The organism is Pseudomonas urmiensis, from assembly GCF_014268815.2.
Taxonomy (GTDB): Bacteria; Pseudomonadota; Gammaproteobacteria; order Pseudomonadales; family Pseudomonadaceae; genus Aquipseudomonas; species Aquipseudomonas urmiensis.
The window spans coordinates 289,515-518,493 of sequence record NZ_JABWRE020000001.1 but is presented as its reverse complement, the minus strand read 5'-3'; the positions used below and the strand labels follow the sequence as shown (position 1 = coordinate 518,493).

General features: G+C 62.5%; 212 protein-coding genes and 1 pseudogene (2 of these 213 only partly in view). 96 read left to right on the top strand and 117 right to left on the bottom strand.

Going from position 1 to position 228,979, the window contains the following annotated elements:
- The 4 genes from HU737_RS02320 to HU737_RS02305 form a co-directional block, all read left to right on the top strand.
- A protein-coding gene (locus HU737_RS02320; protein ID WP_186555442.1) for an ArsC family reductase crosses the window boundary here: on the top strand, positions 1–160 show its 3' end. 188 nt of this gene lie to the left of the window's left edge; 160 of the gene's 348 nt are visible here — the last part of the coding sequence; the start codon falls outside the window, past its left edge; its stop codon occupies positions 158–160.
- Positions 161–200: 40 nt separating this feature from the next.
- Complete coding sequence (gene dapD, locus HU737_RS02315; protein ID WP_186555443.1) at positions 201–1,235, top strand: 2,3,4,5-tetrahydropyridine-2,6-dicarboxylate N-succinyltransferase; 1,035 nt, start codon at positions 201–203, stop codon at positions 1,233–1,235.
- A gap of 79 nt (positions 1,236–1,314) precedes the next feature.
- On the top strand, positions 1,315–2,520 hold the full coding sequence (locus HU737_RS02310; RefSeq protein WP_186555444.1) for a cysteine desulfurase: 1,206 nt from the start codon (positions 1,315–1,317) through the stop codon (positions 2,518–2,520).
- Positions 2,517–2,927, top strand: a complete 411-nt coding sequence (locus tag HU737_RS02305) for a SufE family protein (protein WP_186555445.1) — start codon at positions 2,517–2,519, stop codon at positions 2,925–2,927. The genes HU737_RS02310 and HU737_RS02305 overlap by 4 nt, the downstream gene beginning before the upstream one ends.
- A gap of 67 nt (positions 2,928–2,994) precedes the next feature.
- Here HU737_RS02305 and HU737_RS02300 read toward each other — a convergent pair whose 3' ends face one another.
- A complete protein-coding gene (locus HU737_RS02300) occupies positions 2,995–3,777 on the bottom strand; it encodes a class I SAM-dependent methyltransferase (protein ID WP_186555446.1) in 783 nt (260 codons plus the stop codon).
- A 94-nt stretch (positions 3,778–3,871) separates the two neighbouring features.
- On the opposite strand from HU737_RS02300, the gene HU737_RS02295 reads away from it, so the two are divergent.
- Positions 3,872–4,492 carry an energy transducer TonB gene (locus HU737_RS02295; protein ID WP_186555447.1) on the top strand — a complete coding sequence of 207 codons (621 nt, stop codon included), beginning with the start codon at positions 3,872–3,874 and terminating at the stop codon, positions 4,490–4,492.
- A 2-nt stretch (positions 4,493–4,494) separates the two neighbouring features.
- Here the strand turns inward: HU737_RS02295 and HU737_RS02290 are convergent, their stop codons facing one another.
- From HU737_RS02290 to ppc, 7 genes are all read right to left on the bottom strand, one after another.
- Complete coding sequence (locus tag HU737_RS02290; RefSeq protein ID WP_186555448.1) at positions 4,495–5,184, bottom strand: extensin-like domain-containing protein; 690 nt, start codon at positions 5,182–5,184, stop codon at positions 4,495–4,497.
- Between the two features lie 6 nt (positions 5,185–5,190).
- A complete protein-coding gene (locus HU737_RS02285) occupies positions 5,191–6,021 on the bottom strand; it encodes an isocitrate lyase/PEP mutase family protein (protein ID WP_186555449.1) in 831 nt (276 codons plus the stop codon).
- Between the two features lie 29 nt (positions 6,022–6,050).
- The gene (locus tag HU737_RS02280) at positions 6,051–6,920 is read right to left on the bottom strand and encodes a DUF72 domain-containing protein (RefSeq protein ID WP_186555450.1); all 870 of its coding nucleotides are present in this window, start codon (positions 6,918–6,920) and stop codon (positions 6,051–6,053) included.
- 3 nt (positions 6,921–6,923) lie between these two features.
- Complete coding sequence (locus HU737_RS02275; RefSeq protein ID WP_186555451.1) at positions 6,924–7,211, bottom strand: hypothetical protein; 288 nt, start codon at positions 7,209–7,211, stop codon at positions 6,924–6,926.
- 130 nt (positions 7,212–7,341) lie between these two features.
- Entirely contained in the window at positions 7,342–8,016 is a 675-nt protein-coding gene (gene tsaB, locus HU737_RS02270; protein WP_186555452.1) for a tRNA (adenosine(37)-N6)-threonylcarbamoyltransferase complex dimerization subunit type 1 TsaB, read from the bottom strand.
- Between the two features lie 88 nt (positions 8,017–8,104).
- Complete coding sequence (adk, locus tag HU737_RS02265) at positions 8,105–8,755, bottom strand: adenylate kinase (protein ID WP_186555453.1); 651 nt, start codon at positions 8,753–8,755, stop codon at positions 8,105–8,107.
- 258 nt (positions 8,756–9,013) lie between these two features.
- Positions 9,014–11,641 carry a phosphoenolpyruvate carboxylase gene (ppc, locus tag HU737_RS02260; protein ID WP_186555454.1) on the bottom strand — a complete coding sequence of 876 codons (2,628 nt, stop codon included), beginning with the start codon at positions 11,639–11,641 and terminating at the stop codon, positions 9,014–9,016.
- A 289-nt stretch (positions 11,642–11,930) separates the two neighbouring features.
- On the opposite strand from ppc, the gene HU737_RS02255 reads away from it, so the two are divergent.
- The 3 genes from HU737_RS02255 to lptF (HU737_RS02245) all read left to right on the top strand — a co-directional run bounded on the left by HU737_RS02255 (position 11,931) and on the right by lptF (HU737_RS02245) (position 13,813).
- Positions 11,931–12,275, top strand: coding sequence for a pilin assembly protein (locus HU737_RS02255; protein WP_186555455.1), 345 nt, complete (start codon positions 11,931–11,933; stop codon positions 12,273–12,275).
- Positions 12,276–12,560: 285 nt separating this feature from the next.
- Positions 12,561–12,974: a DUF4398 domain-containing protein gene (locus HU737_RS02250; protein WP_186555456.1), complete on the top strand. Its 414-nt coding sequence runs from the start codon at positions 12,561–12,563 to the stop codon at positions 12,972–12,974.
- Between the two features lie 50 nt (positions 12,975–13,024).
- The gene (gene lptF, locus HU737_RS02245; protein WP_186555457.1) at positions 13,025–13,813 is read left to right on the top strand and encodes a lipotoxin F family OmpA-related lipoprotein LptF; all 789 of its coding nucleotides are present in this window, start codon (positions 13,025–13,027) and stop codon (positions 13,811–13,813) included.
- Positions 13,814–14,080: 267 nt separating this feature from the next.
- Here lptF (HU737_RS02245) and HU737_RS02240 read toward each other — a convergent pair whose 3' ends face one another.
- The 15 genes from HU737_RS02240 to HU737_RS02170 form a co-directional block, all read right to left on the bottom strand.
- Positions 14,081–14,407, bottom strand: a complete 327-nt coding sequence (locus HU737_RS02240) for a PA3694 family proteiin (protein WP_186555458.1) — start codon at positions 14,405–14,407, stop codon at positions 14,081–14,083.
- The gene (locus HU737_RS02235) at positions 14,404–15,327 is read right to left on the bottom strand and encodes an alpha/beta hydrolase (RefSeq protein WP_186555459.1); all 924 of its coding nucleotides are present in this window, start codon (positions 15,325–15,327) and stop codon (positions 14,404–14,406) included. Before HU737_RS02235 ends, HU737_RS02240 begins: the two co-directional genes overlap by 4 nt.
- The gene (locus tag HU737_RS02230; protein ID WP_186555460.1) at positions 15,299–16,576 is read right to left on the bottom strand and encodes a flavohemoglobin expression-modulating QEGLA motif protein; all 1,278 of its coding nucleotides are present in this window, start codon (positions 16,574–16,576) and stop codon (positions 15,299–15,301) included. The genes HU737_RS02235 and HU737_RS02230 overlap by 29 nt, the downstream gene beginning before the upstream one ends.
- 22 nt (positions 16,577–16,598) lie before the next feature.
- Entirely contained in the window at positions 16,599–17,150 is a 552-nt protein-coding gene (locus HU737_RS02225) for a hypothetical protein (RefSeq protein WP_186555461.1), read from the bottom strand.
- A gap of 29 nt (positions 17,151–17,179) precedes the next feature.
- Positions 17,180–17,896: a TetR/AcrR family transcriptional regulator gene (locus HU737_RS02220; protein ID WP_186555462.1), complete on the bottom strand. Its 717-nt coding sequence runs from the start codon at positions 17,894–17,896 to the stop codon at positions 17,180–17,182.
- 186 nt (positions 17,897–18,082) lie between these two features.
- Positions 18,083–19,585 carry a lysine--tRNA ligase gene (gene lysS / locus HU737_RS02215; protein WP_186555463.1) on the bottom strand — a complete coding sequence of 501 codons (1,503 nt, stop codon included), beginning with the start codon at positions 19,583–19,585 and terminating at the stop codon, positions 18,083–18,085.
- A 91-nt stretch (positions 19,586–19,676) separates the two neighbouring features.
- Positions 19,677–20,772, bottom strand: a protein-coding gene (prfB, locus tag HU737_RS02210) for a peptide chain release factor 2 (RefSeq protein WP_186555464.1) whose coding sequence is annotated in 2 segments (ribosomal slippage) — positions 19,677–20,699 and positions 20,701–20,772 — 1,095 coding nt in all. Because the reading frame shifts where the segments join, the coding sequence is not laid out codon by codon here.
- 147 nt (positions 20,773–20,919) lie between these two features.
- Positions 20,920–21,924, bottom strand: coding sequence for a Wsp signal transduction system regulator diguanylate cyclase WspR (gene wspR / locus HU737_RS02205; protein WP_186555465.1), 1,005 nt, complete (start codon positions 21,922–21,924; stop codon positions 20,920–20,922).
- Positions 21,925–21,975: 51 nt separating this feature from the next.
- The gene (locus tag HU737_RS02200) at positions 21,976–22,989 is read right to left on the bottom strand and encodes a chemotaxis response regulator protein-glutamate methylesterase (protein WP_186555466.1); all 1,014 of its coding nucleotides are present in this window, start codon (positions 22,987–22,989) and stop codon (positions 21,976–21,978) included.
- Positions 22,986–25,274 carry a hybrid sensor histidine kinase/response regulator gene (locus HU737_RS02195; RefSeq protein ID WP_186555467.1) on the bottom strand — a complete coding sequence of 763 codons (2,289 nt, stop codon included), beginning with the start codon at positions 25,272–25,274 and terminating at the stop codon, positions 22,986–22,988. Before HU737_RS02195 ends, HU737_RS02200 begins: the two co-directional genes overlap by 4 nt.
- The gene (locus tag HU737_RS02190) at positions 25,271–25,936 is read right to left on the bottom strand and encodes a chemotaxis protein CheW (protein WP_186555468.1); all 666 of its coding nucleotides are present in this window, start codon (positions 25,934–25,936) and stop codon (positions 25,271–25,273) included. The genes HU737_RS02195 and HU737_RS02190 overlap by 4 nt, the downstream gene beginning before the upstream one ends.
- On the bottom strand, positions 25,933–27,183 hold the full coding sequence (locus HU737_RS02185; protein WP_186555469.1) for a CheR family methyltransferase: 1,251 nt from the start codon (positions 27,181–27,183) through the stop codon (positions 25,933–25,935). The genes HU737_RS02190 and HU737_RS02185 overlap by 4 nt, the downstream gene beginning before the upstream one ends.
- The gene (locus HU737_RS02180) at positions 27,180–27,701 is read right to left on the bottom strand and encodes a chemotaxis protein CheW (protein ID WP_186555470.1); all 522 of its coding nucleotides are present in this window, start codon (positions 27,699–27,701) and stop codon (positions 27,180–27,182) included. Before HU737_RS02180 ends, HU737_RS02185 begins: the two co-directional genes overlap by 4 nt.
- 5 nt (positions 27,702–27,706) lie before the next feature.
- Positions 27,707–29,329: a methyl-accepting chemotaxis protein gene (locus HU737_RS02175; protein WP_186555471.1), complete on the bottom strand. Its 1,623-nt coding sequence runs from the start codon at positions 29,327–29,329 to the stop codon at positions 27,707–27,709.
- A gap of 129 nt (positions 29,330–29,458) precedes the next feature.
- A complete protein-coding gene (locus HU737_RS02170; RefSeq protein ID WP_186555472.1) occupies positions 29,459–30,154 on the bottom strand; it encodes a tellurite resistance TerB family protein in 696 nt (231 codons plus the stop codon).
- Positions 30,155–30,377: 223 nt separating this feature from the next.
- Here HU737_RS02170 and ydcS point away from each other — a divergent pair, with 223 nt between their 5' ends.
- The 5 genes from ydcS (at position 30,378) to HU737_RS02145 (ending at position 35,840) form a co-directional block, all read left to right on the top strand.
- A complete protein-coding gene (gene ydcS / locus HU737_RS02165; protein ID WP_186555473.1) occupies positions 30,378–31,529 on the top strand; it encodes a putative ABC transporter substrate-binding protein YdcS in 1,152 nt (383 codons plus the stop codon).
- A gap of 92 nt (positions 31,530–31,621) precedes the next feature.
- A complete protein-coding gene (locus tag HU737_RS02160) occupies positions 31,622–32,662 on the top strand; it encodes an ABC transporter ATP-binding protein (protein ID WP_186555474.1) in 1,041 nt (346 codons plus the stop codon).
- A gap of 1 nt (position 32,663) precedes the next feature.
- A complete protein-coding gene (locus HU737_RS02155) occupies positions 32,664–33,602 on the top strand; it encodes an ABC transporter permease (RefSeq protein ID WP_186555475.1) in 939 nt (312 codons plus the stop codon).
- Positions 33,592–34,398 carry an ABC transporter permease gene (locus HU737_RS02150; protein WP_186555476.1) on the top strand — a complete coding sequence of 269 codons (807 nt, stop codon included), beginning with the start codon at positions 33,592–33,594 and terminating at the stop codon, positions 34,396–34,398. The genes HU737_RS02155 and HU737_RS02150 overlap by 11 nt, the downstream gene beginning before the upstream one ends.
- A gap of 17 nt (positions 34,399–34,415) precedes the next feature.
- A complete protein-coding gene (locus HU737_RS02145; protein WP_186555477.1) occupies positions 34,416–35,840 on the top strand; it encodes a gamma-aminobutyraldehyde dehydrogenase in 1,425 nt (474 codons plus the stop codon).
- Between the two features lie 105 nt (positions 35,841–35,945).
- Here the strand turns inward: HU737_RS02145 and HU737_RS02140 are convergent, their stop codons facing one another.
- The 3 genes from HU737_RS02140 to HU737_RS02130 all read right to left on the bottom strand — a co-directional run bounded on the left by HU737_RS02140 (position 35,946) and on the right by HU737_RS02130 (position 40,366).
- On the bottom strand, positions 35,946–37,052 hold the full coding sequence (locus tag HU737_RS02140) for an NADH:flavin oxidoreductase/NADH oxidase (RefSeq protein ID WP_186555478.1): 1,107 nt from the start codon (positions 37,050–37,052) through the stop codon (positions 35,946–35,948).
- Between the two features lie 1,031 nt (positions 37,053–38,083).
- Positions 38,084–39,793: a single-stranded-DNA-specific exonuclease RecJ gene (recJ, locus tag HU737_RS02135; protein WP_186556358.1), complete on the bottom strand. Its 1,710-nt coding sequence runs from the start codon at positions 39,791–39,793 to the stop codon at positions 38,084–38,086.
- Between the two features lie 30 nt (positions 39,794–39,823).
- Complete coding sequence (locus HU737_RS02130; RefSeq protein ID WP_186556359.1) at positions 39,824–40,366, bottom strand: YaeQ family protein; 543 nt, start codon at positions 40,364–40,366, stop codon at positions 39,824–39,826.
- A gap of 130 nt (positions 40,367–40,496) precedes the next feature.
- On the opposite strand from HU737_RS02130, the gene HU737_RS02125 reads away from it, so the two are divergent.
- Together HU737_RS02125 and HU737_RS02120 are read left to right on the top strand one after the other, a co-directional pair.
- Positions 40,497–41,696, top strand: coding sequence for a CaiB/BaiF CoA transferase family protein (locus HU737_RS02125; protein ID WP_186556360.1), 1,200 nt, complete (start codon positions 40,497–40,499; stop codon positions 41,694–41,696).
- Positions 41,697–41,718: 22 nt separating this feature from the next.
- Positions 41,719–42,603: a TIGR02285 family protein gene (locus HU737_RS02120; RefSeq protein ID WP_186556361.1), complete on the top strand. Its 885-nt coding sequence runs from the start codon at positions 41,719–41,721 to the stop codon at positions 42,601–42,603.
- 136 nt (positions 42,604–42,739) lie between these two features.
- On the opposite strand, the gene HU737_RS02115 is transcribed toward HU737_RS02120, so the two are convergent.
- The 12 genes from HU737_RS02115 to ffh form a co-directional block, all read right to left on the bottom strand.
- Positions 42,740–43,021 (bottom strand): DUF3509 domain-containing protein, encoded by a 282-nt coding sequence (locus HU737_RS02115; RefSeq protein WP_186556362.1) that lies wholly within the window; start codon positions 43,019–43,021, stop codon positions 42,740–42,742.
- Between the two features lie 79 nt (positions 43,022–43,100).
- Complete coding sequence (locus HU737_RS02110; protein ID WP_186556363.1) at positions 43,101–43,541, bottom strand: response regulator; 441 nt, start codon at positions 43,539–43,541, stop codon at positions 43,101–43,103.
- A 160-nt stretch (positions 43,542–43,701) separates the two neighbouring features.
- Entirely contained in the window at positions 43,702–45,111 is a 1,410-nt protein-coding gene (gene thrC, locus HU737_RS02105; protein WP_186556364.1) for a threonine synthase, read from the bottom strand.
- 55 nt (positions 45,112–45,166) lie between these two features.
- A complete protein-coding gene (locus HU737_RS02100) occupies positions 45,167–46,471 on the bottom strand; it encodes a homoserine dehydrogenase (RefSeq protein WP_186556365.1) in 1,305 nt (434 codons plus the stop codon).
- Positions 46,472–46,553: 82 nt separating this feature from the next.
- The gene (locus HU737_RS02095) at positions 46,554–47,303 is read right to left on the bottom strand and encodes a DsbC family protein (RefSeq protein ID WP_186556366.1); all 750 of its coding nucleotides are present in this window, start codon (positions 47,301–47,303) and stop codon (positions 46,554–46,556) included.
- Positions 47,304–47,457: 154 nt separating this feature from the next.
- The gene (xerD, locus tag HU737_RS02090) at positions 47,458–48,354 is read right to left on the bottom strand and encodes a site-specific tyrosine recombinase XerD (RefSeq protein ID WP_186556367.1); all 897 of its coding nucleotides are present in this window, start codon (positions 48,352–48,354) and stop codon (positions 47,458–47,460) included.
- Positions 48,355–48,553: 199 nt separating this feature from the next.
- Complete coding sequence (locus tag HU737_RS02085; RefSeq protein ID WP_186556368.1) at positions 48,554–48,964, bottom strand: acyl-CoA thioesterase; 411 nt, start codon at positions 48,962–48,964, stop codon at positions 48,554–48,556.
- A 102-nt stretch (positions 48,965–49,066) separates the two neighbouring features.
- Complete coding sequence (gene rplS, locus HU737_RS02080) at positions 49,067–49,417, bottom strand: 50S ribosomal protein L19 (protein WP_011535315.1); 351 nt, start codon at positions 49,415–49,417, stop codon at positions 49,067–49,069.
- Positions 49,418–49,459: 42 nt separating this feature from the next.
- The gene (trmD, locus tag HU737_RS02075; protein ID WP_186556369.1) at positions 49,460–50,212 is read right to left on the bottom strand and encodes a tRNA (guanosine(37)-N1)-methyltransferase TrmD; all 753 of its coding nucleotides are present in this window, start codon (positions 50,210–50,212) and stop codon (positions 49,460–49,462) included.
- Positions 50,213–50,215: 3 nt separating this feature from the next.
- On the bottom strand, positions 50,216–50,752 hold the full coding sequence (rimM, locus tag HU737_RS02070) for a ribosome maturation factor RimM (RefSeq protein WP_186556370.1): 537 nt from the start codon (positions 50,750–50,752) through the stop codon (positions 50,216–50,218).
- 5 nt (positions 50,753–50,757) lie between these two features.
- Positions 50,758–51,009 carry a 30S ribosomal protein S16 gene (rpsP, locus tag HU737_RS02065; RefSeq protein WP_016501232.1) on the bottom strand — a complete coding sequence of 84 codons (252 nt, stop codon included), beginning with the start codon at positions 51,007–51,009 and terminating at the stop codon, positions 50,758–50,760.
- Positions 51,010–51,241: 232 nt separating this feature from the next.
- Positions 51,242–52,618 (bottom strand): signal recognition particle protein, encoded by a 1,377-nt coding sequence (gene ffh, locus HU737_RS02060; RefSeq protein ID WP_186556371.1) that lies wholly within the window; start codon positions 52,616–52,618, stop codon positions 51,242–51,244.
- A 299-nt stretch (positions 52,619–52,917) separates the two neighbouring features.
- On the opposite strand from ffh, the gene HU737_RS02055 reads away from it, so the two are divergent.
- From HU737_RS02055 to HU737_RS02045, 3 genes are all read left to right on the top strand, one after another.
- Positions 52,918–53,727, top strand: coding sequence for a cytochrome C assembly family protein (locus HU737_RS02055; RefSeq protein WP_186556372.1), 810 nt, complete (start codon positions 52,918–52,920; stop codon positions 53,725–53,727).
- A 9-nt stretch (positions 53,728–53,736) separates the two neighbouring features.
- Positions 53,737–54,939 (top strand): transporter associated domain-containing protein, encoded by a 1,203-nt coding sequence (locus tag HU737_RS02050; RefSeq protein ID WP_186556373.1) that lies wholly within the window; start codon positions 53,737–53,739, stop codon positions 54,937–54,939.
- 254 nt (positions 54,940–55,193) lie between these two features.
- On the top strand, positions 55,194–56,498 hold the full coding sequence (locus HU737_RS02045) for an MFS transporter (RefSeq protein WP_186556374.1): 1,305 nt from the start codon (positions 55,194–55,196) through the stop codon (positions 56,496–56,498).
- A gap of 134 nt (positions 56,499–56,632) precedes the next feature.
- On the opposite strand, the gene purT is transcribed toward HU737_RS02045, so the two are convergent.
- The 5 genes from purT to HU737_RS02020 form a co-directional block, all read right to left on the bottom strand.
- The gene (gene purT, locus HU737_RS02040; RefSeq protein WP_186556375.1) at positions 56,633–57,814 is read right to left on the bottom strand and encodes a formate-dependent phosphoribosylglycinamide formyltransferase; all 1,182 of its coding nucleotides are present in this window, start codon (positions 57,812–57,814) and stop codon (positions 56,633–56,635) included.
- A gap of 96 nt (positions 57,815–57,910) precedes the next feature.
- Positions 57,911–58,378: a VUT family protein gene (locus HU737_RS02035; protein WP_186556376.1), complete on the bottom strand. Its 468-nt coding sequence runs from the start codon at positions 58,376–58,378 to the stop codon at positions 57,911–57,913.
- 149 nt (positions 58,379–58,527) lie between these two features.
- Positions 58,528–58,725 (bottom strand): DUF1289 domain-containing protein, encoded by a 198-nt coding sequence (locus tag HU737_RS02030; RefSeq protein ID WP_186556377.1) that lies wholly within the window; start codon positions 58,723–58,725, stop codon positions 58,528–58,530.
- Between the two features lies 1 nt (position 58,726).
- Entirely contained in the window at positions 58,727–59,251 is a 525-nt protein-coding gene (locus HU737_RS02025; protein ID WP_186556378.1) for a gamma carbonic anhydrase family protein, read from the bottom strand.
- 43 nt (positions 59,252–59,294) lie between these two features.
- Positions 59,295–59,894 carry a CoA pyrophosphatase gene (locus tag HU737_RS02020; protein WP_186556379.1) on the bottom strand — a complete coding sequence of 200 codons (600 nt, stop codon included), beginning with the start codon at positions 59,892–59,894 and terminating at the stop codon, positions 59,295–59,297.
- A gap of 134 nt (positions 59,895–60,028) precedes the next feature.
- Between HU737_RS02020 and HU737_RS02015 the strand changes: the two genes are divergently transcribed.
- The 4 genes from HU737_RS02015 to HU737_RS02000 all read left to right on the top strand — a co-directional run bounded on the left by HU737_RS02015 (position 60,029) and on the right by HU737_RS02000 (position 67,780).
- Complete coding sequence (locus HU737_RS02015) at positions 60,029–60,580, top strand: NUDIX hydrolase (protein WP_186556380.1); 552 nt, start codon at positions 60,029–60,031, stop codon at positions 60,578–60,580.
- 23 nt (positions 60,581–60,603) lie between these two features.
- Positions 60,604–61,152 carry a L,D-transpeptidase family protein gene (locus tag HU737_RS02010; RefSeq protein ID WP_186556381.1) on the top strand — a complete coding sequence of 183 codons (549 nt, stop codon included), beginning with the start codon at positions 60,604–60,606 and terminating at the stop codon, positions 61,150–61,152.
- 430 nt (positions 61,153–61,582) lie between these two features.
- Positions 61,583–63,265 (top strand): ShlB/FhaC/HecB family hemolysin secretion/activation protein, encoded by a 1,683-nt coding sequence (locus HU737_RS02005; RefSeq protein ID WP_186556382.1) that lies wholly within the window; start codon positions 61,583–61,585, stop codon positions 63,263–63,265.
- Between the two features lie 36 nt (positions 63,266–63,301).
- A complete protein-coding gene (locus HU737_RS02000) occupies positions 63,302–67,780 on the top strand; it encodes a hemagglutinin repeat-containing protein (protein ID WP_225915571.1) in 4,479 nt (1,492 codons plus the stop codon).
- Positions 67,781–67,841: 61 nt separating this feature from the next.
- On the opposite strand, the gene HU737_RS01995 is transcribed toward HU737_RS02000, so the two are convergent.
- Genes HU737_RS01995 through HU737_RS01940 form a run of 12 tightly spaced genes read right to left on the bottom strand, consistent with a single transcriptional unit; the run spans position 67,842 to position 78,498 of the window.
- The gene (locus HU737_RS01995) at positions 67,842–68,495 is read right to left on the bottom strand and encodes a general secretion pathway protein GspN (protein ID WP_186556384.1); all 654 of its coding nucleotides are present in this window, start codon (positions 68,493–68,495) and stop codon (positions 67,842–67,844) included.
- The gene (gene gspM / locus HU737_RS01990; protein ID WP_186556385.1) at positions 68,492–68,878 is read right to left on the bottom strand and encodes a type II secretion system protein GspM; all 387 of its coding nucleotides are present in this window, start codon (positions 68,876–68,878) and stop codon (positions 68,492–68,494) included. The genes HU737_RS01995 and gspM overlap by 4 nt, the downstream gene beginning before the upstream one ends.
- Entirely contained in the window at positions 68,878–69,972 is a 1,095-nt protein-coding gene (locus HU737_RS01985; protein WP_186556386.1) for a GspL/Epsl periplasmic domain-containing protein, read from the bottom strand. The genes gspM and HU737_RS01985 overlap by 1 nt, the downstream gene beginning before the upstream one ends.
- Positions 69,973–69,983: 11 nt before the next feature.
- The gene (locus HU737_RS01980; protein ID WP_186556387.1) at positions 69,984–70,574 is read right to left on the bottom strand and encodes a type II secretion system protein; all 591 of its coding nucleotides are present in this window, start codon (positions 70,572–70,574) and stop codon (positions 69,984–69,986) included.
- Positions 70,571–70,939 carry a type II secretion system protein GspI gene (locus HU737_RS01975; protein ID WP_186556388.1) on the bottom strand — a complete coding sequence of 123 codons (369 nt, stop codon included), beginning with the start codon at positions 70,937–70,939 and terminating at the stop codon, positions 70,571–70,573. Before HU737_RS01975 ends, HU737_RS01980 begins: the two co-directional genes overlap by 4 nt.
- Positions 70,936–71,373: a type II secretion system minor pseudopilin GspH gene (gene gspH, locus HU737_RS01970; protein WP_186556389.1), complete on the bottom strand. Its 438-nt coding sequence runs from the start codon at positions 71,371–71,373 to the stop codon at positions 70,936–70,938. Before gspH ends, HU737_RS01975 begins: the two co-directional genes overlap by 4 nt.
- Positions 71,374–71,376: 3 nt before the next feature.
- On the bottom strand, positions 71,377–71,811 hold the full coding sequence (gene gspG, locus HU737_RS01965) for a type II secretion system major pseudopilin GspG (RefSeq protein ID WP_186556390.1): 435 nt from the start codon (positions 71,809–71,811) through the stop codon (positions 71,377–71,379).
- Positions 71,812–71,825: 14 nt separating this feature from the next.
- Positions 71,826–73,028 carry a type II secretion system inner membrane protein GspF gene (gene gspF, locus HU737_RS01960; protein ID WP_186556391.1) on the bottom strand — a complete coding sequence of 401 codons (1,203 nt, stop codon included), beginning with the start codon at positions 73,026–73,028 and terminating at the stop codon, positions 71,826–71,828.
- A gap of 3 nt (positions 73,029–73,031) precedes the next feature.
- The gene (locus HU737_RS01955) at positions 73,032–74,480 is read right to left on the bottom strand and encodes a GspE/PulE family protein (protein ID WP_186556392.1); all 1,449 of its coding nucleotides are present in this window, start codon (positions 74,478–74,480) and stop codon (positions 73,032–73,034) included.
- Positions 74,480–76,414: a type II secretion system secretin GspD gene (gene gspD / locus HU737_RS01950; RefSeq protein WP_405130137.1), complete on the bottom strand. Its 1,935-nt coding sequence runs from the start codon at positions 76,412–76,414 to the stop codon at positions 74,480–74,482. The genes HU737_RS01955 and gspD overlap by 1 nt, the downstream gene beginning before the upstream one ends.
- A gap of 21 nt (positions 76,415–76,435) precedes the next feature.
- On the bottom strand, positions 76,436–76,861 hold the full coding sequence (locus tag HU737_RS01945) for a pilus assembly protein PilZ (protein ID WP_186556394.1): 426 nt from the start codon (positions 76,859–76,861) through the stop codon (positions 76,436–76,438).
- Positions 76,858–78,498, bottom strand: a complete 1,641-nt coding sequence (locus HU737_RS01940) for a bifunctional UDP-sugar hydrolase/5'-nucleotidase (RefSeq protein ID WP_186556395.1) — start codon at positions 78,496–78,498, stop codon at positions 76,858–76,860. The genes HU737_RS01945 and HU737_RS01940 overlap by 4 nt, the downstream gene beginning before the upstream one ends.
- A gap of 223 nt (positions 78,499–78,721) precedes the next feature.
- Between HU737_RS01940 and HU737_RS01935 the strand changes: the two genes are divergently transcribed.
- On the top strand, positions 78,722–80,773 hold the full coding sequence (locus HU737_RS01935) for a PhoX family protein (protein WP_186556396.1): 2,052 nt from the start codon (positions 78,722–78,724) through the stop codon (positions 80,771–80,773).
- A gap of 42 nt (positions 80,774–80,815) precedes the next feature.
- On the opposite strand, the gene gspK is transcribed toward HU737_RS01935, so the two are convergent.
- Positions 80,816–81,781 carry a type II secretion system minor pseudopilin GspK gene (gene gspK / locus HU737_RS01930; protein ID WP_186556397.1) on the bottom strand — a complete coding sequence of 322 codons (966 nt, stop codon included), beginning with the start codon at positions 81,779–81,781 and terminating at the stop codon, positions 80,816–80,818.
- 146 nt (positions 81,782–81,927) lie between these two features.
- Here gspK and tatA point away from each other — a divergent pair, with 146 nt between their 5' ends.
- The 4 genes from tatA to HU737_RS01910 all read left to right on the top strand — a co-directional run bounded on the left by tatA (position 81,928) and on the right by HU737_RS01910 (position 84,888).
- Positions 81,928–82,158 (top strand): twin-arginine translocase TatA/TatE family subunit, encoded by a 231-nt coding sequence (gene tatA, locus HU737_RS01925; protein WP_186556398.1) that lies wholly within the window; start codon positions 81,928–81,930, stop codon positions 82,156–82,158.
- A complete protein-coding gene (gene tatB / locus HU737_RS01920; RefSeq protein ID WP_186556399.1) occupies positions 82,158–82,448 on the top strand; it encodes a Sec-independent protein translocase protein TatB in 291 nt (96 codons plus the stop codon). Before tatA ends, tatB begins: the two co-directional genes overlap by 1 nt.
- Complete coding sequence (tatC, locus tag HU737_RS01915; protein ID WP_186556400.1) at positions 82,445–83,188, top strand: twin-arginine translocase subunit TatC; 744 nt, start codon at positions 82,445–82,447, stop codon at positions 83,186–83,188. The genes tatB and tatC overlap by 4 nt, the downstream gene beginning before the upstream one ends.
- A gap of 203 nt (positions 83,189–83,391) precedes the next feature.
- Entirely contained in the window at positions 83,392–84,888 is a 1,497-nt protein-coding gene (locus tag HU737_RS01910) for an HET-C-related protein (RefSeq protein WP_186556401.1), read from the top strand.
- An 80-nt stretch (positions 84,889–84,968) separates the two neighbouring features.
- Here HU737_RS01910 and HU737_RS01905 read toward each other — a convergent pair whose 3' ends face one another.
- Both HU737_RS01905 and purL read right to left on the bottom strand, forming a co-directional pair.
- Positions 84,969–85,280 carry a YqfO family protein gene (locus HU737_RS01905; RefSeq protein ID WP_186556402.1) on the bottom strand — a complete coding sequence of 104 codons (312 nt, stop codon included), beginning with the start codon at positions 85,278–85,280 and terminating at the stop codon, positions 84,969–84,971.
- A gap of 1 nt (position 85,281) precedes the next feature.
- Positions 85,282–89,181 carry a phosphoribosylformylglycinamidine synthase gene (gene purL / locus HU737_RS01900; protein ID WP_186556403.1) on the bottom strand — a complete coding sequence of 1,300 codons (3,900 nt, stop codon included), beginning with the start codon at positions 89,179–89,181 and terminating at the stop codon, positions 85,282–85,284.
- Positions 89,182–89,505: 324 nt separating this feature from the next.
- Between purL and mltF the strand changes: the two genes are divergently transcribed.
- Positions 89,506–90,963 carry a membrane-bound lytic murein transglycosylase MltF gene (gene mltF / locus HU737_RS01895; protein ID WP_186556404.1) on the top strand — a complete coding sequence of 486 codons (1,458 nt, stop codon included), beginning with the start codon at positions 89,506–89,508 and terminating at the stop codon, positions 90,961–90,963.
- A gap of 65 nt (positions 90,964–91,028) precedes the next feature.
- On the opposite strand, the gene tadA is transcribed toward mltF, so the two are convergent.
- The 6 genes from tadA to HU737_RS01865 all read right to left on the bottom strand — a co-directional run bounded on the left by tadA (position 91,029) and on the right by HU737_RS01865 (position 97,670).
- Positions 91,029–91,508 carry a tRNA adenosine(34) deaminase TadA gene (gene tadA / locus HU737_RS01890; RefSeq protein ID WP_186556405.1) on the bottom strand — a complete coding sequence of 160 codons (480 nt, stop codon included), beginning with the start codon at positions 91,506–91,508 and terminating at the stop codon, positions 91,029–91,031.
- A complete protein-coding gene (locus tag HU737_RS01885; protein ID WP_186556406.1) occupies positions 91,508–92,890 on the bottom strand; it encodes a multicopper oxidase family protein in 1,383 nt (460 codons plus the stop codon). Before HU737_RS01885 ends, tadA begins: the two co-directional genes overlap by 1 nt.
- A gap of 204 nt (positions 92,891–93,094) precedes the next feature.
- Positions 93,095–94,672 carry a glutamine-hydrolyzing GMP synthase gene (gene guaA, locus HU737_RS01880; protein ID WP_186556407.1) on the bottom strand — a complete coding sequence of 526 codons (1,578 nt, stop codon included), beginning with the start codon at positions 94,670–94,672 and terminating at the stop codon, positions 93,095–93,097.
- A gap of 78 nt (positions 94,673–94,750) precedes the next feature.
- Positions 94,751–96,220, bottom strand: coding sequence for an IMP dehydrogenase (guaB, locus tag HU737_RS01875; protein WP_186556408.1), 1,470 nt, complete (start codon positions 96,218–96,220; stop codon positions 94,751–94,753).
- Between the two features lie 92 nt (positions 96,221–96,312).
- Positions 96,313–96,864 carry a sugar ABC transporter ATPase gene (locus HU737_RS01870; RefSeq protein ID WP_186556409.1) on the bottom strand — a complete coding sequence of 184 codons (552 nt, stop codon included), beginning with the start codon at positions 96,862–96,864 and terminating at the stop codon, positions 96,313–96,315.
- Between the two features lie 50 nt (positions 96,865–96,914).
- Positions 96,915–97,670: a sulfite exporter TauE/SafE family protein gene (locus HU737_RS01865; RefSeq protein ID WP_186556410.1), complete on the bottom strand. Its 756-nt coding sequence runs from the start codon at positions 97,668–97,670 to the stop codon at positions 96,915–96,917.
- Positions 97,671–97,762: 92 nt separating this feature from the next.
- On the opposite strand from HU737_RS01865, the gene HU737_RS01860 reads away from it, so the two are divergent.
- The 6 genes and pseudogenes from HU737_RS01860 (at position 97,763) to HU737_RS26510 (ending at position 105,243) form a co-directional block, all read left to right on the top strand.
- Positions 97,763–98,641, top strand: a complete 879-nt coding sequence (locus tag HU737_RS01860; protein ID WP_186556411.1) for a LysR family transcriptional regulator — start codon at positions 97,763–97,765, stop codon at positions 98,639–98,641.
- 112 nt (positions 98,642–98,753) lie between these two features.
- Positions 98,754–100,133 carry an exodeoxyribonuclease VII large subunit gene (xseA, locus tag HU737_RS01855; RefSeq protein ID WP_186556412.1) on the top strand — a complete coding sequence of 460 codons (1,380 nt, stop codon included), beginning with the start codon at positions 98,754–98,756 and terminating at the stop codon, positions 100,131–100,133.
- A 3-nt stretch (positions 100,134–100,136) separates the two neighbouring features.
- A complete protein-coding gene (locus tag HU737_RS01850) occupies positions 100,137–100,964 on the top strand; it encodes a M23 family metallopeptidase (RefSeq protein WP_186556413.1) in 828 nt (275 codons plus the stop codon).
- 379 nt (positions 100,965–101,343) lie between these two features.
- Positions 101,344–103,017: a 2-isopropylmalate synthase gene (gene leuA / locus HU737_RS01845; protein ID WP_186556414.1), complete on the top strand. Its 1,674-nt coding sequence runs from the start codon at positions 101,344–101,346 to the stop codon at positions 103,015–103,017.
- 252 nt (positions 103,018–103,269) lie between these two features.
- Positions 103,270–104,382, top strand: a pseudogene (locus HU737_RS26515) (nitrate- and nitrite sensing domain-containing protein); the annotation flags it as partial.
- Positions 104,377–105,243 carry a methyl-accepting chemotaxis protein gene (locus tag HU737_RS26510; protein ID WP_392464176.1) on the top strand — a complete coding sequence of 289 codons (867 nt, stop codon included), beginning with the start codon at positions 104,377–104,379 and terminating at the stop codon, positions 105,241–105,243. The pseudogene HU737_RS26515 and the gene HU737_RS26510, both read left to right, overlap by 6 nt.
- 197 nt (positions 105,244–105,440) lie before the next feature.
- Here the strand turns inward: HU737_RS26510 and HU737_RS01835 are convergent, their stop codons facing one another.
- Genes HU737_RS01835 through zwf form a run of 3 tightly spaced genes read right to left on the bottom strand, consistent with a single transcriptional unit; the run spans position 105,441 to position 108,302 of the window.
- Positions 105,441–106,115 carry a bifunctional 4-hydroxy-2-oxoglutarate aldolase/2-dehydro-3-deoxy-phosphogluconate aldolase gene (locus HU737_RS01835; RefSeq protein ID WP_186556416.1) on the bottom strand — a complete coding sequence of 225 codons (675 nt, stop codon included), beginning with the start codon at positions 106,113–106,115 and terminating at the stop codon, positions 105,441–105,443.
- 17 nt (positions 106,116–106,132) lie between these two features.
- Complete coding sequence (pgl, locus tag HU737_RS01830) at positions 106,133–106,846, bottom strand: 6-phosphogluconolactonase (RefSeq protein WP_186556417.1); 714 nt, start codon at positions 106,844–106,846, stop codon at positions 106,133–106,135.
- Positions 106,833–108,302, bottom strand: a complete 1,470-nt coding sequence (zwf, locus tag HU737_RS01825) for a glucose-6-phosphate dehydrogenase (protein ID WP_186556418.1) — start codon at positions 108,300–108,302, stop codon at positions 106,833–106,835. The genes pgl and zwf overlap by 14 nt, the downstream gene beginning before the upstream one ends.
- 211 nt (positions 108,303–108,513) lie before the next feature.
- Between zwf and hexR the strand changes: the two genes are divergently transcribed.
- Positions 108,514–109,377, top strand: a complete 864-nt coding sequence (gene hexR, locus HU737_RS01820; protein ID WP_186556454.1) for a DNA-binding transcriptional regulator HexR — start codon at positions 108,514–108,516, stop codon at positions 109,375–109,377.
- Here the strand turns inward: hexR and HU737_RS01815 are convergent.
- The 11 genes from HU737_RS01815 to edd all read right to left on the bottom strand — a co-directional run bounded on the left by HU737_RS01815 (position 109,370) and on the right by edd (position 122,691).
- On the bottom strand, positions 109,370–110,224 hold the full coding sequence (locus HU737_RS01815) for a D-hexose-6-phosphate mutarotase (protein WP_186556419.1): 855 nt from the start codon (positions 110,222–110,224) through the stop codon (positions 109,370–109,372). The two genes, hexR and HU737_RS01815, sit on opposite strands and share 8 nt — an antisense overlap.
- Positions 110,225–110,342: 118 nt before the next feature.
- Positions 110,343–111,686, bottom strand: a complete 1,344-nt coding sequence (locus HU737_RS01810) for a carbohydrate porin (RefSeq protein WP_186556420.1) — start codon at positions 111,684–111,686, stop codon at positions 110,343–110,345.
- 39 nt (positions 111,687–111,725) lie between these two features.
- Positions 111,726–112,880: an ABC transporter ATP-binding protein gene (locus HU737_RS01805; RefSeq protein ID WP_186556421.1), complete on the bottom strand. Its 1,155-nt coding sequence runs from the start codon at positions 112,878–112,880 to the stop codon at positions 111,726–111,728.
- Between the two features lie 3 nt (positions 112,881–112,883).
- The gene (locus HU737_RS01800) at positions 112,884–113,729 is read right to left on the bottom strand and encodes a carbohydrate ABC transporter permease (protein WP_186556422.1); all 846 of its coding nucleotides are present in this window, start codon (positions 113,727–113,729) and stop codon (positions 112,884–112,886) included.
- A complete protein-coding gene (locus HU737_RS01795; protein WP_186556423.1) occupies positions 113,722–114,630 on the bottom strand; it encodes a carbohydrate ABC transporter permease in 909 nt (302 codons plus the stop codon). The genes HU737_RS01800 and HU737_RS01795 overlap by 8 nt, the downstream gene beginning before the upstream one ends.
- A 160-nt stretch (positions 114,631–114,790) precedes the next feature.
- Entirely contained in the window at positions 114,791–116,077 is a 1,287-nt protein-coding gene (locus tag HU737_RS01790; RefSeq protein WP_186556424.1) for an ABC transporter substrate-binding protein, read from the bottom strand.
- 108 nt (positions 116,078–116,185) lie between these two features.
- Complete coding sequence (locus tag HU737_RS01785; protein ID WP_186556425.1) at positions 116,186–117,436, bottom strand: D-mannose isomerase; 1,251 nt, start codon at positions 117,434–117,436, stop codon at positions 116,186–116,188.
- A 141-nt stretch (positions 117,437–117,577) separates the two neighbouring features.
- Complete coding sequence (locus HU737_RS01780) at positions 117,578–119,032, bottom strand: ATP-binding protein (protein WP_186556426.1); 1,455 nt, start codon at positions 119,030–119,032, stop codon at positions 117,578–117,580.
- On the bottom strand, positions 119,013–119,738 hold the full coding sequence (locus HU737_RS01775; protein WP_186556427.1) for a response regulator: 726 nt from the start codon (positions 119,736–119,738) through the stop codon (positions 119,013–119,015). Before HU737_RS01775 ends, HU737_RS01780 begins: the two co-directional genes overlap by 20 nt.
- 170 nt (positions 119,739–119,908) lie before the next feature.
- Complete coding sequence (locus HU737_RS01770; protein ID WP_186556428.1) at positions 119,909–120,868, bottom strand: glucokinase; 960 nt, start codon at positions 120,866–120,868, stop codon at positions 119,909–119,911.
- Positions 120,865–122,691, bottom strand: coding sequence for a phosphogluconate dehydratase (edd, locus tag HU737_RS01765; RefSeq protein ID WP_186556429.1), 1,827 nt, complete (start codon positions 122,689–122,691; stop codon positions 120,865–120,867). Before edd ends, HU737_RS01770 begins: the two co-directional genes overlap by 4 nt.
- 281 nt (positions 122,692–122,972) lie before the next feature.
- On the opposite strand from edd, the gene gap reads away from it, so the two are divergent.
- The 7 genes from gap to HU737_RS01730 all read left to right on the top strand — a co-directional run bounded on the left by gap (position 122,973) and on the right by HU737_RS01730 (position 132,037).
- Positions 122,973–123,974, top strand: a complete 1,002-nt coding sequence (gap, locus tag HU737_RS01760) for a type I glyceraldehyde-3-phosphate dehydrogenase (RefSeq protein ID WP_186556430.1) — start codon at positions 122,973–122,975, stop codon at positions 123,972–123,974.
- A gap of 213 nt (positions 123,975–124,187) precedes the next feature.
- A complete protein-coding gene (locus HU737_RS01755; RefSeq protein WP_186556431.1) occupies positions 124,188–124,700 on the top strand; it encodes an RNA polymerase sigma factor in 513 nt (170 codons plus the stop codon).
- Between the two features lie 94 nt (positions 124,701–124,794).
- Positions 124,795–125,757, top strand: coding sequence for a FecR family protein (locus HU737_RS01750; protein ID WP_186556432.1), 963 nt, complete (start codon positions 124,795–124,797; stop codon positions 125,755–125,757).
- 1,033 nt (positions 125,758–126,790) lie between these two features.
- Positions 126,791–129,376 carry a TonB-dependent receptor gene (locus HU737_RS01745; RefSeq protein ID WP_186556433.1) on the top strand — a complete coding sequence of 862 codons (2,586 nt, stop codon included), beginning with the start codon at positions 126,791–126,793 and terminating at the stop codon, positions 129,374–129,376.
- Between the two features lie 180 nt (positions 129,377–129,556).
- On the top strand, positions 129,557–130,165 hold the full coding sequence (locus HU737_RS01740; protein ID WP_186556434.1) for a biliverdin-producing heme oxygenase: 609 nt from the start codon (positions 129,557–129,559) through the stop codon (positions 130,163–130,165).
- Positions 130,166–130,217: 52 nt separating this feature from the next.
- Positions 130,218–130,631 (top strand): YbaN family protein, encoded by a 414-nt coding sequence (locus tag HU737_RS01735; protein ID WP_186556435.1) that lies wholly within the window; start codon positions 130,218–130,220, stop codon positions 130,629–130,631.
- A gap of 56 nt (positions 130,632–130,687) precedes the next feature.
- Entirely contained in the window at positions 130,688–132,037 is a 1,350-nt protein-coding gene (locus HU737_RS01730; RefSeq protein ID WP_186556436.1) for a CoA transferase, read from the top strand.
- A 104-nt stretch (positions 132,038–132,141) separates the two neighbouring features.
- Here the strand turns inward: HU737_RS01730 and arcD (HU737_RS01725) are convergent, their stop codons facing one another.
- Positions 132,142–133,569 carry an arginine-ornithine antiporter gene (arcD, locus tag HU737_RS01725; protein WP_186556437.1) on the bottom strand — a complete coding sequence of 476 codons (1,428 nt, stop codon included), beginning with the start codon at positions 133,567–133,569 and terminating at the stop codon, positions 132,142–132,144.
- Between the two features lie 471 nt (positions 133,570–134,040).
- Here arcD (HU737_RS01725) and arcD (HU737_RS01720) point away from each other — a divergent pair, with 471 nt between their 5' ends.
- The 12 genes from arcD (HU737_RS01720) (at position 134,041) to HU737_RS01665 (ending at position 148,456) form a co-directional block, all read left to right on the top strand.
- Positions 134,041–135,468, top strand: coding sequence for an arginine-ornithine antiporter (arcD, locus tag HU737_RS01720; RefSeq protein WP_186556438.1), 1,428 nt, complete (start codon positions 134,041–134,043; stop codon positions 135,466–135,468).
- Between the two features lie 32 nt (positions 135,469–135,500).
- Positions 135,501–136,757 (top strand): arginine deiminase, encoded by a 1,257-nt coding sequence (arcA, locus tag HU737_RS01715; RefSeq protein ID WP_186556439.1) that lies wholly within the window; start codon positions 135,501–135,503, stop codon positions 136,755–136,757.
- A 69-nt stretch (positions 136,758–136,826) separates the two neighbouring features.
- Positions 136,827–137,837 carry an ornithine carbamoyltransferase gene (locus HU737_RS01710; RefSeq protein WP_186556440.1) on the top strand — a complete coding sequence of 337 codons (1,011 nt, stop codon included), beginning with the start codon at positions 136,827–136,829 and terminating at the stop codon, positions 137,835–137,837.
- 125 nt (positions 137,838–137,962) lie between these two features.
- The gene (arcC, locus tag HU737_RS01705) at positions 137,963–138,892 is read left to right on the top strand and encodes a carbamate kinase (protein ID WP_186556441.1); all 930 of its coding nucleotides are present in this window, start codon (positions 137,963–137,965) and stop codon (positions 138,890–138,892) included.
- 55 nt (positions 138,893–138,947) lie between these two features.
- A complete protein-coding gene (locus HU737_RS01700) occupies positions 138,948–139,322 on the top strand; it encodes a DUF5064 family protein (protein WP_186556442.1) in 375 nt (124 codons plus the stop codon).
- Between the two features lie 151 nt (positions 139,323–139,473).
- A complete protein-coding gene (gene gcsR, locus HU737_RS01695; protein WP_186556443.1) occupies positions 139,474–140,982 on the top strand; it encodes a transcriptional regulator GcsR in 1,509 nt (502 codons plus the stop codon).
- 400 nt (positions 140,983–141,382) lie between these two features.
- Positions 141,383–141,766 carry a glycine cleavage system protein GcvH gene (gene gcvH, locus HU737_RS01690; protein ID WP_186556444.1) on the top strand — a complete coding sequence of 128 codons (384 nt, stop codon included), beginning with the start codon at positions 141,383–141,385 and terminating at the stop codon, positions 141,764–141,766.
- A 9-nt stretch (positions 141,767–141,775) separates the two neighbouring features.
- Positions 141,776–144,631, top strand: a complete 2,856-nt coding sequence (gene gcvP / locus HU737_RS01685; protein WP_186556445.1) for an aminomethyl-transferring glycine dehydrogenase — start codon at positions 141,776–141,778, stop codon at positions 144,629–144,631.
- Positions 144,632–144,789: 158 nt separating this feature from the next.
- A complete protein-coding gene (locus tag HU737_RS01680) occupies positions 144,790–146,166 on the top strand; it encodes an L-serine ammonia-lyase (RefSeq protein ID WP_186556446.1) in 1,377 nt (458 codons plus the stop codon).
- Positions 146,167–146,189: 23 nt separating this feature from the next.
- Positions 146,190–147,314 (top strand): glycine cleavage system aminomethyltransferase GcvT, encoded by a 1,125-nt coding sequence (gcvT, locus tag HU737_RS01675; RefSeq protein WP_186556455.1) that lies wholly within the window; start codon positions 146,190–146,192, stop codon positions 147,312–147,314.
- 347 nt (positions 147,315–147,661) lie between these two features.
- Complete coding sequence (locus HU737_RS01670; RefSeq protein WP_186556447.1) at positions 147,662–147,874, top strand: cold-shock protein; 213 nt, start codon at positions 147,662–147,664, stop codon at positions 147,872–147,874.
- A 93-nt stretch (positions 147,875–147,967) separates the two neighbouring features.
- Positions 147,968–148,456 (top strand): RDD family protein, encoded by a 489-nt coding sequence (locus HU737_RS01665; RefSeq protein WP_186556448.1) that lies wholly within the window; start codon positions 147,968–147,970, stop codon positions 148,454–148,456.
- A gap of 83 nt (positions 148,457–148,539) precedes the next feature.
- On the opposite strand, the gene lptG is transcribed toward HU737_RS01665, so the two are convergent.
- On the bottom strand, positions 148,540–149,601 hold the full coding sequence (gene lptG, locus HU737_RS01660; protein WP_186556449.1) for an LPS export ABC transporter permease LptG: 1,062 nt from the start codon (positions 149,599–149,601) through the stop codon (positions 148,540–148,542).
- On the bottom strand, positions 149,594–150,709 hold the full coding sequence (gene lptF / locus HU737_RS01655; RefSeq protein WP_186556450.1) for an LPS export ABC transporter permease LptF: 1,116 nt from the start codon (positions 150,707–150,709) through the stop codon (positions 149,594–149,596). The genes lptG and lptF (HU737_RS01655) overlap by 8 nt, the downstream gene beginning before the upstream one ends.
- 284 nt (positions 150,710–150,993) lie before the next feature.
- Here lptF (HU737_RS01655) and HU737_RS01650 point away from each other — a divergent pair, with 284 nt between their 5' ends.
- From HU737_RS01650 to rlmF, 5 genes are all read left to right on the top strand, one after another.
- Positions 150,994–152,484 carry a leucyl aminopeptidase gene (locus tag HU737_RS01650; protein ID WP_186556451.1) on the top strand — a complete coding sequence of 497 codons (1,491 nt, stop codon included), beginning with the start codon at positions 150,994–150,996 and terminating at the stop codon, positions 152,482–152,484.
- Between the two features lie 50 nt (positions 152,485–152,534).
- Complete coding sequence (locus tag HU737_RS01645; protein ID WP_186556452.1) at positions 152,535–152,963, top strand: DNA polymerase III subunit chi; 429 nt, start codon at positions 152,535–152,537, stop codon at positions 152,961–152,963.
- 5 nt (positions 152,964–152,968) lie between these two features.
- Positions 152,969–153,340, top strand: a complete 372-nt coding sequence (locus HU737_RS01640; RefSeq protein ID WP_186556453.1) for a DNA polymerase III subunit chi — start codon at positions 152,969–152,971, stop codon at positions 153,338–153,340.
- Positions 153,341–153,778: 438 nt separating this feature from the next.
- The gene (locus HU737_RS01635) at positions 153,779–156,625 is read left to right on the top strand and encodes a valine--tRNA ligase (RefSeq protein ID WP_186553998.1); all 2,847 of its coding nucleotides are present in this window, start codon (positions 153,779–153,781) and stop codon (positions 156,623–156,625) included.
- A 109-nt stretch (positions 156,626–156,734) separates the two neighbouring features.
- Positions 156,735–157,691, top strand: a complete 957-nt coding sequence (rlmF, locus tag HU737_RS01630) for a 23S rRNA (adenine(1618)-N(6))-methyltransferase RlmF (protein ID WP_186553999.1) — start codon at positions 156,735–156,737, stop codon at positions 157,689–157,691.
- A gap of 50 nt (positions 157,692–157,741) precedes the next feature.
- On the opposite strand, the gene HU737_RS01625 is transcribed toward rlmF, so the two are convergent.
- Complete coding sequence (locus HU737_RS01625) at positions 157,742–158,023, bottom strand: HU family DNA-binding protein (protein ID WP_186554000.1); 282 nt, start codon at positions 158,021–158,023, stop codon at positions 157,742–157,744.
- 403 nt (positions 158,024–158,426) lie between these two features.
- Here HU737_RS01625 and yejK point away from each other — a divergent pair, with 403 nt between their 5' ends.
- Positions 158,427–159,434 (top strand): nucleoid-associated protein YejK, encoded by a 1,008-nt coding sequence (gene yejK / locus HU737_RS01620; protein WP_186554001.1) that lies wholly within the window; start codon positions 158,427–158,429, stop codon positions 159,432–159,434.
- On the opposite strand, the gene HU737_RS01615 is transcribed toward yejK, so the two are convergent.
- The 4 genes from HU737_RS01615 to HU737_RS01600 form a co-directional block, all read right to left on the bottom strand.
- Positions 159,415–159,729, bottom strand: coding sequence for a GIY-YIG nuclease family protein (locus tag HU737_RS01615; RefSeq protein WP_405129850.1), 315 nt, complete (start codon positions 159,727–159,729; stop codon positions 159,415–159,417). The two genes, yejK and HU737_RS01615, sit on opposite strands and share 20 nt — an antisense overlap.
- A 41-nt stretch (positions 159,730–159,770) precedes the next feature.
- Complete coding sequence (locus HU737_RS01610; RefSeq protein ID WP_186554002.1) at positions 159,771–160,241, bottom strand: nuclear transport factor 2 family protein; 471 nt, start codon at positions 160,239–160,241, stop codon at positions 159,771–159,773.
- Positions 160,242–160,406: 165 nt separating this feature from the next.
- Entirely contained in the window at positions 160,407–161,687 is a 1,281-nt protein-coding gene (locus tag HU737_RS01605) for a CynX/NimT family MFS transporter (RefSeq protein ID WP_186554003.1), read from the bottom strand.
- Between the two features lie 14 nt (positions 161,688–161,701).
- The gene (locus HU737_RS01600) at positions 161,702–162,352 is read right to left on the bottom strand and encodes a FadR/GntR family transcriptional regulator (protein ID WP_186554004.1); all 651 of its coding nucleotides are present in this window, start codon (positions 162,350–162,352) and stop codon (positions 161,702–161,704) included.
- Positions 162,353–162,495: 143 nt separating this feature from the next.
- Here HU737_RS01600 and HU737_RS01595 point away from each other — a divergent pair, with 143 nt between their 5' ends.
- Positions 162,496–162,645, top strand: coding sequence for a hypothetical protein (locus HU737_RS01595; RefSeq protein ID WP_186554005.1), 150 nt, complete (start codon positions 162,496–162,498; stop codon positions 162,643–162,645).
- Positions 162,646–162,717: 72 nt separating this feature from the next.
- Here HU737_RS01595 and hisC read toward each other — a convergent pair whose 3' ends face one another.
- From hisC to HU737_RS01545, 10 genes are all read right to left on the bottom strand, one after another.
- The gene (hisC, locus tag HU737_RS01590; protein WP_186554006.1) at positions 162,718–163,764 is read right to left on the bottom strand and encodes a histidinol-phosphate transaminase; all 1,047 of its coding nucleotides are present in this window, start codon (positions 163,762–163,764) and stop codon (positions 162,718–162,720) included.
- A gap of 2 nt (positions 163,765–163,766) precedes the next feature.
- Positions 163,767–165,092, bottom strand: a complete 1,326-nt coding sequence (gene hisD / locus HU737_RS01585; RefSeq protein ID WP_186554007.1) for a histidinol dehydrogenase — start codon at positions 165,090–165,092, stop codon at positions 163,767–163,769.
- A gap of 127 nt (positions 165,093–165,219) precedes the next feature.
- The gene (gene hisG, locus HU737_RS01580) at positions 165,220–165,855 is read right to left on the bottom strand and encodes an ATP phosphoribosyltransferase (protein WP_186554008.1); all 636 of its coding nucleotides are present in this window, start codon (positions 165,853–165,855) and stop codon (positions 165,220–165,222) included.
- Positions 165,856–165,947: 92 nt separating this feature from the next.
- The gene (murA, locus tag HU737_RS01575; RefSeq protein ID WP_186554009.1) at positions 165,948–167,213 is read right to left on the bottom strand and encodes a UDP-N-acetylglucosamine 1-carboxyvinyltransferase; all 1,266 of its coding nucleotides are present in this window, start codon (positions 167,211–167,213) and stop codon (positions 165,948–165,950) included.
- Positions 167,214–167,236: 23 nt separating this feature from the next.
- The gene (locus HU737_RS01570) at positions 167,237–167,476 is read right to left on the bottom strand and encodes a BolA family protein (RefSeq protein ID WP_186554010.1); all 240 of its coding nucleotides are present in this window, start codon (positions 167,474–167,476) and stop codon (positions 167,237–167,239) included.
- A gap of 117 nt (positions 167,477–167,593) precedes the next feature.
- On the bottom strand, positions 167,594–167,896 hold the full coding sequence (locus HU737_RS01565) for an STAS domain-containing protein (RefSeq protein ID WP_186554011.1): 303 nt from the start codon (positions 167,894–167,896) through the stop codon (positions 167,594–167,596).
- Positions 167,893–168,546, bottom strand: coding sequence for an MlaC/ttg2D family ABC transporter substrate-binding protein (locus tag HU737_RS01560; RefSeq protein WP_186554012.1), 654 nt, complete (start codon positions 168,544–168,546; stop codon positions 167,893–167,895). Before HU737_RS01560 ends, HU737_RS01565 begins: the two co-directional genes overlap by 4 nt.
- 9 nt (positions 168,547–168,555) lie before the next feature.
- Positions 168,556–169,050, bottom strand: coding sequence for an outer membrane lipid asymmetry maintenance protein MlaD (gene mlaD / locus HU737_RS01555; RefSeq protein WP_186554013.1), 495 nt, complete (start codon positions 169,048–169,050; stop codon positions 168,556–168,558).
- Entirely contained in the window at positions 169,050–169,847 is a 798-nt protein-coding gene (gene mlaE / locus HU737_RS01550) for a lipid asymmetry maintenance ABC transporter permease subunit MlaE (protein ID WP_186554014.1), read from the bottom strand. Before mlaE ends, mlaD begins: the two co-directional genes overlap by 1 nt.
- On the bottom strand, positions 169,847–170,656 hold the full coding sequence (locus HU737_RS01545) for an ATP-binding cassette domain-containing protein (protein ID WP_186554015.1): 810 nt from the start codon (positions 170,654–170,656) through the stop codon (positions 169,847–169,849). Before HU737_RS01545 ends, mlaE begins: the two co-directional genes overlap by 1 nt.
- 244 nt (positions 170,657–170,900) lie before the next feature.
- Here HU737_RS01545 and HU737_RS01540 point away from each other — a divergent pair, with 244 nt between their 5' ends.
- The 10 genes from HU737_RS01540 to HU737_RS01495 all read left to right on the top strand — a co-directional run bounded on the left by HU737_RS01540 (position 170,901) and on the right by HU737_RS01495 (position 177,911).
- The gene (locus HU737_RS01540) at positions 170,901–171,875 is read left to right on the top strand and encodes a KpsF/GutQ family sugar-phosphate isomerase (RefSeq protein WP_186554016.1); all 975 of its coding nucleotides are present in this window, start codon (positions 170,901–170,903) and stop codon (positions 171,873–171,875) included.
- Positions 171,876–172,400 carry a KdsC family phosphatase gene (locus HU737_RS01535; protein WP_186554017.1) on the top strand — a complete coding sequence of 175 codons (525 nt, stop codon included), beginning with the start codon at positions 171,876–171,878 and terminating at the stop codon, positions 172,398–172,400.
- Positions 172,401–172,408: 8 nt separating this feature from the next.
- Entirely contained in the window at positions 172,409–172,981 is a 573-nt protein-coding gene (gene lptC, locus HU737_RS01530; RefSeq protein WP_186554018.1) for an LPS export ABC transporter periplasmic protein LptC, read from the top strand.
- Entirely contained in the window at positions 172,968–173,492 is a 525-nt protein-coding gene (lptA, locus tag HU737_RS01525; RefSeq protein WP_186554019.1) for a lipopolysaccharide transport periplasmic protein LptA, read from the top strand. Before lptC ends, lptA begins: the two co-directional genes overlap by 14 nt.
- A complete protein-coding gene (gene lptB, locus HU737_RS01520; RefSeq protein ID WP_186554020.1) occupies positions 173,493–174,218 on the top strand; it encodes an LPS export ABC transporter ATP-binding protein in 726 nt (241 codons plus the stop codon).
- Positions 174,219–174,403: 185 nt separating this feature from the next.
- On the top strand, positions 174,404–175,897 hold the full coding sequence (locus HU737_RS01515; protein WP_186554021.1) for an RNA polymerase factor sigma-54: 1,494 nt from the start codon (positions 174,404–174,406) through the stop codon (positions 175,895–175,897).
- A 78-nt stretch (positions 175,898–175,975) separates the two neighbouring features.
- The gene (hpf, locus tag HU737_RS01510) at positions 175,976–176,284 is read left to right on the top strand and encodes a ribosome hibernation-promoting factor, HPF/YfiA family (RefSeq protein WP_023629086.1); all 309 of its coding nucleotides are present in this window, start codon (positions 175,976–175,978) and stop codon (positions 176,282–176,284) included.
- 12 nt (positions 176,285–176,296) lie between these two features.
- Positions 176,297–176,761, top strand: a complete 465-nt coding sequence (gene ptsN / locus HU737_RS01505) for a PTS IIA-like nitrogen regulatory protein PtsN (protein WP_186554022.1) — start codon at positions 176,297–176,299, stop codon at positions 176,759–176,761.
- A gap of 2 nt (positions 176,762–176,763) precedes the next feature.
- A complete protein-coding gene (gene rapZ / locus HU737_RS01500) occupies positions 176,764–177,618 on the top strand; it encodes an RNase adapter RapZ (RefSeq protein ID WP_186554023.1) in 855 nt (284 codons plus the stop codon).
- 20 nt (positions 177,619–177,638) lie between these two features.
- Entirely contained in the window at positions 177,639–177,911 is a 273-nt protein-coding gene (locus tag HU737_RS01495) for an HPr family phosphocarrier protein (protein WP_186554024.1), read from the top strand.
- A gap of 45 nt (positions 177,912–177,956) precedes the next feature.
- Here HU737_RS01495 and HU737_RS01490 read toward each other — a convergent pair whose 3' ends face one another.
- The 6 genes from HU737_RS01490 to pmbA all read right to left on the bottom strand — a co-directional run bounded on the left by HU737_RS01490 (position 177,957) and on the right by pmbA (position 183,294).
- Complete coding sequence (locus HU737_RS01490; RefSeq protein WP_186554025.1) at positions 177,957–178,850, bottom strand: ZIP family metal transporter; 894 nt, start codon at positions 178,848–178,850, stop codon at positions 177,957–177,959.
- An 11-nt stretch (positions 178,851–178,861) separates the two neighbouring features.
- Positions 178,862–179,473, bottom strand: coding sequence for a superoxide dismutase (locus tag HU737_RS01485; RefSeq protein WP_186554026.1), 612 nt, complete (start codon positions 179,471–179,473; stop codon positions 178,862–178,864).
- Between the two features lies 1 nt (position 179,474).
- On the bottom strand, positions 179,475–179,936 hold the full coding sequence (locus tag HU737_RS01480; RefSeq protein WP_186554027.1) for a DUF2753 family protein: 462 nt from the start codon (positions 179,934–179,936) through the stop codon (positions 179,475–179,477).
- A 24-nt stretch (positions 179,937–179,960) separates the two neighbouring features.
- Complete coding sequence (locus HU737_RS01475) at positions 179,961–181,337, bottom strand: class II fumarate hydratase (protein WP_186554028.1); 1,377 nt, start codon at positions 181,335–181,337, stop codon at positions 179,961–179,963.
- A complete protein-coding gene (locus HU737_RS01470; protein WP_186554029.1) occupies positions 181,330–181,731 on the bottom strand; it encodes a FagA protein in 402 nt (133 codons plus the stop codon). Before HU737_RS01470 ends, HU737_RS01475 begins: the two co-directional genes overlap by 8 nt.
- Before the next feature lie 216 nt (positions 181,732–181,947).
- On the bottom strand, positions 181,948–183,294 hold the full coding sequence (gene pmbA, locus HU737_RS01465; protein WP_186554030.1) for a metalloprotease PmbA: 1,347 nt from the start codon (positions 183,292–183,294) through the stop codon (positions 181,948–181,950).
- A 108-nt stretch (positions 183,295–183,402) separates the two neighbouring features.
- Here pmbA and yjgA point away from each other — a divergent pair, with 108 nt between their 5' ends.
- Positions 183,403–183,924, top strand: a complete 522-nt coding sequence (yjgA, locus tag HU737_RS01460) for a ribosome biogenesis factor YjgA (RefSeq protein ID WP_186554031.1) — start codon at positions 183,403–183,405, stop codon at positions 183,922–183,924.
- Positions 183,925–183,960: 36 nt separating this feature from the next.
- Here yjgA and tldD read toward each other — a convergent pair whose 3' ends face one another.
- The 8 genes from tldD to mreB all read right to left on the bottom strand — a co-directional run bounded on the left by tldD (position 183,961) and on the right by mreB (position 195,070).
- The gene (tldD, locus tag HU737_RS01455; RefSeq protein ID WP_186554032.1) at positions 183,961–185,400 is read right to left on the bottom strand and encodes a metalloprotease TldD; all 1,440 of its coding nucleotides are present in this window, start codon (positions 185,398–185,400) and stop codon (positions 183,961–183,963) included.
- Positions 185,401–185,402: 2 nt separating this feature from the next.
- The gene (locus tag HU737_RS01450) at positions 185,403–186,254 is read right to left on the bottom strand and encodes a carbon-nitrogen hydrolase family protein (protein ID WP_186554033.1); all 852 of its coding nucleotides are present in this window, start codon (positions 186,252–186,254) and stop codon (positions 185,403–185,405) included.
- Between the two features lie 8 nt (positions 186,255–186,262).
- Positions 186,263–190,084 carry a YhdP family protein gene (locus tag HU737_RS01445; RefSeq protein WP_186554034.1) on the bottom strand — a complete coding sequence of 1,274 codons (3,822 nt, stop codon included), beginning with the start codon at positions 190,082–190,084 and terminating at the stop codon, positions 186,263–186,265.
- A 73-nt stretch (positions 190,085–190,157) separates the two neighbouring features.
- Positions 190,158–191,615 (bottom strand): ribonuclease G, encoded by a 1,458-nt coding sequence (gene rng / locus HU737_RS01440; protein ID WP_186554035.1) that lies wholly within the window; start codon positions 191,613–191,615, stop codon positions 190,158–190,160.
- Positions 191,616–191,681: 66 nt separating this feature from the next.
- The gene (locus HU737_RS01435) at positions 191,682–192,281 is read right to left on the bottom strand and encodes a Maf family protein (RefSeq protein WP_186554036.1); all 600 of its coding nucleotides are present in this window, start codon (positions 192,279–192,281) and stop codon (positions 191,682–191,684) included.
- A 33-nt stretch (positions 192,282–192,314) separates the two neighbouring features.
- On the bottom strand, positions 192,315–192,803 hold the full coding sequence (mreD, locus tag HU737_RS01430; protein ID WP_186554037.1) for a rod shape-determining protein MreD: 489 nt from the start codon (positions 192,801–192,803) through the stop codon (positions 192,315–192,317).
- Positions 192,803–193,855 (bottom strand): rod shape-determining protein MreC, encoded by a 1,053-nt coding sequence (gene mreC / locus HU737_RS01425; RefSeq protein ID WP_186554294.1) that lies wholly within the window; start codon positions 193,853–193,855, stop codon positions 192,803–192,805. Before mreC ends, mreD begins: the two co-directional genes overlap by 1 nt.
- Positions 193,856–194,032: 177 nt before the next feature.
- Entirely contained in the window at positions 194,033–195,070 is a 1,038-nt protein-coding gene (gene mreB, locus HU737_RS01420) for a rod shape-determining protein MreB (protein ID WP_003255163.1), read from the bottom strand.
- Positions 195,071–195,271: 201 nt separating this feature from the next.
- On the opposite strand from mreB, the gene gatC reads away from it, so the two are divergent.
- The 6 genes from gatC to HU737_RS01390 all read left to right on the top strand — a co-directional run bounded on the left by gatC (position 195,272) and on the right by HU737_RS01390 (position 200,440).
- A complete protein-coding gene (gene gatC, locus HU737_RS01415) occupies positions 195,272–195,559 on the top strand; it encodes an Asp-tRNA(Asn)/Glu-tRNA(Gln) amidotransferase subunit GatC (protein ID WP_186554038.1) in 288 nt (95 codons plus the stop codon).
- A gap of 15 nt (positions 195,560–195,574) precedes the next feature.
- Positions 195,575–197,026 (top strand): Asp-tRNA(Asn)/Glu-tRNA(Gln) amidotransferase subunit GatA, encoded by a 1,452-nt coding sequence (gene gatA, locus HU737_RS01410; RefSeq protein ID WP_186554039.1) that lies wholly within the window; start codon positions 195,575–195,577, stop codon positions 197,024–197,026.
- Positions 197,027–197,037: 11 nt separating this feature from the next.
- Positions 197,038–198,483: an Asp-tRNA(Asn)/Glu-tRNA(Gln) amidotransferase subunit GatB gene (gatB, locus tag HU737_RS01405; protein WP_186554040.1), complete on the top strand. Its 1,446-nt coding sequence runs from the start codon at positions 197,038–197,040 to the stop codon at positions 198,481–198,483.
- 95 nt (positions 198,484–198,578) lie between these two features.
- Entirely contained in the window at positions 198,579–198,950 is a 372-nt protein-coding gene (locus HU737_RS01400) for a septal ring lytic transglycosylase RlpA family protein (protein WP_186554041.1), read from the top strand.
- A gap of 61 nt (positions 198,951–199,011) precedes the next feature.
- Positions 199,012–200,055 (top strand): calcium/sodium antiporter, encoded by a 1,044-nt coding sequence (locus tag HU737_RS01395; RefSeq protein ID WP_186554295.1) that lies wholly within the window; start codon positions 199,012–199,014, stop codon positions 200,053–200,055.
- Positions 200,056–200,065: 10 nt separating this feature from the next.
- On the top strand, positions 200,066–200,440 hold the full coding sequence (locus HU737_RS01390; RefSeq protein WP_186554042.1) for a carboxymuconolactone decarboxylase family protein: 375 nt from the start codon (positions 200,066–200,068) through the stop codon (positions 200,438–200,440).
- 110 nt (positions 200,441–200,550) lie between these two features.
- Here the strand turns inward: HU737_RS01390 and HU737_RS01385 are convergent, their stop codons facing one another.
- From HU737_RS01385 to HU737_RS01370, 4 genes are all read right to left on the bottom strand, one after another.
- Positions 200,551–201,915 (bottom strand): amino acid permease, encoded by a 1,365-nt coding sequence (locus HU737_RS01385; RefSeq protein ID WP_186554043.1) that lies wholly within the window; start codon positions 201,913–201,915, stop codon positions 200,551–200,553.
- Between the two features lie 53 nt (positions 201,916–201,968).
- On the bottom strand, positions 201,969–202,910 hold the full coding sequence (locus HU737_RS01380) for an AEC family transporter (protein ID WP_186554044.1): 942 nt from the start codon (positions 202,908–202,910) through the stop codon (positions 201,969–201,971).
- A 175-nt stretch (positions 202,911–203,085) separates the two neighbouring features.
- Positions 203,086–203,646 carry a response regulator transcription factor gene (locus tag HU737_RS01375; RefSeq protein ID WP_186554045.1) on the bottom strand — a complete coding sequence of 187 codons (561 nt, stop codon included), beginning with the start codon at positions 203,644–203,646 and terminating at the stop codon, positions 203,086–203,088.
- Positions 203,643–204,902 carry an ATP-binding protein gene (locus tag HU737_RS01370; RefSeq protein ID WP_186554046.1) on the bottom strand — a complete coding sequence of 420 codons (1,260 nt, stop codon included), beginning with the start codon at positions 204,900–204,902 and terminating at the stop codon, positions 203,643–203,645. Before HU737_RS01370 ends, HU737_RS01375 begins: the two co-directional genes overlap by 4 nt.
- Before the next feature lie 203 nt (positions 204,903–205,105).
- Here HU737_RS01370 and HU737_RS01365 point away from each other — a divergent pair, with 203 nt between their 5' ends.
- The 9 genes from HU737_RS01365 (at position 205,106) to HU737_RS01325 (ending at position 216,939) form a co-directional block, all read left to right on the top strand.
- Positions 205,106–205,822, top strand: a complete 717-nt coding sequence (locus HU737_RS01365) for an SIMPL domain-containing protein (protein ID WP_186554047.1) — start codon at positions 205,106–205,108, stop codon at positions 205,820–205,822.
- Positions 205,823–206,253: 431 nt separating this feature from the next.
- On the top strand, positions 206,254–207,879 hold the full coding sequence (locus HU737_RS01360) for an ABC transporter substrate-binding protein (protein ID WP_186554048.1): 1,626 nt from the start codon (positions 206,254–206,256) through the stop codon (positions 207,877–207,879).
- Between the two features lie 213 nt (positions 207,880–208,092).
- Positions 208,093–209,685, top strand: a complete 1,593-nt coding sequence (locus HU737_RS01355; RefSeq protein ID WP_186554049.1) for an ABC transporter substrate-binding protein — start codon at positions 208,093–208,095, stop codon at positions 209,683–209,685.
- Between the two features lie 225 nt (positions 209,686–209,910).
- Positions 209,911–211,290, top strand: a complete 1,380-nt coding sequence (locus HU737_RS01350) for an OprD family porin (protein WP_186554050.1) — start codon at positions 209,911–209,913, stop codon at positions 211,288–211,290.
- Between the two features lie 71 nt (positions 211,291–211,361).
- Positions 211,362–212,957, top strand: a complete 1,596-nt coding sequence (locus tag HU737_RS01345; RefSeq protein ID WP_186554051.1) for an ABC transporter substrate-binding protein — start codon at positions 211,362–211,364, stop codon at positions 212,955–212,957.
- A gap of 88 nt (positions 212,958–213,045) precedes the next feature.
- A complete protein-coding gene (locus HU737_RS01340; protein ID WP_186554052.1) occupies positions 213,046–214,056 on the top strand; it encodes an ABC transporter permease subunit in 1,011 nt (336 codons plus the stop codon).
- A 9-nt stretch (positions 214,057–214,065) separates the two neighbouring features.
- Positions 214,066–214,992, top strand: coding sequence for an ABC transporter permease subunit (locus HU737_RS01335; RefSeq protein ID WP_186554053.1), 927 nt, complete (start codon positions 214,066–214,068; stop codon positions 214,990–214,992).
- Between the two features lie 10 nt (positions 214,993–215,002).
- Positions 215,003–215,971: an ABC transporter ATP-binding protein gene (locus HU737_RS01330; protein ID WP_186554054.1), complete on the top strand. Its 969-nt coding sequence runs from the start codon at positions 215,003–215,005 to the stop codon at positions 215,969–215,971.
- Complete coding sequence (locus HU737_RS01325) at positions 215,971–216,939, top strand: peptide ABC transporter ATP-binding protein (protein WP_186554055.1); 969 nt, start codon at positions 215,971–215,973, stop codon at positions 216,937–216,939. The genes HU737_RS01330 and HU737_RS01325 overlap by 1 nt, the downstream gene beginning before the upstream one ends.
- 144 nt (positions 216,940–217,083) lie before the next feature.
- On the opposite strand, the gene HU737_RS01320 is transcribed toward HU737_RS01325, so the two are convergent.
- Complete coding sequence (locus HU737_RS01320) at positions 217,084–218,040, bottom strand: hypothetical protein (RefSeq protein ID WP_186554056.1); 957 nt, start codon at positions 218,038–218,040, stop codon at positions 217,084–217,086.
- 293 nt (positions 218,041–218,333) lie between these two features.
- Here HU737_RS01320 and HU737_RS01315 point away from each other — a divergent pair, with 293 nt between their 5' ends.
- The 4 genes from HU737_RS01315 to HU737_RS01300 all read left to right on the top strand — a co-directional run bounded on the left by HU737_RS01315 (position 218,334) and on the right by HU737_RS01300 (position 222,137).
- A complete protein-coding gene (locus HU737_RS01315) occupies positions 218,334–219,143 on the top strand; it encodes an AraC family transcriptional regulator (protein WP_186554296.1) in 810 nt (269 codons plus the stop codon).
- A gap of 63 nt (positions 219,144–219,206) precedes the next feature.
- Entirely contained in the window at positions 219,207–220,613 is a 1,407-nt protein-coding gene (locus tag HU737_RS01310; protein WP_186554057.1) for an NAD(P)/FAD-dependent oxidoreductase, read from the top strand.
- 33 nt (positions 220,614–220,646) lie between these two features.
- Positions 220,647–220,988, top strand: coding sequence for a cupin domain-containing protein (locus HU737_RS01305; RefSeq protein WP_186554058.1), 342 nt, complete (start codon positions 220,647–220,649; stop codon positions 220,986–220,988).
- A gap of 69 nt (positions 220,989–221,057) precedes the next feature.
- Positions 221,058–222,137: a polyamine ABC transporter substrate-binding protein gene (locus HU737_RS01300; RefSeq protein ID WP_186554059.1), complete on the top strand. Its 1,080-nt coding sequence runs from the start codon at positions 221,058–221,060 to the stop codon at positions 222,135–222,137.
- 90 nt (positions 222,138–222,227) lie between these two features.
- On the opposite strand, the gene HU737_RS01295 is transcribed toward HU737_RS01300, so the two are convergent.
- Positions 222,228–223,811, bottom strand: a complete 1,584-nt coding sequence (locus tag HU737_RS01295; protein WP_186554060.1) for a peptide chain release factor 3 — start codon at positions 223,809–223,811, stop codon at positions 222,228–222,230.
- 579 nt (positions 223,812–224,390) lie between these two features.
- Between HU737_RS01295 and HU737_RS01290 the strand changes: the two genes are divergently transcribed.
- The 5 genes from HU737_RS01290 (at position 224,391) to HU737_RS01270 (ending at position 228,205) form a co-directional block, all read left to right on the top strand.
- The gene (locus HU737_RS01290; RefSeq protein ID WP_186554061.1) at positions 224,391–225,104 is read left to right on the top strand and encodes an ABC transporter permease; all 714 of its coding nucleotides are present in this window, start codon (positions 224,391–224,393) and stop codon (positions 225,102–225,104) included.
- A gap of 13 nt (positions 225,105–225,117) precedes the next feature.
- Positions 225,118–226,029 carry a glycine betaine ABC transporter substrate-binding protein gene (locus HU737_RS01285; RefSeq protein WP_186554062.1) on the top strand — a complete coding sequence of 304 codons (912 nt, stop codon included), beginning with the start codon at positions 225,118–225,120 and terminating at the stop codon, positions 226,027–226,029.
- Entirely contained in the window at positions 226,026–226,679 is a 654-nt protein-coding gene (locus HU737_RS01280) for an ABC transporter permease (protein WP_186554063.1), read from the top strand. The genes HU737_RS01285 and HU737_RS01280 overlap by 4 nt, the downstream gene beginning before the upstream one ends.
- Positions 226,676–227,833, top strand: coding sequence for an osmoprotectant ABC transporter ATP-binding protein OsmV (locus HU737_RS01275; RefSeq protein ID WP_186554064.1), 1,158 nt, complete (start codon positions 226,676–226,678; stop codon positions 227,831–227,833). Before HU737_RS01280 ends, HU737_RS01275 begins: the two co-directional genes overlap by 4 nt.
- Before the next feature lie 93 nt (positions 227,834–227,926).
- Positions 227,927–228,205, top strand: coding sequence for a hypothetical protein (locus tag HU737_RS01270; protein WP_186554065.1), 279 nt, complete (start codon positions 227,927–227,929; stop codon positions 228,203–228,205).
- A 72-nt stretch (positions 228,206–228,277) separates the two neighbouring features.
- Here the strand turns inward: HU737_RS01270 and HU737_RS01265 are convergent, their stop codons facing one another.
- Positions 228,278–228,979, bottom strand: the final stretch of a protein-coding gene (locus HU737_RS01265; protein ID WP_186554066.1) for a TonB-dependent siderophore receptor. The gene runs 1,722 nt beyond the window's last position; 702 of the gene's 2,424 nt are visible here — the last part of the coding sequence; its start codon lies off the right edge, out of view — the gene reads right to left on this strand; the stop codon is at positions 228,278–228,280.

The following is a 228,979-nucleotide window of genomic DNA, read 5'->3' as shown; positions in this document are numbered from 1 at the left end:
CCGCAAGCTCGACGATGCCAGCAAAGCCAACCTCGACCAGGCCAAGGCCGTCGAATTGATGCTGGCCCAGCCGTCGATGATCAAGCGCCCGGTGCTTGACCTCGGCGAGCGTACCCTGGTCGGCTTCAAGCCTGACCTGTACGCCGCAGCGCTGGCCTGAGTCCGCTCCGCTTCCACCCTATTTCGCAAGAGGTAATCGCATGTCCACTACTCTGTTCAGCCTGGCCTTCGGTGTCGGCACCCAGAACCGCCAGGGCACCTGGCTGGAAGTCTTCTACGCGCAACCACTGATCAACCCGAGTGCCGAGCTGGTCGCTGCGGTCGCGCCGATCCTCGGCTATGAAGGCGGCAACCAAGCCATCGCCTTCACCAACGCCCAGGCCGGCCAGCTGGCCGATGCGCTCAAGGCCGTCGATGCCACCCAATACGCCCTGCTGACCCGCCTGGCTGAAAGCCACAAGCCGCTGGTCGCGACCCTGCTGGCCGAAGACAGCGCGCTGACTTCGACCCCAGAAGCCTATCTCAAGCTGCACCTGCTCTCGCACCGCCTGGTCAAGCCGCACGGCCTGAGCCTGGCTGGCGTGTTCCCGCTGCTGCCAAACGTTGCCTGGACCAACCAGGGCGCCGTCGACCTGGCCGAGCTTGCCGAACTGCAACTCGAAGCGCGCCTGAAGGGCGAGCTGCTGGAAGTGTTCTCGGTCGACAAGTTCCCGAAAATGACCGACTACGTGGTCCCGGCCGGCGTACGTATCGCCGATACCGCCCGTGTGCGCCTGGGCGCCTACATCGGCGAAGGCACCACCATCATGCACGAAGGCTTCGTCAACTTTAACGCCGGCACCGAAGGCCCAGGCATGATCGAAGGCCGCGTGTCCGCTGGCGTATTCGTCGGCAAGGGCTCGGACCTGGGCGGCGGTTGCTCGACCATGGGCACCCTCTCCGGTGGTGGCAACATCGTGATCAAGGTCGGCGAAGGCTGCCTGATCGGCGCCAACGCGGGTATCGGCATCCCGCTGGGCGATCGCAACACCGTTGAAGCTGGCCTGTACATCACTGCTGGCACCAAGGTGAACCTGCTCGACGAGAACAACCAACTGGTCAAAGTGGTCAAGGCCCGCGACCTGGCCGGCCAGACCGACCTGCTGTTCCGTCGCAACTCGCTGAACGGCGCAGTAGAGTGCAAGACCCACAAGTCGGCCATCGAGCTGAACGAGGCGCTGCACGCGCACAACTGAGAACCTCGCGGGGTTTGAAGTGATAAGATCGGGTCTGGCGTTAGCGCCAGGCCCGTTTTTATTTCCAGGTCCCTCGATCATGTTTCAGCCCTCCCCGTGGCGTGCCGACTTTCCCGCCATCGCCGCTCTAGAACGCCAGCACCAGACCTATCTGGACAGCGCCGCCACCACGCAAAAGCCCCAGGCCCTGCTCGATGCCTTGAGCCATTACTACGGCCATGGCGCGGCCAACGTTCATCGTGCCCAGCACCTGCCCGGTGCGCTGGCCACCCAAGCCTTCGAGACCAGCCGCGACAAGGTCGCCGCCTGGCTCAATGCCGCCGATTCGCGGCAGATCATCTTCACCCATGGCGCCACTTCAGCGCTGAACTTGCTGGCCTATGGCCTGGAACATGGCTTCAACGAGGGCGACGAGATCGCCATCAGCGCCCTGGAGCACCACGCCAACCTGCTGCCGTGGCAGCAACTGGCGCGCCGGCGCAACTTGCGCCTGGTCATCCTGCCGCTGGATGAGCAGGGCCACATCGACCTGAATCAAGCGCTGCAACTGATCGGCCCGCGCACCCGCCTGCTGGCAGTCAGCCAACTGTCCAACGTACTGGGCACCTGGCAAGCACTCCCCGCTCTGCTCGCCCACGCCCGCGCCCAAGGCGCATTGACCGTGGTCGACGGCGCGCAGGGCGTGGTGCATGGCCGCCACGATGTGCAGCAACTCGAATGCGACTTCTACGTGTTCTCCAGCCATAAACTGTACGGACCTGAAGGCGTAGGCGTCCTGTATGGGCGCCCGCAGGCCTTGGAACAGCTGCTTCATTGGCAGTTTGGCGGAGAGATGGTGCAACTGGCCGACTATCACGGCGCCAGTTTTCGCCCGGCGCCGCTGGGCTTCGAGGCGGGAACGCCGCCCATTGCTGGGGTCATTGGCCTGGGTGCGACCCTCGACTACCTGGCCAGCCTCGACCCACACGCCGTACAGGCCCATGAAACCAGCCTGCATCAGCATCTGCTACGCGGCCTGGCCGATCGTGATGGCGTGCGTATCCTCGGCATGCCGCAAAGCGCCCTGGTGAGCTTTGTCGTCGACGGTGTGCACAACGCCGATATCGCTCACCTGCTGACCGAGCAGGGCATTGCCGTACGCGCCGGGCATCATTGCGCGATGCCGCTGCTCAAGGGGTTGGGGCTGGAAGGGGCAATTCGGGTATCGCTAGGCCTGTACAACGACAGTGACGACTTGCAGCGCTTCTTCGACGCGCTGGATCAGGGCCTGGAGTTGTTACGATGAGCCTGTCGAGCGAGGCCAGCCAAGCACTGCAGGCATTCCAGCAGGCTCGGGGGTGGGAACAACGAGCGCGCCTGCTGATGCAATGGGGCGACCGACTGGCGCCGCTGGACGAGCGCGAAAAGACCGAGGACAACCGTGTCCATGGCTGTGAGAGCCTGGTGTGGCTGGTCGCCAACCAGCAAGGCGGACAATGGCAGTTCAAGGCCGCTAGCGATGCACGCTTGCTGAGGGGGCTGCTGGCCTTGCTGCTGGTCCGGGTACAGGGGCTCGATAGCGCCGAGCTGGCGCAGCTTGAGCTGGGGGCCTGGTTCACCGAGCTTGGCCTTGAGCGCCAACTGTCGCCCTCGCGCAGCAATGGCCTGCATGCGGTACTGCAACGCATGGCTCAGTTGGCATCCGCCGCCTGAAGGTGTCTGGGCAACCGCCGACAAGGGCTGCAAGGCAGCCCCAGTGGCGGAATCTGCAAACGCTGCGCTAAGCCTTCAAGGCCTTCTTCGGATAGATGTCATAGCGACTCGATTTGCCCTCAAGGCTATGACTGGGCTTGGGCCCGTCGATAATCGGCGCCTTACGCGGCCGCTTGACCACGACCCGGTGCGAAGCCAACGCCAAGGCTGCCTCGAGCAACGCCGGCGCATCCAGGTCGTCACCGACCAACGGCCGGAACACGCGCATTTCCTTCTTCACCAAAGCACTCTTGTCGCGGTGCGGGAACATCGGATCCAGGTAGATCACCTGTGGCGCCTCGCCCTGCCAGGTGCGCATGCGCTCGATGGCGTTGCCCACCAACAAACGCATCCGCTCAACGATTGGCCCTACCTCGACATCTCCACGGCCGCGCGCCAGGCCATCTTCGAGTAACGCGGCAATCAGCGGCTGGCGCTCGATCAAGGTCATCTGGCAGCCAAGGCTGGCTAGCACGAAAGCATCTTTACCCAGCCCGGCAGTTGCATCCAGCACCTGCGGCCGCACCCCCTGAGCGATACCGACCGCCTTGGCGATCATCTGCCCATTGCCACCCCCGAACAAGCGCCGATGCGCCGCCTGGCCCTCGACGAAGTCGACGCGCACCGGACCCGGTGCCTGCGGCCCCAGCTGCTGGATCTGCAAGCCGTCCACACCCACTTGCACGGCAAACTCCGCCGCCTCGTCAGCCAATGGCAACCCCAACCGCTCAGCCCATACGGCCGCCTGCGCCTGGAACTCGGGCGCCAGCGCCTCGACCCTGATGCCTGTGCCCTGCTCTTGCTCTACCATCCGATCCCGCATCCGAAATAATTAATGAAACGCCGGCCACGGCCGATACACGCAGTATCCGCTATTCTGCCAGAGCACAACACGCGCGACTGCCATGTCAGATACCCTTCCCATCGGCTTGACCTACCTGTCGCCTGTCGGCAACTACGGTCGACAGAATACCCAGGCCCTCGGCGGCGTCAGCCACCTGTGGCAGGATTTCTTCGCCCAGGCGTTGGCCGACCAGCAAGGGCAAGAGACCGACGCCGTCAGCCAAGCGCTGGTGCAGTACGACAACGAAAGCGGAGAACCGATCGGGGGCGCCCGTGCCCTGGCGTTGATCGATGCCCAACGTGCTTGCAGCGTGCAAGACACCGAGGTCAAGCCACCCGAGCCGCTGTTCCTGCCCAAGGCCGAACTTGAAGCCAACCTGCTCGAGCCTGCCCCGGAACCGTTCAGCGCCGCCGAGTTGATCGAGCAACAACGCGATCTCGATCTGAGCAACAGCTGGCTGCGTCCGGTGGTCATGAGCCAGGGCCATGCGCAAGCTGAACCTGGCGCCGCGCCTTCGCCGCGCCCGCTGCACCTGCCGATCGCCGAATTTGAAATGGACCTGCTGGACCCGGCGCCAGAACCGTTCGATGAGCCGACCCTGGCCCAGCAGCAGAATGAGCTGGAGTTCGACATTCACTGGGCACGCCCTGTCGTGCTGAACAACGTCCGCGTCCACGCTTGAGCTCAGCGGCAAATCTGCCAGAGCCCCATGTCGAGATGAAAGTGGTTGTGGTGCGCCGCGTTGTAGTCAGGCCCTAATACCGTACTGAAACTCTCGCAGGCCGCTTGCCGCACCTGCCTGAGAAACTCCGCCTTCTGCCCCCCACCCTGCCAGTGCTGCGCCAACACGATGCGCTGGCCATCCTTGAGCCGAAAGGCGCTGATATCCAAGGCATTGGCCGTGGCATGCTGGCTCAGCCGACCTTGCTTGCGGTTGTAGACGTTGCGACAGGCGAAGCTGCCAAGGTGCTCAACCTGCACCACCGGCTGGCCAAACACCCGCTGCGCCGCCGGTTGCAAGCCATGCGCCTCGAACAGGGCATAGGCCACCGCCAGCGGGCAGGTGGCGAGAAAACTACTGCTCAAGCGCGCCTGACCGGCCTCCACCCGCCACACGTTCTGCAGCGGACATTGCGCCGTCGCTGCGCTGTCGGCCTGGGCTCGGTAGCGCAAGACCGAGGTTTGCAGCGCCTGCTGGCATAAGGCAGGGTCCTTGCGCAGACGCGACAGTTTATAAGGCGTGAGCAGGTTCGGCGGCTGGCGCACATCCAGCGCCGCCCACGGATTCCACTGCGCGGGTGGACGCCAGCCCAGGTACCAGGCCTGGCCCGCTGCGAGCAGCAGCACCAACAGCAGCCAGCCAAGCCAGCGCATCAGGGCTCAGCGTCGGAACAGATCGTTGAGCTGGGCGAACGGCAACGCCTGCTCGGCGTAGCTGAAGGTGCCCTGATCGCGAATCTCCAGCGCCGCCCGCTGCAACGCGCCGAGTGCCGCCCGGGCCAGCGATGAGCCGACGCTGATACGTCGCACCCCCAGGTCTTGCAGTTGGTTGACGCTCAGCGGCACACCCGCCAAACCCATCAATACATTCACAGGTTTCGGAGCCAGCGCCTGGACCACCGCACGCACCTCATCGACACTGCGCAGCCCTGGGGCATACAGCACATCAGCGCCGGCTTCGGCATACGCCTGCAGGCGCAGGATGGTGTCATCCAGGTCCATGCGCCCATGTAGCAGGTTCTCGGCGCGGGCACACAGGGTGAACGCAAATGGCAGGCTACGCGCCGCCTGTACCGCTGCGCGCACGCGCTCCACGGCCAGGCCGAGGTCATAAATGGGCGCTTCGCGGCGACCGCTGGCGTCCTCGATCGAACCGCCGACCAAGCCCACTTCAGCGGCGCGCAAAATAGTCTGGGCGCAATCGTCTGGCAGGTCGCCGAAACCATTCTCCAAATCCGCAGCCACCGGCAAAGGCGTGGCATCGACAATCGAGCGGGCATTGGCCAGGGTTTCGTCCAGGCTCAGCTGAGCCTCGGCATCCGGCCGCCCCAGGCTGAAGGCCAACCCCGCACTGGTCGTGGCCAGCGCCTCGAAGCCCAGGCTGGCCAGCAGCCGGGCGGAGCCAGCATCCCAGGGGTTGGCAATGACAAAGGCGCCATCACGCTCATGCAGCGCCTTGAAGGCCTCCGCTCGCAGGGTTTGCACATCCATGGTTACAGCTCCGGCAGGTTGAGAAGTGGTCAGAGTAGCCCTAGTTGTTCGACCTCAGGGGCACGTGGCAATTCAGCTAAAGGCGCAAGCCCCGGCAAGCGCTCGCTCAGCCGTTGATGAAAACGCTGGGCCAAGGCCGCTGCCAGGCGGTTATCCGAGGTATGCAGGAAAATGTACGGGCTACGCCCCTGTTCGATCCACTCAGCGACCTTGCCCACCCACGGCGTGAGGAAGTGCTCGTTCGCCTCAAGCTGCGGATGGCCAATGAACCGCACCTGTGGGTGCTGACTGAAGGCCGCAGGCCGCGCTGGCACGTTGGGTTTCTTCGACTGGGCATGCAGCACTGCCGGCTCGCGCGAGGTGCAGCTGAACAGGGCCCGCGGATCCAGGCAGATGCGCTCCACCCCACGCCCATGCAGCAGGCGATTCAGCGCCCGCTCCTCATCGCCACGGGCAAAGAACCGCGGATTACGCACCTCGACCGCCACCGGTACGCCAATGTGGTCAAGAAAGTGCGCAAGCTCAGCCAGGCGAGCAGGGCCGAACACCGCTGGCAGTTGCAGCCAATAGGGCGAAACCCGTGGGCCAAGAGGTGCTAGCAGGCGAGTGAAGTCGATCGCCGATGGCAGCTGCTCACGCAGGTCACCGGCATGGCTGACATCCCGAGGAAATTTGGCGGTAAAGCGAAAGTGCGCAGGCATGACCTGAGCCCAGCGCTCTACCGTGGAAGGCGCGGGACGGGCATAAAAGGTGGTATTGCCTTCGACCGCGTTGAATACCTGGCTATACAGGCCTAGAAATTCAGTGGCGCGGGCGTCAGCGGGATACAGGTGATCGCGCCAGGCGTTTTCGCTCCAGGACGGACAACCGAGAAAGTAAGGCAGAGGCGATGGATTCATCCATCAAATGTACAGATCCAGCCCCAGCACTTCCATATCCCAATCGGTGAAGCCGGCAGTGGCCAGGTAGCTGGCCAGAGCGGTCGCGGTGCGTCGATCGCGCGCGCGCGGGAAGATCAGATCCTGCTGACGGGCCGGCAGCCCCGCGCCACCACGGCGGGTCCTGGCCTCCTGCGGGACTTCGCTGTCCTCGATCAGCTCGGCATCTTCGACAGACTCATCACGCACCTGCGCCTTGCGCGGTGCGCGCTTGATCGGGTAGGACTGGGAAGAGAAGCCGTCGATACGCATGGAATGAACACTCAGGATCAATGATGGCAATTTAGCAGCATCAGAGATCCATCGCTAATGCCATTGTGATAACTGGACCACAGTTCCCACGAAAGGTTTAGCGCGAATGTAAATAGCCGACGAACTGCGGTTAACGAGGCGCCTTGGGCGTGGCCACGTTATCGCGCAGATAGACTGGCTGAGCCTGGTCGGCGGCAATCGCCTCACCGCGTGCCCAAGCGTATCCGGCCAAGCTGAGGATATCCAAGGCAGTGGGCAGCAGGCTGGCATCACTGTCGCTCACCTGCGCAGCCAGGCGCGGCGCGTAACCCCAGCCAGTCCCCGCACCGAACCAATCACCGCCTGCCTCTGGCAAGGCCACACGCTCTGGCGGCAAGACGGCTTCGCGACCGAGCAGGCGCATCTCACCTTCGTTGGCCTGGTAGCAGCCCCAGTAGACCTCATCCATCCGCGCATCGATGGCCGCCGCAACGTGCCGCGTGCCACGCTCGCGCAAGGCCCGTTGCGCCAAGGCGGCCAGGTTCGATACCGGCAGCACCGGGCGCTCCAAGGCGAAGGCCAGGCCCTGCACCACACCAATGGCGATGCGCACCCCGGTGAACGCACCTGGGCCACGACCAAAGGCGATGGCATCCAGATCGCTCAGCGCTACGCCCGATTCAGCCAGGATCTGCTTGATCATCGGCAACAGCTTCTGCGCGTGTTGGCGGGGGATCACCTCATGGTGGCTGGTCACCTTGCCGTCATGCAGCAGCGCAACGGAACAGGCTTCGGTGGCGGTATCCAGGGCCAGCAGGGTGGTCATCGAACGGGTTTCCAGGGGCAAAGAGAAAAGAGCGCCAGTATAAACGACAACGGCCCGCAAGCGGGCCGTTGTCATGCATAGGCGTGGATCAGCTCAAGGCTGCCAGGACCTTGGCGGTGATCGCCTCAACCGAGCCGACACCTTCGATGTGGCTGTACTTCGGCTTGCCAGCGTTGGCAGCCGAGAGCTTCTGGTAGAAGTCCACCAGCGGCTTGGTCTGGCTGTGGTAGACCGACAGGCGATGGCGCACGGTTTCTTCCTTGTCGTCATCACGCTGGATCAGCTCTTCGCCCGTGACGTCGTCCTTGCCTTCCACTTTCGGCGGGTTGTACTGAATGTGGTAGGTGCGGCCCGAGGCCAGGTGCACGCGGCGACCGGCCATACGGCCAACGATTTCTTCGTCGTCCACGGCAATCTCGACCACAGCGTCGATATCGACACCGGCGGCAACCATGGCTTCAGCCTGAGGGATGGTCCGTGGGAAGCCGTCGAACAGGCAGCCCTTGGCGCAATCAGGCTGGGCGATACGCTCCTTGACCAGACTGATGATCAGGTCGTCGGAGACCAACTGACCGGCGTCCATGACTTTTTTCAGTTCCAGACCCAGTGGGGTGCCGGCCTTGACGGCAGCACGCAGCATGTCACCGGTGGAGATCTGTGGAATGCCGAACTTCTCGGTGATGAACTTTGCCTGAGTACCTTTACCGGCCCCGGGAGCTCCCAGCAGAATTACGCGCATCTTGTGCTCCTCATATTTTTTTATGCAAATCAATGGATTCGGCGTCAGGGCCAATTCCGGAAAATCGGGTATCGACCAGAAAATCGGTCAAAAGGCTGCTCAAGATACACAGCACCCGGCGACCAGACAAGCGTCCCAAAGTTGCAGCAAAGCGCCACTTGCGACCTGCCGCCGCAGGGGTTGCGCCCAGCGCAACCTCCCTCCTCGCCCCAGGCCTGACCCGGCACTGGGCCAGACCCGCGGCTGGCCAGGCGCCGCTTAACCGGTGTTGCGCAGGCCGGCGGCAATGCCCGCCACAGTGACCAGCAAGGCCTGCTCTAACGGGCTGTCCAGAGCGGCTTGGCGGCTGCGCGAGCGCGCCAGCAGCTCGGCCTGGAGCCGATGCAGCGGGTCCAGGTAGGTGTTGCGCAGGCTGATGAATTCCAGCGTCTCAGGGCTGTGCGCCAGTAGCACCGGCTGCCCGGTCAGACTCAGCACCACCTGGCAGGACTGCGACAATAGGTCGCGCAGCTGCGCACCCAAAGGGAGCAAGTCGGGTTGCACTAGACGTTGGTCGTAGGCCTCGGCGATTTGTGCATCGGCCTTGGCCAGGACCATTTCCAGCATGTCGATCCGGGTGCGGAAGAACGGCCACTGCTCACGCATCTGCGCCAACAGTTCGCCCTGGCCACGGGCCAAGGCATTGCTCAGCGCGGTTTCCCAGCCTAGCCAGGCTGGCAGCATCAGCCGGGTTTGCGTCCAGCCGAAGATCCACGGAATGGCCCGCAGGCTTTCAATGCCACCCGCGCGGCGTTTGGCCGGGCGACTGCCCAATGGCAGGCGGCCCAGCTCCTGTTCAGGGGTCGACTGGCGGAAGTACTCGACGAAGTCGGGGTTCTCCCGCACCACGTCGCGGTAGGCCTTGACCCCATCGGCGGCAAGCTGGTCCATCACCTCGCGCCAGGCAGGTTCCGGCGGCGGCGGCGGTAACAGGGTCGCTTCGAGCACGGCCGCTAGATAAAGGTTGAGGTTTTGTTCGGCGATGCCCGGCAGGCCGAACTTGAAGCGAATCATCTCGCCCTGTTCGGTCGTACGGAAACGACCCGCCACCGAGCCCGGGGGTTGCGACAAGATCGCCGCGTGCGCCGGGCCGCCACCACGGCCAACGGTGCCACCGCGGCCATGGAACAACAGCAGCTCGACCTGGTGCTCGCGACAGATGCGCACCAGGTTTTCCTGAGCGCGGTACTGGGCCCAGGCCGCCGCCGTGGTGCCAGCGTCCTTGGCCGAATCGGAGTAACCGATCATCACCTCCTGCGGCCCACGCAGCCCGGCGCGGTAACCCGGCAAACCGAGCAGGCGCTGCATCACCGGCCCCGCGTTATCGAGGTCGGCCAGGGTCTCGAACAACGGCACCACACGCATCGGCCGGGTCAGGCCGGCTTCTTTGAGCAGCAACTGCACCGCCAGTACATCCGACGCCGCGCCCGCCATGGAGATGACGTAAGAGCCGAGTGAGGCGGCAGGCGCCGCGGCGATTTCCCGGCAGGTGTTGAGCACCTCGGCAGTGTCTGCCTGGGGCTTGAAGTGAGCAGGCAACAACGGCCGACGGTTGTTCAGCTCGGCCTGGAGAAACTCGATACGCTGCTCTTCGTTCCAGTCGGCGTAGCGGCCAAGACCTAGGTAGTCGGTGATTTCCGACAGGGCATCACGATGACGGGCAGCATCCTGGCGCACATCCAGGCGCACCAGGAACAGGCCAAACGTCACTGCCCGACGCAGGCAGTCAAGCAGCGGACCATCGGCGATCACGCCCATGCCGCACTCATGCAGCGAGTGGTAGCACAGCTGCAGTGGCTCGATCAGCTCACGTGTATCGACCAGCACCTCGGCACTGGCCGGCTGGCTGCTGGTCAGTGATGCATGCGCCCAGGCGCGCGTTGCACGCAGGCGATCACGCAGTTGCTTGAGCAGGCTGCGATAGGGCTCGGCGCTGTCACCGACCCGCTCGCGCAAAGGGTCGCTGGCTTGCTGCATCGACAACTCTGCGGCCAGGTAATCGATATCGCGCAGGAACAAATCGGCGGCCATCCAGCGCGCCAGCAACAACACTTCGCGGGTCACGCTGGCAGTGACGTTGGGGTTGCCGTCGCGATCGCCGCCCATCCACGAGGCAAAACGAATCGGCGCCGCCTCCAGCGGCAGGCGCAGGCCGGTGGCCTCGAACAGCGCCTTGTCGACCTTGCGCAAGTGGCTGGGGATCGCCTGCCACAGCGAATGCTCGATCACTGCAAAACCCCACTTGGCCTCGTCCACTGGGGTGGGTCGGGTGCGGCGGATTTCTTCGGTGTGCCAGGCTTCGGCGATCAACCGGCGCAGGCGCTCGCGAATCTGCTGGCGCTCGGCAGGGGTCAAGTCGCGGTGATCTTGCGCAGCCAACTGAGCGGCGATGGCATCGTATTTCTGGATCAGGGTCCGCCGGGCAACTTCGGTGGGATGAGCGGTGAGCACCAACTGGATGTCCAGCTTGGCCAGCTGGCGGGCCAGGGCGTCATGGCTGTGTCCCGCTTGCTTGAGGCGCGCCAGCAACTCGGGCAGTACCCGCGCCTCGAAAGGCTCTGGCTGGCCGGCTTCGCGGCGGTGAATCAGCTGATACTGCTCAGCGATGTTGGCCAGGTTGAGGAACTGGTTGAAGGCGCGCGCCACCGGCAGCAGCTCTTCGTCGGCCAAATCATCCAGGGTCGAGCTCAGCTGCTCGGCGCCGCCACGCCGATCAGCCTTGGCGCTGTGGCGAATGTCCTCGATCTTCTGCACAAAGGCATCGCCGTGCTGCTGGCGAATGGTTTCGCCGAGCAACTCCCCCAACAGATGGACATCTTCACGCAAGCGAACATCGATATCGGTCATCAGGCCCTCTCTGTGGCGCGGTTGCTCCGCGCTCCGCTCAGGAAACTGCACGTAGCCAAGAGTGCCCATAGCAACCCGCACAAGGCAAGCCTGCGGCGGGGTTAGCAACTAAAGTGAATGCAGGGCAGTCCACTAACTGCCCCTTTTGAGGCTTCATCATCGTAGGGGGCTGCTGCGCAGCCCATCGCCGGCAGGCCAGCTCCTACACAAACAGCGCAGACCTTGTAGGAGTTGGCTCGCCGGCGATGAGCCGCAGCGGCCCTGAAAACGACGTCCACACGAGGTCACCATGAAAATCCGCGAACTCGCCCAGCACTGGGAACAGAACGCCGCCGGCAGCTTGAGCCCCACCAGCCATGTGTTGCATCTGGACCTTGAGTCCGAAGCACGACTGGCCGCGCTGATCGACATGTACCCCAAACGCACCGCCGAAGAACTGCTCGGCGAACTGGTCGCCTGCGCCCTTGAAGAGCTGGAGGCCAGCTTCCCCTATGTCCAGGGCCGACAGGTGATTGCCACCGATGAAGAGGGCGACCCGCTGTACGAAGACATCGGCCCGACCCCGCGTTTCCTGGCCCTGTCACGGCGTCACTTGCATGACCTCAGCAACACCGCTGAAGAGCCCGGCAACTGACGCTTTGCTTGCGCACCACACGGCTGTGCGCTGCCGTGCGGGCGCAAGCTTGCCCGCCACTCGCGACCAACACCCCCGCCCACCACGCTGACTGATCAGTCAGAAAAATACTTGCCAAGCCTAGGTATTTTTTTCTGAACTATTGGAAAAACGCTCCGGTCCGACCAAATAGCCATCACGCTAAAACCCTGCACACAGTTGGCTGTGTACAGTTCAGCTGAAATGCGCGCACTGTCAGGGAATAGGCGATGGACTGCTACGGACATTGTTATCAGGAGTGATCCAATGGAGCTGACCAACATGAAGACCCGCACTTCGCCAACCTCATCCACTCACTTGCGCGGGCTCAAGCTGGCCGCGCTGGCCCTGGGCAGCAGCCTGGTACTGGCCGGTTGCGCGGGCAAGCCGCCAAGTGAGCAATATGCCGTGACTCAATCGGCGGTGAACTCCGCTGTCAGTGCCGGTGGCACCGAGTTCGCAGCCGTGGAAATGAAGGCGGCGCAGGACAAGTTCAAGCAAGCCGAAATCGCCATGCACGACAAGAAGTACGACGAAGCCAAGCTGCTCGCCGAACAGGCCGAGTGGGACGCGCGTGTCGCCGAGCGCAAGGCGCAAGCGGCCAAGGCCCAGAAGGCCGTGCAGGACTCCCGCCAGGGCGTCCAGGACTTGCGTGAGGAAGGTCTGCGCAGCGCCGAATGAGCCTGCCCAGCATTCCCTGAGCCTTCGTAACTGATCAAAGGATGAACATTATGCGCAACTACGTCATGATCCCCGCCCTGCTGGCCCTGAGCGTTGGCCTTGCCGCCTGCTCGCATGACCCGAACGCCAACCTGGAATCGGCCCGCACCAACTTCTCGGCGCTGCAAAGCGACCCGCAGTCGAGCAAACTGGCCGCCCTGGAAACCAAGGACGCCCAGGACTGGCTGAACAAAGCCGACAAAGCCTACATGGACCGCGAGAACGACAAGAAGGTCGACCAACTGGCCTACCTGACCAACCAACGGGTTGAAGTGGCCAAGCAGACGATTGCCCTGCGTGCAGCCGAAGGCGAGCTGAAAAACGCCTCTGCCCAGCGCGCCCAGGCTCGCCTGGATGCCCGCGATGCACAGATCAAAAAGCTGCAGGACAGCCTCAACGCCAAGCAGACCGACCGCGGCACCCTGGTGACCTTCGGCGACGTGCTGTTCGACTTCAACAAAGCCGAGCTCAAGAGCAGCGCCCTGCCCAACGTGACCAAGCTGGCCCAGTTCCTTCAGGAGAATCCTGAGCGCAAGGTGATCGTCGAGGGCTACACCGACAGCGTCGGTTCGGCCAACTACAACCAGACCCTGTCTGAGCGCCGCGCCGCAGCCGTACGCATGGCCCTGGTACGTGCTGGCGTCGACCCAGCGCGCATCGTTGCCCAGGGGTATGGCAAGGAGTACCCGGTAGCGGAGAACTCCAGCAACTCAGGCCGCGCCCAGAACCGTCGGGTGGAGGTGACCATCTCCAACGACAACCAGCCAGTGGCACCGCGTACCGTGAGCCAAGCGCAGTAACGCTTGGTGCACGAACGAAAACCACGGCGTAAAGCTGTTCACTGATGTTTTGGGGCCGCTTTGCAGCCCTTCGCGGGCAAGCCCGCTCCTACAGGTACGGCGCCGACCGTTAGAGCGGCGCTATCCCTGTGGGAGCGGGCTTGCCCGCGAAGGGCTGCAAAACGGCCCCAAAATCTTCACTGGATAGCTTTAAGCTTTGATGTCGCTTTTTGGGGTGAGCGCTGAGAGTCGAGGCATCCACTTGGACATGCCCAAGCAACTCACCAATCACTGAACCTGCTGCGGCGTCTCTTCGCCCATGCAGCGCACCGCGCGCTTGCGGTTGTCCACCAGCACGCCAGTCAGGCCTTTTTGCTGGGTATCGAACAACACCAGTACACCATCCACGCATTGCGCCACCTGCGGCGCTGCGTCCAACGACACCTTGTAATCCTCGCCGGGCACGGTCTTGAGCATGGTGTAGTCCTGCAACAGCAGGGCATCCTCAGGCTTGGCGAAATGCAGGTAGCCGTAATACCACAGAGCCCCAACCGTCACGATGATGCTGCCGACACCGGTCAGGATCAGCGGGATGGCGTTGCGTTCTTCACTCATTGCTGGTTCTTCTCGTCAGGGTAGTTGGGCACTTCGGCCAAGCGGCGCAGGCCGTTGAAATGGCTGGGGTCGTCCATGAAGCGCAGCATTACCTGGCGCCAGGTCGGGTCGGCGAAGGTCTGCACATGGCCGCCTCGGGTCAGTTGCAGCACCCGCGGTGGTGGAGCGTGCTGATACAGGCGGATGCCGTTGTCCATCGGCACCAGGTTGTCATCGATGCTGTGGAAGAACAGTTTCGGCGGGCTCTGCACGTGCTCGATGGAGCGAATCGCACTGTCACCGTCCGGCACCAGCCAGGACAGCGGCACCTGTAACGGCCAGGTCAGCCACGAGGTGCTCAGGGCGAAGCGGCCGACCGCGCGGTAACTGGCCGGCACTCCATCGAACACCAGGGCACTGAAGCGCTGTTGCTGCTCGGGATGCGCCGCCAGGTAATGAATGGCCATGGCGCCGCCCAGGCTCTGGCCCAGCAGCACCAGCGGCTTGCCGCGCACCTCAGGGGCCTGCTCCAACCAGGCCATGGCCGCCGCGATGTCCTGGTAGACCTCGGGCAGGCTCGGCGTGCCCTGGGACAGTCCATAGCCGCGGTAATCGATCATCAGCACCTGATAACCCTGCTCCGGCAGCCAGTAGCTGCCACCTAAATGCAAGGGCAGGTTGCCGCCATTGCCGTGCAGGTGCAGTACCGTTCCCTTGACCTCGACCCCCGCCTTGGCCGGCAACCACCAGCCATGCAGGCGCACGCCATCGGCGGTGGTCAGGGTCACGTCGCGATAGGCCAACTTGGCCCGCTCCGGGGTGAACGGCTGGCCGGGCTCTGGATAGAACAGCAGGCTGCTGCAACCGCTCAGGGCCAACAGCAACCAGCCAAGGAGCAGGCCGCGCCTGGCCTCAGAGAATGTTCGCGTAGTCGGCTTCAATGCGATCCAGGCTCAGGTGGTTGAGGAAGTTGGAGAAGCACATCCAGGCCGACAGCGCGTTGAGGTCGCGGAACTGCTCAGGCAGGTACTTGGGCGGCTCGACCAGGCCTTCCTCGACCAGTTGGCGCAGGGTGCGCATGTCTTCCAAGGTGGTCTTGCCGCAGAACAGCAACGGAATCTGCTCGAGCTTGCCCTTCTTCACGGCCAACTGAATGTAGTTGTAAACCATGATGAAACCCTTGAGGTAGGACAAGTCCTTGGTGAATGGCAGGCCATTTGGCACCGAGCCGCGAAATACCCGGCTGGCATTGCTGTAGCTCTGGCCGATCTCGAAGCCCTGGCCGCGGAAGAACTCATAGACCTGCATGAAGTCTGCGCCCTCCTCGACCATATGGATGGCGCGGGTGCGGTTGGTCAACTTGCGCAGACGGCTGGGATAAGAGGCAAAGGCAATCACCTCCATGAGGATCGCCAGGCCTTCCTGGGTCACCGTCGACGAGGGCGGACCCTTGGCCAGGAAGGTGCAGATTGGCTGGTTCAAGCCATTGAGCGTGGTGCCGACGTGCACCAGCCCCTCGTGGACCTCCAGCGCGCGCACGTCGCGGCTGTTGAACATGGCATCGGCGCGCACCTTGATGTAGTCGGCGCCGGCCGCAGCGTCAGCGACGATGCCGTCGGACTCGAACACACGAATGGTGCTTTCGGCCTCACCGAAGACCTTGTTCAGGCGGCGCTGGAGAATATCCACCGCCTCCTTGGCAGTCAGGTTCTTCGGCTCGTCTTTCAGATCGCCCCGGCCATCGATGTTGTTCAGGTAGTCCGAGAGCATCAGGCCCAGGTCAGCCAGGGTCGGGTCGCCGGCATGGAAGGCATCGGAAGCGGCGCCATACAGCTCCTGGGAGATCAAGCCGAAGTCTTCGGTGCCGCGCGCTTCGAGCATGCGCACGACCATGCGATACTCCTTGCACATGCGCCGCATGATCTGCCCGACCGGGTTGAACTGGCCGAGCTGACGGGTGATATCCCGTTCGATGTTCTGGAACTCTGCTTTCAGTGCAGCAGAATCGAACGACAGCGGCCGCGACTGGTAATAGGCTCGGTCCACCGCCGGTGGCTCCTTGCCCTTGGTCTTGAGAAAGCCCTGGCGGATGCTGTCATCCCACTTCACGGCATCGAGCACGCGAATTGGGGTTTGCGCGGCGACAATACGGTCGGACAACGCACGGATAGTCTGCTGGTACTCGTCCACACCGAATTCCTTGTATCGGCTATTACTTGCCAGCGCGCTGGAAGCGCGCCACTTCGACGAACAGATCGGAGTTGGCCGGATCGTCCAGGTAGGCCAGGACGCGCTCGGTCGGGCTGTCGATCAGCACGCCGGGGCCATTGTCTTCCGGCACTTCGGTACTACGCCCGGTCAGTTCCTTTTTCTGTACAGCCTGCTGTACCTGATCGACATCGAGGTTGTAGATCACCAGGTCCTTGCCGTCCTGGCTGACCTCGAAACCGCCAATCAGGAAATTGCCCCCCAGCCGCTTGGGAACACCGGCTGAGAGATACCAGCGGTTGCCGTGGCGGGCAACGGTGAAGGCGTACTCCTCAGCCGGCTTGCCTTGTGCGCGCGCCACCGCCTTGTAGGTGTTGCCCCCGGCGCGACTGATCGCCAGCTTCAGCGGCTGTCCCCAGGCATCTTTGCTGCTCCAATTGCCCAGCAGGGCCTTGGGCGCCGCCTGATTAGCGGGGAGTGGATCACCGAAGGTCACCAGACAACCGCCCAGCAGCAGGAATGACAACGTCAACAACACCACACGCCAGGCTTTCATCAGGTTCTCCTTGAAAAGTCGGTCGCTACCTAGGCCGAGGCCAGCACCAGGTGCAAGTACCGGGTAAGGATAGCGAGCATCTGCCCATCGGCTTGCGCATTCGCATCCATGAGCAGGCCCTGATATTCCATCTGCTCGATAATCGCCGTCAACATCTGGGCGTCCTGTTCCGGCTGACGCGAGCCGACCACCTGGAGCATCTGCCGCGCGCCATGCAGAAGAATCTGCTCATGAGCGCGGACCAAGTCAGCCAAACGCGGGCACAACAGCGCCTCTTGGCGAAAAGCCTGCTCGGCCATGAGGAAGTCACGCCGGTTATGCAGTTGGCGACTGACGTAATCGGCGGTCATGCGCGCCACTTCGTCGACCAGCCGCGCGCGTGATTGCGCGCTGCCATCACCCTGCGCCAGCAGCTGGCGCAACACTACTTCGGTGTTGGACCACAGCTTGGCCATGTAGGCGGCGCTGCGCTCGACGTACTGGGCGAAGGTGTCGGTGAGCAGGTCTTCGATGTCCTTGAAGTAATAGGTAGTGGCCGACAGCGGCACCCCAGCCTCGGCTGCCACCGCGCGGTGACGCACGCCGCGCACGCCATCACGCACGACGATGCGCATGGCCGCGTCGAGAATCAACTGGCGGCGCTGCTCGCTGCCCTGGCGGCTAGTCTTGCGCCCTTGGTACTGCACGCTCTCGGCGACAGCGCTGGCCACGCCGGCCGCGCCTTGTTGGGCGTTTGCTGGTGTCACAGTGGGTACCTCTTAAAGTTGAATGTTGTCTGTGCCGTCTCTATCGCGGGGCAAGCCCGCTCCCACGTAATCAACATCAGCAGCGAACTACGTGGGAGCGGGCTTGCCCCGCGATAGAGACGGCACCGGCACGCTAAGACTCAAGGCAAGAAAAAGCCGCCTAATAAGGCGGCTTGTTCAGATCACTCAGGCCTGCGGACGCATGTGCGGGAACAGGATCACATCGCGAATCGACGGTGAGTTGGTCAGCAGCATCACCAAACGGTCGATGCCGATACCTTCACCCGCGGTCGGCGGCATGCCGTACTCCAGCGCACGCACGAAGTCGGCGTCGTAGTGCATGGCTTCGTCGTCACCGGCGTCCTTCTCGGCCACCTGGGCCAGGAAGCGCTCGGCCTGGTCTTCGGCATCGTTGAGCTCGGAGTAGGCATTGGCGATCTCGCGGCCACCGATGAATAGCTCGAAGCGGTCGGTCACGGCTGGGTTTTCGTCGTTGCGACGGGCCAGCGGCGAGACCTCGAACGGGTATTCAGTGATGAAGTGCGGCTGCTCCAGCTTGTGCTCGACCAGCTCTTCGAAAATCATCACCTGCAGCTTGCCCAGGCCTTCGTGGCCAAGCACCTTCGCGCCGGCTTTCTTGGCGATGGCGCGGGCCTTGTCGACGTCCTGGAGGTCGGCGGCGGTGAGCTCTGGGTTGTACTTGAGGATCGAGTCGAACACCGACAGGCGCACGAACGGCTCGCCGAAGTGGAACACCTTGTCGCCGTACGGCACGTCGGTGGTCCCCAGCACCAGCTGCGCCAGCTCGCGGAACAGCTCTTCGGTGAGGTCCATGTTGTCGTTGTAGTCGGCGTAGGCCTGGTAGAACTCGAGCATGGTGAACTCGGGGTTGTGCCGGGTCGAAACGCCTTCGTTACGGAAGTTGCGGTTGATCTCGAAGACCTTCTCGAAGCCACCGACCACCAGGCGCTTGAGGTACAGCTCAGGCGCGATGCGCAGGAACATGGCCATGTCCAGCGCGTTGTGATGGGTCTCGAACGGCTTGGCCGCGGCACCACCAGGGATAGTCTGCAGCATCGGCGTTTCGACTTCGAGGAAGTCGCGCTCGATGAGGAACTTACGGATGTGCGAGATCACCTGCGAACGCACACGGAAGGTGTGGCGGGTTTCTTCGTTGACCATCAGGTCGACGTAGCGCTGGCGATAGCGCTGCTCGGTGTCGGTCAGGCCGTGGTGCTTGTCCGGCAGCGGGCGCAGCGACTTGGTCAGCAGGCGCACGTTGGTCATTTCGACGTACAGGTCGCCCTTGCCGGAACGGGCCAGGGTACCTTCGGCGGCGATGATGTCGCCCAGGTCCCAGGTTTTCACGGCAGCCAGGGTTTCTTCAGGCAGGGTCTTGCGGTTGACGTAGACCTGGATGCGACCGGTCATGTCCTGGATAACCATGAACGAGCCACGGTTGAGCATGATGCGACCGGCGACCTTGACCGGGATCGCTGCAGCTTCCAGCTCTTCCTTGGTCTTGTCGACGTATTGCTTCTGCAGGTCATTGCAGTAGCTGTCGCGGCGGAAGTCGTTGGGGAAGGCCTGACCCTTCGCACGTTCTGCGGCAAGTTTTTCCTTGCGCAGGGCGATCAGGGTGTTTTCTTCCTGTTGCAGGTCTTGCGCTTCGGTCTTCAGATCGCTCATGTCGTCATTCTTTCCATCAGGTATTCATTGCCCTTTTCGGGCAGGGCGCGCGATGCCGGCAGGCGGCCGGGCATCGCGGCGGTGGTGTGGCTTACAGCCCCTGCTTCAGGCTCGCTTCCAGGTACTGGTCGATGTCGCCGTCGAGGACCTTGTTGCAGTCGCTGCGCTCGACGCCGGTACGCAGGTCCTTGATACGCGAGTCATCGAGTACATAGGAGCGGATCTGGTGGCCCCAGCCGATGTCCGACTTGCTGTCTTCCAGCGCCTGCGAGGCGGCATTGCGCTTTTGCATCTCCAGTTCGTACAACTTGGCCCGCAGCATTTTCATGGCGGTGTCCTTGTTGGCGTGCTGGGAACGTTCGTTCTGACAGGCCACCACGGTGTTGGTCGGCACGTGGGTGATACGCACCGCCGAGTCGGTGGTGTTCACGTGCTGACCGCCGGCACCGGAGGAGCGGTAGGTGTCGATACGCAAGTCGGACGGGTTGATCTCGATCTCGACCTTGTCGTCGATCTCAGGCGAGACGAACACCGCCGAGAACGAGGTGTGCCGACGGGCGCCGGAGTCGAACGGGCTCTTGCGCACCAGACGGTGCACGCCGATTTCGGTGCGCAGCCAGCCGAAGGCGTACTCGCCCTTGATATGCACGGTGGCGCCTTTGATGCCGGCGACTTCACCCTCGGAAAGCTCGATGATGGTGGCGTCGAAACCGCGCTTGTCGGCCCAGCGCAGGTACATGCGCAGGAGGATGTTGGCCCAGTCCTGCGCTTCGGTACCGCCGGAGCCAGCCTGGATATCCAGGTAGGCGTTGTTCATGTCCATCTCACCGCTGAACATGCGACGGAACTCAAGCTGGGCCAGGCTTTCTTCCAGGCCTTCCAGCTCGGTCACGACGTCGCTCACGGCGCCTTCGTCATTTTCCTCGACGGCCATGTCGAGCAGGTCCTGGCAGTCGGCCAGGCCGTTGGACATCTTGTCCAGGGTCTCGACCACCTGCGCCAGCATGGCACGCTCGCGGCCCAGGGCCTGGGCGTACTCGGGCTTGTTCCAGACGGCCGGGTCTTCCAGCTCGCGGTTGACTTCGATCAGGCGATCAGCTTTGTGATCGTAGTCAAAGATACCCCCGAATAGACTGGGAACGCTCGGTGAGGTCCTTGATGGTGTTCAGGATCGGTTGGATTTCCATGGGCAGGCTACTCGCGCGAATTCGGTGAAAAGCCGGTGAGTATAAACGAGTCTGTCCCATGGCGGCAGACCCGCCGGGCGGTGGGTTTGGCTTGCGTGCCGGTTTTTTCCAGCCCAGGTTGCACGTGCTGGCCCAATCGTGGGGCAATCAGGCGATGCCGACCTGATTGCGCCCACTGTTCTTGGCCAGATACAAGCCCTTGTCCGCCGCCGAGATCAACTGCCGGCAATGACTGCCAATGCTCGGGGTCAGGGTCGCCAGGCCGATGCTGACAGTCAGGCGCGCGTCAGTTTCAGGGGCGCAATGGGGAATATTCAGGCCATGCACGGTCTGACGCAGCTTCTCGGCGATCAGCCGCGCGCCGCCTGGGGAAGTATTGGGTAGCACCAGGGCGAACTCCTCGCCGCCATAGCGCGCCGGCAGATCGGTCGGTCGCGAGCACGAGCCACGAATAGCCTCGGCCACCTGGCGCAAGGCTTCGTCTCCGGCCAAATGGCCGAAACTGTCGTTGTAGAGTTTGAAGTAGTCGACGTCGATCATCAGCAGGGATATCTGCTGCTGCTCGCGCATCGCCCGGCGCCACTCAAGCTCCAGGTATTCGTCGAAATGGCGGCGATTGGACAGCCCGGTCAGGCCATCGGAGTTCATCAGCCGCTGCAGCATCAAATTGGTGTCGAGCAGTTGTTGCTGGCTGACGCGCAAGGCCCGATAGGCCTCGTCGCGCTGCAACAGGGTCAGGTACGAGCGCGAGTGATAGCGAATCCGCGCCACCAACTCGATGGTATCGGGCAGCTTGACCAGGTAATCGTTAGCGCCGGCGGCGAACGCCGCGCTCTTGACCAGTGGATCTTCCTTGGTCGACAGGACGATGATTGGAATGTCCTGGGTGGCCGGGTTATTACGGTACTCGCGCACCAGGGTCAGGCCATCCAGGCCCGGCATGATCAGGTCCTGGAGAATCACCGTCGGCTTGATGCGCATCGCTTGGGCCACGGCCTGGTGCGGGTCGGCGCAGAAGTGAAAGTCGATGTTCTCTTCATGGGCCAGGCCACGGCGTACCGCTTCACCGATCATGGCCTGATCGTCGACCAGCAGGACCATCGCCGAATTCTCGTTGCTGGTCGTGAAACCTTCGATCGGTAGATCATTCATGCCTATTCACCAGGTCACTGCCGGCCAGGCGGCGTGGTTCAATACATATCGTCATTTCGAAAAAATTTCCATCAGTCGCCCGGCAATCCGCTCCAGAGGACGGATCTCCACCGCAGCGTCGATCGCCGCAGCCGCCTTGGGCATGCCGTACACCGCGCTGCTCTGCTGGTCCTGGGCGATGGTGAGAAAACCTTGCTGGCGCATCATTTTTAGGCCTTGGGCACCGTCGCGGCCCATGCCGGTGAGCAGCACGCCAACGGCATCGCCACTCCAGTAGCGAGCCACGCTTTCAAAGAATACATCGATCGAAGGCCGGTAGATTTCATCCACTGGATCGGCAGTGTAGGCCAACTGGCCGCCCTTCATCAGGCGGATATGGTGATTGGTGCCGGCCAACAGCACCTGCCCAGGCTGTGGCGGCTCGCCTTCGCGAGCCAGGCGCACCACCAGCCCGCAGGCGCTGCTGAGCCATTCGGCCATGCCTGCGGCGAACACCTGATCGACATGCTGGACCAGCACGATCGCCGCGGGGAAGTTCTTCGGCAGGCCCTTGAGCAATATCTCCAGGGCAGCCGGGCCACCCGCCGACGAGCCGATCGCAACCAGCCCCAGCCGTTGGGACGCCTCGCGCAGCGGCGCGGCGACCGGCCGTGGCGTGCTGGCCCGTTGTTGGCCGATCAGCCAGCCAATATTGAGAATCTTGCGTAATAGCGGCGCGGCCGCCTCGCGGGCATCGCCTGCGCCCAAGGCCGGGGTGTCGACCACATCCAGGGCGCCGTGGCCCATGGCTTCGAACACCCGGTGTACGTTCTGCTTGCGATCGACCGTGACGATGACAATGGCACACGGCGTCTCGGCCATGATCCGTCGAGTCGCCTCGACCCCGTCCATCACCGGCATGATCAGGTCCATCAGAATCAGGTCTGGGGTCTGCTCGGCGCAGCGCTGCACGGCTTCTGCGCCATTGGCCGCGACCCAGATCACCTGATGCGCGGGCTCAAAGGCCAATGCCCGGCGCAAGGCCTCTACGGCCATGGGCATGTCGTTGACGATGGCGATCTTCATCCCTGTGCACCTCCGATCAACTCGACCACTGCGTCCAGCAGAGCATCGTCATGGAAACTGGCCTTTGCCAAATAGTAGTCGGCCCCGGCATCCAGTCCACGCCGGCGATCTTCTTCGCGGTCCTTGTAGGACACCACCATGACCGGCAGCGATTGCAGGCGCTGGTCGCGGCGTACCAGGGTCACCAGCTCGATGCCATCCATGCGCGGCATGTCGATGTCGGTGATCAACAGGTCGAAGTCCTCCCCGCGCAGCGCGTTCCAGCCGTCCATGCCATCGACAGCAACGGCCACGTCATAACCGCGATTACCCAGCAGCTTGCGTTGCAGCTCACGCACGGTCAGCGAGTCGTCGACCACCAGCACGCGCTTGCGGGCCGCCCCTTTGAGCGGCTGGCCGCCACGCTCGATACGTTCCAGACGGCCCGTGGTGAGCAGCTTTTCCACCGAGCGCAGCAGATCCTCGACATCGACGATCAGCACCACCGAGCCGTCGTCGAGCAAGGCGCCAGCGGAAATGTCCTGGATCTTGCCCAGGCGCGGGTCGAGCGGCATCACTACCAGCACCCGTTCACCGATCAGCCGCTCCACTGCCACGCCATACAGCTGGTCACGCTCGCGGATCACCACCACGCGGATGCTGCCCTGCTCACCCTGCCCTGCCGGGCGGTTGAGCAACTGACTGGCCGCAACCAGGCCAATATGGCGCTGCTCGTGCCAGAAGTGCTGTCGCCCCTCGATCTGCACAATGGCTTCGCTGGGCACATCCAGGGTACGTTCGATATGCGCCAGCGGGAACGCATAGGCCTCGCCGCCGACCTCGACCACCAGGCTGCGCACAACCGACAGGGTCAGCGGCACTTCGAGGTGGAAACAGCAACCTTGCCCAGCGACCTGGGTCAATTCGATCGAGCCACGCAGCTCGCGAACCATGTGCTGGACAGCGTCCAGGCCGACCCCGCGCCCGGAGACTTCGGTGACCTTGTCGCGCAGGCTGAAGCCGGGCAGGAACAGGAAGGTCAGCAGTTCGGCCTCGCTCATCTGCGCCACCGTTTCAGCCGGCGACAGGGCGCGCTCGACGATACTCTGGCGCAAGCGCTCCAGATCGATGCCTGCGCCGTCGTCGCTGAGTTCAACAATCAACAACCCGGCCTGGTGCGAGGCGCGCAAGCGAATCACCCCGTCGCCCGGCTTGCCGGCCAGCAGGCGCCGTTCTGGCAACTCGATACCGTGGTCGACGGCGTTACGCAGCAGGTGGGTCAGCGGCGCTTCGAGTTTTTCCAGCACGTCGCGGTCGACCTGGGTCTTTTCGCCTTCGATCTGCAACTGCACCTGCTTGCCCAGCGAACGGCCAAGGTCACGAACCATACGGCTCTGTCCGGCCAGCACATCGGCGAAGGGGCGCATGCGGCACGCCAGCGCCGTGTCGTACAGGTTCTGCGCACGCTGGCTGGCCTGCCAGCCGAACTCATCCAGCTCGGCGGCCTGCTGCTGCAAGATCTGCTGGGTCTCGCCCAGCAGGCGCTGGGTTTGTGCCAAGGCGTCGAGCACTTCCGGGCTCTGGCCACTGCCTTCGAGCTCGGCCTTCAAGCCATCGAGGGCGCGCATACCCTGGCCATGCATGCGCTTGAGGCGCTGCAGGCTGGCTAGATAAGGTTTCAGACGCTGGGTTTCCACCAGCGATTTGCTCGACAGGTCGAGCAAGCTGTTCAATCGATCGGCGGTGACCCGCAGTACCCGCTCGCTGCCTTCGCTAGCGCGCTTGCCGGTTCTACGCGCCGTTGCGTCATCGCCTAGCGGTTCAGCGGCGAGCACTGGCTCGATGAGCGGCGGCGGTGCAGCAACCGGCTCGGCAGGCGTAGGCGCAACGGCTGCACTGAGTTGGGCAGGCGCCGCATTTGGATCGAGCAACATCGCCATTTGCACCAGGAAACCCGGCACCGCCGCCTCACCGGCAGGATCGCCGGGCGTGGCGATGTGCAACAGCAGGTCGGTGCCTTTGAGCAGCGCGTCGATGTGCTCCGGGCGCAGGCGCAGACGGCCTTCCTGGGCGGCCACCAGGCAATCTTCCATGACGTGGGCAACGCTGACTCCGGCATCGATCCCCACGATCCGCGCAGCGCCCTTGAGCGAATGGGCAGCGCGCATGCAGGCTTCCAGTTGATCGGCCTGGGTTGGATTGCGCTCCAGCGCCATCAGCCCGGCACTGAGCACCTGAGTCTGGGCCTCGGCCTCCAGGGCGAACAGTTCGAGCAGCGAAGCGTCGCGCATTTGCTCTGGGGTCATGACAGGCTCCGCTTCACGGCAGACAGTAGATGTTGCGCATCCAGCACCCTGACACTGCGCCCGCGCCACTGCAGCACCGCAGCGGTGAAGTGAGCGGCATCCTGGCCGTCGTTGAGGTGCTCGACATCCAGGCGATGGATGCCATCGATCTCGTCCACCGGCACCACCACCGAACCGCCTTCGGCAGCCAGGATCAGCATGCGAGGCATGACTCGGCCACTGCGCTCCTGGGCCGGCAGCACTTCGATGCCCAGCAGATCGGCCAGCGACAGACACGGCACCAGCGCACCGCGCACGTTGGCCACGCCTTGCAAAACACGCGAGCGCTGGTGCGGCAGGGAGTGGACCGGCTGCAGTGGCGCGATTTCCGCCAGGCACGCCGTGGCCAGGGCCAGCCATTCTTCACCCAGGCGGAACAGCAGCAGTGAGCGGCCGAGGTTCTCCACCACTGGCGCGGCGCTATCAACCTGCTCGTCTTGCATCAAGGCATAGCGGTCGAGCAGACGGGTGGCGGCCGAGGCGTAGACCTCGCAGTTGCGGCAATGGATATGCCGCTCCAGCAACGGGCATTGCTTGGTGCCGTGCACGCCAATGCGGTTCCAGCAATCGTCGATCTGCTCGTCGTCCTGTCGGACCAGCGGCATATGGCTGGCAAAACTCATCGTTCAGACTCCCGTCCGACCCGGGCGGCTCGCTCTTGCAGGCGGCGAGCGCCCGCAATATCCCCTTGCGAGGCCAGCAAGGCCGCCAGATGGATCAACGCCTCAGGGTGCTGCGGCTCAAGGTACAAGGCCTTGCGGTAATGGATCAGCGCATCCTGGCTGTTGCCCTCGGTGTCGCTGAGCAAACCCAGCCAGTAATAGACCTGCGCGGTCGGCGCAAATAGCTGCAAGTAGCGCGCACAGTTGGCGCGGGCCTGCTCGCTGTCGCCAGCGTTGGCCTGACGGGCGATGGCCGCCAGTAAATCATCCTTGTCTTGCGCAGGCTGCGCAGCGCTGGGCGCAGCTACCGAACGCAACGGCCGTGGCGCAGGTGCAGGCGCTCGCGGGGCAGCTAACGGCGCCGGCTGCGCGCGGGTAACCGGCAGCGGTTTGCTCACCGCCAGCGCTGCACTTTCCTGCTGGCGAACATAGGCGAACGACTGGGCGATGCCCACGGGCCGCATGCCCAGCCGCGCCAGCAAACTGCCCTCAGCGGGGCCGATAAACAAGACGCCCTGGGCATGAGTCAATTGCTTGAGCACCTCGAACACCCGACGCTGGGTCGGCACATCGAAATAGATCAGCAAGTTGCGGCAAAACACGAAATCGTATTGCCCCTCGCGGCGCTTGAGCTGCGGATCGAGCACATTGCCCACCTGCAAGCGAACCTGCTGACATACCCGCTCATCCAGCTGATGGCCCTCGTCACGCTCAGTGAAGTGCCGTTGGCGAAAAGCCAGGTCACTGCCGCGGAACGAGTTTCGTCCGTAGACAGCCTGCTGCGCCTTGGCCACCGAGATGGGGCTGATATCGAGGCCGTCAATGCCGAACGCCGACGGGCTCATGCCGCTGTCGAGCAGCGCCATGGAAATCGAGTAAGGCTCTTCACCGGTCGAACACGGCAGGCTGAGGATGCGCAGCGGCCTGGCTCCGGCCAGTTCGGCCAGGCGCTTATGGGCCAGGCCGACCAACGCCGCGAACGACTCCGGATAGCGAAAGAACCAGGTTTCCGGAACGATCACCGCCTCGATCAGGGCTTGCTGCTCCTCTGCCGACTGCTGCAAGCGGACCCAGTAATCGTCCAGACCGTTTGCCGCCAAGGCCGCGCAGCGCTGGCGCAAGGCGCGCTCGACCATCGGCGCGCCAACCGACTCGACATCCAGGCCAATGCGCTCTTGCAAGAACCGGAAAAACCGCTGCTCGATCATGCCAGCACCTGCCCTGGCTGCTCAGGAAACAACAGCCGACGCACGTCATCGGACAACAGGTCATCGAGCTGGATGCGCTGTAACAAGCCTTGGGCGTCCTGGCGCACCGGGCCCAGGTAAGGCGCATCGGCGTTGTCCAGGCCATAGGGGCGGAACTCGTCGGGCTGACAACGCAAGGTATCGGTGGCCTGCTCCAGGATCAGGCCAAGGTGCAGGTCAGGGCGACGGGCATCAGCCCGATAATGCACCACTACCAGCCGCGTGCTGGTGCGCAGCGGCGCAGGCGTGGCAAAGCTCAGGGCCGCGAGGTCGATCACCGGGATCAGCGCGCCTCTATGGGTGAGGATGCCCGCGACCCAGGCCGGCGCCTGGGCAATCGGCTTGAGCGCACGACGCGGCAGCACTTCGACCACCTCGCGCACATCGAGGGCAAAGCGTTGGTCCTGTATGCGAAACAACAGGTACAGGGCGCCCTTGGCGCTGGCGGCCTGTTCCTCGCGGGGGTGCAAGTCGTTCATGCTCGTCAGACTTTGAAGCGCGACACACCGCCACGCAGCCCGGCGGCCACCTGGCTCAACTCATCGATGGCAAAGCTGGCCTGGCGCAACGACTCGACGGTCTGCGTGCTGGCATCACTGAGCTGGGCCAGGGCTTGGTTGATCTGCTCGGCCCCCGTCGCCTGGGCCTGCATGCCGTCATTGACCATCAGCACCCGCGGCGCCAAGGCCTGCACCTGGTGAATGATCTGGCTGAGCTGCTCACCGACCTGCTGCACCTCGAACATGCCGCGGCGTACTTCTTCGGAGAACTTGTCCATGCCCATGACCCCGGCCGACACCGACGACTGGATCTCACGCACCATCTGCTCGATGTCATAGGTGGCTACGGCGGTTTGATCGGCCAGGCGGCGCACTTCGGTGGCGACCACGGCGAAACCACGGCCGTACTCACCGGCCTTTTCCGCCTCGATGGCGGCATTGAGCGACAGCAGGTTGGTCTGGTCGGCGACCTTGACGATGGTCACCACCACTTGGTTGATGTTGCTGGCCTTCTCGTTGAGGATTGCCAGTTTTGCATTGACCAGGTCGGCAGCGCCCATTACCTGGTGCATGGTTTCTTCCATCCGCGCCAGGCCTTGCTGGCCGGAGCCAGCCAGGCTCGACGCCTGGTCGGCGGCCGAGGTGACTTCGGTCATGGTGCGTACCAGGTCACGCGAGGTCGCGGCGATTTCCCGGGACGTGGCGCCGATTTCGGTCGTGGTAGCGGCGGTCTCGGTGGCGGTAGCTTGCTGCTGCTTGGAGGTGGCGGCGATTTCAGTGACCGAAGTAGTCACCTGCACCGACGAACGCTGGGCCTGGGACACTAGGTTGGCCAGCGCCTCGGCCATTTCATTGAAGCCGCTCTCGATGGCGCCGAACTCGTCCTTGCGGTCCAGGCTCAGGCGCATGCTCAGGTCGCCGGAACGCAGCTTGTCGAGGGCGTGGACGATACGTTGCATCGGGGCGGTGATGGCGCGCATCAGCAACAAGCCGCAGATCCCGGCGGCAATGATTGCCAGCACCAGCGAAACGATCATGCTGCCCTTGGCGGTGGCCACGGCGCTGACGATTTCGTTGGTGGCAGCGTCGGCCGACTCGCGATTGCGCTCGATCACCCCGTTGAGGTGCTTGCGCCCAGTCACCCACGCTGGCGTCAGGACTTCAGCGATCAGGCGTTCGGCTTCGGCGTAGTTTTTCTGCCGGTAGGTTTCCAGTACCTGGTCGACGGACTTGATGTAGTCCTGCTCCAGGCGCACGAACTCATTGAAGCTGGCCTGGTCATCATCTGTGCGAATGGTCGATTGGTAACTGGCCATGTGTTGCTTGAGGCGGTCATCGAAGCTCTTGAACAGCTCCAGATCCGCCGAGGTCACTTCGCGGTGATCGGAGAGGCCGACCAACTGCTGGCTGGTGACATAGCTGTCGACCCAGGCACTGCGGATCATCGAGCTGTAGTAAACCCCAGGAATGCTGTCGGACCCTACCGCTTCTTCGCTGGTCGAGATCGCCACCAAGCGTGAGTAGGCGGCCACGATCATCAGCAACATAATGGCGATGATCACGGCGAAACTTGCCAGGATCCGTTGGCGCAAGGTCCAGTTCTTCACATTCAGCCCTCAAGAATTCAGTGCGAGCGGGGAAAAATCGCCGAAGTATAGCCCAGGCGGGTTTGCCGTTCGCAGCTCAATTGCAGAGGATTGGGGCTGGCATGCCCGCAACGATGGCCAAATGCCTAGCTATTGACCAGCAGCAAGCCTGACCTGGTTTTCCAGCTCCTGGCGCAAAGCCGGATCCAGGCGCAGCTGACGAGCCAGTTCGTCCAGGTAGGCGCGCTCCATGAAGTTTTCCTGGTCGACCATCATCACGCTGGCCAAGTACATCTCGGCGGCCATTTCCGGGGTTTGCGCAGCGCGCGCCACTTCGGCCGGATCCAGCGGTTTGTTCAGCTCGGCATGCAGCCAGTGTTGCAGCTCACGATCGTTATCGAGGCGGGTGAATTCGCCCTCGATCAGCTCGCGCTCGCGCTCGTCGATATGGCCGTCGGACTTGGCCGCTGCCACCAGTGCACGCAGCACCGCCTGGCTATGTTGCTCGACCTCGGCAGGCGGCAGCCGATCGAGCGTTTGTGGCTCGTGACGTTGGCCGGCGGCCTGGTTGGCCTGCCAGTTGCCATAGGCCTTGTAGGCCAACACGCCAAGCGCGGCCAGGCCACCGTAGGTGAGGACTTTGCCGCCGTATTTGCGCGCGCTCTTGTTGCCCAGCAGCAGGCCCATGGCGCTGCCCGCCAGCGCGCCCCCACCAGCGCCGGACAGCAGACTGCCAAGGCCGCCAGCGCCCAAACCTGGCTTGCTGGAGGTGCCTTTGCCTGCTTGCTTGGCGAGCAGTTCCTGGCCGGACTTGAGCAGTTGATCGAGCAAACCCCGGGTGTTCATTCGCGAGTCTCCACGGTGCGAAAGGTAACGCCCAGAGTAAGGCTTGCCTGGCCGTTCGCCACGGGGGGATTTGCTTCCGGATGTTGCATACCCCGGCAAAAACACAACTAGACTCGACATCGCCGATCCGCTGCGCCGGCGATAACCGCACTACGCTTATAACGATCGCTTCACTGCTTTCTTGATGACTGCCCGCCCCTACATCCGAACAAGAGGGAACACCATGTCAGTGCACAAGACCGCATTGCTCAGCGCCCTGAGCAGCGCCCTGCTGGCCAGCGCCAGCCTGCAGGCGGCCGAGCCGCTCCAGGCTGTAGGTGCCGGTGAAGGACAACTCGATATCATTGCCTGGCCCGGCTACATCGAGCGTGGTGAAAGCGACAAAGCCTACGACTGGGTCACAGGTTTCGAGAAGGACACCGGCTGCAAGGTCAGCGTCAAGACGGCGGCCACCTCCGACGAGATGGTCAGCCTGATGACCAAAGGTGGCTACGACCTGGTCACCGCCTCCGGCGATGCTTCGCTGCGGCTGATCGCCGGCAAACGCGTGCAGCCGATCAATACCGCGCTGATCCCCAACTGGAAGAATCTGGACCCACGCTTGCAGAACGGCAGCTGGTACGTGGTCGACCAGCAGGTCTATGGCACGCCCTACCAGTGGGGGCCGAACGTGCTGCTGTACAACACCAACGTGTTCAAACAGCCACCGACCAGCTGGGCCGTGGTGTTCGAGCCGCAAGCGTTGCCCGATGGCAAGCCGAACAAAGGCCGGGTGCAGGCCTACGATGGGCCGATCTACATTGCCGACGCCGCCCTGTACCTGAAATCGACCCAGCCCGCGCTGGGCATCCAGGACCCCTACGAGCTGAACGAAAGCCAATACCAGGCGGTACTCGATCTGCTGCGCAAGCAACAACCGCTGGTGCACCGCTATTGGCACGATGCAACGGTGCAGATGAGCGACGTGAAGAACGAAGGTGTAGTCGCGTCCAGCTCCTGGGGCTACATGGTCAACAGCCTGAAAGCCGATAACCAGCCGGTGGCCTCGACCATTCCCAAGGAAGGCGCCACTGGTTGGGCCGACACCACCATGCTGCACAGCCAGGCCAAGCACCCCAACTGCGCCTACAAATGGATGGATTGGTCACTGCAACCCAAGGTGCAGGGCGACGTGGCGGCCTGGTTCGGCTCGCTGCCGGCAGTACCGGCTGCCTGTACCGGCAGTGAACTGCTCGGCGCCGAAGGCTGCAAGACCAATGGTTTCGACAACTTCGACAAGATTGCCTTCTGGAAGACCCCGCAGGCTGCCGGCGGCAAATTTGTCCCCTATAGCCGCTGGACCCAGGACTACATCGCGATCATGGGTGGCCGCTAGCGCGCCGCAGCGTTTGCGTTACCAGCGATCCTTGTAGGCGCGGGCTTGCCAGCGCCTACAAGGATCGCGTGCTGATGACGTCAGGAGTCGCCATGCCACTAGCCGTCCAGTTCACCCAGGTCTCGCGAACCTTCGCTGAGGTCAAGGCCGTCGACCAGGTCAGCATCGACATCGAAGACGGCGAGTTTTTCTCCATGCTCGGCCCCTCAGGCTCGGGCAAGACCACTTGCCTACGCCTGATCGCCGGCTTCGAGCAGCCCAGTAGCGGCTCGATCCGCATTCACGGCATCGAAGCCGCGGGCGTGCCGCCCTATCAGCGGGACGTCAACACCGTATTCCAGGACTATGCGCTGTTCCCGCACATGAACGTGCGCGACAACGTCGCTTATGGCCTGAAGGTCAAAGGGGTCGGCAAACAGCAACGCCACGCCCGCGCCGACGAAGCCCTGGCGATGGTGGCCCTGGAGGGCTACGGCCAACGCAAGCCCGCCCAGTTGTCTGGCGGCCAGCGCCAGCGCGTTGCCCTCGCTCGCGCCCTGGTCAATCGCCCGCGGGTACTGCTGCTCGATGAACCGCTAGGCGCTCTGGATCTGAAGCTGCGCGAACAGATGCAGGGCGAGCTGAAGAAGCTACAGCGCCAACTGGGCATTACCTTCATATTCGTCACCCACGACCAGACCGAAGCGCTGTCGATGTCCGATCGGGTCGCGGTGTTCAACCACGGGCGCATCGAACAGGTGGATAGCCCACGCAACCTGTACATGAAGCCGGCGACCACCTTCGTTGCCGAGTTCGTCGGCACCTCCAACGTGCTGCGCGGCGCGCTGGCCGAGCAGCTAAACGGCAGCCCGACGCCCTTCTCCATCCGCCCTGAACACATTCGCCTGGATGAGCTGAGCGCCGCCAGCCATGAGGTGCAGGTCAGCGGACTGCTGCACGATATCCAGTACCAAGGCAGCGCCACTCGCTACGAAGTGCAACTGGACAACGGCCAACTTCTGGCGGTGAGCCAGGCCAATGACCAGTGGCAGCAGCATCCACAGATCTGGCAGACCGGGCAGCGGGTGCAGGTTCGTTGGCCACGGGAGGCGATGACGGCCCTCAAGGAAACCGTCCTCGTCGAGGGCCAGTAGCATGAACCTGGCGCTGGACAAGCAGCATCCACATGCCCTTCGGCGCTTGTCCGATGTGCTGTATCGACGGCCCAACCTGTATCTGGTGCTGCTGTTGATCCCGCCTCTGCTGTGGTTCGGCGCCGTCTACCTGGGCTCACTGCTCAACCTGCTCTGGCAAGGTTTCTACACCTTCGACGACTTCACCATGGCGGTGACGCCGGACCTGACCCTGGCCAACTTCGCCGCGCTGTTCAACCCGGCCAACCTCGATATCATCCTGCGCACCCTGGGCATGGCCGTGGCGGTGTCGCTGACCAGCGCCGTGCTGGCCTTCCCCATCGCCTACTACATGGCGCGCTACACCAGCGGCAAGACCAAGGCGTTTTTCTACATCGCAGTGATGATGCCGATGTGGGCCAGCTACATCGTCAAGACCTATGCCTGGACCCTGTTGCTGGCCAAGGGCGGAGTGGCCCAATGGTTTGTCCAGCAGCTGCATCTGGATGGCCTGCTGCAGCTGGTGCTGAGCGTGCCTGGGGTAGGCGGCAGTACCCTGTCGACGTCACACCTGGGCCGCTTCATGGTGTTCGTGTACATCTGGCTGCCGTTCATGATCCTGCCGATCCAGGCCTCGCTCGAACGCCTGCCGCCATCCTTGCTACAGGCCTCGGCGGATCTGGGCGCCAAGCCGCGACAAACCTTTATCCAAGTGATCCTGCCGCTGTCGGTGCCCGGGATTGCCGCAGGCTCGATCTTTACCTTCTCGCTGACCCTGGGCGACTTCATCGTGCCGCAACTGATCGGCCCGCCAGGCTATTTCATTGGCAGCATGGTCTACGCCCAGCAAGGCGCCATCGGCAACATGCCGATGGCCGCCGCCTTCACCCTGGTGCCGATCGTGCTGATCGCGATCTACCTGGCTCTGGTCAAACGCCTGGGGGCCTTCGATGCACTCTGATAAAGCCTCGCTGAGCCTGCGCCTGGCGGCGTGGGGTGGATTGCTGTTCCTGCATTTTCCGATCCTGATCATCCTGCTCTACGCCTTCAATACCGAAGATTCAGCGTTCAGCTTCCCACCACGCGGCTTCACCTTGAAGTGGTTCGCCGTGGCATTCTCGCGCCCGGATGTGCTCGAGGCGATCAAGCTGTCGGTGCAAGTGGCTTGCCTGGCGACCGTCATCGCCCTGGTGCTCGGCACACTGGCCTCGGCGGCACTGTACAAACGCAACTTCTTTGGCAAAGAAAGCATTTCGCTGCTGCTGATCCTGCCCATCGCCCTGCCCGGGATCATCACCGGTATCGCGCTGCTCTCGGCGTTCAAGAGCCTGGGCATCGAGCCGGGCATCTTCACCATCGTGGTGGGCCACGCGACCTTCTGCGTGGTGATCGTCTACAACAACGTCATCGCCCGCCTGCGGCGCACCTCGCAGAACCTGATCGAAGCGTCGATGGACCTGGGCGCCGACGGCTGGCAGACCTTTCGCTACATCATCCTGCCCAACCTCGGCTCGGCGCTGTTGGCCGGCGGCATGCTGGCGTTTGCCTTGTCATTCGACGAAATCATCGTCACCACCTTCACCGCCGGCCACGAACGCACCCTGCCGATCTGGCTGCTCAACCAACTCAGCCGCCCGCGTGATGTGCCGGTGACCAACGTGGTCGCCATGCTGGTGATGCTGGTGACCATGCTGCCGATCCTCGGCGCCTATTACCTGACCCGCGGCGGCGAAAGCGTTGCGGGCAGCGGCAAATGACCTTGGAGGACTCATCCATGCAAACCCACATGCTGATCAACGGCCGCCTGGTAGCGGGCGAAGGCCCGACCTGGACCGTGCTCGACCCGGCCACCGGCAGCGCACTGGCGCAGATCAACGAGGCCACCGAGGCCCAGGTCGACAGCGCCGTGCGCGCCGCTGACAAAGCCTTCAGCGACTGGTCGCAGACCAGCCCCAGGGACCGCTCCCTGGCGCTGCTGGCCCTGGCCGATAGCATCGAGCAGCATGGCGAGGAGCTTGCCGGTCTTGAATCGCAGAACTGTGGCAAGCCGCTTGCCGCCGCGCTGAATGATGAAATCCCGGCGATCGTCGACGTGTTCCGCTTCTTTGCTGGCGCCGCCCGCTGCCTGGGCGGCTCGGCCGCAGGCGAATACCTGCCCGGGCATACCTCGATGGTGCGCCGCGACCCACTCGGCGTGGTCGCCTCGATCGCGCCGTGGAACTACCCGCTGATGATGCTGGCCTGGAAGATCGCCCCGGCCTTGGCCGCCGGCAACAGCGTGGTGCTCAAACCCTCCGAGCTCACCCCGTTGACCGCCCTGCGCCTTGGCGAGCTGGCCCAGGACATCCTGCCCGCAGGGGTGCTGAACATTCTTTTCGGCCGTGGCCAGACCGTGGGCACACCGCTGGTCACCCACCCCAGGGTGCGGATGGTTTCCCTGACCGGCTCCATTCCCACCGGCGCGCACATCATCAGCGCTACTGCCGATAGCGTAAAACGCATGCACATGGAACTGGGCGGCAAGGCCCCGGTGATCGTCTTCGATGACGCCGACCTGGACGCGGCCATCGAAGGCATTCGCACCTTTGGCTTCTATAACGCCGGGCAAGATTGCACTGCCGCGTGCCGGCTGTATGTGCAGGAGGGCATTTATGAGCGCTTCGTCGAACGACTCGGCCAAGCGGTGGCGAGCATCAAGCCAGGCTTGCAGAAAGACGCCGACACCGAGCTTGGCCCACTGATCAGCGCGTCGCATCGCGACAAAGTGGCCGGCATCGTCCAACGCGCCATTGCCCAGCCGCACATCCGCCTGGTCACCGGCGGCAAATCGCTGCCTGGGGATGGCTTCTTCTTCGAGCCCACGGTGCTGGCCGATGCCCAGCAGGATGACGAGATCGTGCGCCAGGAAGTGTTCGGCCCGGTGGTCTCGGTCACCCGCTTCAGCGATGAGGCCCAGGCGCTGGCGTGGGCCAACGACTCCGAGTACGGCCTGGCGTCCTCAGTCTGGACCCGCGACAGCGGCCGCGCCCACCGTTTTGCGGCGCGCTTGCAGTATGGCTGCACCTGGGTCAACACCCACTTCATGCTCGTCAGCGAAATGCCCCATGGCGGGCAGAAGCATTCTGGGTATGGCAAGGACATGTCGATGTATGGGCTGGAGGACTACACCTGCGTGCGGCATGTGATGTTCAAGCATTGATTCTGTAGGAGCGGGTTTGCCCGCGAATGCGATGGGGAATTCACGATCGCACTCGCGGATAAACCCGTTCCTACAGAGGACGAGTTGAGCTTGATAGCTTCGTTCTCAATCCCTTAGATCCGACTCATGGATCGGATTCGCCCGACTGGTCGCACGCTGATATTGGGCAGGCCAAGTCGCCTTGTTGCCACCCAGATCGTCATCGGCATGCAGCGGCCAGTATGGATCGCGCAACAGCTCACGGGCCAGGAAGATCACGTCCGCCTGGCCGGTGCGCAGGATGTGCTCGGCCTGGGCGGGCTCGGTGATCATGCCGACGGTGCCAGTGGCGATTTCCGACTCTTTGCGCACGCGCTCGGCGAAGCGGGTTTGGTAGCCGGGGCCGGTAGGGATCTCGGCGTTGACTGAGGTACCGCCTGAAGAAACGTCGATCAGGTCTACCCCGATCACTCGCAGTCGGCGCGCCAGCTCCACGGTTTCGTCCGGGTTCCAACCGTCTTCCACCCAATCGGTGGCCGAAACCCGGACGAACAGCGGCAGCTCTTGCGGCCATACCTTGCGTACGGCTTCGGTGACTTGCAGGGTCAGGCGGATGCGGTTTTCAAAGCAACTGCCGTACTCATCACGGCGCTGATTACTCAGCGGTGAGAGGAATTGATGCAGCAGGTAGCCATGGGCGGCGTGGATCTCTACGACCTTGAAGCCCGCAGCCAGGGCGCGCTCGGCCGATTTGACGAAGGCAGCGACGACATCCTGGATCTCGTCCGTGCTCAACTCCCGTGGTGAGGTGTGTTCCGGGTCGAAGGCAATTTTTGACGGGCCAACAGGCTGCCAGCCGCCGTCTTCGAGTTTTACGCTGCCATGTTTGCCGAGCCAGGGTCGGTGGGTGCTGGCCTTGCGGCCGGCGTGGGCCAGCTGGATACCTGGGACCGAACCTTGGGCGGTGATAAAGCGCGTGATCCGCTGTAGGGGCTGGATTTGCACGTCATCCCAGAGGCCGAGGTCTTCAGCGGTGATCCGGCCATCGGCGGTGACCGCTACCGCTTCGGTGATCACCAGGCCGGCGCCGCCTACCGCGCGACTGCCCAAGTGGACCAGGTGCCAGTCGTTGGCCAGGCCGTCAGCGGCGGAATACTGGCACATGGGCGAGACAGCGATGCGGTTGGGCAGCGTTAGCTGGCGCAGGGTGTAAGGCTCAAGCAGCAGGCTCATGAGGGCACCTCCCAAGGACTCCAAATGGTTGACCGGCCCGGACACTCATGCGCGTCCTTGGCCCGATACCGGTTTCTTTGAGCCTAGACTAGATTCACTTGGGGTATGGGGTGGGAGGTTGGATTGTGGGCTTGGGCTTGGGCTTGGGCTTGGGCTTGGGCTTGGGCTTGGGCTTATAGAGGTTTGAGCATATCCATTGGCGAGGGTGGCGCTGAATCACCTTTCCGCCCTTACGGCGGGTCACTTTTGGTCGTGGCCAAAAGTAACCAAAAGCCGTGCGCTCCACCATCAGTCCCGCCCGTGGCGGGATCCCCTCGCTTCGGTGCCTTCCGGGCCCGCGCGGCCTACGATTTGCTGCGCAAATCTACATCTCGCGCCTTCGGCTGCGCCGAAGGGTGCTATCGCACCAGGCCCTACAGACACCTACGCTCGGCCTCCTGAAGTCGCGAAGTTAGTGGCGGCGCCTGGGCTGGCGTTATCTGGCGATAGTGGTAGGTGTGGTGGATAGTTGGACGCCATCGCGGGGCAAGCCCGCTCCCACGAGTCACCGCCAACCAAAAGCGGCGCGGTATCGTGGGAGCGGGCTTGCCCCGCGAAGAGGCCGGAACAAACAACACAAAAGAAAAATTCAGACCTTGGCCTTGGCCTTGGCTTCTGCGAGAGCGTAGCGATTCGCTGCTCTTGATCTTCGTGCGAGCAATTCCAGGCGACGCAGATTCGCGACTTCAGGAGGCTGAGCAGAGGTGCCTGGAGGGCCAGGTGCGTTAGCACCCTTCGGCGCAGCCGAAGGCGCGAGATGTAGATTTGCGCAGCAAATCGTAGGCCGCGCGGGCCCGGAAGGCGCCGGCGCGAAGGGACCCGTAGCGCAGCGGAGGGCCGGATGGTGGAGCGCAGACCTTTTTGGTTACTTTTTGGGGCGTTTGCCAAAAAGTGACCCGCCGTAAGGGCGGAAGGGTGCCTAAATGTCACCATCGCTCATGGATATGCACCCAATCCCACAAACCAACACCGAGCAAATCAGCAATCAGCAATCAGCGAGCCTCAATGTGCGCAATCATCAACTGCACACTCTCATTCCCGCGAAACTCATTCACATCCAGCTTATAAGCCAACTCCACCCAGCGCACGGTAGGATTCGGCCAAACCTCCCGATCAATCCCAAACGCGATCCCATCCAACCTGACCGCCCCACATTCGCTCTTGAGCACCACCTTCAAATGCCGCTCCCCCACCACCCGCTGCTCGACCAACTGAAACACCCCGTGGAACAGAGGCTCAGGAAAGTGCTGCCCCCAAGGCCCGGCATTGCGTAGCGCCCGCGCCAGATCAAGGTGAAACTCCTCGACCGCCAAGGTGCCATCGGACAACAACCGCCCAGTCAGATCATCCTCGCTCAACTGCCGCCGCGTCTCTTGATCGAACGCCTCGGCAAACGCCGGAAAGTTCTCCGCTGGCAGCGACAAACCCGCCGCCATGGCATGCCCGCCAAACTTGCTGATCAATTGCGGATGCCGCGCCGCCACCGCATCCAACGCATCACGAATGTGAAAACCCGGCACCGATCGCGCCGAGCCCTTGAGCATGCCCTCGCCCGCATCGGCGAAGGCAATGGTCGGCCGGTGATAACGCTCTTTCAGACGCGAGGCGAGAATGCCGATCACCCCCTGGTGCCAATCGGCATCGAACAAGCACAAGCCATAGGGCATGGACTCGACCGGCAAATCCTTGAGCTGAGCCAGCGCCTCACGCTGCATGCCCTGCTCGATGGACTTACGATCCTGGTTCAGGCCATCGAGCTGTTCGGCCATATCACGCGCCAACGCCGGGTCTTCGCAGAGCAGGCATTCGATGCCCAGGCTCATGTCATCCAGACGCCCAGCAGCATTCAATCGTGGGCCGAGGATGAAGCCAAGGTCAGTGGAGGTGATGCGCTGATGATCCCGTCGAGCCACCTCAAGAATGGCCTTGAGCCCCGCACGCGCGCGTCCAGCCCGAATGCGCTCCAGGCCTTGATGGACCAGGATGCGGTTGTTGGCATCCAGCGGCACCACGTCAGCCACGCTACCCAAGGCGACTAGATCGAGCAGTTCGCCAATGTTCGGCTGCGGCTGGCTGTCGTAGCGGCCAAGGCTACGCAGGCGCGCGCGTAGGGCCATCAGCACGTAGAAAATCACCCCCACCCCGGCCAGCGCCTTGCTGGGGAAGGCGCAGCCCGGTTGGTTCGGGTTGACGATGGCATCAGCATCCGGCAGTTGCGGACCTGGCAAGTGGTGGTCTGTGACCAGCACCTTGAGCCCGGCTGCCTTGGCTGCGGCCACGCCCTCGACACTGGAAATGCCGTTATCCACGGTCACCAGCAGGTGCGGCTGACGCTGCAGCGCCACCTCGACAATTTCCGGGGTCAGGCCATAGCCATACTCGAAGCGATTGGGTACCAGGTAGTCGACATGCGCTGCGCCCAGCAGACGCAAACCCAGCACGCCGACGGTACTGGCCGTAGCACCGTCGGCGTCGAAGTCGCCGACGATCAGGATGCGCTGACGCTGATCCAGCGCCTCGACCAGCAGATCCACCGCCGCGTCGATGCCCTTGAGCTGAGCAAACGGCAGCAAGCGCGCCAGGCTCTTGTCCAGCTCAGCCTCGGACTGCACGCCACGGGCGGCGTACAGGCGGGTCAGCAAAGGGGGCAGGCTGCCAAGAAACGGCAGGGTCGGCGGCAGGGGGCGAGGTTCGATACGCATGGGGCCTTCAGCAGTCAATTAGGGTTGAAATCAGCCGCGCTCGCCGAGCAGCCACTGCAGCTGCACTTCGTGCTGGCCACGGTCGTCAGTGACGAACACCGTGCCTTCACTGATCATCACGTCCCACTTGATGCTGCGCGGCATGTCCTTGGCCAGGACCTCCAGCACCTCTTGCGGTACCGCAGCGATGTGCAGGTTCTTCAGATTCTTGACCGCGCCAACCACCTTGGTCTCCCAGACCCGCAGGCTGCCATAGGCCAACAGGCTGGTGCGCTCGGTCCGGCGCGAGCACCAGGTCAGGCGGTCAGCGTCAGGCTGGCCGACTTCGATCCAGTGCAGCACGCGGTCGTCGAGGCTCTTTTCCCACAGGGCAGGCTCATCAACGTCCGACAATCCGCGGCCAAACGACAGGTTCTCGTTGTACCAAAGCGCGTAAGCCAACAGACGAACGGCCATGCGCTCCTCGGTTTCCGAAGGGTGACGGGCGATGGTCTGCTTGACGCTTTCGTACACGCCGCGATCGAGGTCGGTCAGGTTCAGTTCGAATTTGTAGGTGGTGGACGGCTGGGCCATGGGCAGCGGGCTTCTTGCAAGAGAAAAGTCGCACAGTCTAACTGATCCAGGCTTGCTTGCGTCGCAGCAGTATCTGCCGCTGGCGACCTATGATAAAACCACCGCTCTGCCCTGTTGCCACGGATGCCCCATGCCCACGCCCAGCAAACCCCTCTCAGGTCTTAAAGTCATCGAGCTTGGCACCCTGATCGCTGGCCCGTTCGCTTCGCGCATCTGCGCCGAGTTCGGCGCCGAGGTGATCAAGGTCGAGTCCCCCGACGGCGGCGACCCGCTGCGCAAGTGGCGCAAGCTTTACGAGGGCACCTCGCTGTGGTGGTTCGTGCAGGCGCGTAACAAGCAGTCGCTGACCCTCAACCTCAAGCATGAGCAAGGACGCGAGATTCTCAAGCGCCTGCTGGCCGAGGCGGACATCCTGATCGAGAACTTCCGCCCGGGGGTACTGGAAAAGCTCGGCTTGGGTTGGGATGTGTTGCATGCGCTCAATCCGCGCTTGGTCATGGTGCGCCTGTCGGGCTTCGGCCAGACCGGGCCGATGAAAGACCAGCCAGGCTTTGGCGCGGTAGGTGAATCGATGGGCGGGCTGCGCTATATCACGGGCTTCGAGGACCGCCCGCCGGTGCGCACCGGGATTTCCATCGGCGACTCGATTGCCGCGTTGTGGGGGGTGATCGGCGCCTTGATGGCCTTGCGTCACCGGGAGGTGAACGGCGGTGAGGGCCAGGTGGTGGATGTCGCCCTGTATGAAGCCATTTTCGCCATGATGGAGAGCATGGTCCCGGAGTTCGACGTGTTCGGCTTCATTCGCGAGCGCACCGGCAACATCATGCCGGGGATCACGCCTTCCTGTATCCACACCAGCGCCGACGGTAAGCATGTGCAGATCGGCGCCAACGGCGATGCCATCTTCAAGCGTTTGATGCAGGCCATCGGCCGCGACGACCTGGCCAATGACCCCAGCCTGGCCAGCAACGATGGCCGCGACCTGCGCCGGGACGAGCTGTATGGGGTGATCGATCGCTGGGTCAATGGCCTGGCGCTGGACCAAGTGATGCAGACCCTCAACGACGCCCAGGTGCCTGCCAGCCGCATTTACTCCGCCGAAGACATGTTCAGCGACCCGCAATTTCTCGCGCGGGAGATGTTCCTGCAAGGTCGACTGCCGGACGGCAAACCCTTCAAGATGCCTGGCATCGTGCCCAAACTCTCCGATACCCCAGGCTCTACTGAATGGGTAGGCCCGGCCCTTGGGGAACACACTGAAGCGCTGCTGACTCGCCTTGGCTACGACGCTGCGGCGATCGCCCGCTTGCGTGAGGCCGGTGCGGTCTGACCCCGCGCCGCTCGCCATGCCCATGCGCGCCAGCCGTCTGCTTCGTACCCTGATCCTGCTCTGCGCTCTGCTGCCTGTGGTCGCTGAGGCCAAGGAGCGCCTGCTCTGGCTGGTGCGCGACTTGCCGCCGTTCACCATCTTCGAAGGCCCGGAGAAGGGCCAGGGGGTGATCGACCGCATGCTGCCTATGTTGATCGAGCAGATGCCCGAATACGACCACAGCATCGTGCGGGTCAATCGCGCCCGCGGCATCCAGATGCTTCAAGAACCCAGCTTTACCTGCGATCCCACGCTGTTATGGACGCCAGAACGGGCGAAATATGCGCTGTTTTCCAAGCCCACACTGGGCGTGTTGAGCAGCGGTGTGGTGGTGCGTAAACGAGACCAGGCCGTGATCGAACCTTTCCTCGATGCACAGCAAGTCGATCTCAAGCAATTGCTGGCAGAAACCCGGCTCAAGCTGGGTATCGTCGCCGAGCGCAGCTACAGCGCACAGGTCGATGACATCCTGCGCCAGTTGCCCGATAGCGCCTTCAGTCGCCATTACGGCAACGACGCCACAGCGAGCTTGTTGCAGATGCAGCAACTAGGGCGTTTGCAATTGGTCCTGGGCTATTGGCCTGAAGTTCGCTATCTGATTCAACAGCAAGGTGGCAGGCTGGATGATTACCTGTTCTATCCGATCCAGGGGGTAAACCCCTATCAGTTCCTGCATGTCGCTTGTTCCAACACACCACTGGGGCGTGAAGCGATTGCTCATATCGACCAACTGCTCCCACCACTGCGCCGCGACACCCTGCCCCAGCTCTATGCCCATTGGCTCGACCCGGAATTGCGTGAGGGTTATTTGCAGCAGGCTCGACAGCTCACCGAGCAAACCCTGCCAAACGCCACGCCGCAGCCCTGATAACGGCAAAAAGAAACCCCGGTCGCTGGGGAAGACGACCGGGGCTAATCGAAAGTCCTCGCGAACTTCCCGTGACAACCTGACGACACCGGAGCAAAGCGCCGCTGGGCTGCCATTACTGTGTCTGACGGATCGCTCAGGCGAAGGTTCCATGAATATGTTGCTGATGCTGCAGCGCTGCAATGACACACGGCTGCAGGCGTCCTTCGGCGATCTGCAGGTCGCGGTGCAAACCATCTACCAGATCGATCAGCAGACTTTGCTCCTGCAGTTGTCGCTGGCTGACCATGCGTTGCAAGGTGACGCTGCCGTGGCTGTCGTGCACGGTCAATTGCCGGTTTGCATTGGCGTCAACTGCGCCAAGTTGGGCCGTGTAGGGAGTCAGGGCATCATTGAGCAGTCTGCAGATTCTTTCCATCCGGCGTACTCGCTTTGTTTTGGGACATATCGGTACTGACCCTCGGACGCTGCGCAAAGTTCGCAGCTACAGGCCTGTTTCACTGAGCATGCGCGTGCAACATGACAGTTTGAAAACCTTCCCTGGCGACAACCGGGGAGCGGCTACACAGGCGTTTTAGCGCCTGCTCAAGCCTAGGCATCGTGATTGGCCAAGGGAGCTCAGCCAGCACCCACAAACCGCGTTGACGGGCTTCGCGTGCAAGATCCGCCCGGCTCGCGCACGGTTCGCCGACAAACAAGATCGCCCTTACCCCGTGCACGCTACACAGATGATTGAGTAAGCGTTTGCCAGCCGTCTCGGACATGGCATGGTCGAGGATCAGCAGGTCGAACAACGGTTCGCTCGCCAAGCAGGCCTTGGCGGCCGGCAGGTCTTCTGCCAGGCGTACATTGAATACCCCCTGGGCATTGCACGCCTGATGCAGGGTCATTTGCTGGGAGGGGCGTTCCTGGTAGATCAGGACGTTGAGCCGATTCATGAAGCGCTCCTGGGCGCCACACGCCCGGATTGAGGTGTCGGCAACTCTAGGAAACACCCTGAATGGGTGAAATAGGAAATTACTTAAAGTCGGGGGTAACAATTCCTCAAAAACAAGAGAGCCCGTCACAGGACGGGCTCTTTACACGCACGCAGATCGCTTACAGCGGCTTACCGCGATTACCGTGCTGGCTGACAAACGCCTGGACGGCCTTCAGGTCATTGGCCAACACCGTGCATCGCTCTTCGCGGCTGAACAGATCGCTCAGGTGTGCCGGCAGCTCCAGCGCCTTGCCTACGCCGGCCTTCTCCACCGCTTCCGGGAACTTGACCGGATGCGCGGTACCCAGCACTACCATCGGCGTGTCCAGGCTACGGCGGCACTCACGAGCGGCCTTGACGCCAATCGCCGTGTGCGGATCGAGCACTTCGCCGGTGCTGGCGAAGACTTCGGCGATGGTCTCGCAGGTTTGCTCGTCGCTGACGGCCAGCGAGTCGAACAACTTGCGCGCTTCAGTCCAACGATCTTCATCGACGCTGAAACCGCCGCCTTGCTTGAAGTTGCCCATCAGCTCGGCAATCGCCGCGCCATTGCGACCGTGCAGATCGAACAACAGGCGCTCGAAGTTGGACGAGACCATGATGTCCATCGACGGCGACAAGGTTGCGTGCAAGGTCTCTTTGACATACTGGTTGCCGCTCATGAAGCGGTGCAGGATGTCGTTGCGGTTGGTCGCCACGACCAGCTGGCTGATCGGCAGGCCCATGTTGCGCGCCAGGTAACCGGCGAAGATGTCGCCGAAGTTGCCGGTTGGAACCGAGAACGCCACCGAACGCGCCGGGCCACCCAGCTGCAAGGCTGCGTGGAAGTAGTAGACGATCTGGGCCATGATCCGCGCCCAGTTGATCGAGTTGACGGCAACCAGACGCGTGCCTTTGAGGAACGACTGGTCGGCGAAGCTGGCCTTGACCATCTCCTGGCAGTCGTCGAAGTTGCCTTCGATGGCGATGTTGTGGATGTTGTCACCGAAGATGGTGGTCATCTGCCGGCGCTGCACTTCCGACACGCGCTGGTGTGGATGCAGGATGAAGATGTCGACGTTGTCGCAACGACGGCAGCCCTCAATGGCCGCAGAACCGGTGTCACCACTGGTGGCGCCGACGATCACCACACGCTCGCCGCGCTTGGCCAATACGTGATCGAGCAGGCGACCGAGCAGTTGCAGGGCGAAGTCCTTGAACGCCAGGGTCGGGCCGTGGAACAGCTCCATGACCCACTCGTTGCTGTTGAGCTGGCGCAGCGGTGCCACAGCGGCGTGGGAGAACGCGCCGTAGGTTTCTTCGAGGATCTTCTTGAAGTCAGCATCGGCGATGCTGCCGGCAACGAACGGGCGCATGACGCGGAAGGCCAGCTCGTGGTACGGCAGGCCAGCCCACGAGGCGATTTCTTCCTGGGTGAAGCGTGGCAGGTTCTCCGGGACATACAGGCCGCCATCGCTGGCAAGGCCTGCGAGCAGGACGTCTTCGAAGTTCAGGGCCGGGGCCTGGCCGCGAGTACTGATATAGCGCATAGGGGCAAACCTTTAATGCTGGGGCCCGGGCCGCTCAGGCGGCCCGTTGGCGAAATTAGTTGAGCTGTTCGACGCGGATACGCACGACCTTGCCGATCACATCCTGCAGCGATTCCAGGGCGAGGATGGCGTCGTTGATGCGTTTTTCGACCACACGGTGAGTGACCAGGATCATCGGCACCAGACCGTCCTGCTCCTCGGCTTCCTTCTGCATGATCGACTCGATGTTGATGCCGCGCTCCGACAGGATGCTCGCCACCTGGGCCAGTACGCCCGGATGATCCTTGGCCTGAATGCGCAGGTAGTAGGCGCTTTCGCAGGCCTCGATCGGCAGAATCGGGTGGGCCGACAACGCGTCCGGCTGGAAGGCCAGGTGCGGTACGCGGTTTTCCGGGTCGGAGGTCATCGCCCGGACCACATCGACCAGGTCGGCGACGACCGACGAGGCCGTCGGCTCCATCCCGGCACCAGCGCCGTAGTACAAGGTGGAACCGGCGGCATCGCCATTGACCATCACCGCGTTCATCACGCCGTTGACGTTGGCAATCAGGCGGTCGCTAGGGATCAGCGTCGGATGCACGCGCAGCTCGATACCAGCGTCGGTGCTGCGCGCCACGCCCAGGTGCTTGATGCGGTAGCCCAGCGCTTCGGCGTAGTTGACATCGGCAGTGGTCAGCTGGGTGATGCCCTCGGTGTAGGCCTTGTCGAACTGCAGCGGGATGCCAAAGGCAATCGAGGCCAGGATGGTCAGCTTATGCGCCGCATCGATGCCTTCGACATCGAAGGTCGGGTCGGCTTCGGCATAACCCAAGGCCTGCGCTTCGGCGAGCACGTCAGGGAAGGTACGGCCCTTGTCGCGCATCTCGGTGAGGATGAAGTTGCCAGTGCCGTTGATGATCCCGGCCAGCCAGTTGATGCGGTTGGCCGAAAGACCTTCGCGGATCGCCTTGATCACCGGGATGCCACCAGCGACAGCCGCTTCGAAGGCGACGATGACGCCCTTCTCGCGGGCCTTGGCAAAGATCTCGTTGCCGTGCACGGCGATCAGCGCCTTGTTGGCAGTCACCACGTGCTTGCCGTTGTCGATGGCCTTCAGGACCAGGTCACGGGCAATGGTGTAGCCACCGATCAGCTCGATGACGATATCAATCTCTGGGTTGCTCGCGACCTCGAACACATCAGCGGTAATGGGGGTACCGGTAATCTGGCAGTTCGGGTTCTGCGAGCGCATGGCAATCTGTGCAACTTCAATACCGCGCCCGGCACGGCGGGCAATCTCCTCGGCGTTGCGCTGAAGTACATTGAAGGTTCCGCCACCGACGGTCCCCAACCCACAGATGCCTACTTTGACCGGTTTCACTGTGAACTCCCCATTGAACGGCCGGCGCTGTGCCGACCGTGAAACATGCCGTCACCCCATGACGACGGCGTACTGAATTGGATTACTTGCTTGGTGCCAAGGCCAGCTTGGCCACTTGCGGAGCGGGTTGATAGCCCGGAATCACCTGGCCGCTTTCCAGGACGATGGCCGGCGTACCGTTGACACCGATCGACTGGCCCAGATGGAACTGCTTGCCGACCGGGTTGGCGCACTTGGCGGCTTTGATTTCCTTGCCATCCACCATCTTGTCCATCGCCGCGCGACGATCGCTGGAGCACCACACTGCCTGCAACTGCTCGTCACCTGGCGAGCCCAGGCCCTGACGTGGGAAGGCGACGTAGCGCACTTCGATACCACGACGGTTGAGCTCCGGCACTTCGGCGTGCAGCTTGTGGCAATACGGGCAGGTGGTGTCGGTGAACACGGTGATGTGCGACTTGGTTTCGCCCTTGGCAGGATAAACCACCATCTCGCCCGCTGGAATGCCGTTGATGAGCTTGGCGATGCCCTGACGTTCAGTTTTTTCAGTCAGGTTGACCGGCTTGCCGTCCTGGATCTGGAACAGGTAGCCCTGCATCACGAACTGGCCGTCAGCGCTAGCGTACAGCACCCGACCGCCCTGCAGCTTGACTTCATACAGGCCATTGAGCGGGCTGCTGGCGACGCTTTCGACCGGCACTTCCAACTCAAGGGTTTGCAAGGTCTTGCGGATCGCCTGCTCGGCACCGGCGTTGGCATCGGTGGCTGCGGCGGCGGCAAAGGTGCTGGCCAGCGCCAAAGCGGCGGCGGCGAAAATCTGGGTCACGCGCATGGGGTACTCCTGAAGACGGACGGGGCCGCAGGACGTCGCCTGCGGGAAAAATCGCGGCAACCGGGCGGCCCTTGGTGCAAACCGCTCAAGCCTACCACATCAAGCTGCGGCTGGATGAGTCCTCACGTGCCGGTCGGCGGAACATGAAAATCATTCATCCACGCGGATGGTGTTGTGCGTGCAGCTGCTGCAGTCGAGCCTTGGCCACATGGGTGTAGATCTGCGTGGTGGAGAGATCGCTGTGGCCGAGCAACATCTGCACTACGCGCAGGTCGGCGCCGTGGTTGAGCAGATGGGTGGCGAAGGCGTGGCGCAAGGTATGCGGCGACAGTGACTTGTCGATGCCAGCGACCTGGGCCTGGTGCTTGATCCGGTGCCAGAACGTCTGGCGGGTCATCTGCTCGCCACGCTGGCTGGGGAACAGGACATCGCTGGGGCGCTCTTTGAGCAACTCGGCGCGGGCCTGGCGCAAGTAGCGCTCCAACCACAGCACCGCCTCCTCGCCCATGGGTACCAGACGCTCCTTGCTGCCCTTGCCCATGACCCGCAATACCCCCTGGCGCAGGTTGACTTGATCGAGGGTCAGGCTGACCAGCTCGGTCACCCGCAGGCCACAGGCGTAGAGCACTTCAAGCATGGCGCGATCACGCTGGCCGATGGCCTCGCTCAGGTCGGGGGCTTGCAGTAAGGCTTCGACGTCAGCTTCCGACAGCGATTTGGGCAACGGCTTACCCAATTGCGGCATGTCGATTTGTAGGGTCGGGTCTACAGCGATCAGCTTTTCCCGCAACAAATAACGAAAGAAGCCACGCAGGCCGGAGATAAACCGTGCAGTTGAGCGAGGTTTATAACCTTGCTCGAGACGCCAGGCCAGGTGATCGAGGATCAGCTCGCGGCCTGCGTCCGGCAGTGCTACGCCGCGCTCCTGCAGCCAGCCGTTGAACAGGGCCAAGTCACTGCGATAGGACACGCGGGTGTTATCGGAGAGGCCTTTTTCCAGCCACAGGGCGTCGAGGAATTGATCGATCAGAGGATGGTCGAGGGCGGGCATGCGCAATCGCTGGATATGAAAGTGCGTTCAGTGTTTCACAGGCGGTGATGTGTTGTCTGTACTGGCCCTATCGCAGGGCAAGCCCGCTGCCACGCTCGCCGAGAAAACACTCCAGCGTGGGAGCGGGCTTGCCCCGCGATGCAGGCGACTCAGGCCGACCAGACTGGCGTAGTAGGGCCAGTACAGACAACAACACTTATCAGGCCTCAGCCAAAACCGGCACTGGCCGCTTGTCTTCATCGATGGCAACAAAGCTGAACACGCCATGAATCGCCCGCTCACGACCATCCAGGTACATGTTCTCGACGAACACATCCACCTGCACCTGCAAGCTGGTATTGCCCACCTTGACCACCGTGCCGACCAACTCAACGATCGAGCCCGCCGGAATCGGGTGCTTGAAGTCGATGCGGTCAGTGGACACGGTCACCAGCGGCAGGCGGCAGAAGCGGGTGGCGGCGATGAACGACACTTCGTCCATCCAGGCCAGCGCGGTACCGCCGAACAAGGTGTTGTGGTGGTTGGTGGTGTTAGGAAACACCGCCTTGGTCACGCGGGTCACCGACAGTTCGGTGCGGCGCTGGATTTCCTGGTCTCGGGTGCTGGTCATGATTACTTCACATCGCAAGGGCAAGGTTTCAGAAAGCAAAAAAGCAGCCCGAAGGCTGCTTTTTTTCTCGCATGGTGGCCGCAGCCACCAGTCAAACTGCACTCAGGACAGTTTTTCTTTGATGCGAGCGGCTTTGCCGGACAGGTCACGCAGGTAGTACAGCTTGGCTTTACGCACGTCACCACGACGTTTCACGGCCAGGCTGTCGATTTGCGGGCTGTAGGTCTGGAAGGTACGCTCAACGCCAACGCCGCTGGAGATCTTGCGCACGGTGAAGGCGCTGTTCAGACCACGGTTGCGCTTGGCGATAACAACGCCTTCGAACGCCTGCAGACGGGAACGATCACCTTCCTTCACTTTAACCTGGACGACAACGGTGTCGCCTGGTGCGAAGGTCGGGATTTCCTTGCTCATCTGCTCTGCTTCGAGCTGCTGGATGATTTTGTTAGTCATGCTGTGCTCCTAAGGTGGAAAACGTGATCCACCATCGATACGTTAACTATCGTTCCGCTCGCGGAGGTATTCCTCGAGCAGCTTCTTCTCTTCTCCAGAAAGTGAGCGACTTTCCAGAAGATCGGCGCGTCGTTCGAAGGTCCTACCAAGGGACTGCTTCATCCGCCAACGCCGGATATGTGCATGGTTGCCACTTAGCAACACGTCGGGTACACGCTGATCCGCATACACCTCAGGTCGGGTGTAGTGCGGGCAATCCAGCAAGCCATCGGTGAAGGAGTCTTCCTCCGCCGAGCCTACATGCCCTAAAGCTCCGGGCAGCAGCCGCGTAACCGCATCGATCAGGACCATGGCCGGCAGCTCGCCACCGGAAAGTACATAGTCGCCAATCGACCACTCTTCATCGACATGAGCCTCAATAAAACGCTCGTCAATGCCTTCATAACGACCGGCGATCAGGATCAGAGATTCCTGTTCGGCCAGGCCTTGAACCGCCTGCTGATCCAGCTTGCGGCCCTGTGGCGAGAGGTAGATCACCTTCGCCGCGGCTCCAGTCGCTTGCCTGGCGCTAGCCAAGGCATCTTCCAGAGGCTTGATCTTCATCACCATGCCCGGACCACCGCCAAACGGCCGATCATCCACTGTATGGTGGCGATCAGTGGTGTAGTCCCGCGGGTTCCAGCAGGTGACTTGCAACAAGCCCTGCTTCACCGCGCGGCTGGTAATGCCGTACTCAGTAATGGCCGAAAACATCTCGGGGAACAACGTGATGACTTCTACGCGAAGGTTACCCATCAGTTAGAAATCCGCGTCCCATTCGACTCGCATCACGCCTGCTTCCAGGTCGACTGCCAGCACGCATTGCGCCGTATAGGGCAACAAACGCTCGCGATCATCCAGGCTGCCTGCGCAAGGCTTGACCACCATTACATCGTTCGCGCCGGTCTCCAACAGGTGATCAATCTTGCCAAACAGCTGTTCGTCTTGATTGATGACTTTCAGACCTTGCAACTGGTACCAGTAGTACTCGTCTTCAGTCAGGTTGGGCAAAAGGCTGCGCGAGATGCAAATCTCGTAACCGCTCAGAAGACGTGCTTCATCACGATCGTCGAGCCCTTTGAGCTTGGCGACCAGCTCCTTTTTATTGGAACGGCCACTGACCAGCTCGACCTGCTTGACCGACCCTTCGCGCCGAAGCGTCCAGTTACGGTAATCCAACAGGTTTTCAATCGGATCGGTAAAGGAATACACCTTCACCTCGCCGCGAACGCCGTGAACCGAAAAAATCTTGCCAACAACGATCAGGTCATCAGCATTTTCTGGCGTCGCGTTCATACTGTTCAGGCAGCAGCCTTGGCAGCTTCCTTCAGCAGCTGAGCAACGCGCTCAGACGGCTGTGCGCCGATGCTCAGCCAGTGAGCAACGCGGTCTTGTTTAACGGACAGACGAACTTCCTGACCACGAGCGATTGGGTTGAAGAAGCCAACCTGTTCGATGTGGGAGCCGTCACGCGGGTTACGCGAGTCGGTTACGGTCAGTTGGTAGAACGGGCGCTTTTTGGAGCCGCCACGGGCAAGACGAATGGTAAGCATTGAACATCGTTCCTGTAGTCGGTGCTGCAAATCATAATGCACAGCGGGCACACGGGTGCCCGAAAGGCCGCACATTCTCAAGGAATATCCGGACTTTTGCAAATGCCTTTTTACGTTGAGAAAAAAGGCCAGCCTGCCGATTCGCGATTTAAGCTGCCTTATATAAGGCAGCGGTGTACCCGCCGAGGCGGGGTTCGGTCGACAGCGGTTAGGCTGGCGACCAGATTCGGGGTTACAGCTTGGGCATGCCGCCACCAGGCATCATGCCACCAAGGCCGCGCATCATCTTGGCCATGCCGCCCTTGGTAGAGAATTTCTTCATCATCTTCTGCATCTGCTTGTGCTGCTTGATCAGCCGGCCGACGTCCTGCACCTGGGTGCCGGAGCCCAGAGCGATACGACGCTTGCGCGAACCGCTGAGCAGGTCCGGGTCGCGGCGCTCGGCCGGGGTCATGGAGTTGATGATCGCCTCCATTTGCTTGAACTGCTTCTCGGCCGCGCCCTGGGCGTTGCCCATCTGCGACAGGTTGACCCCGCCGATGCTCGGCAGCTTGTCCATCAAGCCGCCCAGGCCGCCCATGTTCTTCATTTGCTGCAGCTGGTCGCGGAAGTCTTCGAGGTCGAAGCCCTTGCCCTTCTTGAGCTTCTTGGCCAGCTTGTCGGCCTTGGCCTTGTCGATGTTCTGCTCGGCCTGCTCGATCAGGCTGAGCACGTCACCCATGCCAAGGATGCGCGAGGCGATCCGGTCTGGGTGGAACGGCTCGAGTGCTTCGCTCTTCTCGCCCATACCGATGAACTTGATCGGCTTGCCGGTGATGGCGCGCACCGACAGCGCAGCACCGCCACGGGCGTCACCGTCGACCTTGGTCAGCACCACGCCGGTCAGCGGCAGGGCGTCACCAAAGGCCTTGGCGGTGTTGGCGGCGTCCTGACCGGTCATGGCGTCGACCACGAACAGGGTCTCGATCGGCTTGACCGCAGCGTGCAGGTCCTTGATCTCGTCCATCATGTCGGCGTCGATGTGCAGACGGCCGGCGGTGTCGACGATGACCACGTCGATGAACTTGAGCTTGGCTTCGCGGATCGCCGCCTCAGCAATGGCTACCGGCTTCTGGCTGATATCGGACGGGAAGAAGGTCACGCCGATGTCGTTGGCCAGGGTTTCCAGCTGCTTGATAGCCGCCGGACGGTAGACGTCAGCCGAGACCACCATGACGCTCTTTTTCTTACGCTCTTTAAGGAAGCGCGCCAGCTTGCCGGCAGTGGTGGTCTTACCCGCACCCTGCAGACCGGCCATCAGCACTACCGCAGGCGGGGCCGAGTTCAGCGCGAGGTCTTCGTTGGCCGCGCCCATCAGGCTTTCCAGCTCGGCCTGGACGATCTTCACGAACGCCTGGCCTGGGGTCAGGCTGCGCGACACTTCGGTGCCGACCGCACGCTCTTTGATGCTGTTGACGAAATCCTTGACCACCGGCAGGGCGACGTCGGCTTCCAGCAGCGCCATGCGCACTTCGCGCAACGTGTCCTTGATGTTGTCTTCAGTCAGCTTGGCCTTGCCGGTGACATGGCGCAGCGTCTGTGACAGGCGGTCGGTCAGGTTTTCGAACATGGTGATCCTTTCAGGCTTGGCAAAGCCGAGGTTTGTCAGGCGCCCAGGCGCAAATCGAACACGCGCAAGGCACAGCAAGCCGACGATTATAACCAAGACTGCTCGCGGCGCACACCATGCTCGGATGGATGCACCTGCCGTGTGCAAAATAGGCCTGCGACTTGGACCCTGACGCAGCGAGCTCAGCCGTGAACAGGCCAGCATGATCGATATCAATGCCCCAGCCTGCCCGCAGACTTCCTTGGCAGCGGCGTTCTATGCCAAACTCCCTCTCTTTCAGGGCTTGCCTACCAGGACTTATGCTCTCTTCACCCAGTCTTATCCCCAATCTGATCGCCGCCGGCCTGTACATCGCCGCCGCGCTCTATCACGGCAGTCGCCTGGCCCAAGGCACCCGCGCCGACAAACGGCTGCTCGGCCTGCTCGGTGCCATCGCGGTGATCGCCCAAGGCGGCGCGCTGTTCTTCCAACTGCTCACGCCGCTGGGCCTGAGCCTGGACTTCTTCAGCGCCTCCAGCCTGATTGCCGTGGCCGTCATCGGCCTGACGCTGCTGGCCTGCCTGCGCATACCCGTGGAAAACCTGTTGGTGTTGCTGTTCCCGCTCGGCGCTATAACCGCCCTGCTGGCCCAGTTCGCGCCACCCGGTACGGTGCCTTTGATCAACGAAGAACCGGGGATCCTCGCGCACATCCTGCTGTCGATCCTGGCCTACGGGCTATTCACCATCGCGGTGTTCCAAGCCCTGCTGCTGCTACTGCAAGACCACCAGCTCAAGCACAAGCACCCGTCCGGACTGATCCGCAACTTCCCGCCGCTGCAAACCATGGAAAGCCTGCTGTTTGGTTTCCTCTGGGCCGGCTGGGCGTTGCTATCGCTGTCGCTGATCTCCGGCTGGCTGTTCCTCGACAACTTGTTCGCCCAGCACCTGGTGCACAAGACCCTGCTCGCCTGCGTCGCCTGGATCGTGTTCAGCGTCTTGCTGTGGGGGCGCACCCGCCTGGGCTGGCGTGGACACAAGGCGATTCGCTGGACCCTGGCCGGTTTCTGCCTGTTGATGCTGGCCTACTTCGGCAGCAAGCTGGTACGCGAATTCATCCTGCACATCTGACGGTCACCTATGGATAGCCTGCCGTTTGCCCCGCTGCTTGGTACCTTGGCCCTGGCACTGCTGTGGGCGGCGTTGTTTACCGCGGTCGATGCAGCACGCCAGTTACTCAATGGCCATGCCCGCGGCGCAGAAACCGGCGAACCCAACCTACCCGCCCAGGCACTGGTGTTCGGCGCCAGCCTGGGCAAGCTGCTGGTGCTCGGCCTGGCTTGCCTGATTGGCCAACGCCATAGCGGCGAACATGGCTTCTGGCTCGGCGGCCTGGCCGCCAGCCTGGCGCTGCTGGTACTGGCCGAGTATCTGCCGCGGCGCCTGGCCCGGCGCAACCCCCAGGCCTTCGTCAGCCTCGGTGCCAGCCTGCTCAGACTTCCCCTGGCCCTGCTACAACCCTTTGCCTGCCTGCTCGACGGCACAGCCAAGCTGATCCTGCGCCCGTTCCGCCCACAGCCCACAGCGGTTGCCTTGCATGAGCAGGAACAGCATGAGGACGATGACCAGCAGCACGAGACGCCCCGTCATGGCCTGCTCGATGGCCTGCAAGCGCTGGACAAGATCACCGTCAACGACATCCTGGTGCCGCGCAACGAAGTCGATGGCATCAACCTGGACGACCCCATCGAACAGATCATCGAGCAACTGATCGTCAGCCGGCATACCCGCCTGCCGGTGTACCACAACGACATCAACCAGGTTGAAGCGATCCTCAATACCAAGCTGATCAGTCACCTGCTGCCGCGTGCCGAGCTGACCCTCGAAGCCCTCCACGGCGCCTGCTACGAGCCTTACTTCGTTCCCGAAAGCACCCCACTGCAACTGCAGCTGCTGAATTTCCACAAGCAGCAGCGGCGCCTGGGCGTGGTGGTGGATGAGTATGGCGAAGTGCTGGGCATCGTTACCCTGGAGGACATCCTCGAGGAGATCGTCGGCGAGTTCGAAGACGAGCAGAGCCTGGACAACCCGCACATCCACCCCCAGGCCGATGGCCGTTTCGTCATCGAAGGTACCGCTTCGCTGCGCGAACTCAACCGCAGCCTGGGCTGGCACCTGCCTTGCGATGGCGGGCCGAAGACCCTCAATGGCCTGGTCACCGAAGCGCTGGAGAGCATTCCAGCCAGCGCCGTGTGCCTGAAAATCGGCCGTTATCGCCTGGAAATCCTCGAAACAGAGGACAATTGTGCCAGCAAGGTACTGGTCTGGACCGTGACCCGATAGCTATACTCCGGTCACGCTTACCCAGCCCTGCCGTCCCGCCCGCTACCCGCGCCCGGCGTCACACGGCCAGTCCGCTTCACTGATAGCCCTGCGGTCCTGCTTCAACACCCCGAACAGCCCCGCTCCCCTCCTTATCCCCTGGGCCATCGTCAGTCGAGCGACTCACAACAATACGCTCCGGCGCCCGCGCGCCCGTGCCTGCCTGGGCACAGTGCGGCTTGCCAGCGAGCATCTGACTGTCAGGGATCCACGCAATGACAACCAGCAGCACCTTCGCCGACTCGACCCCGGTCGCGCCGGTCAACTCGCCCGCGCGGGTGGCCACCGCCAGCTTCATCGGCACCGCCATCGAGTTCTACGACTTTTATGTATACGCCACCGCTGCTGCGCTGGTGATCGGCCCGGTATTCTTCCCCTCGGGGTCGGGCACCGCGCAAATGCTCGCCGCCTTCCTCACCTTTGGTATTGCCTTCCTTGCCCGGCCACTGGGCTCGGCGCTGTTCGGCCACTTCGGCGACCGCATCGGGCGCAAGTCGACCCTGGTGGCCTCGTTGCTGCTGATGGGTGTTTCGACCACAGCAATTGGCGTTCTGCCTGGCTACGACAGTATTGGCGTCTGGGCGCCGATCATCCTTTGCCTGCTGCGCTTCGGCCAGGGCCTGGGGCTGGGCGGCGAATGGGGTGGCGCGGCGTTGCTGGCCACGGAAAACGCCCCGCCGGGCAAGCGCGCCTGGTTCGGCATGTTCCCGCAACTGGGCCCGTCGATCGGCTTCCTGGCCGCAAACGGCCTGTTCCTGAGCCTGGCACTGACCCTTAGCGACGAGCAGTTCCGTGAGTGGGGCTGGCGTATTCCGTTCCTGCTCAGCGCCGCGCTGGTGCTGGTCGGCCTGTACGTGCGCCTCAAGCTTGAAGAGAGCCCAGTGTTCGCCAAAGCCGTGGCCCAGCACCAACGGGTCAAGATGCCAGTAGTCGATCTATTCGCCAAGCACTGGCGGCCGACCCTGCTTGGCGCTGCGGCGATGGTGGTGTGCTATGCGCTGTTCTACATCTCCACGGTGTTCTCGCTCAGCTACGGCGTCTCGACCCTGGGCTACAGCCGGGAGACTTTCCTCGGCCTGCTGTGTTTCGCGGTGGTGTTCATGGCCCTGGCCACGCCGCTGTCGGCCTGGCTCAGCGATCGTTACGGGCGCAAGCCGGTGTTGATCGTCGGCGGTCTGCTGGCGGTGGCATCGGGCTTTACCATGGAGCCTCTGCTGACCTCGGGCTCGACCACGGGCGTGGCGCTGTTCCTGGCCATCGAGCTGTTCTTGATGGGGGTGACCTTCGCGCCGATGGGGGCATTGCTGCCCGAGCTGTTCCCGACCCATGTGCGCTATACCGGCGCCTCGGCAGCCTACAACCTGGGCGGTATCGTCGGGGCTTCGGCCGCACCGTTCTTTGCGCAGAAACTGGTGAGCATGGGCGGTTTGAGTTGGGTAGGAGGCTACGTGTCGGCAGCAGCAGTGCTCAGCTTGATTGCTGTGCTGTGCTTGAAAGAGACGCGTAACGCAGAGCTCTAAAGCCAGGCAAACATCGCGGGGCAAGCCCGCTCCCACGCCATATGAGGCAGACAGCACCGCGGTTGGCGACGCTGCTCTGCTCCCACGCAGCCATATGAGGATTGCGTGGGAGCGGGCTTGCCCCGCGATTGACGTTAGAACTCGACTTTGACCGCCTGCGAAGCACGAGTCGCCTTGGCCCGCGCCGCTTCGATCGACTCATCGCGCGCCAGGCACACGCCCATGCGCCGCTGGCCATTGATTTCAGGCTTGCCGAACAGGCGAATGGCGGTATCCGGCTCGCTCAAGGCAGCACCGAGGTTGGCGAAGCTGGTCTGCTGCGACTGGCCTTGCGGCAAAATCACCGCCGAAGCCGATGGGCCGAACTGGCGCACCAGCGGAATCGGCAAGCCGAGAATCGCCCGCGCATGCAGGGCGAACTGCGACAGGTCTTGCGAGATCAGGGTCACCAGGCCGGTGTCATGCGGACGCGGCGAGACTTCGCTGAACCACACCTGATCGCCCTTGACGAACAGCTCCACGCCGAACAGACCCCGCCCGCCCAGGGCATCAGTAACCGCCTTGGCCACCCGCTGCGATTCGGCCAGCGCCTTGGCGCTCATCGCCTGCGGCTGCCACGACTCTTGGTAGTCGCCCTTCTCCTGACGATGGCCAACCGGCTCGAGGAAGGTGGTGCCGCCCACATGGCGCACGGTAAGCAGGGTGATTTCGTATTCGAAATCGATAAAGCCTTCAACGATCACCCGGCCCTTGCCGGCGCGACCGCCTTCTTGCGCGTAGTCCCAGGATTTCTGCAGGTCAGCGTCGCTGCGCAGCAGGCTCTGGCCCTTGCCCGAGGAACTCATCACCGGCTTGACCACGCAGGGGTAGCCGACATCGGCGACAGCCTTGGCGTAGTCCTCGAAGGTGTCGGCGAAGTGGTAGGGCGAGGTCGGCAGATCGAGCTCTTCAGCGGCCAGGCGGCGGATGCCTTCGCGGTTCATGGTCAGCTGGGTAGCGCGGGCGGTAGGCACCACGTTGAAGCCTTCGTTCTCAAGCTCGACCAGGGTGGCGGTGGCGATGGCTTCGATTTCAGGGACGATGTAATGCGGCTTCTCAGCCTCGATCACCGCACGCAGGGCAACGCCGTCAAGCATGTTGATGACGTGGCTGCGATGGGCAACCTGCATGGCTGGGGCATTGGCGTAACGGTCCACGGCGATCACTTCGACGCCCAGGCGCTGCAGTTCGATCACCACTTCTTTACCCAGTTCGCCGCAGCCGCACAGCAGTACTCGGGTCGCGGTGGGCGACAATGGGGTTCCGATACGGGTCATTTCAGGTCCTCGAAGGCGTCCGGGGCTGCGTCAGGCTGTGCGCTGCCCGCTGAAAAAGGACCGATATTCTACATCAGGTTGCGGGCGCACCGCAGGTCAGCCTGCCAAGGCGTTTTTCCGCGCTCGCCAGGTCATTGCCAGCCACACCGCCGTTACCCCAGCAAACTTCGACGCCAGCGCGGTACCAGCGACCGCGGGTGTCAGCGCGCCGATCATGCCGAAGAAAATGAAGGTATCGACAGGAATGCTCAGCGCCGAACTCAGCCACAGGCGATCGCGCAGCGGTCGACGGGTGATGCTAAACACCAGCCAATCGATCAATTCGGAGACGAAGAAGGCGGTAGCGCTGGCCAGGGCGATGGCCGGCTCCGAGGTGATGTAGGACAGCAACAAGGCCGCCAGCATGGCCAGCAGCGCGCCGTGACCATAGCGGGTCTGCACCATGTCGCGCAGGATGAACACCAGCCCGCCCCAGGCAGACCAGATCACGTCCAAGTGCGGGGCGCTGGAAAAGGCGTAGTTGATCAGCACTACGCTGCTGATATAGGCGATCAGATAGAACATGGCTGGCAATCGTCGGACAAGCCGCACAGATTACTTGATTTTCGAGTCAGCGCCAGCCTCTTCGCGGGTAAATCCGCTCCTACAGGCTCAGCGTAAATCCTGTAGAAGCGGGCTTGTCCCGCGAAGAGGCCGTACGGCAACCGGCAAATTCAAAGGCCGAGGATCATCCCCGCCGCCACCGCCCGCTCATGGCACAGCTTGAGCACTTGGCGACGCTCAGCGTTATCCATCCGCCCCCAACGGGTAATCTCCGCCACGCTGCGCTGGCAACCGGTGCAAATGTCCTGCTCATCCAGCGCGCAGATACTGACGCAGGGCGAAGCCACGGGGCGTTCGGCGTCACTCATCTCAATCCTCCTGGGGTGCCAGGTCGCGTGCATAACGTTCGGCGTTATGCACGTAGTGGGCAGCGCTGGCTTCCAGCATACGCTTCTGCGCATCGGTCAGCTCACGCACCACTTTGCCGGGCGAGCCCATCACCAGCGAGCCGTCAGGAATTTCCTTGCCCTCAGGGATCAGCGCATTGGCGCCGATGATGCAGTGCTTGCCAATCTTCGCGCCATTGAGGATCACCGCGTTGATGCCGATCAGGCTGTAGTCGCCCACCGTGCAGCCATGCAGCATGGCGTTGTGACCAATGGTCACGCCCTTGCCAAGGGTCAGCGGCGAACCCATGTCGGTGTGCATCACCGTGCCATCCTGGACATTGCTGTCCTCGCCTATGTCGATCAGCTCGTTGTCACCGCGCAGCACCGCACCGAACCAGACGCTGGCGCGCGCTTGCAGGCGAACCTTGCCGATCAGCGTGGCAGTGGGCGCCGCCCAGCTGCTGGGATGGGTTTCTACCCGCATGTCACCCAAGCGGTATTTCATGGATAGCTCCTCACGGTCTGGCGAGTGGCGGGGTCGACCCCGCTCAGTTCTGGATGAAACGCTCTGGTGGCTTGTGCAAGCTGATGCCGGCATCGAACAGCAGGTTGACCAGCTCGACGATCATGATCGCCGACAACCCCCAGATCTTGTACTCGCCATAGCGATAACTGGGCACGTACCAGCTGCGCCCTTGATAATCGATCCGGTGGGTGTGGTCACGCGGGTCCTGGCGGAAGAATTCCAGCGGAACGGTGAATACTGCCGCGATCTCGGCATCATTGGCGTGGTATTCGACGTAATCGGGGATCAAACCGACGAATGGCGTCACCTTCAGGCCATGCAGGGAAATCAGCGGACTGAGCGGGCCGATCACCTCGACCAGGCCTGGCGGCAAGCCGATTTCTTCCTGCGCCTCGCGCAGGGCGGTGAAGATCAGGTCAGGGTCTTCCGGATCGCGCCGCCCCCCCGGAAAAGCCACTTCCCCACCATGGGTGGAAAGCCCCTGGGCGCGCAGCGTCAGTACCAGTTCGGGCTCTTCGCTGCGGGTGATGGGCAAGAGTACCGCCGCCTCGGGAAAACGGCGATCCGCCTCCAGTGACGCGGGGATATGGTTGCTCATTCGGCGAAGAAGCTCGTCCAGCATTACGCACTCTCGATTCCAAAGCCTGGCCTGCATGATGCACCAAAAGCCCCAAGGCACCCAAGCCCTGCCAGGGGGCGGCTTGCGGCCCATGCCCCAGGCGCGCCAAGATAGGCTGATCTTAAGGGAAGCAAAGCATGAATTTCTGCAGCGCGTGCGGCCAACCGGTCATTCAACGGATACCCGAAGGCGATAGCCGCTTGCGCTACGTCTGCGAGCATTGCCAGACCATCCATTACCAGAACCCGAATATCGTCGCCGGCGTGCTGCCCATATGGGGGAGCAAGGTGCTGTTGTGCCGCCGGGCGATCGAGCCGCGCCGGGGTTTCTGGACCCTACCGGCCGGCTTTATGGAAAACGGCGAGACCACCGACGCTGCCGCTCGTCGCGAAACGGTCGAGGAAGCCTGCGCTCGGGTCGGGGAAATGAGCCTGTATCAGCTGTTCGATCTGCCGCACATCAACCAGGTGCACCTGTTCTTCCGCGCGCAACTGGCGGACCTGGACTTCGCCGTGGGGCAAGAGAGCCTGGAGGTGCGTTTGTTCGAGGAGGAGGAAATCCCTTGGGGGGAGCTGGCTTTTCGGACAGTCACTCGCACACTAGAATGCTACTATCGCGACCGCATCAGGCAGCACTTCCCCATAGGCCATGAATACCTGCCGCCGATGAACGTCTCGTCGTCCACTTAAATCGTTTGCAGGGATACCGTTTCATGCGTTGGTTGCTCGCCCTCTTCTGCCTCAGCGTTGTATCGGTGTCCCAGGCGGCCTTCACCGAGACGATCATTCGCAAACCCCAGGCGCAGGTGCAAACCCAGGCCCCTGCGCAGGAACATCCGCTGATCGACAAGGTACTGGTGATCAAGTCCGAACGTCGCCTACAGCTAATCAGCCGTGGCGAGCCGCTCAAGACCTACCGCATTTCGCTGGGCAAGCAGCCCAAGGGCGCCAAGGAGCGCGAAGGCGACAAGCGCACCCCCGAAGGCTTCTACTGGCTGGACTGGCGCAAGGTCAGCGACCGCTTCAACCTGGCCATGCACATCTCTTACCCGAATATCAGCGATGCCGCCAAGGCGCGCCGTGAAGGTGTAGCTGCCGGCAGCATGATCATGATCCACGGCACGCCGATCAACGAAGACTATCCGGAGTGGTATTTCCATACCCTGGATTGGACCGAGGGCTGCATCGCCATGCGTAACGATGACATGCGCGAAGTGTGGAGCATGGTCAAGGATGGCACCATGATCGAGATTCGTCCTTAAGCTGCGCTGTTCATTCCCACTCGTATCTCCGCTGACAACGCTCTGGTTCAGTTGCTCCCGCAATGGGAGCAGTGGCTAAGCAGCTATTTTGCGGCTGCGCGTATTAAATATGTACTGAAGTCTTCTAACCAGAAATAAATCCTACAAACCAAGTATTAGTCCCCAGCTAGGGGGGCATAACATATGCTTGCTCGAAGCTCGTCCTAGATCGCCAGTATTCATTGGACATAATTGGACAATTAAGCAGACCGTCCACTTAATACGGCGTTAATTTCACTTACCCCCGCTCTCATCTCACCTACTTTCCCACACACCAACATCCGCTAACCCACGTGGCGGATGTCATATAACCACATTCAAACAAATGCCTTGATTCTTAGAATTCACGCAAATGGATTCCTTTTTCTCACATCATTTGCGAGGTTCTTCAATGTCATCCTGGGTGCATTCAATTGCCCGCAGCTTACTTGCCTGCGGCGCGATTACGCTGCTGACGATTGCCCCGACCCAGGCCGACACTGCCAGCCAGCAACTACGCGACCGGCAGCAGGCCCAGCGTCAGCGCGAACAATTGCAACAGCTCGAACGCTGGCAACGCCTGCAACCGATCGCTGCGCACGATGACGATGGGGCTGCCACCGACACCTCGGATAACCACTGCTGGGCGATCAGCGGCGTGCGCCTGGCCGGCAACCACAAGCTTGCGACTCAAGCGCTGCAACCCACAGTACAGGCACTGTCGCAGCCTTGCATGAGCATTGGCGATATCAACCTGTTGCTCAAGGGGCTGACCGAGCGCTATGTAAAAGCCGGCTATCCCACCAGCCGTCCTTACCTGGCTCGACATCCCGAGCATGATGCGCCGCTGGATATCATCGTTATCGAAGGCTTCATCGAATCGATCGAGCTGACCGACGCCGAACTGCCGCTGTCACTGCAAAGTGCGTTTCCCGACCTGCTGGGGCAACCGCTGCATCTGCCAGACCTCGAACAGGGGCTGGACCAGCTCAATCGATTGCGCGCCTACGACCTCGGTATCGACCTGCTCCCTGGGCAAATGCAGGGCGGCACCCGCGTAGTGCTGCAGCCACGTCGGGTCACCTCGCGCTGGCACCTCGCCACCCGCGTTGACAATCGCGGCAGTGCGCTGACTGGCCGCCATCGCCTGAACCTAGGGCTTGGACTGGACAGCCCGCTGGGGCTGAACGACGACCTGCGCCTGTCGTTGCTGTCGACGGTACTCGATGCACCAGGCCAAAGCCGCGGGGTCAACCTGTACTACAGCGTTCCTTATGGCCCTTGGTCGTTCAACCTCAGCGCCAGCCAAATGCGCTATCGCGCGCCCATCCCGCAAAGCCGCCTGAGCAGTAATGGCGACAGCCGCGTGTTCGGCCTTGGCGCCGAACGGATGCTGTGGCGCAACCAGCGCGGCATGCTCAGCGCCAGCTCCCGATTGGATCGCAAGCAACTGGTCAACCGTGCCGGTAGCACCGTCATTGCAGTGCAGAGCCCGACCCTCACCACCTTCGAAGCGGGCCTCAACCTGCTGTGGCTCGATCATGGCCTGTGGAATGCCTATCTAGGCATCAGCCGAGGTCTGGACTGGTTCGGTGCCGACCGGCCCTTCTTTCAAAAACAGGCGCCGCGACCTGACTTCGTCAAGTACCGCGCCAACCTGCTGCACCTGCGTCAGGGGCCTGCGCACTTGCCTTGGCGCTGGCAGAGCGAGCTGGCCCTGCAGTACAGCACTGATGTCCTGCCAGTGGTCGAGCAGTTCCAGCTCAGCGATGACTCGGCCGTACGCGGCTTCCGCCAGCACAATGCCTCCGGCGCCAGCGCCGCTGTCTGGCGCAACACCCTGAGCCAAGCGCTGCCGCTGAACTTGGCCCAGCCATTCCAAGTACGCCCCACTCTCGGCCTGGACCTGGGCTGGTCCCAGTTCGCCCACAGCAGCACCCCGCAACGCCTGGCTGGCGCTGCGGCGGGTCTCGAGCTGAGCCTGCCGCAAAGCCGCCTGCGTCTCGACTACCAGCGCGCCCTGTATGCCAGCGAACGCCCCACCTCCGGGCTTGAGCGAGGCTTCTGGGTAATGGAATGGACCCTGAACATCTGACTTTCCCTCCCACCACCGCAAAAAGTGATCGTGTACATGTGCCCCTCCCCCTACACCTCCTCCTCTGCTTGTCCACCAACCAAGCCGGATACCTTGCGCTGGACGATCTTCCTCGCCCTGCTGGGCTCCGCCAGCGTGCACGCCCAAGGCGGTCTGCAGGCGAAGTTGGACTCTGGCGGTTCGCCAATCATCAACCACCAACATGGGGTGCCCGTGATCAACATCGTCGCGCCTGATGCCAACGGGCTGTCGCACAACAAGTTCATCGACTACAACGTTGGCAAGCAAGGCGTGGTGCTGAACAACGCCTTGCAGGGTGGCGGATCGCAACTGGCTGGCAAGCTGACTGCCAACCCCCAGTTCCAAGGCCAGGCCGCTTCGACCATTCTCAACGAAGTGGTTAGTCGCAACGCTTCGTTGATCGAAGGCACTCAGGAAATTTTTGGTCAACGGGCCAGCTACATTCTCGCTAACCCCAACGGCATTACCCTCAATGGTGGTCGATTCATCAATACAGCAGTTGCTGGCTTCGTGGTTGGCAAGCCGGGATTTCAGAGCGGGCAACTGCAAACATTTGAGACGCTAAACGCCAACGGCAAACTGGAGGTGAAGGGCGATGGTCAGACCAATACCGACGGTGCCTTGCACCTGATCGCACCACGCCTGGACAGCACCGGTCTACTCGCGGCGAAAGGCAATCTCAACATCTCCGTCGGCCGCAACCTCATTGATAAACACAATGGAAAGATCATCAGGCACGAGCCCGGCGACCCATCGAACATTGATGCCAACCTCCTCGGAGCCATGTACGCGGGCCGCATCAATATCCGCAGTACCGCTGAAGGTGCAGGCGTGCGCATGGGGCCGATCAGGGTTGAAGCCGACCACGACATCCTTATTGATTCAGCAGGTGACTTAGAGGTCTTCGGCGACCCGATATCCTCCAGCACGCTTAAAGCCAAACAAGGTGGGTTACGACTCAAAGCCGCTGGAGACCTGACACTACGCGCGGTTGATGGCTCTGCCCAGCGGATCGCTGTTACCGCTGGAAAACAGCTGAAGCTTGATACTGAGACCGGTAAAAAAGAAGACCGTCACAACGACCAGGTGCAAAAGCGCTTTACCACCGTTTACCGACCACGCGGCACCCAGTTGCACAGCAGCGGTGACATCAGCCTGCAATCGCATGGCGATATGGCACTGCAAGCCGCCACCGTTCAAGCGCAGGAGGGTCTGCGCCTGGAGAGTAAAGGCAACATAGATGTCAGCGCAGCTATCGAAGAAACCAATACCAGACGCTACCAACGCGAAAACAGCGACAAATCTTGGCCTGATGCTACTTACACCTCTGACACCCAGCAAAAAGCACATGCCAGTACATTGAGCGCCAACCACTTGGAGATCAAAGCAGCCAACGCCCTGGACATCAAGAGCAGCAACCTGGAAAGTGCAGGCCACCTGCAACTTGAGGCCAGAGATATTAATCTGGCTGGTCAAAGGCTTGAGGACGACGTTCAACGTTGGGCGACCTCTGACCGCCATGTATCCAAAGCCCCAGCCAATAAACACCAGCGACCATGGCGCTATTCCGGTACTAACGTGACGGCGGCAACCCTCGCCGCCCAGGGCGAGCGGATCACTATCCGCGGCAGTGAAGTGACCAGTAAGGGCGATGCACAGCTCCATAGCACCAAGGGCTCACTGACAGTGGCGGCAGGTTCTTCTGGTGAAAGCACAATTACCTCTGACCACAACAGCAAGGTGTTAGGCCTCGCGCTGAGCCATGCCGTCCATCAACGGCCGCAACTCAGTAATATCAAATCCGGCGCTAACTTGGACCTCTCCAGCACTGACGATTTGAAGATTCTGGGGGCGCGTATCGAGGCGGCAGGGCACATGAATGTAAATGCCACTAAAGCCCTAGTAATCGATAGCGCACTTGAACGCAACGACTTTTCAACCCTGAGCGCTCTGCACACATTTGATTTTGGTACCCGCGAAACCCAGCCCGCGCAAGATGGCAAGCCCGGTTCTCACCAATGGGAGTTCTATGGCGGCTATCGCGCACCTGTGACGATTAAAGAAAGTGTTCAATATAAACAGCACGCCAGTGAACTTGCAGCAGCTTCGCTGAGCCTTCGCAGCGACACTCACCTACGGGCCCGGGGTGCCAAACTCAATGCCCGGGCGGGTGATCTCAACCTGCAAGGCAACAAGATTAGCCTGACCGCCGTTGACGATACACTATCGTTTTCCAGTCGTTTAGATGAGCTCGGCGAGGCCGTGGCGCTCAGCGTTGGTGTCGAGCGAGTCGGCTTCGCGCTGGAAGCACTGCAAAGCACCGAAACCTCAAAAAGCGAAAACAGCAAGGTGCAGCGCAGTGAACTGCTAGCTACAGGCAATGTGGCGATTAATAGCGACAATGATCTGCTCAATGAAGCCAGTCGTATCGACGCCGGCAAGCACCTCAAGATTCACGCTGGCAACATCGTGAATCGCGCGGCATCGAACGAACTGAACATTGCGGCAGATAGCAATCATTGGCGGGCCAGCCTCGGTGCCAGCCTGGAATATCACGGCCTGACCAAACCCATCGTAGAGATAGTGGATGGCCAGCCAGCCGACCGCTTCCAGCAAGATTCGATCGTCGATGCGTTCACTCCACCAAGCGTTGGCATTGACGTAACTTTTCGCTACAAAGATCGCCAGGAGAACTGGAGCAAAGAGTACGCACAGGTCAATGAATTGTCCGGCGCATCAGTCGAGGTCAAGGCAGCTGTCATTGATGACCAAGGCACCGCCTGGCACGCACGCAGCGGTCTTCTGGAGATCGACGCGAAGCAGCACAACATGCTGACCGCACAAAATACCAGCGTGCACACCGTGCACAACCTCAGCGCCGACGCCGATGTTCGCGTTGACACCACCACAGGATCGGATGTCGGTGTGCGCCTCGCCGGTAAGGGTGGCTCGCTTGATACGGTAGAAAACACCAGCACCGCAGTGCTGGGCAGTCTTAAAGGTCAAGGCATAAATATCAGGCTCAGTGGTGATGGCGTTTATCAAGGCAGCCAAATCAATGCAGCTACGGGTGGGGTACATATTCTCAGCGGTGGCTCGTTGTCGGTGCTTCAAGCAAGCAGCCTGAGAAGCAAGGAATCAGGCTCGCTCAATGCGAAGGCTCGACTCAAAGTCAGCAGTAAGCCGGGCGAAAAGGGTGCGGAATTCCGCGGTTACTTCGATACGGCTGACAGCTCAAGTTCAAAGTCCGTGGCTAAGGTGGCATCGATCAAGGCAGACGGTGAGGTACTCCTAAGCAGCGCTGGCGATCTACTGCTTGAAGGAACACGGATTGGTAGTGAGGCCGCCAAGGTCGGCGACATCAATTTGCACAGTGGCGGGAACTTGCAGATCAGCTCAGCCCGTAACACGCATAAGGCCCAAAACAACAGGCTAGATGGCGGTCTGGAAGTGTCTGCCAAACAAGGTGACACCAAAGGTGGGGGTATTGGCGGCCACCTGGGATATGGCAATGTCGACGAAGATGACATCGAGGCTGTAGATAGCCATTTACACAGCAACGGCCAGTTGACGCTCTCCAGTCGTGCTAACAACGAGCGAGCCCTACATCTACAGGGTGTGCAGGCATCAGCCGGGCTCATCCAGTTACAGGCATGGAATGGCGGCGCGCTGATTGAATCCTCGGCAAACCAGACAAAGCACAACAACCTCGATATCACCGGAGGTGTAGGCGGTTTAAATCAGCAGGGCAAAACCGCTACCGAAGGCCTATGGCTGCGCGGCAAACTCGACCTGGACCTGCGCGATAACCAGACGTGGAACGCCAGCACATTTACAGCGCGAACCATTGCTTTGAATAGCAAAGGCGATACCCGGCTGCAAGGTACCAGCCTTAAGGCCGATCATATCCAAGGCACTATCGGCGGCGACCTGCAAGTTGAAAGCCGCAAGGATAACGTCGACACCTGGATTGCGGATGTCGATATCAAAGCTAGCCACGAAAAAAATCCGCAGGGCTGGGCCAATACAGTCAATTCGATTGCCGGACCGTGGGGCCAGGAAGCCAAGCAGCAGCTTAAATTCTTGACCAAGCACAAGCCCCAGAATTACTTGGCACCCGACATCTATGTACTGCGTGAGAAGCGTGACAATGTCGCCCATCAAGCAGGGCTTGAAGGTGCTGAGGGGATCGATCTGAAGGTCGGTGGCGCTATCAATCTGGTGGGTGCCCGCTTGGCGTCAGCTCATGGCGATGTCGCGCATAGCGCAGAAAAGGTGACCACTGAGACCTTGACCGGCAATAACTACCGGGTGGACGGGGGCATCAAGTTCTCCACTTCATTAGTCGAGGAGGCACTGGCCCTGGTGAAGCAATCCAATGAAAAAAGTACTGCGGGCAATCCAAGCGGGTTCAATCTGTACGGGCTCGCTCAGGGCAGTTACCTGAACCACGATCAGGAATTGGTATCGAGCATTCAAGGACAAGCCAAGTGACTATTGCCGCCAGTTTCTTCACGGCAATGCACCGCGCCGTCGCTGATAGTCGATAGCCTGACTACCAGCCAACCTTGCGCTGCCCTACCCTCTCGGTTGGTCCCAACCATTGCAGGGCGCGCAAGATTGGCGTCAGGGCAGCATCGTTTTGTAGCTTAAAGTCGACCTTGGCGCGCCGTGCCGACAGGTCGGCATCCAGCTCCAACTGATGCTGTCCTGGCTGATTCAATTGTCCGAACAGATGCCAGCCGCTGCTGCAGTCCATCTGCATTGATCCACGCCCAAGGCCAAGCGACCACGGCTCGACCAGCGCCAGATCCTCGATAGATATTTGCCCATCAGCCCCGCTGCAGCGTGCGCCCGCCCCCCGCATGCGCAACGTACCTTGCCATTGCCCCGCCAATCGGTAACCGGTCGCCACCCTGACCTGGCCAGACAACGCTTGCAGTTCTGCCTGCCAATTCCATGGCCACCCCGACAATCGTGCTTGCCAGCCCTGCCCCTGAAACCCCAGGTGCACTTGCGTTTGCAAGGGCCACGCAGTGATTTCCCAGCGCAATGGCCCCACCGGCCCCCACTGCACCGCCTGGCCGCGCCAGAGGCTGCCGCTGACCCCACTGATCGCCAGCCCTTGAGTGAGCCAACGGGCCGGCAGTTCGGCCAGCAGCGTGACGCTGAAAACCAGTAACAGCCATACAGCCCCATGCCACCTCACGGCTGCACCTGCACAGCGAAACGTAGCCCTTGGTCCCCCTGCTCCAACGCCCATTGCAGTGGCTGAGCGCCCTCCGCCTGCAATGCCAGCAACCACTGCTGCAAGGTTTTTTCATCGCTCACCTGACCGCGCAACTGCCAACCCCCTTCATTGGAGTCGATCTCCAGCAGGCTGATCTGCCGCGCCTGGGCTGACTGGCGCAGGCGCTCAAGCCCCATTGGCGGAGCATCGCGCAGGCTCGCCGCCGACTCGGCCAACGCCTGCCACTGGGCCAGTTCACGCCACTGTGCCAGCCCTTCGCGCACCGCCAGCGACAGCACCAGCATTGCGATCAGCGCCCATGCCAAGGGCATGCGGTAGTGCTGCAACAGCTCACGATTCATCACACCGCTCCCAGATCGAAGACCACGCGCCACTGCGCCGCCTGCCCGGCATCGCTCACCTCGACCTGGGCGCCAGCCTGATTGGCCATGTCCTGCCAGGCAGGTGCAGGGCCCTCGCCGTCCAAGTGCACATGCCAACGCTGTCCATCGAAGCGCACCGCTTGCAAACGCCAACCAGGGTGCTGCTCCAGCCACGCCTGCAATTGCCCTTGCAGCCCATCGAGCTTGCGCAGGCGCAACTGCCGTTCACTCGCAGCGTCCCGCAAGCGTTTGAGCGCCACGCTCGCCTGACGCAACGAGGCCTGCTCGCCCGTTACTGCCAGTACCTGCTGGCGATAGAGCTGGGCCTGGCGCCATTGCTGGCTCAGCCACAAGCCCGCCCAGGCCGTGGCCAGAATCAGGCAAGCCGCCACCAAGCGCAGGTGCCCGCGCGGCAGGCTCAAGCGCGCATGGACGCGGCGCTGTTCGAACAGGCTGGGCAGGCTGTCCAGCGCTACCAATTGCGCCGGCCAACGCCCCTCGATGCAATCGATTCGCAGCGTTGCCCAGGGCACCGCCGGGGGATCGCCGAGCCCCCGCGGCCACGACAGCCAATGCTCGCGACCATCACTGGCAACACCTTTGTATAAATCCTCATGCTCATGCGGCCATCTCCAGCCAGCCCCGGGGGCCGAGGCCGGTAACAGCTGCAGTTGTGCCCAGCAGCGTTCAATCGAAAGCCCCCAGTCGGCGCACTGTTTGCGCCAGCCATCGAGCTGCGCACGCTCCACCAGCGCCAGGCGCAACTGTCCAGGCAGGCGTTCGATACAGGCAAACAGCAGCTGATCGCTGGCTTGCAGCAGCCGGTCTTCCAGCAGCAACGGCCACTCGTCACGCTTGAGCCCCGGGGGGGCTGGCAGTTGGAAATGGCTGCACAGCTGGCCAGGAATGATCAGCGCCACCCGTGCATCGAGATCATTGGGCGGCTCGCCCTGCCCTTCTCGGCTCGGCACGCCGCGCTCAACCAATAGCCAGTCCCACGGCTGCGCGGCAGCACCCGGTCGCAGCAACAGCCACGCCCGGCGAGGGCCACGGCGACGCCACTTAAGTTTCATCCGGCCTCCGTTCATGACAGCCCATGTGGCAATGCAAAGGTGCAGACATAAGGTGCTCCATCACGCTGCAATTGCACGCGCACGCCACGACCGGGGTGCGCGGGTTGATCCGAGGGCCAGGCCAGCCAGCGGCCACCCTGGTGGTAAAGCACCTGCCATGCGCTGACCCGCTCCAACCGCTCGCGGACCACCCAGTGCGGCTCACCTGCGGCGTACAGGTCCGCCGAGGTTTCCAGCAGCAGGCGCTGCTCACGTGGATCAAAGCGCAGGCGCTGGCGTTGCAGGCGCGAGCCGCCCTCGGCTTGCGGCCAGGCCGCGACAGCCACCCACAGCAGCTGGTTGTTCTGCGCCTGCCAGTCGAGCCAGCGCGTGGCCAACGGCAAGCGCTGCTCGTAGACCCGGCGCAGCACCGGGCTATCGAAACGCCGCTCCAGGGCCAGGCAGAACTCCAGCACACCGGCATTGGCGGCGGGTGACGCGAGCCGCTCGCGCACCTTCAGCCAGCCGTTGACCAAGGCCGCAAGCATGATGCCGAGCACTGCGGTCAAGGCCAGCGCAACCATCAGTTCGATCAAGGTCAGGCCTGCTTGCTGACGCTTCATGGGCGCTCCAGAAATACGCTGTACTGGCCTAGCGGCAGGCGCTGATCGCGGTCGGCGAACAGCTGCAGATCACCTCGGCGCAGGTCGCGCACGCCGGTCCTGCGCAATTGCAGTTGCCAATGGCAGGCTTGGCCGCCTTGATTCAGCACACCGCTGTTGTGGTTGGCGGCTGGCCAATACTGCTCGACGGCAAAGCGTGCTTGCAGCTCGCGGGCACAGAGCAGGCCCAGCCGGTGCTGTTGGACGCTGTCCTGTACCGCCAGCCGTTGGCGCAAAACCTGGCTGGCGATCACCGCCAGCACGGCGGCGATCGCCAGGGCCACAGTCACTTCCAACAAGGTAAAGCCACGCTGGCCACGTTTCATGGCGACGAAGCCGTGCGCAGTTGTCCGGCGCGATCCCACTGCCAGCGCTGGCTGCCCTGCGGCCACTGCCACAGCACGGCACCAGGGCGTGCCCAGCCCTCGGGGGTGAAGATCAACTGCGGCGTGCGACTGGCTGGCCAATCGGGGCGCAGGCCCTTGGGCCAGTCGCCCAGGCGCGCTGGCTCCAGCACCCAGCCCTCCTTCTCGCGCCGAACCAACTCCGGGCGCTGGCCATTCCAGCGCAGCCCACGCAGTTGCCCGGCATGCCGAGCCAGCGCGCCCTGCTCGCGAACGTGCCCGGCCAGTCGATCCAGGGCCTGCTCGACGCTGCTGTTGCCACTGTCGAGCCAGGCCACACTCAGGCCCGTCATCAAGCCAGCGATGGCCAGCACCACCAACAGCTCGATCAGGCTGAAGCCACGCTGGCCGCTCACCCTTCACAGCTCCCAGTTGCCCAGGTCGGCATCGAGCTCTTCGCCACCCGGCACGCCGTCGGCGCCCAGCGAGTAGACATCGACCCGACCATGTTCACCGGGCATGCGGTACTGGTATGGCGTACCCCACGGGTCCTCTGGCAGACGGCGAATGTAGCCATCGCTGCGCCAGGCACGCGGCAGCGGCTCCTGGGTAGGTTTGTTCACCAGTGCGGCCAGGCCTTGCTCGCTGCTGGGAAAACGCAGGTTGTCCAGCCGATACATATCCAGCGCCTGCTCCAGGGTGGCAAGGTCGGCCAAGACCTTCTGGCGCATGGCCTTGTCCTGGTTGCCCAGCACACTGGGCGCGACCACGGCGATCAGCAGGCCGATGATGAAGATCACCACCATGATTTCCATCAGGGTGAAACCCCGCTGGCGGGTACGTCGATGTCGCATGTTGGTGCTCCTTGTCATAGTTGCAGGCCTTGGTTCAGTTGCATGATCGGCAGCAGCACGGCCAGCACGATGAACAGCACCACCGCGCCCATCACCAGGATCATCAGCGGCTCGAACAGCGCCATGGCGGTGTCCACCTGGCGGGCGAAACCGCGCTCCTGGTCATCGGCCACCCGTTCGAGCATGTCAGCCAAAGTGCCGCTGGCCTCGCCACTGCCGACCATGTTCACCAGCAGCGGTGGAAATTGTTGGCTGGCATCCAGCGCCCTATGCAGGCTGGTGCCGCCCTGGACCTGCTGGCGCACCTGCTCCATGGCCAGGCGAATGCGTCGGTTACCGACGGTTTCGGTGGCCACCTGCAACGCTTCGAGCAGGGCCAGGCCACTGCTGCAGAGGATCGCCAGACTGCGCGCCAGGCGGGCGCTTTCCAGCACCTGCAACAGGCCGCCAACACGCGGCAGGCGCAGCAGTAGCTCGTCGCGGCGCAGGCACCAGTGCGGTTTGCGCAGCAACCAGCTGCCGAGCAATGCCAGCAAGAGTGCTGCGCACAACAGCCACGGCCCGGCACTGACCAGGCCCTGGCTGATGCCAATCAGCAATGAAGTGACCCAGGGCAAGCTCTGCCCGGAATGGGCGAACTGCTCAGTAAGCTTGGGCACCACGAACGTCATCAGGCCGACCACCACCGCCAGCGACACGCCCATCAACACGCTGGGGTAGATCAAGGCGGTGCGTGCCTTGTGTTGCTGGCGCTGCACTTGCTCTAGGTGATCGGCCAGGCGCGTCAGCACCTGGGCCAAACGCCCCGAGCGCTCGCCCGCTTCGACCAACGCGCAATACAGGCCGGTGAATGGCGCGCCTTGCCGGGCGAGGCTGCGTGCCAGGCCCAAGCCCTCGGCCAGCGCGCCGCGTACCGACACCAACACTGCCTGCAGGGCGGGTTGGCGCAGCTGCCGCTCAAGGGTGGCCAAAGCATCGACCAGGGCAATACCGGCGCCGGTGAGGGTCGCCAATTGGCGAGTCAATTCGCACAACTGCGCGCGATTCAACCGCTGGCGACGCGGTTGCGCCGCGGCGCTGCCCTGGCGCTTGAGCTGCCGGGCGAACAGCCCCTGCTCACGCAACAACTGCCGCGCATGGCGCTCGCTGTCGGCCTGCAGCGTAGCGCTGTGGCTTTTGCCGGCCAAATCGACTGCCTGATAGCGATAGGTCGGCATAGGCTAGCCCTGTACCACACGCAGTACTTCGGCAAGGCTGGTCTGGCCTCGGCGCAGGCAATCGCTGGCCATGCTCACCAGGCTCTGGCGGCGCTCGGCCAGATAGTCCTGCATGGCCAGTTCGCTGGCGCCGTCGTAGAGCAGCGCGACCAGGCCTGGGTCCAGTTCGATGAATTCATAAAGGCCCAATCGCCCGTTGTAGCCACTGCCTTGGCAATCGTCGCAGCCGACCGCATGAAAGGTGCCGCCCAGCGACCCCAACTCTGGCCATAGCCTGCGTTCAGCCGCCTGCAACGGCTGCTCTACCGCGCAATGACACAGCCGCCGCACCAGGCGCTGGGCCAGCACGCCGCGCAGGCACGAGGCAATCAAGAACGGCTCGATACCCATGTCGCGCAAACGCGTCACCGCGCCCACAGCGCTGTTGGTGTGCAGGGTCGACAGCACCAGGTGCCCGGTGAGGCTGGCCTGCACGGCGATCTGCGCGGTTTCCTGATCGCGGATCTCGCCGAGCATGATCACGTCCGGGTCCTGGCGCAGAATCGCCCGCAGGCCGCTGGCGAAGGTCAGGCCGGCACGGGGGTTGATTGCGGTCTGGCCAATGCCGGCGATGGCGTACTCCACCGGGTCTTCAACGGTGAGGATATTGCGGCTGCCATCGTTGAGGCTGTTGAGGCTGGCGTAGAGCGTGGTGGTCTTGCCAGAACCGGTGGGGCCAGTGCTCAGGACAATACCGTTGGGCCTGGCCAGGCAGCTGCGCAAACCCTCCAGCACAGAGTCAGGCATGCCTAGGTTATCCAGCGCCAAGAGGCTGGCCTGCTTGTCCAGCACCCGCATCACCACCCGTTCGCCATGGATCCCGGGCAATGTCGACACCCGCACATCCACTTCCCGGCCGGCGGCGCGCAAGGTGATTCGGCCATCCTGCGGCTGACGCTTCTCGGCGATGTCCAGCCGCGCCATGACCTTGATCCGCGACACCAGCATCGCCGACAGCGCCCGCGGTGGGCGCAGCACTTCGCGCAGGTGACCATCGACACGCAGGCGCACCACCAGGCTCTGCTCGAAGGTCTCGATATGAATGTCGGAAGCGCGCAGGCGCAGGGCCTGGCCGAACAGGCCGTTGATCAGGCGAATCACGGGCGCTTCGTCGTCGCTTTCGAGCAAGTCCTCGATGCGCGGCATTTCGCTCATCAGGCTGTCCAGGTCGACCTGCTCGCCGATGCCTTCGATCAGCGCCGCGGTGCTGGCACTACCCGCTTCGTAAAGTTGGCCCAGCCGGGCATCGAAGGCTGCTGTGTCCAGGTACTCAAGGCTCGCTGGCTGACCATGGACGCGCAGCAGTTCCTGCAACTGATCGCTGTCGGCGTCTGGCCGCAGCCACAGCTGCCAGCCCTCGGCAAGCGGCGCCATCGCCAGGCCAGTCTGGCGCGCCAGACGATAAGGCAGCATCACCAGTCGCCCCCTTCCAGGCGCGCCCGGCTGGCGGGGAACACCTTGAGCAGCGGCGTGCCCTCGGCCAGCTCCGGCAGTTGCAACGGCGTGGTCTGTTGCAGGGTGCGGTATTTGTCCTGGCTCAGCCCGGCCAGGCTCGGCCCATCACGCAGGATGCGCGGGCGAATGAACACCATCAGGTTCTGCTTGGTGTTCTTGCTCGCGTCGGAACGGAACAACCGACCCAGCCCTGGGATGTCGCCCAAAAACGGCACGCGCTGATTGCTGGTGCTGAGTTCGTCGCTGATCAAGCCGCCGAGGATCACCAGGCCGTTGTCCTCGACCATGACCTTGGTCTTGATCTCGCGCTTATTGGTGATGACATCGCTGGCGCTGGTGGTGTCGGCAATCGACGAGACTTCCTGAACGATATCCAGGCGCACGCTGTTGTCGATGTTCACCTGCGGCTTGATGCGCAGCTTGACCCCGACCTCCTTGCGCTCGATGGTCTGGTAGGGGTTGGCGTTGTTCTGGGTGACCGAGCCTGTGACGAAGGGTACTTCCTGGCCGACCAGGATCGACGCCTCGGCGTTGTCCAGGGTCAGCAGGGTCGGCGTCGACAGCAGGTTGAAGCCGCTCTTGCCCTTGAGCGCATTGATCAGCATGGCGAAGTTGAAGCCACCCCCGAAGTGGCCGATGCCTGCAGTGACACCGGTGGTGCTCGACAGCAGGTCGCCCAAGGCTTCGTTGTCGCCGCTGGCGGCAGCCCCAGCGATGCTGGCGATGTTCACGCCATTGCTGCCGAAGTTGACGATACCGGCACCGAACTTCTCGTCGGCGAACAACCATTGCACGCCCAGCTCCTGGGCCTGGCTGTCGGAGACCTCGGCGATGATCGCCTCGACCACCACTTGCGCGCGACGGATGTCGAGCTGCTCGACGATGCTGCGATAGGCCGCCAGTTCGCTGTCCGGGCCAACCATGACCACGGCATTGGTGCCTTCTTCGTATTCCAGGCGAATGCCAGACTCGCTGGCCATCGCCACCGGGCGGTCCTTGCCCTCAGCGTCGCCTTCGGCCGGCACGCTGCCTTCCTGGCTGAGGCCGCGCAGCACCTTGACCACTTCGCTGGCGTTGGCGTGACGTAGGTAGATCACTTGGGTGTTGCTGTTGTGCTGAGTGTCGCTGGGGCGGTCGAGCTGGGCCAGCAAGGCCCTTACCCGCTCGCGGCTGTCGGCGCTGCCACGCACCAGCAACGCATTACTGCGCGGATCAGCCACCACCTGGGCAGTGTCGCCGGCCTGCTGGTTGGCCAGCAAGCGGGTGACCAGCTGGGCGGTGTCGGCGGCGCTGGCATGCTGCAGCTTCATCACCTGCAGCGGCTCGTCACTGACCTGATCGAGCTGGCGCAACAGGCTGTCTATGCGCTCAAGGTTGCTGCGCCAGTCGGTAACCACCAACAGGTTGGCTGCCGGATACGGAGTGATCACGCCCACACGCGGGTCGATCAGCGGCTTGAGGATACCCAGCATCTGTTCGCTGGCGGCATTGCGTACGTTGAACACGCGGGTGGCAACCCCGTCGCTGCCCTCGGCTTTCTTGCCACCGCCCTCGACCGGCACCGGTTCCAGGCGTGCAGCCTGGTCGGGGACGATCTTCACGCTGCCATTGGGCAAGTCGACCGCGGCGTAGCCCTGGGCGCGCAGCTGGGCGAGGAAGATGTCGTAGATGGCCTCGGCGTCATGCCGATCGACGGTACGCACCGTGACCTTGCCCTTGACCCGCGGATCGACGATGAAGGTGGTGCCGGTGATGCGCGAGACGCTGTCGATGAACTCGCCCAGGTCGGTATCGACGAAGTTCACCTCATAGATCGGCGTGCCGCTGTCGTCGAATGTTTCCGGCTCTTCGGCCCAGGCCAATGACAGGCTCAGGCTGAGCACTCCGGCCACGCAGTATCTTGCAAACATCGCTCATCCTTGCCGCTTGAAGCCGGTCACGGCAGGCCGTGGCGGCCAGGGCAGGCGCTCGCGCCGCCCCTGGTTGTTGAAAATCAGGCCATCGGCGTCGATGTCCTGCAGGACGATGCCGGGTGCCAGGCGTTGGCCACGCACCAGGCTGCGGGTCTGTTGGCCATAGCGCAGCACCACCACGGTCGCCGAAAGCGGCTTGGCCTTGAGCCCGCCGAGGTACTGCAGCGGCAGGCGAGTCAGCGGGATCAGGCCGTCGTCGGCAGGCGCCTGCCAATGACCGACCAGCAAGCCGGGCAAGGGCAGCTCAGCGAGCGAAGGCGCGCGGGCAGGCAGCGGCTCACGGCTGAGCTGCAGCACGCATTGGCCAGCCAGCCAACCGGCCAGGGTCAGCAGTGCTACGCCGACTAAACGACTGGGTGTGCTCAAGAGAGCAACTGCCGTGGATGCCAACCCGGATGGCCCTGCACGTAGCGCACCTGCGGCAGTTGCAGCGCTGCCAGTTGCCAATCGCCCGACTGGCGCGCCAGCCAGGCTTCAACCCGCTGCCAGAGTGGCTCACCGGCCTGCGGGTCGAATTGCAAACCAAAGGTGCGGCACAGCCCCTGCACCGGTTCGAGGCCGGCGATGCGTTTGCCTTGCGGGCTATAGCTAACCTGCCAGGCCTGGCTTTGCCAGCGCGGTAAGTCCTGGCTGTTGTCCAGCAGCAGCGGATCGCCGAACAGCTGCTCGGCGGCGTTCTCCAGTACCTGCTCGACCTGCCGGGCAGGCGCCTCGACCACTGGCGCGGGGTAGCCGCCCGTGAGGCTGATCAAGTGTTCACGCGTGATCGAATCACCCGCGGTCAAAGGGTAGTCGTAACGCAGTCCCGGCAGCAGCACCGGCATGCTGCTGTCATCAGCCAGGGCCTGGTGCAGCAAACGGTCCCAGCTGCCGCCACGGGTGTCGCGCCGCCACAGTGCTTGTGGAGCGCGGGCCAAAGGTTGGTCGAGCCAGGCGGCGTGGCCGGCACGTTGTTGGCGCAGCACACTGCGCAGTTGGCTGGCGCGGGCCTGAGCGACTGGCGTCAGGTGATGTTCGAAGGCAGCAAAGTAGCGCGCCTCGAAACGCCACTGGCCGGCCACTTGCTGACAGCGCAGGCGGAACGCGCCGCTGCCACGGCAGCCGGCGAACAGCACTGGAACCCGACGACCGCTCGCTTGGCTCACCTCGACCGGCGCTGGCCACAAGTCCTGGCCGCGCGCACACAGCAGCACGTCGACTTCATTGAGGCGTTCGGCCAACCACAGCCCTGGCCCGGTGCCGACATCGGCCAGCGCCACCACCAGGTCAGCCTCGCGGCGCGCTTGCTGGAAGATTGGCTGCAGCGATTGGTACCACTGTTTGAGCGAAGCTTTCTGATCCTGGGCGTACGGGTCGGTGACACCCACCACGGCAATTCGCGCACCGCCACGTTCGAAAATCCGCAGGGGCTCGATGCCAAGCGACGTGGCCTGATCGCTGGCCAGTCCAGCCCCCAGGGTAATAGAGGAAGACTGGCGATAAAGTCCGGCGCAGCGTTGCGGCCAGAGCACTCGTTCATCGCTGCTGACGCGCACTTCACTGGCAAGCAGTTGGCTGCCTTGCACGCCGCTCTCGCCTTGAGTCAGGTAGGCCAAGCCGCTGCCATTCCAGCCCTGACCGTTTTCCAAGGTCAGGCAATTACTGGCTCCGGCTTCGCTGCGCAATTGCTCAAGCAACGCGGCCAGCACCGCATAGCCACCCAATTGCGCACTGCCTGCCTGACTGGCATCGAGCAAGGGCGCAAGCTCAGGGTAGGCGGCGGTGGCACTGCTGCCAGTCATCCACGGCGCCCGCCCCAGATGGCTCACCGGCCCAAGTCGGGTGGCAGGTACCACGGGCATACCAGGCTGGCGGGCATCGAGAGTGTCGGCGACGTAGAGTAGATCGACCGCCGCACTGCCACCACGCTGGCCAGGGAGCGCAGAGCAGGCGCCGAGCAGCGGTGCCAGCGCACCGACACCCATCCAGCTGATTACTTCGCGTCTGCCCACACTACTAGCCATCAGGCCCGCATCCTTTCCGAGTTCACTTAGGGACCCGGATATTGAGGCGCTCACATGACAGTTTAATGGCAGATATCCGACAGCAATCGCGGAATGTTCTTTCAAGACAGGTTGCTAAGAACTGCTAGTTTTAAGCGGACCTTAATATTTCTGCCAAGGAATCATCACACTTGCGCACTAAAGTCGCGGTTTCTTTCAACTCAGCCACTATAAGGACACCCTGATGAGTCGAGACACCGGCGACAACCTAGACCGCAATCTAAGCGGCAACCTGCCAATGGCCAGCGTCATGGACGCCTACCTGAGCCGTCGCACCGTGATGCGCGGCAGCCTTGGCGCCGCGATCGCGATGATCGCCGGGACCGGCCTGACCGGCTGCTTCGACGGCGGTGGCGGTTCGGATGACGACGATTCGGCTCCAACCACCCCGGAAACGCCGAAACTCAAGCTAGGCTTCAACTCCATCGCAGGCTCGCGTACCGACGCCTGCGTGGTCGCCGCCGGCTACAGCGCCTATGTCCTGGCGCCATGGGGCACGCCGCTGAACAGCAATGGCAACCCGTGGAAATCCGACGGCAGCAACAGCTCGACCGACCAGGCCAACGCCATGGGCATGCACCACGACGGCATGCACTTCTTCCCTATCAACGGCAGCTCCGATGACGGCTTGCTGGCGATCAACTTCGAGTACATCGACGCCCAAGCCTTGCATCCGGCAGGGCCCACCACCGATGGCAGCGGCAAGCGCCCGGTCGAAGAAGCGCGCAAGGAAATCAACGCCCACGGCGCTGGCGTGGTTCGCCTGAGCAAGGTCAACGGCCGCTGGCAGGTGGTCGACAACGACCCGCTCAATCGCCGCTTCACCACCGTTTCGCTGATGGACATCGCCGGCCCCCTGCGCGGCACCGACCACGTCAAGACCAAGTTCTCCCCGGCCGGCACCCAGTGCCGCGGCACCAACAACAACTGCGGCAATGGCTACACGCCGTGGGGCACCTACCTGACTTGCGAGGAGAACTGGCCGGGCATCTTCGTCAACAAAGGCACCCGTCCAGCCGACCAGTCGCGTATCGGCGTGGGTACTTCCAGCGGCCAGTACAAGTGGGAAACCTGCGCAGGTGACCCAAGCGAGGTGGACGACGAGTTCGCCCGCTTCGACGTTACCCCGACCGGCGCCAGCGCCACCGACGACTTCCGCAACGAAGCCAGCACCTACGGCTACATCGTCGAGATCGATCCGTACAACGCCAGCACCCTGGCGGTCAAACGCACCGCCCTGGGTCGCTTCCGCCACGAGGGCTGCTGCCCGGGCCTGCCGGTGGCGGGCAAGCCGCTGGTCTGGTACACCGGTGACGACTCCAACAACGAGTACCTGTACAAGTTCGTCTCCGATGCCGTGTGGGACCCAGCAGACGCCACTCCAGCCGACCGCCTGGCCACCGGCGCCAAGTACATGGACCAAGGCAAGCTGTATGTCGCCCGCTTCAATGCCGACGGCAGCGGTAACTGGCTGCTGCTCGACGTCGCCACCGCTACCACCGCTGGCAGCACCCTCGGTGCGTTGTACGGTGACTTGCCGGGGATCATCTTGCACACCCGTGGCGCCGCCGATGCCGTCGGTGCCACGCCGATGGACCGCCCCGAGTGGACTGCCGTCAACCCACTCAACGGCGACGTCTACCTGACCCTGACCAACAACAGCTCGCGTACCCCGGAAAAAGTCGATGCGGCCAACCCACGTGGGCCGAACCGCCATGGCCACATCATTCGCTGGCACGACAGCGATGATCACGCCAGCTTCAACTGGGACATCTTCGTATTCGGCGCCAACGCCGCCGGCACCGCCGACATCAACCGCTCAGGCCTGACCGAACTGAACCAGTTCGCCAGCCCCGACGGCATGAGCTTCGATAGCCGTGGGGTGTTGTGGTTCGAGACCGACAACGGTGAGTCGACCTTGACCAGCTACACCAACGACCAACTGCTGGCGGTGATTCCGACCGATCTGGTGGATGCTGCCGGCAAGCAGATTCCGGTCAACGCGCAGAACCAGGTGGACCTGCGGCGCTTCTTCGTCGGCCCCAACGGCTGCGAGGTCACCGGGATAGCCTTTGCCCCGGACAACAAGTCGATGTTCGTCAACATCCAGCACCCGGAGAACTGGCCGTTCAACGATGTGGCGACCGACGCCGCGCCGGCCGGAACTACCGTGCGACCACGGGCTTCGACGGTGGTGATTCAGCGTAATGATGGCGGCGAGATCGGCACCGCCTGATGGATTTTCGGGGGCCGCTCTGCGGCCCTCGACTACTTGCTATCACCACGGCAAAGGCTCACGGCTGCGCACTCGCACCTGCTGCGCCGGTACTCGTGCGTGCCACTGCACCACCCCCAACGCCTCCACCTGAAACTGACTGCGCAACTTCAGCCCCTCCTCCTCGAACGACAGCTGCAACAGGTAATGCCCACTGTTGAGCAGCAACCCCTCGCTCAAGCGCTCGAACGTTTCGTCATCCACTGCCCCCAACGCCTGGCGCAACGCCGCCGCATCCACATACCCCGCCGCTGGACGCCCCGTGACGATGCGGCTCAGCAACGAGCGCGAATAACGCCCCTCATACAACGCCTCCAGCAGGGGCAGGTGTTCCAGGCCAAGTGCGTTGGCATTGAGCCGCCAGCCGCTGGTCTGCGCCAGTGCACAGAGCATCGCGTAATGGCCCTGGCGCTGCGCGTCGGGGGCCAGCAATAGATTCAGCTCGCTGCTGTCGACCATCGGCTGGTTAGCCGCCAGGCGCGCGGGTTGCTGACGTAGATACTGGGCACTCTCCGCACCTTGCAGGCGTGCGTCACTGTCAGCATCGATCCAGTCAGCCAGCGCGTGCACCAGGCGCTCGGCGGCCATGTCATCGCCCAGCAGCAGACGCAACTGACGCTCAGCCCGCTCGCCGTCCTCGCCCAACAGCGCATTGACGTTGAAGCAGGTGTGCTGATCACGCACGCGCAGCTGCGCCTTGCCTGCGCCAAAGTCATAGTCCAGCGGCTGGCCGCGCAAGGCTTGCCAGAACAATGGGCTGGCCCGCCAGGCAGGATCGCGCAGCGCCTGTTCGGCATAGGCTAGCCCGGCCTGCTCCATGGCTCGCGCTTGCACCCGCTGCTGTAACAGGCGCACTTCATCCACCTGCCGACGTCCGCTTTCCACCAGCCAGGTCAGACCCGCAGCGATCATCGCCAGCGCGACCATCACCATCAACAACGCAGCACCTTGCTGGTGTTTGCCACCCATCCTCGCCCTCCTTTTTCCAACCGGCAAAGAGGCCAGTCAACACCGCGCTTGTTTCAGGCAGATGGCAATGCCTGACAGTAATCACCGCGTCATCTAGGCAAGGCAGGATTGCTGCTCTTTTGATGACCTTACAGGAGTGTTCTGACATGGGTGGTATCGGAATCTGGCAATTGGTGATCGTGCTGTTGATTGTCTTCCTGCTGTTTGGCACCAAGCGTCTGAAAGGCCTGGGCAGCGATGTTGGCGAGGCGATCCAGGGTTTTCGCAAGTCCATGGGCGGTGACAGTGAAGCCAGCCCAAGCAACCCGCAGGTGCAACAACAAACACCGCTGAACGGCCAGACCGTGCAGCAAACGCAAGCGGATCGTCAGGCCTGATGTTCGAGATCGGCTTTACCGAAATGATTCTGGTCGGGGTCGTCGCCCTGCTGGTGCTCGGCCCCGAGCGCCTGCCGGTGGCGGCGCGCGCCGTTGGCCGTGGGTTAGGCCAAGCACGACGGGCGATGCATGCGCTGCGCACCCAGGTGGAGCGGGAAATCGACCTGCCGGCGCTGGACGCCGCACCGCTGCAGCGGCTGGAACAGGAGATTCGCCAGGGCATCCGCCTGGAGGGAGAACCGGCCAATGACGCCGCAGCGCCAGTACCTGCCAAGGAGAACGTCTCATGAGCATTGCCATGCAACAGCAAGGGCGGATGCCGTTGACCGAACACCTGAGGGATCTGCGCAAGCGCCTGATGCGCTCGTTGTTGGTGATCGCGCTGCTGTTCGGCGCGTTGTTCCCGTTCGCCCAAACCCTCTACACGCTGATCTCCGAACCGTTGCGCCGTTATCTGCCGGAAGGCACCAGCATGATCGCCACCAGCGTCACCTCGCCATTCTTGACCCCGTTCAAGTTGACCGCGATGTGCGCGCTGTTCCTGGCCATGCCGTTGTTGTTGCACCAGGCCTGGGGGTTCATTGCCCCGGGGCTGTACCGCCGCGAACGGCGCATTGCCCTGCCGCTGCTGGTATCGAGCATCGTGCTGTTCTATGGCGGGATGGCCTTTGCGTTCTTCCTGGTGTTTCCGATGATGTTCGGCTTCTTCGCCAGCGTTACCCCCGATGGGGTGGCGATGATGACCGATATCGGCCTGTATCTGGACTTCATCATGGCGCTGTTCCTCGCCTTCGGCCTGGCGTTCGAGATACCGGTGGCGACGTTCATCGTGGTCTGGGCGGGGCTGACCGATGTCGCCACGCTGCGCCGTAGTCGGCCCTATGTGATCGTCGGCTGCTTCGTGGTGGGGATGATTCTGACACCGCCTGATGTGTTTTCTCAGACGATGCTGGCAGTGCCGATGTGGGTGTTGTTCGAGCTGGGGCTTGTGGCGTGCGCACTGGTGCATAGGCCTCGTAGTGATGGTTGAAAGCACTGGGCAAGCCGGTAATCCCTGACAGGATGGGGCTTACCGGCTAGAATTAGCTTGCTTCAAATGCTCCACATAATGATGAAAATCATACCAACACTGTAAGCAGAATCTGACTTCGTTGCAGGGTCGTTATTTCCATATTTATCTACCGCACCTGAGCAACCAATCTGGGCGTCCCAAACATCGGTTGAGGACGTCTTGTGAAAAAGCTTACTGATAATGCCCCCCAGCAACTAAAACCAATGCCTCGGTTTGGAGCAGGCCTTGGCGATTCTGCGGAGAGTCATGGCCACGAGTCCATCGCTCACGTACTGAACCTTTCGGGTTTCAATGCCGTTGAAGTCAAACAAATCTATTTCGGCAACTGGCTGCGCGACCACTCACAGCTAATCGACCCCAAAACTGTTCGCCCGCCGTACGCGCCAAGGAACTTTCCGAAGAAAATCTCCAGAGAAGTGCTTACTCAGTTTGTCGATCTGTTAGCACTAAAAGAATTCAACCTTCTGCAGATGACCGACGAGGGCCGCGCTGCCTACACTGTTACCCCAGAGATACTCGGCGTCTACCGCCCATCAGAACATATCGACAACCCCACCAACTTGAACGAAGACGCAATCGATCCACAGACGATCGATGAGGACTTTGAACCCTTGGTACGGCCCGGTGACAGGCTGACCACCGTCCATTACGCACGCTCCATGACATTGCATATAAAGGAAGCCGAACGCTACATGCGCAGAAAACTGCGCGCGGCTATGCGAGCAGGCAAGACCCCCACAGGCATGCGCTACTTTGGTGAAGCCTTGCACGTGCTTGAAGATTTCTTTGCTCACTCCAACTTCGTAGAGCTCAGCCTGCGCAAGGTCGGCTACACCGATGTATTGGCCTGGACCACCGAGAAACCATGCAAACATCGCTGGCCGGTCGTGACCGGTCTGTTCAGCGGTTCGGACATCATCGCCAGCGTCGCCGAGCCCTTGGCCAAAATGCTGTTTCCAGTACCCGGTCATGTATTCAAACCCACTGTTCCCGGAGAACGAAGTGATGGCGAACAAGCGTTGCTGATTCTTCTCAAAGAAGAACCCGAGGCTAGAGAGGTACTCGTAAAAGCACTCGAAGTGCGAGATGAGCTAGCTAAAAGCTCGACATTCCAGACGGTCGAGTATCTGGACTGGCTAGCCGGCACCCCTCTTCGAATTCTGCGAAATCACACCAACGGCCTTATGCAAACGGTAGTGGAGTGGGCAGGTGATCAAATCGACGACCTGCAAACGTACTGGGGCGACGACCCCAATACTCATTCGCATGTAAGTGCTACCCACTCACAGCTGGCTAAAGATCACGGCACCCACCCCTTCCATGTGATAGCACAATTGCTGGCTCGGCATGCCGTCTTTGAGGTGGGTAAGTCGATGCACAAATACTGGGAGGGGGACGGTGAGCAAGACCCCGTCGAAGTGGCGAGCAGCTATCTACGGCATCCGAAGGATCTCAACTGGCAGGACCCAATCGTGGAACACTGGGCCGACAGAAACCCGGAAAAAATCGAGGAAGGCACCGAACTCAGTCGTCATATCAAGCGCTATGAGGAATACCAAGCAGCCGCTCGGAAACGCTTGGAGGAACTGGAGATACGCGAACCTCTGGATCTGATCGGCGTGGGAGAGAATCTGAGCGGCTCGGGCTTTGGCTTATGACCGCTTTGAATTGAGCAATCAGTGACGCAATAGGTGAGCGTTCGCTCCCCATTGCATCACTGAGTTGATCAGTACCTCTGTCAGATATCCACCAGACGCCAGACCTCATAGGCTGGCGTCTCATACGGATGACTCGTTTTGAGGGCAGCGACGACCTGAGCAATCAGCTCATCCGCCACTACCAGCTCGACCTTCCACTCCTCCACCACTTCGACCTGCCCGGTTTGCCCGAGGTACGGCTGGCTGCCGTCCAACGGGCGAAACTGGCCTTGGCCGAGGGTCTGCCAAGCGCAGTGGTCATAGGCGCCGATGCGTCCACCACCCGCGGCGAACACAGCGGCCTTGACCACTTCGACATGGCTCGCCGGGACGAAGAAGGCGAGCTTGTACACCTTAGTTCACCCACACCCGCGCATTGCGGAACATGCGCATCCAGGCGGCATCTTCCTGCCACTCGTCCGGGCGCCAGGAGTTCTGCACAGCACGGAACACACGCTCCGGGTGAGGCATCATGATGGTCACGCGGCCGTCGCGGCTGGTGAGACCGGTGATACCCCGTGGCGAGCCGTTGGGGTTGGCCGGGTAGCTCTCGGTGACCTTGCCGTGGTTGTCGACGAAGCGCAGCGCCACGCAACCGGACAGGTCAGCTTCAAGCAGTGCTTCCTGGCTGGCGAACTCGGCATGGCCTTCACCGTGGGCAATGGCGATCGGCATGTGCGAACCGGCCATACCCTGGAGGAAGATCGAGTTGGACTTCTGCACCTCGACCATGGCCACTCGCGCCTCGAACTGCTCCGAGCGGTTGCGCACGAAGTGCGGCCAGTACTCGGTGCCCGGGATCAGCTCGTGCAGGTTGGACATCATCTGGCAACCGTTGCACACGCCCAGGGTGAAGCTGTCGGTACGCTCGAAGAACGCTTGGAAGGCATCGCGGGCGCGGCTGTTGAACAGCGCCGACTTGGCCCAGCCTTCACCGGCACCGAGCACGTCGCCGTAGGAGAAGCCACCGCAGGCCACCAGGCCTTTGAAGGTGTCGAGGTCGACCCGACCGGCGAGGATGTCGCTCATGTGCACGTCGATGGCATTGAAGCCCGCGCGGTCGAACGCCGCCGCCATTTCCACCTGGCCGTTGACGCCCTGCTCACGCAGGATCGCCACTTGCGGGCGCACGCCCTTCTTGATGTAAGGCGCAGCGATGTCCTGGTTGACATCGAAGCCGAGCTTGACGCTCAGACCTGGATTGTCTTCTTCGAGCAGGACGTCGAATTCCTGGTCGGCGCAGTCAGCGTTGTCGCGCAGGCGCTGGATCTGGTAGCTGGTTTCTGCCCACTGGCGTTGCAGCAGGCGACGGTCGCCCTTGAACAGCTCTTCCCCGGCCAGCTTGATCAGCACTTCGCCGTTGTTGATCGGCTGGCCGATCACCGCGACGCAGTCTTCACCCAGGCCAGCCGCGCTGAATTGAGCCAGTACGTCTGGGGTGGCGTCCTGACGTACCTGGATCACCGCACCCAGCTCTTCGTTGAAGAGGATGGCCGCGACTTTCTCGCGCTTGCTGGTCAGGGTGTCCAGCTCCAGGTCCAGACCGCAGTGGCCAGCGAAGGCCATTTCCAGCACGGTGGTCAGCAGGCCACCGTCGGAGCGGTCGTGGTAAGCCAGCAGGTGGCCGTCGGCGTTCAGGCCCTGGATCACGGCGAAGAACGCCTTGAGGTCTTCGGCGTCGTCCACGTCCGGTGCCTGGGCGCCAAGCTTGCCGTGGGTCTGGGCGAGAATCGAAGCGCCCATGCGGTTTTTGCCGCGACCCAGGTCGATCAGGATCAGGTCGGTCTCGCCCTTGTCCATGCGCAGTTGCGGGGTCAGGGTCTTGCGGATGTCGACCACTGGCGCGAAGCCGCTGACGATCAGCGACATTGGCGAGGTAACACTCTTCTCGGCGCCCTCTTCGCTCCACTTGGTCTTCATCGACATGGAGTCCTTGCCGACCGGAATGGTCAGGCCCAGCTCCGGGCACAGCTCCATGCCGACAGCCTTGACGGTGTCGTACAGGCGGGCGTCTTCACCGGGGTGACCGGCGGCAGACATCCAGTTGGCCGACAGTTTGATGTCGGACAGCTTTTCGATGCGCGAGGCGGCCAGGTTGGTCAGGGTCTCGCCGATCGCCATACGGCCCGACGCCGGGGCGTCGAGCAGCGCCAGCGGAGTACGCTCGCCCATGGCCATGGCTTCACCGGTGTAGACGTCGAAGCTGGTGGCGGTGACGGCGCAGTCGGCCACCGGCACCTGCCACGGGCCAACCATCTGGTCACGGGCAACCAGGCCGGTGATGGTGCGGTCGCCGATGGTGATCAGGAAGCTCTTGCTGGCGACTGCCGGGTGACGCAGGACGCGCTCGACCGAATCTTTCAGTTCCAGCGCGCTTGGGTCGAAATCATCGCCCAGCTCCGCTTCGCGGGTGACCGAGCGGTGCATGCGTGGCGGCTTGCCCAGCAGCACATCGAGCGGCATATCTACCGGGGTGTTGCCGAAGTGGCTGTCGGTCACGGTCAGGTGCGGCTCTTCGGTCGCCTCGCCGACGACAGCGAACGGGCAACGCTCACGCTCACAGATCGCCTTGAAGCGCTCGAAGTCGCCAGCGCTGACGGCCAGCACATAACGCTCTTGCGATTCGTTGCTCCAGATTTCGTGCGGGGCCATGCCCGGCTCGTCGTTGGGCACGTTGCGCAGCTCGAAGCGGCCACCACGACCACCGTCGTTGACCAGCTCAGGGAAGGCGTTGGAAATACCACCGGCGCCGACGTCATGGATGAAGGCGATCGGGTTGTGCTCACCCAGCTGCCAGCAGCGGTCGATGACCTCTTGGCAGCGGCGTTCCATTTCCGGGTTCTCGCGCTGTACCGAGGCAAAATCCAGGTCAGCCGAACTGGCGCCGGTAGCGACCGACGACGCCGCGCCGCCGCCCAGGCCGATCAGCATGGCCGGGCCGCCGAGCACGATCAGCTTGGCACCGACGGTGATCTCGCCTTTCTGCACGTGGTCTTCACGGATGTTGCCCAGGCCGCCGGCAAGCATGATCGGCTTGTGGTAGCCGCGGACTTCTTCGCCGTGCGGGGTGTTGATCGACTGCTCGAAGGTCCGGAAGTAACCGGTCAGCGCCGGACGGCCGAACTCGTTGTTGAAGGCAGCGCCGCCCAGCGGGCCTTCGACCATGATATCGAGGGCGTTGACGATGCGTTCTGGCTTGCCGTAAGCCTTCTCCCAAGGCTGTTCGAAGCCTGGGATGCGCAGGTTGGACACGGTGAAACCGGTCAGGCCAGCCTTGGGCTTGGCACCGCGACCGGTCGCGCCTTCGTCACGAATTTCGCCACCGGAACCGGTGGAAGCGCCGGAGAACGGCGAGATGGCGGTCGGGTGGTTGTGCGTCTCGACCTTCATCAGGATGTGCACCGGCTCCTGCACCGCGCCGTACTGGCGGGTCTCAGGATTCGGGTAGAAGCGACCGGCCACGGAACCGACGATCACCGAGGCGTTGTCCTTGTATGCGGACAACACGCCTTCGCTGTGCATCTGGTAGGTGTTCTTGATCATGCCGAACAGGCTCTTGTCCTGCGCCTGGCCGTCGATGTCCCAGCTGGCGTTGAAGATCTTGTGCCGGCAGTGCTCGGAGTTGGCCTGGGCGAACATCATCAGCTCGATGTCGTTCGGGTTGCGCTTGAGCCCCTGGAAGGCAGCGACCAGGTAGTCGATCTCGTCTTCGGCCAGGGCCAGGCCCAGGTCGAGGTTGGCTTGCGCCAGGGCGTCACGCCCGCCGGCGAGGATGTCTACCGAGGTCATCGGCTTGGGCTGGGCGTGGCTGAACAGATCGCCCGCCTCTTCCAGACGGCCCAGCACGCGCTGGGTCATGCGGTCGTGCAGCTCGGCGGCGACCACTGCGGCATCGGCGTCAGACAGGTTGCCTGCCACGTAGTAGGCGATCCCACGCTCCAGGCGCTGGATGTTCTGCAGGCCGCAGTTGTGGGCGATGTCGCTGGCCTTGGAAGCCCATGGCGAAATCGTGCCCAGACGCGGTACCACCAGGAACAGGCGGCCACTTGGCTCCTGCACCGGGACGCTCGGACCGTACTTGAGTAGACGGGCCAGCACCTGCTGCTGGTCAGCGGTCAACTCACCGTCGACTTCGGCGAAGTGGGCGAATTCGGCATACAAGCCGGTAACAGCGGGGACTTTCTGGCTCAGTTGCTCGAGTAGCTTACCGTGGCGAAAGGCAGAAAGGGCAGGAGCGCCGCGCAGGATCAACATCGTCGGGACAGCCTCAGGAAGGGGTGTGCTTAGAGGCCGTGCATTCTAGCGTAATTTCACGCGTTTCGGCACCCGCTCTAAGCCAATGCTGCCGGGCGGCCGAACCGGACTTCAGGGTCAGAAAAACCACCTCTTGATTGAACGTGCACGCGGCCCCTGTGGGAGCGGGTTTGGCTGAGAATGGGTCAATGCATTGGCCGCCGCCTTCGCGGGTAAAGCCGCCCCCATGGGGTCCGCGAGCCGAGATAAGGCTGAAACCGCTAGCAGACAAGCCAGCTATTGTCGAGATATGGCGCGGGCTGCCCTTTGCGTATACTGCAACCTATGTTCGCCCACACTGCTTTGCGCCAGCGTTGCGCCAAATGGCTCTTCGCAACCGGACTCTTCCTGATGCTCGGTGCCTGTGTTGAAAAACCCAGCACCCTCGAACGCGTCAAGGAGGACGGCGTGCTGCGCGTGATAACCCGCAACAGCCCGGCCACCTACTTCCAGGACCGCAACGGCGAAACCGGCTTCGAATACGAACTGGTCAAGCGCTTTGCCGATGACCTGGGGGTCAAGCTTGAGATCGAGACTGCCGACAATCTCGACCAGTTGTTCGATCAACTGGGCAAACCCTCAGGCCCAGTGCTGGCTGCCGCTGGCCTGGTCAGCAGCGAAAAACGCAACACCCAGGCGAAGTTCTCCCACCCCTACCTGGAAGTCACCCCACAGGTCATCTACCGCAATGGCCGCTCGCGTCCGACTCAAGCCAAGGGGCTGGTCGGCAAAAAGATCATGGTGCTCAAGGGCAGCAGCCATGCCGAACAGCTGGCGGCGCTGAAAAAGCAGTTCCCTACCCTTGAATATGAAGAGTCCGATGCGGTCGAGGTGGTCGACCTGCTGCGTATGGTCGATGAGGGTCAGATCGACCTGACCCTGGTGGATTCCAACGAGCTGGCGATGAACCAGGTCTATTTCCCCAACGTGCGCGTGGCCTTCGACCTGGGCGACAGCCGCGATCAGCGCTGGGCAGTGGTTGCCGGTGAAGACAACAGCCTGCTCAACGAGGTCAACGAGTTTCTCGACAAGGCCGAGAAGAACGGCACCCTGCAACGCCTGAAAGATCGCTATTACGGCCATGTCGACGTTCTCGGCTATGTCGGCGCCTATACCTTCGCCCAGCATTTGCAGCAACGCCTGCCCAAGTACGAGAAACACTTCAAGGCCTCGGCCAAGGTCGAAGAGGTCGACTGGCGCCTGCTCGCGGCGATTGGCTACCAGGAGTCGATGTGGCAGCCGGAGGTCACCTCCAAGACTGGCGTACGCGGCCTGATGATGCTGACCCAACGCACCGCCCAGGCCATGGGCGTGTCCAACCGCCTGGACCCCAAGCAGAGCATTACCGGTGGCGCCAAGTACTTCATGCTGGTCAAGGAACAGCTCGACGACAGCATCAAGGAGCCGGACCGCACCTGGTTCGCCCTGGCCGCCTACAACGTCGGCAGCGGCCACCTGGAAGATGCGCGCACCCTGGCCAAGCGCGAAAAGCTCAACCCGAACAAGTGGCTGGACGTGAAGAAGATGCTGCCGCGCCTGTCGCAGAAACAGTGGTACAGCAAGACTAAATACGGCTATGCCCGCGGCGGCGAGCCGGTGCACTTCGTGGCCAACATTCGCCGTTACTACGACATCCTGACCTGGGTGACCCAGCCGCAGCTTGAAGGCCAGGTAGCCGAGGGCAGCTTGCATGTGCCTGGGGTCAACAAGGACAAGCCGGCGGAACAGTCGCCGCCGATGTGAGGCGCAGGGGTTGTGTGGCTGCTGCCCTGTGATAGGGCCGGCACACCCCCTATCACCCTAGCGTCTTACACCTTCGCCCGGCGCGCCTTGAAGAACTCGCTCAAGATCTGCCCGCACTCCTCGGCCAGCACCCCACCCTCGAACATCACGCGATGATTGAGAAAGCCCTGGGTAAAGAACTGCCCCTGGCTCTGCACGATCCCCGCCTTGGGCTCCAGCGCGCCATACACCACCCGCATCACCCGCGAATGTACGATCAAGCCCGCGCACATGCTGCACGGTTCCAGGGTCACGTACAGGGTGCTGCCAGGCAGTCGATAGTTGCTGGCCGCCGTGGCCGCCGCGCGAATCGCGACCATCTCGGCATGGGCACTGGGATCGCTATCGATGATCGGCCGATTGAATCCGCTGCCGATGACCTGGCCGTGCTGCACCAGCACTGCGCCCACCGGCACCTCACCCAACGCCGCGCCCTCGGCAGCCAGTTGTAGCGCCAGACGCATGAATTCCTGATCACGGCTGCGATCGATGATCTGCGGGCGCATCAGACCACCGCAATCGCGGCCATCAGGCCGGTTTCCATGTGGTCGATGACGTGGCAGTGGAACATCCAGGTGCCCGGGTTATCGGCCACCAATGCGATCTGCGCGCGTTCGTTCTTGCCCAGCAGGTAAGTGTCGGTGAACCACGGCTCGGTGATCTTGTGACGATTGGAGCCGATCACCTTGAAACTCATGCCATGTAGGTGAATCGGGTGCTGGTACTGGGTCATGTTCTTAAGTTCGAAGATGTAGCTCTTGCCCTTCTGCAGCGTGGCTATTGGCCGCTCGGCGCAGGTCTTGTCGGTAATGTCCCAGGCCTGGCCGTTGATCTGCCACAGGCTCGGCGGCTTGCCGTTCTCGGTGCCGACCGACACCTTGCCAGCCCACTCGAAATTGAAGTTGAGCTTCTCGGCACTTTCCAGGTCCGGCTCGGCAATCGGGTTGGCCGGCAAGGCGGGCGGCCATTCACCCGGCGCCTCGGCACTCGCCACTGAACGCAGGGTGCCCAGGCGTACGAAACCATCACGCAAGGAGATTTCTTCACCCGCCTGAGGAATACGGATGGCCAGGCAGATGCGCATGCCCGGACCCAGCCAATAGTCTTTCTTCAGCGGCCGCGGGGTGATCGGGTTGCCGTCCAGCGCATAGATCATCGCCTCGCAGTTGCCGCGCAGGTTGATCCGGTAGGTCCAGGTGTTATCCAGGTTCAGCAGGCGGACCCGAACCACTTGGCCGGCGGGCAGCTCAGTGACTGACCCGGCCTGGCCATTGATGGTGATCAGCCGCCCCGCTGTGCCGTTGCGCGCCGCCTCACGCGGTACGCTGAAGGGCATCCAGCCGCCCTGCTCGTCAACGTGCCAGGTCTTCAGGCTCAAGGTCCGCTCGTGAACAAATCCGGTAGGCTCGCGCTCCTCGACGATCAACGGCCCGACCAGGCCGCGCCCAAGCTCTTCGGAGCTGGCGACGTGCGGGTGATACCAATAGCTGCCAGCATCCGGCACGCGGAACTTGTAGTCGAAGAACTCGCCCGGTTTGACCGGCAGTTGCGACACATAGGGCACACCGTCCATTTCCAGCGGCAGGCGGATGCCATGCCAGTGAATGGTGGTTTCCACCGGCAGGTGGTTGATGAACCGCACCCGCAGCCAGGTGCCCTGGCGTACCCGCAATTCGGTACCCGGCACCGACGGACCGAACGCCCAGGCCTCACTCTTGAAGCCAGGTACCAGCTCGACCTCGAGCGGCGCGGCGATCAGTTCGTAGTCGTGTCCGGCATTCTCGTCCTCGACCTTGCCCAGCCAATAGCGCGCTGCGCCTCCAGCGCCCAGGCCAACCACGACCAGGCCGGTCAGGCCCTTGAGCATTTGTCGACGGGTAAAGGACATCGGTGCAGGTACCTCTTATGCGCAATCAGTCTGCCAGCAGTGGCCGGCGATGAAGGGCGAATACGATACACCTGCAAGTGAGAAAGATTAAGTGAAGTGTTGTCGCGGCAGGTCAATCGCCGCCATGGATAAAGCACAGGGACGAAACACAGAACAGATCAGCACAAACAACAAGGGCGCCTTGCGGCGCCCTTGTGGCTCAACTCACTCCCACTCGATGGTGGCAGGCGGCTTGCTCGATACGTCATAGGTGACGCGCGAGATGCCTTCGATCTCGTTGATGATGCGGCCGCTGACGGTCTCCAGCAGCTCGTACGGCAGGTGCGCCCAACGAGCAGTCATGAAGTCCACGGTCTCGACCGCACGCAGGGCAACTACCCAGGCGTAGCGACGGCCATCACCCACCACACCCACCGACTTGACCGGCTGGAACACCACGAAGGCCTGGCTGGTCTTGTGGTACCAGTCAGCCTTGCGCAGCTCTTCGATGAAGATGTGGTCGGCGCGACGCAGGATGTCGGCGTACTCTTTCTTCACTTCACCGAGGATACGCACGCCCAGGCCTGGGCCTGGGAACGGGTGGCGGTAGACCATGTCGTACGGCAGGCCCAGCTCCAGGCCGATCTTGCGTACTTCGTCCTTGAACAGTTCGCGCAGCGGCTCGACCAGCTTGAGGTTCATCTCCTCCGGCAGGCCACCGACGTTGTGGTGCGACTTGATCACGTGGGCCTTGCCGCTCTTGGCGCCTGCCGACTCGATCACGTCCGGGTAGATGGTGCCCTGGGCGAGGAACTGGATGTTCTCCAGCTTGCTGGCTTCGGCATCGAAGACGTCGATGAAGGTGCGACCAATGATCTTACGCTTCTTCTCTGGGTCCGCCTCGCCAGCCAGGTTACCCAGGAACTGCGCTTCAGCGTTGGCGCGGATTACCTTGACGCCCATGTTCTCGGCGAACATGGCCATCACCTGCTCGCCTTCGTGCAGGCGCAGCAGGCCATTGTCGACGAATACGCAGGTCAGTTGGTCGCCAATGGCGCGGTGCAGCAGCGCGGCAACCACCGAGGAGTCGACGCCGCCGGACAGGCCGAGCAAGACGTTGGCCGAACCTACCTGCTCACGCACCTGGGCAATGGCGTCTTCAACGATGTTCGAGGCCGTCCACAGCGCTTCACAGCCGCAGATGTCGAGGATGAAGCGCGACAGGATGCGCCCGCCCTGCTTGGTGTGGGTCACTTCGGGGTGGAACTGCACGCCGTAGTAGCCACGCGCATCGTCGAACATGCCGGCGATGGGGCAGCTTGGCGTGCTGGCCAGGACGTGGAAGTTCTCTGGCATCTTGGTGACTTTGTCACCGTGGCTCATCCACACGTCCAGGCCGAATACGCCATCATCGTCGATGTGGTCTTCGATGCCGTCGAGCAGGCGGCTCTTGCCGACTACGTCAACCCGGGCATAGCCGAATTCGCGCAGCTCGGAACCTTCGACCTTGCCGCCCATTTGCTCGGCCATGGTCTGCATGCCGTAGCAGATGCCCAGCACTGGTACGTTGAGGTCGAAGACCGCTTGCGGGGCACGTGGGCTGTTGGCTTCGTGGACCGACTCTGGGCCGCCAGCGAGGATGATGCCGCGCGGGTTGAATGCGCGGATCGCTTCATCGTCCATGTCGAACGGGTGCAGTTCGCAGTAGACACCGATCTCGCGCACGCGGCGGGCGATCAGCTGGGTGTACTGGGAACCGAAATCGAGGATCAGGATGCGGTGAGCGTGAATGTCGAGGGCCATGACTCAATCTCGTCAGTGGAAATCGGAAACGACACGGGGCTGTCGTAACAGCCCCGCTTGCTAGTGATGCTGGAAGCCTCAACCTACGCGGTAGTTGGGCGCTTCCTTGGTGATCTGCACGTCATGCACGTGAGACTCGGCCATGCCGGCTCCGGTGATGCGTACGAACTCAGGCTTGGTGCGCATCTCTTCGATGGTCGCGCTGCCGGTGTAGCCCATGGACGAACGCAGGCCGCCCATCAGCTGGTGGATGATCGCAGCCAGCGCGCCCTTGTACGGCACACGGCCTTCGATGCCTTCCGGCACCAGCTTCTCGGCACCGGCCGAGGAGTCCTGGAAGTAACGGTCCGAGGAGCCCTGCGCCTGCGCCATGGCTCCCAGCGAACCCATGCCACGGTAAGCCTTGTACGAGCGGCCCTGGAACAGCTCGACTTCGCCCGGCGCTTCTTCGGTACCGGCGAACATCGAACCCATCATCACGCACGAGGCGCCAGCGACGATGGCCTTGGACAGGTCACCGGAGAAGCGGATACCGCCGTCGGCGATCAGTGGCACACCCGTGCCTTCCAGCGCGGCAGCGACGTTGGCGATGGCGCTGATTTGCGGCACGCCGACGCCAGCAACGATACGGGTGGTGCAGATCGAGCCTGGGCCGATACCGACCTTGACCGCGTCAGCGCCGGCTTCTGCCAGGGCCTTGGCCGCAGCGCCGGTCGCGATGTTGCCACCGATGACCTGGACTTGCGGGTAGGTCTCCTTGACCCAACGAACGCGATCGATCACACCTTTGGAGTGACCGTGAGCGGTATCCACCACCACCACGTCGACGCCAGCAGCCACCAGGGCGGCTACGCGCTCGCCGGTGTCCTTGCCAGTACCGACGGCAGCGCCGACGCGCAGGCGACCTTGGTCGTCCTTGCTCGCCAGCGGGTAGGCCTTGGCCTTCTCGATGTCCTTGACGGTCATCATGCCCTTGAGGCTGAACTTGTCGTCGACGATCAGCACTTTCTCGAGGCGATGCTTGTGCAGCAGCTCGCGCACTTCGTTCTTGTCGGCGCCTTCGCGGACGGTGACCAGACGCTCTTTAGGCGTCATCACATCACGCACCTTGGCGTCCAGACGGGTCTCGAAGCGCACGTCACGGGAAGTGACGATACCGACCAGGTCGCCGTTCTCCAGCACTGGAACACCGGAGATGTTGTTCAGGCGAGTCAGGTCGAACAGGTCACGCACAGTGGCGTCGGCGTCGATGGTGATCGGGTCCTTGACCACGCCAGCCTCGAACTTCTTGACCTTGCGTACTTCGCCGGCCTGTTGCTCGATGGTCATGTTCTTGTGGATGATGCCGATACCGCCTTCCTGGGCCATGGCGATGGCCAGGCGCGCTTCGGTGACGGTATCCATGGCAGCGGAGACCAGCGGAATGTTCAGTTCGATGCCACGGGTCAAACGGGTCTTGAGACTGACTTCATTAGGCAGTACCTCAGAATAACCAGGTACAAGGAGAATATCGTCGAAGGTCAGGGCTTCTTGGCTGATACGCAGCATCGCGGGGGCTCCCGGGCGGGAAAAATGGAAGCGCGCCATTATACTCATGCATGGCGCGCCGCTCAATGCAAAATAAGGGCCTTCGGTCAGGGTTATGGCAGTTTTACCTGCACAACCGCCACCTTCTGGTCGAGCCAGTCGGCGAAGGCGTCGAGGAAGGCCGGGGTAAATCCGGCCTCGCCCCAGTTGTTGAAGATGAATCCCAGGTTGGAAAAGGCACATGGCTGGAGGAACAGGAAGCCATTGATGTCATCTTCAAAACCGCACAGCGGGCAGGTGAAGTTATCGCTCACCGCCGGCATCCATTCCTCCAGGCTCTCGAACAACGGCTCGCCGACTTCCCGTCGACACTCTGGGCAACCGGCCTCTTCTAGAAAGCCTTCGGCAGGGGTATAGATGCAGCGCTTGAGCATCACTTCCAGGCCATTGACCGGCTGATCGAAGGGCAGCTTTTCTGGGTGCAAGGCGATCTTCCGGGCGCCTGCGGCCAGGGCATAACCCATGCGGTTGCCGGTGCGACCGCAGGTGCTCAGTTGCTCTTCGACGATTTTCTCGCGTACCAGCCAGCGCAGGATCGCTCGGGCGCGGGCTTCATGCACCGGCACAGTGGACAGTTTGGGAACGATGATGCTCTGGGTGTTCATGAACAAGGCGGGCCTGGGGAGTTCGGTAATGCTGCAATTCTACCGCCTGCTCAACCGCTCAGATAGCGACCAATCAACGCCAGGCCGCTGGCCAGCACCAGCCAGGTGACCAGACGTACGAAAGCATCGCGCGATAATTTCAGGGTTAGCCGCCGCCCGAGCCACAGCCCGATGAACATCACCGGCAACAAACAGGCGGCGAGCAACAACAAGCGGCTATCGTCATACACCCCGGCAATCAGGAACAACGACAGGCGTACCACCGTGCTGCAACTGATCAACGCACTCTGCGTCGCCCGCGCCTGCTCCTTGGACTCAAGCCGTGCATTGAGGTAGATCGCATAGAGGAAGCCGCCACTGCCAAACAGCGCCCCGAACAGCCCGCCGACAGTGCCCATGGGCGCCGCCCAAAGGCCGCGCAGACGCGCTGGGCGCACCTTCACCGCCAAGCTGTAGACGGCATAGAGACTGATGAACAGGCCCATCAATAACAGCAGAAAGTCCGACTTGAGCTGCAACAAGAAGATCACGCCCAAGGTGCAACCCAGCGCCATGAACGGCAACAGCCGCAGCAGTTCATCCCGCGCCACCGCCTTGCGTGCCGGCAGCCAGTTGCCGAACGCAGCGACGAAATCCAGCAGCACCAACAACGGGATGATCTTCGCCAGCGGCATGAAGTGAATCAGCACCGGCCCGGCGATCAACGCCGTACCGAAGCCGGCGATGCCAAAGACGATGTAGGCGACGCCGACACCCAGCAGGATCGGCAGCCAGTCGAGGGTAGAGAAAGGCAGTTGGGCAAGCATGTGCAGATTTCCAGTAAGGACAGGCAAAGGTTAGCCAGCCACGAGCCATGCCGACTAATATGGCTTTCTCCATTCACTCATCTCGAAAAAGCATGACTTCCATTCGCCAGCTGCGCTACTTCGTGGAAATCGCCGAGTGCGGCAGCTTTAGCGCTGCCGCCGAACGACTGTTCATCGTCCAGTCGGCATTGAGCCGACAGATCAAGGAGCTGGAGCAGCAGCTCGCTACGCCGTTGTTCGAGCGCACGGCGCGCCTACCCCGGCTGACGGCGGCCGGGCAGGTGTTTCTCGACCGTGCGCGGCAACTGTTGGCCGACCTGGACAAGGCCGAACGCCTGGCCCAGGAAATTGGCCAAGGGCTGCGCGGCAGCCTGCGGCTCAATCATTCCAGTACGGTGCCGTTGACGGGGCGATTGCTGCAGCGCCTGGGCGGATACCTGGAAGACAATCCAAACGTTTCGCTGGAGATTGCCCAGCAGTCCTCTGAAGCGCAGCTGGAGGATATTGCCCAGGGGCGCCTGGAAATCGGCCTGCTGCGGTTACCGGTGCTGCGCCAGCACGAGGGGGTTGAGATTCACCCCTTGTTCAGCGAGCCGCTGCTGCTTGCGGTCGCGGCCAATCACCCATTGGCTGACGCAAGCTGCGTGCAACTTGGGCAATTGCGCGATCAGCGGTTCATTTCCATCCCGCATCGCCAGCGGGGCGGATTGAGCTATCTGTCGGCCTCACTGTGCATGCAGGCGGGATTCTTTCCGCAGGCGGCGCAGGTGGTTTCGCGCAAGACCACCCAACTGCAGTTGATCCAGGCAGGGTTTGGCGTGGCGTTGTTGCCTGAATGCATGCGCGATCTTGCTCCGCCCTCGGTAGCCTTTGTGCCATTGCAGGAGGCGTGTAGCAGCACGGTAGCGCTGGCGTGTCGGCGCCAGCCTGGTGATCTGGTGGGGAAGTTTTTACAAGCGATGGGTGGATGAATTTTTCACGCCTCGGTTTTGGGGCTGCCTTGCAGCCCCAGGCTTCTGCGCTCAAGCCCATTCACCCGCCAGCACGGTGCATCAGGCCGACTTGTCCTTTATGATGCCCGGCATGATCAAAGACCCTTTCGAACGACTCGGCCTGGACCGCGAGGTCCTCACCGTCAGCCAACTGAACGGCCGCGCCCGCGTGCTGCTCGAAGATGTGTTCCGCAACGTCTGGGTAGAAGGCGAGATTTCCAACCTGGCCCGCCCGGCATCCGGCCACATCTATTTCACCCTCAAGGACAGCGGCGCACAGGTGCGCTGCGCCTTGTTCCGGCAAAACGCCGCCCGTGTGCGCCAGGCACTGCGCGATGGCCTGGCGGTGCGGGTGCGTGGCAAGGTGTCGCTGTTCGAGGGGCGTGGCGACTACCAACTGATTCTCGACACCGTCGAACCGGCCGGTGATGGCGCGCTGCGTTTGGCTTTCGAGGCGCTGAAAGAAAAGCTCGGCGGCGAAGGCTTGTTCAGCGCCGAAGGCAAGAAGCCCTTGCCCGCCCATCCGCAGCGCATCGGCATCATTACCTCGCCGACCGGCGCGGTGATCCGCGACATCATCAGCGTATTCCGCCGCCGCGCACCGCAGGTCGAGCTGAACCTGATCCCCACCGCAGTGCAGGGCCGCGAGGCGATCAACCAGATCGTCCGCGCCCTGCGCCTGGCTGACAGCCGGGGGTTCGATGCGCTGATCCTGGCCCGCGGTGGCGGCTCGCTGGAAGACCTCTGGTGCTTCAACGAAGAAGCCGTAGCGCGCGCCATAGCCGCCTGCGTCACGCCCATCGTCAGCGCCGTAGGGCATGAGACCGACGTGTCGATCAGCGATTTCGTCGCTGACGTGCGCGCCCCGACGCCCTCGGCCGCCGCCGAGCTGCTGGCCCCGGACAGCAGCGGCCTGCAATTGCGTCTGGATGGCCTGCAACGCCGCCTGCTGCTGCGTATGCAGAACCGCCTGAGCCACGACCGCCTGCGCGTCGAAGGCCTGGCCCGGCGCCTGCGCCACCCAGGCGAACGCCTACGCCAGCAGGCCCAGCGCCTGGACGACCTGGACATGCGCCTGCGCCGCGCCTTCATGCTCACCATGAAGCAGCGCCACGAGCGCCTGGGGCGGCTCGACATGCGTCTGTCCGCCCAGCATCCAGGACGCGCGCTGAAGCTGCTTAGCCAGCGTTTGGACAGCCTCGCCGAGCGCCTGCCACGGGCCATGCGTGAAGTGCTCAAGGACCGCCGCCAGCGCTTCCAGGCCCAATTGCAGACCCTGCAGGTGGTCAGCCCCCTGGCGACCCTGGCGCGCGGCTACAGCATCCTGCTCGATGACCGCGGCCACGCTATCCGCAGCGCCGCCCAGACCCGCAACGGCCAACGCCTGACTGCCCGCCTCAACGAGGGCGAACTGCAGGTGCGAGTCGAAGACAACCACCAGACTCCGGTCACCCTCTCGCTACTGGACTGACACATGCCGCGCCTGTTCGCTCCCCTGCTTGCCCTCTCACTGACGCTACTGACTAGCGTTGCCCAGGCCAGCTACATCACCCGCACGCTGAACAAGCCAGTGCCGGGCGGCGTCGCCGTGGTCAACCTGGGGCCAGGCGCCAGTGCGCCGGATGCTCGTTTCGACGGCAAGCCGGTGCTGGTGGTCAAGGAGCAAGATGCCTGGCTGGCGATCGTCGGCATCCCGCTGACGCAAAAGCCCGGCACGGCCACCCTGAGCCAAGGCACACGCAGCCTGCCCTTCACGGTCGGCAGCAAGAAATACCCCGAGCAGCACATCACCCTCAAGAACAAGCGACAGGTCAACCCGAACCCGGCCGACCTCAAGCGCATCGACCGCGAGCTGGCCGAGCAGATCAAGGCCTACCGCAGCTTCAGCCCTAACCTGCCGAGCAACCTGATCCTCGACAAGCCGGTTAGCGGGCCGCTGTCGAGCAAGTTTGGTGTGCGTCGGTTCTTCAACGGCGAAGAACGCAATCCGCATGCAGGCCTGGACTTTGCGGTACCTGCAGGCACCCCGATCAAGACCCCGGCCAATGGCAAGGTGATTCTGGTGGGTGACTACTTCTTCAATGGCCGGACCGTGTTCGTCGACCATGGCCAGGGCTTTATCAGCATGTTCTGCCACATGTCGAAGATCGACGTGCAGCCCGGGCAGCAGCTGCGCCGCGGTGAAGTGGTCGGCCGAGTGGGCTCCACTGGCCGGGCCACCGGGCCGCACATGCACTGGAACGTCAGCCTGAATGATGCGCGGGTGGATCCGGCGATCTTCATTGGCGCATTCCAGCCCTAGACCCCGCTGCCCTCTGCGAGGATAAAAACGCTGCTCGACCGAGCCTGGGCAGGACGAGCAGCAGGACGAGCAGCGGCTTGCGCCATCTAATTACACCGCGCAACCAGCACCGTTCATAACCAGAAATATCGCGACAAAATCTCGCCAATCCGCTTTTTTTAAGCATTCCTCTCAATTTTTTCCGAAGGCTTGCCATCCTTCACCTCTGTGGTTAGGGTTGAAGGCATGAAAACCTCTACCACCCTCATTCTGCTCCGCCAACACCGCAGCCTCTGCCTGGTCAGTGCACGACTACCAGGGTGAATCGCGTCGCCTCGCCTTTTCATCTCGTTATCGTTCGGCAGGCCCGATCTCGGCCGCACACTAAAGGAATACTTCCATGACCATGCTCAAAGACCCTTCGAAGAAATACCGCGCCTTCCCGACCATCGACCTGCCCGACCGCACCTGGCCGTCGAAAGCCATCACCGAGGCGCCAATCTGGTGCAGCTCGGACCTGCGTGATGGCAACCAGTCGCTGATCGAGCCGATGGACGCGGAGAAGAAGCTGCGGTTCTGGAAGACCCTGGTGCAAGTGGGCGTGAAGGAGATCGAGGCATCGTTCCCTTCGGCCTCGCAGACCGATTTCGACTTCGTGCGCACCCTGATCGAAGACGGCCACATCCCTGACGACACCACCATCCAGGTGCTGACCCAGGCCCGTGAAGACTTGATCGCGCGGACCTTCGAGTCCCTGCGCGGCGCCAAGAAGGCCATCGTTCACCTGTACAACGCTACCAGCCCGTCGTTCCGCCGTATCGTCTTCAACCAAGACAAGCAAGGCGTGAAGGACATCGCGGTGAACGCGGCCAAGCTGTTCGTCAAATACGCCGCGCAGCAGCCGGAAACCCACTGGACCTTCCAGTACTCGCCAGAGACCTTCAGCGCCACTGAGCTGGAGTTCGCCAAGGAAGTCTGTGACGCGGTCATCGAGGTGTGGAACCCGACCCCTGAGCACAAGATCATCCTCAACCTGCCAGCCACCGTGGAAGTGGCCACGCCGAACGTCTACGCCGACCAGATCGAATGGTTCTGCCGTAACGTCAATCGCCGCGACAGCGTAATCATCAGCCTGCACTGCCACAACGACCGCGGCACCGGCATCGCTGCGACCGAGCTGGGCTTGATGGCCGGTGCCGACCGCGCCGAAGGCTGCCTGTTCGGCAACGGCGAGCGGACCGGCAACGTCGACCTGGTGACCTTGGCCCTTAACCTGTACACCCAGGGCATCGACTCCAAACTGGACTTCTCCGATATCGACGGCGTGCGCAAGGTCGTTGAAGAATGCAACCAGCTGCCGGTGCACCCACGTCATCCGTATGTCGGCGACCTGGTCCACACCGCGTTCTCCGGTTCGCACCAGGATGCCATCCGCAAAGGCTTCGCCAAGCAACAGGAAGGCGAACTGTGGGAAGTGCCGTACCTGCCGATCGACCCGGCCGACATCGGCCGCAGCTACGAGGCGGTGATCCGCGTCAACAGCCAGTCGGGCAAAGGCGGCATCACCTACCTGCTCGAGCAGGAGTACGGCATCAGCCTGCCGCGCCGCATGCAGATCGAGTTCAGCCAGGTGGTTCAGGGCGAGACCGATCGCCTCGGCCTGGAAATGACTGCCCAGCAAATCCACGGCTTGCTGCACAAAGAGTACCTGCAAGCCAACTCGCCGTACGCGCTGGTCAGCCATCGCCTGCAGGAAGAGAACGGCCATAGCGCGGTGGAAGTCGAAGTCGCCGGTGAAGGCGAAACCACCTTGCACTGGCGCGGCAAGGGCAACGGCGCCCTGGAAGCATTGGTCGCCGGCCTGCCGATTGCAGTGGAGATCATGGACTACAACGAGCACGCCATCGGTGCCGGGACCAACGCCAAGGCGGCGGCCTACATCGAACTGCGCGTGGCCGGTGGCCGTCCGGTGCATGGTGTGGGAATCGATGAGAACATCACCACCGCCAGCTTCAAGGCGCTGTTCAGCGCGCTGAACCGCTCGTTGAGCCAGCAAGAAGCAAAAGCCGCCTAATCAGCGCGCTCTACTGAAAAAGCCCGTATCCCTGGATACGGGCTTTTTTATTAGCCGCGTTTTAATAAATAAACCCATGCACTGACATGGATCAACACTTTGTTTATTGAACCTCTTTAGTGCATTTTAATTAGCCAAAACATGTCGCGATAAGTGTTTCGAAATATCCAGCAAACAACATACAATAATGGCCGTGTGCCACCAAACAACAACAGCCTTGCACACATGTGAACCTGAAACTGCCCTACCCACATGAGGCCTGAAGCAATGCTGAATAATGCGCCGCTTCGTCTGAAGCTGTTGTTGATCGTACTATTCCCTCTCCTGGGCTTCCTGATTCTTTGCGGTCTGAATATCGCCGAGAACTACAAGACCCTGCGCGACATGCAAGCCACCGTCGCAGCCAGCAGCACCGTCGAGCGCCTGAGCCAGTTGATTACTACCTTGCAGCGCGAGCGTGGCGCCAGCGGCGTATTCATCGGAAGCCACGGCAAGAGCATGGGCGATCGCCTTGGCCCCTTGCGCGGCGATAGCGACAGCGCCATCGCCGCCCTGCGTGAATTGCCAGCAACCGGCAGCGATCACAATACCTTCCTCGAAGCGATTGCCCGCTTGAAAGAAACCCGCGGGCAAATCGATAGTTTGACCATCGACAGTAATGAGTCCGGCGCCCGCTATACCGGTATGATCCAACAGTTGATCGGTTATACCCAACTATTGGAACGTCGCGTCAGCGATACCGCTGTGGTCCATGCCTTGGGCGCACTCAATCAATTCATCGAACTCAAAGAACGTGCCGGGCGCGAACGGGCATTGCTGGGGATTGTGTTTAGCCAGGACCGTTTCAATGAAACCCTGTTCTCACGATTCAGCCGCAACCTGGGTGAACTCAGCGCCTATACCGATGGCTACCGGCGTAAAGCGACTGCCACAGGCCTGAGCCAATTCGAAGAGCGCCAGCGCACCACAGCAGCGCTGGAAGTGGCTCGAATCCAGAAGCTGGCCTTTGAAACACCCTTGGGCCAGCCACTGGGCGTCCAGCCAGAAACCTGGTTCGAGACGTCGACCCAACGCATCGACCAACTGAGCGAAGTCGAACGTGCCCTGGCGGCCAACGTCGGTCAACTGGCCGAACAAGCACGCCACACTGCCGCCCGCGCCTTGTGGCTGACCCTCGGCGGTATCCTCATCGCCCTGGTGGCCGTGGCCCTGTTGTCGTGGCTGATCATCCGCAGCATCGGCAGCGCCGTGCGCGATATCAATGCCACCCTAGAGAGCCTCGCCCAGCGCGACCTGACCGCCCGGGCCAAGTACCGCAGCAAGGACGAGTTCGGCCAGATCGCCAGTAACCTCAACCGCATGGCCAACCAGATCACCGAGATCGTTCAGGAAATCGGTAATGCCACCGCTCAGGTTGCGACCGCCGCAGAAGAGTCGTCCGCCGTCACCCTGCAAACCAGCCGCAGTGTCGAGCAGCAGCGCCAGAGCACCGAGTCGGTGGCCACTGCGATCAACGAAATGAGCGCCACGGTGCGCGACGTCGCCCACAGCACCAATGACGCCGCGAGCCTGTCGCAGCAGATCCACACCAGTACCGAACAAGGCCGCGCAGAGATCGAAACGACCATCGCGCTGATCCGCGAACTGTCGAATCAGGCGCAGCAGACAGCGACGATCATCGATGAGCTCAAGGATGAAAGCGACGCCATCACCTCGGTGCTGGATGTGATTCGCGGGATTGCCGAACAGACCAACCTGCTCGCGCTCAACGCCGCCATCGAAGCGGCGCGTGCCGGCGATCATGGGCGTGGCTTTGCCGTAGTCGCTACCGAAGTGCGCACCTTGGCGCAACGCACCCAGGAATCGACCGGCAACATTCAGCAGATGATCAGCAACCTGCAGGCAGGCTCGGACCGCGCCAATGCCTCGATGCTGGAAACCCTGGGCAAAGCCCAATCAGGCGCCGAGCGAATTGGTCGAGCCGGCGAACTGCTTGGGGAAATTGCCGAGGGCGTGGCCAGCATCAACGACCGCAACATCCAGATCGCTTCGGCGGCCGAGGAGCAGAGTGCGGTGTCGGAAGACATCAGCCGTAACGTCAACGAGATCAACGACCTGGTCATCCAGGTCAGCGCAGGGGCGCAGCAAACGGCGGTGACCAGCCAGGAACTGGCGCGCCTGGCGGAGTTTCAGCAGCAGTTGGTGGGGCGGTTCAGAGTGGCGTGAGCCTGACTGCTCGGGGCGAGCAGTACCGGCCTCATCGCGGGGCAAGCCCGCTCCCACGCAAGCTATCCATTCACCAGCTGTTCGTGGGAGCGGGCTTGCCCCGCGATGAGGCGGCACAGCCAACACAAAACCTGCAGACAAAAAAAGGGGCGCCGACCAAGCGCCCCATAAGCCGTGTAGCACACAACGAATTCGTTTCAGTCGAGCAACGCAATCGCCTCAGCGCTGCACTCGGTAATCCGCGCCCAATCGCCGTTCTTGATCCAGCTGCTGTCGAGCATCCAGGTGCCACCCACGCACATCACATTGGCCAGGGCCATGTAATTGCGCACGTTGGCGGTATTCACGCCACCGGTCGGGCAGAAGCGAATATCGCCAAACGGCCCGCCAAAGGCCTTGATCGCCGCGACGCCGCCGCTGATCTCCGCCGGAAACAGCTTGAAGCGCCGGTAACCGAGGGCGTAGCCCATCATGATCTCCGACGGCGTGCTGATCCCAGGCAACAGTGGGATATCGCTCTCGACACCGGCCTGGAGAATGTCCGGGGTGATGCCGGGCGTGACGACGAACTGGGCACCGGCCGCCTCGACCGCAGCGAACATGCTGCGATCCAGCACGGTGCCCGCCCCGATGCACAGCTCCGGACGTTGCTCACGCAGCACTTGAATGGCCTTCAGGCCATGCGCCGAGCGCAGGGTCACTTCCAGCGTACGAATGCCGCCAGCGGCCAGGGCATCGGCCAGCGGCAGGATGTCTTGCTCACGGGCGATGGTGATCACCGGCAAGATGCGCGCCTGCTCACAGATCTCGTCGATCCGTGCGGTTTTCTCGGCCATCGAGAGCAAAGGCTGTGGGCGTTCAAGGGTGGTCATGACAGTGGATCCTTGGCTCATGGGCACCAGTAGATGTCCAGGGGGTCGTGAAGAAAGGCGCGAATCGGCATTTCGGTAGTGTCATCGGCGGCCAGCGCGGCGCGCAGGGTAGCGAGTTTGCCTTCGCCTTGCACCGCCAGCGCGATGAAGCTGGCGCTGGCCAGCAAGGCGCGGGTCATCGACAGGCGCTGGTGCGGCACGCTCGGGGCGAGCATGGGCAGAATCCGCCGCTCGCCGATCTTGCCCAGGCCTTGGCGCAGCAGCGGGCTGGCCGGGAACAGCGAGGCGGTATGGCCATCGTCACCCATGCCCAGCACCAGCACATCGATCGGCGGCAGCTCGGCCAGGGCCTGATCGGCAAGCTCGGCAGCAGCGTCCAGGCTCGGCGCCTGCTGGTACAAGCCAATGAAGCGCGCCTTGCCCGCCTCGCCCTTGAACAGGTGGCGGGCCAGCAGGCCGGCGTTACTCTCAGGATGCTCAACCGGCACCCAGCGCTCGTCAGCCAGGCTCACAGTGACCTTGGACCAGTCGAGCTTCTCGCTCGCCAATCGCTCAAGAAATGGCACCGGGCTGCGCCCGCCAGAGAGCACGACACAAGCCTGCCCTTTGCCAGCGATAGCCTGGCGCAAGCGCTCGGCAACATCACCGGCCAGCGTCGTGGCCAGGGCCTTGGAGTCGGCCAGGGCATGGGTTTTCACCCCCACTGGCAGTTTCAATTCAGATATCGCCATACCACGCCCTCCCATCCCGTGTGATCAGTGCAATCGAGCTCATTGGCCCCCAGGAACCTGCCGCATAGGGCTTGGGAGCGTCACCGGCATTCTTCCAGCCGGCGATCAGCTGGTCGCACCATTTCCATGCATATTCGATCTCGTCCTTGCGCACGAACAGGTTCTGGTTACCGCGCATCACTTCCAGCAGCAGCCGCTCGTAGGCATCCGGAATCCGCGCACTGCGCCAGGTATCGGAGAAATTCAGCTGCAGCGGGCCACTGCGCAGTTGCATGCCCTTGTCCAGGCCCTGCTCTTTGGTCATCACCCGCAACGAGATACCCTCGTCCGGTTGCAGGCGGATGATCAGCTTGTTACCGATCTGCAAACGCTGTTCCGGGGCGAAGATGTAGTGCGGGGTTTCCTTGAAGTGGATGACGATCTGCGACAGCTTGCCCGGCATGCGCTTGCCGGTGCGCAGATAGAACGGCACCCCCGACCAGCGCCAATTGCGGATGTCGGCGCGCAGGGCAACGAAGGTCTCGGTGTCGCTCTGGGCGTTGGCGTTGTCTTCTTCCAGGTAGCCGGGCACCGGCTTGCCATCGCTGTAGCCGGCAATGTACTGGCCACGCACCACGGCGGTGCTCAGGCCTTCACCCGTGATCGGCGCCAGGGCCTTGAGCACCTTGACCTTCTCGTCGCGGATGCTGTCGGCGGAGAGGTCACTGGGCGGGTCCATGGCAATCAGGCAGAGCAGCTGCAGCAGGTGGTTCTGGATCATGTCGCGCAGCTGGCCGGCCTTGTCGAAATAGCCCCAACGGCCTTCGATGCCGACCTTCTCGGCCACGGTGATCTCCACGTGGCTGATGGAATTCTGGTTCCACTGGGTTTCGAACAGGCTGTTGGCAAAGCGCAGCGCAATCAGGTTTTGCACGGTCTCCTTGCCCAGGTAATGGTCGATGCGATAAACCCGGCTCTCCGGGAAAAACCGCGCCACCGCGTCGTTGACCCGGCGCGACGACTCAAGATCGTGACCGATGGGCTTTTCCAGCACCACACGGGTGCGCTCGACCAGCCCGGCTTTGTCGAGGTTCTCGCAGATCGCACCATAGACCGCTGCGGGCGTGGCGAAATACGCGATCAGCGGCAGGCTGCCCGCCGCTTGCTCGGCCAGGGCCTGATAACCCTCGGGCTGGAGGAAGTCCAGGTGCAGGTAGCTCAGCCGCGCAACGAAGCGCTCCAGCGCCGCCGCCTCGATGTCGGCATCCGGTACGTAGCGGCGCAGATGGGCTTCGATGTTAGCCAGGTGCTGCTCGCCATCGCCCGGCTCGCGGGCCAGCGCCAGCAGGCGCGAGTCGGCATGCAGCAAGCCGGCACGGTCGAGCTGATAGAGCGCGGGGAACAGCTTGCGCAGTGCCAGGTCGCCAAGGGCGCCAAACAGGGCAAAGGTGCAAGGTTCAACACTGATCGCAGCCATGATGTTGGTTCTTTCCTAAAGTTGGCCTAGGAATATCGTTTTCAACGGCAGTTTTCAAGAGGTAATGTAGTAAAAACCACAACATTACCGACAAGTGTTACAGACAAGTGGTAGATCAACCCCTACCGACAGTACGATAGACAACACTGCAAAAAGCCTGCTGCACCGCCAGCCGGCTGTCTTCTCGACCCAAGGACACACCATGGACCGCGTGCGCAACCTCCTGGAACAGATCCAGGGACGCCTCGACGAGCTGAACAAGGCCGAACGCAAAGTCGCCGAAGTCATCCTGCTCAACCCTCAACAGGCGACTCGTTTCAGCATCGCCGCTTTGGCCCAGGCGGCCAAGGTCAGCGAGCCGACCGTCAACCGTTTCTGCCGCTCGTTCGGCGTCAGTGGCTACCCCGAGCTCAAGCTGCAACTGGCGCAAAGCCTCGCCAGTGGCGCTGCCTATGTCAGCCGCGCGGTGGAGGCGGACGATGATCCGGCCGCCTACACCCAGAAGATCTTCGGCAGCGCCATTGCCTCGCTCGACAGTGCCTGCCAACAACTCGACCCGCAACAGATCAGCCGCGCCGTGGACATGATGATCCAGGCCCGTCAGATCCACTTCTTTGGCCTGGGCGCCTCGGCCCCGGTGGCCCTCGACGCCCAGCACAAGTTCTTTCGCTTCAACCTCGCGGTGTCGGCCCATGCCGATGTGCTGATGCAGCGCATGCTGGCCTCGGTTGCCCATACTGGCGACCTGTTCGTGATCATTTCCTACACCGGGCGTACCCGCGAGCTGGTCGAAGTGGCGCGCCTGGCCCGCGAAAACGGCGCCTCGGTGCTCGGCCTGACGGCTGCCGGCTCGCCGCTGGCCAACGCCTGCAGCCTGAGCCTGCACATCCCACTACCGGAGGACACCGACATCTACATGCCGATGACCTCGCGGATCATCCAGCTGACCGTGCTCGATGTGCTCGCCACCGGCATGACCCTGCGCCGCGGCGTCGACTTCCAGCCGCACCTGCGCAAGATCAAGGAAAGCCTCAACGCCAGCCGCTATCCGATCGAGGACGACGAGCTCAATTGAGCCGGTGCGCCTGCAAGCGCAGGTGCGCGCGCTGCCCCGGCGCCAAACTCAGGCCCTCGCCACTGCCGCTGGCGGCTTCGACGCAGACAAATCCCCGGCTCTCGCGCCCGCTGACGCCCATCAGCGGGCGATTGCCGGGGTGCCAGACCACCGTGTCGTCGCTGTCGCCGGTATCGATGCACAGCTCGCGCTGCCAGGCCGGGTCATGCAGCTGGACCCGCGGCGTGCCCGGATAGACCTTCTGACACCCACCCTTGACCTTCAACGCGCCGTTCTCACGGCAGGCCTGGCGGTTCAAGCGGTCGTAGCCGTCGATATCTTCCAGCCCGGATAGCGCTATCTCGGCAACGTTGCTGATACGCCAGTAGGCCAGCAGCGCATGGCTCAGCTGGCAAGGTTCGCTGTCCTGATGCTCGGTGCTCAAGCTCAGCTCCATGCGATTGCCAAGCCGGGCGTGCAGGTCGACCTGCCAATCGCACAGGTCCAGCCGCCACGTGAGGGTCACGCCCTCCTCATCCTCGCGGCTATCTACCAGCTTCCAGTCGAGCAAGCGTGCCCAGCCATGGGCCGGCCACAGGTCTTCGCTGGGATGGCGGCCATACCAGGGCCAGCACACCGGCACCCCGCCACGAATCGCCCCGACCTGCGGCCACCGCTCGGCACACCACAACCAGGGTCGCTCGCCGGCCGGTTGGAAGTGCAGCAGTTGGGCGCCCTGGCGGCTGAAAACGGCCTGGCAACGGGGGTGATCTATGATCAGCACATCGCGCTGTTGGTAACGCTCCCACTCGAACGTCGGCCTGGGCCGTTGCGTGGAAAAGAAGCGATGTAGCGGATGTTCAGGCATGGTTCCAAAGCTCTTGTTGTTTGAGATAGCGCTGTCTCGACCCAAGCCGCGCTACCACTGAAGACCAGTGGTAGCGGGATAGCCAAGAATGGATGGCGTAAATTTACAACAATTTTCCTCAGAATGACGACTGAATCTTCAGGCCTGCGACCAGCGCGTTATCCACTTCATCGACCCCGCCGGGGCTTTTGATGTATTGCAGGTTGGGCCGCACGGTCAGCCAATTGGTGACATGGAAGCCGTAGTACAGCTCGGCGTTGTACTCGGTGCGCTGCAGCGGGACGAAGCCTGGATTGTCGTAGTCATTGATGCCGCTGCCGGCATTGAGCTGCTCGGCGCGCTTCTTGACGTCGTCGTTGACGTGAATCCGGGCGATACCGAAACCGATGTCATCCTTGGGCCGGGCATCGAAGGCGCCTTTATAGACCAGGCCGACTTGCTGGTAGTTGTCGACCACGTTGGTGGCCTTGTCATGCACGGTGAAGTTGGCGAACACACTCAGCCCGCGATTGACGTCGCCGCCGTGGGCAGTGACCTGCTGCTGCGCCACCACCCACCAGCCGTGCTTACTGGAGTGCGACTTGAAGCCCTCGCCAGTGATGCCCTGCGGGTTGCCGTTGACATCCTCATAGACGTCGTCAGCCTTGGCCGTGCTGTAGTAGTAGCCCAGCCGGTACTCGCCCGGCAGGCCATTGACCTTGGGCGACCAGACCATTTCCACCGGCAGGATCGCGCCCTTGGTGCCGCTGCCGCTGAGCTTGAAGCCATTACCGGTCTCAAGGTTTGAGGGGTTCTGTTCGAATGCGCCGACCTGAACGAAGAACTCCGGGGTGATGTTGTACTTGACCCGCAGCGCCCACTGGCTGACCGGCCAGTTGTACCAGATGCCCCCCACCCAGTTACCGACCTGCGAGCCACAGAACGCCAGGTTCTGGAAGTCGCAAGGGAAGCTGTTGAAATCTTCGCCCTCACCGAAGCGGCCGAATTTCACATCCAGCGCGCCATCGAAGTATTTCTGCTTGATCCACATCTGGGTCAGCCGCCAGGTCTGGCCACGCCCCCACACTTCTTGCACCGAGCTGAACTGCCCGGCACGGGGGTCGCTGATGCGGTCATTGGACAGGTTGCGCCCGCTGCGCTCGGTGATCGCCAGCTTGAACTCGGTATCGCCCCAGCCGAGGATCTTCTCCAGGTCCAGGTGCATGCCCAAGGCGAACTGGTCGCTGTAGCGCGCGGTCTTGTCGTCGTTGTAGCCGCCATTGAGGTTGCCAGCCACTTCGCCGACATAGTCGAGGGTGAAGTCGTAGCCCTTTTCCAGCAGCTCGGTACGGGTGCCGCCCCAGTCGCCGGTCATCCATTTCGATTCGCTGGAAAAGGCCTCGGCGGCCTGCGCGCCGTTGCTGCCGACCACAGCCAGCAAGGCCAGCGAACCCAAGGTCTTGATGCGTTTGCGATGTTCCATCCCTTTGCGTCCTCTTTTCTTGTTTTTTAAGTAGACGATCTATCGGCCCTTGAAGCGAGCCACATTGTCCTTGTGCGGCGCAGCGGCACTGGACAAGTCCAGGCGCTCACCGCTTTGCGCGTCGAACAGCAACACCCGCGCCGGATCGAACTGCAGGTTGAGGCTGTCGCCAATCTGGCAGGCGACATCCGGAGCCAGGCGGCAGCAGACCTTGGTCTGGTTGAGGGTGACGAACACCAGCAGGTCAGGCCCGGTAGGCTCGGTCACCTGCACCTCGGCGCGCACTGCCGGCAGGCCGTTGCCCTCGCCGGTACCCAGGCTGATCTGCTCGGGGCGCACGCCGAGAATCACCTCACGCCCCTCGAATGCGTCGGTGGCCGCGCCCAGTGGCAGCTCACAGCGCGCCTGGCCACTGTCGAGCAAAGCCAGCAGGCGGCCGTCTTGGCGGGTCAGGCGCACCGGGATGAAGTTCATCGGCGGCGAGCCGATGAAGCTTGCGACAAACTGGTTGGCCGGATCGTTATAGATCTGTTGCGGTGTCCCGAACTGCTGGATGATGCCGTCCTTCATCACTGCCACCTTGTCGCCCAAGGTCATGGCCTCGATCTGGTCATGGGTGACGTACACCGTGGTGGTCTTCAGGCGCTGGTGCATCAGCTTGATCTCGGTGCGCATCTCGACCCGCAGCTTGGCGTCGAGGTTCGACAGCGGCTCGTCGAACAGGTAGATCTTCGGCCGCCGCGCCAGCGCCCGGCCCATCGCCACCCGTTGCTGCTGGCCACCGGACAACTGGCCCGGCTTGCGCGTCAGCAGATGCTCGATCTGCAACAGCTTGGCCACCCGCGCCACCTCCTCGTCGATCGCCGCCTGGGGCAGCTTGCGAATCTTCAGGCCGAAGGCGATGTTGTCGCGCACGTTCATGGTCGGGTACAGCGCGTAGGACTGGAACACCATGGCGATGTCGCGATCCTTGGGGCTCATGCCGCTGACGTCCTGCTCGTCGATCAGGATCGCCCCGCCACTGATGCTCTCAAGGCCCGCGATGCAGTTCATCAAGGTCGACTTGCCGCAGCCGGAGGGGCCGACCAGGATCAGGAACTCGCCATCCTTGATCGACAGCTGGATGTCCTTGAGCGTGTCCGGAACGCCGGTGCCGTAGGTCTTGTTTACATTGCGAAGTTCGAGCGTTGCCATGACTTACCCCTTGACCGCGCCGGCGGTCAGCCCGCGCACGAAATACTTGCCCGCCACTACGTAGACCAGCAGGGTTGGCAGCCCGGCGATCATCGCCGCAGCCATGTCGACGTTGTATTCCTTGGCCCCGGTGCTGGTGTTGACCAGGTTGTTCAGGGCCACGGTGATCGGCTGCGAATCGCCGCTGGAGAACACCACCCCGAACAGGAAATCGTTCCAGATCTGGGTGAACTGCCAGATCAGGCAGACCATGATGATCGGCGTCGACATCGGCAGGATGATCCGCCCAAAGATGGTGAAGAACCCGGCGCCATCGAGGCGCGCCGCCTTGACCAGAGCATCGGGAATGCTCACGTAGTAATTGCGGAAGAACAGCGTGGTGAAGGCCAGGCCGTAGACCACATGCACCAACACCAGGCCGCTAGTGGTGCTGGCCAGGCCCAGCTTGCCCAAGGTGAACGAGGCCGGCAGCAGCACGGTCTGGAACGGCAGGAAGCAACCGAACAGCAGCAGGCCGAAGAACAGCTGCGAGCCGCGAAAGCGCCACATCGACAGCACATAGCCGTTGAGCGCCCCGATGGTGGTGGAGATCAGCACCGCAGGCACGGTGATCATGATCGAGTTCCAGAAGTACCCGCTGACCGTGGCCCAGGCCTTGACCCAGCCAATGCCGGTGACCACCGTCGGCCAGCTCAGCAGGTTGCCCGAACCGATGTCTTCCGGGGTTTTGAAACTGGTCAGCAGCATCACCACCAGCGGCACCAGGTACAGCAGTACAGCGCTCAGCAACACCGCGTGAATAGCGATGCGGCTCAGGCTCAGCGCCGGTTTGTCGAGGCGGTTAGTCATGGCGCTTGGTCCTCAATTCCGAGTACAGGTACGGCACCAGGATCGCCAGAATCGCGCCGAGCATGAGGATCGCACTGGCCGAGCCCATGCCCATCTGGCCCCGGCTGAAGGTGAAGGAATACATGAACATGGCCGGCAGGTCGGAGGAGTAGCCCGGGCCACCTGCGGTCATTGCCGCGACCAGGTCGAAGCTCTTGATGGCGATGTGCGCGAGGATCATCAGCGAACTGAAGAACACCGGCCGCAAGCTCGGCAGCACCACTTGCCAGTAAATCCGCGGCAGGCTTGCGCCGTCGATCTGCGCAGCGCGGATGATCGACTGATCGACCCCACGCAAACCGGCCAGGAACATCGCCATGATGAACCCCGAAGCCTGCCAGACCGCCGCGATCACCAGGCAGTACACCACCCGGTCGGGGTCGATCAGCCAGTCCAGGCGAAAGCCCTCCCAGCCCCAGTCGCGCAGCAGCTTGTCCAGGCCCATGCCGGGGTTGAGCAGCCATTTCCAGGCGGTCCCGGTGACGATCATCGACAGCGCCATCGGGTACAGGTAGATGGTGCGGATGAAGCCTTCGCGGCGGATGCGCTGGTCGAGCAACACCGCCAGCAACACGCCGATCGCCAGGCTGATGCCGATGAACAAGCCGCCGAACACCAGCAGGTTCTTGCTCGCCACCCACCAGCGGTCGTTATCGAACAACCGGGCATATTGGGCAAGACCGGCCCACTTGTAGGTGGGTAGGAAGGTCGAGGTGGTGAACGAGAGAACGAACGTCCACAGGATGTAGCCGTAGAAGCCCACCAGGATGATGAACATGCTCGGCGCCAGCACCAGTTTTGGTAGCCAACGCTGCAAGGCGTCCAGGGGTGAGGCCCGCAGTTGGGCGGTCAAGGTAGTCATGATTGCGATACCTGTCAGTCAGTGATGCCACAGCAAGCGCGCCTATTGCCTAGGCAGCACGATCCCTGTGGGAGCGGGCCGGCCCGCGAAGAGGCCGGCCCGCCCCCCCCCTCAGTGGATAGCAAGGGCAAGTTGCAGCGGCGATGGCTTCAGAGGCGTGCTATTGCGCCGCCTTGATCGCTGCACCCAGCTTCTTCGCAGCATCCGCAGGATCGGCCTTGGGGTCATTGATGTAGTTGGTCACCACATCGAAGAACGCGCCCTGCACCGCCAGGTTGGTCGCCATGTTGTGCGCCATGCTCGGTTGCAGGCCGCCGTTCTGGGCGTCGGCAAGGAAGTCCTTGGCCGAGGTTTGCGCGCAGGCATCGAAGCCATGCTTGGCCATGTCGGCGAGCAGGTCCTTGCGCACCGGGATCGAGCCTTTGTTGGTGCTGAACAGTTTCTGGAAGTTCTCGCCCATGACCACCTTGGCGATGTCCTGCTGGCCGGCGGAAGTACCGGCGTCCTTCTGCTTGAACACCACCAGCGAGTCGATGTTGTAGGTGAAGGCCTTGTCGGTGCCGGGGAACGGCACGCACTGGTAATCCTGGCCGGCGACCTTCTTGGCCAAGGTCCATTCGCTCTTGGCCCAGTCGCCCATGACCTGCATGCCGGCCTTGCCATTGATGACCTTGGCCGCCTCCAGGTTCCAGTCCTGGCCTTTGCCGTCGACATCCATGTAGGTTGCGACTCGCTTGAGCTCGGTCAGCGACTTGACCATGTCCGGACCGGTCAGGGTGGCGTTATCGAGGTCGACGAAGGCTTTCTTGTAGCCGTCCGCCCCCATCACCGACAGCACTACCGCTTCGAATACGGTGCTGTCCTGCCACGGCTGGCCACCATGGGCGAGCGCGATGAAGCCTGCGGCCTTGAGCTTGTCGCCAGCGGCATAGAATTCTTCGAGGGTGGTCGGCGGTTTGTCGATACCGGCTTTCTTGAACACTTCAGGGTTGATCCACAACCAGTTGACCCGGTGAATGTTCACCGGCACCGCCACGTAGTCGCCGTCGAACTTGACGGTGTCGGCGACCTTCTTCTCCAGCAGAGCGTCCCAGTTCTCGGCCTTGGCTACATCCTTGAGTACGTCGCTGTCGAGCAGCCCGGTGGAGGCCCAGTCCTGGATATCCGGCCCCTTGATCTGGGCGACGCCTGGCGGGTTGCCGGCGACTGCACGGCTTTTGAGCACCGTCATGGCCGTTGCACCGCCACCGCCTGCGACTGCGCCATCTTTCCAGGTGAACCCATCTTTCTCGACCTGGGCTTTGAGTACGTCGACCGCGGCTTTCTCGCCGCCCGAAGTCCACCAATGCACCACTTCCACGCTGCCTTTGGAATCGGCGGCCAGGGCGCTGAGGGGGAATAACGAGGCAAGAGAGATCGCGGCGGCGAGGCGGAGAGTCGAATTCATCGGAGTACCTTTCTTGTTGTTATGCAGTGCAAGACTGTCGCTTGCGTTGCAGAGCAGTGTAATAACGCCTTGGATGGCGCCAGGTAACGAAGCGCTGTGCGAATGTCATCACTTGGTTACATTGGCCCGGGCGAGTGCAGTAGCCAGGCTGGGCGCCAGCGGCAAAGCAGGTAGCAGCACGGCCTGGTAGGCATGGTAGAGGTCGGGTTTGCCGCCCCAGATGCTGGCGCTGGGGCGATTATCTGGGTCCAACTCGTGGTGCCAACTGCCAGCGGCGCGGTCGATCAAGTGGCTATCGATGAACGTCCAGAAACAGTGGTACCAGCCCTGGTAATGGGCCTCGCCGGTGCGCCGCCATAACGCTGCGGCGGCAGCGCTGGCTTCGGCGTGGGTCCAGTGCAGGCGCTGGCGCACTACCGGGCGCTTATCCCAATCCAGGGTGTAGACGATGCCTGGGGCACCGTCGGCGTGCCAACCGTGTTCACAGGCGCTGTCGAACAGGACACGGGCGGCGGGCAGCAGCCAGTCAGGCGTGGCCAGGCTGGCCAACTGGCGCGCGGCCTCCAGGTGCAAGAGCAAGCGTGACCATTCGAAGCCGTGCCCGGGGGTGATGCCATAGGGACGAAAGCCATCGGCAGGGTTCGCCGCGTTGTACTGCGCCAGTGCTTGCCAGCGCGGGTCGAAATGCTCGATGACCTGGTAACCGTTGGCCCGCGCCTGGCCATGGATGATGCGTTCGACGATCCTAAGCGCGCGATCCAACCAGACGCTGTCGCCGGTGACATCGGCCAGGGCGAGGAACGCCTCGGTCGCGTGCATGTTGCTGTTAGCACCGCGGTAGGCTTCCTCCTGCTGCCAGTCGCGGCTGAAACTTTCACGCAGGGCGCCCTCCTCGTCGCTCCAGAAATGCCTTTCGATGATCTCGCTTGCCGCCTGTAACAGCTGCGGCGCAGCGGTGCTGCCGGCGACTACTGCAGAGCTGGCCGCCAGGGCGACGAAGGCATGCAGGTAGGCCGCCTTGCCGGTATCGCCATAGCGAGCGGGCTTAGCGTACCAACCGCCGAAGCGGGCGTCGCAGAGTGGGCCGCTGAGGGCCGCCACACCATGTTCGACCAGGGCCAAACAGCCTGGAATGCCTTGCACATGGGCCATGGCGAAGCAGTGGGTCATACGCGCAGTGATGATGGTTTCGGCGATGGCCTCGTTGGGCAAACGTCCTTGTGCATCGAGGCCGGCGAAGCCTTCGGCAAGTCGCGAAGCCTTGGCGAATGAGACCAACCGTTGCCCTTCAGCCAGCAACCAAGTGAGATGCGCGGGTGAATCGAGCGAACGGGTGAGCGGAAATTGATCGGTGCTCATCGATCTACTTCGTCCTTGTCGAGGACAGGCCAGATGCCTGTCGTGAAGCGAGATTCTAGCCAGCGCTCGGTGGCTGCCATGTCACGAAGGCTTGTGCGAATGTCACCTGGTGGTGACATTTCTGGGCTTTGTAGTGTCAGGTCACTCAGGCGTACGTGGCAGACACAAGGTCACCCGCAGCCCACCCTCACGCAAATTCAACAGGCTCACTTCGCCCCCATGACTGTGGGCAATGTTGCGTGCGATCCCTAACCCCAAGCCATAACCCTGTTGCTTGCCCGCCAGGCGAAAGTGCGGCTCGAACACCTGCTCCATCTGCTGCTGCGGCACGCCCGGGCCCTGATCATCCACCTGCAAGACAAACCCTTCGGCGCCATCGATGATGCGCAAATGCGCGCGCTCGCCGTACTTGATGGCGTTATCGATCAGGTTGCCAATGCACCGGCGCAGCGCCAGGGCCTTGCCTGGATAAGGCGCCTGGGCACTGCCCTCCAGGGTAATGCGGCCATCACCCAGATACGGCTCAGCCAGGATCTCCAGCATTTGATTGAGGTCGATCGGCTCGATGTTCTCGTGAATGTCGGTGTCCTTCACGCACTGCAAGGCACCTTTGACCAGCAGCTCCAGCTCATCCAGATCACGGCTGAACTTGGCTTGCTGACGCTCGTCTTCGAGCAACTCGACCCTCAGCCGCAGGCGGGTGATTGGCGTGCGCAGGTCATGGGAAATGGCACTGAACAGCTGGCTGCGCTCCGTCAGGTAGCGACTGATGCGTTCACGCATGCTGTTGAACGCGCGCCCCACTTCGACCACTTCACTGCCGCCACCTTCGACCACCGGCGCTACATCGGCGCCCAGCGACAACTCTCGCGCCGCCCGCGCCAGGCGCTTCAAGTGCCGGCTTTGCCAATGCACCAGCAAGCCGATGAACAGCAACAGCATGGCGGTGGTCAGGGCGATGAAACCCATCTGCTGGCGGGGCAGCCGTTCGGCCTCAAGGCTGGTATAGGGCTCGGGCAGCAGCGAGGCGATATACAGCCACTCGCCCTGGCCCAGGCGAATCTGCGTCACCAACACCGGCGGATTGAGCGGCTCGAGGGTCAGCGAATAATGCGCCCACGAGCGCGGCAGTTCATCGAGCTTGAGCCCGCTGTTGAAGATGCGCAGCTCATCGGGGCTGACGAACTCGACGGACACTTCGATCTGCTGGCCGAGCCGCTCATGCAGCACCTGTTGGAACACCTCGATCACGGCCTGCTTGCGTGGGGTGATCGGCAGCACGGCCATGTCCAGCGGCTTATCGTTGAGCGAAACGAAAAACCGCGTGCCACCCATGCTGCGCAATTGGTCGAGCACCATCGGCCGGTAGGCCACGGGCAGCGAACGAAAGTAACTGACGCTGGCACTCATCGAATGGGCCAGGCTACTGGCACTGGCCCGTAGCCCCTGCAGCTGGCTGGCGCGCAGTTGCGCGACCCAGATCAGGCTCGACAAACCCTGGGCGAGCAGCACCACCAACAACGTCAGCAGCAGCATCCTTCCGAGCAACGAGCGCGGCAGCAGGCGCCAACGGCGCTCAGTTAGCGGGGCAGACATGTGCCGCCAACAGGTAGCCGCTGCCACGCACGGTACGGATCAAGCGCGGCGGCTTGTCGGTATCGCGCAGACGCGAGCGCAAGCGGCTGACCGCCATGTCGACGATGCGGTCCAGCGGCATCGGCTCGCGCCCACGGGTGGCATTGCCGATGGTGTCGCGGTCGAGGATCTGCTGCGGGTTGTCGAGAAACAGCTTGAGCAAGGCAAAGTCGGCGCCGGAGAGGATCACCTCTTCGCCGTCGCGGTGGAACAAGCGGTGGCTGACGGTATCCAGACGCCAGTCGTCAAAAGCCAGCACCGCACTGCTCGGTGCAGCCTGGCCAAATTCAGCGCGGCGCAGCAGGGCCTTGATGCGGGCCTGCAACTCGCGTGGGCTGAACGGTTTGCCGAGGTAATCGTCAGCGCCCAGTTCCAGGCCGATGACCCGGTCGGCCTCGTCGGAGCTGGCGGTGAGCATGATGATCGGCACCCGCGACAAGCGCGGATGCTGGCGGACCCAACGGCACAGGCTGAAGCCGTCTTCGTCGGGGAGCATGACATCGAGGATCACCAGGTCGCAGGGTGCGCTGTCGAGGGCTTGACGAAAGCCTTGGCCATCGGCTTCGGCACGGACCTGAAAGCCCGAGCGGCTGAGGTAGGTTTGTAACAGTTCGCGGATTTCCTGGTCGTCATCGACCATCAGGATCGATCGGGCGGCAGTGCTCACAAAAATCCCTTCCCCTGCTCAGCGCGGGTCTGAATGCCCGCTGTTGTTGTGTGACCGCGAGATGGGTCCGCTTTGCGGCCCTTCGCGGGCAAGCCCGCTCCCACAGGGCTCAGCGTGATCCTTGTGGGAGCGGGCTTGCCCGCGAAGGGCCGCAAAGCGGACCCAAGATATCAATGTTCCAACGTTTGCTGCAGAGCGACACCAGCCCCCAGCAAGCCGGAAAACTCAGCCGTCACCAACCATACCGGCACACCGCTGAAATACCCACTCATGCACCCCTTGTCGGCAAAACTCGCGGCAAAACCACTGCGCAAAAACAACTCGGCAAAGCGCGGAATCACGCCACCAACGATATAAACCCCACCTCGCGCGCCCAGGGTCAGGACATTGTTCCCCGCTACCCGTCCAAGGAACCGGCAAAACTGCTCGACCACCGCCAACGCCCGTGGCTCACCGGACAAAGCCGCATCGGTGATCTGCGCCGGGGTCGTGTGCCGCTGGACGTCGCCATCCAAGGCACAGATCGCCTGATACAAGCGCACCAACCCACCACCACTGAGCACGGTCTCGGCACTGACATGGCCGATCTGCCGATGAATCTCTTGGTGAATGGCCGCCTCGCGCGCGTTGCCCACCGGCAGGTCGACATGGCCGCCCTCCCCTGGCAACGCCAGCCAGCGCTGCTCACCCAAGCGCAGCAAACTGCCCACGCCAAGGCCGGTGCCAGGCCCGATCACCAGCGCCGGACGGCTCGGGTCGGCAGCACCGCCGCACACCTGGCGAAACTCGCCATCGCGCAGGCGGGTCATGCCCAGGGCCATCGCGGAAAAATCATTGATCAGTTGCAGGTGCTCGACTTGCAGGGTCTGGCAGAACGCCTTGCGGCTCAGGCGCCAGTGGTTGTTGGTGAAGCGAAACTCATCGCCATCCACCGGTCCAGCCACCGCCAGGCACACCGCGGCCAGGCCGCCACGGGCTAGGCCTTGCTCACTTAGATAGGCCTCGATTGCCTGCTCGGGGCTGGTGTAGTCGGCGGTGGCCAGCACCTGCACGGCGTGCAGCTGGTTGTCGCGCCACAGGGCAAAACGTGCGTTGGTACCGCCAATGTCGCCAACCAGCAGGTCTTTCACTTGAGGTTCTCCAAGCCAGAGGTAAAGGCGCTGGCGCCCTGCTCGGCCGGGCTGAACGCCACACGCATGAAGCCGAACAGCTCGCGACCACAGCCCAGGTCATTGCCCAGCGGTGCGGCTGGCAGCTCGCGGCTGGCCAGTTCGTCGGCCGAGACCATCAGCTGCAAGGTGCCTTCGACACCATCGACCCGCACGATATCACCATCACGCACGCGCGCCAGCGGGCCACCATCATAGGCTTCCGGGCAAACGTGAATGGCTGCCGGGATCTTGCCCGATGCGCCGGACATGCGTCCATCGGTCACCAGTGCCACCTTGTAACCGCGATCCTGCAACACCCCGAGGAACGGCGTGAGCTTGTGCAACTCAGGCATGCCATTGCAGCGCGGCCCCTGGAAGCGCACCACGGCGACGAAGTCGCGCTCCAGCTCGCCAGCCTTGAAGGCATCGGCCAGCGACTGCTGGTCATGGAACACCCGCGCTGGCGCCTCGACCACCTGGTGCTCAGGCGCCACGGCAGAGACTTTCATCACCCCACGGCCCAGGTTGCCCTCCATGACCCGCAGCCCGCCCTCAGCGGAGAATGGCCGAGACACCGGGCGCAGGATGTTTTCATCCAGGCTCTGCAACGGGCCTTCGCGCCAGACCAAGCGGCCATCCTCGAGGAACGGCTCCTGGGTGTAGCGGCGCAGGCCGTGGCCCGCCACGGTGTTGACGTCTTCATGCAGCAGCCCGGCATCGAGCAGCTCGCGAATCAGGAACGACATACCGCCTGCCGCCTGGAAATGGTTGATGTCGGCCTTGCCGTTCGGATAGACATGCGACAGCGTCGGCACCACCTCGGAGAGGTCGGCCATGTCCTGCCAGGTCAGCTGGATGCCTGCTGCCTGAGCGATAGCCGGGATGTGCAGGGTGTGGTTGGTCGAGCCGCCAGTGGCGTGCAGGGCGACGATCGAGTTGACCAACGCCTTCTCGTCGACGATCTCGCCCAATGGCATGAAGCTGCCGCTGGCCTTGGTCATCCGCGTCACTTGCTGCGCCGCCTCGGCCGTCAGGGCGTCGCGCAGTGGCGTGTAGGGGTTGACGAACGAGGCGCCGGGCAGGTGCAGGCCCATCACTTCCATCACCAACTGGTTGGTGTTGGCGGTGCCGTAGAAGGTGCAGGTGCCGGGGCTGTGATAGGACTTCATCTCCGACTCCAGCAGCTCCTCGCGGCTGGCCTTGCCCTCGGCATAGCGCTGGCGCACGTCGGCCTTCTGCTTGTTGGAAATGCCCGAAGGCATCGGCCCGCCGGGGACGAAAATGGTCGGCAGATGGCCGAAGCGCAGCGCGCCCATCATCAGGCCCGGGACGATCTTGTCGCAGATGCCGAGCATCAACGCGGCATCGAACATGTTGTGCGACAAGGCAATCGCGGTGGACATGGCGATCACTTCGCGGCTGGCGATGGCCAGCTCCATGCCCGGCTCGCCCTGGGTCACGCCATCGCACATGGCCGGCACGCCGCCAGCGAACTGGCCGACCGAGCCGATCTCGCGCAGCGCCTGTTTGATCTGTTCGGGGAAATGCAGGTACGGCTGGTGCGCCGAGAGCATGTCGTTATAGGCCGAGACGATCGCCACGTTGGCCGCGTTCATCATGCGCAAGCTGTGCTTGTCCTCGGCACCGCAACCGGCCACACCATGGGCGAAGTTGGCGCACTGCAGACTGGCGCGCATGGGGCCATCACTGGCCGCGCCACGAATCAGTTGCAGGTAGCGCTCACGGGTGGGACGGCTGCGTTCGGTCAGCCGTTGGGTGACCTCAAGGATGCGCGGGTGCATGTACTGGACTCCAGGCTGACTGTAAGGGTGGTCTGAAGCGGCATTTCCCCTCCAAACGATTGCGACCTAGGCTCAAGGTAAAAGTGCCTGGTGCAACGCGGAAACAGCTCGCCCGACCACTCGTTGTATGTTTAAACAAAATACTGCCATCAAAAGGGCTTGTTTTCTATCCCGCAACGCATAATCTTGTAATTCCAATAACAAAACCGTTTCAGTGAAGATGCTTTTTTTGGCTACAGTCCTTGTGCCACAGCCTTCACCCGACTGCCAGAGGTATTGCCATGACCCTTCGCATCGCCATCAACGGATTCGGCCGCATCGGACGCAACGTCCTGCGCGCACTCTATACCCAAGGCTACCGCCAGGACCTGCAGGTCGTCGCAATCAACGACTTGGGTGACAGCGCGATGAACGCCCACCTGCTCAAGTACGACAGCGTGCACGGCATCTTCGACGCCCAGGTCGAGGCCGATCACGAGAGCCTGACCGTCAATGGCGACCGCATCGCCGTCAGCGCCATCCGCAATCCGGCCGAACTGCCGTGGAAGGCCGAGGCGATCGATGTGGTGTTCGAATGTACCGGGCTGTTCACCGAGCGGGCCAAGGCCGCTGCTCACCTGAGTGCCGGCGCGGGCAAAGTGATCATCTCGGCGCCGGGCAAGGGCGTCGATGCCACCGTGGTGTACGGCGTCAACCATGACGTGCTGCGCGCCTCGCACCAGATCATCTCCAGCGCCTCGTGCACCACCAACTGCTTGGCGCCGATTGCCCAGGTGCTGCACCGTGAGTTCGGCATCGAGCAAGGCCTGATGACCACCATCCATGCCTACACCAATGACCAGGTGCTGACTGACGTCTACCACAACGACCCGTTCCGCGCGCGCTCGGCCACCCAGTCGATGATCCCCAGCAAGACCGGCGCCGCCGAGGCGGTCGGCCTGGTCCTGCCGGAGTTGGCCGGCAAGCTCACCGGTATGGCCGTGCGGGTGCCGGTGATCAACGTGTCGTTGGTCGACCTGACCGTGAACCTCAAGCGCGAGGCCAGCGCCGAAGAGGTCAACCAGCTGTTCCTCGAAGCCAGCCGCCACTCCCGTGTACTGGGCTACAACGCCCTGCCACTGGTGTCGTGCGACTTCAATCACAACCCGCTGTCGTCGATTTTCGACGCCAACCACACCCGCGCCAATGGCCGCATGCTCAAGGTGTTGGCCTGGTACGACAACGAATGGGGCTTCTCCAACCGCATGCTGGATAACTGCCTGGCGCTGTGTAGCGCACGCTAGGCGCAAGCCAGGGTACGTGGGAGCCACGTGGGAGCGGGCTTGCCCCGCGATAGCGCTGTCCGATCCAGCGCTATCGCGGGCGAGCCTCTTCTCACACACCTGCCCGAACCCACCCCTGCAAACATCACCTTACCAATTCTTTACCTGTCCAAGGCTTGACCAACAGCATGGATGATAAGCATTATCATTCATCCGCATCGGTCAGGTTTCCCCGTGAGTCAGTCTCGCTTCAACACCGTTTTCCTCTCCCAGCGTCTCAGCCTGCTGCGTACGCTACAGGGCATGGTGGGCAACCCCAGCACGGCGGAAGACCTGCTGCAGGAGACTTACCTGCGGGTCACTCGGGCCTTGGGCGAGCGGCCAATCGAGCATCTGGAGCCGTTCGTCTTCCAGACGGCGCGCAACCTCGCCCTCGATCACTTGCGCGCCCGCCGGGTGCAGGCGCGGACATTGGTCGACGACGTGCCCGAGCAAGTGCTGCACAACGTTGCCGCACCGGCCAGCAGCAGCGAGGACGCCGCCCACGCCGAGCAACTGCTCAAGCACCTGAGTGTGAGCCTCAGCCAGCTGACCTCGCGCCAGCAGCAAATTTTTATCCTCAGCCGCCTGCATGGCGCCAGCTACATGGAAATCGCCGAGCAGTTGAACGTCTCGGCCAGCACGGTTCAGAAGGAACTGAAACTGATCATGGCCATCTGCATGGGTGTAGCCGATCGACTCAAGTGAGCCGACCGCTCGCCGCCTGGGTTTGGCAAAGCGCTTGCCTTGCCCCGGCGCAGCCATGATCATTTGCAAAAAACGCTCATCGCAAGGATCACCCGTGACTGACAGCCATGCCCCCCGCCCATCACCCGCCGGGCCCGATGCCCGCGCCCGTGCCATGGACGAGGCGCTGGACTGGCTGGTGCGCCTGCAATGCGCCAGCGAAGCAGACACCCATGAGTTCGAGACCTGGCTCAGTGCCGCGCCGGAGAATGCCGAGGCCTACGTCGAGGCTGAGGCCTTGTGGAATGGCGCGCCCCTGCGCCAGGCCGCCGTGCAGATTCATCAAAGCCGCCGCAACGCCTTGAGCGCACGTGTTCGCCGCCACTGGAAACCGCTGGCGACGGCGGCCGTGCTGCTGGTCGGGCTGTTCACCTTTGGCAACCTGCCGGTGCGTTTGCAGGCCGATCACTTGACCGTGGTTGGCGAACGCCAGCGCTTGCAGCTGGATGAGGGGGCCAAGGTGTTGCTCAACACTAACTCGGCGTTTGCCAGCGATCTGCGCGATGGCCGACCGGTCGCCCGGTTGCTGCAGGGCGAGGCATATTTTCAGGTGAGCGGTGGCAGTCAATTGCCTCTTGAAGTGCAAGCCGGACCGCTGCGGGCGCAGGTGCGCGACACTGATTTTGCGGTGCGTTACCTGGATGGCGAGGCGCAGGTTCGTGTGCAGCGGGGGGATGTCGATCTGCAGGCGGCGAGTGACCAGCGTATCCGGCTCACGGCCGGTGACAGCATCAGCGTTGGTCCGCAGGGCTTCGGTGAGCGGTTGCGGCCTGACATGCACAAGGATCTGGCCTGGGTCGATGGGCGGCTGGTGTTCGAGAACTGTCCGTTGAGCCAGGTGCTTGCCGAGGTCCGGCGGTACTATCCTGGGTGGATCATCAATCGCAATGATCAACTGGATCATGTGGCGGTGACCGGGAATTATCGGCTGGATCAGCCGCTGGAGACGCTGCGGGCGTTGGCTCATATGACTTCGGCGCAGTTGCATGAGTATCCGGCGGTGGTGATTTTGAACTGAGGTTGGGTTTGGGTTTGGGCTTGTAGAAGTTTGGACATATCCATTGGCGATGGCGACGCTGAGTCACCTTTCCGCCCTTACGGCGGGTCACTTTTTGGCAAACGCCCCAAAAAGTAACCAAAAAAGTCTGCGCTCCACCATCCGGCCCTACGCTGCGCTTCGGGTCCCCTCGCTTCGGTGCCTTTCGGGCCCGCGCGGCCTACGATTTGCTACGCAAATCTACATCTCGCGCCTTCGGCTACGCCGAAGGGTGCTGCGCACCTGGCCCTACAGACACCTACGCTCGGCCTCCTGAAGTCGCGAAGTTAGTGGCGGCGACTGGACTGGCGTTATCTGGCGATAGTGGCAGGTGTAGTGAATGCTCTGGCCTCTTCGCGGGCAAGCCCGCTCCCACAGGCTTCGTGGGGTTCGCAGTATCTGCGTGGTGTCAGTGCTGGCTCAACGCTGGACTGAAATCTGCGCGGTACCTGTGGGAGCGGGCTTGCCCGCGAAGAGGCCAGAACAAACAACACAAAACAGAAAATCAAAATTTGGCTTTGGCATTGGCGAGAGCGTAGCGATTCGCCTGCTCTTGATCTTCCTGCGCGCAAGTTCAGACGACGCCGATTCGCGACTTCAGGAGGCTGAGCAGAGGTGCCTGTAGGGCCAGGTGCGCCAGCACCCTTCGGCGTAGCCGAAGGCGCGAGATGTAGATTTGCGTAGCAAATCGTAGGCCGCGCGGGCCCGGAAGGCGCCGGCGCGAAGGGACCCGAAGCGCAGCGTAGGGCCGGATGGTGGAGCGCAGCCTTTTTTGGTTACTTTTTGGGGCGTTTGCCAAAAAGTGACCCGCCGTAAAGGCGGAAAGGTGATTCAGCGTCTCCATCGCAAATGGATATACACACCCCACCTCAAAACCCACCACAACAAACCCCAAAATTATTTTTACGCGATCCCCCCTCAACGCCCGTCTCGTTATAGCCAATGCAACTGATTCTTGTTTTTACCCAGAACCAGCCAGCACCTATAACAGCCCGCGCGTCAGGGAGCGCCTCCGATGTCCACAGGTCCAACTCGCCCATCTCCATCTTCCCGCCGTATGGGGCAACTGTCCCTGCTCAGCTTGGCCCTGCTCGCCAGCGGCACCTGCAGCCTGCCAGCCCTGGCCGCAGAACCCACCCAGGCCAGCACCCCACGCATGGGCGACTACCGCTTCGCCATCACCCAGCAACCGCTGGTCGCCGCGATCAATGCCTTCAGCGAAGTCACCGGCTGGCAGGTCGGCTTCACTGCCGAAGTCGCCGAGGGCGTATCCTCGCCTGGCGTTCAGGGCTCGCTGCCACCCGAAGCCGCCCTCAAGCGCCTGCTGCACGGCACCGGTCTGAGCTATCGCAAGATCAGCAACGGCAATGTGGTGCTCGAGCGCCAGTCGACCGGTAACGCTATCGCCCTGCAGCAACTGACCGTCAGTGCCACCCGCAGCGCCCAGGACGTCAACCAGGTGCCAAGCACCGTCAGCGTGCAGACCCGTGAGCAACTGGACCGACAGAACGTCAATGACATCCAGCAACTGGTCCGCTATGAGCCCGGCGTTTCAGTCGGTGGCACCGGTCAACGCAGTGGCCTGAACGGCTACAACATTCGCGGTATCGATGGCGAGCGCGTCCTGACCCAGGTCGACGGCGTGTCGATCCCCGACAGCTTCTTCTACGGCCCCTACGCCCAGACCCAACGCAACTACGTCGACCCGGAGATCGTCAAACGCGTCGAGATCCTGCGGGGTCCGGCCTCGGTGCTGTACGGCAGCAATGCCATCGGCGGTGCAGTCAGCTACTTCACCCTCGACCCACAAGACATCATCAAGCCCGGCAAGGACGTCGGCGCTCGCCTCAAGACCGGCTACAGCTCGGCCGACGAGAGCTGGCTGACCTCCGCCACCGTCGCTGGCCGGCACGGCGACTTCGATGGCCTGCTGCACCTGAGCCAGCGCAATGGCCACGAGACCGAGTCCTACGGCGAGCATGGCGGCAGCGGCCTGTCGCGTACCGAGGCCAACCCTGAAGACGTACGTACCACCAACGTACTGGCCAAGCTCGGCTGGAATTACGCCGACGATGCCCGGTTGGGGTTCACCTACGAGCGTTACAAGGATGATCGCGACCAGAATGTCCTCAGCGCAGTCGGCGGCCCCTTCGGCAACGGCGTTGGCATCGGCATGTACGAAAGCCGCCTGGGCAATGACACCGTCACCCGTGAACGTTTCGGCATCAACCACGAGTTCGGCTTGGATTCGCTGCTGGCCGATCACATGAAGTGGAGCCTCAACTACCAGATCGCCAAGACCGACCAGCAGACCGAAGAAATCTATGCACCCTTCGTGCGGCGCGTGCTGCGTACCCGCGAAACCACTTACAAAGATCGCCAATGGGTAGTCGATGCCCAGCTGGACAAAGCCTTCAGCATCGGCGCCACTGAGCATCTGCTGACCTACGGCGCCACCTTCAAGCGCGAGCAAGTCACCGGCATGCGCACAGGCTACGGCACTTGCCTGGCCTTTGGCCGCAACTGCGCCGGCGTTGGCGCAGACAGCCCGGACGATCGACTGAACGTCAGCGACTTCCCCGACCCGACCGTCAAGACCTACAGCGTGTTCGCCCAGGACGAGATCCGTTGGAACAACTGGACCTTCCTGCCCGGCGCCCGTTACGACTACACGCGCATGGAGCCGAAGATCACCCAGGCATTCCTCGCCGGCCTGGACAGCGACAACTCAGGCGCGCCCGCCAGCATCGACGACTCGCCGAAGAAATGGCACCGCGTATCGCCCAAGTTGGGGGTGACCTACGCCTTCAACGACCACTACACCTGGTACGGCCAGTACGCCGAAGGCTTCCGCACACCGACCGCCAAGTCGATGTACGGCCGCTTCGACAACCCGACCCTGGGTTATCGCGTAGAAGGCAACCCCAACCTTGAGCCCGAAAAAAGCAAAAGCTACGAGACTGGTCTGCGGGGCAACTTCGATGCCGGCAACTTCGACGTGGCGGTGTTCTACAACAAGTACCGCGATTTCATCGACGAGGATGCGGTGCAGGCCGCCGACCTCGGCCCGACCTTCAGCGCTGGCAATATCAAGCACGCGACCATCAAGGGCGCCGAGTTCAAAGGCCGCCTGAACCTCGATCACTTTGGCGCACCGCAGGGTCTCTACACCCAAACCTCGATCGCCTACGCCCACGGTCGCAACGATGACAATGGCCAGCCGCTGAACAGCGTCAACCCGCTGACCGGTGTGTTCGGCCTGGGTTATGAGCAAGCCAACTATGGCGGCCTGCTGAGCTGGACGCTGGTCAAGCGCAAGAGCCGAGTCGACGACAGTGCCTTCTTCGCACCCGACGGCACCAGCAAGCAGTTCCGCACTCCCGGCTATGGCGTGCTGGACCTGAGCGGTTTCTACAAAGTGACCGACGACATCACCGTCAATGCCGGACTGTACAACCTGACCGACAAGAAATACTGGCAGTGGGATTCGGTACGCGGCTATGACGGCCAGGGTGAAGCCGGCGCGACCCAGCCAGCCAATCTGGACCGCCTGACCATGCCCGGGCGCAACTTCGCCATCAACGTGGTCTGGGATATCTGACCCAACCCAGCAGCGGCTCATCGCGCGACACACCCGCCCTCACCTTCTTCGCATCTGTGGTGGGCGCGGGTTTGCCCCGCGCCGAGGCTACTACCGACACAACGCAGGTGAGGTTTTTTTACTGTTCTGCGTCTTCTTGTTCGTCTTGTCATTAGACACCCTATTTCCCAAGGATCGACCATGACCACCGCCACCACCGCCGAGCGCCCGAGCCTGCGCTCGCAACGCCTGAACCAGATCACCCACGCGCCCCACAGCGAGCTGGACGTGCTGGTCAAATCCCACGCGCCGTTCGACAGCCGCGAGAGCTTCGCGCGCTTCGTGGTCGCCCAGTACCTGTTCCAATCCGAATTGCAGGCGCTGTACACCGACCCGCAGCTGATCGCCATCGTCCCTGACCTGGCCGAGCGCTGCCGCGCCGAGCAAGCCCGCCTGGATCTGGCTGACCTCGACACCGAAGTCCCTGCGCCGGTAGCCGGTGCCTTGAGCAAACCGAGCCTGGGCGAGGCGATGGGCTGGATCTTCGTCTCTGAAGGCTCCAAACTGGGCGCCGCGTTCCTGATCAAACGCGCGGTGGCCCTGGAGCTGTCGGACAGCTTTGGCGCGCGGCACCTGGGCGAGCCTGCCGGCGGGCGCGCCGAGGGCTGGAAGCAGTTCACCCGCATCCTCGATGACCTGGAGCTGTCGGCCGAAGAAGAAGCTGCTGCCGAGCGTGGCGCAGTCGCCGCCTTCGAGCGCTTCACTCAGCTGCTCAAGCATGCCTACGCTGCAGACGCGGCGCTGGCCTGATACGCTTTACCCGGCCACAGACCTTGTGGCCGGCCGTTTTTGCAGTGAGACCATGACCCGACCTGCCCGCTCGAAACTTGCCCGCCTGCTGTATGGAATCCTGGCCTACGTGAGCCTGGGGATCGGCCTGGTCGCTATCGTCATTCCTGGCCTGCCGACCACCGAGTTCATTCTCCTCGCAGCCTGGGCGGCAACTCGCAGCTCGCCGCGCTTGAGTGCTTGGCTGGAGAATCACCGGCTGTTCGGGCCGATCCTGTACAACTGGCGCAACGGCAAGGTCATCCAGCGTCGGGCCAAGATCAGCGCGACGATCAGCATGCTGCTGTGCGCCGGGGTGATGCTGACCTTCCTTGAACACCATTGGCCGGTGTTCCTGGCGATCACCGGCATGACCCTGGGCAACCTGTGGATCTGGTCGCGGCCTGAGCGAGCAACGCCACCTGCAACGAGCTACAACGCCCGCTGAGATTTGCGTCTGGGCGCCGGATGTACTGCAATGGGATCGATCAAGGAGGATCCTGCATGCAGCCGTTGCTCGACACCATCAGCCAAGCACTGACCCTTAACCCCGCCTCTTTGCGCTGGCAGGGCGTCGGCAGCTTGCCCTCGACCTACGCTGTCAGCGAGCTTGCCGCCGCCAGCATCGGCGCCGCCGGCCTGGCCTTGGCGCGCTTGCTTGAACAACAAACCGACAATTGCCCATTGGTGCGCGTCGACCGACGCCTGGCCTCGTTCTGGTTCGCCAGCAGCCTGCGCCCACAAGGCTGGCAGCCGCCAGGGCTGTGGGATGCGATCGCCGGGGACTACGCCTGTGCCGACGGCTGGATCCGCCTGCATACCAATGCCCCACATCACCGCGCCGCCGTCGAGCGGGTACTGGGCAGCTGCGCCAATCGCAACGAGGTAGCCAGCAAGGTAGCGAGCTGGAGCGCCGACCAGCTGGAGTCTGCGCTAGTCGCTGCTGGCGGTTGTGCGGCGCGGATGCGCAGCTGGCTTGACTGGTGCGCGCATCCTCAAGGCCAGGCGGTCAATGCGCAGCCGCTGATCCTGCGCGAAACCTTCGCCAGAGATACCCCGCTGAAATGGCGCGGCACTACCCAACGGCCATTGGCGGGGATCAAGGTACTCGACCTTACGCGCATCCTCGCCGGCCCCATCGCCACTCGCCTGCTGGCCGGCTTTGGCGCACAGGTACTGCGTATCGATCCCCCGGGCTGGGAAGAGCCGGCAGTGGTTGCCGAAGTCACCCTGGGCAAGCGCTGCGCACGCCTGGATTTGCGCGATCGAGCCGATCGCCTGGTGTTCGAGCGGCTGTTGGGCGATGCCGACATCCTCGTTCACGGCTATCGCGCAGATGCACTCGAGCGACTGGGCCTTGGCCATGAACGACGGCGCCAGCTCAACCCCGGGCTGATCGATGTCAGCCTCAACGCCTATGGCTGGAGCGGCCCCTGGAAGGAGCGGCGCGGCTTCGACAGCCTGGTGCAGATGAGCACGGGGATTGCCCGCGAAGGCATGCGCTGGCAGCAGGCGAACCAGCCTGTGCCGCTGCCGGTACAGGCGCTGGACCATGCCACTGGCTATCTGATGGCGGCCGAGGCGATCCGTGCCCTGGAAGAGCGCCTGCGCACCGGCGCAGGGAGCCGCGCACGTTTGTCGCTGGCGCGTACGGCGAAACTGCTGGTCGAGCATGGGACAGTGGGGGATGACTTGCCATTGGCGGCGCAGACGGTGGATGACCTGGATCTGCATCTGGAGCAAACGCCGTGGGGACTGGCGCAGCGGCTCAAGGGGCCGTTGACGGTGGGCGATGCCGTTCTGCGGTGGGATTTCGGCGCCTGCGAGCTGGGATCTGCAGCACCCCACTGGTGATCTCTACAGCGCGCATCGCAGTCCAAGCCCGCTACAGGGTCAGCGCGGCAATTGAGCCTGAGCGGGCTTGCCCCGCGATGCGATAGCTGCAGCATCCTATCGATTCAAAGACTCAGCACCCCCGAATACAGCGCATAGGCCGCCAACCCCGCGCCCACCAGCACCGCTGCAAAAATCAGCTTTTCCCAGTTGGTAAACAGGGCCTGCCCCTGCTCATGCTTGGCCCGGGCGAACAGAATCACCCCCGGTGCATAGAGCAAGGCCGACAACAGCAGGTACTTAAGCCCCCCGGCATACAGCAGCCAGATGGCGTAAATCAGCGCCACTCCCGCAACCAATAAATCCTTGCGTCGCAGATTGGCCTGGCCTTCATAGCCCTCCCCGCGCACCGCCAGCAGCACCGCATAGGCCGCCGACCACAGGTACGGCACCAGGATCATCGACGAGGCCAGGTAAATCAGGCTGGTGTAAGTCCCTGCTGAAAACAGCGTGATCAGCAAGAACCCTTGGATCATGCAGTTGGTCAGCCACAAGGCATTGGCTGGCACTTGGTTGGCATTCTCCCGGGTCAGAAAGCGTGGCATGGTCTTGTCGCGGGCGGTGGCGAAGAGGATCTCCGCGCACAGCAGCGCCCACGACAGCAGCGCACCGAGCAGCGACACCGCCAGGCCGATGCTGATCAGCAAGGCCCCCCATGGGCCGACGATGTGTTCCAGCACCGAGGCCAACGATGGATTCTGCAACCCCGCCAGCTCAGGCTGGGTCATGACCCCCAGCGACAGCACGTTGACCAGCACCAGCAAGGCCAACACCCCAAGAAAACCGATCACCGTCGCCTTGCCCACGTCCGAGCGGCGCTGCGCTCGCCCTGAATAAACGCTGGCGCCTTCGATGCCGATGAACACGAACACCGTCACCAGCATCATGTTGCGCACCTGCTCCATGACGCTACCGAACTGGGGGTTGCTCAGGCCCCAGATATCGCGGGTGAAGATATCGGCGCGAAAGGCAAAGGCAGCAATCACGATGAACATCAGCAGTGGCAATACCTTGGCCACCGTGGTCACCTGGTTGATGAACGCCGCTTCCTTGATCCCGCGCAGGACCAAAAAGTGCACCGCCCACAGCAGCAACGAGGCGCAAGCGATGGCGATCGGCGTGTTGCCCTCGCCGAACACCGGAAAGTAAAAACCCAAGGTACTGAACAGCAGGACGAAGTAACCGACGTTGCCCAACCAGGCGCTGATCCAGTAACCCCACGCTGACGAAAAGCCCATGTACTCGCCAAACCCAGCCTTGGCGTAGGCATACACCCCCGAATCCAGCTCCGGCTTGCGATTGGCCAGCGTCTGGAACACGAAGGCCAAGGCCAGCATGCCCACGGCGGTAATGCCCCAGCCGATCAGCACGGCGCCGACATCGGCGCGCGCTGCCATGTTCTGCGGCAACGAGAAAATCCCACCGCCGATCATCGAGCCGACCACCAAGGCGATCAACGCGCCGAGCCGCAGTTTTTGTCCCGGCTCGCTCATGGCACCTCCCGATCAGTACCCAGAAAAAGGCCCGCCCAGCGGCCCCGGCGGCGCAGTGTCATACCCATGTAACACCCCTTGCATTCATATATAGCGGCGGCGCTTTTATATTAGACCACGTGATGAAATCTGCCGGGCTCATAACTAGCCCGTCTATGCAGCTGGCAACTAACCCTGCCGGATATGTGGATATATCCATGCCGTTCAGGATACCACCGTCTTTTTCCTGAAAAATTTGCTTCTTACTCAAAAGCGACTAGCTTCAAAGTTCGCAGGCGAAACAGAGCGTTTGCTCTAGATGTACATGGAGGTGCCAGCGCACAAGGCCTGCGGCAGAGCTGTCGGCACTCTCCAGGAGACGCGTGAAGGATTTTTCTCACTTTACGTCGTCATGAACTGATCTACATCAGCGAATGACCCCGGCGTCAGTTTTATTCTGTCGTCAACTTTCTCCTGGTACGGAGTTGTTAAATGTCTGATTCTCCCGAAAAACTAAAACTCGGTGCACTTGTTGCACTTGTCGTCGGCTCGATGATTGGCGGCGGGATCTTCTCCTTGCCGCAAAACATGGCTGCCAGTGCCGGTGTTGGTGCCGTGCTGATCGGCTGGGCCATCACCGCGGTGGGCATGCTCACCTTGGCCTTCGTGTTCCAGACCCTGGCCAACCGTAAACCTGACCTCGATGGCGGGGTGTATGCCTACGCCAAGGCCGGTTTTGGCGACTACATGGGCTTCTCTTCAGCATGGGGTTACTGGATCAGCGCCTGGTTGGGCAACGTCGGTTACTTCGTCTTGCTGTTCAGTACCCTGGGCTACTTCTTCCCGATCTTCGGTGAGGGCAATACCCCGGCGGCAGTGATCGGCGCGTCGATCCTGCTCTGGGCAGTGCACTTTCTGGTACTGCGCGGGATCAAGGAAGCGGCGTTCATCAACCTGGTCACCACCGTGGCCAAGGTCGTGCCGCTGGCGCTGTTCGCCCTGATCTGCCTGTTCGCCTTCAAGCTCGACGTGTTCACCGCCGACATCTGGGGCCTGGGTTCGCCAGACCTGGGCAGCGTGATGAACCAGGTGCGCAACATGATGCTGGTCACCGTCTGGGTGTTCATCGGCATCGAGGGCGCGAGCATCTTCTCCTCACGGGCAGAAAAACGCTCGGACGTGGGTAAAGCCACGGTCATCGGCTTCATCACCGTGCTGCTGTTCCTGGTGCTGGTCAACGTGCTGTCGATGGGCGTGATGACTCAACCTGAGCTGGCCAAGCTGCAGAACCCGTCGATGGCGGCCGTGCTTGAGCACGTGGTCGGCCACTGGGGTGCGGTGCTGATCAGCGTCGGCCTGATCATCTCGCTACTGGGTGCCCTGCTGTCGTGGGTACTGCTGTGTGCGGAGATCATGTTCGCCGCCGCCAAAGACCACACCATGCCGGAGTTCCTGCGCCGCGAGAACGCCAACCATGTGCCGGCCAATGCCCTGTGGCTGACCAACGCCATGGTGCAGATCTTCCTGGTCATCACGCTGTTCTCGGCCAGTACCTATCTGTCGCTGATCTACCTCGCCACCTCGATGATCCTGGTGCCTTACCTGTGGTCGGCGGCCTACGGCTTCCTCATGGCCTTGCGCGGCGAGACCTATGAACAAGCCCCCGGCGAGCGCAACAAAGACCTGATCATCGGCGCCATCGCCCTGCTCTATGCGGTCTGGCTGCTGTATGCCGGCGGGGTCAAGTACCTGCTGCTGTCGGCCCTGCTGTATGCCCCTGGCGCGATCCTGTTCGCCAAGGCCAAGCGCGAACTGGGCCAACCGATTTTTACCAACGTGGAGAAGCTGATCTTCGCCGCCGTAGTCGTGGGCGCGCTGGTCGCGGCCTATGGCCTGTACGACGGATTCCTGACTCTGTAATCACTGAATTTGCATGATGGAGGCAATGAACCATGTCCACCGATAAAGTTAAGTACGGCGTCCATTCCGAAGCCGGCAAACTGCGCAAAGTGATGGTTTGCTCCCCGGGCCTTGCCCACCAGCGCCTGACCCCGAGCAACTGCGACGACCTGTTGTTCGATGACGTCATCTGGGTCAACCAGGCCAAGCGCGACCACTTCGACTTCGTCACCAAAATGCGTGAGCGCGGCATCGAAGTGCTGGAAATGCACAACCTGCTGACCGAGACCATCCAGAATCCTGAAGCGCTGAAATGGATCCTCGATCGCAAGATCACCCCAGATACCGTTGGCGTTGGCCTGACCAACGAAGTGCGCAGCTGGCTCGAAGGACTGGAGCCACGCAAGCTGGCCGAGTTCCTGATCGGCGGCGTGGCCGGTGAAGACCTGCCCGACAGCGAAGGCGCCAGCGTGATCAAGATGTACCGCGACTACCTGGGCCACTCCAGCTTCCTCCTCGACCCGCTGCCCAACACCCAGTTCACCCGTGACACCACCTGCTGGATCTACGGTGGCGTGACCCTGAACCCGATGTACTGGCCAGCGCGACGTCAGGAAACCCTGCTGACCAGCGCGATCTACAAGTTCCACCCCGAGTTCACCGGCGCCGACTTCGAAGTCTGGTACGGCGACCCGGACAAAGACCACGGCAAGGCCACCCTGGAAGGCGGCGACGTCATGCCGATCGGCAATGGCGTGGTGTTGATCGGCATGGGTGAGCGCACCTCGCGCCAAGCCATCGGCCAACTGGCCCAATCGCTGTTCGCCAAGGGCGCAGTGGAAAAAGTGGTGGTCGCCGGCTTGCCGAAATCTCGCGCTGCGATGCACCTGGACACGGTGTTCAGCTTCTGCGACCGCGACCTGGTCACGATCTTCCCAGAAGTGGTCAAAGAGATCGTGCCGTTCGTCATCCGCCCAGACAGCAGCAAGCCGTATGGCATGGATGTGCGTCGCGAGAACAAATCGTTCATCGAGGTGGTGGCCGAATCGCTCAACCTCAAGCAACTGCGCGTGGTCGAAACCGGCGGCAACAGCTTCGCCGCCGAACGCGAACAGTGGGATGACGGTAACAACGTAGTGGCCGTGGAGCCTGGCGTGGTCATCGGCTACGACCGCAACACCTACACCAACACCCTGCTGCGCAAGGCCGGGGTGGAAGTCATCACCATCAGCGCCGGTGAGCTGGGCCGCGGCCGTGGCGGTGGCCACTGCATGACCTGCCCAATCATTCGCGACCCAATCGACTACTAAACGACCATCAACCCGGCCGCGCTTACAAAGCGCCGGCCGGGCCGATTACCGAACTCAAGGAGAATCATCATGGCGTTCAACATTCATAACCGTAACTTGCTCAGCCTGGAACACCACACCACGCGCGAGTTGCGTTACCTGCTCGACCTGTCCCGCGATCTGAAACGCGCCAAGTACACCGGCACCGAGCAGCAACACCTGAAGGGCAACAACATCGCCCTGATCTTCGAAAAGACCTCGACCCGCACCCGCTGTGCATTCGAAGTCGCCGCTTACGACCAGGGCGCCAACGTTACCTACATCGACCCCAATTCCTCGCAGATTGGCCACAAAGAGAGCATGAAGGACACCGCCCGGGTGCTCGGGCGCATGTACGACGCGATCGAGTACCGTGGCTTCAAGCAGGAAATCGTCGAGGAGCTGGCCAAGTTCGCCGGCGTACCCGTCTTCAACGGCCTGACCGATGAATATCACCCGACCCAAATGATCGCCGACGTGCTGACCATGCGCGAAAACAGCGACAAGCCGATCCACGACATCAGCTACGCCTACCTGGGCGACGCCCGTAACAACATGGGCAACTCGCTGCTGCTGATCGGCGCCAAGCTCGGCATGGACGTGCGTATCGCCGCGCCCAAGGCATTGTGGCCACATGATGACCTGGTCGAGCGCTGCAAGAAGTACGCAGAAGAAAGCGGTGCGCGCATCACCCTCACCGAAGACCCGAAAGCAGCGGTCAAAGGCGTGGACTTCGTGCATACCGACGTTTGGGTATCGATGGGTGAGCCGGTCGAAGCCTGGGGCGAACGTATCCAGCAACTGCTGCCCTACCAGGTCAACGCCGAGTTGATGAAAGCCACCGGCAACCCACGGGCCAAGTTCATGCACTGCCTGCCGGCGTTCCACAACTCCGACACCAAGGTCGGCAAACAGATCGCCGAGCAGTATCCGAACCTGAAGAACGGCATCGAAGTGACCGATGACGTGTTCGAGTCGCCAGCGTGTATCGCCTTCGAGCAGGCGGAAAACCGCATGCATACGATCAAGGCGATTCTGGTCTCGACCCTGGCTGACCTGTAACCCCCGAGCAGGGGCTTTTGTGGGAGCGGGCTTGCCCCGCGATTGCGCCAGCCGCAACGACGCCATCGCGGGGCAAGCCCGCTTCCACGGGCCCGCCCCACATTCTCTCTGAAGGACACTTCATCATGCGTATCGTTGTTGCATTGGGCGGCAACGCCCTGCTACGCCGCGGCGAGCCGATGACCGCTGACAACCAGCGCGCCAATATCCGCACCGCTACCGAGCAAATCGCCAAGATCCACCCTGGTAATGAACTGGTCATCGCTCACGGGAACGGCCCGCAGGTCGGCCTGCTGTCGCTTCAGGCGCTGTCCTACAAACCCGACGAAGCCTACCCGCTGGATGTGCTCGGCGCTGAAACCGAAGGCATGATCGGCTACATGATCGAACAGGAACTGGGCAACCTGCTGGCCTTCGAAGTGCCGTTCGCCACCCTGCTGACCCAGGTCGAAGTCGACGCCAATGACCCGGCCTTCAAAGACCCGACCAAGTTCATTGGCCCGGTCTACTCCAAGGAAGAAGCCGAGCGCCTGGCCAAGGAAAAAGGCTGGGTGGTCAAGGCCGACGGCGACAAGTACCGGCGAGTGGTCGCCAGCCCCAAGCCCAAGCGCATTTTCGAAATCCGCCCGATCAAGTGGCTGCTGGAAAAAAGCAGCATTGTCATCTGTGCCGGCGGCGGCGGCATTCCGACCATGTACGACGAAAATCGCAAGCTCAAGGGCATCGAAGCGGTGATCGACAAAGACCTGTGTTCGGCGCTGCTCGCCGAACAGCTGGAGGCCGACCTTTTGATCATCGCCACCGACGTGGATGCGGCCTATATTGACTGGGGCAAGCCGACGCAGAAAGCCATTGCCCAGGCGCACCCCGACGAACTCGAGCGCCTAGGCTTCGCCGCCGGTTCCATGGGGCCGAAGGTGCAGGCCGCCAGTGACTTTGCCCGTAAAACCGGCAAGGTCGCGGTGATCAGCTCGCTGGAAAACATCGAGGACATCGTCAAAGGCACTGCCGGCACCCGTGTTTCCACGGCCCAGCCAGGTATCAGCTACCGTTGAATGCAGTAGGCGGGTGCTCGGCACCCGCTGTTTCAACCTTCCGGAGGATTGCACTGTGGCTCAGTTCCAACCTGGTCATGTACACATCGAACGTACCGCGCTCAACACCAATGATCACAGCTACGATCTGAACATCAACTACGAGGTAGCCCAGGACCCCAGGGAAGGGCGCGGTATCCAGTTCCACATGCATGGCAGCATCGAGGGCAAGCCGGTGGACGAGAAGTTCTTTCTCGCCAAGGACCAGGTCTTGCCGAGTTTTCTCAGCCTGGCCACGCGCAAGGCCCAGAGCTACCTGCCAGCGCCGAAGAAATTCGAGTCGCTGGGATCGACGCACAAGATCTACGACCTGATGTTCGAAGACATCCGTCAGCAACTGGATGTGAAGTCTGGCGATCCGATCAAGCCTGAGCATCTGGGCAACGCCTGACACCGCCATCGCGGGGCAAGCACGCTTCTACAGACACGGCGCCGATTCCGACGGCGGCGCGGCCCCTGTTGGAACGGGCTTGCCCCGCGATTGGGCCTGAGCCCCTTCGCAATGGCATACTGACGCCCTCTCCCTTACCTCCGTTGCCCCCATGCGCATCCACGTCAGCTTCATCGACCGCGTCGGCATCACCCAGGAAGTCCTGGCCCTGCTCGGTGCCCGCAACCTCAACCTGGACGCCGTGGAGATGGTCCCGCCGAACGTCTACATCGACGCCCCGACCCTCAGCCCCGCAGTGCTCGAAGAGCTCCACGACGCCCTGTTCGAAGTGCACGGCGTGCAATCGGTGGAAGTGGTCGACATCCTCCCCGGCCAGCGTCGCCATTTGCAGCTCGATGCCCTGCTCGCGGCCATGAGCGACCCAGTGCTGGCGGTGGACAGCGCCGGCAAGGTGCTGCTGGCCAACCCGGCCCTGATCGCCCTCTGCGGGCGGGAGTCGGCTGGGCGTTCGGTCGGTGAATTGTTCAAAGACCCCGACCTGCTCCAGGCGCTGCTGGACAACAACTTCCACCTGCCGATGCGCGAGATGCAGCTCGACGGCCAGAGCCTGCTGCTCGATGCCACGCCAATTACCAACGCCGGTGGCCTGCTCACCTTGTATCCGCCCAACCGCATGGGCGAACGCTTGTCAGCGCTGCACCACGATCACGCCGAAGGCTTTGACGCACTGCTCGGCGACTCCCCGGCCATCCGCACCCTCAAGGCTCGCGCGCTGCGCGTAGCAGTGCTCGATGCGCCGTTGCTGGTGCACGGCGAAACCGGCACCGGCAAGGAGCTGGTAGCCCGCGCCAGCCATGCCCTGAGCAGCCGCCATGCCGCGCCCTTCCTGGCGCTGAACTGCGCGGCACTGCCCGAGAGCCTGGCCGAGAGCGAGCTATTCGGCTACGCCCCCGGCGCGTTTACCGGCGCCCAGCGTGGTGGCAAGCCAGGGCTGATGGAACTGGCCAACCAAGGCACGGTGTTTCTCGACGAGATTGGCGAGATGTCGCCCTATCTGCAAGCCAAGCTATTGCGCTTTCTCAGCGATGGCAGCTTCCGCCGAGTAGGTGGCGATCGCGAGGTCAAGGTCGACGTGCGCATCATCAGCGCCACCCATCGCGATCTGGAACGGATGGTCGCCGAGGGCAGCTTTCGCGAAGACCTGTTCTACCGCCTCAATGTACTCAACCTGCAGGTGCCGCCGCTGCGGGAACGCGGTCAGGATATCCTGCTGCTGGCGCACTACTTCATGCAGCAGGCCTGCACCCAGATCCAGCGCCCGCCTTGCAGGCTGACACCGGGCACCCATGCCGCCCTGCTGGCCAATCCTTGGCCAGGCAATGTGCGCCAGTTGCAGAACGTGATTTTTCGCGCGGCGGCGATTTGCGAAAGCGATCTGGTGGATATTGGCGATCTGGATATCGCCGGCACTTCAGTGGCGCGCGGGCAAGAGGCCGAGGTCGGCAGCCTGGAGCAGGCGGTGGGGGAATTTGAGCGCGAGCTGTTGCAGCGCTTGTATGCCAGCTACCCCTCGACCCGGCAGTTGGCTGGGCGCTTGCAGACTTCGCATACCGCGATTGCCCAGCGGCTGCGCAAATATGGGATTTCCGGCAAGGCCTGATAAAGGCCGTGTCACTACTGACGCTATCGCGGGGCAAGCCCGCTCCCACGCAGCCTTTCCCACGTGCGACGGGAGAGACTGCGTGGGAAAGGCTGCGTGGGAGCGGGCTTGCCCCGTGATGAGGCCCTGAAAAGCTTTCTGTATCGATTTAAATACATCGTATCGAATTCAATACATGGCGAATTCACCCATAACGGCCAAGGGTTTGATCCTTCGAACCTTTTGAGGCCTCCATCTCTGTAGCGATTTCATTCCATTCTTCACAGCCGAATATTTACGCTCTTTATCAAGTCATTGATTTATAAGTGATTTATTTAACTGGCCACAATATTGCTTAGGGAAGTCCCACCCAAGAGCGCGGCCCACCGCGCCCACGCCCCAGCTTCCCTGAGGAATTCCCATGAGCGAGTTGCGTTTCACCGAAGATCACGAATGGCTGCGTACTGAAGCCGATGGCAGCGTCACCGTAGGCATCACCGCCTTCGCCCAGAACGCCCTGGGTGACGTGGTCTATGTGCAACTGCCGGAGCTGCAACGCTACGAGCAAGGTGCAGAAGCCTCTACCGTCGAATCGGTCAAAGCCGCCAGCGGCGTGTACATGCCACTGACCGGTGAAGTAGTCGCGGTCAACCAGCAGCTTGCCGATAATCCCGAACTGGTCAACGAAGATCCGCTGGGCGAAGGCTGGTTCTTCCGCTTCATCCCCGCCGATGCCAACGCCCTGGCTGCCCTGCTCGACCAGGACGCCTACGACCGCCTGATCAAAGCCAACGCCGACGCCTGAGGAACTGCCATGACCATCAACCTCGGCACCGCCAACGAATTCATCGCCCGCCATATCGGCCCACGCAGCGCTGACGAGCACGCCATGCTCGCCACCCTGGGCTTCGACTCGCTCGAGGCGATGAGCGCCGCCGTCATCCCCGACAGCATCAAGGGCACCAGCGTCCTGGGCAGCAGCGACGGCCAGAGCGAAGCTGATGCGCTCGCCGCGCTTAAAGCCATCGCCGGCAAGAACCAACTGTTCAAGAGCCTGATCGGCCAGGGTTACTACAACACCCACACCCCGGCGCCGATCCTGCGCAACCTGCTGGAAAACCCGGCCTGGTACACCGCCTACACCCCGTACCAGCCAGAAATCTCTCAAGGTCGCCTGGAAGCGCTGCTCAACTTCCAGACCCTGATCAGCGACCTGACCGGCCTGCCGATCGCCAACGCCTCCCTGCTCGACGAAGCCACCGCGGCCGCCGAGGCCATGACCTTCTGCAAACGCCTGTCGAAGAACAAGGGCAGCCATGCCTTCTTCGCCTCGGCCCATTGCCACCCGCAAACCCTCGACGTACTGCGCACCCGCGCCGAACCGCTGGGCATCGACGTGGTGGTTGGCGATGAGCGTGAACTGACCGACGTCAGTGCCTTCTTCGGCGCGCTGCTGCAATACCCGGCGAGCAATGGCGACGTGTTCGATTACCGCGAACTGGTGCAGCGTTTCCATGCTGCCAACGCCCTGGTCGCAGTCGCTGCCGACCTGCTGGCCCTGACCCTGTTGACCCCGCCGGGTGAGTTCGAAGCCGACGTGGCCATCGGCAGCGCCCAGCGTTTCGGCGTGCCGCTAGGCTTCGGTGGCCCGCACGCGGCTTACTTCGCCACCCGCGACGCGTTCAAGCGCGACATGCCGGGGCGTCTGGTCGGCGTGTCGATCGACCGCTTCGGCAAGACCGCCCTGCGCCTGGCCATGCAGACCCGCGAGCAACATATCCGCCGCGAGAAGGCCACCAGCAACATCTGCACCGCGCAGGTCCTGCTGGCCAACATCGCCAGCATGTTCGCTGTGTACCACGGCCCGGCCGGCCTCAAGCGCATCGCCGAGCGCACCCATGCACTGACCGCGATCCTGGCCGCAGGTCTTGAGCAACTGGGCGCCAAGGTCGTCACCCAAGCCTATTTCGATACCCTGACCCTGGCCACCGGCCAAGCGACCGCCGCCCTGCACGACAAGGCGCGCGCCCAGCGCATCAACCTGCGCCAGATCGACGCCGATCATCTGGGCCTGTCGCTCGACGAAACCAGCACCCAGGCCGATGTCGAAACCCTCTGGCAGTTGTTCGCAGGCGACCAGCCTGTGCCTGAGTTCGCCGCCCTTGCCGCCGCCAGCGCCTCGCGCCTGCCGGCCGCGCTGCTGCGCCAATCGGCAATTCTCGAACACCCGGTATTCAACCGCTATCACAGCGAAACCGAGCTGATGCGCTACCTGCGCCGCCTGGCCGACAAGGACCTGGCGCTGGACCGCAGCATGATCCCGCTGGGCTCGTGCACCATGAAGCTCAACGCCGCCAGCGAAATGATCCCAGTGACCTGGGCCGAGTTCGGCAATCTGCACCCGTTTGCGCCTGCCGCGCAGAGCCAGGGCTACCTGCAGATGACCACTGAGCTGGAAGCCATGCTCTGCGCCGCCACCGGCTATGACGCCGTGTCGCTGCAACCCAACGCTGGCTCCCAGGGCGAATACGCAGGCCTGTTGGCGATCCGTGCCTACCACCGCAGCCGCGGCGAGGCGCATCGCAATATCTGCCTGATCCCCTCCTCGGCCCACGGCACCAACCCCGCTACCGCGCACATGGCCGGTATGCGCGTGGTGGTCACCGCGTGTGACGCACGTGGCAACGTCGACATCGACGATCTGCGCGCCAAGGCCCTCGAGCACCGCGAGCAGCTCGCGGCGATCATGATCACCTACCCATCGACCCACGGCGTGTTCGAAGAAGCGATCGGCGAGATCTGCGCGATCATCCACGACAACGGCGGCCAGGTGTACATCGATGGCGCCAACATGAACGCCATGGTCGGCCTGTGTGCCCCCGGCAAGTTCGGTGGCGACGTGTCGCACCTGAACCTGCACAAAACCTTCTGCATCCCCCACGGTGGTGGCGGCCCGGGCGTCGGCCCGATCGGCGTCAAGTCGCACCTGGCGCCGTTCCTGCCAGGCCACGCCGCGCTGGAAAACACTAGCGGCGCCGTTTGCGCGGCACCGTTCGGCAGCGCCAGCATTCTGCCGATCACCTGGATGTACATTCGAATGATGGGTGGTGCGGGTCTTACCCGGGCTTCGCAGATGGCCATCCTCAACGCCAACTACATCGCCCGTCGACTGGAAGAGCACTATCCTGTGTTGTACACCGGCGGCAATGGCCTGGTAGCGCACGAATGCATCCTCGACCTGCGCCCGCTCAAGGACACCAGCGGCATCAGCGTCGATGACGTGGCCAAGCGCCTGATCGACTTCGGTTTCCACGCCCCGACCATGTCCTTCCCGGTCGCCGGCACGCTGATGATCGAACCGACCGAAAGTGAGTCCAAGGAAGAACTGGACCGTTTCTGCGAGGCGATGATCAAGATTCGTGAGGAAATTCGCGCCGTCGAGAGCGGCAGCCTGGACAAGGACGACAACCCGCTGAAGAACGCGCCGCACACCGCCGCAGAGCTGGTCGGCGAGTGGAGCCATGGCTATAGCCGTGAGCAGGCGGTGTACCCGCTGGCGAGCCTGATCGAAGCCAAGTACTGGCCACCGGTGGGCCGCGTCGACAACGTATTTGGTGATCGCAACCTGGTGTGCGCTTGCCCGTCGATCGAGAGCTATCAGGACGTCTGAGCCCAGCCACATGCGGGGGCTGCGCTGCAGCCCATCGCAGGCTCCGCCAGCTCCTGCACCAGCAACACTCATAGCCCTGTAGGAGCGGGCGTTGCCTGCGAGGGGCCGCAAAGCGGTCCTGCTGCTGCGCCAAGCCCACCGCAACGAGGAGCAAGCTAATGTCACTGAGCGTCTTCGACCTGTTCAAGATCGGCATCGGCCCCTCCAGTTCTCACACCGTCGGCCCGATGCGCGCCGCTGCGCGCTTCGCCGAAGGGCTGCGGCGCGATCACCTGTTGAGCCAAACCGTCTGCGTCAAAGCCGAGCTGTACGGCTCGCTGGGCGCTACCGGCAAAGGCCACGGCAGTGACAAGGCGGTGTTGCTCGGCCTGGAAGGCGAGCAGCCCGATACGGTCGACACCGAATCCATCCCCGCCCGCCTGCAGGCAATCCGCGAAAGCGGCCAGTTGCGCCTGCTCGGCGAACAGCCGATTGGCTTCGTCGAAAAACAGCACCTGGCGATGATCCGCAAACCGCTGGATTACCACCCCAACGGCATGATCTTCCGCGCTTTCGACGCAGCCGGATTACAAATCCGCAGCCGCGAGTACTACTCGGTCGGTGGCGGTTTCGTGGTCGACGAAGAGGCGGCCGGGCACGATCGCATCGTCGAGGACCGCACGCCACTGACCTACCCCTTCACCACCGGCAAAGAGCTGCTCGCCCATTGCAGCGCCCAGCAACTGTCGTTCAGCCAGGTGATGCTGGCCAACGAAGCCGCCTGGCGCCCAGAAAGCGAGACCCGTGCCGGCCTGCTGCGGATCTGGCAAGTGATGCAGGACTGTGTCGCGGCCGGCTGTCGCCATGAGGGCATCTTGCCGGGCGGGCTGAAGGTCAAGCGCCGGGCGCCGGCGTTGTACCGGCAGCTCAGCCAGCACCCGGAGGCGAGCCTGCGCGACGCCTTGTCGGTGCTCGACTGGGTCAACCTCTATGCCCTGGCGGTCAACGAAGAAAATGCCAACGGCGGGCGCGTAGTCACCGCGCCGACCAATGGCGCGGCCGGGATCATCCCGGCGGTTCTGCACTACTACATGCGCTTCGTGCCGGGTGCCAGTGACGACGGCGTAGTGCGTTTTCTGCTGACCGCCGCCGCTATCGGCATCCTGTACAAAGAAAACGCCTCGATCTCCGGCGCCGAAGTGGGCTGCCAGGGCGAGGTCGGCGTGGCGTGCTCGATGGCCGCTGGGGCGCTGTGCGAAGTGATGGGCGGCACCCCGCAGCAAGTCGAGAACGCTGCCGAAATCGGCATGGAGCACAACCTGGGCCTGACCTGCGACCCCATCGGCGGCTTGGTTCAGGTGCCCTGCATCGAGCGCAACGCCATGGGCTCGGTGAAGGCGATCAACGCCGTGCGCATGGCCTTGCGCGGTGACGGCCAGCACTTCGTCTCGCTCGACAAGGTGATCCGCACCATGCGCCAGACCGGCGCCGACATGAAAAGCAAATACAAGGAGACCGCCCGCGGCGGTCTTGCCGTCAACATCATCGAATGTTGAGCCAACAACAAATCAAGGAGTTGCTGATGTCCGAAACACTGCACAAGACCCCACTGCACGCCCTGCACCTGGAACTGGGCGCACGCATGGTGCCGTTCGCCGGCTTTGACATGCCCGTGCAGTACCCGCTGGGGGTGATGAAGGAACACCTGCACACCCGCGAACAGGCCGGCCTGTTCGATGTTTCGCACATGGGTCAGATCCGCCTGCTCGGGGCCGACGCCGCCCGTGCCCTGGAAACCCTGGTGCCAGTGGATATCGTCGACCTGCCGGTGGGAATGCAGCGCTACGCCATGTTCACCAATGAAAGCGGTGGCATCCTCGATGACCTGATGGTCGCCAACCTGGGTAACGATGAGTTGTTCCTGGTGGTCAACGCTGCCTGCAAAGAGCAGGACCTGGCCCACCTGCAACAGCACATCGGCAACCGCTGCGACGTCCAGCCGCTGTTCGAAGAGCGCGCCCTGCTCGCCCTGCAAGGCCCAGCGGCGGTCACGGTGCTTGCGCGCCTGGCACCCGAAGTGGCTGGCATGACCTTCATGCAGTTCCGTCCCATCACATTGCTCGGCCAGGACTGCTACGTCAGCCGCTCGGGCTACACCGGCGAAGACGGCTACGAGATTTCCGTGCCTGCAGCCGCTGCCGAGGCCCTGGCCCGTCGCCTGCTGGCTGAGCCTGAAGTCCAGGCCATCGGCCTGGGCGCGCGCGACTCGCTGCGCCTTGAGGCAGGCCTGTGCTTGTATGGCCACGATATGAACAGCGCCACCACACCGATCGAGGCCAGCTTGCTCTGGGCCATTTCCAAAGTGCGTCGGGCCGATGGTGCGCGCGCAGGTGGCTTCCCCGGCGCCGCTGCGATCTTCGCCCAGCAGCAGCAAGGCGTGGCACGCAAGCGAGTCGGCCTGTTGCCGCAAGAACGTACTCCGGTGCGTGAGGGCGCCGAGATTGTCGACGAGGCCGGCAACATTGTTGGCGCAGTGTGCAGCGGCGGCTTCGGCCCGACACTCGGTGCACCGCTGGCAATGGGTTATGTCGATAGCGAACATGCCGCACTCGATACCTCGCTGTATGCGCTGGTCAGGGGCAAACGAGTTGCCTTGAAAGTCAGCAAAATGCCTTTTGTCGCGCAACGTTACTATCGCGGTTGAAAGCCGTTTCGAGCAGGCGGGCAATATTCGTTTTCGAACCTGCTCCATAACTTTTGAACATGGCGCCAGCCCAGGCGCCATGCCGCCTGCAGACAAACGGGGCGGTTATCGGAAAAAGGCCGAAATCGGCGAATCGGCAGGGCTTGTTTTTGTCTTGGGAGTTGGCGTACATTCAGCTCACTGTGTTTGCATGGGTCGCAACAGTTCGTGACCTGGGCCAGTAGCTGCAATCTGCTACAACCCGTTCGACGTCTCTTACTTTCCTGCAACCCAGCCCAGTACGCTTTCGTCTATTCGATACGAAAGAAACTGTTATTACTCTCTAAAGATTCATAGGAAATAAGACAATGGCTGAGCGTCAGAACGGTACCGTCAAGTGGTTCAATGACGAAAAAGGTTACGGTTTCATCACCCCAGAGAGCGGTGCTGACCTGTTCGTTCACTTCCGTGCCATTCAAGGCAACGGTTTCAAGAGCCTGAAAGAAGGCCAGAAGGTGACTTTCGTTGCCGTCCAGGGCCAGAAAGGCATGCAGGCTGACGAAGTTCAAGCCGAAGGCTGATCTGCGTTAAAAAAGCCCCTGCATTGATCCGCAGGGGCTTTTTTATGCCTGCAATTCCATAGAATGGGCCTTTGCCATCTGGAGTTGCCCTGCATGCCCAAGCATTCCCTTTCTCCCCAGGGTGATTTCCCGCCTGTTGGCCTGGGCCGTCGCCTGGCGGCGATGTTCTATGACTTCCTGCTGTGCACCGCCCTGCTGATCGTCACTGCCGGGGTCTACAAGATGATCCAGATGGCGATCATCGGCGAGGCGCGCATGCGCGAGCTGACCGATGCCGGTGCGTTGGATGGTGATCCGCTGCTGTCGACGATCCTGGTGTTTGCGCTGTTTGGCTTTTTTGCCAAGTTCTGGACCCATGGCGGCCAGACCCTGGGCATGCAGGTGTGGGGCGTGCGCGTGCAGAACGCCGATGGCAGCGCGATCAGCCTGTGGCAGGCGCTGCTGCGGTTTGTCGTGTCGATCGCGTCCTGGCTGTGCTTGGGGATGGGGTTTGTCTGGTCGTTGATCGACAAGCGCAAGCGCAGCTGGCATGACATCTACTCCGAGACTCAACTGGTGCGGGTTCCGAAACAGAAGAAATAACCTGCCCAGTGGATCAGCTCCTACAGAAAATTGGCCATGAAAAAGCCGACCCTAAGGTCGGCTTTTTCACATCGCCCAGGCCATCAGCCCGCTCGACGCAGCAACCACAGCCCGGCCAGCGCACAAACGCCTGCCGGTATCACCACCGCCAACAGCGGCGGGAAGCCAAACACCTGGCTGGATGGGCCAAGCAGGTCTTGGGCAATCCGGAACACAAAGCCCACCAATACACCGGTGAACACACGTTGCCCCAGGGTCACCGAACGCAGTGGGCCGAAGATGAACGAAATCGCCATCAGCACCAGCGCTGCGGTCACCGCCGGCTGCAGCACCTTGGTCCAGAACGCCAGCCAGTAGCGAGCATTGTTCAGGCCTTGGTCAGACAGGTAATGGATGTAGTCCCACAGCCCGGTAATCGACAGCGACTCGGGCGCCAGCACTACGGTATTGAGCAACTGCGGGGTTACCGACACATCCCAGCGCTCTTCCGGGGCCTTGACCACTTCGGTGTGGTCGCCACGGAAGTGAGTGGTGGTGACATCGTTGAGCACCCAGTGGTCTTCGTTGTACTTGGCCCGACGGGCAAAGCTGGAGGTGACGATCTTGCGCTCATCGTCGAAGCGATAGCGGGTCACACCCAGCAGCAGGCCGTTAGGCTGCACCGAGTTGATGTGCACGAACTCTTCGCCCTGGCGGTGCCACATGCCGCGCTTGGAGCTCTGCGCCTCGCCACCGCCCTGTGCCAGCGAGCGCTCGGCCTGGCCTTTGTTTTCGGTAACCGGGGCGACGTACTCGCCGATCAGCAGACCGACCAGCATCAGCACCAGCATCGGTTTCATGACCGCCCAGACGATCCGCCCGATCGATACGCCGGCAGCCCGCATGATGGTCAGTTCGCTGCTGCTGGCCAGGCTACCCAGGCCGATCAGGCAGCCGATCAAGGCCGCCATCGGCAGCATCTCGTAGAGCCGGCGAGGCGCGGTCATCAAGACGAAGTAACCGGCGTCGAGCACGGTGTAGGTATCGCTCAGGTCGCCCATCTCATCGATGAAGGCGAACAGCGAGGCCAGGCCAAGAATGATGCCGAGCACAGCCAGGATGGCCAGCAGCACGCTCATGCCGATATAGCGATCCAGCTTAACCATGAGACACCCCCGCACGCCGCGCAGCACGTTTGAGGCACATTGGCTCCCAGTACATCAGGCCCAGGCCGATCAGCAGGAACAGCCCGTGCACCCACCACATGCCCAGGGCGATCGGGAGCTTGCCCTTCTCCAGGGCGCCGCGTACGGAAATCAGCATTGTCAGGTAAGCCATGTAGAGGAGGATCGCCGGCAGCAGCTTGAGGAAGCGGCCCTGGCGAGGATTGACCCGCGACAGCGGGACTGCCAGCAAGGTCACGACAAACACCAGCAGCGGCAGCGACAGCCGCCATTGCAGCTCGGCACGCTCACGCAGGCCTTTATGACCGATCAGCTCGGACGTCGGGATGGCCTCACGCTCGGTGACTTCTTCACTGACTTCAGGCTTGGGCAGCAGCACGCCGTAAGTGTCGTACTTGATCGCCCGGTAGTCGGCCTGGCCAGGGTTGCCGTCGTAGCGGTAGCCGTTTTCCAGGATCAGGTAACGGTTGCCGTCGGCCTGCACTTCCTGGTGGCCTTTTTCGGCAACCAGTACCGAAGGCGCGCGGTCCTTGGTCTTGTCGGCGTTAAAGCGCTTCTCGGAAATGAACACGCCAGCCAGATTGACCCGGTCATCGGACAGCTGCTCGGTGTAGGTCACCCGTGAGCCATCGCGCAGGGTCTGGAAACGCCCAGGCACCAGGGTGTCGAACTCGGTCAGGGCATCTTGCTGATTGATGATCTGCTGCACCTGCGACACACCTTGTGGCGCCAGGCTCAAGCTCAGCCAAGCGACCAGCAGGGCGACCAGGGCCGCTGGGGCCATGGTCATCGCCAGCAGGCGTTGCTGGCTCATGCCGGTGGCCGAGAGCACGGTCATCTCGCTCTCAAGGTACAACCGGCCATAAGCCAGCAGAATGCCCAGGAACAAGCCCAACGGCAGGATCAGCTGCAAGAAACCCGGCAGCCGGAAGCCCATGATCAGGAACAGCACGCTCGGGTCGAGCACGCCCTGGGCGGCCTGTGCCAGGTATTTGATGAAACGCCCGCTCATGATGATCACCAGCAGCACAGCGCTGACGGCGCTCAAGGTCAGCAGGACCTCGCGGGACAGATAACGAAAGACGATCAAACCAGACACTCCTGGGTTGTCAGGGGCGAACAGCCAATTAATGGCTTCGGACAGCCAAGACCTATGCCGGTTCGCCAACGGCGAACCTCCATGTAAAGTGCGCGCATTATCCTGTGATTGACCTCGCCTGTCACTTGGCCGCGCATGACAGTACATATCGGGGTTGTCAGCGGCCTTGCCCCAGGCTCAAACTGGCAGCTTTTCCGCTGGCACGCGACCACGCGGCCAAGCCCGCTTCGAGCGCGCACTCATTGCGCCAACTCACAGATCTACGGGGTCCTGACATGGAACTGGTTGTAAAAAGCGTAGCTGCTGCATCGTTGAAAACCGCCACGCTGGTAGTGGCCGTCGGCGAGGGGCGCAAGCTCGGCAACATCGCCAAGGCCGTCGATGAAACGTCCAATGGCGCCATCTCCGCCGTGCTCAAGCGTGGCGACCTGGCTGGCAAGCCTGGCCAGACCCTGCTGCTGCACAGCCTGCCGGGCCTGAAGGCCGAGCGCGTGCTGCTGGTTGGCAGCGGCAAGGACGCCCTGGGCGATCGCAGCTGGCGCAAGCTGGCCGTGAGCGTGGCCGGTGTGCTGAAGAGCCTGGGTGGCAGCGACGCGGTACTGGCCCTGGACGATATCGCCGTCACTGGCCGCGACGCGCATTACGGCAAATACCGCCTGCTGGCCGAAACCCTGCTTGACGGCGACTACCTGTTCGACCGCTTCAAGAGCCAGAAGGCCGAGCCGCGCGTGCTCAAGAAAATCACCCTGCTGGCCGACAAGGCCGGCCTGGCCGAGGTCGAGCGTGCCGTCAAGCACGCCAGCGCGATCGCCAGCGGCATGTCCTTGACCCGCGACCTGGGCAACCTGCCGCCGAACATCTGCCACCCAAGCTACCTGGCCGAACAGGCCAAGGAACTGGGCAAGGCCAACAAAGGCCTGAAGGTCGAAGTGTTCGACGAGAAGAAGATCAAAGACCTCGGGATGGGCGCGTTCTACGCCGTTGGCCAGGGCAGCGAACAGCCACCACGCTTGATCGTCATGCAATACCAGGGCGGCAAGAAGAGCGAAAAACCGTTCGTACTGGTGGGTAAAGGCATCACCTTCGACACCGGCGGCATCAGCCTCAAGCCAGGCGCCGGCATGGATGAAATGAAGTACGACATGTGCGGCGCAGCCAGCGTGTTCGGCACCCTGCGTGCGGTGCTCGAGCTCAAGCTGCCGATCAACCTGGTGTGCATCCTGGCCTGTGCCGAGAACATGCCAAGCGGCAACGCCACCCGCCCTGGCGACATCGTCACCACCATGAGCGGGCAAACCGTCGAAATCCTCAACACCGACGCTGAAGGCCGCCTGGTGCTGTGCGATGCCCTGACCTACGCCGAACGCTTCAAGCCGCAGGCGGTGATCGACATCGCCACCCTGACTGGCGCCTGCATCGTCGCCCTGGGCAGCCACACCACCGGCCTGCTGGGCAACAACGACGATCTGCTCGAGCAACTGCTCAGCGCCGGCAAGCGGGCCGACGACCGCGCCTGGCAGCTGCCGCTGTTCGACGAGTACCAGGAGCAGCTGGACAGCCCGTTCGCCGACATCGCCAACATCGGCGGGCCGAAGGCCGGCACCATTACCGCGGCGTGCTTCCTGTCGCGCTTTGCCAAGGCCTACAACTGGGCGCACCTGGACATCGCTGGCACCGCCTGGATCAGCGGCGGCAAGGACAAAGGCGCCACTGGCCGCCCCGTGCCCCTGCTGACCCAATACCTGCTCGACCGCGCCAACGCCTGACCCCGCACGGCGGGTGCGCCGCTCGCGGCCACCCGCCAACGGACTGAACCATGAGCCAAGTAGATTTCTATATCCTGCCCACCGACTCGCTGTCGGCGCGGCTGGATTTCGCCTGCAAGCTGTGTGAGAAAGCCTGGCGCCTCGGCCACCGGGTCTACCTGCATTGCCAGGACGGCGAACAGCGTGAACAACTCAACCAACGCCTGTGGCACTTCAAGGGCGAGGCCTTCGTGCCCCACGACCTGGCCGAGGCCCATGCCGACGCTGCAGTGGTCCTGGGTTTGGGGAGTGACGCCGGTGACCATCGCGACCTGCTGATCAACCTGGGCGGCGACGTTCCGGGGTTTGTCGAGCAGTTCGCCCGGGTGGCCGAGATCGTCGTCGAGGAGCCCAGCATTCGCCTTGCCGCACGAGAGCGGTTCCGTTTCTACCGTGAACGGGGCTATGCTCTGCAAGATCACCGCCTACAGCGACTTTAACGACGATGGACAAGCACTCTCCCCTGCCCGATTCTGCCCATCTGCTCGACGACCTGGAGTCGATCCGCGAGCTGTTGGGTGATGCCGACCTGCAACCACCGCTGCTGACCGATACGGTCGAACAGATTCCCCTGCTGCTGGACGAGCCCGCCGGCAATGCACCGGCTGTAGCGCAGCCGGTAGCCCCTGCCGCTGCCGAAGAAGAAGACCCGCAGACTCGCCGCCAGGACACCCTGCTGCGCCTGGACGCCGAACTGCGTGCCGCTGCCCAGTTGATCATGCAAGACGTGATCAACGACTTCACCCCACATATCGAAACCGAGATCAAGCGCCGCCTCGATGCGCGCATGGAGCGCCTGCTCAAGCGCCCCGAGTAAGCCTCGAACCTGAATGTGTCCGTTGTGACCCTATCGCGGGGCAAGCCCGCTCCCACGCCTTGTCAATGCCAAGCCTGCGTGGGAGGAGCGCCTGCTCAAGCGCCTTGTCAATGGACAAGCCTGCGTGGGAGGAGCGCCTGTTCTAGCGCCTTGTCAATGGACAAGCCTGCGTGGGAAGAGCGCCTGTTCTAGCGCCTTGTCAATGGACAAGCCTGCGTGGGAAGAGCGCCTGTTCTAGCGCCTTGTCAATGGACAAGCCTGCGTGGGAAGAGCGCCTGTTCTAGCGCCTTGTCAATGGACAAGCCTGCGTGGGAGCGGGCTTGCCCCGCGATAGGGCCAGACCTGCATAACAAGACCCCAGCAGCTTGTCGCCTGAAACCTACGGCTCCGTTATACTTCTCGGCTTTCCCGAATTAATGCCTAAGGGTCCCGCCGCGCATGGATAAGACCTACCAGCCGCACGCCATCGAAACTTCCTGGTACAACACCTGGGAGTCCGAGAACTATTTCGCCCCACAAGGTGCAGGCGAGTCCTACACCATCATGATCCCGCCACCGAACGTGACCGGCAGCCTGCACATGGGCCACGGTTTCAACAACGCGATCATGGACGCCCTGATCCGTTTCCGCCGCATGCAGGGTCGCAACACCCTGTGGCAGCCAGGCACCGACCACGCCGGTATCGCCACCCAGATGCTGGTCGAGCGCCAGCTGGAGGCCAAGGGCCAGAACCGTCATGACCTGGGCCGCGAGCAGTTCCTGGAGAAGGTCTGGGAGTGGAAGGAGCAGTCCGGTGGCAACATCAGCCGGCAGATCCGCCGCCTGGGTTCGTCGGTCGACTGGAGCCGCGAGCGCTTCACCATGGACGACGGCCTGTCCGACGCGGTCAAGGAAGCCTTCGTCCGCCTGCACGAAGACGGCCTGATCTACCGCGGCAAGCGCCTGGTCAACTGGGACACCAAGCTGCACACCGCCATCTCTGACCTGGAAGTGGAAAACCACGACGAGAAAGGTCACCTGTGGAACCTGCGCTACCCGCTGGCCGACGGCGCCAAGACTGCCGATGGCAAGGACTACCTGGTCGTGGCCACCACCCGTCCGGAAACCCTGCTGGGTGACGCTGCGGTCGCGGTCAACCCGAATGACGAGCGCTACCAGGCCCTGATCGGCAAGTTCGTCAAGCTGCCGCTGGTCGGCCGCCTGATCCCGATCATCGGCGACGATTATTGCGACCCGGAATTCGGCACCGGCTGCGTGAAGATCACCCCAGCCCACGACTTCAACGACTATGAAGTCGGCAAGCGCCATAACTTGCCGCTGCTGAACATCTTCGACAAGAACGCCCTGGTGCTGGCCAGTGCCCAGGCCTTCAACCTCGACGGCAGCGTCAACGAACAGATCGACACCAGCCTGCCAGCGCAATACGCCAGCCTCGACCGCTTCGTCGCGCGCAAGCAGATCGTTGCCGACCTCGATGCCCAGGGCCTGCTGGTCAGCGTCGATGACCACGCGCTGAAAGTGCCGAAAGGCGATCGCTCCGGCACCGTCATCGAGCCGTGGCTGACCGACCAGTGGTATGTCTCCACCAAGCCGCTGGCAGAACCTGCCATCGCCGCTGTGGAAGACGGCCGCATCCAGTTCGTGCCCAAGCAGTACGAAAACATGTACTTCTCGTGGATGCGTGACATCCAGGACTGGTGCATCAGCCGTCAGCTGTGGTGGGGCCACCGGATCCCGGCGTGGTACGACGAGGCCGGCCAGGTCTACGTTGGCCGCAACGAGGAAGAAGTGCGTACCAAGCACAACCTGGGCAGCGACGTGGTCCTGCGCCAGGACGACGACGTGCTCGACACCTGGTTCAGTTCCGGCCTGTGGACCTTCTCCACCCTCGGCTGGCCGGAGCAGACCGAGTTCCTGAAGAAATTCCACTCCACCGACGTGCTGGTCACCGGCTTCGACATCATCTTCTTCTGGGTCGCCCGGATGATCATGCTGACCATGCACCTGGTGAAGAACGAGGACGGCACTCCGCAGGTTCCGTTCAAGACCGTCTACGTCCACGGTCTGGTGCGCGACGGCCAGGGCCAGAAGATGTCCAAGTCCAAGGGCAACGTGCTTGACCCGCTGGACATCGTCGATGGCATCACCCTCGACGCCCTGCTAGAAAAACGCACCAGCGGCATGATGCAGCCCAAGCTTGCCGAGAAGATCGCCAAGCAGACCAAGGCCGAGTTCCCCGAAGGCATCGCCAGCTACGGCACCGACGCCCTGCGCTTCACCTTCTGCTCGCTGGCCTCCACCGGCCGCGACATCAAGTTCGACATGGGCCGCGTCGAAGGCTACCGCAACTTCTGCAACAAGATCTGGAACGCCGCCCGCTACGTGCTGGACAAAGGCGAAGACTGCGGCCAGAACGGCGAGGCCTACGAGCTGTCGCTGGCCGACCGCTGGATCATCTCGCAGCTGCAGCGCACCGAAGCTGAAGTGACCCGTCAGCTCGAGCAGTTCCGCTTCGACCTGGCCAGCCAGGCCCTGTACGAGTTCATCTGGAACCAGTACTGCGACTGGTACCTGGAGCTGTCCAAGCCGGTCCTGTGGGACGAAAACGCCCCGGTCGAGCGCGCCCGCGGCACCCGTCGCACCCTGGTACGCGTGCTGGAAGTGGCCCTGCGCCTGGCCCACCCGTTCATGCCGTTCATCACCGAAGAAATCTGGCAGCGCATCGCGCCGCTGGCAGGCATCGACGGCAAGACCATCATGCTGCAACCATGGCCCGTGGCCAACGACAGCCGCATCGACGTAGCGGCCGAAGGTGACATCGAGTGGCTGCAACAGTTGATGGTCGGTCTGCGTAACATTCGCGCCGAGATGAACATTGGCCCAGGCAAACCGCTGCCGCTGTTCCTCAAGAACGCCAATGCCGACGACCAGCGTCGCTTGCAAGAAAACGAAGCGCTGCTCAAGAAGCTGGCCAAGGTCGAGTCGTTCACCGTGCTCGGCGAACAGGACGAAGCGCCACTGTCGGCCACCGCACTGGTTGGCGATCTGCAGGTGCTGGTGCCAATGGCCGGGCTGATCGACAAGGACGCCGAGCTGGCTCGCCTGAACAAGGAAATCCAGCGTCTGCAAGGTGAAGTGCAACGCGTTGGCGGCAAGCTGTCCAACGCCGCCTTCGTCGACAAGGCACCGCCTGCGGTAATCGACAAGGAACGCGCCAAGCTGGCTGAAGCCGAGCAGGCGCTGGCCAACTTCACCGAGCAGCATGCGCGGATTGCCGCGCTCTAAACCTCAGTGAGGCCATCGCGGGGCAAGCCCGCTCCCACGCATCCGCTCCGGTATGGAGTGAAGGCGTGGGAGCGGGCTTGCCCCGCGATGCTTTACACAGGACACCCCTATGACCGACAAACCCACCCTGCACCCGCGCAACCGCCACCAGGGCCGCTATGACTTCCCCAGCCTGATCAAGGCGCACCCGGACCTGGCCCGCTTCACCATCACCAACCCCTACGGCAAGCCCAGCATCGACTTCGCCAACCCTGAAGCGGTACGGGTGTTCAACCGCGCCCTGCTCAAGGCCCAGTACGGCATCCAGCACTGGGACATCCCAGCCGACTACCTGTGCCCACCGATTCCAGGCCGCGCCGATTACATCCACGTATTGGCCGACCTGCTTGCCGAAGACAATGCTGGCGAGATCCCGCGTGGCGCCCAGGTACGTGCCCTGGACGTTGGCGTAGGTGCCAACTGCATCTATCCGCTGCTCGGCCACAGCGACTACCGTTGGCGCTTCCTCGGCTCGGACATCGACCCGATAGCCCTGGCCTCGGCCAAAGCCATCGTCCAGGCCAACGGTCTCAATAAAGCCATCAGCCTGCGCCAGCAGAGCAACAGCAAGCACATCCTCAGCGGCTTGCTGCAGGCAGACGAACGCTTCGATATCACCCTGAGCAATCCGCCCTTCCACAGCTCGCGCGACGAAGCCACCCGCGGTAGTCAACGCAAGTGGAAAAACCTCGGCAAGCAGGACCCCAAGCGCAAGCTGCCGGTGCTCAATTTTGGTGGGCAGAACAATGAGCTGTGGTGCGAAGGCGGCGAGATTCGCTTCGTCACCCAGTTGATCGCCGAGAGCGCTGCCTGTGGCCATCAGGTGCTGTGGTTCACCAGCCTGGTGTCCAAGGCGAGCAATCTGCCAGGCATCGAAGTGGCCCTGAAGAAAGCCGCCGCCAAAGCGGTGCGGGTCATCGAGATGGGCCAAGGCCAGAAGCAGAGCCGCATGGTTGCCTGGAGCTTTCACGACGATGCCGCGCGCCAGGCCTGGCATGCCCAGCGCCAGGGTAAAACGCAGGCGTAAAAAAACCGCGTCCGGGCAAGCCGGGCGCGGTTTTACGCAAGCGTCGACAATTACTTGTTGACGGCGTCGGTCAGGACCTTGGCAGGTACGAACTTGACGACTTTCTTGGCAGCGATTTCGATGGCAGCGCCAGTCGAAGGGTTGCGGCCGGTACGGGCAGGACGCTCGGTGACTTTCAGCTTGCCGATGCCTGGCAGGGTGATCTCAGCGCCGTTTTCCAGCTGGTCAGCAACGATCTGGCCCAGTTGCTCCAGAGCATTGCGAGCGGTGGTTTTTGGCGCGTCGATTGCTTCGGCGATGTCGGCAATCAGTTGGTCTTTGGTCAGTGCCATTGTGGTGTTCCTTCCCTAAAAATTCAGAGGTTATGCAGCGTGCTACGTCGTTATCGGGCCAGCCCGAAACTGTCCGGCGGGCCGCGCCAATCGCGTATGTAGATACGAAAATCGGCGTTTGGTTCGACACGACGCAAGCGATCTGCCAGCAATGCGCCATTCAAGGGGCGCAAGACCGCGCAAAGCTACCACAGGAATAGATAAATATCCGCTGCCAGCTTGGTTTTTATGCAGGTTTTTCGGGGGTTTACCCCGAAAACGCAAAAAATCGAACAAAAAACGAACAACCGCCATTTACGCCAACTTCTGGCCACTGCATCACCCAATCTCTGGGTTAAACTGATCGACTTTGCACAGCGCACCCTTGGCCATCGCCACGCGTGCTCCAACCTCCGAGATTTCCATGCCAATCCGTCATTGCATCGTTCACCTGATCGACAAGAAGCCTGATGGCAGCCCCGCCGTGCTGCATGCACGGGATAACGAGCTGGGCGCATCGGACGCCATCGAAAACCTGCTGGCCGACCTCAACGACAGCTACAACGCCAAGCAAGGCAAGGCGTGGGGATTGTTCCACGGCGAGTCCGGCGCCTACCCGTTCAGTGGCTGGCTCAAGCAGTACCTGAGTGAAGAAAAAGACTTCACCGCCTTCAGCCGGATCGCCGTCGAGCACCTGCAAAAACTGATGGAAGAGTCCAACCTCTCCACCGGTGGCCATGTGCTGTTCGCTCACTACCAGCAAGGCATGACCGAGTACCTGGCCATCGCCCTGCTGCACCACAGCGACGGCGTGGCGGTCAACGCCGAGCTCGACGTGACCCCCTCTCGCCATCTGGACCTGGGCCAACTGCACCTGGCGGCGCGGATCAACCTGTCCGAATGGCAGAACAACCAGGCTTCCAAACAGTACATCTCGTTCATCAAGGGCAAGAACGGCAAGAAGGTCTCGGAGTACTTCCGCGACTTCATCGGCTGCCAGGAGGGCGTCGATGGCCCCGGCGAGACCCGCACCCTGCTCAAGGCGTTCAGCGACTTCGTTGAAAGCGAAGACCTGCCTGAGGAGTCGGCGCGCGAGAAGACCCAGACCCTGGTCGACTACGCCACCAGCCAGACCAAGATGGGCGAGCCGGTCACCTTGGAAGAGCTTTCCAGCCTCATCGACGAAGACCGCCCCAAGGCGTTCTACGATCACATCCGCAACAAGGACTACGGCCTGTCGCCGGAAATTCCAGCCGATAAACGCACGCTCAACCAATTCCGCCGCTTCACCGGGCGCGCCGAGGGCCTGTCGATCAGCTTCGAGGCTCACCTGCTGGGTTCGAAAGTGGAATATGACGAAGAAGCAGGCACGCTGATCATCAAGGGCCTGCCGACCCAGCTGATCGATCAGCTCAAGCGTCGCACCGACTAAGACCTGGCCAGGAGGCCACCAGGGCCTCCTTGGCAGACTTGCGCAGCTTCTTCACCAGCCGCTCCTGGCGCAACGCTTCGGCCTTGTCTGGCCATTGCTCGACATACACCAGCGCCTGCGCCGGGCTGGTCTTGAAGTAGCGCGCGCCCTGACCTTTCTGGTGCTTGAGAAAACGCCGCTGTGGATCGTCGCTGATGCCGCAGTACAGCGAGCCATTGGCGGCGCGCACCAGGTAGACGTACCAGGGCTTGGCAGACGGGGGGATGCCGGGCTGTGTGATAGCAGTCTCGCTCACGGATGTATTCAAGCCAACGGGAAGGCGCCAAGCTTACCCGCTCAACGCGCCTGCTGAAACGCCCGCAAACCCTTGAACGCCTGTTGGCGAACCTTGTTCTGCAACATCGGCGACCAGCCCAGCAGCACCCCTGGCATGCCCAGGGCCTGGCGTGACCAGCGCCAGAGGTCGAAGCTGTCGTGGTGCTGGCTGATCAGGCCGTCGCGAATGACGAAGCGTGCCTGAATATCGTTGATCACCACCCGGCCGGTCTGGCTGAACAGGTAGGTGGCCACCCAATGCGCGCAGCCGCGGTCCTGGTTGGCACGCACTTGATCGAAGGTCAGGCTGAAATCCTTGGCGCGAGTGGTGAGCAGACGCCACATGTCGCCGGCATCCTGGCCGCGCAAGGTGCCGAAGACCGGGTCGCTGAATTCGACATCAGCGCTGTAGCAGGCCACCATCGCTTCGGCATCGAGGCGCTGGAAGGCCTGGTAGAAGCGGGTGATCAGGGCTTGGTTGGCGTCGCTCATGGGGGTGTCCGTCCTGGGGCTCAAGAGCTGAACGATAATCTGCGTTGCGGCGCAATGCCATGCCCATTTGAGTCATGAATGTTTTCTGCGTCGCCCCTATCGCGGGACAAGCCCGCTCTACGTGGGAGCGGGCTTGTCCCGCGATAGGGCCGGCACCGACAACCGCTAAACCCGCTCGCTGACCACTTGCACATGCTGCGCACGCCCGGCTTTCAGGCCAAATACAATCGCCCCGGTGCCCAGCACGGCAAAGATCCACCCCACCGCCGCCCAGCCGCCGGTCAGATCATGCACCAGGCCCACCGCGAACGGCCCCATCGAGGCCAGGGTGTAACCCACGCCTTGGGCCATGCTCGACAGGTTGGCAGCGACGTGCGCGTCTTTTGAGCGCAGCACGATCAGCGTCAGCGCCAAGGCAAAGGTACCGCCCTGCCCCAGGCCCAGTAGCACCGCCCAGCCCCACAGCCCTGACAGCGGCGCATACAGGCAGCCGAACAGGCCCGCCAAGGTCACCAACATGACGATCACGATGGCCAGCCGCTGATCCTTGCCACGCGTCGCCAGCCACGGCGCGCTCAGCGAACTGATCAACTGCACGATCACCGATCCCGACAGCACCAACCCGGCCTCGGTCGGGCTCAGGCCACGACCGATCAGGATCGACGGCAACCAACCAAAGACGATGTACGCCAGCGACGATTGCAGGCCCATGTACAGCGTAACCTGCCAGGCCAGCGGGTCGCGCCACAGGCCGCGCACCTTGTAGGCCACCTTGTGGGCGCCATGGCCCTGGCGTGCCTGCGGTAACCAGACCAGCATGGCCAACAACGCCGGGATCATCCAGAAGCCCAGGCCCATTGCCCAGCTCCCAGCAAAATGCTGGCTCAACGGCACCGTGGCGCCGGCGGCCATGGCCGCGCCCAGGCACAGCGCCATGGTGTAGACGCCGGTCAGTGTACCGGCCTGCTGAGGGAAATCGCGCTTGACGATGCCAGGCAGCAATACCCCGATAATGCCGATGCTGGCGCCTGCCATCAGGCTGCCGAGGAACACCCCGATTGCACCAAACGCGCTGCGTACCACGATGCCCAGGGCCAGGGTCAGGAGAATGCCGAGGATCACCCGCTCACTGCCAAAGCGGCGCGCCAGTACCGGCGCCAGTGGCGCGAACAAGCCCAGGCACAGCACCGGCAAGGTGGTCAGCAAACCTGCTGCCGAAGCACTCAGACCGAGCCCCTCGGACACCTGCCCCAGCACCGGCGCCATGCTCGACAAGGCCGGGCGCAGGTTCAGGGCCACCAGGACCAGGCCCAACAGCAGGAGCCAGGGGCGCTGCAGCACCACCGGTTGCTGTTGAACCTGCTCATCATCGGCCTCGGCGTCGATCAGCAGTTCATCGAGCTCCGGCTCATGGGCAGGGGAAGTGCGCGTCAGTTGTTCGGCCATGGGGCTTCTCGTTTTCAGGATTCGATAAGGGTCCGGCTCAGGCGCTTGGCCCGCTCCGGATCACGTTGCTCGATGGCGTCGAGGATCTGCTCATGCAGGTCGAACACCGACTGGCAACGGGGGACGGCGCTCATGTTGCGCTGCAACGCAGCCGCAACCACGCCAGAGAAATAGCGGTACAGCTCACTCAGCGCTGGGTTGTGCGCAGCGTCGACCAGGCGCTGGTGGAACACCAGGTCACAGGCGATGTAAGCGTCGAGGTCGGCATGAAAGTGCGCCTCGCTGCCCTTGAGCGCCTCGCGCAGACCTTGCAAATCCGCTTCGCTGCGGCGCAGGGCCGCCAGGCCAATGGCTTCGGCCTCCAGAATATGCCGCGTCTCACGGGCCTGCTCCGGCGTGCAGCGGGACATCGCCTGCACTGCCTGCAATGGGTCTTGGGCGGTACGCAGGTAGCTGCCATCGCCCTGGCGAATTTCCACCAAGCCACTGAACGCCAACACCCGCATCGCCTCGCGCACGGTATTGCGGCTGATGCCCAGCTCAGCGGCCAACTCAGGTTCGGTCGGCAGACGTTGGCCCACCGTCCACACGCCGTCGAGGATGCGTTCACGCAGCTGCTCCACGGCCATTTCCACCAAGGAGCGACGGACTAATTCAGTTGCCATGCCCACTCACCCAATCATCCTACGAATTCTTAGAGTCTACTCCAGCACACTGGCCCCTGAAAACCACCTGGTAATATTGCTAGTTGCGCGGCCGGAAGGGCTTTGTGACGCTTCGCCTACCGTTCGTCAGCGAGAAATGAGTGATGCGTGACCACAGAGGCCTGGCCATAGTGATTGCTTTGGTGGCCGTGACCGCGCTGGTGTTCAGCCTGGTGATCCAAGGCCAACCCGCACAGACAAGGTCGCCGAAAACGCTATTCATCGGCATGGATGGCGCTGAGCTTGAGCGATGAAAGGAAGGCGGGACTAAGGCAGTAACAAGCCTACCGGCCGTGAACAGGCCGGTAGGTAGAGCGGGCGAGCGATCAGCTCAAGGCATCGATCAGCGCCTGGTTCATTTGCGGCGTGCCAATGGTGATCCGCAAGAACTGAGCGATGCGCGCTTGCTTGAAGTGCCGCACGATCACGCCCTGCTCGCGCAGGCGTGCTGCCAGTTCTGCGGCATCCTGCTGCGGATGGCGGGCGAAGATGAAGTTGGCCGCCGATGGCAACACTTCGAAGCCTTTGCCCTGCAATTGCTCGACCAGCAGTTCGCGGCTGTCGATCACCTTGCGGCAGGTTTGTTCGAAATAAGCACGGTCTTCGAACGCTGCCGCCGCACCGACAATCGCCATGCGATCGAGCGGATAGGAGTTGAAGCTGTTCTTGATCCGCTCCAGCGCATCGATCAGGTCTGGGTGGCCAACTGCCAGACCCACCCGCAGGCCTGCCAGCGAACGCGACTTGGACAGGGTCTGGGTGACCAGCAGGTTGTCGTAGCGGTCGACCAGGCTGATGGCGGTCTGGCCGCCAAAATCGATGTAGGCCTCATCGACCACCACCACCGAGTCGGGATTGGCCTGCAGCAGCTGCTCAACCACCGCCAGCGGCATCAAGCAGCCGGTCGGTGCGTTGGGGTTGGGGAAGATGATCCCGGCGTTGGGCTTTTGGTAGTCCTCGATGCGGATCTGGAACTGCTCATCCAGTGGCACCTGCTCGAAGGGGATGCCATACAAGCCGCAGTACACCGGATAGAAGCTGTAGCTGACATCGGGGAACAACAGCGGCGCGCCGTGCTGGAACAGGCCGTGGAAGATGTGCGCGAGCACCTCGTCCGAACCGTTGCCGACAAATACCTGCTGCGGCTTGACCCCATAGTACTCGGCGACGGCCTGTTTGAGCCGGTCGCCGTTAGGGTCCGGGTACAGGCGCAGGTTGTCGTTCAACTCACCACGCATGGCCTCCAGCGCCTTGGGCGATGGGCCATAGGGGTTCTCGTTGGTGTTGAGCTTGACCAACTTGGTCAGCTTCGGCTGCTCGCCCGGCACGTAAGGCACCAGGTCCTTGACGAAGGGGCTCCAGAATTTACTCATGCTCAGTTCCCCTTCTTGTCGGCAAGGATGCGGTATTCGGCGCTACGGGCGTGGGCAGTCAGCGACTCGCCACGGGCCAGCACCGAGGCGGTTTGGCCAAGCTCGGATGCGCCCTGCTCGGAGCAGAAGATGATCGATGAACGCTTCTGGAAGTCATACACCCCCAGCGGCGAGGAAAAGCGCGCAGTGCCGGAAGTTGGCAGCACGTGGTTGGGGCCTGCGCAGTAGTCGCCCAGGGCTTCGCTGGTGTGACGGCCCATGAAGATCGCGCCGGCATGGCGAATCTGCGGCAGCCAGGCCTGCGGATCGGCCACCGACAGCTCCAGGTGCTCAGGCGCGATGCGGTTGGCCACTTCAATCGCCTGCTGCATGTCGCGCACCCGAATCAGCGCGCCACGGCCGTTGATCGATTTCTCGATGATCTCGGCGCGCTCCAGGGTCGGCATCAGTTTGTCGATGCTCGCCGCCACGCGGTCGAGGAACTCGCCATCGGGGCTGACCAGAATGGCCTGGGCGTCTTCATCGTGCTCGGCCTGGGAGAACAGGTCCATGGCGATCCAGTCCGGATCGGTCTGGCCATCGCAGACCACGAGGATTTCCGACGGGCCAGCAATCATGTCGATACCGACCTGGCCGAACACATGCCGTTTGGCAGTGGCGACATAGATGTTACCGGGGCCAACGATCTTGTCCACCTGCGGCACGCTCTCGGTGCCATAGGCCAGCGCCGCTACCGCCTGGGCGCCACCGACGGTGAACACCCGGTCGACACCAGCGATGCAGGCCGCTGCCAGCACCAGCTCATTGAGCTCGCCGCGCGGGGTCGGCACCACCATCACCACTTCGGCAACGCCTGCGACCTTGGCCGGGATGGCGTTCATCAGCACCGAGGAGGGGTACGAAGCCTTGCCGCCTGGCACGTACAAGCCTGCGCGGTCCAGCGGCGTGACTTTCTGGCCGAGCACAGTGCCGTCAGCTTCGGTGTACTGCCAGGAGTCCTGCTTCTGCCGCTCGTGGTACATACGCACGCGATCGGCGGCCTTTTCCAGCGCTTGGCGCTGGGCCGGGGTAATGCGGGTCAGGGCCAGCTCCAGGCGCTCACGGCCAAGGATCAGGTCATCGATGGAGGTGGCATTGACGCCGTCGAAACGCTGGGTGAACTCCACCAGCGCGGCGTCACCGCGTTCGCGCACTGCCTTGATGATGTCGAGCACACGCTGGTTGACCGCGTCATCGGACACACTCTCCCAGCTCAGCAGATGATCCAGATGTCGGGCGAAATCCGGATCAGCGGCGTTGAGACGGGCAATAGCAGTGGACACGGTCATGGCGAGGGCCTCGATTATTAGCGAATGCTCAGGCGCCCTAGGCTACCAGTCGATCCGCGCGGGCACCTGAGAAAAATTGGCTATGACGCGGATAGACGGGCGCGACAGCGAAGGTCGCGCGCAGGAATCAGCCGCGGTGTCGCGATTCGACCGCTTTGCGCAGCGTGTCGATCAGTGTCTGGATGCGTGCGTGCTGCATCTTCATGGAGGCTTTGTTGACGACCAGGCGCGAGCTTACCGTGGCGATCAGGTCCTGGGGCTCCAGGCCGTTGGCGCGCAGGGTATTGCCGGTGTCGACCACGTCGATGATCTTGTCGGCGAGGTTGATCAGCGGGGCCAGCTCCATCGAACCGTACAGCTTGATGATATCGACCTGACGGCCCTGCTCGGCGTAGTAGCGCTTGGCTACGTTGACGAACTTGGTGGCCACACGCAGCCGGCCCTTGGGCTCGGGCGCACCGACCACACCAGCGGTCATCAGCTTGCAGCGGGCGATTTGCAGGTCCAGCGGCTCGTACAGACCCTGGCCACCGTACTCCATGAGCACGTCCTTACCGGCCACCCCGAGGTCGGCGGCACCATGCTCGACATAGGTCGGCACGTCGGTGGCGCGCACGATCAGCAGGCGCACGTCGTCCTGGGTCGTGGGGATGATCAGCTTGCGGCTCTTGTCCGGATTCTCGGTCGGCACGATACCGGCCTCGGCCAGCAATGGCAGGGTATCGTCGAGGATTCGGCCTTTGGATAGCGCGATGGTCAACATGGAAAACGTCGGTCCTTAAGCGGCTATAGCCAGCCAGGTCGGTGACCTGGCCGCTTGAAATTCGGTAGGCGCATCCCTGCGCCTGTCACAGATTAACCCGGAACGCGGCGGATCTTGGCGCCGAGCATCTGCAGTTTTTCCTCGATGCACTCATAACCACGGTCGATGTGGTAGATGCGATCGATCAGGGTATCGCCTTCGGCGACCAGGGCCGACAGCACCAGGCTGGCGGAAGCACGCAGGTCGGTAGCCATGACCGGTGCACCCTTGAGCGCTGGCACGCCAGTGACGATGGCGGTGTTGCCCTCGACCTGGATGTGGGCGCCCATGCGGTGCATTTCATAGACGTGCATGAAGCGGTTTTCGAAGATCGTCTCGATCACTGCGCCGGTGCCTTCGGCAATGGCGTTGAGCGAGATGAACTGCGCCTGCATGTCGGTCGGGAACGCTGGGTACGGCGCGGTACGCAGGTTGACGGCTTTCGGCCGCTTGCCGTGCATGTTCAGCTCGATCCAGTCTTCGCCGGTGGTGATGTCGGCGCCAGCTTCCTTGAGTTTCTCAAGGACCGCTTCGAGGATGGTCGGATCGGTGTCCTTGACCTTGACCCGGCCGCCAGTGACGGCAGCGGCCACCAGGTAGGTGCCGGTTTCGATACGGTCAGGCATGACCCGGTAGGTGGCCGAGTGCAGACGCTCGACGCCATCGATGGTGATGGTGTCGGTGCCAGCGCCCTGGACGTTGGCGCCCATGGCGATCAGGAAGTTGGCCAGGTCGACCACTTCCGGCTCGCGCGCGGCGTTCTGCAGCACGCTGCGGCCCTTGGCCAGGGCAGCGGCCATCATGATGTTCTCGGTACCGGTGACGCTGACGGTATCGAAGAAGAAGTGCGCGCCACGCAGGCCGCCTTCAGGCGCCTTGGCCTTGATGTAGCCGCCTTCGACTTCGATCTTCGCGCCCATGGCTTCCAGGCCGCGGATGTGCAGGTCGACCGGACGCGAGCCAATCGCGCAACCGCCAGGCAGGGCCACTTCGGCCTCGCCGAAACGGGCGACCATCGGGCCCAGCACCAGGATCGAGGCGCGCATGGTCTTCACCAGCTCGTACGGCGCGACCAGGGTCTTGATGGTGCGTGGATCGATTTCCACCGCCAGCTTCTCGTCGATCACCGGCTCAATGCCCATGCGACCGAACAGCTCGATCATGGTGGTGATGTCGTGCAGGTGCGGCAGGTTGCCGACGGTGACCGGGCCATCGGCCAGCAGGGTCGCTGCAAGAATCGGCAGGGCGGCGTTCTTCGCCCCGGAAATGCGGATCTCGCCATCAAGACGAGCGCCGCCAGTAATAATCAGTTTGTCCATAGGAATCTCGCCGCCAAGTAGGCTCAGGTGCGCTCAGCCCAGGCTGCGCTGCTGAAAAATTTCATGGTTACCGCGTGGATACTGCCATCGGCAATCCACGGATTCAGGTGAGCATAGATCGCCTGCTGACGCTTTACCGGGCTCTGGCCGGCCAGCTCGTCGCTGATCACGTTCAACTGGAAGTTGCAGCCTTCACCCTCAACTTCGACTTGGGTTCCCGGCAATTTCTCTTCAAGAAAACTCTTAACTTCTACGGCCTGCATGCTCAACCTCAATCGGCGCCCTGTGCGCGCGGGTCGGCCATCATACAAAAAAGCCCCTCGCCTGCGAAGCCCATGAACGGACACGCTGACCGAGGGGCCTTTCACCTTGTCGGGCAATCAGCCCGCCAATACTTCATCCAGGTCATAGACCTCGGCGATTTCGCGCATGTCATCGGGCATGCCGCGCAGCTCCCAGGACTTGCCAGCCGCCTGGGCATCACGCATGAACGCCAGCAGCAGGGACAAGCCAACGCTGCTGGACTTGACCACTTGCGAGCAGTCCAGGACCAGGCGTTGCTCGCCACTGGCGACGATCAGCGCCTTGCCTTCCTTGCGCAGGGCCGGGCCGCTGCGGTAATCCAGCACCCCGGCCAGGCGCAGAACGCCTGGTTCGGTCATGCTCACGCCGGCTTCGCTCATTGCACTTCCTTATCCGGCGAGCTGTCGGCGGTTTGCTTGGCCTTGGCGACTTCGCCAGCCCAGCCGTCGATGGTCTTGTCCAGATTGTTGCCGTTGCGCGACATGGCATCGGCGAACTGGTCACGGAACAGCTTGCCTATGTTGATGCCATTGACGATGACGTTACGCACTTTCCACTCGCCGCCCAGCTTGACCATGGTGTACTGCACGGGATAGACCGCGCCATTGTTGCCAGTGACCTTCATGCCAACGCTGGTGCGATCACCCTCTTCACCCTTGGCCGGGTCAACGGTGATGCCCTGGTTGTTGTATTCGAGCAACGCATTGCCATAGAACTGCATCAGGCTGCGCTTGAAGTTTTCCTGGAAGCGCTGCATCTGCTCAGGCGTGGCCTTGCGCGAGTACTTGACGGTCATGATGCTCTTGGAGATGCCGTCAGCATCGACTACCGGGCCAAGGTTGCTGTTGAGCGCGTCGTAGAAGGCCTGGGGGCTGGCCTTGTACTGCTCCTTGTTGGCCTTCAGATCGCTCAGCAGTTGATTGGTGGTGGTCTGGATCACCTCACGGGCAGACTGCCCCGGGGCAGCCAGGGCCAGCAGGGGGAAGGCCGCCAGCAGGACCAACAGGCCGCGTCGCAGGATCGAGATCATGGAAACTCCTTAATTAGCTGGATTAGCTGGGGTGGCTTCTTTCGGTTCTTTGCCAACCGTATTGAGCAGGAACTTGCCAATCAGATCTTCCAGGACCAGCGCCGACTGGGTGTCATGGATAGTGCTGTCATCTTTGAGCACCTCTTCTTCACCGCCCACGCTGATACCGATGTACTTCTCACCGAGCAAACCTGCGGTCAGGATCGAGGCAGTGGAGTCGACTGGCAGGTTGTCGACATTTTTGTCCAGCTGCAGGGTCACCCGACCGGTATAGGAATCACGGTCCAGATCGATGGCCGTGACCTTGCCGATGGTCACACCGGCCATGGTCACTTTAGCTCTGACCGTCAAACCGGCGATATTGTCGAAGTAGGCATAAACTTTATAGGTATCGCTGCTCGGGCTGGCGGACAGCCCGCTGACACGCAGGGCCAGCAGCAGCAACGCCAGGATCCCGGCCAGGAGGAACAGGCCGACACCGATTTCCAGGGTGCGGTTTTGCATCAGAAATCTCCAAACATCAAGGCGGTCAGAATAAAGTCCAGACCCAGGACTGCCAACGAGGCATAGACCACGGTCTTGGTGGTGGCACGGCTGATCCCTTCTGAGGTGGGCTCGCAGTCATACCCCTGGAATACGGCAATCCAGGTCACGACGAAGGCGAACACCAGGCTTTTCACCAGGCCGTTGAGCACGTCGTCGGTAAAGGAAACGCTGTTTTGCATGTTGGCCCAGAACGAGCCCTCGTAGACGCCCAGCCAGTCGACCGCGACCCACGAACCACCCCAGATGCCGACCACGCTGAACAGCAGCGCCAGCAACGGCAGCGAGATGAAGCCAGCCCACAGGCGTGGCGCAACGATGTACTTGAGCGGGTCGACGCCAATCATTTCAAGGCTCGACAGTTGCTCGGTGGACTTCATGTTGCCGATCTCGGCAGTCAGCGCAGAACCGGCACGCCCGGCGAACAGCAAGGCGGTGACCACCGGCCCCAGCTCGCGCAGCAAGGTCAGCGCAACCATCTGCCCTACCGCTTGCTCGGAGCCGTACTTGGTCAGGATGCTGTAGCCCTGCAGCGCCAGCACCATGCCGATGAACACGCCGGAGACAACGATGATCGCCAGCGACAGCACGCCCACCGAATACAGCTGCTTGACCAGCAGCTGGAAGCCGCCGCCAATGCCGCCACGACCAATCAGCGAATGAAACAGGAACAGGCAAGAGCGCCCCAGCACCGCCACCACGTCGATGGCCGAGCGCCCGAGCAGGCGGATTCGTTCGAGTAAGGATCTTCTGCGCATCAACGCGTCCCCAGCAGATCGGCGCGGTAGTCAGGCGCAGGAAAGTGGAAAGGTACCGGGCCGTCAGGGTCGCCCTTCATGAATTGGCGGATGCGCGGATTGTCCGAGCCCATCAGTTCGTCCGGGGTGCCCTGCCCCAGCACCTGGCCATCACCGACCACGTAGATGTAGTCGGCAATGCTCGCGGTCTCGGCCAGGTCATGGGAGACGACGATGCTGGTGATGCCCAGGGCATCGTTGAGCAGGCGGATCAGGCGCACCAATACGCCCATGGCGATCGGGTCCTGGCCGACGAACGGCTCGTCGTACATGAGAATCTGCGGATCCAGGGCAATAGCCCGGGCCAGGGCTACCCGGCGCTTCATGCCACCGGACAGTTCATCGGGCATCAGGTCGATGGCGCCGCGCAAGCCCACGGCCTGCAGCTTCATCAGGACGATATCGCGGATCATCTCTTCCGACAGCTGGGTATGCACCCGCAGCGGGAAGGCGACGTTCTCGAACACATCGAGGTCAGTGAACAGCGCACCGCTCTGGAACAGCACGCCCATCTGCTTGCGCGCATCGAACAGATCGCCGCGCGACAAGCTCGGCAGGTTCTGCCCGGCCACCCAGACTTCGCCACTCGAAGGCCGCAGCTGCGCGCCCATCAGGCGCAACAGGGTGGTCTTGCCGCACCCCGATGGCCCCATGATGCCAGTGACCTTGCCGCGCGGGATGCGGATGTCGACATTGCTGAAAATGCTGCGCGAACCGCGCTTGAAGGTAAGCCCCTTCAACTCGACCGCGTAGGCGCTATCCACACTCATCTAGACTCCTTGCAAAACAGCCTCGTCTCAATGGACGCCTGCCCTCATCGTGAAGGCACACGCGCCCCCGCGGGCCGAATAGCGGCGAACTATAGCACCGCAGACAGGCCCGCCCCAAGGCCATCCACGCAGTGGTTCAGGCCAACGACAGGCTTGTGCAACATCCGTATGACAATCGAAGGATGAGCCTTTCGCACATTAGGGCTATAATCGCCGCCTTTTCATCAGGCATTGCTTCCCGAACATGAGCCAATCCAGCGAGCTGATCCAATCCGCCCAGCGTACCTTGCGCCTGGAACTCGAGGCCGTCGAGGGCCTGCTGGCCCGCATCGACGCCAATTTCGTCAAGGCCTGCGAGCTGATCCTGGCCAGCAAAGGCCGGGTCGTGGTGGTCGGCATGGGCAAGTCCGGGCATATCGGCAACAAAATTGCTGCCACCCTTGCCAGCACCGGCACGCCATCGTTCTTCGTCCATCCGGCCGAAGCCAGCCATGGCGACATGGGCATGATCACCCGCGACGATGTCATCTTGGCCCTGTCCAACTCTGGCAGCACTGCTGAAATCGTCACCCTGCTGCCGTTGATCAAGCGCCTGGGCATCCAGCTGATCAGCCTCACCGGCAACCCCGACTCGCCGCTGGCCCAGGCCGCCGAGGTCAACCTCGACGCGCGGGTCGAGCAGGAAGCCTGCCCGTTGAACCTGGCGCCAACCTCATCGACCACCGCTGCCCTGGTGCTGGGCGATGCGCTGGCGATCGCCCTGCTTGAGGCGCGCGGCTTCTCCGCCGAGGACTTCGCCTTCTCGCACCCTGGTGGCGCACTTGGCCGTCGCCTGCTGCTGAAGGTCGAGAACGTCATGCACTCGGGCGACGAACTGCCCCAGGTGCAACGCGGCACCCTGCTCAAGGAAGCACTCCTCGAAATGTCCCGCAAAGGCTTGGGCATGACCGTGGTCGTCGAACGTGACGGCACACTGGCCGGGGTGTTCACCGACGGTGACCTGCGCCGCAGCCTGGACCGCAACATTGACGTGCACACCACGCTGATCGACGAAGTCATGACCGTGCACGGCAAGACCGCCCGCGCCGAGATGCTCGCCGCCGAGGCCTTGAAAATCATGGAAGACCACAAGATCGGCGCGCTGGTCGTGGTCGATCAGGATGACCGCCCAAGCGGCGCCCTGAACATGCACGACCTGCTGCGCGCTGGAGTAATGTGAATGAGCCAAGATCTGCTGCAACGCGGCAAAGCCATCAAGCTGGCGGTGTTTGACGTCGATGGCGTATTGACCGACGGGCGCCTGTACTTCCTCGAAGACGGCAGCGAATTCAAGACTTTCAATACCCTCGACGGCCAGGGCATCAAGATGCTCATGAACTCGGGCGTGACCACGGCGATCATCAGTGGCCGCAAGACCCCGGTGGTCGAGCGCCGCGCCAAGAACCTGGGTATCCCCCACCTGTATCAGGGCCGGGAAGATAAACTGGTGGTTCTCGACGGCCTTCTGGCAGAACTGGGCCTAAGCTATGAACAGGTCGCCTACTTGGGCGATGACCTGCCTGACCTGCCGGTGATCCGCCGGGTAGCCTTGGGCATGGCCGTGGCCAACGCCGCACCGTTCGTTCGCCAGCACGCCCATGGGGTGACCCAGGCGCGCGGTGGCGAAGGCGCCGCCCGCGAGTTCTGTGAACTGATCATGCAGGCCCAGGGCACCCTGGACGCTGCCAACGCCAATTACCTGTAAGGCCGCACATGTTCAGCAAGAAAGCCAAAAACATCGCACTGTTCAGCGTGATCGCCGCGCTGCTGGTGGCGGTCGGCTACTGGAACATCAGCCCCGAGAGCTTTCTCGACAAGCCGGTGACCCAGGTCGATGAAAACGCCATCGACTATTACGCGATCAACGCCCATAGCGTGCAGTTCCTGCCTGACGGCAAGATGCAGTACGAAATGACTGCCGACAAGGTCGAGCACCTCAAGGCCAGCGAAGTCACCTTGGTGACCACCCCAGACCTGCACATGTACCGTGGCACCGCCTACCCGTGGCACGTGCAGAGCGTGCGCGCCGAGGTCAATCCGGATGGCAGCGAGGTCGAACTGATCGACCAGGTTCGAGTGGCCCGCACTGACGAAAAGCAGCGCGAGACCATCATCACTACCACCCGCATGACGGTGTTCCCGCAGAAGCAATATGCGCAGACCGAGCAAGCCGTTAGAATCGACGGCGCCGGTGGCACAACTACGGGCAAAGGAATGAAAGCGTATTTGAAAGACGGCAGGATGGACCTGCTGTCCAACGTAAGAGGACAGTATGAGGCTCGTTAAAACCCTCCCCTTTTTGCTCAGCCTGAGCGCAGCACTGGGAAGCGCGAGCGCCTTGGCCCTGCCGAACGATCGTGACCAGCCAATTCGTATCCAGGCCGACGACGCTCACCTGGATGACAAGCAAGGCGTAGCTACCTACAAGGGCGATGTGATCATCACCCAAGGCTCGATGATGATCAAAGGCAACACCGTGACCATGACCCGTGCCGCCAATGGCGACATCGACGTGGTGACCTCGGTGGGCAACCTGGCCTACTTCGAACAGCAGCAGAGCGCCGCCAAGCCCGACAAGATGAAAGGCTGGGCTGTGACCATCCAGTACCAGGCGCAGAAAGACACGGTGATCCTCACCGACCGCGCCAAGGTCGAGAACGAAGGCAACACCACCGAAGGCGAGAAGATCGTCTACAACACCAAGTCCCAGGTGGCGACCGCCGGCCGTGGCGGCAATGTGTCCACGCCACGTCAGCGTATCGACATGGTGATCCAGCCGAAGAAGAAGGCCGAGTAAATGGCAACCCTCAAAGCCCAGCACCTGGCCAAGAGCTACAAGGGCCGCCAGGTGGTTCGCGATGTCAGCCTGTCGATCGACAGCGGCCAGATCGTCGGTCTGCTGGGGCCTAACGGCGCCGGCAAGACCACTTGCTTCTACATGATCGTCGGCCTGGTCCAGGCCGACCAGGGCCGCGTGCTGATCGACAGCAACGACGTCAGCCATCAGCCCATGCACGGTCGCGCACGCGCCGGCATTGGCTACCTGCCGCAGGAAGCCTCGATCTTCCGCAAGCTGTCGGTGGCCGACAACATCATGGCCATTCTCGAGACCCGCAAGGAACTCGACCGTGATGGCCGGCGCAAGGAGCTGGAAAGCCTGCTGCAGGAATTCCACATCAGCCACATCCGCGACAACCTCGGCATGAGCCTTTCCGGTGGCGAACGTCGCCGGGTCGAGATTGCCCGCGCCCTGGCGACCGCGCCGAAGTTCATCCTGCTCGATGAACCCTTCGCTGGTGTCGACCCGATTTCCGTGGGCGACATCAAGCAAATTATCCACCACCTCAAGGCCAAGGGTATCGGTGTACTGATCACCGACCACAACGTCCGCGAGACCTTGGATATCTGTGAAACCGCGTACATCGTCAACGATGGCCAGCTGATCGCCGAAGGCGATGCCGAGACCATCCTGGCCAACGATCTGGTCAAGGAAGTTTACCTGGGTCACGAGTTCCGACTCTGATGCCCAGGCTTGCCTGAGCACTGTCAGACGGCCAGTAAAACGGCCTCTGCCCGGCTTAAGTGCTACAGTGCTCTAGGCAAACGCTACAAATTAAGGCATATAACTTGCTTGAAATTGGCGCCGCGGCGCCCTTCGTGTAGTGGATGGCGCATGCGCGCCGGCGAACAAGGTATTAAGCCCCAGCCATGAAACCATCGCTCGTCCTAAAAATGGGCCAGCAACTGACGATGACCCCTCAGTTGCAACAGGCCATTCGTCTGCTTCAGCTCTCCACCCTGGACCTTCAACAGGAAATCCAGGAGGCGCTGGAATCCAACCCGATGCTCGAACGTCAGGAAGACGGCGAGGACTTCGACAACAGCGACCCGATGGCCGATAACGCCGAGAGCAAGCCGGCTGCCGAAGCTCAGGACAACAGTTTCCAGGAAAGCACCGTCTCCACCGAGAACCTCGAGGACGGCGAATGGAGCGAGCGCATCCCCAACGAATTACCAGTCGACACCGCCTGGGAAGATATCTACCAGACCAGTGCCAGCAGCCTGCCCAGCAACGATGACGACGAGTGGGATTTCACCACCCGCACCTCTGCTGGCGAAAGCCTGCAAAGCCACCTGCTGTGGCAACTGAACCTGGCGCCGATGTCCGACACCGACCGCCTGATCGCGGTCACCCTGATCGACAGCATCAACCAGCAGGGCTACCTGGAAGACACCCTCGAGGAAATCTGCGCAGGGTTCGACCCGGAGCTGGATATCGAGCTCGATGAGGTCGAGGCAGTTCTGCACCGCATCCAACAGTTCGAGCCAGCCGGCGTCGCCGCGCGCACCCTGGGCGAATGCCTGCTGCTGCAACTGCGCCAACTGCCCGGCAACACGCCGTGGATGGCCGAGGCCCAGCGCCTGGTCACCGACTTCATCGACCTGCTCGGCAGCCGCGACTACAGCCAGCTGATGCGCCGCATGAAGCTCAAGGAAGACGAGCTGCGCCAGGTCATCGAACTGGTACAGACCCTCAACCCACGCCCAGGCTCGCAGATCGAATCCAGCGAACCTGAGTACGTGGTGCCCGACGTGATCGTGCGCAAGGACAGCGAGCGCTGGCTGGTCGAGCTGAACCAGGAAGCCATCCCACGCCTGCGGGTCAACCCGCAGTACGCAGGCTTCGTGCGCCGCGCCGACACCAGCGCCGACAACACCTTCATGCGCAATCAGCTGCAGGAAGCGCGCTGGTTCATCAAGAGCCTGCAAAGCCGCAACGAGACCCTGATGAAGGTGGCCACGCAGATCGTCGAGCACCAGCGTGGCTTCCTCGACCATGGCGACGAGGCGATGAAGCCGTTGGTTCTGCATGACATCGCCGAAGCGGTGGGCATGCACGAGTCGACGATTTCCCGGGTTACCACCCAGAAATACATGCACACCCCGCGTGGCATCTACGAACTGAAATACTTTTTCTCAAGCCACGTGAGCACCGCCGAAGGCGGCGAATGCTCGTCTACGGCGATCCGCGCGATCATCAAGAAATTGGTTGCGGCGGAAAATCAGAAAAAGCCATTGAGTGACAGCAAGATCGCTGGTTTACTGGAGGCACAAGGCATCCAGGTAGCCCGTCGCACCGTCGCCAAGTACCGCGAGTCGCTCGGCATCGCACCGTCGAGTGAACGCAAGCGACTGATGTAGCCCCGGGATGTGCCACAGCGTTTGTGTGGCAGGTGCAATACCTGCCTCTTTATGCACGGGCAACAAAGGAGAAGCTGTATGCAAGTCAACATCAGTGGACAGCATGTAGAAGTTACCCAACCTCTTCGCGACTATGTGCTTGAAAAGCTCGCCCGCGTGGAGGGTCACTTCGACAAGATCACCAACGTGACGGTGATCATGAAGGTTGAAAAGCTTCAGCAGAAAATTGAAGCGACCCTGCAGATTCCCGGCGGCGAAGTGGTTGCCAATGCCGAACACCAAGACATGTATGCAGCGATCGATGCTTTGGCTGACAAGCTCGACCGCCAATTGAAAAAACATAAGGAAAAACAGCAAAGCCTGCTGCAAGGTGCAGCCGCCCGCTGATCCCCCTCATCCATGATCCGACTTGAAACCATCCTGACCCCCGGCCGTTCCCTCGTGAACGTGCCGGGCGGCAGTAAAAAGCGCGCCCTGGAAAAGGTCGCCAACGTGATTGCCGAGCAAATCCCCGAGCTGGAGATGCAGGACGTCTTCGAGAAGCTTATCGCCCGCGAAAAGCTTGGCTCCACCGGATTTGGCAATGGCATCGCCATTCCTCACTGCCGCCTCGAAGGCTGCACGGCGCCGGTCAGTGCGCTGCTGCACCTGGATGCCCCTATCGACTACGATGCCATCGATGGTGCGCCAGTGGACTTGCTGTTCGTCCTGCTGGTACCCGAAGCTGCCACCGATGCCCACCTTGAGCTGCTGCGCCAGATTGCCAGCATGCTCGATCGCGAGGACGTTCGTAAGCGCCTGCGTGCTGCTGACAGCAACGAGGCCCTCTACCAGGTCGTCCTGGACGTACAAAACGGGAGCTGAACATGCGCCTGATCATCGTCAGCGGCCGTTCCGGTTCCGGCAAGAGCACTGCCCTTGCCGTGCTGGAAGACAACGGCTATTACTGCATCGACAACCTCCCCGCCGGGTTGCTGCCGCAGCTGGCGGAAAATGCGCTGATCAACACCGAACTGATGCAACCCAAGGTTGCCGTGTCGATCGACGCGCGTAACCTGCCCAGCCATCTGTCGCGCTTCCCAGAGCTGCTCGAAGAGGCGCGCGCGCGGCACATTCAATGCGACGTACTGTATCTGGACGCCGACGAAGACACGCTGCTCAAGCGCTTCTCCGAGACGCGCAGACGCCATCCGCTGACCAACGCCGATCGCTCCCTGGCTGAAGCGATCCGGGTTGAAAGCGAACTGCTCGGGCCGATCGCCGACTTGGCCGACCTGAAGATCGACACCACCAACCTCAACCTTTACCAGCTGCGTGACTCGATCAAGCTGCGCCTGCTCAACCAACCCGAGCCTGGCACGGCTTTTTTGGTTGAATCCTTCGGCTTCAAGCGGGGCATGCCGGTTGATGCCGACCTGGTGTTCGATGTGCGCTGCCTGCCTAACCCGTACTGGAAGCCAGAGCTGCGTGAGCATTCCGGCCTTGAACAGCCGGTGATCGATTATTTGGCTGCACAGCCCGATGTCGAGGAGATGTACCAGGATATCTCCAGCTACTTGCTCAAATGGCTGCCACGCTTCGCCGCCAGCAACCGCGCCTATGTCACTATCGCCATCGGCTGCACGGGTGGTCATCACCGCTCGGTGTACCTGACCGAACGCCTCGGCCAGTCGCTGCAGCAAACCCTGAAAAACGTCCAGGTCCGCCACCGCGACCTCTAGCCCACAGGATCCACCCAACGATGCCCGCCCGCGAAATCACCATCATCAACAAGCTGGGGCTGCATGCCCGGGCGGCGGCAAAGTTCGTCGGCGTGGCCGGGCGCTACCCGTGCCAGGTGAGGGTTGGCCGCGCGCCAGACAAACTGGTCGATGGCAAAAGCATCATGGCCGTGATGATGCTCGCCGCAGGTAAAGGCACCCAGGTGCACCTGCATACCGAGGGCGAGCAGGACCACGATGCCCTTGAAGCGCTGGTGGCGCTGATCAACAACTATTTCGACGAAGGCGAGTAAGACGCTGAAGAACGTCGGGGCCGTAAAGCGGCCCCAAGAACTAAATCAGGCCATCGCCGTATCCATCACCATCATCAGGCAGAAGCCAATACACAGCCCCAAACTGGCCAGACGATGATGGCCATTGCTGCGCGATTCCGGAATGATCTCCTGGGTCACCACCAGCAACATCGCCCCCGCCGCGCAGGCCAGGCCCAACGGCAACAGCAGTTCAGCGACATTGACCAGCCAGGCGCAAATCACCGCCGCCAATGGCTCGACCAGCCCAGAAGCGGCGCCGATCAAGAACGCCTTGAACCGCGACATCCCCGCCCCCGCCAAGACCAAGGCGATCACCAACCCTTCAGGCACATCCTGCAAGGCGATGCCCATGGCCAGGCTGTCGGCATCGGCCATACCGCCGCCCGCCGACACGCCAATGGCCATGCCTTCGGGAATGTTGTGGGCAATGATGGCGATGACGAACAGCCAGATCCGCGCGGCGATCACCGGCTGATTGTCGCTGCCGACCAAGGCTTCCGGCGATGCGCCGGAGACTTTCAGGTCGACCAGAAACAGGCACAAGGCACCGAACAACAGGCCAAAACTGATCACGCCACCGGCGCCCCAAGGGCTGAAACCGATGGCCTGGGCCGCATCCAGGCCGGGGATGATCAGCGAGAATGCAGTGGCCGCCAGCATCACCCCGGCGCCAAAACCCAGCAATGTGTCCGCCAGGGCAACCGGCATGTTGCGGATGACCAACACCGGTACTGCGCCCAGCGCCGTGCCCAATGCACACAATGCGCCGCCCTCCAGGGCCCGCAGCATGCGCGGTTCCAGGTCCAACCAGTCGATGCCACGCGCCACCAGCAGCGCGGTGCCGACCAGCAACAGCAAAGTCCCTAGCGCCAGTCGAAACAGGCGCACACTGCTGACAGACATCACCTCAGAGCGCATACCGGGTCAACTCACTTCAGGGCTTCAAGGTAACGGCGTTCCACTTCAGCCCAATCGACGACGTTGTAAAACGCACCGATGTATTCCGGGCGGCGGTTCTGGTACTTGAGGTAGTAAGCGTGCTCCCAGACGTCCAGGCCGAGGATCGGCGTGTTGCCGTGCATCAGCGGGCTGTCCTGGTTGCCGCTGCTTTCCACGACCAGCGTGTTCCCGGGGGTCACGCTCAACCAGGCCCAGCCGCTGCCAAAGCGGGTCAGGGCAGCCTTGGTGAAGGCGTCCTTGAATGCCTCGAAACCACCTAGCTGCTCATCGATGGCCTTGGCCACCTGACCCTGTGGCAAACCGCCGCCCTTGGGCGACATCACCGTCCAGAACAAGCTGTGGTTAGCATGACCACCGCCCTGGTTGATCACTGCGCCCTGCAGCTTTTCCGGCAGTTGCTTGACCGCACCCACCAGTTGCTCAACCGGCCATTCGGCCCACTCGGTGCCTTCGATGGCGGCATTGAGGTTGTTGATGTAGGTCTGGTGGTGCTTGCTGTGGTGGATCTCCATGGTCTGGGTATCGATGTGCGGCTCCAGGGCATCGTAGGCGTAAGGCAAGGCAGGCAAGGTATGCGGCATGTCAGTGGATTCCGTAGGCTAATGGGCGATGAGTGACGTCCACCTGGGCAGCCAGCTCGCTCGCCTCAGGTGCGTGGCGATTGAGCAGGCGCTCGGTGCGCGGGTACTGGCCGTACTCGGCAATGAAGTTCAGCAGCTCGGTGTAGGTACGCCCGCTGTGACGCAGCGCTGCGTCACGCAGGGCCTGGGGCAGGCGCGCCTCCTGGCTGGCCTGGAGCAGCCGCTGGTGCGCGGCGCACAGGTAATCGGCGCTCTCGTGCGGCTGGTTCAGGCGCAGGTGCAAATCGGCCAGGTTGTGGTGGGCGATGACGAAAGCGGCGACCGCTTCGTCGACGTCATGCCAGCGCTCGAGCAGCACCTGGGCCAGGGCCAGGGCTTGTAGGTAATGTTCCCGGGCATCGACCAGCTCGCCTTGTTCGAACAAGCGATTGGCGTAATCCGTGGTGCGTTTCCAGTGCTGCATGACGTGCCTCCAGGGCGACTCTGATCAGATGCCGCCAGCAGTGAGTTTTTCCGGATCGAGTAGCGTTTGGAGCTGATCGCGGGACAGGTCGGTGTGCTCCAGCGCCACATCGATGATCGGCCGACCTTGCTTGTAGGCGGTCTTGGCAATCTCGGCGGCCTTCAGGTAACCGATGATCGGGTTCAGCGCGGTAACCAGGATCGGATTGCGCGACAGCGCTTCTTTGAGCTTGGCGTCGTTGACCTTGAAGCTGGCAATGGCCTTGTCGGCCAGCAGGCGGCTGGCGTTGGCCATCAGCTCGATGCTTTCCAGCAGGTTGCGGGCGATGACCGGCAGCATCACGTTCAGCTCGAAGTTGCCTGACTGGCCGGCGACGGCGATGGTGGCGTCGTTGCCGATCACTTGCGCGGCGACCATGGCAGTGGCTTCCGGAATCACCGGATTGACCTTGCCCGGCATGATCGAGGAGCCCGGCTGCAGCGCCTCCAACTCGATCTCACCGAGGCCGGCCAGGGGGCCGGAGTTCATCCAGCGCAGGTCGTTGGCGATCTTCATCAGCGCCACGGCAGTGGTCTTGAGCTGGCCAGACAGGGCGACGGCAGTGTCCTGCGAGCCGATCAGGGCGAACAGGTTGTCACCTGGGGTGAATTCGACGTGGGTCAGGCCGCTGAGCTGGCGGGCGAAACCTGCCGCAAACTGCGGGTGGGCGTTGATCCCGGTGCCCACGGCAGTGCCGCCTTGCGCCAGCGCTTGCAGGCTCGGCAGGGTGGCTTCGATATGCGCCTGGGCCGCTTTGACTTGCGCGCCCCAGCCGCCGAGCACCTGGCTCATGCGCACCGGCATGGCGTCCATCAGGTGGGTCCGGCCGGTCTTGACGTACTGGTGTACCTCAGCGGCCTTGGCATCGATCACCTGGACCAGGTGGCGCAAGGCTGGCAACAGCTGCTCATGCAGGGCCAGTGCCGCGCTGACGTGGATGGTGGTGGGGATGATGTCGTTGCTGCTCTGCCCGCAGTTGACGTGGTCGTTGGCATTGACCTGCTCGCCCAGCACACGGCTGGCCAAGGTCGCGATCACCTCGTTGGCGTTCATGTTCGAACTGGTGCCGGAGCCGGTCTGGTAGACGTCGACCGGGAAGTGCTGGATGAAGTCCTCGGTCAGCAGTTGCTCGACGGCCTTGACGATGGCCTGGCCTTGCGCCGGGGAGAGCTGCTCCAGCTCGACGTTGGCCTTGGCCGCCGCGGCTTTGGCCAGCAGCAGCGCGCGGATGAACTGAGCCGGCATGCGCTGGCCGCTGATCGGGAAGTTGTCGACCGCGCGCTGGGTTTGGGCGCCGTACAGGGCCTGAACCGGCACCTGCAGCTCACCCATGCTGTCACGCTCGATACGGGTATCACTCATCATCAAATCCTTGCATCAGTTCATCGGGAGAAATCGAAGGTAGCAACACACAATTAGCCAATTGCAGGGCATAAGGTTGCCACCTGAGGTTTTGCTCGCGGCGGTCGAGGTTGCGCAGGTCGAGCAGTGGTCGCCAGGCCTGGTCCAGGCACTGGCAGCGCCAATGCCATGGCAGCATGCGATCGCAGGCGGTATCGAGCAGCAGGCGGAATGAGGTCAGGGCGACCGTCCATGGCGAGGTCTCGGTGCAGCACACCAGATAGCGACCTTCGGCCAGGTAGTGCTCGATCAAGCGCGGCTCGTCAGGTTCGAGGGCGCAGCGAATACGCCGACTGAGCCAGCGCCAGTTTTCCAGGTAGGGCAACTCGTGGAGGACGGTTTTCATGAACATCATCGCCGGGTGCTTGGATAATGATATTCATTATTAAGTGATAAATAGAATCACTTCAAGTGCAGAGCGATAAACAAAAAACCCGGCGCGATGGCCGGGTTTGGTCTGACAGTCAGGGAAAGTGCGCGATTGAGCTTACCCTGCGATAGTGAACGCTCTGCTGACGCGCTCGTTTGAGCGGACGCTATCGCGGGGCAAGCCCGCTCCCACGAGCTAGACTCAGCTGCCTGCTACTGTCATGCGCTCAATCAGTACCGAGCCGCTGTGAATATTGCTACGCGTTTCGATATCGCTGCCAATCGCTACAATTTGCTGGAACATGTCTTTCATATTGCCGGCGATAGTCACCTCCTGCACCGGAAACTGGATCTCGCCATGTTCGACCCAGAAGCCCGCCGCACCGCGTGAGTAGTCACCGGTGACCATGTTCAGGCCATGCCCCATCAGCTCAGTCACCAACAAGCCACGGCCCATGCGCCGGATCAACGCCGCCTGGTCTTCCTCGCCATGGGTAACGAACAGGTTGTGCACCCCTCCCGAGTTAGCGGTGCTGGGCAAACCCAGCTTGCGCCCGGAGTACGTGCCCAGCAGGTAGGACACCAGCTCGCCGTTTTCGACGAACGGCTTGGCATAGGTTGCCAGGCCATCACCATCGAAGGCAGCACTGCCCAACGCTCGCGGCAGGTGCGGGCGCTCGTCGAGGGTCAGCCAGGAAGGGAACAAGCGCTGGCCAATAGCGCCTTCCAGGAACGACGACTTGCGATACAAGTTGCCGCCGGAAATCGCCCCCAGGAAGCTGCCGAACAAGCCACCGGCAAGCTCTGCCGAGAACAGCACCGGCACTTCACAGGTCGGCACCGGCCGCGCGCCCAGACGACTGGCCGCACGCTGCGCGGCACGCAGGCCGATGCTGCGGGGGTCGGCCAACAGCTCGCCCTGGCGGTTGACGTCGTACCAGTAATCGCGCTGCATCTGCCCGTCGCCTTCGGCGATCATCACGCAACTGAGGCTGTGCCGCGTGGAGGCATAGCCGCCGATGAAGCCATGGCTATTGCCATAGACCCGGCAACCCTGGTGGGTATTGAGGGTGGTGCCATCGGCGTTCTTGATCCGCGCATCGGCCTCGAACGCAGCCGCTTCACAGGCCAGGGCCTTTTCAATGGCTTGCTCCGGATCGATGTCCCAGTCGTGGTACAGGTCAAGCTCGGGGATATCCCGGGCCATCAGCGCGGCATCGGCCAAACCTGCGCACTCGTCCTCAGAGGTGTGCTTGGCAATCGCCAAGGCTGCTGCAACCGTTTCGCGAATCGCCTCCGGGCCACTCGCCGAGGTGCTGGCCGAGCCCTTGCGCTGGCCAACATAGAGGGTGATGCCAAAGCCTTGGTCACGGTTGAACTCGACCGTTTCCACTTCGCGCTGGCGCACCGTGGTGGACAACCCCTGCTCCAGCGACACCGCGACCTCGCAAGCGCTGGCGCCTTGGCGACGCGCCTCGGCAACGATCGCTTCGACTTGCTCCTGCAATGCCGGCAGGTCCTTGGGGCCTATGCTCTGGACTGCACTCATGGTCTTCTCCACTCAAATTCTGCTTACGGCGAGGGTCATTCTACGACCGGGCCGGACAAGCGGCCCCCGACTGGTTATCATGGCGGCGTTTTCCAGCGGACTGCCACCATGGTTGATTCATACGACGACGCCTTCGACGGCGAAAAAAGCAAAACCCAGATCAAGCGCGAGCTGCATGCGCTGGTCGAACTGGGCGAGCGCCTGACCACGCTCAAGCCCGACACCCTGGCTCTACTGCCCCTGACCGATGGCCTGCGCAAAGCGCTGGCCGAATCGAGCAAGCACACCGCGCACGGCGCCCGCAAACGTCACATGTCGTTTGTCGGCAAGCTGATGCGCGACCAGGACCTTGACGCGATCCTCGCCCTGCTCGATCAGATCGACAGTTCGACCCGCCAGTACAACGAGCGTTTCCATGGCCTGGAGCGCTGGCGTGATCGCTTGGTCGACGGCACTGACGAAGACCTGGAGCGTTTCATCAACGAGTACCCCGAGGCCGACCGTCAGCACCTGCGTTCGCTGATCCGTCATGCCCAGCACGAAAAGGCCCGGAACAAACCGCCGGCCGCTGCGCGCAAGGTGTTCAAATACATCCGCGAGCTCGACGAAACCCAGCGCGGCCTGCGCTGAGTAACGTCATTTGGGGCTGCAGCGCAGCCCCAGAAATCACCCGCCGGTTCCGCCAACGGTAATCGCATCCAGTTTCAGCGTCGGCTGCCCAACGCCTACCGGCACCGACTGGCCATCCTTGCCACAGGTCCCGACACCACTGTCCAGGGCCAGGTCATTGCCGACCATCGATACCCGGCTCATCGCCTCCGGACCATTGCCAATCAACGTCGCACCTTTGACGGGCGCGGTGATTTTGCCGTCTTCGATCAAGTACGCCTCGCTGGTGGAGAAGACGAACTTGCCGCTGGTGATATCGACCTGACCGCCGCCCAGGTTGGCGCAGTAGATGCCCTTCTTGACCGAAGCGATGATCTCCGCCGGATCACTCTCGCCCGCACGCATGTAGGTGTTGGTCATGCGCGGCATCGGCAGGTGGGCGTAGGACTCACGCCGGCCATTACCGGTGACGGCCATGCCCATCAGGCGTGCGTTGAGCTTGTCCTGCATATAGCCTTTGAGGATGCCGTTCTCGATCAGCGTGGTGCACTCGGTCGGCGTGCCTTCGTCGTCGACGCTGAGCGAGCCACGGCGATCTTGCAGAGTGCCGTCATCGACGATGGTGCACAGGCTGGAGGCGACCTTCTGGCCAATCTTGCCGCTGTAGGCCGAGCTGCCCTTGCGGTTGAAGTCACCTTCCAGGCCATGCCCTACGGCTTCGTGCAGCAGCACCCCGGACCAGCCCGGCCCCAGCACCACAGGCAAGGTGCCTGCTGGCGCAGGCTGCGCTTCGAGGTTGACCAGCGCCTGACGCAAGGCCTCGCGGGCATACCCCATGACTCGCTCGTCGGTGAAGAAGCGGTAGTCGGTACGACCGCCACCGCCCTGCCCGCCGCGCTCGCGACGGCCATTCTGCTCGACGATCACGCTGACATTGAAGCGCACCAATGGGCGCACGTCGGCGGCCAGGCTGCCGTCAGCGGCGGCGACCAGGATGCGCTCCCAGACCCCAGCCATGCTCACGCTGACCTGCTGGATACGTGGATCGAGCGCACGCGTGGCGACATCGACGCGCTTGAGCAGCTCGACTTTCTCCGCCCGGCTGAGCACATCCAGCGGGTTGTTCGGCGCATACAAAGCAGCGACGTCCTGGCTGCGGAAGGCCTGTACCGTGCCGTTCTGGCCGGCGCGGGAGATCGAGCGGGCGGCACGGGCGGCCGAAGTCAGCGCTTCGAGGTTGATCGCGTTGCTGTAGGCGAAGCCGGTCTTCTCACCGGACAGGGCACGCACGCCCACACCTTGGTCAAGGTTGAAGCTGCCTTCCTTGACGATACCGTCTTCAAGGGCCCAGGTTTCCGAGATCTGCCCTTGGAAGTACAGGTCGGCGGCATCGATGCCTGGCCCGGCCAGCTCGCCCAGCACTGATTGCAGGCTGTCGAGGGTCAGACCGCCCGGCGCCAGCAGATGATCGCTGACAGTGGTTAACATCTCGCTCATAGTCACTCCGAGGTGTGCGCAGGCCGCAAGGCGTCCTGCGAGAAAAAGCGCCGGTGCTTGATCACCGGCATCCGCGCCCGTATGGACGCTTGTTCATCGCTGTCACGTTCTGCCAGCAGGACGGCTTCGCCGCTCGCCTGCTGCGCAACGATTCGCCCCCAGGGGTCGACAATCGCCGCATGACCGTGGGTTTCCCGGGGTCCGGGATGCGTGCCACCTTGCGCCGCAGCGAGCAGGTAGCACTGGGTTTCGATCGCCCGCGCGCGAATCAGCACCTCCCAGTGCGCCGCACCGGTCACGGCGGTAAAAGCCGCCGGCGCGGTAATCAGCTCCGCTCCGGCTGCACGCAAGGCACTGTACAGCTCGGGAAACCGCAGGTCGTAGCACACCGACAGGCCCACGCGTCCCACCGGCGTATCGGCAACCACCACTTGGCTGCCGTGGGCATAGTCATCGGACTCGCGATAGCGGCCGCGGTTGTCCGCAACATCGACATCGAACAGGTGCAGCTTGTCATAGCGAGCGGCCACCTCCCCGTGCTCGTCGATCAGCAGCGAGCAGGCATGCGACTTGGCCTCAGGCTGGCCGACCGGCGGCAACGGCAAAGTACCGGCGACAATCCATAACTTGAGGTCACGGGCGGTGCGTTTCAACCAGGGCAGGATCGGCCCTTGCCCGAATGCCTCGGCGCGACCGATGGCTGCGGCGTCACGGCGACCCATGGCGGCGAAGTTCTCCGGCAACACGGCCAGCCGTGCCCCGCCCTCAGCGGCTTGTTCGAGCAGGGCCTGGGCACGCTGCAGGTTGGCCAAAATGTCATCCTGGCTGACCATCTGAATCACCGCTGACTTCATCCCAGCTCCTAGCGCGACTTTTCGAAAGGTTTCACAAAGGTGATTTTAGGCTCTTTCCACGGCCCCTCGACGCGATAATGCACGCTGGCAAACCGCGCTACCCGATCACCGATCAACCGATCGACCAGGAACAGTGCGCCACCGATGGCCGGCGCCCCGACAATCAGCGCTGCCAGTGGCAGGTTATTGGTCACCGGCAGGGTCACTCGCAAGTTAGCGTTGACCCGGTCGCGGACCATGTCCAGGGTGCCATCGAGCTCGAAGTTGCTCGACGGCCCGGTAACAGTGATCGGCTCACGGGTCACGTAGACCCCCTCGCTGCCCACCAGCAGGCCTTTGACCCGATCATAGGCCAAGCCCTTGTCAAACAGGTCGGAAAAGTCCAGGCGCAGGCGCCGGCCGATCGAGTTGAAGTTCAACAAGCCAAATACCCGCAAGGCCTGGGCACTGCCCTCGACTTCGACGAACTGACCGGTGCGCAGCGCGGCATCGAGGCTGCCGGAGTAGCTTTTCAGCCCCACTGCAGCCGGCGAGCCAGGCCAGCGCCCGTCGACATCCAGGCGAAAATCTCGGCTGGTGACCGTTGGCGCAAAGCCAAAGCCCTTGAGCACATCAGCCAGGTTCTTGCCGTCCAACCGGCCCTTGTACCAACTGCCGGTAGCACCTGGATCGCCTTCCCAGCCGCCGCTGCCATCGATGTGCAGGCCTTTGATTTCGATGTCGATATCATCGAAAGAAACGCCGCGCGGGGTGGGGCGCAACTTCAACGCCCAGTTGCCGAACAGATCGTCGCCGCGGTACAGCTTGTCAATGGTCAGGTCCAGCGCGGGCACCTTGCGCGGGTCGAACGTGGCCAGCGGATCGGGGCCATCCTCGCTCTGGGTTTCGGCAGGATCGGCAGGCGGCAGACGCAAAGTCTGCAACTTGACCACCATCGGTTGCGCCTTGGCGTCGGGGATGCGTGCGTTGCCCATCACTTCGCGGCTGTCCAGGCGCAGGTCCCAGGCATTGGCAGCGCGGGCCAGGCGCACCACGGCCTGGTTCAAGTCCATGCCGAAGGCCTTGAGCTTACCGATGCTCAGGTCAACCCCTTGCAGATTCTGCCGGGCACTGCCGCCAGGGTCTTGTCCGGCGAAGCGTTGCGCCTGCTGCTGCCAGGGCTCCAGGTCCAACGTTTCCAGCCGGCCGCGCACGCGCAGGCCCTGACCAGAAGGCACTTGCGCCTCGCCCGTGCCCAGTAGCAACTCACCGCGGCCCTGATCCAGCTTGTCGCCAGGGGCGGCATAGGCAAAGCGGGCAAGATCGCTGTAAGCGGCATCGAATCGTCGTTCGGCGCCCTGCAGGGTCATGCTGAAGCGGCTATCGCGCGTCTGCTGGGCCGTCTTGCCAAACGGCGCCGGCAAATCGATGGCCAGCCCCTTGAGTGACGAATTGATGCTCAGGCGATTGTCCCGGCTGCCCAGGCTCAACTGCAGCTGATAAGGCAGCTCACCACTGGCTGGCAAGGTCTGCTTGAATTGCAGCCAGTCGGTCAGGGCCTTGAGCGCCACCTGGCCGGAGGCATTGATCCGGGTCTGCATCTGGCCAGGCTGACCTTCGGCGCTGATTTGCGCGCTGACCGGCTTGCCGAAGGCCTGCAAGGTGATGTCCTTGCCGCTCAGGCCTTTGTCGAGGTCGAAGCTGAAATCGCCTTTGAGCTTGTTCAATTCCAGGGTTGGCGGGGCGACTTTCAAGCGCGCATCAGCGGTGGTGAAATCCACCCGCACTTTCGGCCGTTCGCCGCGTGCCAAGGGAATATCCAGTTTGACCTTGCCCTTGAGCGGCCCTTCGCCTTCCCAGCCCGCAAAGATCTCGCCAGTGCCGATCGGTGCTTGCTGGAGGATCTTCAGGCCGTCGCCCAGGCCGCCATCGAAGTCGCCATCCAGATACAGATGACTGTGCTGGCCTTCTTCGACATGAGGAATATCGACGCTGACATCGCTGACTTGGGCATCGAGCAGCTGGCCGCGCTGGGCCTTGATGCGCACGCCGCTGTCTTCGATCAGCACATCACCGGCAACGTGCTGCACCTGCGGCCAGCCAGGCTGGAAGTCCAGCGCTGCATCGCGCACCTTGAAGAACAGGCTGATGCTGCGCGCCTCAGGCGTCGCGCCGTGGTTCAGCGAACCTTGATACTGGAAATAACCCTCATCGACCGTGCCTTTGACGATGGCGCTGCGCAGCCATTCATCGAGTGCCGGGCTGAGCACTTCAGGCAGGTACTTGGCGGTATAGCGCCCGTCGCCTTCGGTCAAGCCGACGCGCAGGTCCATGTAGTCTTCGCGCCCGTCTTCGAACAGCAGGCGGATGAGGAAGTCGCCAGCGATCTTGCCCTCCTCGCCCAGCACCTTGAGATAAGGCGCGATCAAGGTGAAGCCTTGTTTGTCCAGGCGCCAGTTCAGCTGGGCGTTGGCCTTCTGGTAATGCCAGGGTTTGGCGAAGATCGGGTACAGGTGCAGCATGAAGGCATCGGTATCCAGGCGCAGTTCGCCGTGTCCCAGGTCGCCGGCGATGCTGCCACTGACATTACCGGCCGCAGGCGCGCCGTGATAGGCATCGAAACCGACTCGCTCCAGGTTGGCGGCAAACTGCAAGCGCTGATCACCTTCGGCCTTGGGGCGGATATCCAGGTGCACATTGCGCAAGGCACCTGTCACGTTCAGGCCATCGACTACCGCCATGACTTTTTCCGGCAGCGGTGCCAGGGCATTGATCAGCGGCGTCAGCGGGGTCAAGTTGAGGCGGTCGGCCTGAACGGTCCAGGTTTCATCGGCAGGCGTCTGGCCCAATTGCTGGCGTGCTTGCAGGTGCGTTTCCCAGCGGGTCTTGCCGATGCTCGCCGCCAGCGAGTCGAGCACGACTGCATAGCCCTCTTTATCGCGCTGGACCCACGCCGAAAGCGCCAGGTCTTCCAGGCTTACCGCTTTGCGCTGGCCATAGCCGCCGCGTAACTGCGGGGCATTGAGGCGAACCACCGCCTGCTGCAATTGGCCTTTGCGCCAGTCGATCCACAGTTCACCGCCGGCCTTGAGGGCATTGGCCTGCCACTGGCCGAGCAAGCGCGGCGGCAACCAGCGCGCCCAATCGCTCTGCGGCAAGCTCAGGTAACCTTGCAACGAACCCTCACGCCAAGTACTGGCGCTGGCGCGACTGCGCAAATTGACTGCCAGCGGCTGGCCGTCCGGCAAGGTGGCACGCAGGTCGACGGCCTGGCGCGAGGCGCCGGCCTGCAGGCCAAGGCTCACGTAGGTGAGGGTCAGCGGGTCGCGCTGCCAGGGGTGCAGGGTCACCTGGCTGTCGAACACATCGATACGGCCCAGCTGCTGCAAGCGTTGCAGCGCTTGCGCAGGATCGAGCGGGCTATCGTCTTTTTTCGGCAGGCCTTCGAGCACCCAGGCGCCTTGCTCGTCCTCGCGCAGAATCAGTTGCAGGCCGCCCAGTTGAATACGTGCCAGGCGTATTTCGCGGGCCTTGAGGCTGGCCCACAGATCAGGCACCACCCGCACATCGTCCAGACGCAGGGCGTCAGCGCCCTCGCCCAATTGCAGATCACGCACGCGCAACACCGGTGCCAGGCCGCTCCAGCGCCCTTCCAGCGCACCTACGTGCACAGGCAAGCCCAAGGCCTGCTCGGCCTTGCTCTCTACATCAGCGCGGTATTCGGCTACCAGCGGTACCAGTTGCCGACCGAGGCTGACATACAGCGCCACCAGCACCGCCAACAGGGCGCACAGGCCCAGCCCCCAGCGGGTCAAGGCGCTCAGAACGCGGGTCAGACGTCCCATGGCCATGGCCCTCCAAGTCGTGCCTTAACTATGGCCCCAAGCCTGGTTTTCGCCAGCTGGCGAAGGGTTTCAGAACGCGTCAGAGGAGCACCACATCGTATTGTTCCTGGGAGTACATGGACTCGACCTGGAAGCGAATGGTTCGACCGATGAAGGCTTCAAGCTCGGCGACATTGCCCGATTCTTCATCGAGCAGGCGGTCGACCACCTTCTGATTGGCCAGCACTCGATAGCCCTCGGCCTGGTAGGCGCGCGCCTCCCGGAGGATCTCGCGGAAGATCTCGTAGCAGATGGTTTCAGGGGTTTTCAGCTTGCCGCGCCCCTGGCAGCCGGCGCATGGCTCGCACAGGACCTGCTCAAGGCTTTCACGGGTGCGCTTGCGGGTCATCTGCACCAGGCCCAACTCGGTGATGCCGATGATGTTGGTCTTGGCGTGATCACGTTCAAGCTGCTTTTCCAGGGTGCGCAGGACCTGGCGCTGATGCTCTTCGTCTTCCATGTCGATGAAGTCGATGATGATGATCCCGCCGATATTGCGCAGGCGCAGTTGCCGGGCAATGGCGGTGGCCGCCTCCAGGTTGGTCTTGAAGATGGTTTCCTCAAGGTTGCGATGACCGACGAAGGCGCCGGTATTGACGTCGATGGTAGTCATCGCCTCGGCCGGATCGACCACCAGGTAGCCACCGGATTTGAGCGGTACCTTGCGCTCCAGGGCACGCTGGATCTCGTCCTCGACGCCGTACAGGTCGAAGATCGGTCGCTCGCCAGGATAATGCTCCAGACGATCTGCGATCTCAGGCATCAGCTCGCCGACGAACTGGGTAGTCTTCTGGAAGGTTTCCCGCGAGTCGATGCGGATTTTCTCGATCTTGTGGTTGACCAGGTCGCGCAGGGTCCGCAGGGCCAGGCCGAGATCTTCGTAGATGACAGTCGGCGCGCCGCAGGTCTGGATCTGGCTGCCGATCTGCTCCCACAGGCGGCGCAGGTAGCGGATGTCCTGGAGGATGTCTTCCTGGCGCGCGCCTTCGGCGGCGGTGCGCAGGATGAAGCCACCGGCGTCCTTGATGTTCTCCTGCTCGACGCAGTTGCTGACCACCTGCTTGAGCCGCTCGCGCTCGGCTTCGTCTTCGATCTTCAGGGATATCCCGACATGGCTGCTACGCGGCATGTACACCAGGTAGCGCGAGGGGATCGACAGCTGGGTGGTCAGGCGAGCGCCCTTGGTGCCGATGGGGTCCTTGGTCACCTGCACCACCAAGGCTTGGCCCTCATGCACCAGCGCCGTGATGGTTTCCACCGCCGAGCCTTCGCGCTGGGAGATCTCCGAGGCATGGATGAACGCCGCGCGCTCCAGGCCAATGTCGACGAAGGCCGCCTGCATGCCCGGCAACACCCGCACCACCTTGCCCTTGTAGATGTTGCCGACAATGCCGCGGCGCTGGGTGCGCTCGACATGCACCTCTTGCAGGACACCGTTTTCCACCACTGCCACGCGCGATTCCATCGGGGTGATGTTGATCAGGATCTCTTCACTCATGGCAGGCTCTCGTCAAAGGTCTTGGATAATGATGGATCGCTGACCGATCCCTGGCTAGCGAAGCGTTCAATCCTCTGGCTGAGCCGCCGGCAGTTGCCAGCAGGCAATGGCGAATTGACCGAGCAGATCGGCGGTTTCGCTCAGGGGCAAGCCAACCACTGCCGAGTAGCTACCGACCAGGCCGGTGACGAACACCGCGCCCAGCCCCTGGATGGCGTAGCCACCGGCTTTGTCCAGCGGTTCGCCGCTGGCCCAGTAGCGGGCCGCTTCGTCGCTACTGATCGGGCGAAAGCGCACAGTGCTGCTGACACACACGCTCAAGCAACGCTGGCCATCGTTCAGCGCTAGCGCAGTGAGCACTTGATGCTCACGGCCTGCAAGGTCGGCGAGCATGGCCATGGCGTGTTCACGGCTCTCAGGCTTGCCCAGGATGCGCCCATCGAGCACCACTGCTGTATCTGCACCGAGCACTACCGCCGGGCCTGACACCTGGCCAAGACCTGCGGCGGCCTTGGCTTGCGCCAAGCGCTCGACATAGGCCGGAGCAGTTTCATCAGGCAACGGGGTTTCATCGATGGGGGCACTGATCGTGGTGAACGGCACGCCGATCTGGGTCAGCAGTTCACGACGGCGCGGCGAGCCGGAGGCTAGGTACAGCGGGGTCATGGGACAGCTCCCTGTCAGTCGCGGCGTTGCCGGTCAGTGGATGTGCAAGCGGCGGCGAATATCGCGCAAGGCAAAGCTGATCCACGGCCAGAGCAAGGCACTGATCACCGCTGACCAGACCAGCGCCAGGGTCGGCAGGCGATTGCCGGTGAGCGCGCTCAACCACAGCTGGATCAGCTGGGCGATGCCGAAGATCACCAGGATCACCAGGCTTTGTTGCCACATGGGGAACATACGCAGGCGCTGTTGCAGCGACAGCACCAGGAAGGTGATCAGGGTCAGGATCAATGCGTTCTGCCCCAACAGCGTGCCATACAGCACGTCCTCGGCCAGGCCGAGGATGAACGCGGTGGTCATGCCGACCTTGTTCGGCACTGCCAGCGCCCAGAACGACACCAGCATGGCCAGCCACATCGGGCGGAAGACTTCCATGAACTGCGGCATCGGCGAAACGCTGAGCAGCAAGCCAATGACGAAGGTCAGCCAGATGAACCAACCGTTCTTACTGCGCGAACTGGCCATCAATGCCTCCCAGGTTGGCTCGGCGCCACAGGCGCCGCTGCCGGATTGACGGGGGCTGCGCCCTGGGTAGCAGGTGCGGCCGGGGTGGCCGGCGCGGCACCTGTCGGCGCAGCGGGGGCCGGGGCGGCGGGCGCCGTGGACGGGCTACCGCTCAGCGGAGCCGGTGCCACACCTTTACGGTCGGCTTCCTCCTGGGCAATCGCCGCCTCGGTGGCACGCTCTTCCGGTGTGCGCCGGTCACTGAACACCAGCAGCATGTAGCGGCTGCGGTTCAGCGCGGCGGTAGGGATGGCGCGGACAATGGCAAACGGCTGGCCGGAGTCGTGGATCACTTCGTTGACCGTGGCCACCGGGTAGCCTGCCGGGAAGCGCTGGCCCATGCCCGAGCTCACCAGCAGGTCGCCTTCCTTGATGTCGGCGGTATCGGCGACATGCCGCAGTTCCAGGCGCTCCGGGTTGCCGGTGCCACTGGCGATGGCGCGCAGACCGTTGCGGTTGACCTGCACCGGAATGCTATGGGTGGTGTCGGTCAGCAGCAGGACCCGCGAGGTGTACGGCATCAACTCGACCACCTGGCCCATCAGGCCACGGGCATCGAGCACCGGCTGGCCGAGGAACACGCCGTCGCGCTCGCCCTTGTTGATCAGGATGCGGTGGGTGAAGGGGTTGGGGTCGACACCGATCAGCTCGGCGACCTCGACCTTCTCGTTGACCAGTGCCGAGGAATTGAGCAGTTCACGCAAGCGCACGTTCTGCTCGGTCAGCGCGGCCAGCTTCTGCAGCCGCCCTTGCAGCAGCAGGGCCTCGGTCTTGAGCTTCTCGTTCTCGGCGGCCAGCTCGGTGCGGCTGCCAAACTGGCTGGCCACACCTTGCCACACGCGCTGCGGCAGGTCGGTCAGCCAATAGGATTCCATCAGCACCAGCCCCATCTGGCTGCGTACCGGTTTGAGCAAGGCAAAGCGCGAGTCGACCACCATCAGCGCGACCGACAGGACCACCAGCACCAGCAGGCGAACGCCCAGCGAAGGGCCCTTGGAGAAAAGCGGTTTAATGGGCCGTTCCTCGTGGACGACGATTCAGGAGGTCATTGGACATGGAGCAATGCACCGGCCTGCTGCGGGTTGACGGAAACAGCGCCCAACGGACGCCAGCCCAGCGCATACAGGTAGCACTGCACGTGCCACCTGTAAACCGGGCGATCATTACCGAACGTTGGACTACGCCGTGGATCACTCGCTCGAGAGCAGGTCCATGGCGTGTTTGTCCATCATTTCCAACGCACGACCGCCGCCACGGGCGACGCAGGTCAGTGGGTCTTCGGCGACGATCACCGGCAGGCCGGTTTCCTGGGCCAGCAGCTTGTCCAGGTCGCGCAGCAGGGCGCCACCACCGGTCAACACCAGGCCGCGCTCGGCGATGTCCGAGGCCAGCTCAGGCGGCGACTGCTCAAGGGCGCTCTTGACCGCCTGAACGATGGTCGCCAGCGACTCTTGCAGGGCTTCGAGCACTTCGTTGGAGTTGAGGGTGAAGGCACGTGGCACGCCCTCGGCCAGGTTGCGACCGCGTACGTCGACTTCACGCACTTCGCCACCTGGGTAGGCGGTGCCGATTTCCTGCTTGATGCGCTCGGCGGTGGATTCGCCGATCAGGCTGCCGTAGTTACGACGCACGTAGGTCACGATCGCTTCGTCGAAGCGGTCGCCGCCAACGCGAACGGACTCGGCATAGACCACGCCATTGAGCGAGATCAGGGCGATTTCAGTGGTACCACCACCGATATCGACGACCATCGAACCACGCGCCTCTTCGACCGGCAGGCCGGCACCGATAGCGGCAGCCATTGGCTCTTCGATCAGGAACACTTCACGTGCACCGGCGCCAAGGGCCGACTCACGGATGGCACGGCGCTCGACCTGGGTCGATTTGCACGGCACGCAGATCAGCACACGCGGGCTGGGCTGCAGGAAGCTGTTTTCGTGGACCTTGTTGATGAAGTACTGCAACATTTTTTCACAAACGCTGAAGTCGGCGATCACGCCGTCCTTCATCGGACGAATGGCAGCAATGTTGCCAGGCGTACGGCCCAGCATGCGTTTGGCTTCGGTACCGACGGCGACGACGCTTTTCTGGTTGCCGTGGGTACGGATGGCAACAACCGAGGGCTCATTCAGGACGATACCGCGCTCACGCACGTAAATAAGGGTGTTGGCAGTACCCAGGTCGATGGAAAGATCGCTGGAAAACATGCCACGCAGTTTCTTGAACATGGGAAAGTGACCCTGGGGAAAGCGTGGGTAAAAAAGTGCGGCAAACTCTAACAATGGCAGGGATTTTGGGCAAGGAGCCAATATGTTAAATTGGCAGTTTTTCCGAGCAAGCCTGCAGATGATCGCGGCCCTTTGACCGCCAAAATGCTGGCATGTTCCTCATCGCGGACCTAATCCGTTTTGTTTCCCTGGAGATCCCCAATGGCGCTTCAACGCTCCGACGTGGAAAAGATCGCCCATCTGGCCCGACTGGGCCTGAATGAAGGCGAACTGCCACGCATCACCGATGCCTTGAACAGTATTCTCGGGCTGGTCGACCAGATGCAAGCCGTCGACACCAGCGGTATCGAGCCTCTGGCCCACCCCCTGGAGGCCAGCCAACGCCTGCGCCCCGACCAGGTCACTGAAAGCAATCAGCGCGATAGCTATCAGGCCATCGCCCCGTCGACCGAAAACGGTCTGTACCTGGTTCCGAAAGTCATCGAGTAAGGGATAGCACCTGCCATGCATCAATTGACCCTGGCCGAGATCGCCCGCGGACTCGCCGACAAGTCGTTTTCCTCCGAAGAGCTGACCGGCGCCCTGCTGGCGCGGATCAAGCAACTCGACCCACAACTGAACAGCTTCATCAGCGTCACCCAAGACCTGGCCCTGGGCCAGGCGCGTGCCGCCGACGCCCGCCGCGCCGCGGGTGAAGCCGGTGCGCTGCTGGGCGCGCCAATCGCCCACAAGGACCTGTTCTGCACCAACGCCGTACGCACCAGCTGCGGCTCGAAGATGCTCGACAACTTCAAGGCGCCGTATGACGCCACCGTGGTCGCCAAGCTGGCCGAAGCCGGCATGGTCACCCTGGGCAAGACCAACATGGACGAGTTCGCCATGGGTTCGGCCAACGAATCCAGCCACTATGGCCCAGTGAAAAACCCGTGGAACCTCGAGCACGTGCCTGGCGGCTCGTCGGGTGGCTCCGCCGCTGCCGTGGCCGCACGCCTGCTGCCGGTAACCACCGGCACCGACACCGGCGGCTCGATCCGCCAGCCGGCGGCGCTGACCAACCTCACCGGCCTCAAGCCGACCTACGGCCGCGTCTCGCGCTGGGGCATGATCGCCTACGCCTCGAGCCTCGACCAGGGTGGCCCACTGGCGCGCACCGCCGAAGACTGCGCACTGCTGCTGCAAGGCATGGCCGGCTTCGACGCCAAGGACTCGACCAGCATCGATGAGCCGGTGCCGGACTACAGCGCCAACCTCAATGCGCCGCTCGAAGGCCTGCGCATCGGCCTGCCGAAAGAATATTTCGGTGCCGGCCTCGACCCACGCATCGCCGACCTGGTCCTGGCCAGCGTCAAGGAGCTGGAAAAGCTCGGCGCAGTGGTCAAGGAAATCAGCCTGCCGAACATGCAGCACGCAATCCCCGCGTACTACGTGATCGCCCCGGCGGAAGCCTCCTCCAACCTGTCACGCTTCGACGGCGTACGCTTCGGCTACCGTTGTGAAGACCCGAAGGACCTCACCGACCTGTACAAGCGCTCGCGTGGCGAAGGCTTCGGCACCGAGGTGCAACGGCGGATCATGGTCGGCACCTACGCGCTGTCGGCCGGTTACTATGATGCCTACTACTTGAAGGCGCAGAAGATCCGCCGCCTGATCAAGAACGACTTCATGACGGCTTTCGAGCAGGTCGACCTGATCCTTGGTCCAACCACGCCGAACCCGGCCTGGAAGCTTGGCGCCAAGAGCAGCGACCCGGTCGCCGCCTACCTGGAAGACGTCTACACCATCACCGCCAACCTGGCGGGCCTGCCGGGCCTGTCGATGCCAGCGGGCTTCGTCGAAGGCCTGCCAGTGGGCGTGCAGCTGCTGGCGCCGTATTTCCAGGAAGGCCGCCTGCTCAACGTCGCGCACCGCTACCAGCAAGTCACCGACTGGCACACCCGCGCCCCCAACGGCTTCTGAGGAATTCACACATGCAATGGGAAGTTGTGATCGGGCTGGAGATTCATACCCAGCTCGCCACCCAGTCGAAGATTTTCTCCGGCAGCGCCACCACCTTCGGTTCCGAGCCGAACACCCAGGCCAGCCTGGTCGACCTGGGCATGCCTGGCGTACTGCCGGTGCTCAACCAGGAAGCCGTGCGCATGGCCTGCATGTTCGGCCTGGCCATCGATGCCGAAATCGGCCAGCGCAACGTCTTCGCGCGCAAGAACTACTTCTACCCTGACCTGCCCAAGGGCTATCAGATCAGCCAGATGGAGCTGCCGATCGTCGGCAAGGGCCACCTGGACATCGCCCTGGAAGACGGCACCATCAAGCGCGTCGGCATCACCCGTGCGCACCTTGAAGAAGACGCTGGCAAGAGCCTGCACGAAGACTTCAACGGCGCCACCGGGATCGACCTGAACCGCGCCGGCACGCCGCTGCTGGAGATCGTCTCCGAGCCGGACATGCGCAGCGCCAAGGAAGCCGTGGCCTACGTCAAGGCGATCCACGCGCTGGTGCGTTACCTGGGCATCTGCGACGGCAACATGGCCGAAGGCTCGCTGCGTTGCGACTGCAACGTCTCGATCCGACCCAAAGGCCAGGCCGAGTTCGGCACCCGCTGCGAGATCAAGAACGTCAACTCGTTCCGCTTCATCGAGCGCGCGATCAACAGCGAGATCCAGCGACAGATCGACCTGATCGAAGACGGTGGCAAGGTTGTCCAGGAAACCCGCCTGTACGACCCGAACAAAGACGAAACCCGCTCCATGCGCAGCAAGGAAGAAGCTAACGACTACCGTTACTTCCCCGATCCTGACCTGCTGCCGGTGGTCATCGAGAACAGCTTCCTCGAAACCGTCCGCGCCGGCCTGCCGGAGCTGCCGCCACAAAAGGTCGAGCGCTTCCAGAGCCAGTACGGCCTGTCGGCCTACGACGCCAACGTGCTGGCCTCCAGCCGTGAACAAGCGGACTACTTCGAGCAAGTGGTGAAGATTGGTGGCGACGCCAAGCTTGCCGCCAACTGGGTCATGGTCGAGCTGGGCAGCCTGCTGAACAAGCTGGGCGTGGAGATCGACCAGGCGCCGGTCAGCGCCGAACAGCTCGGTGGCATGTTGCTGCGCATTCGCGACAACACCATCAGCGGCAAGATCGCCAAGACCGTGTTCGAGGCCATGGCGGCCGGTGAAGGCGATGCTGACAGCATCATCGAGAGCAAAGGCCTCAAGCAGGTCACCGACACCGGCGCGATCGACAAGATGCTCGACGAAGTGCTGGCGGCCAACGCCGAGCAGGTCGAACAGTACCGCGCGGCCGACGAGGCCAAGCGCGGCAAGATGTTCGGCTTCTTTGTCGGCCAGGCGATGAAAGCCTCCAAAGGCAAGGCCAACCCGGGGCAAGTGAACCAATTGCTCAAGGCCAAGCTCGAAGGGTAAGCCCAATCACGGGGCAAGCCGGCTCCCACGTGAGCTCTACGCTCATGCGGGAGCGGGCTTGCCCCGCGATGACTCACTCAGGAGCACCACCCAGAATGCGGCGTAGCCTCAGCGCCCTGGCGCTTTTCTCCCTGCTGGCCGGCTGTGCCAGCCACGATATCGACCCTCGCGGATACGACACCAGCGGCACCGCCTCCTATTACGGCTCACGCCACCACGGCAAACGCACCGCCAGCGGCGAACCGTTCAACCAACATGGCCTGACCGCCGCCCACCGCAGCCTGCCCTTCGGTAGCCGGGTACTGGTGACCAACCTGGCCAACCAGCGCAGCGTCGTGGTACGCATCAACGACCGCGGCCCGCACACCCGCGGCCGACTGATCGACCTCTCCCGCGCCGCCGCAGAAAAAATCGGCATGATCCGTAGCGGAACCGCGCGAGTCCGGGTACAAGGTCTGAGCGACTGATCCGACTGGAGCCCTGACCATTTTCGACCTGGCCACCCTTCCCACTTTCAGCCTCCTGCAACTGGGCTTCGGCTTGCTATTGCTGGTGCTCGGCGCCGAACTGCTGGTGCGCGCCGCCCTGCGCCTGGCGAGCCGCCTGCACGTGCGACCACTGATCATCGGCCTGAGCCTGGTGGCGTTCGGCAGCACCGCACCGCAACTGACCGTGAGCCTGCAGGCGGCCTACCAGGGCGCGCCGGATGTGGCGGTCGGCAGCGTGATCGGCAGCAACATCTTCAACGTGCTGGTGATCCTTGGCCTCGCCGCGCTGATCATCCCTCTGCGCGTCTCGCGCCAGTTGGTGCGGCTGGATATCCCGCTGATGGTTGCCGCCAGCGCCTTGGTCTACCTCTTGGCAGCCAACGGTCAATTGGGGAGGCTGGAGGGGCTGCTGTTAGTGATTGGCCTGGTCGGCTATCTGGCGATGCTCTGGCATCAGTCCCGCCATTATGCCCGCACCTATCCCGCACCCGGTCCACTGCCAAGCAGTTCTGGGCGCTTCTGGACCGGCGCCGTGCTGCAGATTCTGCTCGGCCTGGGGCTGTTGAGTGTGGCTGGCCACCTGCTGCTGGAGGCTGCCGTCGAAGTCGCGACCGACCTGGGGCTGTCGGAGCGGATCATTGGCCTGACCGTGGTCGCCGTCTGCACCTCACTGCCGGAGCTTGCTGCCGCACTGATCGCCGCCCTGCGCGGCGAGCGCGAGATCGCCGTAGGTACGGTGATCGGCAGCAACCTGTTCAACCTGTTGGCGGTGCTGGGCGTCACTGCCCTGGTCACTCCTGCCCCACTGTCGATATCGCCCAACGCGCTGGACTTCGACTTGCCGGTGATGCTCGGCGTTGCCGCCTTGAGCCTGCCGGTGTTCTATTCAGGCTACCGCGTCACCCGCGCCGAAGGGCTGGTGTTCCTCTGCCTATACCTGGCCTACGGCCTGCATGTGGTGACCTTCACCACCGGCATGCCGCTGGCCGGGCGCCTGGAAAACCTCATGCTGTTCTATGTCCTGCCAGTGCTTGGGGTGATTCTGCTGTACACCACCCTGCGTGCCTGGCGCCGCCAACACTAAGGAAAACAACATGGCCGATGCAGCAAAGACTGGCGAGCAGGTGCGCCGCCAAGTAATGGGCGACGCGTTCGTCGACCGCGCACTGAACAACGCCACCGATTTCACCCAGCCCCTGCAGGATTTCGTCAATGAACATGCCTGGGGCAGTGTCTGGTCGCGTGACGGTTTGCCGCTGAAGACCCGCAGCCTGATCACCCTGGCGGCCCTGACTGCGCTGAAGTGCCCGCAAGAGCTCAAGGGGCATGTGCGCGGGGCGCTGAACAATGGCTGTACGATGGAAGAGATTCGCGAGGCGTTGCTGCATTGCGCCGTGTATGCGGGGGTGCCGGCGGCGATTGATGCCTTCCGCGCTGCGCAGGAAGTGATCGACAGCTACGAAGGTTAAGGTGTCAGGGCCGGCCCTATCGCGGGGCAAGCCCGCTCCCACGCAACTTCTATGGGTTCACACAGATTGCGTGGGAGCGGGCTTGCCCCGCGATAGGGCCGACGCGCTCTTCAGGCCCTGACGGCTTGACGTTTCTTCTTCAGGTGGAACGCCACACCCAGCACCGCAATCCACACTGGAATCAGCATCACCGAGATACGAATCGGCGGGGTCAGGTACATCACCACCAGAATCAACACGATGAACGCCAGGCACAGGTAGTTGGTCACCGGATGCCCCCAGCTACGGTAGAACGGCGTCTCACCCGACTCGATCTTGGCCTTGCGGAACTTCAAGTGGGTAATGCTGATGCTGGCCCAGTTGATCACCAGCGCCGACACCGCCAGCGCCATCAGCAGGCCAAAGGCCTCCCCTGGCATCAGGTAGTTGATCAGCACGCACAAGCCGGTGGCCGCAGCCGACACGCCCAGTGCGGTCAACGGCACACCGCGGCGGCTAACCTTGAGCAGCTGGCGTGGCGCATCGCCCTGGCTGGCCAGGCCAAACAGCATGCGGCTGTTGGCATACACGCAGCTGTTGTACACCGACAGCGCGGCAGTCAGCACCACCACGTTAAGGATCGTCGCCACCAGGTCGCTGTCCAGCTCATGGAAGATCATCACGAACGGGCTGCCGCCCTGCACCACTTTCTGCCAGGGGTACAGCGACAGCAGAATTGCCAGCGCGCCGATGTAGAAAATCAGGATGCGATAGACCACCTGGTTGGTAGCCTTGGGGATGCTCACCCGTGGGTTGTCCGCTTCGGCCGCGGTAATGCCGACCAGCTCCAGGCCGCCGAAGGAGAACATGATCACCGCCAGGGCCATGATCAAACCGGTGACGCCATTGGGGAAGAAGCCACCGTACTGCCACAGGTTGGCCACACTGGCATCCGGGCCGCCATGGCCACTGGTCAGCAGCCAGGCGCCAAAGCCAATCATGCTGACAATGGCAATCACCTTGACCAGCGCGAACCAGAACTCCAGCTCGCCGTAGACCTTCACCTGGGTCAGGTTGATCAGGTTGATTGCGACGAAGAAGATCGCGGCCGTGGCCCAGGTGGGGAAGTCTGGCCACCAATACTGCACATAGATGCCCACGGCAGTCAGCTCGGCCATACCCACCAGCACATACACCACCCAGTAGTTCCAACCAGAGACGAACCCGGCGAACTCACTCCAGTACTTGTGGGCAAAATGGCTGAAGCTGCCGGCGACGGGCTCTTCGACCACCATCTCGCCGAGTTGGCGCATGATGAAGAAGGCCATCAGGCCAGCGATGGCATAGCCCAGCAAAACGGACGGACCGGCCAGCTGGATGGTCTGGGCGATGCCCAGGAACAGCCCGGTACCGATCGCCCCGCCCAGCGCGATCAGCTGGATATGGCGGTTTTTCAGCCCGCGCTGTAACCGCTCAGGCGTGTTCTGGTCTTGCATGAAGTGTCCTTTGGTCAGGAGGCAGTGTTATTGGAGTTGTTTGCAGTCAGGATCTAGATCCATCCGCCCCACTGCAAGATAAAGATGCCGATATTGGTGGTGATCGCCGCCATTAGCGTGGTGATCACGATGATCGACGCCGCCAACTCATGGTTGCCATTGGCTGCGCGCGCCATGACATAACTGGCCGCAGCCGTGGGGCTGCCGATGTACAGGAACAGGATGCCCAGTTCGGCACCGCGGAACCCACACAGCCAGGCGCCCAAGGTGCCCACCAGCGGCAGCCAGACCATCTTCACCAGGCTGGCGTCGATGGCCAGCTTGCCACTGTCGCGCAGCGCCGCCAGCGACAAGGTGCCGCCAATGCAGATCAGCGCCAGCGGCAGGGTCATCTGCGCCAGATAGTCCCCGGAGGTCAGCAGCCAGTTGGGCAGTGGCACCTGGGCGTAGGCCATCGGCGTTGCCAGCAACACGCTGATGATCAGCGGGTTGCTGAAGATGTTCTTGCAGATGCTCCACGGATCGGACTTGAGGTCCGGGCTGTACACCGCCAGCACCACCGCCGACAGCGAGTTGTACATGAGGATCACCAGGCCCGCGAGCACCGCGCCCAGCGAGATGCCGTAGTCGCCGTAGAGGCTGGCGGCCAGGGCCAGCCCGATCACGCCGTTGTTGCCGCGAAATGCGCCTTGGGTATAGATGCCGCGCTCGGCCAGCGGCGCCCGCCAGATAGCCAGGCCCCAAGCCATGGCGAAGCCGACCAGGGTAACGGCGATGAAATAGAGGATGACACCAGGTTTGATCGCTGCTTGCAGGTCGGCGTGGTAAATACCAAGAAACAGCAAGGCAGGCATGCAGACGTTGAACACCAGCGAAGAGGCGACCTTGCTGAAGTTATCGTCGATCAGGCGGATGCGCTTGAGGAATACGCCCATGAACAGCATGGCGAACACCGGTGCGGTGATGTTCAGCGTCTGGATGAGAAGGGCGAGCATTCGCGAGCGGTCCTAGGGGTTGCCGTTAGGGCGCTAATGATACGCGAGCTGCGCAAGGTGCGGGCATTTGCCTGCAATAAAAGGAAATATCCTTCAGATTCGGCTGGTTTTGTGGCACCTGATCGGCTTGCAGGCGGGACAAGGCCCTCTGCAAACCGATCCAAGCTATCCGCACTCAGCGGCGAACCGGGCGCTTTTGCAGCTTGCGCTGCAACGTGCGCCGGTGCATGCCCAGCGCTCGTGCGGTGGCAGAGATATTGCCCTCGTGCTCACCCAGCACGCGCTGGATGTGCTCCCACTGCAGGCGATCCACCGACATCGGGTTCTCCGGCACCAGCGAATCCAGGTCGGCATGCTCAGACAGCAACGCCGCCAGCACATCATCGGCATCGGCCGGCTTGCACAGGTAGTTGCAGGCGCCACGCTTGATCGCCTCGACTGCCGTGGCGATGCTCGAGTAACCGGTGAGGATCACCACGCGCATTTCCGGATCCATCTCCAGCAGCTTGGGCAGCAGCACCAGCCCTGAGTCGCCGTCCATTTTCAGGTCCAGCGCGGCGTAGTCCGGCAGGTCGTTCTGGGCCAGGACCAAGCCCTCCTCAGCGGAGGATGCGGTGCTCACGCGGAACCCGCGGCGGCTCATGGCACGGGACATGACCCGAGTGAAGGTGGCGTCATCGTCTACCAGCAACAAATGCGGCAGCTCTTCGCCTTCAACCTGAATTTCATCGCTCATCGTTCATCTCCTCGCTTGCCATAGGGCAGGCGCAGCTCGGTAAGGGTGCCGCCCTGCTCATGACTATAGAGTTTCACCGAGCCGCCCGCACGGGTCACGCTGGCCTTGCTCAGGAACAGGCCAAGGCCGAAGCCCTTGCCCTTGGTGGTAAAGAAGGGTTTGCCGATTGCCTCGGCAATGGCCGGGGGAATCCCCGGGCCATGGTCGCGGATGCTGATAATGATGTCCTGGTCGTCCCAGTCCAGGCGCACTTCCAAGTCATCCGGGCAGGCATCGGCGGCATTGTTCAACAGGTTCAACAGGGCCTGGGTGAGGTCCGGCGGTGGCGTCAGCTGCGGGACCTGGCCATCTTGCAAGCGCTGGAAGCGGTAGCTGGCTTCCGGGCGCATCAGGTGCCAGCGGTTGAGTGCTTCGTCCAGCCAGGCGGTGACATCTTGCTTGACGATGGCCATGCGCCGATTGGCCTCGGCGGCGCGCACCAGCTGCTGCAGGGTCTGCTTGCACAGTTTGACCTGATCCTGCAGCACGGCGAGGTCTTCCTGCAACTGGGCGTCGTGGTGATCCTGGCGCATCTCGTTGAGCAGCACGCTCATGGTCGACAGCGGCGTACCCAGCTCGTGGGCAGCGCCGGCCGCCTGGGTGGCGACCGCCAACAGTTGCTCGTCTCGCAGGCTTTCTTCGCGGCGCTCACTGCGCAGTTGCTCCTGGCGGCGCAGCTCTTCGGCCATGCGCGCGGCAAAGAAGGTAATCACCGCTGCGGCCAGGGCGATGCTCAGCCACATGCCATAGACCTGCATCTTGTCGCGCGCCAGCGGCAAGGTTTCCAGCGGGTAGAACTGCACCAGCAACAGGCTGTAGGCCACCAGGGCGAGGCCTGAAAGCACCAGCGAGTAGATCCACGGCAAGGTCACCGCAGCGATCGCCAGCGGCACCAGGTAATAGGACACGAACGGGTTGGTCGAGCCCCCGGAGTAGTACAACAAGACACTGTGGATAAATAAGTCGCAGGCCAGCTGGAAGGCGTATTCAAGCTCGGTGACCGGCAACGACAGGCGCAAGCGCAAGGCGGTGAAGGCACACAGCAGCGAAGACAGGGCGAGCGTTACCACCAGCGACAGCCAGGGCAGCGGTAGCAGTTCGGTCCAGTAGGCAACACCTACCGAGCCTGCTTGAGCGGCCAGGACCAGCACGCGAATGACGGTCAGGCGCCAGAGGTTCTGACGAGTAGCGGACAGCGGTTGTGCGGCAGCGAGCATGAGCTCTCCTGATGAGTGCTCCAGGAAAATCGGCTGGAGTATACCGAAGCCGGGCCCCTCGCTGCAGTGATGCGGCAAAGCGCCACACTTTGTCACAGGTTGATGATGGCATTTGTGAACCCACTACACTGTTGCCGGTCTGATGGGCCATGCGTGGAATGGAACGCCAATCTCCACGCCTTCAATTCGCCAAGGAGTCACTCATGCAAATCCCTCGTCGCGGCACTGCCCTGATCCTGTCCTGCGGCCTGCTGGCCAGCCTGCCTGCATTGGCAGCCGATGAGCCGCGTTACAACCAGGTGTCGCTGCGCGCTGAAGTGAGCAAGGAAGTTGCCCGCGACCTGATGGTCGTGACCCTGTACAGCGAAGCCCAGAACAGCGACCCGGGCAAGCTGGCCAAGGAGATCACCGAGACCATGAACAAGGCCGTGCAACAGGCCCGCCAGGTCAAGGAAGTGAAGATCAGCCAGGGCAGCCGCAACAGCTACCCGGTGTATGACAGCAAAGGCCAGAAGATCACCGGCTGGCGCGAACGCGCCGAGCTGCGCCTGGAAAGCGCCGACTTCCCGGCCCTGTCCAAACTCACCGGCGATTTGCTGCAAGAGCTGAAGATGGGCGGCATGGACTTCTCCATCGCGCCGAACACCCGCAAGACCAGCGAGGACGAGCTGCTCAAGGATGCGGTCAACGCCTTCAAGGCTCGCGCACAACTGGCCACCGAAGCGCTTGGCGGCAAAGGCTATAAAGTGGTCAACCTGAACCTCAATAGCAGTGGCTATCCCCGCCCGTACCTGCGCAGCGCGCCGATGGCGATGAAAGCGATGGGTGCTGACGAGGCGGCGCCGGCACCGGATATCGAAGCGGGGACCAGTGAAGTCAGCATGAACGCCGATGGCTTGATCGAAGTGCAGATGCCTTGATCGGCTGAGTCTTTGGTATTTTTTGGGGCTGCTGTGCAGCCCTTCGCGGGTAAACCCGCTCCCACAGGGTTAGCGCTGTTCTGAAGAGAAGTGCTGAACCCTGGGGGAGGGGCTTGTTAAGGCACCGCCCCTAAAGCAATGGTCGCAAAGGGCCTGCTTACAGAGTTTTAAAGATCCTTCCTACGCACCTTTAGGGTGCATCCCTATTGCATTCTGCCCTCGAAATATTCGGCAAAATGCCAGCATTACCCCCTCGCAAACGATCAACTTCGGCGAAACTTACATCGATGCGACATTGATGTACGCCCGTACCACTTTTTTGACGCCAGCTATCCTTCATGGTGTTGCATTGGAAACACCCCCTGCATTAGTATCCGCAGGTCGGCTCACGAGGCCACCTCAAATCCAAAAATGACAACAATGAGGCCACCATGCTCAAACACGCAGTCATTCCGTTCCTGGTCGGCGCAGGCTTGCTTGCCAGCGCACCGTCTGCCCTCGCTGCAAGTAACCTGGTGTTCTGCTCCGAAGGCAGCCCAGCCGGTTTCGACCCAGGGCAGTACACCACCGGAACCGACTTCGACGCCTCGGCCGAGACCGTGTTCAACCGCCTGACCCAGTTCGAACGCGGCGGCACCGCGGTGATCCCCGGGTTGGCCACCCAGTGGGACGTCTCCGACGACGGCAAGACCTACACCTTCCACCTGCGTGAAGGGGTCAAGTTCCACACTACCGATTACTTCAAGCCCAGCCGCCCATTCAATGCCGACGACGTGCTGTTCACCTTCAACCGCATGCTCGACAAGAACGACCCGTTCCGCAAAGCCTACCCCACCGAATTCCCGTACTTCACCGACATGGGCATGGACAGCAACATCGCCAAGGTCGAGAAAGTCGATGAGCACACCGTGCGCTTCAACCTCAATCAGGTTGACGCAGCGTTCATCCAGAACCTGGCCATGAGCTTTGCCTCGATCCAGTCGGCCGAGTACGCCGCCCAGTTGCTCAAGGACGGCAAGGCCGCCGAGATCAACCAGAAGCCGATCGGCACCGGCCCGTTCGTGTTCAGCAAGTACCAGAAAGACGCGCAGATTCGTTTCAAGGGCAACAAGGACTACTGGAAGCCTGAGGACGTGAAGATCGACAACCTGATCTTCGCCATCACCACCGACGCCTCGGTGCGCATGCAAAAACTCAAGAAGAACGAGTGCCAGGTCACCCTGTTCCCGCGCCCTGCCGATATCGAACCGCTAAAGGCCGACAAAAACCTGCAAATGCCGCAACAGGCCGGCTTTAACCTCGGCTACATCGCCTACAACGTGATGGACCAGATCAAGGGCAGCAACCAGCCCAACCCGATGGCCCAGCTCAAGGTGCGTGAAGCGCTGGACATGGCGGTCAACAAACAGCAGATCATCGATTCGGTGTACCAGGGCGCCGGCCAGTTGGCAGTCAACGCCATGCCGCCGACCCAGTGGTCCTACGACACCAGCATCAAGGACGCCAAGTACGACCCGGAAAAAGCCAAGCAGCTGCTCAAGGAGGCCGGGATCAAGGAAGGCACCGAGATCACCCTGTGGGCCATGCCAGTCCAGCGCCCATACAACCCCAACGCCAAGTTGATGGCCGAGATGCTGCAATCGGACTGGGCCAAGATCGGCATCAAGGCCAAGATCGTCAGCTATGAGTGGGGCGAGTACATCAAGCGCTCCAAGGGCGGCGAGCAAGGCGCCATGTTGATTGGCTGGAGCGGTGACAATGGGGACCCGGACAACTGGCTGGGCACCCTCTACGGTTGCGATGCGATCGACGGCAACAACTTCTCCAAGTGGTGCTACAAACCCTACGACGACCTGATCAAGCAAGCCAAGGCCACCTCCGACCAGGCCAAGCGCACCGAGCTGTACAAGCAAGCGCAGCACATCCTCAAGGAGCAGGTGCCGATCACCCCGATCGCCCACTCCACCGTGTACCAGCCCATGAGCGCCAAGGTTAAGGACTTCAAGATCAGCCCCTTCGCCTTGAACGCCTTCTACGGCGTGAGCGTGGAGAAATAGACCCGCCTGCCCCTCTCGCCTGATCGGCGTGGTGGGCTCGGGCTGTCGATAGTTCATCAGACGCTTCGTCGCGAGCTATCGGAAATTTCCCGCAGCAATAAGCGAATTCGCAACCTGTCATCCCCTTCCTGACGGCCGTACCGTCAGGAACGGGTTTCTGTTGCCGTCATTCATCCCTGCTGCAGCTGACATCGATCAGGAAAAGGACTTGCCATGCGCCAGATTCCGCTGTGTTCCGTTGTGCTTGGCCTGGGCTTACTGACCCAGGCCCCACTCAGCCAGGCCAACAACCTGGTGTTCTGCTCCGAAGGTAGCCCGGCCGGTTTCGACACCGCCCAATACACCAGCGCCACCGACAACGATGCCGCCGAGCCGATCTATAACCGCCTGGTCGAATTCGAGCGCGGCGCCACTGCGGTGCAGCCAGCCCTTGCCGAGAAATGGCAGGTCTCGGCGGACGGCCTGCAATACACCTTCCACCTGCGCCCTGGGGTGAAATTCCACAGCAACCAGACGTTCACGCCGACCCGAGACTTCAATGCCGACGACGTGCTGTTCACCTTCCAGCGCATGCTCGACAAACAGCAACCCTTGCGCAAAGCCTACCCCACCGAGTTCCCGTACTTCGTCAGCATGGGGTTGGACAAGACCATCGCCAAGGTCGAAAAAACCGATCCAATGACCGTGGTATTCACCCTCAACAACGTCGACGCCGCGTTCATCCAGAACCTGGCAATGAGCTTCGCCGCGATTCTCTCCGCCGAGTACGCCGACCATCTGCTGGCGGCGGGCAAACCCAGCGACATCAATCAAAAACCGATTGGCACCGGCCCCTTCGTATTCCAGCGTTACCAGAAGGACTCGCAGATCCGCTACAAGGGCAACCAGGACTACTGGAAGCCCGAGGACGTGAAGATCGACAACCTGATCTTCTCGATCAACATCGACCCGTCGGTGCGCATCCAGAAGCTGCGGCGCAATGAATGCCAGGTGACCCTGCACCCGCGCCCCGCTGATCTGCCCAAGCTCAAGACCGACAAGCAACTGCAGGTGCTGAGCAAGCCAGGCTTCAACCTCGGCTACATCGCCTACAACACCCGCCATGCGCCGTTCGACCAGCTGCAGGTGCGCCAGGCGATGGACATGGCAGTGAACAAGCCGGCGATCATCCAGGCGGTGTACCAGGACGCCGGGCAACTGGCGGTCAATGCCATGCCGCCGACCCAGTGGTCCTATGACGACACCCTCAAGGACCAACCCTACGACCCCGAGAAAGCCAAGGCGCTGCTCAAACAGGCAGGGGTCAAGGAAGGCACCGAGATCACCCTCTGGGCGATGCCGGTACAACGCCCCTACAACCCCAACGCCAAGCTGATGGCCGAGATGCTCCAGGCCGACTGGAGCAAGCTCGGCTTCAAGGTGCGCATCGTCAGCTACGAGTGGGGCGAGTACCTCAAGCGCATGAAAAGTGGCGAGCACGACATCGCCCTGATCGGCTGGACTGGTGACAACGGCGACCCGGACAACTGGCTTGGCACCCTCTATAGCTGTGGCGCGATTGGCAGCAACAACTACTCGCTGTGGTGCGATCAGCAGTATGACCAGTTGGTCCAGCAGGCCAAGCAGGTCACCGATCGCGAACAACGCAGCGCGCTTTACCAGCAGGCCCAGCAGCGGCTCAAGCAACAGGTGCCGATTACACCGGTGGCGCACTCCACGGTCAACCAGCCGATCAGCGCCAGGGTGCACGACTTCAAGGTCAGCCCGTTTGGGCGCAATGCGTTTTCCGGTGTGAGCGTCGACTGATTTAGCCAGTCGGTGCCGGCCTCATCGCGGGGCAAGCCCGCTCCCACGCAGCCGATGCCCACGCGTCTCGCGTACGTGGGAACGGGCTTGCCCCGCGATGAGGCCGGCAGCGAATCCTTGCCCCCCGAACTTGCCCGGTCACCCCGCGGCAACCCCAGCACCACCGCAACAGCGCCTGCTCACAAGGCAGGTCGATAACTAAAAAAATGAAAGGGAGCTTTCACCTTGAGACCCATTACCACCACCGCACTAGCCCTGTCGGTCAGCGCCTTTAGCGCCCTCGCCCAGGCCGAACCGGCCAGCCAGGCGTTCTTCCCGCTGAGCCTCAAAGCGTCCAGCGAACAAGCCGAGGCAAGCGGCTTCTTCGAGGGCCAGAGCCTGACCGGCAGCACCCGCAACTGGTACGCCCGCGAACGCGCCACCCGCGCACCGCTGTGGCAGTACAGCAAGAGCGACGGCAGCCGCCACGACACCCACAGCCGCGACAACTGGGTGCAGGGCACCATCCTCAACTACAGCTCGGGCTTCACCCAAGGCACCGTGGGCTTCGCCACTGAAGTCGCGGCCTACAACGCCATTGCCCTGGAACGCGGCCGCGCCGCCATCGCCGGGCCCAACAACCGCACCCTGACCCACAGCGACGGCGACCCGGTCGGCCAATGGAGCAAGGCGGGCCTGGCCAATATCAAGGCACGCATCTCCAATACCACCCTGACCGTCGGCCGCCAGTCGCTCGACACGCCGATGATCGCCTACATCGGCAACCGCGCCCTGCCCTCGAGCTTCCAAGGTGTGAGCCTGCACAGCGCCGAGTTCGACAACTTGTCGTTCGACCTGGGCAGCTTCGACCGCGTCTCGCCGCGCACCGAGCAGAGCCTGAGCAAATTCCGCAGCGAGTACGGCGCCGCCGGGGTAGAGACCGACCGCGCGAGCACGGCCGGGGTCAACTACCAGCCGTTCAAGAGTTTGACCACCAGCCTGTATGCCACCAAGGTCGACGACTTCTGGAACCAGTACTACTTCGGCGCCAACCATGTGCTTGGCGACAGCGCGGTACTGAGCCTGACCACGGGTCTTAACTACTACAAGACCGTGGATGAAGGCAGCAAGAAGATGGGCGAAATCGACAACGACACCTACAGCCTGTCGTTCGGTCTGACCCACCAGGCGCACACCCTCACTGCCTCCTGGCAGCAAGTGAATGGCAACGAGTATTTCGACTACCTGCACGAGACCAACGGCATCTACCTGGCCAACTCGCTGCTGTCGGACTTCAACGGCCCCAACGAGAAATCGCTGCAGCTCTCCTACGTGCTGAACATGGCGCCTTACGGCGTGCCAGGGCTCAAGTTCAACCTGTACAACGCTCGTGGCTGGGGCATCGACGGCACGCACTACCGCGGCAATGCCTACAATGTGCGCGGCATGGACGGCGAGACCCACTATGAGTGGGGTATCGGCACCACCTATGCGGTGCAGAGTGGGCCACTGAAAGACACCAGCATCCGCGCCACCTACACCGCGCACCGGGCGAGCAAGGCCCAGGCCGACGGTAGCCTGGACGAGCTGCGTATCGTCACCACCATTCCGTTCAACATCCTCTGACCGTTGACGCCACGGCTCGCGTCAGGCGGGCCGTGGCGGCTACGCTGGAATCATCACTGCAGGGAGGTTCCATGAGATCTCTACCGCTACGCGCTGCCCTGGCAGCGGTTATCCTCGGCGCCGCCAGTCATCTGGCCGCCAAGCCACTGGTGGTGTGCACCGAGGCCAGCCCGGAAGGCTTTGACATCGTCCAGTACACCACCGCGGTCACCGCCGATGCCTCGGCCGAGACCTTGTTCAACCGCCTGGTCGATTTCAAGCCGGGCACCACCGATATCCAGCCGGCCCTGGCCGAACGCTGGGAGGTCAGCGACGACGGCCTGAGCTACACCTTCCACTTGCGCCAAGGGGTGAAATTCCACACCACCGACTACTTCAAGCCGACCCGCGACTTCAATGCCGACGACGTGCTGTGGAGCATTCGCCGCCAGCTCGATCCGAACCATCCGTGGCACGACAAGACCAGCGTCGGCTACCCGTATTTTGAAAGCATGGCCTTCAAGGACCTGCTCAAGTCGGTGGAAAAGACCGACGCGCACACCGTGGTGTTCACCCTCAATCGCCCCGAGGCGCCGTTCCTGCGCGACATGGCGATGGCCTTCACCTCGATCTACTCCGCCGAATATGGCGACCTGTTGCTCAAGGCCGGCAGAACCGGCGAGCTCAACAGCAAGCCCATCGGTACCGGCCCGTTCATCTTCCAACGCTACAACAAGGACGCCCAGGTCCGCTTCAAGCCCAACCCTGAGTACTTTCGCGGCAAGCCCCCGGCCGATGCGCTGATCTTCGCCATCGCTACCGACAGCAACGTGCGCCTGCAAAAGCTGCGCGCCAACGAATGTCAGGTGGCGCTCTATCCCAAGCCCGATGATGTGCCTTCGATCAAGACCGACCCGAAACTCAAGGTCGCCGAAATGGAAGCCCTGGTGACCGGCTACATCGCCCTCAATACCGAGCACAAGTACCTGCGCGATGTACGCGTGCGCAAGGCCATCGACATGGCCTTCGACCGCCAGACCCATGTCGATCAGTTGTTTGGCAAAGGCAATGCGCTGGTCGGGGTCAATCCCTATCCGCCGACCATGATCGGCTTCAATACCAACAACAAGAATCCACCTCGCGACCTGGATAAAGCCCGCGCCTTGCTCAAGGAGGCTGGCGTTCCAGAAGGCACTGTACTGACCTTGTTCACCCGCAATGGCGGCGGCCCGACCAATCCCAATCCGCGCCTGTCGGCCGAGATGCTCCAGGCCGACCTGGCCAAGATCGGCATCAAGCTCGACATCCGCGTGATGGAGTGGGCCGAGATGCTGCGCCGGGCCAAGAATGGCGAGGCGGACATGGTTTCCACCGGTTGGGCCGGCGACAACGGCGACCCGGACAACTTCCTCAGCCCACTGCTCAGCTGCGATGCGGCCAAAAGCGGCGAGAACTATGCGCGCTGGTGCAACCCTAAGTTCCAACAGCTGATTACCCGCGCCCGTGAAGTGATCGACAACGATGAGCGCGCAAGCCTCTATTTCAAGGCCTTGGCGGTGTACGATGAGGACCAGCCTTGGATCAGCATGGCTCATCCGAAGATGTTCACAGCCATGCGTGAGAACGTGGAGGGTTATCACATCAACCCTCTGACCAATAACAACTTCGCCACTACCCGGGTGAAGTAGAACAATAACGACCGCCGGCAACCCACACGGGCACCGGCGGCATGCTCTAACCGGCTGGCAAGTCCAGCCTGATGAGGTAACCCAGACAATGTTGAGTTTTATTGCCCGGCGCCTAGGCCTGTTGATTCCGACGTTTTTCGGCATCACCTTGCTGACCTTTGCGCTCATACGCCTGATCCCCGGCGACCCGGTGGAAGTGATGATGGGCGAGCGCAGGGTCGACCCCGAGATGCATGCCCAGGCCATGGAGCGCCTGGGCCTGAACAAGCCGCTGCCAGCCCAGTACCTGGACTACGTCGGCAAGCTGGCCCAGGGTGACCTGGGCGAGTCCCTGCGCACCCGTGAAAGCGTGTGGAACGAGTTCACCACGCTGTTCCCGGCCACCCTCGAACTGGCTTTCGCCGCCCTGCTGTTTGCCGGCATCGTCGGCCTGCTGGCCGGGGTGATTGCCGCGCTCAAGCGCGGCTCGCTGTTCGACCATGGGGTGATGGGCATCTCGCTGGCTGGCTACTCGATGCCGATCTTCTGGTGGGGCCTGATCCTGATCATGTTCTTCTCCGTGAGCCTGGGCTGGACGCCTGTGTCGGGGCGGATCGATCTGCTCTACGACATCGAGCCGAAGACCGGCTTCATGCTCATCGACACCCTGCTCAGCGATGAACAAGGCGCGTTCAAGGACGCGGTGATGCACCTGATCCTGCCGGCCATCGTGCTCGGCACCATTCCGCTGGCGGTGATCGCCCGCATGACCCGCTCGTCGATGCTCGAAGTGCTGCGCGAAGACTACATCCGCACCGCGCGCGCCAAAGGCCTGTCGCCAGCCCGCGTGGTGTTCGTGCATGGCCTGCGCAACGCACTGATCCCGGTGCTCACTGTGTTCGGCCTGCAAGTCGGCACCTTGCTGGCCGGCGCGGTGCTCACCGAAACCATCTTCTCCTGGCCGGGCATCGGCAAATGGCTGATCGAAGCCATCGGCGCCCGTGACTACCCCGTGGTCCAGAACGGCATCCTGTTGATCGCCTGCCTGGTAATCCTGGTCAACTTCGTCGTGGATATCCTCTACGGCCTGGCCAACCCACGCATCCGTCATCAGCGCTGAGGCCTCGTCATGACTAGCCCGATTCCAAACTCCGTGACCCCGCCCAGCCCGGTCGACCAGAGCCTGCTCTACCCCTCGCCGTACAAAGAATTCTGGCAGGCGTTCTCGCGCAACAAAGGCGCGGTGGCGGGCCTGGCGTTCATGTGCCTGGTGGTGTTCTGCGCACTGTTCGCGCCATGGGTGGCCCCGCACAACCCCAGCGAGCAGTACCGCGATTTCTTGCTGACCCCGCCGGTATGGCTTGAAGGCGGCACCTGGCAATTTATCCTCGGCACCGACGAGCTGGGCCGCGACCTGCTTTCGCGGTTGATCCAGGGCGCACGGCTGTCGCTGCTGATCGGCCTGTCGTCGGTGGTGATGTCGTTGATTCCGGGGATCTTCCTCGGTCTGCTTGGCGGGTTCTTCCCGCGCATCCTCGGCCCATCGATCATGCGCCTGATGGACGTCATGCTGGCGCTGCCGTCGCTGCTGCTGGCAGTGGCGATCGTCGCCATCCTCGGCCCTGGGCTGATCAACACGGTAATCGCCATCGCCATCGTCTCGCTGCCGTCCTACGTGCGCCTGACCCGCGCCGCGGTGATGGGTGAACTCAACCGCGACTATGTCACCGCCGCCCGCCTGGCCGGCGCCAGCCTGCCGCGCCTGATGTTCATCACCGTGCTGCCCAACTGCATGGCGCCGCTGATCGTGCAGGCGACCTTGAGCTTCTCCTCGGCGATTCTCGACGCCGCCGCGCTGGGCTTCCTTGGCCTTGGCGTGCAACCGCCTACCCCTGAGTGGGGCACCATGCTGGCCTCGGCCCGCGACTACATCGAACGCGCCTGGTGGGTGGTGAGCCTGCCAGGCCTGACCATTTTGCTCAGTGTGCTGGCAATCAACCTGATGGGCGACGGGCTGCGCGATGCGCTGGACCCGAAACTCAAGAACGCCGCCTGAGGAGAACGCCATGTCACTGTTGCAGATCAACAATCTCAATGTGCGCTTCGGCGACGCCGATGCCGTACCTGTCGTGGACGGCTTGGACCTGGCGGTGGACGCGGGCGAGATCGTCGCCATCGTCGGCGAATCAGGCTCCGGCAAGTCGGTGACCATGATGGCCCTGATGGGCCTGATCGACGCCCCGGGGCGGATCACCGCCGATGCCATGACCTTCGCTGGCATCGACATGCTCAAGCTCAGCGGCCGTCAGCGGCGCAAAGTGGTCGGCAAGGACATCGCCATGGTCTTCCAGGACCCGATGACCGCGCTCAACCCTAGCTACACCGTAGGCTTCCAGATCGAAGAAGTACTGCGCCAACACCTGGGCCTGAAGGGCAAGGCGGCGCGCCAACGGGCACTCGAATTGCTCAAGAAGGTCGAGATCCCTGCCGCCGAAAGCCGCCTGGATGCCTACCCGCATCAGCTCTCCGGCGGCATGAGCCAGCGCGTGGCAATCGCCATGGCCATTGCTGGCGAGCCCAAGCTGCTGATCGCCGACGAGCCGACCACCGCGCTGGATGTGACCATCCAGGCGCAGATCATGGAGCTGCTGGTCAACTTGCAGAAAGAACGCAACATGGCCCTGATCCTGATCACCCACGACCTGGCCGTGGTCGCTGAAACGGCCAAGCGCGTATGCGTGATGTACGCCGGCCAAGCGGTGGAAGTCGGCCAGGTACCGGAGCTGTTCGACCTCCCTGCCCACCCCTACAGCGAGGCGTTGCTGGCTGCCATTCCTGAGCACAGTATCGGCGCCGAGCGCCTGGCCACCTTGCCCGGTATCGTCCCCGGCCGTTACGACCGCCCGCAAGGTTGCCTGCTGTCGCCGCGCTGCCCTTATGTGCAGGACAACTGCCGACGCCAACGCCCGCCTCTTGCCCCGCAGGCGCATAGCCTGGCGCGTTGCTTCTATCCGCTGAACCAGGAGGTGGCGTGATGACCGCCGTGCTTACCGCCCGTGACCTGACCCGCCATTACGAAGTGTCCCGCGGCCTGTTCAAAGGCCACGCCCTGGTACGTGCGCTCAATGGCGTGTCGTTCGAGCTGGAGGCTGGCAAGACCCTCGCCGTAGTGGGCGAGTCCGGTTGTGGCAAGTCGACCCTGGCCCGCGCACTGACCTTGATCGAAGAGCCCACCGCAGGTTCGCTGCAGATCGCCGGCACCGAAGTCAACGGCGCCAGCAAGGCCGAGCGCAAGCAACTGCGCCGCGACGTACAGATGGTCTTCCAGAGCCCGTACGCCTCGCTCAACCCGCGGCAGAAGATCGGCGACCAGTTGGCCGAGCCGCTGCTGATCAACACGTCGCTGAGCAAGGCCGAGCGCCGTGAACGGGTGCAGGCGATGATGCAGCAGGTGGGCCTGCGCCCTGAGCATTACCAGCGTTATCCGCATATGTTCTCCGGTGGCCAGCGCCAGCGGATCGCCCTGGCCCGAGCGATGATGTTGCAGCCCAAGGTGCTGGTGGCCGATGAGCCGACCTCGGCGCTGGATGTGTCGATCCAGGCGCAGGTGCTGAACCTGTTCATGGACCTGCAAAAACAGTTCAACACCGCCTACGTGTTCATCTCGCACAACCTGGCGGTGGTGCGGCATGTGGCCGATCAGGTGCTGGTGATGTACTTAGGAAGGCCAGCGGAGATGGGGCCGAAGGAAGATATCTACGAGAAACCGCTGCATCCCTATACCCAGGCCTTGCTGTCGGCGACGCCGGCGATTCATCCCGATCCGTTGAAGCCGAAGATTCGCATCACCGGGGAGCTGCCTAACCCGCTCAATCCGCCGGATGGTTGTGCATTTCACAAGCGTTGCCCGTATGCCACGGAGCGCTGTGGCAAGGAAGTGCCGGCGTTTCGCCAGGTTGGGACGCGGCAGGTGGCGTGTCATTACGCGGAGCAGTTTCTTTAGATTGGCATGATGCTTTTTGGGGCCGCTTTGCGGCCCCAAAATCTTCAATGCATAAAGATCGCGATCAGAATGATCACCGGAATCGGTACCCCAAGCATCCACAGCAATATAGAGCGCATGATGTTTCTCCTCGAACGTTAACCCTTAGCGAATCGGCGCAGTCCCAGCGTTAACCGCACGCCGCTCGCCATACCCCAGCCCATCCTCGTCGATCCAGCGCGCTTGATCGCGCTGACGACCACCGAACAGGGCAGCGAAGCTTGCGAAAAACGCACCGCACAGCAGCGCAATGAAGGTCCACAGCGCCGTCCACGCCGCCACCTTGGCCGCCGTGTCTGCCGCTTGCTGAGCGGCAACCTTGGCTTTTTGTGCATCCTCCTGAACCTGGGCATAGACCTGATCGACCCGCGCCTCGGCTTCGGCCTGGGTCAAGCGGGTACGCTGCGCCACCAACTGCGCCAGATAAGTGCGGTCAGCCGGATCCATCGCCCCGCCATTGCTCAGGGCGCGGGTGACAATTCGCCCCGCCACCGCATTGGCCGCATCTTCGCTGACGGCCGCAGGGCCCTCGCTGCGGAACAGGCCATCGACGTAGTAACCCATCGGATCGGCATCAGGCCCGCCGGCATCCTTGGCAACCGCCGCGGTCGACGCGGCAGCCATTCCACCCACCGCAGCGGCGCCCGCCTGGGCACCGGCACTGGCGATATTGCCTGCGGTGGCCACGATCAACATGGCGGCGACCAATGTAGCGACTGCCCAGGCCAACAGCCCATGGGCGGTATCGCGGAAATACACCTCGTCACCGTGCAGGTTGGCCCACTTCACCCGCAGCCGCCCGGCGATGTAGCCACCGGCACCCGAAGCGATAATCTGTGTGACCAGCAGCCAGACGATGGTGGAAATACCCAGCGCCTTGGCACTGGCGCCCTCATGGGCCCAGGGGGAAGTCGCAGCGAACCCCAGGCCTGCGCCGAGGATCATCAGGATCAATGACAAGGCGGCCGCCGCAGCGGCACCCGCGAAGATCGCCGCCCAGGACACACCCGAGCGATTCGGGCCCTCGGCGACGGTGGTTGGCAGATCGGCAGTGGTAATCATGATTCAGCGCCTTTTGTGGTGAGCAACGATTCCATGTGCTTTGCACTTAGGGCGGTGCAGGCGCTGTGCCAACTGTGTCAAAAAATTACACAACGGCAAATCAACGGGTTAGCTGGATCAGGCTGGTAAGGATCGTGCAAAACACCCGGATTGGCGCTTTGAGCTCAGGGTTTTATGCAAGGTCCAGCGCACTCATCGCGGGGCAAGCCCGCTCTCACCAGACCCCTGACACAGTGGCAAAATGTGCGGGAGCGGGCTTGCCCCGCGATGATCTCACCGGCACCATCACTTGCATGATCCCGAGCACACTCCCCGACGGCCCTGAACAAACGCCGATCACCGCCGCAACGGTCCTGCGCTACCACCTGTGCTGGAAGCACCGAGACCTCGACGGGGTGATGGCGCTGTATCACCCGGACGTCGAGTACCACGACTTTTTCCAGAACCGCGTGCTCAACTACCAGGCGCTACGCGACTACGTACGCGTGTGCCTGCCCCACGAAGCCGGCGAGGACATCGTCCATAGCGATCGCATCCGCGTCGATGGCTGTACTGCGTTCATCCAGTACCAGGTCACCGTGCAGGGCGGCGACGGCCTGGCCGCGTTCCAATCCAGCGAAGCGATCACGGTCAAGGACGGCTTGATCTGGCGGGTCAACGAGTACGCCACCCTGGTGCGCCAGAACACGCAGGGGCTCAGCGGCGCCAGCTCGCGCCCGGCTACCAGCCGCCTGGGCTTGTCGCCCAGGCAACTGAGCACCATGGCCCAGGACCTTGAGCACTATTTCCAGCGCCAGCGCCCCTATCTGGACCCCGAACTGGACTTGCAGCGGGTTGCCAAAGAGAGCGGCTACAGCCGCAACCAGATCTCCTACCTGCTCAATCAAGTGCTCGGCCAGAGCTTCTATCGCTACGTCAACCAAGCCCGCCTGCAACATTTGCTGGCCGGGCTGGACGATGACAGCGTCGCCTCGACCATGGACGAGCTGGCCTTCAGCGCCGGTTTCAACTCGCTGTCGGCGTTCTACAAAGCGTTCCGCGAACACACCGGTCTTTCGCCCAAGGCCTATGTGAAGCAAGTTTCCCTGCGTGCACGCACGTAAGACAGCCACCGCCACAGGACCCTAGGATCGGCCACAGACCTTACCGATGTGGAGCCGCACCTGATGCAACCCTGGCGCACGATCAGCCTTTGGATGGACCAGCTCGACGAGCCCCTCTGCGCACGCCCTGCCCTGCGCGAAGACCTCGATCTGGACGTATGCATCATCGGCGCTGGCTACACCGGGCTGTGGACCGCCTACTACCTCAAGCGCCAGGCACCGCAACTGAAGATCGCCATCGTCGAAGCCCATATCGCTGGCTTCGGCGCCTCCGGGCGCAACGGCGGCTGGCTGATGGGCAACATGCTCGGCGAGGATCGTCTGCTGGCCACCCTTTCGCCACAGCAACGGCGCGCCAGCATCGACTTGCTGCATGGCATTCCCGATGAAGTCGACAGCGTGCTCAAGCGCGAAGGCATCGACTGCGACTATCGCAAAGGCGGCGTGCTGTATTGCGCTGCACGCTACCCCGAGCAGGAGCGCAGCCTGCGCGCCTACTTAGACGACCTTTACCGCCAAGGCATGACCGAAGATGACTACCGCTGGCTGCGCCCCGAGCAGTTGGATGGGCAATTGCGCGTGAGCAACGCCTACGGCGCGATCTTCAGCCCGCACACCGCCACCATTCAGCCCGCCAAGCTGGTGCGCGGCCTGGCGCGGGTAGTCGAGAGCATGGGTGTGACAATCTACGAGAACACCCCCGCCAATGACTTTCAGCCCGGCGAAGTACGCACGCCGCTGGCCCAGGTGCGCACCCACTGGGTGGTGCCGGCTGTAGAAGGCTACGCCGCCAGCCTACCGCCGCTGGGTAAGCATCAATTGCCGGTGCAGAGCCTGCTGGTGGCCACCGAGCCACTGCCAGAATCGACCTGGGAGCAGATCGGCCTGGCTCAGGGGCAAGCCTTCAGCGAGAGCAGCCGCCAGGTCACCTACGGGCAGCGCACCGCCGACAACCGCCTGGTGTTCGGCGCACGCGGCGGTTATCGCTTCGGCGGTCGTCTGCGCGAGAACTTCAACCTCGAAGACAACGAGATCGAGCTGCGCCGTTATCTGTTCGGCGAACTGTTCCCGCAGCTCAAGCACGTGCGCATCACCCACTCCTGGGGCGGCAACCTTGGCATGGCACGGCGGTTCCGCCCGCACATGCTTTGCGACCGTCAGCGCGGCATTGCCCTGGCCGGCGGCTATGGCGGTGAAGGCGTCGGCGCTACCAACCTCGGCGGGCGCACCCTGGCAGCGTTGATTCTCGGCCAACACAACCCCCTCACCGCCCAGCCCTGGGTGCACGACAACCGCCCAGTGTCGAGCCTGGCCAGCTGGCCGCCCGAACCGTGCCGCTGGCTGGGCTACAACGCGATCATCCAGAGTTTCGTCCACGAGGACAGGACCCTCGCCAACCCTGCCAGCGCGCCGTGGAGGCGGCGCCTGGCCAGTGGCCTGGCGGACCTCATGGAAGGCTTCATGCACTGACTTGCCTTTATCACCACACAGGATCCACCGGTCATGAGCATTACCCAGTTCAAGCACACCGACAGCGCCATCCTCGAGCACGCCAACCCGGTCGCCGTCCCCCTTGGCGAACCCGTCGCGGTGACGTCGGTCACCAGCGTCGAGCGCAGCGACGGTGTCGAAACCGGCATCTGGGAGTGCAGCCCCGGGCGCTGGCGGCGGCAGATCGTGCAACAGGAGTTCTGCCATTTCATCAAGGGCCGCTGCACCTTCACCCCTGACGGTGGCGAGCCCCTGCTCATAGAAGCCGGAGACGCACTGATGCTACCGGCCAACAGCACCGGCACCTGGGATATCCAGGAAACCGTGCGCAAGACCTACGTTCTGATTTTCTGATCCGCTGATCGCCTCTGCCGCCTTTCGATACCCCTTCGATAACAACAGACCAAGCAAGGTATACCGGACATGCGCACGCTTCTTATCGCCCCACTGATGCTGGCCGCCTGCGTGGCCAATGCCGCCGACTCGGTGAAGATCTACAACTGGTCCAGCTACATCGCCCCCGACACCCTGAAGAACTTCCAGCAGGCCAGCGGCATCGTGCCGACCTACGACGTGTTCGACAGCAACGAGACGCTCGACGGCAAACTGATGACCGGTAACTCCGGCTACGACGTGGTCTTTCCTTCCAACCACTTCATGGCCCGGCAAATTCAAGGCAAGGCCTTGAAGAAGCTGGACAAGAGCCAGCTGCCCAACTGGCATAACCTCAACCCGGTGCTGCTCAAGGCGCTGGAGGTCAACGACCCAGGCAACCAGTACGGTTTCCCCTACCTGTGGGGCAGTACCGGCATCGGCTACAACATCGACAAGGTCAAGGCAGTGCTCGGCGATAACGCCCCGGTCGACTCCTGGGACTTGATCTTCAAACCTGAGTACATGGCCAAGCTCAAGGGCTGCGGAGTGGCGGTGCTCGACAATGGCCCGGAGCTGCTGCCAATCGCACTGCACTACCTGGGCTTGCCGCACCACAGCCAGGATCCGAAAGACTACGACAAGGCCAAAGCGCTGTTGATGAAGGTGCGCCCGTACATCAGCTACTTCCACTCGTCCAAGTACACCGGCGATCTGGCCAACGGCGATGTCTGCGTGGTGGTCGGTTTCTCGGGGGATGTACTGCAGGCGAAGAACCGCGCCGAGGAGGCCAACAATGGCGTGAAAGTGGGCTATTCGATTCCCAAGGAAGGCGCGCCGATGTGGTTCGACATGGTCGCCATGCCCGCCGATGCACCCAACGAGAAGGCCGGTTACGCCTACATGAATTACCTGCTGCAGCCGGATGTGATGGCCAACATCAGTAACCATGTGCAGTACGCCAACGGCAACCTCAAGGCGGATGCGCTGGTTGACCCGGCGATGAAGGGCAACACGATGATTTATCCGAGCGAGGATGTGATGGGCAAGCTGTATGCGCTAGAGGCGATGCCGGCGAAGATCGACCGGATTCGTACCAGGATCTGGACCAGCATCAAGGCCGGTAACTGAAACATACGTGGGAGCGGGCTTGCCCCGCGATAGCTCAGGTGAACCTGAAATAGCTATCGCGGGGCAAGCCCGCTCCCACGGGTCCGGCTGTCAGTGGTGTTCGCGAGTCGCGCGGAATTTCACATCCGGCCAGCGCTCTTCCATCAGCGCCAGGTTGACCCGTGTCGGCGCCAGGTAGGTCAGGTGACCACCGCCATCCACCGCCAGGTTTTCCACCGCCTTGTTCTCGAATTCCTCGAACTTCTTCTTGTCATCGCAGCTGATCCAACGCGCCGACCAAACCGTGATCGGCTCGTAGGCGCATTCGACCTTGTACTCTTCCTTCAAACGGCTGGCGACCACATCGAACTGCAGCACACCGACCGCGCCGAGGATGATGTCGTTGCTGCGCAGCGGGAAGAACACCTGGGTGGCGCCCTCTTCGGCCAACTGCTGCAGACCCTGGCGCAGCTGCTTGGACTTGAGCGGATCCTTCAGGCGTACCCGGCGGAACAGCTCCGGGGCGAAGTGCGGAATACCGGTGAAGCCCAGGTTCTCGCCTTCGCTGAAGGTATCGCCGATCTGGATCGTGCCGTGGTTGTGCAGGCCGATGATGTCACCGGCGTAGGCCTCTTCCAACTGCTCACGCTCGGAGGAGAAGAAGGTCAGGGCGTCGCCGATGCGCACGTCCTTGCCGGTGCGCACATGACGCATCTTCATGCCCTTCTCGTACTTGCCCGAGCAGATCCGCATGAAGGCGATGCGGTCGCGGTGTTTCGGGTCCATGTTCGCCTGAATCTTGAACACGAAACCGCTGAACTTCTCTTCCACGGGCTCTACGGTCCGCTCATGGGCGACACGGGCCAACGGACGCGGCGCCCAATCGACCACGGCGTCAAGCACATGGTCGACGCCGAAGTTGCCCAAGGCGGTACCGAAGAACACCGGCGTCAGCTGACCGTTGATGAACTCGTCCTGGTCGAACTCATGGCAGGCGCCCTGCACCAGCTCCAGTTGTTCGAGGAAGCGCTCGTACTCATCGCCCAGATGCGCGCGGGCTTCGTCGGAGTCGAGCTTCTCGATGATCTTGACCTCGGTACGCTCGTGGCCATGGCCTGGGGTGTAGACGATGATGTAGTCGCCTGCCAGGTGATAGACACCCTTGAAGTCGCGGTAGCAACCAATCGGCCAGGTGATCGGCGCGGCCTTGATCTTGAGTACCGCTTCGATCTCGTCGAGCAGCTCGATCGGGTCGCGGATATCGCGGTCGAGTTTGTTGATGAAGCTGACGATCGGCGTATCCCGCAGACGGCAGACGTCCATCAGGGCGATGGTCCGCGGCTCTACGCCTTTACCGCCGTCGAGCACCATCAGCGCCGAGTCGACTGCGGTCAGGGTGCGGTAGGTGTCTTCGGAGAAGTCTTCGTGGCCGGGGGTGTCGAGCAGGTTGATCATGTGCTCGCGATAGGGGAACTGCATCACCGAGGTGGTGATGGAGATGCCGCGCTGCTTCTCCATTTCCATCCAGTCGGAGGTGGCGTGGCGGTCGGACTTACGCGACTTCACGGTACCAGCGACGGCAATGGCCTTGCCCATCAGCAGGAGCTTCTCGGTGATGGTGGTCTTACCGGCGTCGGGGTGGGAAATGATTGCGAAAGTGCGGCGTTTCGCGACTTCGGCGGCCTGGTTGGTCATGGGAAATCGCCTGACTGGGGATTGAAAAAAGGGGCGATATCATACCTGAAGTCGGCCAAGGACCAAAGCCGGGGTGTCTGGCGGTCCGGCAAAAATGATGTGTGGTCTGCTCCAGCCTCTGCGCGCGCCAGCCTGCTCTTACCGGGATTACCACCAAACCTGTGGGAGCGGGCTTGCCCGCGAAGAGGCCGCAACAGGCAGAACCCCAATGTCTGCGACACAAAATAATTTAATCGCCCAGGTTTTTCATGACCAATGGCTACAGGGCAGTTATTTCAACGCCTGTAACGCACAAAGCCGCTGCTTTATCCTGCCAATAAGCATGCTACCCAGTGATTAACGCTGGCCAAATGCCGCTGTAGATGGGAACCTTTACGGCTACGGAGACGTCCACTCCCCGGTAACCGCCGCTGGTTGGGGACTGGTTTCATCAGCATTTTCGGGCCCGACGGGGTTCGGCTCATGGCCTGATCGCAGCCTTCGGTTGCTTCACGCTGCTACTCGCGAACACACCACTCGCTGCCAGGTATGGCCGGCCAAAAAAAGAGTGTGCTCGCCGACAACACAAGGAGTCCGCCTGTGGCTACACGCTACGGAAAAGGGCTGTTGGGATGCGCCACCGTGCTCGTCATCCTGGCCCTGCTGATCCACTGGATCGGCCTCGATACGATCGCGCGCTATCGCGACGATCTATGGTTTTACCTGCAAGCGCACCTGGTGCTGGTGCTGGCTTCGATGGCGGCGGCGTTGGCCGTGGGCATCCCCGCTGGCATTGCGTTGAGTCGACCGCACCGGGTCGACAAAGCCGAGCGCTTCATGCAGTTCTTCAACGTTGGCAACACCATTCCCCCCCTGGCCGTTCTGGCCATCGCCCTGAGTATCCTGGGCATCGGCGCAGGTCCTGCGATCTTCGCGCTGTTCCTCGCCTCCCTCCTGCCTATCGTGCGCAACACCTACGAAGGCCTGAAAAACGTCCCCGCCTCGCTCAAGGAAGCCGCTACCGGCATCGGCATGACCCCGCGCCAGCAACTCTGGCAGGTTGAGCTGCCCAATGCCGTGCCGATCATCGTCGGCGGTGTGCGCGTGGCCCTGGCGCTGAACGTCGGCACCGCCCCCCTGGCCTTCCTGATCGGCGCCAACAGCCTGGGCAGCCTGATTTTCCCCGGCATCGCCCTGAACAACCAGCCACAACTGCTGCTCGGCGCTGCCTGTACCGCGTTGCTGGCACTGGTGCTGGATGCCGCGGTGAGTTTCTCCAGCAAGCGCTGGCTGGAACGTGGCCTGGCCCAATAACAAGAGGGAACGTATGAACAAGACAATCGCCTTGCTGCTGGGCGCGGCCCTGCTGTTCGCAGGATTTGCCCAGGCGGCGGACAAACCGCTGGTACGCATCGGCGCGCGGGTGTTCACCGAACAGACCGTGCTCGCTGAAATCACCGCCCAATACCTGCGCGCCAACGGCTTCGATGTGCGCGTGACCACTGGCCTTGGCAGCAGCATCGCTCGCCAGGCGCAGGAAACCGGCCAGCTCGACCTGATGTGGGAATACACCGGGGTGTCGCTGGTGTCCTACAACCACATCGACGAGCGCATGCCCAGCGCCGAGGCCACCTATGCCAAGGTCAAGGAGCTGGACGCAAAGAAAGACCTGATCTGGCTGGCCCCGTCGAAATTCAGCAACACCTATGCCCTGGGCTTGCCCAAGCAGATCGCCGAGGCCTACCCGCAGATCAACTCGATCAGCGACCTCAACCAGGTGCTGCGTGACGAACACCAGCGTAATCACCTGGTGGCCCTGGACACCGAGTTCGCCAACCGCCCAGACGGCCTGGTCGGCCTCAAAGAGATGTACGACCTGCAAGTTGGCCGCGCCAACATCCGCCAGATGGACGCCGGCCTGGTCTACACCGCCATGCACAACAACCAGGTGTTCGCCGGCCTGGTCTACACCACCGACGGGCGCCTGAGCGCGTTCAACCTCAAGCTGCTCGAAGACGACAAGCACTACTTCCCCGACTACACCGCAGCGCCGGTGGTACGCAAGGCAGTGCTCGACGCCAACCCGCAACTGGTCGCCCTGCTCAAGCCGCTGGCCGAGCAGCTCGACGACGAGACCATGCGTCAGCTCAACGCCAAGGTCGACGTCGACCACCAGAACCCCACCGCCGTCGCCGCCGCATTCCTGCGTGAGCACCCCCTCAAGGAGGTCCAGCCATGAGCTTGCTCGACACGTTCGCCCACCTCGACTGGGCCCAGGTGCTGCAGCTGACCTGGCAGCACATCATGCTGGTCGGCATCGCGGTCAGCCTGGCCATTCTCGTCGGCGTGCCACTGGGCATCCTGATGACCCGCTTTCCGGTCGTTGCCGGCCCGCTGCAAGCAAGCGCCACTGTGCTGCTGACCATCCCCTCGATCGCCCTGTTCGGCCTGCTGCTGCCGTTCTACTCCAAGTTCGGCCAGGGGCTCGGCCCGCTGCCAGCGATCACCGCGGTGTTCCTTTATTCACTGCTGCCGATCCTGCGCAACACCTACCTGGCGCTGACCAACGTCGAGCCGGGCATCCGTGAAGCGGCACGCGGCATCGGCATGACCTTCGGCCAACGCCTGCGCATGGTCGAGCTGCCCATCGCGGTGCCGGTGATTCTCGCTGGCGTGCGTACCGCCGTGGTGATGAACATCGGCGTCATGACCATCGCCGCAACCATCGGTGCTGGCGGCCTGGGCGTGCTCATCCTCACTTCCATCAGCCGCAGCGACATGTCGATGCTGCTGGTCGGCGCCGTGCTGGTCAGCCTGCTGGCGATCATCGCCGACCTGCTCCTGCAAACCCTGCAACGTGCCCTGACTCCAGAAGGACTGCGCTCATGATCGAACTCAAGAACCTCAGCAAGACCTTCAACGTCAACGGCAAGGACGTCAAAGCCGTCGACTCGGTAAGCCTGACCGTCAACGAAGGCGAAATCTGCGTATTCCTCGGCCCCTCGGGCTGCGGCAAGAGCACCACCCTGAAGATGATCAACCGCTTGATTACGCCGACCTCCGGCCAGGTGTTCATCAATGGCGAGGACACCACCGGTCTGGACGAAGTGACCTTGCGCCGGCACATCGGCTACGTGATCCAGCAGATCGGTCTGTTCCCCAACATGACCATCGAGGAGAACATCACCGTGGTGCCGCGCTTGCTCGGCTGGGACAAGCAAAAATGCCACGAGCGCGCCCGCGAGCTGATGAGCATGATCAAGCTCGAGCCCAAGCAGTACCTGCAACGCTATCCGCGGGAACTGTCCGGCGGCCAGCAGCAGCGTATTGGTGTGATTCGCGCACTGGCTGCCGAAGCGCCGGTGCTGCTGATGGACGAGCCGTTCGGCGCGGTCGACCCGATCAACCGAGAGATGATCCAGAACGAATTCTTCGAGATGCAACGAGCACTGAACAAGACCGTGATCATGGTCAGCCACGACATCGACGAGGCGATCAAGCTGGGCGACAAGATCGCCATCTTCCGCGCCGGCAAGCTGTTGCAGCTCGATCATCCGGACACCTTGCTGGCCCATCCGGTGGATGATTTCGTCAGCAACTTCGTAGGTCAGGACAGCACCCTCAAGCGCCTGCTGCTGGTGCGGGCAGAAGACGCGGCGGACAACGCGCCCTCGGTCAGCCCCGAGACGCCGGTCAGCGATGCCCTGGAGCTGTTGGACGAGCATGACCGGCGCTATGTGGTGGTCACCGATGCCGGTAACAAAGCGCTGGGCTATGTGCGCCGGCGTGACATGCATCGCCAGCAAGGCACCTGTGGCGACTTCCTGCGCCAGTTCAACGCTACCGCATCGCACGATGAGCACCTGCGTATCCTGTTGTCGCGGATGTACGAGTTCAACCGGGCCTGGCTGCCGGTGCTGGATGCCGAGCAGGTGTTCCTCGGCGAGGTCACTCAGGAGTCGATTGCTGCCTACTTGAGCTCGGGACGCTCGCGCGGGGCCAAGACCAGCATCGTTTCACCTGCAGAAGCGGTGGCTTCTTAAGACCGTTCGCTCAATAACCTAGGAGCAGGCTGACTTATACAAGCCGTGCGTCCGGGCATCATCGGCGATCACCGATGTTACCCGGACCGCGCCATGAAAAAGTCGATCATTGCCTGCTGCATCTTCGCCTGCATGACAGCCGAAGCGGAATTCAACGTGCAATCCAAGCAGGCCTCAAGCCTGCAGTGGCAAGCGCAGGACTGCCGGAAACTGACGGGCATGGAGCAAAGGCTGTGTCAGAAAAGCGGGGCCGTTGCATCCGATTGCCAAGCGCTGGGCAATGCCCATGATCGCAATCAGTGTCTGCTTGGCACTACTGACGAGCAGGCTCCCCCAAAACGCAGCTTCGATGGGCAACCAAGGCCGCGATAGTCAGTAGAGAAGCGCCCTGCTCACCGGCCTCTTCGCCGCTGCGACTTGCCCGCGAAAAGTGCGCCGCCTATGTCAGAACCCGACGCTAGCCTGCACATAGAATGTACGCGGCTCGCCCAGATACAACCCCGAGTTGTTGTCGCTGGAGCGGGTGTAGTACTGCTTGTCGAACAGGTTCTTGACCCCGGCTGCCAACTTCAAATTGGACATCTGCGACCCAAAGTCATAACCGCCGCGGGCATGCCAGGTTACGTAGCCAGGAATGTCGCCATACTGCCCATCGGCACTCGGCTCGGTGATGTAGTCGCCGTTGAAGCTACCGTCGTTGTTGATGCCGGTGCCCGGCGCACGCTGCTTGGATTGGGCGAAAGCGTCCAGATTCCAGGTCCAGCGATTGACCTGGTAACGCAGTCCGGCAGTAGCCACCTGGCGCGAGTAGAACGGCAAGTCGCGTCCCTTGAATCCGGGAATCTCGCCTTCATAAGTGGCGCGGGTATAAGTGAAGCCAGCATTGGCCGACAGGCCTTCCAGGCGTGGATCCAGGCCGGCCAGCTCATAGCGCACCGATGCCTCGATCCCCTGGTGCTTGGTCGCGCCGAGGTTGGTCCAGCCAACGTCATTGCTGATGTACTGCAGCTCATCGTCGAAGTCGATGTAGAACGCGGTCAGCTCACCGGCAAAGTTGCCGTTGTCATAGCGAGTACCGATTTCGTAGGTCTTGGCCTTCTCGGGTTCCAGGCCATTGGCGGTGCTGTTGCCAGTGCCACCCTGGCC

What these genes read in the sequence shown, in the direction of transcription:
- HU737_RS01595 (WP_186554005.1), top strand. Translation starts at nt 162,496, where the DNA reads ATGCGTGACCACAGAGGCCTGGCCATAGTGATTGCTTTGGTGGCCGTG.
- HU737_RS02125 (WP_186556360.1), top strand. Translation starts at nt 40,497, where the DNA reads ATGCCCACGCCCAGCAAACCCCTCTCAGGTCTTAAAGTCATCGAGCTT.
- tatB (WP_186556399.1), top strand. Translation starts at nt 82,158, where the DNA reads ATGTTCGAGATCGGCTTTACCGAAATGATTCTGGTCGGGGTCGTCGCC.
- HU737_RS01975 (WP_186556388.1), bottom strand. Translation starts at nt 70,939, where the DNA reads ATGAAACGTGGCCAGCGTGGCTTTACCTTGTTGGAAGTGACTGTGGCC.
- HU737_RS02150 (WP_186555476.1), top strand. Translation starts at nt 33,592, where the DNA reads ATGCACTCTGATAAAGCCTCGCTGAGCCTGCGCCTGGCGGCGTGGGGT.
- mreB (WP_003255163.1), bottom strand. Translation starts at nt 195,070, where the DNA reads ATGTTCAAGAAACTGCGTGGCATGTTTTCCAGCGATCTTTCCATCGAC.
- HU737_RS02145 (WP_186555477.1), top strand. Translation starts at nt 34,416, where the DNA reads ATGCAAACCCACATGCTGATCAACGGCCGCCTGGTAGCGGGCGAAGGC.
- HU737_RS01710 (WP_186556440.1), top strand. Translation starts at nt 136,827, where the DNA reads ATGGCGTTCAACATTCATAACCGTAACTTGCTCAGCCTGGAACACCAC.
- HU737_RS02180 (WP_186555470.1), bottom strand. Translation starts at nt 27,701, where the DNA reads ATGAACGACTTGCACCCCCGCGAGGAACAGGCCGCCAGCGCCAAGGGC.
- HU737_RS01810 (WP_186556420.1), bottom strand. Translation starts at nt 111,686, where the DNA reads ATGGAACATCGCAAACGCATCAAGACCTTGGGTTCGCTGGCCTTGCTG.
- lptC (WP_186554018.1), top strand. Translation starts at nt 172,409, where the DNA reads ATGTTCAGCAAGAAAGCCAAAAACATCGCACTGTTCAGCGTGATCGCC.
- HU737_RS01270 (WP_186554065.1), top strand. Translation starts at nt 227,927, where the DNA reads ATGAAAAAGTCGATCATTGCCTGCTGCATCTTCGCCTGCATGACAGCC.
- leuA (WP_186556414.1), top strand. Translation starts at nt 101,344, where the DNA reads ATGACCATGCTCAAAGACCCTTCGAAGAAATACCGCGCCTTCCCGACC.
- HU737_RS02300 (WP_186555446.1), bottom strand. Translation starts at nt 3,777, where the DNA reads ATGGTAGAGCAAGAGCAGGGCACAGGCATCAGGGTCGAGGCGCTGGCG.
- mlaE (WP_186554014.1), bottom strand. Translation starts at nt 169,847, where the DNA reads ATGCGCAGAAGATCCTTACTCGAACGAATCCGCCTGCTCGGGCGCTCG.
- HU737_RS01740 (WP_186556434.1), top strand. Translation starts at nt 129,557, where the DNA reads ATGACCACCGCCACCACCGCCGAGCGCCCGAGCCTGCGCTCGCAACGC.
- gspF (WP_186556391.1), bottom strand. Translation starts at nt 73,028, where the DNA reads ATGCCGACCTATCGCTATCAGGCAGTCGATTTGGCCGGCAAAAGCCAC.
- HU737_RS01305 (WP_186554058.1), top strand. Translation starts at nt 220,647, where the DNA reads ATGAGCATTACCCAGTTCAAGCACACCGACAGCGCCATCCTCGAGCAC.
- HU737_RS01640 (WP_186556453.1), top strand. Translation starts at nt 152,969, where the DNA reads ATGGACAAGCACTCTCCCCTGCCCGATTCTGCCCATCTGCTCGACGAC.
- HU737_RS01600 (WP_186554004.1), bottom strand. Translation starts at nt 162,352, where the DNA reads ATGGCAACTGAATTAGTCCGTCGCTCCTTGGTGGAAATGGCCGTGGAG.
- HU737_RS01325 (WP_186554055.1), top strand. Translation starts at nt 215,971, where the DNA reads ATGACCGCCGTGCTTACCGCCCGTGACCTGACCCGCCATTACGAAGTG.
- HU737_RS02285 (WP_186555449.1), bottom strand. Translation starts at nt 6,021, where the DNA reads ATGGATGTGCAAACCCTGCGAGCGGAGGCCTTCAAGGCGCTGCATGAG.
- HU737_RS02120 (WP_186556361.1), top strand. Translation starts at nt 41,719, where the DNA reads ATGCGCGCCAGCCGTCTGCTTCGTACCCTGATCCTGCTCTGCGCTCTG.
- HU737_RS01365 (WP_186554047.1), top strand. Translation starts at nt 205,106, where the DNA reads ATGCAAATCCCTCGTCGCGGCACTGCCCTGATCCTGTCCTGCGGCCTG.
- HU737_RS02025 (WP_186556378.1), bottom strand. Translation starts at nt 59,251, where the DNA reads ATGAAATACCGCTTGGGTGACATGCGGGTAGAAACCCATCCCAGCAGC.
- HU737_RS01730 (WP_186556436.1), top strand. Translation starts at nt 130,688, where the DNA reads ATGCAGCCGTTGCTCGACACCATCAGCCAAGCACTGACCCTTAACCCC.
- gatB (WP_186554040.1), top strand. Translation starts at nt 197,038, where the DNA reads ATGCAATGGGAAGTTGTGATCGGGCTGGAGATTCATACCCAGCTCGCC.
- HU737_RS01860 (WP_186556411.1), top strand. Translation starts at nt 97,763, where the DNA reads ATGACTTCCATTCGCCAGCTGCGCTACTTCGTGGAAATCGCCGAGTGC.
- HU737_RS01475 (WP_186554028.1), bottom strand. Translation starts at nt 181,337, where the DNA reads ATGAGTGATACCCGTATCGAGCGTGACAGCATGGGTGAGCTGCAGGTG.
- wspR (WP_186555465.1), bottom strand. Translation starts at nt 21,924, where the DNA reads ATGAATGATCTACCGATCGAAGGTTTCACGACCAGCAACGAGAATTCG.
- HU737_RS01815 (WP_186556419.1), bottom strand. Translation starts at nt 110,224, where the DNA reads ATGCCTGAACATCCGCTACATCGCTTCTTTTCCACGCAACGGCCCAGG.
- HU737_RS01480 (WP_186554027.1), bottom strand. Translation starts at nt 179,936, where the DNA reads ATGCAGCACTGGAAACGCACCACGGATTACGCCAATCGCTTGTTCGAA.
- HU737_RS01445 (WP_186554034.1), bottom strand. Translation starts at nt 190,084, where the DNA reads ATGGCCATGGGACGTCTGACCCGCGTTCTGAGCGCCTTGACCCGCTGG.
- gspM (WP_186556385.1), bottom strand. Translation starts at nt 68,878, where the DNA reads ATGAATCGTGAGCTGTTGCAGCACTACCGCATGCCCTTGGCATGGGCG.
- HU737_RS01800 (WP_186556422.1), bottom strand. Translation starts at nt 113,729, where the DNA reads ATGACTAACCGCCTCGACAAACCGGCGCTGAGCCTGAGCCGCATCGCT.
- HU737_RS02310 (WP_186555444.1), top strand. Translation starts at nt 1,315, where the DNA reads ATGTTTCAGCCCTCCCCGTGGCGTGCCGACTTTCCCGCCATCGCCGCT.
- HU737_RS02275 (WP_186555451.1), bottom strand. Translation starts at nt 7,211, where the DNA reads ATGCGTATCGACGGCTTCTCTTCCCAGTCCTACCCGATCAAGCGCGCA.
- HU737_RS01605 (WP_186554003.1), bottom strand. Translation starts at nt 161,687, where the DNA reads ATGGCCGAACAACTGACGCGCACTTCCCCTGCCCATGAGCCGGAGCTC.
- gspK (WP_186556397.1), bottom strand. Translation starts at nt 81,781, where the DNA reads ATGGGTGGCAAACACCAGCAAGGTGCTGCGTTGTTGATGGTGATGGTC.
- HU737_RS01370 (WP_186554046.1), bottom strand. Translation starts at nt 204,902, where the DNA reads ATGCTCGCTGCCGCACAACCGCTGTCCGCTACTCGTCAGAACCTCTGG.
- rapZ (WP_186554023.1), top strand. Translation starts at nt 176,764, where the DNA reads ATGCGCCTGATCATCGTCAGCGGCCGTTCCGGTTCCGGCAAGAGCACT.
- HU737_RS01865 (WP_186556410.1), bottom strand. Translation starts at nt 97,670, where the DNA reads ATGCTTGCCCAACTGCCTTTCTCTACCCTCGACTGGCTGCCGATCCTG.
- HU737_RS02255 (WP_186555455.1), top strand. Translation starts at nt 11,931, where the DNA reads ATGAAAATCCGCGAACTCGCCCAGCACTGGGAACAGAACGCCGCCGGC.
- HU737_RS02050 (WP_186556373.1), top strand. Translation starts at nt 53,737, where the DNA reads ATGGATAGCCTGCCGTTTGCCCCGCTGCTTGGTACCTTGGCCCTGGCA.
- HU737_RS01670 (WP_186556447.1), top strand. Translation starts at nt 147,662, where the DNA reads ATGGCTGAGCGTCAGAACGGTACCGTCAAGTGGTTCAATGACGAAAAA.
- ppc (WP_186555454.1), bottom strand. Translation starts at nt 11,641, where the DNA reads ATGACCGATATCGATGTTCGCTTGCGTGAAGATGTCCATCTGTTGGGG.
- HU737_RS02280 (WP_186555450.1), bottom strand. Translation starts at nt 6,920, where the DNA reads ATGAATCCATCGCCTCTGCCTTACTTTCTCGGTTGTCCGTCCTGGAGC.
- ydcS (WP_186555473.1), top strand. Translation starts at nt 30,378, where the DNA reads ATGTCAGTGCACAAGACCGCATTGCTCAGCGCCCTGAGCAGCGCCCTG.
- rng (WP_186554035.1), bottom strand. Translation starts at nt 191,615, where the DNA reads ATGAGTGAAGAGATCCTGATCAACATCACCCCGATGGAATCGCGCGTG.
- guaA (WP_186556407.1), bottom strand. Translation starts at nt 94,672, where the DNA reads ATGGCCCTCGACATTCACGCTCACCGCATCCTGATCCTCGATTTCGGT.
- HU737_RS02190 (WP_186555468.1), bottom strand. Translation starts at nt 25,936, where the DNA reads ATGAGTTTTGCCAGCCATATGCCGCTGGTCCGACAGGACGACGAGCAG.
- HU737_RS01850 (WP_186556413.1), top strand. Translation starts at nt 100,137, where the DNA reads ATGCCGCGCCTGTTCGCTCCCCTGCTTGCCCTCTCACTGACGCTACTG.
- lptA (WP_186554019.1), top strand. Translation starts at nt 172,968, where the DNA reads ATGAGGCTCGTTAAAACCCTCCCCTTTTTGCTCAGCCTGAGCGCAGCA.
- rimM (WP_186556370.1), bottom strand. Translation starts at nt 50,752, where the DNA reads ATGAACGCGACGCCAGAAAATGCTGATGACCTGATCGTTGTTGGCAAG.
- HU737_RS02030 (WP_186556377.1), bottom strand. Translation starts at nt 58,725, where the DNA reads ATGAGTGACGCCGAACGCCCCGTGGCTTCGCCCTGCGTCAGTATCTGC.
- trmD (WP_186556369.1), bottom strand. Translation starts at nt 50,212, where the DNA reads ATGGGTAACCTTCGCGTAGAAGTCATCACGTTGTTCCCCGAGATGTTT.
- HU737_RS01985 (WP_186556386.1), bottom strand. Translation starts at nt 69,972, where the DNA reads ATGAAACTTAAGTGGCGTCGCCGTGGCCCTCGCCGGGCGTGGCTGTTG.
- HU737_RS01780 (WP_186556426.1), bottom strand. Translation starts at nt 119,032, where the DNA reads ATGTCTGCCCCGCTAACTGAGCGCCGTTGGCGCCTGCTGCCGCGCTCG.
- HU737_RS02015 (WP_186556380.1), top strand. Translation starts at nt 60,029, where the DNA reads ATGAATTTCTGCAGCGCGTGCGGCCAACCGGTCATTCAACGGATACCC.
- pgl (WP_186556417.1), bottom strand. Translation starts at nt 106,846, where the DNA reads ATGGCGATATCTGAATTGAAACTGCCAGTGGGGGTGAAAACCCATGCC.
- gatA (WP_186554039.1), top strand. Translation starts at nt 195,575, where the DNA reads ATGCATCAATTGACCCTGGCCGAGATCGCCCGCGGACTCGCCGACAAG.
- HU737_RS01435 (WP_186554036.1), bottom strand. Translation starts at nt 192,281, where the DNA reads ATGACCCCGCTGTACCTAGCCTCCGGCTCGCCGCGCCGTCGTGAACTG.
- HU737_RS02110 (WP_186556363.1), bottom strand. Translation starts at nt 43,541, where the DNA reads ATGAATCGGCTCAACGTCCTGATCTACCAGGAACGCCCCTCCCAGCAA.
- HU737_RS01980 (WP_186556387.1), bottom strand. Translation starts at nt 70,574, where the DNA reads ATGAAGCGTCAGCAAGCAGGCCTGACCTTGATCGAACTGATGGTTGCG.
- gspG (WP_186556390.1), bottom strand. Translation starts at nt 71,811, where the DNA reads ATGCGACATCGACGTACCCGCCAGCGGGGTTTCACCCTGATGGAAATC.
- gcvH (WP_186556444.1), top strand. Translation starts at nt 141,383, where the DNA reads ATGAGCGAGTTGCGTTTCACCGAAGATCACGAATGGCTGCGTACTGAA.
- xseA (WP_186556412.1), top strand. Translation starts at nt 98,754, where the DNA reads ATGATCAAAGACCCTTTCGAACGACTCGGCCTGGACCGCGAGGTCCTC.
- yjgA (WP_186554031.1), top strand. Translation starts at nt 183,403, where the DNA reads ATGGTTGATTCATACGACGACGCCTTCGACGGCGAAAAAAGCAAAACC.
- mlaD (WP_186554013.1), bottom strand. Translation starts at nt 169,050, where the DNA reads ATGCAAAACCGCACCCTGGAAATCGGTGTCGGCCTGTTCCTCCTGGCC.
- HU737_RS01610 (WP_186554002.1), bottom strand. Translation starts at nt 160,241, where the DNA reads ATGAGCGACGCCAACCAAGCCCTGATCACCCGCTTCTACCAGGCCTTC.
- gcvP (WP_186556445.1), top strand. Translation starts at nt 141,776, where the DNA reads ATGACCATCAACCTCGGCACCGCCAACGAATTCATCGCCCGCCATATC.
- ffh (WP_186556371.1), bottom strand. Translation starts at nt 52,618, where the DNA reads ATGTTCGAAAACCTGACCGACCGCCTGTCACAGACGCTGCGCCATGTC.
- murA (WP_186554009.1), bottom strand. Translation starts at nt 167,213, where the DNA reads ATGGACAAACTGATTATTACTGGCGGCGCTCGTCTTGATGGCGAGATC.
- ptsN (WP_186554022.1), top strand. Translation starts at nt 176,297, where the DNA reads ATGATCCGACTTGAAACCATCCTGACCCCCGGCCGTTCCCTCGTGAAC.
- purL (WP_186556403.1), bottom strand. Translation starts at nt 89,181, where the DNA reads ATGTTGATCCTGCGCGGCGCTCCTGCCCTTTCTGCCTTTCGCCACGGT.
- HU737_RS02240 (WP_186555458.1), bottom strand. Translation starts at nt 14,407, where the DNA reads ATGAGTGAAGAACGCAACGCCATCCCGCTGATCCTGACCGGTGTCGGC.
- dapD (WP_186555443.1), top strand. Translation starts at nt 201, where the DNA reads ATGTCCACTACTCTGTTCAGCCTGGCCTTCGGTGTCGGCACCCAGAAC.
- HU737_RS01645 (WP_186556452.1), top strand. Translation starts at nt 152,535, where the DNA reads ATGAGCCAAGTAGATTTCTATATCCTGCCCACCGACTCGCTGTCGGCG.
- HU737_RS02000 (WP_225915571.1), top strand. Translation starts at nt 63,302, where the DNA reads ATGTGCCCCTCCCCCTACACCTCCTCCTCTGCTTGTCCACCAACCAAG.
- yejK (WP_186554001.1), top strand. Translation starts at nt 158,427, where the DNA reads ATGCCAATCCGTCATTGCATCGTTCACCTGATCGACAAGAAGCCTGAT.
- HU737_RS01835 (WP_186556416.1), bottom strand. Translation starts at nt 106,115, where the DNA reads ATGACCACCCTTGAACGCCCACAGCCTTTGCTCTCGATGGCCGAGAAA.
- HU737_RS02140 (WP_186555478.1), bottom strand. Translation starts at nt 37,052, where the DNA reads ATGAGCCTGCTGCTTGAGCCTTACACCCTGCGCCAGCTAACGCTGCCC.
- HU737_RS26510 (WP_392464176.1), top strand. Translation starts at nt 104,377, where the DNA reads ATGGCCAACCAGATCACCGAGATCGTTCAGGAAATCGGTAATGCCACC.
- hisD (WP_186554007.1), bottom strand. Translation starts at nt 165,092, where the DNA reads ATGACCGTGTCCACTGCTATTGCCCGTCTCAACGCCGCTGATCCGGAT.
- HU737_RS01735 (WP_186556435.1), top strand. Translation starts at nt 130,218, where the DNA reads ATGACCCGACCTGCCCGCTCGAAACTTGCCCGCCTGCTGTATGGAATC.
- HU737_RS02115 (WP_186556362.1), bottom strand. Translation starts at nt 43,021, where the DNA reads ATGGAAAGAATCTGCAGACTGCTCAATGATGCCCTGACTCCCTACACG.
- HU737_RS01885 (WP_186556406.1), bottom strand. Translation starts at nt 92,890, where the DNA reads ATGTCCTTTACCCGTCGACAAATGCTCAAGGGCCTGACCGGCCTGGTC.
- HU737_RS01515 (WP_186554021.1), top strand. Translation starts at nt 174,404, where the DNA reads ATGAAACCATCGCTCGTCCTAAAAATGGGCCAGCAACTGACGATGACC.
- HU737_RS01315 (WP_186554296.1), top strand. Translation starts at nt 218,334, where the DNA reads ATGATCCCGAGCACACTCCCCGACGGCCCTGAACAAACGCCGATCACC.
- HU737_RS01490 (WP_186554025.1), bottom strand. Translation starts at nt 178,850, where the DNA reads ATGCGCTCTGAGGTGATGTCTGTCAGCAGTGTGCGCCTGTTTCGACTG.
- HU737_RS02045 (WP_186556374.1), top strand. Translation starts at nt 55,194, where the DNA reads ATGACAACCAGCAGCACCTTCGCCGACTCGACCCCGGTCGCGCCGGTC.
- lptG (WP_186556449.1), bottom strand. Translation starts at nt 149,601, where the DNA reads ATGGTTAAGCTGGATCGCTATATCGGCATGAGCGTGCTGCTGGCCATC.
- HU737_RS02170 (WP_186555472.1), bottom strand. Translation starts at nt 30,154, where the DNA reads ATGAACACCCGGGGTTTGCTCGATCAACTGCTCAAGTCCGGCCAGGAA.
- HU737_RS01790 (WP_186556424.1), bottom strand. Translation starts at nt 116,077, where the DNA reads ATGAATTCGACTCTCCGCCTCGCCGCCGCGATCTCTCTTGCCTCGTTA.
- zwf (WP_186556418.1), bottom strand. Translation starts at nt 108,302, where the DNA reads ATGGCTGCGATCAGTGTTGAACCTTGCACCTTTGCCCTGTTTGGCGCC.
- HU737_RS01795 (WP_186556423.1), bottom strand. Translation starts at nt 114,630, where the DNA reads ATGACTACCTTGACCGCCCAACTGCGGGCCTCACCCCTGGACGCCTTG.
- HU737_RS01450 (WP_186554033.1), bottom strand. Translation starts at nt 186,254, where the DNA reads ATGAAGTCAGCGGTGATTCAGATGGTCAGCCAGGATGACATTTTGGCC.
- HU737_RS01785 (WP_186556425.1), bottom strand. Translation starts at nt 117,436, where the DNA reads ATGAGCACCGATCAATTTCCGCTCACCCGTTCGCTCGATTCACCCGCG.
- HU737_RS01680 (WP_186556446.1), top strand. Translation starts at nt 144,790, where the DNA reads ATGTCACTGAGCGTCTTCGACCTGTTCAAGATCGGCATCGGCCCCTCC.
- HU737_RS01495 (WP_186554024.1), top strand. Translation starts at nt 177,639, where the DNA reads ATGCCCGCCCGCGAAATCACCATCATCAACAAGCTGGGGCTGCATGCC.
- arcC (WP_186556441.1), top strand. Translation starts at nt 137,963, where the DNA reads ATGCGTATCGTTGTTGCATTGGGCGGCAACGCCCTGCTACGCCGCGGC.
- hisG (WP_186554008.1), bottom strand. Translation starts at nt 165,855, where the DNA reads ATGTTGACCATCGCGCTATCCAAAGGCCGAATCCTCGACGATACCCTG.
- HU737_RS02020 (WP_186556379.1), bottom strand. Translation starts at nt 59,894, where the DNA reads ATGCTGGACGAGCTTCTTCGCCGAATGAGCAACCATATCCCCGCGTCA.
- HU737_RS01355 (WP_186554049.1), top strand. Translation starts at nt 208,093, where the DNA reads ATGCGCCAGATTCCGCTGTGTTCCGTTGTGCTTGGCCTGGGCTTACTG.
- adk (WP_186555453.1), bottom strand. Translation starts at nt 8,755, where the DNA reads ATGCGCGTAATTCTGCTGGGAGCTCCCGGGGCCGGTAAAGGTACTCAG.
- HU737_RS01330 (WP_186554054.1), top strand. Translation starts at nt 215,003, where the DNA reads ATGTCACTGTTGCAGATCAACAATCTCAATGTGCGCTTCGGCGACGCC.
- HU737_RS01400 (WP_186554041.1), top strand. Translation starts at nt 198,579, where the DNA reads ATGCGGCGTAGCCTCAGCGCCCTGGCGCTTTTCTCCCTGCTGGCCGGC.
- rplS (WP_011535315.1), bottom strand. Translation starts at nt 49,417, where the DNA reads ATGACTAACAAAATCATCCAGCAGCTCGAAGCAGAGCAGATGAGCAAG.
- HU737_RS01275 (WP_186554064.1), top strand. Translation starts at nt 226,676, where the DNA reads ATGATCGAACTCAAGAACCTCAGCAAGACCTTCAACGTCAACGGCAAG.
- HU737_RS01295 (WP_186554060.1), bottom strand. Translation starts at nt 223,811, where the DNA reads ATGACCAACCAGGCCGCCGAAGTCGCGAAACGCCGCACTTTCGCAATC.
- guaB (WP_186556408.1), bottom strand. Translation starts at nt 96,220, where the DNA reads ATGCTGCGTATCAGCCAAGAAGCCCTGACCTTCGACGATATTCTCCTT.
- HU737_RS01935 (WP_186556396.1), top strand. Translation starts at nt 78,722, where the DNA reads ATGAGTCGAGACACCGGCGACAACCTAGACCGCAATCTAAGCGGCAAC.
- tsaB (WP_186555452.1), bottom strand. Translation starts at nt 8,016, where the DNA reads ATGACCACCCTGCTGGCCCTGGATACCGCCACCGAAGCCTGTTCCGTT.
- HU737_RS01320 (WP_186554056.1), bottom strand. Translation starts at nt 218,040, where the DNA reads ATGATTACCACTGCCGATCTGCCAACCACCGTCGCCGAGGGCCCGAAT.
- HU737_RS01390 (WP_186554042.1), top strand. Translation starts at nt 200,066, where the DNA reads ATGGCCGATGCAGCAAAGACTGGCGAGCAGGTGCGCCGCCAAGTAATG.
- pmbA (WP_186554030.1), bottom strand. Translation starts at nt 183,294, where the DNA reads ATGAGTGCAGTCCAGAGCATAGGCCCCAAGGACCTGCCGGCATTGCAG.
- purT (WP_186556375.1), bottom strand. Translation starts at nt 57,814, where the DNA reads ATGACCCGTATCGGAACCCCATTGTCGCCCACCGCGACCCGAGTACTG.
- HU737_RS02290 (WP_186555448.1), bottom strand. Translation starts at nt 5,184, where the DNA reads ATGCGCTGGCTTGGCTGGCTGCTGTTGGTGCTGCTGCTCGCAGCGGGC.
- HU737_RS02305 (WP_186555445.1), top strand. Translation starts at nt 2,517, where the DNA reads ATGAGCCTGTCGAGCGAGGCCAGCCAAGCACTGCAGGCATTCCAGCAG.
- HU737_RS02085 (WP_186556368.1), bottom strand. Translation starts at nt 48,964, where the DNA reads ATGACCAGCACCCGAGACCAGGAAATCCAGCGCCGCACCGAACTGTCG.
- rpsP (WP_016501232.1), bottom strand. Translation starts at nt 51,009, where the DNA reads ATGCTTACCATTCGTCTTGCCCGTGGCGGCTCCAAAAAGCGCCCGTTC.
- HU737_RS01310 (WP_186554057.1), top strand. Translation starts at nt 219,207, where the DNA reads ATGCAACCCTGGCGCACGATCAGCCTTTGGATGGACCAGCTCGACGAG.
- HU737_RS01635 (WP_186553998.1), top strand. Translation starts at nt 153,779, where the DNA reads ATGGATAAGACCTACCAGCCGCACGCCATCGAAACTTCCTGGTACAAC.
- HU737_RS01300 (WP_186554059.1), top strand. Translation starts at nt 221,058, where the DNA reads ATGCGCACGCTTCTTATCGCCCCACTGATGCTGGCCGCCTGCGTGGCC.
- gcsR (WP_186556443.1), top strand. Translation starts at nt 139,474, where the DNA reads ATGCGCATCCACGTCAGCTTCATCGACCGCGTCGGCATCACCCAGGAA.
- HU737_RS01280 (WP_186554063.1), top strand. Translation starts at nt 226,026, where the DNA reads ATGAGCTTGCTCGACACGTTCGCCCACCTCGACTGGGCCCAGGTGCTG.
- lptF (WP_186555457.1), top strand. Translation starts at nt 13,025, where the DNA reads ATGCGCAACTACGTCATGATCCCCGCCCTGCTGGCCCTGAGCGTTGGC.
- HU737_RS02160 (WP_186555474.1), top strand. Translation starts at nt 31,622, where the DNA reads ATGCCACTAGCCGTCCAGTTCACCCAGGTCTCGCGAACCTTCGCTGAG.
- HU737_RS01375 (WP_186554045.1), bottom strand. Translation starts at nt 203,646, where the DNA reads ATGAGCGATGAAATTCAGGTTGAAGGCGAAGAGCTGCCGCATTTGTTG.
- mreD (WP_186554037.1), bottom strand. Translation starts at nt 192,803, where the DNA reads ATGGCCAGTTCGCGCAGTAAGAACGGTTGGTTCATCTGGCTGACCTTC.
- HU737_RS01665 (WP_186556448.1), top strand. Translation starts at nt 147,968, where the DNA reads ATGCCCAAGCATTCCCTTTCTCCCCAGGGTGATTTCCCGCCTGTTGGC.
- edd (WP_186556429.1), bottom strand. Translation starts at nt 122,691, where the DNA reads ATGCACCCGCGCATCCTTGAGGTCACCCAACGGCTGACCGAACGCAGC.
- HU737_RS02155 (WP_186555475.1), top strand. Translation starts at nt 32,664, where the DNA reads ATGAACCTGGCGCTGGACAAGCAGCATCCACATGCCCTTCGGCGCTTG.
- HU737_RS01870 (WP_186556409.1), bottom strand. Translation starts at nt 96,864, where the DNA reads ATGAACACCCAGAGCATCATCGTTCCCAAACTGTCCACTGTGCCGGTG.
- HU737_RS01360 (WP_186554048.1), top strand. Translation starts at nt 206,254, where the DNA reads ATGCTCAAACACGCAGTCATTCCGTTCCTGGTCGGCGCAGGCTTGCTT.
- lysS (WP_186555463.1), bottom strand. Translation starts at nt 19,585, where the DNA reads ATGAGCGATCTGAAGACCGAAGCGCAAGACCTGCAACAGGAAGAAAAC.
- HU737_RS02055 (WP_186556372.1), top strand. Translation starts at nt 52,918, where the DNA reads ATGCTCTCTTCACCCAGTCTTATCCCCAATCTGATCGCCGCCGGCCTG.
- HU737_RS02005 (WP_186556382.1), top strand. Translation starts at nt 61,583, where the DNA reads ATGTCATCCTGGGTGCATTCAATTGCCCGCAGCTTACTTGCCTGCGGC.
- lptB (WP_186554020.1), top strand. Translation starts at nt 173,493, where the DNA reads ATGGCAACCCTCAAAGCCCAGCACCTGGCCAAGAGCTACAAGGGCCGC.
- HU737_RS01805 (WP_186556421.1), bottom strand. Translation starts at nt 112,880, where the DNA reads ATGGCAACGCTCGAACTTCGCAATGTAAACAAGACCTACGGCACCGGC.
- HU737_RS02195 (WP_186555467.1), bottom strand. Translation starts at nt 25,274, where the DNA reads ATGACCCCAGAGCAAATGCGCGACGCTTCGCTGCTCGAACTGTTCGCC.
- HU737_RS01565 (WP_186554011.1), bottom strand. Translation starts at nt 167,896, where the DNA reads ATGAGCGAAGCCGGCGTGAGCATGACCGAACCAGGCGTTCTGCGCCTG.
- HU737_RS01380 (WP_186554044.1), bottom strand. Translation starts at nt 202,910, where the DNA reads ATGCTCGCCCTTCTCATCCAGACGCTGAACATCACCGCACCGGTGTTC.
- HU737_RS01745 (WP_186556433.1), top strand. Translation starts at nt 126,791, where the DNA reads ATGTCCACAGGTCCAACTCGCCCATCTCCATCTTCCCGCCGTATGGGG.
- hpf (WP_023629086.1), top strand. Translation starts at nt 175,976, where the DNA reads ATGCAAGTCAACATCAGTGGACAGCATGTAGAAGTTACCCAACCTCTT.
- arcD (WP_186556438.1), top strand. Translation starts at nt 134,041, where the DNA reads ATGTCTGATTCTCCCGAAAAACTAAAACTCGGTGCACTTGTTGCACTT.
- HU737_RS01485 (WP_186554026.1), bottom strand. Translation starts at nt 179,473, where the DNA reads ATGCCGCATACCTTGCCTGCCTTGCCTTACGCCTACGATGCCCTGGAG.
- HU737_RS01625 (WP_186554000.1), bottom strand. Translation starts at nt 158,023, where the DNA reads ATGGCACTGACCAAAGACCAACTGATTGCCGACATCGCCGAAGCAATC.
- HU737_RS02200 (WP_186555466.1), bottom strand. Translation starts at nt 22,989, where the DNA reads ATGAAGATCGCCATCGTCAACGACATGCCCATGGCCGTAGAGGCCTTG.
- HU737_RS02035 (WP_186556376.1), bottom strand. Translation starts at nt 58,378, where the DNA reads ATGTTCTATCTGATCGCCTATATCAGCAGCGTAGTGCTGATCAACTAC.
- HU737_RS01345 (WP_186554051.1), top strand. Translation starts at nt 211,362, where the DNA reads ATGAGATCTCTACCGCTACGCGCTGCCCTGGCAGCGGTTATCCTCGGC.
- HU737_RS02295 (WP_186555447.1), top strand. Translation starts at nt 3,872, where the DNA reads ATGTCAGATACCCTTCCCATCGGCTTGACCTACCTGTCGCCTGTCGGC.
- HU737_RS01340 (WP_186554052.1), top strand. Translation starts at nt 213,046, where the DNA reads ATGTTGAGTTTTATTGCCCGGCGCCTAGGCCTGTTGATTCCGACGTTT.
- arcA (WP_186556439.1), top strand. Translation starts at nt 135,501, where the DNA reads ATGTCCACCGATAAAGTTAAGTACGGCGTCCATTCCGAAGCCGGCAAA.
- HU737_RS01540 (WP_186554016.1), top strand. Translation starts at nt 170,901, where the DNA reads ATGAGCCAATCCAGCGAGCTGATCCAATCCGCCCAGCGTACCTTGCGC.
- HU737_RS01955 (WP_186556392.1), bottom strand. Translation starts at nt 74,480, where the DNA reads ATGCTGCCTTATCGTCTGGCGCGCCAGACTGGCCTGGCGATGGCGCCG.
- gap (WP_186556430.1), top strand. Translation starts at nt 122,973, where the DNA reads ATGACCCTTCGCATCGCCATCAACGGATTCGGCCGCATCGGACGCAAC.
- hisC (WP_186554006.1), bottom strand. Translation starts at nt 163,764, where the DNA reads ATGAGTAAATTCTGGAGCCCCTTCGTCAAGGACCTGGTGCCTTACGTG.
- rlmF (WP_186553999.1), top strand. Translation starts at nt 156,735, where the DNA reads ATGACCGACAAACCCACCCTGCACCCGCGCAACCGCCACCAGGGCCGC.
- HU737_RS01285 (WP_186554062.1), top strand. Translation starts at nt 225,118, where the DNA reads ATGAACAAGACAATCGCCTTGCTGCTGGGCGCGGCCCTGCTGTTCGCA.
- HU737_RS01545 (WP_186554015.1), bottom strand. Translation starts at nt 170,656, where the DNA reads ATGAGTGTGGATAGCGCCTACGCGGTCGAGTTGAAGGGGCTTACCTTC.
- tldD (WP_186554032.1), bottom strand. Translation starts at nt 185,400, where the DNA reads ATGAGCGAGATGTTAACCACTGTCAGCGATCATCTGCTGGCGCCGGGC.
- HU737_RS02185 (WP_186555469.1), bottom strand. Translation starts at nt 27,183, where the DNA reads ATGATCGAGCAGCGGTTTTTCCGGTTCTTGCAAGAGCGCATTGGCCTG.
- HU737_RS02095 (WP_186556366.1), bottom strand. Translation starts at nt 47,303, where the DNA reads ATGCGCGTGACCCAGATTTTCGCCGCCGCCGCTTTGGCGCTGGCCAGC.
- HU737_RS02130 (WP_186556359.1), bottom strand. Translation starts at nt 40,366, where the DNA reads ATGGCCCAGCCGTCCACCACCTACAAATTCGAACTGAACCTGACCGAC.
- HU737_RS02250 (WP_186555456.1), top strand. Translation starts at nt 12,561, where the DNA reads ATGGAGCTGACCAACATGAAGACCCGCACTTCGCCAACCTCATCCACT.
- gatC (WP_186554038.1), top strand. Translation starts at nt 195,272, where the DNA reads ATGGCGCTTCAACGCTCCGACGTGGAAAAGATCGCCCATCTGGCCCGA.
- HU737_RS01535 (WP_186554017.1), top strand. Translation starts at nt 171,876, where the DNA reads ATGAGCCAAGATCTGCTGCAACGCGGCAAAGCCATCAAGCTGGCGGTG.
- HU737_RS02225 (WP_186555461.1), bottom strand. Translation starts at nt 17,150, where the DNA reads ATGAAAGCCTGGCGTGTGGTGTTGTTGACGTTGTCATTCCTGCTGCTG.
- HU737_RS01470 (WP_186554029.1), bottom strand. Translation starts at nt 181,731, where the DNA reads ATGATGTTCATGAAAACCGTCCTCCACGAGTTGCCCTACCTGGAAAAC.
- HU737_RS01560 (WP_186554012.1), bottom strand. Translation starts at nt 168,546, where the DNA reads ATGATCTCGATCCTGCGACGCGGCCTGTTGGTCCTGCTGGCGGCCTTC.
- thrC (WP_186556364.1), bottom strand. Translation starts at nt 45,111, where the DNA reads ATGCGCTATATCAGTACTCGCGGCCAGGCCCCGGCCCTGAACTTCGAA.
- arcD (WP_186556437.1), bottom strand. Translation starts at nt 133,569, where the DNA reads ATGAGCGAGCCGGGACAAAAACTGCGGCTCGGCGCGTTGATCGCCTTG.
- HU737_RS02010 (WP_186556381.1), top strand. Translation starts at nt 60,604, where the DNA reads ATGCGTTGGTTGCTCGCCCTCTTCTGCCTCAGCGTTGTATCGGTGTCC.
- HU737_RS01940 (WP_186556395.1), bottom strand. Translation starts at nt 78,498, where the DNA reads ATGGCTAGTAGTGTGGGCAGACGCGAAGTAATCAGCTGGATGGGTGTC.
- HU737_RS01650 (WP_186556451.1), top strand. Translation starts at nt 150,994, where the DNA reads ATGGAACTGGTTGTAAAAAGCGTAGCTGCTGCATCGTTGAAAACCGCC.
- xerD (WP_186556367.1), bottom strand. Translation starts at nt 48,354, where the DNA reads ATGCCCGCCCTCGACCATCCTCTGATCGATCAATTCCTCGACGCCCTG.
- recJ (WP_186556358.1), bottom strand. Translation starts at nt 39,793, where the DNA reads ATGCGTATCGAACCTCGCCCCCTGCCGCCGACCCTGCCGTTTCTTGGC.
- HU737_RS01335 (WP_186554053.1), top strand. Translation starts at nt 214,066, where the DNA reads ATGACTAGCCCGATTCCAAACTCCGTGACCCCGCCCAGCCCGGTCGAC.
- tatC (WP_186556400.1), top strand. Translation starts at nt 82,445, where the DNA reads ATGAGCATTGCCATGCAACAGCAAGGGCGGATGCCGTTGACCGAACAC.
- tatA (WP_186556398.1), top strand. Translation starts at nt 81,928, where the DNA reads ATGGGTGGTATCGGAATCTGGCAATTGGTGATCGTGCTGTTGATTGTC.
- HU737_RS01570 (WP_186554010.1), bottom strand. Translation starts at nt 167,476, where the DNA reads ATGCAGGCCGTAGAAGTTAAGAGTTTTCTTGAAGAGAAATTGCCGGGA.
- mltF (WP_186556404.1), top strand. Translation starts at nt 89,506, where the DNA reads ATGTTCGCCCACACTGCTTTGCGCCAGCGTTGCGCCAAATGGCTCTTC.
- tadA (WP_186556405.1), bottom strand. Translation starts at nt 91,508, where the DNA reads ATGCGCCCGCAGATCATCGATCGCAGCCGTGATCAGGAATTCATGCGT.
- HU737_RS01385 (WP_186554043.1), bottom strand. Translation starts at nt 201,915, where the DNA reads ATGCAAGACCAGAACACGCCTGAGCGGTTACAGCGCGGGCTGAAAAAC.